We start from the raw sequence: 227,048 nt of genomic DNA, 5'->3' as shown, positions 1-227,048 counted from the left end.
GGTGCGGTGCATCGCAAGGCGCCGGAGCGTCCTCATCGCGGAGCGATTAGGGCGGTTCGGCAACGCCGCGAGGTGCCGTGCCAGACGTCGCGGACCCGGCCCTGATCGGCAAGACACCCCCTAGGGGAGAGTAACGACCGTCGCGGCGTAGACGAGACCCGCCCCGAAGCCGATGACGAGAGCGGTGTCGCCGCTCTTGGCCTGACCGGTCGCCAGGAGCCGCTCCATCGCGAGCGGGATCGAGGCGGCGGAGGTGTTGCCGGTGGTCTCCACGTCACGGGCGACCGTGACGCTCTCCGGCAGCTTCAGCGTCTTCACCATCGAGTCGATGATCCGCATGTTGGCCTGGTGCGGGATGAAGACGTCCAGGTCTTCCGGGGCGATCCCGGCCGCGTCCAGCGCCTGCTGGGCGACCTTCGCCATCTCGAAGACGGCCCAGCGGAACACCGCCTGGCCCTCCTGCGTGATGGCGGGGAACTTGATCTCGCCGCGGTCGTTGAGGGGCAGCTTCGTGACGTCGCCGACCTGGTAGTCGTTCCACGCCACGGTCTGCTTGATCGTCTCGGACTTGTCGCCCTCGGAGCCCCAGACGGTCGGGCCTATGGCGGGCACCTTGGAGGGGCCGACGATGACCGCTCCGGCGCCGTCGCCGAACAGGAACGCCGTCGCCCGGTCCGTCAGGTCGGTGAGGTCGCTCAGCCGCTCGACGCCGATGACGAGTACGTACTCCGCCGAGCCCTCGACGATCATGCCCTTGGCCAGCGTCAGCCCGTAGCCGAAGCCCGCGCAGCCGGCCGAGATGTCGAAGGCGGCGGGCTTGCCGGCGCCGACCCTGTGGGCGATCTCGGTGGCGATGGCCGGGGTCTGCTTGAAGTGCGAGACGGTGGAGACGATGACCGCGCCGATCTGCTCCGGGGCGATCCCGGCGTCGGCGATGGCCTTGCCGGACGCCTCGACGGACATCGCGGCCACGGTCTCCTCCTCGGAGGCCCAGTGGCGGGTCGCGATGCCGGAGCGGGAGCGGATCCACTCGTCGGACGAGTCGATCGTCTCCAGGATGACCTCGTTGGGCACCACCCGGGTCGGGCGGTAGCCGCCGACGCCCATGATCCGCGCGTACGGCGCGCCCTGGCTGGGCTTGATCTTCGACATGCTCTCGGGCTCCTTAGGCGCCTGCGTGCTCAGCGATGAGCGCGCGGGCCGCGTCGAGGTCGTCGGGGGTCTTGAGCGCGAGCGTCGGGATGCCGGGCAGCGCCCGCTTCGCCAGGCCGGTGAGCGTGCCGCCGGGGCAGGCCTCGATCAGCGCGGTGACGCCGAGCGCCTTGAAGGTCTCCATGCACAGGTCCCAGCGGACCGGGTTGGCGACCTGGCCGACGAGCCGGGTGATGACCTCGTGGCCGGTGGCGACGGTCTTGCCGTCCGCGTTCGAGACGTACGTCACGGACGGGTCGGAGACGTCCAGGTCCCCGGCCGCCGCGCGCAGCCGCTCGACGGCCGGAGCCATGTGGTGCGTGTGGAACGCGCCGGCCACCTTCAGGGGCACCACGCGGCGCACACCCTCCGGCTTGTCCTCGGTGAGCGCGGCGATCTGCGCGGCGGTGCCGGCGGCGACGATCTGGCCGCCCCCGTTGACGTTCGCCGGGGTCAGCCCGAGCTTCTCCAGGTGCTCCACGGTGACCTCGGGGTCGCCGCCGAGCAGCGCCGCCATGCCGGTCTCGGCGACCGCCGCGGCGTCGGCCATGGCGAGCCCGCGAGTACGTACGAAGCGGAGCGCGGCCTCGTCGCCGATGACTCCGGCGAGGGCGGCGGCGGTGATCTCACCGACACTGTGGCCCGCGACGACACCCGGCGAGGCGTCGAGCGCGGCGGCCGACAGCAGACCGGCGGCGACCAGCAGCGGCTGCGCCACCGCGGTGTCGCGGATCTCCTCCGCGTCGGCCTTGGTGCCGTAGTGGGCGAGGTCGAGCCCGATGGCGTCGGACCAGGCCGCGATGCGGTCGGTGGCACCGGGGAGGTCGAGCCAGGGAGTCAGGAAGCCGGGCGTCTGAGCGCCTTGGCCGGGAGCGACGAGTACGAGCACCCTCACACTCTCTCTTGTGAACGGTCCGGAACACCCGTGGGGACAGGGACGAAGAACCGTAGGGGGAATTGTTGATGTCCGACAAAAGTCTAGGACTGCGTATCCCGGTCGGCCAGACGCCCCAGGATGAGGGCGATTCGCAGAGTGAACGCCGAACGGACATCGGAAGGCGACCAGCCGGTGACGTCTGTCACACGTCGGAGCCGGTAGCGCACGGTGTTGGGATGCACGAACAGCATCCGGGCCGCGCCCTCCAGGCTGCTCGCCTGCTCCAGATACACACTCAGCGTCTCCAGCAGCGCGGAGCCCGCCTCTTCGAGCGGTCTGTAGATCTCCTCCACCAACTGCTCGCGCGCGGCCGGGTCACCCGCCATCGCGCGCTCCGGCAGCAGGTCGTCCGCGAGTACCGGCCGCGGCGCGTCCTGCCACGCCCCGCCCGCCTTCAGCCCGGCCGCCGCGGCCTGCGCGGACCGGGTCGCCGCCAGCAGGTCCGCCACCACCGGGCCGGCCACCACGGGGCCCGCCGCGTACGGCCCGATCAGGGCCTTCGCGACCTGGAGCGGGTTGTCGCTGCCGCCCGCGATGACGACCAGGCGGTTGCCGAGGACGCCCGTGAGGACCTGGAGCTTGGCGTGCCGGGCGGCCCGCCGGATCGCCTCCACGGTCAGCTCGCTGTCCCCGTCCGGGGCGGTGCCGAGCAGGACGCAGACGTGCTCGGGCGAGTTCCAGCCGAGCGCGGCGGCCCGGGAGACGGCGCCCTCGTCGGCCTCGCCGGAGAGCACCGCGTTGACCACGAGCGACTCCAGCCGGGCGTCCCAGGCGCCCCGGGCCTCGGCCGCCTGCGCGTACACCTGGGCGGTCGCGAACGCGATCTCGCGGGCGTAGACGAGCAGCGCCTCCCGCAGCACGGATTCGTCGCCGGGGGCGGCCACCTCGTCGATCGCGGCCTCCATGACCTCGATCGTGGTGCGCACCATCTCGACGGTCTGCCGCAGCGTGATGGCCCGGGTGAGCTCGCGCGGGGCGGTCCCGAAGACGTCGGTCGAGATCGCCTGAGGGGTCTCCGGATGCCGGAACCACTCGGTGAACGCGGCGATACCGGCCTGGGCGACCAGACCGATCCAGGACCGGTTCTCCGGGGGCATCGCCCGGTACCACGGCAGCGACTCGTCCATGCGGGCGATCGCGTTCGCGGCCAGCCGGCCGGAGGACTGCTCCAGCCGTTTCAGGGTCGCGGCATGGAGATGGGCGTCGTTCGCAGCGGGCTGCTCAGGATCGGGTCGGGGCACGGACACAAGACTGCCTTATCGGGACGGACGTACGGAGGGCCGGGGCCGGTGGCGGGCCGGTTCGGCGTCCGGCGGGGGCCCTCCGGGGGCCGACGGGCTACCGTGGACGGGTGATTTCCGTACACCGCGCGGGCGACCGGTTCGAGGGCGGGGACGGGGCGGCCGGCATCGAGTCCCGGCACTCGTTCTCCTTCGGCTCCTTCTACGACCCCGACAACCTCCGCTTCGGCCCGGTCCTCGCCTGCAACGAGGAACGTCTGGCTCCCGGCGCGGGCTTCGAGGAGCACCCGCACAGCCATACGGAAATCGTCACCTGGGTCGTCGAGGGCGAGCTGACCCACCGCGACTCGGCGGGCCATGCCACGGTGGTCCGCGCCGGCGACGTCCAGCACCTGAGCGCCGCGTCGGGCGTCCGCCACGTCGAACGCAACGACGGCGACACCCCGCTGACGTTCCTTCAGATGTGGCTCGCGCCCCTGGAGCCCGGCGGCGAGCCCTCGTACACGACCGTCCCCGGCATCGCCGACTCCACCCCGTACGCCCTCCCCGAGGCCGGCGCCATGCTGCATCTGCGACGCCTCACGGAGGGCGAGCGGGCGGCCGTCCCGGATGCCCCGCGGGCGTACGTGCATGTGGTGCGCGGCACGATACGCGTCGGCGGCGAGGAGCTGAGGGCGGGGGACGCGGCCCGGATCACCGGGGAGACGGGGCTTGAGATGGTCGGAGGCGGGGCTCCGGCCGAGGTGCTGATGTGGGAGCTGCCGGGCTGAGGGCGCGTGGTACTTCCCGCTGCCGCCCTCCTTCGCCATCGGCACCAGTCGTACCGCCGCCTGTCCGATTCGCACGTCCGACGTTGGCCCGGTTCAGCGGTGTCGCTGCCGCCGTCCTGTCTCGGACCAACAGACAGCCAGTTGCGAGCGGGTCCTCAGGGAGTCCGGGTGGTCGGCGCCCAGTACGCGCACGCGGCCGGAGAGGGTCTGTTCCAGCAACTCGGCGGCTTGAGCGTGTTCGCCCATCCGGTGCAGTGCGTCCGCGAGATTGTGTCCGCTGGTCAAGGTATGCGGATGGTCCGGGCCGAGGGCACGGCTGCGGTCTGCGAACACTGTTCGGTGCAGCTCCGCGGCGCGGGCCGGATCGCCTTGATGGTTGACCGTGGCGGCGAGGTTGTCGCGGCTGGTGAAGGTGACAGGGTGATCGGGACCCAGTACGCGCGTGCATTCGGCGATGTTCTGCGTGTGCAGCGTAGCCGCCGCGGTGTGATCACCGAGCTGGTCGAATGACTTGGCCAGGTTGTCGCGGCTGATCAGGGTCAGGAGGTGATCCGCTCCCAGGAGCCTGGTGCGGTCTGCGAGCACCATGGAATGCAGGGAGGCCGCCTCTGCGTATTGACCGCGAAGTTGCAGAACGTAGCCGACATTGTTGCGGCTCGTGAGCGTATCGGGATGCTCCGGTCCCAGCACCCGGATCCGGTCGGCCAGATTCTGCCGGTGGATTCCTTCGGACCGTTCGTACCTGCCGAGACTGTGAAGGCTGTTGGCGAAGTGGTTGCGGGCGGTGAATGTGTCCGGGTGCTGGGCGCCGAGCAACTCGAGGCGATGGGCGAGTACGGTCTGCCGCAGGCTGAGCTGGAGGGCATAGCTTCCCGCGTCGCCCAGCACGTCCGCCAGTGTGTTGAGAGCGCCGCAGGCGTCCTCGGACGGCACGAGTGCCGGGTGGTCGAGCAGAAGAGGCAGATGCGGGGCGAGTAACCGTGCTGTGGGCCAGCCGGCCACTCCGGCGGTGCGGAGATTCGTCACCTCACTCCGCAGGGCGTCGATCATTGCTTGCTCGTAGCTGTGGAGACGGTCCGTCTCATCGGTGGTCAGAGCCAGCGCGGTGATCTCGCGGACGAGCGGGTGGAGGGTGACATTGCTTCCTGCGCGAGGGCCTGCCCCGGGCACGCTTGGCTCTTCCGCCGGAACGCCCAGTAAGCCGTAGCGTTCGAGACCCGCCAAGGCCTGGTCCAGGGCGGCCTGGCCGACGGGCCGGCCGACTGCGGTCGTCAGTAGTTCCGGTGTGATGAAGGCCAGGGGCACCGGTGCCTCCGCGAACAGTGACAGTTGGCGTAGCAGTGGGCGGGCCAGTGGTACACCTTCGCGGTCGAGTTGGTCGAGTGAGATTTCCCAGGTGCGCCCGACGGTGGACCTGGCCACGTTCGGATCCGTAGGACGCGGGCTGTCAGCACCCACCAAGGCGGTCAATTCCTCTTCCAGCGCGGTCTGATATGCGGCGAAGTCACGGTGCCTGCTCGTGGACCCCGTCACATAGTGTCCGGCTGCCTGCAGGGCCAGGGGAAGCCCCCCGAGCCGGGAAGACAGCATTTCGGCCTCCACCAGTGTGCCGCCATCGGGTGCACTGTCCAACAGGACCTTGCCGCCCGCAGCCGCCGGAAGCGGTTCGAGCCTGATCAAATCCGCCGCGTGTCCCCACGTCGCGGAGGCCGTGTCCCGGCTGGTGACCAGGAGCAGGCCCCGTCCGTAGGGGCGGATCCAGCCGCGGTAGTCGGCGACCCCCTCGCCTTCCGGGCTGGTCTGCTCGGTTTCGTCGGCGTTGTCAACGACCAACAGCCACTTCTTCGTTCTGGAGAAATGCCGCCACACAGCATCGGGGAGATTGTCGTTGCCCGTCTGCGCGGCACCGATCGCGCTGCGTGGCATGCCACAGCCGACGGCTGCCTGGATGAGATCGTCCGAGAGGGATTCCGGACCGCGCCAGCGACTCCAGAAGACCGCGTATCCGTCGCGGCGGGCGTACTCGGCCAGTGCTGCCGCGAGCGTCGTCTTGCCCATGCCGCCCGCCGCGCACAGCACCGCGAACCGGCCGTCGGGTTTCTTGAGCAGCGCCCTGAGCCGGGCGATCTCCCGGTCGCGGCCGCGCACGCGCTCAAGGACCACGTGCGGCGGATGGAGTGAACCGGTCCGGGCGCTGGATGCCGGGCCTCCGCCGTTCTCGGCTGCACCATCCAGCGGGCGGCTCGCGGCGGCCAAACCCGCGCTCAGGACGCCGAGTACACCGAAGACCGTCCAGAGCACCCACGGATGGTCGGCCCACTCCGGTACGGCCGTACCCGCGCGTTCGGCAACGGTACCCAGCACCACCGTGACAAAGGCTCCCAGTCCAGCAGCGGTGGCTCCCGCTCCCGCACGTGTCCGAACTGCTCGAATCCGACGCATGCCGGAACCCTCCCCCCGAGAGCACTGCACTGATGACTCAGCGCATCGTAGATCGAAGGGTTCCACGGCACCGTCGGCCTGTATAGGTTCCGATGGGCGGGGAGGACTCCCCCGTGGAGCGTGGGCCCGTCGCGCCGGCGAGCCGGAGGCCGCTGAACGGTGACAGTTCAGTACCGGACGCTCTCCCGCCGCCACATCGACCACATCGGCGGCCCCGACCGGAACGTCATCTCCTCGCGCACCTCGAAGCCGTGCCGGCGGTAGAACGTGAGGTTGCGGCTGTTGCTGGACTCCAGGAACACCGGGCGGCCGTCCGCGTCCGCGCGTTCCAGGAGGCCGGCGAGGACCGTCGACCCGCGGCCGGTCCCGCGCGCGTCCGCGTGGGTGCCGATGTACTCCACGTACCAGTGCGCGGGGCGGACCGGGTGGCGGTGCTCCAGGGCCAGCAACCGGACCGCCGTGCGCGGCAGTTGGACCCGGGCCGCCCGCAGCAGCGTGCCCGCGTTGCGCAGCAGGTAGGTCACCGGGAGCTTCCACGCGCCGGGCTCCGCCCAGACCGCCGCCACCGTGCGGGCCGGGTCCGTCCACACCCGGCCCGCCGGGACCTGCTGGGTCAGGTGCGCGGTGAACAGCAGCCGCAGCCGCCGGTCCCGGTCGTGCGGCATCAGCCAGGACCACACCGGGTCCTCCGCGTACGCGGAGGCCAGTACGCCCGCGAGCGCGGGGACGTCGGACGCGGTGGCGCGGACTATGTCGTCGGTCATGGGCGCGGAGCGTAGCGGCGGTCCGTGACCGGCGGCCAGCGTCCCGGCAAGACCGGCCGACCGGCCATCGGAGCGCGATTTCCGGCTATCACCGTGCGGGATCTCGACTGCGTGCCGTGGCCATGGAAATCTGCCGGTGCCTCAGGAATACGTCCACGGTTCGCCCGCCGTTCGTACCGGCGGCCTAGGGCCTGTATTGAGTTGTGGCGCGGCGTCGCGACGCCCGGCACGCACGCTCACGGCACGGCCGAAATGCCCAAGTAGCTCCGCTACGAGGACATCCCGACCGCACCGTGATCGCACGCACCGAACGCCGCTCCTTCTCCCGCGCCACAACTCAATACAGGCCCTAGTTTTCGCAGGCGCGCGCAGACGTCCTTCTTCCTCCTTGTGAACGACTCTCTCCCTCCCAGAGGTGCCCCGATGACCCTTCAGATCAGCGAACCCCCGTGCCCGAGCGACGCCCTCGACGCCGGCGAGCTCACCAACGAGATGCGCATCAGCCGCCGCCGGATGCTGCAGACGGCCGCCGTCTCGCTCGGCGCCATCGCCGCCGGACCGGTGGCCGAGGCGGTCGGCGGGGCACGGGCCGAGGCGGCCGAGTACCGCCTGCCCAAGGGCTTCAGGGGCGACATCTCCGACCTGAAGCACGTGGTGATCCTCATGCAGGAGAACCGGTCCTTCGACCACTACCTCGGCCAGCTCAAAGGCGTCCGCGGGCACGACGACAAGCAGGTCCTGACGTTCCAGGACGGCACCACCGTCTTCCAGCAGCGCGCCGCCGACGGCACCATCGTGACGCCCGCCGTGTCGACCGCCACCTGGAGCGACAAGCACAGCTTCTACGGGGCCGACGAAGGGCGGTGGGACACCTGGGTGCAGGACAAGGGTGACCACTGCATGTGGTACTACACGCCCGACTACATGCCGTGGATGTACTCGCTGGCCTCCCAGTACACCGTCTGCGACATGAACTTCTGCTCGCTGCACGGGCCCACCATCCCCAACCGCTACTACCTGATGAGCGGCACGGCGGGCGGCGAGACCAGCAACGCCGGCCAGAACAACTACACCCGCCGCTGGACCACCGTCCCCGAACAGCTCCAGCAGGCCGGTATCAACTGGCGGGTCTACTCGGACAACAGCGGCAACGGCGTCGGCAAGAGCCTCCAGAGCGGATACGTCGGCGAGTACGGCTGCAACGTCACCAACAGCTTCGCCTCCTTCGACCCCCGCACCGCGGACGCGGCCGAACTCGAACCGGGCACCGGAAAGGTCTGGAAGGCCAACTCCTTCGTCTACGCGGGTGCCACGACGCCCAACGACGACTCCGAGGCCAACCTGGACGCCGTCCTGCGCGACCTGATCGCCGCCTGCGAGCCCGGCGCCGAGCACCCGCTGCCCGAGGTCTCCTGGGTGGTCATGCCCGCCGCGTGGAGCGAGCACCCGGGCTTCGACACGGTGCACGGTGAGCGGTACATGAACAAGGTGCTGAAGACGCTCCAGAGCAACGAGGACATCTGGAACCACACCCTGGTGATCATCACCTACGACGAGAACGACGGAAAGTTCGACCACGTCCTGCCGCCGCGCCCGGAGGCGGGCACGCCCGGCGAGTTCTCCGGCACCACCCCGTACGGCTTCGGGCCCCGGGTCCCGATGCTGCTGGTCTCGCCGTGGACCCGGGGCGGGTACGTGGCCTCGGAGGTCTTCGACCACACCTCGACCGTGAAGTTCCTGGAGACCTGGGCGGCGCACCTCGGCAAGCCGTTCACCTGCCCGAACATCACCCCGTGGCGCCGCTCCATCGCCGGCGACCTGACCAGCGCGATCGACTTCGCGCACCCGCGCCCCGGCCCGGTCGTCATCGCCGACCCGGTCACCGGCACCCCGCCGAGGCCGCCGCGCGACCGGATGGAGCCGCGCGGGCTCTCCTTCCACCCGCACGCCACGTTCACCGAGGACCGCGCAACGGGCACGGTGACCGCGTCGATGACCCTGACCGGCGGCCCCTCGGGCAAGGCGGTGAGCCTCCAGGTCTTCCCCGACCGGTACCTGCCGTTCTCCAACACCCCGTACACGGTGAGCGCGGCGGACCCCCGCGCGTACACCTGGGACACGACGCGGACGGACGGCAAGTACGCCTTCTCGGTGTACGGGCCCGACGGCTTCCTGCGCTCCTTCGCCGGAGAGGTGCTCCCCGAGGACGCGAGCACCCGGCACATCGGTCTCCCGCGCGTCGAGGCGCGGCTGGTCAGGGGCAGGCGCCCCGCGGTCCGGCTGGCGCTGCACAACGACGGCCGGCACCCGGTCCGCTACACCCTGCGGGCCAACGACTACGCCGGCGGCACCCGCAAGGTCACCGTCCCCGGCGGCCGCTCCACCGTCGTGGACTGGCCCACCGAGCACGGCTACTACGACGTGGTGCTCACCGCGGACACCGGCACGGGCTGGACCCAGCGGTACGCGGGCCGGGTGGCGACGGCCGACGAACGCTGACCGGGGCGGCGGGCGCCGGCGCCCCGGTCAGCCCGCCAGTTCCGCCAGCACCGCGTCGGTGAACGCGGGCCACACCTCGGCCGCCCACGGTCCGAAGGCCCGGTCGGTGAGCGCGACGCAGGCCGCGCCCGCGGCCGGGTCGATCCACAGGAAGGTGCCCGACTGACCGAAGTGGCCGAAGGTCGCGGGGGAGGACGAGGCGCCGGTCCAGTGCGGGGACTTGGCGTCGCGGATCTCGAAGCCGAGGCCCCAGTCGTTGGGGTTCTGGTGGCCGTAGCCGGGAAGGACGCCCTTCAGGCCGGGGTGGACGACGCTCTGCGCGGCGAGCACCGTGCGCGGGTCGAGGAGGCGGGGGGCCTGCACCTCGGCGGCGAAGCGCACCAGGTCGTCGACCGTGGAGACGCCGTCCTTGGCGGGGGAGCCGTCCAGGGTGGTCGCGGTCATCCCGAGGGGCTCCAGGACCGCCTGTCGAACATATTCCGGGAACGGGATGTCGGCGGCCTTCGCGATGTGGTCGCCCAGCACCTCGAAGCCCGCGTTGGAGTAGAGGCGCCGGTTGCCGGGAGGGGCCATCACCCGGTGCTCGTCGAAGGCGAGGCCACTGGTGTGGGAGAGGAGGTGGCGCACGGTCGAGCCCTCGGGACCCGCCGGTTCGTCGAGCTCGATCGCGCCCTCCTCGTACGCCACCAGCGCCGCGTAGGCGGCGATCGGTTTGGTGACGGAGGCGAGGGGGAAGCGGTGCGCGGTCGGGCCGTGCGTACCGGCGACCGTGCCGTCCGCTCGTACGACGGCCGCCGCCGCGGTGGGGACGGGCCAGTTCTCGATCATCGCCAGGCTCTGCATGCGTACGAGAGTAGATTCCATGTCCCACCTGTCGGAAACCGCACCCGGTCATGCTTGCTTCGAGTGCACTCCAACGTCATAGCGTGGAGGCATGACCGTGATGCAGACCACCGCGAGCCGGACCGACCTCTGCGCCTCCGCCCCGTCGGCGCACCCGCGCCCCGAGGGGCAGGACCGCTACACGATCAGCGAGGTCGCCGCGTTCACCGGGCTGACCGCCCACACCCTGCGCTGGTACGAGCGGATCGGCCTCATGCCGCACGTCGACCGGTCGCACACCGGCCAGCGCCGCTTCAGCAACCGGGACCTGGACTGGCTCGCCTTCGTCACCAAGCTGCGGCTGACCGGGATGCCGGTGGCCCACATGGTCCGGTACGCCGAGCTCATACGCGAGGGCGATCACACCTTCGAGGAACGGCAGGAACTGCTGGAGGCGACCCGCCGCGACGTGAGGACGCGGATAGCGGAGCTCCAGGACACCCTGGCCGTACTGGACTACAAGATCGACTTCTATGCGGGCGCCCGCGGGGCGCCGGAAGGGCCCAGTGCCTGATGACTGACAACAAGATCGCCACCGTGGAGCTCGGCAGGGGCGGCCCGCGGGTCGGGGTCCAGGGCCTCGGCTGCATGGGCATCAGCGAGTTCTACGGTGACACCGACGAGGTCTCGGCCCGCGAGACGCTGGAAACGGCGCTCGCGGCGGGCGTCACCCTCTTCGACACCGCCGACATCTACGGCAGCGGCGCCAACGAGACGTTCCTCGCGCCGTTCGTCGGGGCGCACCGCGACGGGATCACCCTCGCCACCAAGTTCGGCATCGAGCGGCGCGACGAGGACCCGGACTACCGGGGCGTGAACAACGACCCCGCCTACATCCGCAAGGCCGTCGAGGCGAGCCTGCGCCGGCTCGGCACCGACGTGATCGACCTGTACTACATGCACCGCCACGACCCCGCCGTCCCGTTCGCGGAGTCCGTCGGCGCCATGGCCGAGCTGGTCCGGGCGGGCAAGGTCAAGCAGCTCGGGCTCAGCGAGGTGACCGGCGCCGAACTGCGCGAGGCGCACGCCGTGCACCCGATCGCCGCCCTCCAGTCCGAGTGGTCCCTGTTCAGCCGGGACGTCGAGCGCAGCGCGCTCGCCGCCGCCGCCGAACTGGGCGTGACGGTCGTGCCCTACTCGCCGCTGGGCCGGGGCTTCCTCACCGGGTCGTTCGCGGACGCGGGCAAGGAGCTGGCCCCGGGCGACTTCCGCGCCTCGCAGCCCCGCATGACCGGTGAGAACGCGAAGGCCAACGCGGCGCTCCTGGAGCCCGTCCACAAGATCGCCGCCGCGCACGGGGCGACCGCCGGGCAGGTCGCGCTCGCCTGGGTGCAGCAGCGCGCCCAGGTGCACGGCATCACCGTCGTCCCCATCCCGGGCACCCGCAGGAGCCACCGCCTCCTGGAGAACGTGGGCGCGACCCGCCTCACGCTCACCGACGACGAACTGGCCCTCCTCGAACCGATCGCCGGGCAGGTCGCGGGCGACCGCTACCAGGACATGAGCCTGACCTCGCTCGCGCGCGAGTAGCGGGCGGGTAGCCTCCGCACGAGGAAGCGACAGAGGAGGCAGCAGCATGGCGATCAGGCGGATGGACAACGTCGGCATCGTCGTCGAGGACCTGGACGCCGCCGTCGCGTTCTTCGCGGAGCTCGGGATGGAGCTTGAGGGCAAGGGCGAGGTCCAGGGCGGCTTCGCCGACCAGTGCACCGGGCTCGACGGCACCCACTGCGAGATCGCGATGCTCCGGACCCCGGACGGCCACAGCCGGCTGGAGCTCGCCAAGTACCTCAGCCCCGCGCTGATCGACGCCCCGCGCGACCGGCCGCACAACGTGCTCGGCACGCACCGCGTCATGTACGCCGTCGACGACATCGAGGACACGGTCGCCCGGCTGCGTCCCCTCGGCGGTGAACTTGTCGGCTCCGTCGCCCGGTTCGAGGACAGCTACCTGCTCTGCTACCTGCGCGGCCCGGACGGCGTCATCGTCGGCCTGGCGGAGGAGCTGGGCCGGTAGTCGTACGCACCTGTCGCGATCGCCGTGAACGCGCGCAGCGACTCCGTGCCCGGGGCGAAGTAGCCGGTGTGTCCCTCCGCGTCGTCGGCGGGCACCCGGCGGGCGCCGAAGCCCGGCGACGCGGGGTCCGCGCCGTGGCCGAGCCCGGCGAACTCGACGTGCGGGACGTTGGCGATCCAGTCGCCGGGGTCCCTCGCCGCCCACACCCGCGCCCCGGTGCGCAGATCGGCCACGTTGTCCGCGCGCATCCCCGGGGAGCCGAGGACCACCAGGTCGGCGGCGTGCAGCCGGGGCGCGGCCAGGCCGCAGACCACCGAGCCGTAGCTGTGGCAGAACACCGTCGTGACGGGCGTCCCGGCCGCCGCCAGCCCGTCCGTGAACCGGGACAGCCGCACGGAGCCCGCCTCGGCCAGGGTTCCGCGAGCAGCGTCCGGGCCGAGGCCCACCGGGGTGGTGTACCCGGCCCAGGCGATCACGGCGGTGCCCGGACCCGTACGGGCGTACAGCGACCGGGCCATGCCCGCCGGGGTGCCGTACACATCGGTCGTACGGTCGAAGGTGCCGGCGTCGATGTCGGAGCCGGGCACGATTACGGACACCCGCTCGGCGGCCGCCAAGTCACCGAAGACCTCCGCCACTTGGCCCCGGCCACGCGGGTCGAACGCCAGGATGCGGCGGGCCGGGTCATCGGCGAGGTGGGTGTAGCGGGGATCGGGGGAGGCCTTCAGGGCAAGGGCGTTGGCCCGGTAGCGCAGTTCGACGGGCGCCCCGTCCAGGTTGCCGACGACGAGCGGGTGCCGGACCGCCAGTGCCTGCTGCTCAGCGTCCGTGAGTCCCGCGAAGAAACGGGCCGCCGCGGCGGGCGAATCCTCTTCCGGGTCGGGCAGTTCGCGTCCCAGGGTGTGGTCGGCCCGCCAGGACGCCGTACCGGGCGGCGGGCCCGTGACCGCCTGCTGGGCGTTGCCCGCCACCCAGCCGGCCGTCCCCGACACCACGGTGATCGTCAGCGCGACCGTGACCAGGGTCCTCGCGTAACGCCGCATCCGCCCCGCCCTCCCTCTCCGGCCGAACCGGCCGTTCCCCGCGCGCTGTTCGGCGCGACGGGAGGAAGGTAGGAACGCGGTGGGGGCCCGGACGTCACACCGGGGGGCCAACTGCCGTCTGATACCCGGGTAGGGGGTGTAGCGGATCCGTCAGGCGGAGCCGGGGACCACCAGCCGCGCCTCGTGGTGCGTCAGGCGGAGCCGGGGACCACCAGCCCCGCCTCGTACGCGAAGATCACCGCCTGCGCCCGGTCCCGCAGGGAGAGCTTGGCCAGGACGCGCCCGATGTGCGTCTTCACCGTCTGCTCGGCGAGCACCAGCCGGCCGGCGATCTCCTGGTTCGACAGGCCGCGCGCGATCAGCTCCAGGACCTCCGTCTCGCGCGGCGTCAGCCCGTTGAGCCGCAGCGCGGCCCCGCCCCGGGCCGCCGCCGACGGCCGCTGCTTGGCGAAGTCCGCTATCAGACGGCGCGTCACGGACGGGGCGAGCAGCGCGTCGCCCGCCGCCACCACCCGTACCGCCGCGATGAGATCCGCGGGGGGCGCGTCCTTGAGGAGGAAACCGGACGCCCCGGCGCGCAGCGCCTCGTACACGTAGTCGTCCACGTCGAACGTGGTCAGCATCAGCACCCTGGGCACATGGATCACGCCCGGCGGCGGGTCCAGGATTTCGCGGGCCGCCGCGAGGCCGTCCATCTCGGGCATCCGGACGTCCATCAGCACGACGTCCGGGTGGACCCGGCGGCTGACGTCGACGCCCTGGCGCCCGTCCGGCGCCTCGCCGACGACGTCGATGTCCGCCTGCGCCGCCAGCAGGGCCGCGAAGCCCGCCCGCACCATGGCCTGGTCGTCGACGATGATCACACGGATGGTCACGGTTCCTCCGGACTCAGGGGGCGTCGGCGGGCACGGTCGGGGGCAGCGGCAGCCGCGCGGCGACCCGGAACCCCCCGTCCGGCAGCGGCCCGGTGTCCAGCGAGCCGCCGGTCAACCGTACGCGCTCCCGCATCCCGACCAGGCCGTGGCCCGTTCCCGCCGTCTCAAGCGGCGAAACCGGCTGCTCGGGCGGGCCGTTGACGACCAGGACCGTCAGCCGCGCCCCGTCCGAGGAGACCGAGACCCGGGTGCGGGCGCCCGGCGCGTGCCGGACCACGTTGGCCAGCGCCTCCTGCACGATCCGGTACGCCGACAGATCCACGGCCGGCGGTACGTCACCCAGGTCGGCGGCCAGCGACAGTTCGGCAGGCAGCCCCGCCCGCACCGTCGCCTCCACCAGCTGCTGCAAGCGGTCGATCCCCGGCTGCGGGGCCCGCTCGCCCTCCGTGCCGTCGCCGCGCAGCACCACGAGCAGCCGCCGCATCTCGGCCAGCGACTCCCGCGCGCTCGCCGCGATCGTCCCGAACTCCTCGCGCGCCTCGTCCGACAGCTCCGGGAGCCGGTAGGGCGCGGAGTCCGCCTGGACGGTGATCACGGACATATGGTGGGCGACCACGTCGTGCAGCTCGCGGGCGATCCGGGCCCGCTCCTCCAGCAGCGTCCGCCGGGCGCGCTCCGCCTCGCTGACGGTCTCCTGCTCGGCGAGCCGGCGCTGCGCGACGCGCCGTTCCCGTACCGCAGCACCGATCACCAGCACCACGGCCCCGAACAGGGGCAGCAGCAGCGCGCTGCCGTTGCTGCGGTCCGCGCGGACCAGATGGAGGATCAGGCTCGCCGCGCCGGTCGCCAGCCACACGGCGACCAGGACGCGCCGCGATCTGCGCAGGGCCAGCGCGAGGAGCAGGAAGAGGTAGGCGATGAGCGGCGCCGGCGGCCACGGCCACACGTCGTACTCGTGGGCCGGCCGTCCCAGGAGCACCAGCGCGCCCGCGATGTCGGCGGGGAGGACGATCCACCAGGCCCACAGCGGTTGTCGGGCCAGCAGCAGCAGGGGGCCGGCCTGCGTGACGGCCAGCGTGGTGGCGGCGGTGCCGCCGAGCCCGTACTGATCGAGGAGGTTGGCCAGGGTGACGGGGAGGAAGAGCGCAGTCAGGGCGGCGGCGGCGGCCTGCGGCAGGAACCTCGTCCACTGCCCCGGCCCGGTGGTGTGCGCGGGTATCGGCTCGGTCATCGCGGGCGGCTACAGCTCGGCGAGGAGCTGCGCCTTCTTCGCGCTGAACTCCTCGTCGGTCACCAGACCCGCCCGGTGCAGCTCCCCGAGGTGGTGGATGCGCTCCGCGATGTCCGCCGGATCGCGCCGGGCCGCGGCCGTGAGAGGGGCGGCGGCCGGGGGCGCGGACTGCTTCCGGCGTACGGATTCCAGGACGGCCGCCGCGAAGGGCAGCGACTCGTGGACCGGGCCGTAGCCGAGCCCGAAGATCACCGCCGCGGGGTCCTGGTCGGCCCGCGCGGGCCGGGGTATGACCGGCTGGACGCCCGTGGCCGTCCCGGTCCCCAGCCCCGCGCCGGCGAGCACGCCCGATGCCGGGGCCCCAGTCTCCGTCCCCCTGGGCAGCAGCCGCAGATAGCCCTCCAGGCCCTCCGGCGAGCGCCACTCGACCCCGCACAGGTCCTTGACCGGGAACGTCTGGTCGCCGGCCTTCCACTTCTCCGAGGAGGCGCCCGTCCAGGACCAGCGGAAGGAGATCCGCTCGCCGTCGAAGCCGGCCCGGCCGTCGTACGCCTTGAACTGCATCGGCGCCTCGGGGGCGGCCACCAGGAAACGGTCGGCCGGTTCGCCCGCGTCCGCGCCGAGACAGGCGCGCAGTTCGTCCGCGTAGTACTCGGCGAGGGTCTCGCGGGCGGCGGGGAGCACCAGGCGGTACGGGTCGCAGCCGTCCTTCAGCTGTCCGGCCGCCGCCTCCAGGAGCGGGTCGGCGCCGGGACGTGGGACCGCGCGCAGCACCACCGTGCCCCGCTTGCCCGGGGTCAGCGTCACCGATGACAGCGCCGCGTGCGGGACGCGGCGCTCGCGGAGGCTCTGGAGGAGTCTCGGCGTGCGGATACCCCGTTCGTAGCGGATGAGCACGGAGTCGCCGTCGAACTCCCAGGTGGCATGAATTCCGGCCAGCACATCACCCATGCGGCTCATCGTATGCGGCACTTGCCCGCCCCGTCCCCTCTCGGAGTGCACCGCATCCGAAGACCGGACGCGCTGTCTCTACGCGCGTCAGGCTGTCGTGTTGGCGTACACCCCGTCGTTGCAGGTGCTGTCGGCCCGTGCGCAGGTCACCGAGGTGTACGCGCCCACGCCGATCGCGGCGAAGTTGTCGAGGCTCTCGGTGCCCGGCTCGAAATAGCCGCTGTGGCCGACCGCGCCGTCCGCCGAGACGACCCGGGCGCCGAAGTCGTGGTCCACCGGATCGGCGCCGTGGCCTAGGCCCCCGAACTCCAGGTTCGGCACGTCCTCGATCCAGTCCTCGCTGTCCCGCATCGCCCACACGTGCGCCCTGGTGTGCAGCTGACCTGCGTTGTCGGCGCGCATGCCGGGGCTGCCGGCCACCGCGATGTCCTCCACCCGCCCGGGCAGCCTGCTCGCGGCGACCCCGCACAGCACGGAGCCGTAGCTGTGGCAGAACAGCGAGACGGGCGCGGGGCCCGGGAGCGCCCGGACGAGCGCGTCGAGCCGGACCGCCCCGCGCCGGGCGAGGGTGCCCATGGCGGCGTCCATCCCGATGCCGACGGGCGTGGTGTAGTCGGCCCAGGCGATCACCGCGGGACGCGCCTCGGGGCGCGCGGCGCGCTCGGCGGCGTACAGCGACTTGGCCATGCCGACGGGCGCGGCGTTGGTCTTGGCGCCGGTGCGTTCCAGCGTCAGGAGGGTGGTGTCGACGCCGGGCACCACGAGCGAGATCCGGTCGGCCCGGTCGAGGTCGCCGAACACCTCGGCGGCCAGCCCGCGCCCCGACGGGTCGAACGCCAGGAAGTGCCGGTCCTTCGCGAGCATCGAGCGGAAGCGGTCCAGGCGGTGCTGCGCCTCGGCACGGCCGGTGGCGGAGAGCCTGGTGTCGTGGACGCGCTTGCGTTCGACGGCGCTCGCCTGTCCGATCGCCCCCCGGTTCGCCCGGTAACGGGTAGTGACCGGGGCGCCGTTGAGGTTGCCCACGACGAGCGGGTATCTGTCGGCGAGCTGTGCGCGTTGCGCGGCGGTCAGCGTGGCGAAGAAGTGCGCCAGCTTGTACGGCGGTGCGTCGGCCTCCGGCAGCGGCTGTCCCGCTATCGATCCCTTGGCCCAGGCGGCCAGCGCGAGCGTGCGGGAGTCGGCGGAGCGCTGGTGGTGCACGGCGGTCCAGCCGGTGGTCGCGAGCATCACGAAGACGACCGCCAGGGCGAGCAGCGCGCGCCAGGCGGTGAGCGTGGGGGATGAATCGAAGGAAGTCACTCCGGACCACCCTAGGAGACGCGCGTGGCCGGTTTGTGAGCAGAGTGACGTACATCACCCGACTGTGCGGAATGACACGGCGATCGCCTCACGCTGCGTACGGCCTCGCGGCACACTCCGCGCCCTCGGGGGCGCTGCGCTCACGGGCTGTTGACGGGGTGTGTCGCACTGCTGTTCAGGATGTGCGCCATCTCTCGGAGAGGGCCGGGGTGAGCGCGTCGAGGTACGTCTCGGTCAGCGCGCGGAGCGATTCCATGCCGCCGTCCCCTCCCTGCCCCCACAGTTGGCCCGCCGCGCGCATGACCCCGGAGAACGCGGCGACGGCGGCCCGGGGGCGCGGGTCGCGCGGGTCGCGCGGGTCGCGCGCCAGGCTGTCCCAGGCGCACAGCACCGCGCGGCGCTTCGCCTCGAACGGGGCCTCGTCCGCGGGCCGTTGGCGCGGTTCGGAGAGGAAGTGCGACTCCACCATGTCCTGCACGGCGAAGACCGCCGCCTCCTTGCCCGCGAAGCAGCGGAAGAAGGTGCGCCGGCAGACCTCGACCGCATCGGTGATCTCGTCGACGGCCGTCTCCTCGTACCCGTGGGTGGTGAAGAGTTCGAGGGCGGCGACGAGCAGCGCGTCGCGGGTGCGCCGCTTCTTGCGCTCGCGCAGCTCCCGCCGCTCTCGCCGGTCCAGCTCGACCAGGCGTCCTCCGCCATCAAGGTCGGCATGCCGCCCGTCACCGAGGAGACCCGCCGGAGGTCGCGGCCAAGATCGTGGGCGCGTCGCGCACGACACGTTCGTCTCCGGGATGAGCACCGCGTTCGTGGTCGCCGGCATCGTCGCGGTGATCGCCGCCCTGGTCGCCACGCTGACCAAGCGCGGCGAGAACGCGGAGGCGGGCATGGCGGCGGCCACATCTGACGGCCCCGTCACCCCGCGCGTCAACCCACCGTGACCAACGGCCCCGCCGGAGCGATCCGGCGGGGCTGTCACCTGTCCGGGTGAACCCGGCGCCGAACTCTTCCGGTTACGCAGCGTAATCATTCAGGGTGGTGATGGAAGATCCACACCGGTGGACGTTCCATTCGGTGTTTCCATCACACGGGGGTTCATCTCACATGCGTACGACCGCTGTCACGGCCGCCCTGGCCGCCGCCCTTCTCGCCCTCACGGCCCTCTTCTCGTCCCCGCCGGCCCGCGCCACCGCCGCGCCTGACCGGGCCGCCGCGTCCGCCGCGAGGGCGGCCGCCGCGCCCGTCCGGCTCGGGGACTGCGGGAGCGGGCAGCTCTGCCTCTGGGCGAAGCCCGACTTCACCGGGGCCCGGCAGACCCATGAGCTGTCCACCATCGACATCGAGAGCTGCGTGCCGCTGAAGACCGGCGCCACCGCCCAGGCCCTCGCCAACCGCACCGGCCGGCCCGTCACCACCTACCAGTCCGCCGAGTGCCAGGAGACCGGCGAGTTCGAGACGTATCCGGGCGGCGGGACCTGGCTGCCACGCTCCCCGTACCAGGTGCGCGCCTTCAAGGTCTGGGAGAACTGACCGGCCCCGGACATGCCGCGGGGCGGCGGCACCCACCCGGGCACCGCCGCCCCGCACCGGTCACGGTGTCACGCGTCGCCGCCCGCGGCCCCCGGATCGGCTGAGGCCACGTCCAGCAGCTCGTAGCGGTCGACCGCCGTCTTCAGCACCGAACGGTCGATCTTCCCGTCCTTCGCCAGCTCCGTGAGCACCGCGAGCACGATCGACTGCGCGTCGATGTGGAAGTACCGCCGCGCCGCACCCCGTGTGTCCGCGAAGCCGAAGCCGTCCGCACCCAGCGACTGGTACGCACCGGGCACCCAGCGGGCGATCTGGTCCGGCACGGACCGCATCCAGTCCGACACCGCCACGAACGGCCCCTGCGCCCCGGAGAGCTTCCGCGTCACGTACGGGACGCGCTGCTCCTCCTCCGGGTGCAGCAGGTTGTACCGCTCCACGTCCACGGCCTCGCGCCGCAGCTCGTTCCAGGAGGTCGCCGACCAGACGTCCGCCTTCACGTTCCACTCGTCCGCGAGGATGCGCTGCGCCTCGACCGCCCACGGCACCGCCACACCGGACGCCAGGATCTGGGCCGGGATCTCGCCCTTCTCCCCGCTGCTGTAGCGGTAGACACCCTTCAGGATGCCCTCGACGTCCACGTCGGCCGGCTCCGCGGGGTGCTGGATCGGCTCGTTGTAGACGGTGAGGTAGTAGAAGACGTCCTCGTTCTCCTCGGGGGTCCCGCCGTACATCCGGCGCAGACCGTCCTGGACGATGTGCGCGATCTCGTACCCGAACGCCGGGTCGTAGGCCACACACGCCGGGTTGGTCGAGGCCAGCAGCTGGGAGTGCCCGTCGGCGTGCTGGAGGCCCTCGCCGGTCAGCGTCGTCCGGCCGGCGGTCGCGCCCAGCACGAAGCCGCGCGCGAGCTGGTCGGCCATCTGCCAGAACTGGTCACCGGTGCGCTGGAAGCCGAACATCGAGTAGAAGACGTACACCGGGATCAGCGGCTCGCCGTGCGTGGCGTACGCCGAACCCGCGGCGACCAGCGAGGCCGTGCAGCCCGCCTCCGAGATGCCGTCGTGCAGCATCTGCCCGGTCGGCGACTCCTTGTACGCGAGCAGCAGATCGCGGTCCACCGACTCGTACTGCTGTCCGAGCGGGTTGTAGATCTTCGCGCTCGGGAAGAACGCGTCCATGCCGAACGTGCGGTACTCGTCGGGCGCGATCAGCACGAAGCGCTTGCCGATCTCCTTATCCCGCATGAGGTCCTTCAGGATGCGGACGAACGCCATGGTGGTGGCGATCGACTGCTGGCCCGAACCCTTCTTCGCCGTCGCGTACGTCTTGTCCTCGGGCAGCGCCAGCGGCTTCGCGCGCACCACGCGGGTCGGGACGTAACCGCCCAGACCCTTGCGGCGGTCGTGCATGTACTGGATCTCCTCCGAGCCGCGGCCCGGGTGGTAGTACGGCGGGTTGCCGTCCTCCAGCTCCTTGTCGGCGACCGGGATGTGCAGCCGGTCCCGGAACCGCTTCAGGTCCTCGGCGGTCAGCTTCTTCATCTGGTGGGTCGCGTTGCGGCCCTCGAAGTTCGGCCCGAGGGTCCATCCCTTGACCGTCTGCGCCAGGATCACGGTCGGCTGGCCCTTGTGGGCCTTGGCCGCCGCGTACGCCGCGTACACCTTGCGGTGGTCGTGACCGCCGCGCCCCAGGTGCAGGATCTGCTGGTCGGTCATGTCCTTGACCATCTCGCGCAGCCGCGGGTCGTCCCCGAAGAAGTGCTCCCGGATGTACGCGCCGGTCTCCGTCGCGTACGTCTGGAACTGCCCGTCCGGCGTCGTGTTCAGCTTGTTGACCAGGATGCCCGTGCGGTCCTGCGCCAGCAGCGGGTCCCAGGACCGGTCCCAGACCAGCTTGATCACGTTCCACCCGGCGCCCCGGAACTGGGACTCCAGCTCCTGGATGACCTTGCCGTTGCCGCGCACCGGGCCGTCGAGGCGCTGGAGGTTGCAGTTGACGACGAAGGTCAGGTTGTCCAGGCCCTCGCGGGCGGCGATGGACAGCTGGCCCAGCGACTCCGGCTCGTCCATCTCGCCGTCGCCGAGGTACGCCCACACATGCGAGTTCGACGTGTCGGCAAGACCGCGCGCCTCCATGTAGCGGTTCATCCGCGCCTGGTAGATCGCGCCGAGCGGACCGAGGCCCATCGACACGGTCGGGAACTCCCAGAAGTCCGGCATCAGCCGCGGGTGCGGGTAGCTGGACAGCCCGTTCGGCGCCTTCGACTTCTCCTGCCGGAACGCGTCCAGCTGCGCCTCGCTCAGCCGGTCCAGCAGGAACGCGCGGGCGTAGATCCCGGGCGACGCGTGTCCCTGGAAGAAGATCTGGTCACCGCCCAGACCGTCGTCCTTGCCGCGGAAGAAGTGGTTGAAACCGACGTCGTACAACGAGGCGGAGGAGGCGAACGTGGCGATGTGGCCGCCGACGCCGATCCCCGGACGCTGGGCGCGCGAGACCATCACGGCCGCGTTCCAGCGGGTCGCGTTGAGGATCTTGCGCTCGATCTCCTCGTCGCCCGGGAAGAACGGCTCGTCCTTCGTGGCGATCGTGTTCACGTAGTCCGTGCTGCGCATCTCCGGCACCGCGACGCGCTTCTCGCGCGCGCGCTCGATGAGCCGGAGCATGAGATAGCGGGCCCGCTCACGGCCTCGCTCGTCGACGGCGGCGTCGAGGGAGTCGAGCCATTCCTGGGTCTCTTCGGGATCGAAATCCGGGACCTGACTCGGAAGGCCGCCAATGATGATCGGGTTGCGATCGGATCCGGAAGCCACGCTGTTCCTTCGCTGTTCGGTGCTGCGCTTCGGGGCCTGTTACGGGAGTCATGCCCCCGGACATGAGGATGTGTACGCCATCCCCATCGTGTACCGCTGGAACGCGTACGTCATCTCTACCGAGAGGTAACCGCGAACTCGTCCCGGACCCGGTTCCGCCGGGCGGATGGACGGCCGCCGAGTGGGTATCGGTGCAGGCAGAAGGTGTCGGACAGGACGGGGCAGGCAGGATGACAAGGGACGGACCGCAACCATACGCCCAAGGCGTCCAAGTGTTCCCAAACGCTCCTCGACTCCGGATGCCGGGCCGAAACGGCATAAGCTGTCCAAGGACGTAGGACGTGAAGGAAGGGGACGGAGGACGCGGGCCCTCGCAGGGGGCCGCCGACAACACGGCGACGTGACAGGAAACGTCACCGTTTAGGCGGTCTCGTACGCTGGGTACTTGCGCGATCCGCCGCTCCCGTGTGGACTACGGCCAACGCCCCGCGCACGCGCGTGGCTGAAGCTTTTTCCGAAACATGATCAGGAGGCAACCCGTGAGCGCGACCGCGGACCACGCGGAGGAGCGGACCAACCCGGCTGCACGCCTGGGGTTCGAACCCGGACAGGTGGTCCAGGAGATCGGCTACGACGACGACGTCGAGCTGGAGCTCCGTGAGGGCATTGAGGCCACTATCGGCCAGGAACTCGTCGACGAGGAGTACGACGACGTCGCAGACGTCGTCCTGCTCTGGTTCCGCGACGAGGACGGCGACCTTACGGACGCGCTGGTGGATGCCATCGGTCTGCTCGAGGACGGCGGCGTGGTCTGGCTGATGACGCCGAAGACCGGCCGCGACGGATACGTCGAGCCGAGCGACATCAACGAGGCCGCCCAGACCGCCGGGCTCTCCCAGACCAAGAGCGTCAACGCGGGCAAGGACTGGTCGGGAAGCCGTCTCGTTACGCCCAAAGCGGCCAAGGCCAAGCGCTGACCCCACCAACCCCTGAAGGCCCCCGACAGGCGTCCCGCCGGCCGGGGGCCTTCGTACGTCCCGCCGCACATCCGTCCCCGTCGCCCAGTGGCTTGATCCGCTCGTACGCGGGAAGCCTCCCCGGGTGCCGCACGGGCGCCCGGAGGCTCTGCGTAGGGTGGGTGTCACCCGGACGGCCCAGCCCGGTGACGTAGCGAAAGGACGCGTTTTCATGGCGATCGAGGTCGGCACCCAGGCCCCGGATTTCGAGCTGAAGGACAACCACGGCCGGACCGTGAAGCTCTCTGATCTCCGGGGCGAGAAAAACGTGGTGCTCCTGTTCTACCCGTTCGCCTTCACCGGCGTCTGCACGGGCGAGCTGTGCGCGCTCCGCGACGAGCTGCCCACGTTCGAGAACGACGACACGCAGCTGCTGGCCGTCTCCAACGACTCCATCCACACCCTGCGCGTCTTCGCCGAGCAGGAGGGCCTGGAGTACCCGCTGCTCTCCGACTTCTGGCCGCACGGCGAGACCTCGCGGGCCTACGGCGTCTTCGACGAGGAGAAGGGCTGCGCGGTGCGCGGCACCTTCATCATCGACAAGGAGGGCGTGGTGCGCTGGACCGTCGTCAACGGCCTGCCCGACGCGCGCGACCTCAACGACTACATCAAGGCGCTCGGCGCCCTCTGATCCGGTTTCGGGCGGCTCGCGGGCCGATCTGGCCCCGAAAGCCTGTTTAGGCCGGGAACCGGTCACTAGGATCCAGTCGTTGATCCGATGTCAACACGACGTGGAGGCGCCGGCACCGGCCGGCCCCCAAGAAACCAATGGGAGGACTCGTGGGAGTCAGCCTCAGCAAGGGCGGCAACGTCTCGCTGACCAAGGCCGCGCCCAACCTGACCGCGGTCATCGTGGGTCTCGGCTGGGACGCTCGTACCACCACCGGCGGAGACTTCGACCTCGACGCCAGTGCTCTGCTGACGAACGCCGAGGGCAAGGTCGCCAACGACGGCAACTTCGTCTTCTTCAACAACCTCAAGAGCCCCGACGGCTCCGTCGAGCACACCGGTGACAACCTCACCGGTGAGGGCGAGGGCGACGACGAGGTCATCAACGTCAGCCTGGCCACGGTGCCGGCGGACGTCGACAAGATCGTCTTCCCGGTCTCGATCTACGAGGCCGAGACCCGCCAGCAGAGCTTCGGCCAGGTCCGCAACGCGTACATCCGCGTCGTCAACCAGGCCGACAACAGCGAGCTCGCGCGCTACGACCTGTCCGAGGACGCCTCGACCGAGACCGCCATGGTCTTCGGCGAGCTGTACCGCAACGGCGCGGAGTGGAAGTTCCGGGCCATCGGCCAGGGCTACGCCTCCGGTCTGCGCGGCATCGCGCAGGACTTCGGCGTCAACGTCTGACCTGCCCGGGGCCCGGCCCCGGCATCAGCGTCCGCGTCCGGCGCCGCACCACGTGCGGCGCCGGACGCGCTCGATGGACGGTTCCGCCGCCGGACGCACGGGTTCGGCGGCGGGTCCGTCCCGCACCAAAGACGGTTCACAGACTCGGGGAGGACACACCATGGGCGTCACGCTCGCCAAGGGAGGCAATGTCTCCCTCTCCAAGGCCGCACCCAATCTCACCCAGGTGCTGGTCGGGCTCGGCTGGGACGCACGATCCACGACGGGGGCCGACTTCGACCTGGACGCCAGCGCGCTGCTGTGCCAGTCGGGCCGGGTGCTCGGCGACGAGTGGTTCGTGTTCTACAACAACCTCACGAGCCCCGACGGTTCCGTGGAGCACACCGGTGACAACCTCACGGGTGAGGGCGACGGCGACGACGAGTCGATCATCGTGAGCCTCACGCAGGTCCCGGCCCATTGCGACAAGATCGTCTTCCCGGTCTCGATTCACGAGGCCGATAATCGAGGCCAGACTTTCGGCCAGGTCAGTAACGCGTTCATCCGCGTCGTCAATCAGGCCGACGGCCAGGAACTCGCGCGTTACGACCTCACCGAGGACGCCTCCACGGAGACCGCGATGATCTTCGGCGAGCTCTACCGCTACAACGGCGAGTGGAAGTTCCGTGCAGTTGGTCAGGGGTACGCATCGGGGCTGCGGGGCATCGCTCTAGACTTCGGGGTCAACGTTTCGTAAAGCCGCGCACGGCGCGGGGGAGCCCCGTGCACTTCGGGGGAGACCCGTTACATACACGATGGGGTAGCCAGTGCTTCTGAAAACCTTCGGTTGGTCGTTCGCGATCACCGTGATCGGCCTCGTGGCCGCGTGGTTCTACGGGGGGTGGGAGGCGTTCGGAGTCGTGGCGATCCTCTCCGTCCTGGAGATCTCGCTGTCCTTCGACAACGCCGTGGTCAACGCCGGAATCCTGAAGAAGATGTCCGCCTTCTGGCAGAAGATCTTCCTCACCATCGGCGTGATCATCGCGGTCTTCGGTATGCGGCTGGTCTTCCCCGTCGTCATCGTGGCCATTACCGCGAGCCTGAATCCGATCGACGCGATCGATCTCTCGTTCAACGACCCGGACCGCTACAAGGAACTGGTCACGGACGCCCACCCGGCGATCGCCGCCTTCGGTGGCATGTTCCTGCTCATGATCTTCCTCGACTTCATCTTCGAGGACCGTGACATCCAGTGGCTGCGCTGGATCGAGCGCCCGCTCGCCAAGCTCGGCAAGGTCGACATGCTGTCGGTCTGCATCGCTCTGATCGTCCTGCTGATCTCCGCGATGACCTTCGCCGCCAGCGCCCACCAGCACGGCGGCGGGCACGCGGACAAGGCGGAGACCGTCCTGCTCTCCGGTATCGCCGGTCTGATCACGTACCTCGTCGTCGGCGGGCTCTCCGGCTACTTCGAGGACAAGCTCGAAGAGGAGGAGGAGCGCGAGCACGAGGAGGAGGAAGAGGCCAAGCGGACCGGCAAGAAGATCTCCGCGGTCGCCCTCTCCGGCAAGGCCGCGTTCTTCATGTTCCTCTACCTGGAAGTGCTCGACGCGTCCTTCTCGTTCGACGGCGTGATCGGCGCCTTCGCCATCACCAACGAGATCGTGCTCATGGCACTCGGCCTCGGCATCGGCGCCATGTACGTCCGTTCGCTCACGGTCTACCTCGTCCGCCAGGGAACCCTGGACGACTACGTGTACCTGGAGCACGGCGCTCACTACGCGATCGGCGCGCTCGCGGCCATCCTGCTCGTCACGATCCAGTACCAGATCAACGAGATCATCACCGGTCTCGTCGGTGTCGTCCTGATCGCCTGGTCCTTCTGGTCCTCGGTCCGCCGTAACAAGGCGCTGGAGGCCGAGGAAGGAAAGAGCGAAGTGACCGCCGGGGTGTGACCCGGTAGGAATTGAGGGAACGCTCTCTGTGGGGCGGCTCGTACGGCAACACCTCCGGGGGACACACCCGGAGGCGGCCCGGAGCCGCCCCGCAGTGGTGCGTGGGTCGTATGCGCCGCATGCGACGGGTGAGGGACCGAGAGGGCGGGGTCGGGGATGGAGTTCTGGAACAGCCTGTGGCCGGGACGGGAGACGCAGTTCGAGTCGGGCAGCGCGGCCACCAACTCCATCGTGCTCACCCGGCGCCGTCCCACGGTCTCGCTGGCCAAACAGGGCGCGCTCAGCGGCAACCTCCGGGTCAACCTCTCCTGGCGCATGCGCACCTCGGACATCGAGGGCCGCTCCCGCCAGAGCGGCCGGCTGCTGCGCCCGCTCAAGCTCTTCCAGCCGGAGGCCGTCCAGGCGCACACCCAGGGCATGGTCAACGTCGACCTGGACCTGGGCTGCATGTACGAGCTGACGGACGGCACCAAGGGCGTCGTACAGCCCCTGGGCAACCTGCTCGGAGACCTGAACGGGCCGCCCTACATCAGGCTCAGCGGCGACGACCGCTTCGGAGCCCCGTCCGGCGAGACCGTCTACGTCAACCTCGACCAGCGCGAGCACATCAAGCGGCTGCTGTTCTTCGTCTACATCTACGACCAGACTCCGGCCTTCGACCGTACGCACGCCAAGGTGACGCTCTACCCGGGCAACGGGCCGCGCATCGAGATCGAGCTGGACGAGCGTGCCCCGCAGGCCCGCTCCTGCGCGGTGTTCACCGTGGAGAACATCAAGGACGAGCTGATCGTGCGCCGCGAGGTGAAGTTCGTCTACGGCTTCCAGTCCGAGCTCGACCGCATGTACGGCTTCGGCATGCAGTGGGGCCGCGGCTACAAGACCCGTACCTAGGGGTGCCTAGGGGCGCCGTGCCGGTCAGGGCCGTATGAACTGCGGCCCCTGCGGAGGCAGCACGAAGTTCGGGTCGGGCGCAGGTGCCGCCGCCGGCGCGGGCTGGGGATAGCCGTAGGCCGGCTGGGGGTAGCCGTACGCGGGCTGCGGCGCCGGGGCCGCGGTGGGCTGCGGATAGCCGTACGAGGGCTGCTGGTGCAGGACGGTCGCCTGCGAGTCGGGTGCGGGGGCCGGTGCCGGCGGGAACGCGGGCGCCGGCGGCACCTGGGGCCGGTACTGCGGCTCGCGCTGCGCCGGGTCGGGCGCCCGCGGCTCGGGCTCCGCCTCGTCGACCGAGATGCCGAACGCGGTCGCCAGGCCGATCAGCCCGGTCGGGTAGCCCTGCCCGACCGCCCGGAACTTCCATCCGTCGCCGCGCCGGTACAGCTCGCCGCAGATGATCGCGGTCTCCTCGCCCGTCTCCGCGCGCACGTCGAACACGGCGAGCGGTTCGCCGCCGCCGGCCGCCGCCGCGTCGTAGATCAGGATGCGCAGATCGCGTACGGCTCCGAACGCGGCCCCGTCCGAGGACGCGGCGACGACCACCTGGTCGACCGACGGGTCGAGCGCGTTCAGATCGGCCTCGATGGTGTCCGTCAGGCCCTCGGGCAGGCTGCGCTTGGGCAGCCGGCGCACCAGGCCGGACGGATGGCGCGGCTGGTTGTAGAAGACGAAGTCCTCGTCGGAGCGCACGCGCCCGCCGGCGCCGAGCAGCAGGGCCGAGGCGTCCACGTCGGGCACCCCGGCGCCCGGTGTCCAGCGCAGCACGGCCCGTACGGCCATGGCGTCGAGAGAGACGTTCGAGCCTTTCACCATCGCGTGCGTCATGTCCGTCATCCTGCCTGCTGGCCGCCCGTGCGGACAACGCGGGGGTACGGTCCGTATCCCGGCGGCGAGGCGGAATCACCCGGTCCGCCCCCCATCGAAATGAGTGCGAAACGGTCATGCCATCCGCAATTCACCTGCGGAGGGAACTGCCGACACCCGTCCGTACGTACTATTACCGGCCACACCTTGTCTGGCCGGTCAGAGAATACGGGGGAATCGCATGCGTCATTTCGGGCATATCGCGGCTGCTGCGAAGGACGGGCTGTTCTTCCAGGAACCCTGTGCGTTCGACGCCGACTCACCGGCCCCCCTCCTCTCCTCCGCCCTGGGCGCCACGCTCTACAGCCCCGCCACCCGCCCCCGGCTCGCCGACGACATCGTCAAACTGGCCGGGCGCGGCGTCGTCTCGATGGTGCTGTGCCTGGAGGACTCGATCGACGACTCCGAGGTCACCGGAGCCGAGGAGAACCTGGTCAGGCAGTTCGCCGACCTCGACGCGCGCGCCTTCGAGCCGCCGCTGCTGTTCATCCGGGTCCGCGAACCGGAACAGATCACCGACCTGGTGCGCCGCCTCGGCGCCTCGGTCCGGCTGTTGTCCGGATTCGTACTTCCCAAGTTCACCCGCGAACGCGGAGTGCCCTTCCTGGACGCCCTGACCAAGGCCGAGGCCGCCGCAGGCCGACGGCTCTTCGCCATGCCCGTCCTCGAATCGCCCGAGCTGCTCCACCTGGAGACCCGCCCGGACACCCTCCGGGGCATCGCCGACACCGTCACCGCCCACCGCGACCGGGTGCTGGCGCTGCGCCTCGGCGTCACCGACTTCTGCTCGGCGTACGGACTGCGGCGCGCCCCGGACATGACGGCGTACGACGTCGGAATCGTCGCCCACGTCATCGCGGACGTCGTCAACGTGCTCGGCCGGGCCGACGGGACCGGCTTCACGGTCACCGGCCCCGTATGGGAGTACTTCCCCCGCCAGGAGCGCATGTTCAAGCCCCAGCTGCGCCGCAGCCCCTTCCAGGCGAACCGGGCCGAGGAGCTGCGCACCGCGCTCATCGCCCACGACCTGGACGGGCTGCTGCGCGAGATCGAGCTGGACCGGGCCAACGGCCTCCTCGGCAAGACCTGCATCCACCCCTCGCACGTGGCACCCGTGCACGCGCTGTCCGTGGTCAGCCACGAGGAGTTCAGCGACGCCCAGGACATCCTGCGGCCCGAGAGCAACGGCGGCGGGGTGCTGCGCTCCGCGTACACGAACAAGATGAACGAGGTGAAACCCCACCGGGCCTGGGCCGAGCGCACCCTGCTGCGCGCCGAGGTCTTCGGTGTGGCCCGGGAGGACGTCGGCTTCGTGGACCTGCTGGCGGCCTGCGTCGCGGAGTGACCGGGACGCGCGGGACGATCGGTACGGACGGCCGGTGCCGACAGGGCACCGGGGCCGACAGGCGAGTGGAAAGAGACGCGAACGTGGTGTGGTCGGGTAGCTGGGTGGCGGAGCGACTGGGCGTCGGGCTGGTGGGCGACGGGGAGCTGCGCGAGCTGCTGGGCCTGGCCCTGCGGCGCAACCCCAAGCGGGCGCACCTGCTCGTGTCCAACGTGCTCGGCAAGCACGTCCCGCAGCGCCCCTCCGTCGTGTACGCCGCCGGGTACGAGCTCGGCCGCCGGGTCCGCGCGCTCCTCGGCGAGGACGGGGCGCGGCGGGCGGTCGTCCTCGGCTACGCGGAGACCGCCACGGGCCTGGGCCACTCGGTCGCCGACGGCCTCGGCGACGCGCCCTACCTCCACTCGACGCGCAGGCCCGTGCCCGGCGTGGCCCGGGCGGGCGGCTTCGAGGAGTCCCACTCGCACGCCACCTCGCACCTGCTGCTCCCGGAGGACCCGCACCTGCTGGCGGCGGCCGGGGACGGCTCGGCGCTGGTCCTCGTGGACGACGAGTTCTCCACCGGCAACACCGTCCTCAACACCATCCGCGACCTGCACGAGCGCTACCCCCGCGACCGGTACGTCATCGTCGCCCTGGTCGACATGCGCTCACCGGCCGACCGCGGCCGCCTCGCGGAGCTCGCGGCCGAGATCGGCGCCCGGGTGGACCTGGTGGCCCGCAACACCGGCACGGTCACGCTCCCGGACGGCGTCCTGGAGAAGGGGCAGGCCCTGGTCGCGGAGCAGGAGAGCGGCGACGAAGAGCCCGACGCGGGGACCCCGCGGACGCGCCCCCACACCCGCGTCGACCTCCCCTGGCCGGCCGGTGTCCCCGACGGCGGGCGCCACGGCTTCACCCCGGCCCACCGCACCCTCCTGGAGCCCGCGCTCCCCGCCATGGCGGACCGCGTCGCGCAGGCCCTCGGCGACGGCCCCCGCCGCGTCCTCGTCCTCGGCTTCGAGGAGCTGATGTACGCGCCGCTGCGCCTGGCCGCCGCCCTGGAGGAGCGCACCGACGCCGAGGTCCGCTACTCCACCACCACCCGCTCCCCGGTCCTGGCCGTGGACGACCCCGGCTACGCGATACGCACCCGGCTCGTCTTCCCGGCCCACGACGACCCGGCCGACGGCCCCGGCGACCGCTACGCCTACAACGTGGCCGGAGCCGGCTTCGACGCCGTGGTCGCCGTCGTCGACTCGGCCGCCGACACCCCGGCCCTGCACGCCCCAGGCGGCCTGCTCGACCGGCTCGCCCAGCACACCGCACACGTCCTGCTCGCGGTGATCCCCTCATACGTACCGGCGCCGCCGGCCCCCGCACCCCAGGAAGAAGCCCCCATGCAGCTGCCCGAGCCCCTTCGGGGCCCCGCCTTCTCCTCGTACGCGCCGGACGAGGTCGGCTGGCTGCTCCAGGACCTCTCGGACACCCGCCTCGAAGCGCCCACGGAGGAGCGCGAGGAGGCGATACAGAGCGGGGGCGCGCACTACGCGGAGTCGCTCCCCGTCGAGTACCAGCCGTCCGCCGCGTACCAGGAGCTGTTCAAGAGCGCCCTCGCGCTGTCGGCCGCCCGCATCGCCCGCGCCGTCGGCACGGTCACCGAGACGCTGCTCGCCGAGCGCGGCCCCCGCCCGGTGCTCGTGTCGCTCGCCCGGGCCGGCACGCCGGTCGGCGTGCTGATGCGCCGCTGGGCCCAGGCGCGGCACGGCGTCGAACTGCACCACTACGCCGTCTCCATCGTGCGCGGACGCGGCATCGACGCCAACGCGCTGCGCTGGCTGGCGGAACACCACGACCCGGCCGACGTCGTGTTCGTCGACGGCTGGACCGGCAAGGGTGCGATCACCCGCGAACTGGCCGCCGCCGTCGCCGAGTTCGAGAAGGCCGGGGGAGTGGAGGGCTTCAACCCGGAGATCGCGGTACTGGCGGACCCGGGCGGCTGCGTGCGGACGTACGGCACCCGCGAGGACTTCCTCATTCCCTCCGCCTGCCTCAACTCCACCGTCTCCGGGCTCATTTCCCGTACGGTCCTGCGCGCCGACCTGGTCGGCCCGTACGACTTCCACGGCGCGAAGTTCTACCGCGAGCTCGCCGGCTCCGACGTCTCCGGCCTCTTCCTCGACACGGTCGCCGAACGCTTCGGCGAGGTCGCGGACGCCGTGGACGCCGAGGTGAAGGAGCTGCTCGCCGCCGACCGGTCCCCCACCTGGGAGGGCTGGGCGGCCGTGGAACGCATCAGCGAGGAGTACGGCATCCACGACGTCAACCTCGTGAAGCCCGGCGTCGGCGAGACCACCCGGGTCCTGCTGCGCCGCGTCCCGTGGAAGATCATCGCCCGGCGCGGCGCCGGCGCGGACCTGGACCACATCAGGCTGCTGGCCGAGCAGCGCGGCGTACCCGTCGAGGAGGTCGACGCCCTCCCGTACACGTGCGTCGGGCTCATCCACCCCAAGTTCACCCGAGGGGCCACCGGCGCCGACGGCAAGGCGGTGGAGTCCGCGTGACGGCCTCCCCGGTCACCCTCGTCGCCAGCGACCTCGACCGCACGCTGATCTACTCGTCGGCCGCGCTCCAGCTCACCATGGAGGACGCACGGGCACCCCGGCTGCTGTGCGTTGAGGTCTACAACCGCAAACCCCTCTCGTACGTCACCGAGACCGCCGCCGGGCTGCTCACCGAGCTGACCGGCGCCGCGTCCACGGTGTTCGTCCCGACGACCACCCGCACCCGCGAGCAGTACCACCGCATCCGGCTCCCCGGCGCCCCGGCCGAGTTCGCGATCTGCGCCAACGGCGGCCACATCCTGGTCGACGGCGAGTCCGACCCGGACTGGCAGCGGACCGTCGCCCGCCGGCTCTCCGACGAGTGCGCCCCGCTCGCCGAGATCCGCGCCCACCTCGTCGCCACCGCCGACCCCGCGTGGCTGCTGAAGGAACGCGTCGCCGAGGACCTGTTCGCCTACCTCGTCGTCGACCGCGCCGAACTGCCCCCGGGATGGACCAGAGAGCTCGCCGCCTGGGCGGAGCCGCGCGGCTGGACCGTATCCCTCCAGGGCCGCAAGATCTACGCCGTACCGCGCCCGCTCACCAAGAGCGCCGCCATGCGCGAGGTCGCCCGCCGCACCGGCGCCACCCGCACCCTCGCCGCCGGCGACTCCCTCCTGGACGCCGACCTCCTGCTCGCCGCCGACCGGGGCTGGCGCCCCGGCCACGGCGAACTCGCCGACGCCGGCTGGAACGCCGCACACGTCGAGGCGACCGCCGAGCGGGGCGTCGCCGCGGGCGAGGAGATCCTGCGCCGCTTCCTGCGGGCGTCCGGGGTCCGGTAAATCGCGTGGGCGACCGTAGAGTTGTGCGATGACCAAGGGAAACTCCACCAAGATCACCGACGAGCTCTACGCGTACGTGCTGGCGCACAACCCGCCGCTGGACGCCGTGCAGCAGGAACTTGTCGAGACGACCTACGCGCGGCTGCCCGAGCACGCGGGCATGCAGTCCGCCGAGGAGCAGGGCCCGCTGCTCGCCTTCCTCGTCCGGCTGACCGGCGCCCGGCACATCGTCGAGGTCGGCACCTTCACCGGCTTCTCCGCCCTCGCGATGGCCCAGGCCCTCCCCGAGGACGGACGGCTCATCGCCTGCGACGTCTCGGAGGAGTGGACCGCGTACGGCCGCGAGGCCTGGCAGAAGGCGGGCGTCGCCGACCGCATCGACCTGCGCGTCGCCCCCGCCCTGGACACCCTGCGCGCGATGCCGGAGGAACCCCACATCGACTTCGCCTACCTGGACGCGGACAAGGGCAACTACATCGCGTACTGGGAGGAACTGGTGCCCCGCATGCGCCCGGGCGGCGTCATCACCACGGACAACGTGCTCTTCCACGGCCGCGTGACGGACCCGGACGCGACGGGCGCGGCGAGGGCCATCCAGGAGTTCAACGACCACGTGTCGGCGGACGCGCGGATGGACAGCGTGCTGCTGACGGTGTCGGACGGGCTGACGCTGTCGCGTCGACGGTAGCGGCCCGGTCAGCCGCAGCAGCCTCCGCCGCAGCAGCCGCCCCCGCCTCCGGCGGAAGGCGCGGGCGCGGAGCCGGCCGAACCGCCGACGGCGACGGTGGAGAGCAGTTTCACGGTGTCCTCGTGCCCGGCGGGGCAGGAGGCGGGCGCCGATGACTCGGCCATGGGCCGGCTGAGCTCGAAGGTGTCTCCGCAGGAGCGGCAGCGGTACTCGTAACGAGGCATGACGCCAGGTTATCGGCGACGGACCCCCGGCTGTCCATAATGGAGTGGGCCGGACCCATGCGGTCCACGGCGAGAGACCCCGTAAGCCGGCAGCCCCCGGCGAGGTGCACCGCACCCCCGGGGGCGCACCGGAATCACGCCCCTCGACGCCGCAAGGCGTCAGTGGCTCCCCGCACCGCGCTCCTCGCGGATGTCGGCGACGACATCCGCGGCGATCTGCCGCAGGCCCTCCGTCACGGTGAGGAAGTGCCAGTAGTCGGGGTGGCGGTTCTCCAGAGCCGTGATCGCCTGGTCGAGGCGGGCCACCGCGTCGTCCAGCGGGCGGGCATGGCGCGGCTCGGGGGTGTGGCGCCCGGCCATGGCGAGCCGCTGGGCGTCGCGGATGGCGAAGCGGGTGCGCTGGATCTCCTGCTGCGGGTCCTTCGCCACCTCGTCGAGCCGCCGCAACCGGTCACCGGCGGCGGACACCGCCTCGTCCGTCGCGTTGAGCAGGGCGCGGACGGTGCTCAGCCGGGAGGTCGCGTCGGCCCAGCGCTGCTCCTCGCGGGCCCGGGCCGCCTCCTTCAGCTTCTCCTCGGCCTGGCGCACATTGACCACCGCCTGCTCCGGCACCGGCTGGAGGTCCTGCCAGCAGGCCGCGGAGAACCGCCGCCGCAACTCGCTGAGCACGGGCTCCACGGAAGCGGACCGGGTCGTCAGCGCCTGGGCTCGGGTGCGCAGGGTCACCAGCCGGCGGTCGATCTCGGCTGCGCGCTCCGGCAGCTTCTCGGCCTCGGCCCGTACGGCCTCGGCGTCCCTCAGCACCCGGTCGGCACGCTGCAGGGTCTCGGTCACGCCGTGCCGCCCGGCGCCCTGGTTGAGCTTGGTCAGCTCGGGGGCGAGAGCGGCGAGCCGGGCCGCCAAGTCGTCGGCCCGCAGCCCGGACGCCCGCACCGCGTCAAGGGCGTTGCTCGCGACGAGGAGCGCCTGTCGCGCGCGCTCGACGGCGGGGGCGAGCCGGGCCAGCTGCGTCTCGGCGCTCCCGAGCAGCGGCCCGAGCCCGGCACCGAACCGGTCGAGCTCCCCCTTGACCCGTACCAGCTGCTCCTTCGCGGAGGTCAGCTCGGCCCGCGCCTTGGAGGCGACGGACGGTTCGAGATCGTCCCGGTCGAGGTCGTGGGCGTCGACGGCCGTGATGTACGCGTGGCTCGCCTCGTCGATGCGCCGGCCGAGCGCGGCGAAGTCGTCGACGGCCTTGCGGGCGGCCGGCGAACTGTCGACGGCGGTGATGGTCTCGATGGAGATCTTGAGGTCGCGCTGGGCGGTGTCCAGCTCGTAGAACGCCTCGGCGGCCGCGTCCTTGGCCGCCTGCGCCTCGGCCCGCTGGCCCTCGCCACGCCCCCCGAACCACCGCCGCGTACCGCCGCCGGTGACGGCGAGGGGGAGTGCGGCGGCGAGGAGGGGAAGGGGCGCGAGGACCAGGAAGCAGACGTCACGGAGCCCCTGTCCGGCCGTACGACGCCGACTTCGCTCCCGGGCCGCTCCGACGACTTCCGCCTGCGGCTGCGCGTCTGTCGCCGTCACAATCCCTCTCCCGTGCCGTTTCGCCCTGCCCGATACATTCTCCCACCAGGTAAGGACGAACACACGGGCCGGTTAGTTCACGACAGGGCGGTGACCGCGCACCTTTTTCAGCCCGCGTGCCGGACGGCGACCCCGCCGTTGTCGCTGTGAGCCTTCACCACGTGCCGGCTGGAGTCGCTGCGCGGCACCTTCACGTCCACGTGCCCGTTGTCGGCGGACGCGGTCACGGCGTACGAGGTCTTGCCGGCGGGCAGGCCGATGGCGATGCGCCCGTTGTCGCTGACGGTGTCCACGAGATCCGGGACCCGGCTGAGGTCGAGCTCCACCGACCCGTTGTCCGACCGCGCCACCACGGACCGCGCGGAGACCCGCTCGCCCCGGACGGACCCGTTGTCGCTCTTCAGCTCCAGGGGCCCGCTGACATCCCGGACGACGACCCCGCCATTGTCGGAGTACAGCTTGAGCGGCGTACTGAACTCGGACGCGGTGATCCTCCCGTTGTCCGCGTCCACGGTCAGCGCGAGCCCGCGGGGCACCTTCACCTCGTGCCGCGCCTCGCAGTCGCTGATCAACGCCTTGCACTTCACCCGGAGCGTGAGCGTGTCCCCCTCCAGCCTCCACACGGGGTCCGGCCCGCTCCCGAGCACGACCCACCCGTCGACCCGCCGGGTCACCTCGATCTCGTCCACATCGGCGGGGACGACGTCCACGACGGAGTTCTCCGCGTCGATGGTCAGCGCCTTCCCGTCGTACGCGAACGACTTGTGCTCGACCGGCGCGTCATCCACGTCCGTGCTCCCGCACCCGGTGAGCGCCGCCACGAGCAGAACGGTGCCCCCGACAGCCACGAGAGCGCTGCGATTACGGATGGTCATGGTGATCAGGTCCCCCTGGGCCGGCGCTGCGATGTGCCCCTACGGTAGGCAGCGCCACCCCGCCCGGACGATCCGGACGGCTACCGTCTCGGGGGTGGGGCTATCCCCCGTACGCCCTTGGCCCACCCCGTCCCGCCCAGCAACAATCGATTGTCGACACACCCCACGGGCCATGTAACCTGTTCCTTCATCCACGGGTGCGTAGCTCAGGGGTAGAGCGCTGCTCTTACAAAGCAGATGTCGGCGGTTCGAAACCGTCCGCGCCCACCAGTGCCAAGCACGACGAAGGCCCAGGTCACCGGTACGAAACCGGGAACCTGGGCCTTGTTCGTTCCTTAGCCGCGAGGGTGGGGAGAGGCGTCGTGCCACTTACGTGCCACATGCGTTGTCGGGCTCTGCGGGCCGACCCGGCATGGAAGCGGACGGCACCCCGCTTCTGGAACCCGGCGACCTTCCCGTACGAGATCCGGGCGACGGACAGACTCTTTGACGCGCGGGCGCCTGGCATTGCTGGCCCTCTGATGTGCCTCTATGTCGGTATTGAGCTCTTTCGGTGATGCTAAATGATTTCTGGTCTGATTTGTGTCCAGCTCCTGGTGGACGGTTGCAGACTTCTGAACTACTTTAGAAGTCATGACCACCATGCCAGCTGAAGCGAACTTCTCGGAGCTCGTCAAGAGCCCCGTAGCCACGGTCGCGCGGCTGCAGGACACCCCCCGCAAGGGTCTGCTGCTGCACCGTCGCGGTGACGAGGAAGACCTGTACCTGACGACAGCCGTACGCGCCGAGCAGGTCACGGAGGTCGTCGACTCAACCACGCGACTCTTTGTTGCGCTCATGAAGAGCAGCCCCGAGGCGGTGACGATGTTGACCGCAGTGTTCCCTGAGGCGTTCCCGTGGGTCCGCTTCCTGCCGCAGAAGGCGGTTCAGGAGTTCCTCGTCGAGTTCATGGAGACTGCACGCGCTGCCTCCGATCTCGGTACCGTTGGGCCGATCGTGCCGCTGATCGCGGCATGGAAGTCGACCGCCGAGGTGTACGCGGACCAGGAGCTCTACAGCAAGCTGACCAGTCCGGAGGCGGGCGACTTCGGGGAAGTCGAGCCTCCGGAGGTACCTGCAGATTGAGCAATAAGAGGGGGGACCTCGCCGTCCCGCCGCCCAAGCCGGGCGAATACAAGATCCGCTTTGGGGCCAGGGATGTGGGAGTGGGGTGGCAGGCCCTCAGTGCTGAAGCCCCTACCAATACGGCCGATGCCTGGTTCGCTCTGCGGACCGGTCCGGCACCTGCGACACCGACCGCCCGCCACCATCAGTTGAAGTACGACCTTGCGACAGCGTTCTTCAACGGTAAGGACCGCGATCAGTGGCAGATCGAGGTCACGAGCGGAGGTCGTGTCTGGTACGTGGTCGAGGAGGAGCGCAAGACTGTGTGGCTCCTGCATGCCACGGCCAAGCACCCCAAGCGGACTGAATAACCGGCGAGCGAGCCCGCAACCCTCTCGGGTGGCGGGCTTCGTCGTGTGCGAGTTCTGGGCGGCGAAGGGGGCCGGGAACATGAGGCGAAGCAAGGGCATCCACGGACTCAGCCACCCACGTCAGGGTCCCTGCTGCTTCAGCATGCGAACCATGGGAGACACGTCCTCGCGCCGCGTGGGTGGTGTCGGGTATGGAAGCGGGCCGAATGCGCCTGCGGCTTACGTGGGTTGTGCGTCTGGTGCCGTACGCAGGAGGGGCGCCAGGGCGTTGCGGAGATCTGCGATCTGCCGGTAGTGGAGGGCGGTCATTCCCGCTTTGCGGGCCGCTGTGACGTTGGCGGCGGTGTCGTCGATGAACAGGCAGCGGTGGAGTGGGGCGTCGGCCTTCGCTGCGGCCATGGCGTAGACGCGTGGATCGGGCTTCATGAACCCGATGCGGGAGGTGTTCACCACGGCGTCGGCGAGATCGTCGAGGCCCTGCCGGGCGAGGTCCCATTCCAGCCGGGTCGTCGCGTTGGAGACCAGGACGACGGTTGCGACCGTTCGGGCATGGGTGAGGAGGGACACGACCTCGTGATCGACACGGGGCACCAGATTGGACCAGTCAGTGACTGCGGCATGGGCGCGGTCGGCCGATCCGCAGATCGCAGTGAGGTCTGCGGCCACTGCGGAGCGCCATTGCTCATCGGTGATCCTTCCCGTAACTGCCGGGTGAAGCCGAGCCGGGGCGAAGGCCGTTGCCGCGAGTGAGCCTGTCGGGAGTCCATGGCTGGTTTCGATGTCACTGGCGGTGGGCCAGTGCCGGATCACGCCGTCGATGTCGCAGAGCACGGCGTCGTAGAGGCGTGCGGTCATCAGCGGGACTCCTTGGCGGTGGGCTTCCGCGCTCGACGTACGTCCGCGTTCCCTTGAGCTTGGCCGGTGTCCCTGGCAAGAGCATTTCCGACCGCGAGGTGGCGGCCGGTCTGGTGAGTCTGCGCGTGGGTGCGTATGGGGGCGACGGACATGGGTTCAGCATGCCGTACACCGCGGCGAGTGGAGCGGGGTTCCGCTGTGCGGCCTCGACCGGTGGTTGGCTGGGGTAGGAGCAGAGCAGCGCCTCCGCGGATGACAGGGTGGTCCGACAGTCGTTGTCGCTGGTGGAGGGTGTTCCCGTGTCGGGAGTTGTGGTGCGTCCGCGTGAGGGCGCCGATCTGGGCGCGGCGGCTGCAGTGCTCGCCGGTGTTCATGAGTCCGACGGGTATCCCGTCGAAGGGGTGGCGGATCCCGAGGCGTGGTTGTCGCCGGACGGGTTGATCGCGGCCTGGGTGGCCGAACTCGATGGGCGGGTCGTGGGGCATGTCGCGGTCAACCTGGCTCGGCCCGGGGAGGACGTGGCGCGGCTCTGGCGGGAGAGCCGGGGTGCCGGGGACGCGGAGGTCGCGGTGCTGGCCCGGTTCTTTGTGGGGCGGGACGCTCGGGGGGCTTCTGCCGGGGCGCGGCTCATGGGTGCGGCGGAGGGGTATGCGCGGGCGCACGGGCTGCCGTTGGTGCTTGAGGTCCTGAGCAAGGATGCCGCTGCCGTCCGGCTGTACGAGCGGCTCGGATGGCGGCGGATCGGCGAGGTCCGGCACTTCTTCGCGGGGCGGCACTTCGATGCTCTGTGCTTCGTGGCGCCGGGCGCGTGAGGAGCGCCGGGACCGGTCGGGCGGTCGGTGACGTGTGGGCGTACCACGTCCTCGTCTCGGCCTCCGGCGGTACGCGTACCAGTTCCGCCCTGCCCGCCATGTGCGGAAGGAAGCGGTCGGTGTTCCATGTGCGCCGGTACGACGGGTCGTCCAGGACCAGCAGGCGGCGGTCCTGCATCAGCGGGACGTCGTCGGGGAGGCCCTCGTTCCGGATGCGGAGGACGGGCGCTTCTTCCTGTTCGAGGGGAAGCCGCGCCGGAGGTGTACGCCGACACCATGAGCAGTCCGTACGCGGTCTCCGCCGAGGGCGTCGCGGTCGGTACAGTCCCCGGGTGACCAGCAAGCCCGAACCGGCGATTCCGGAGATCACCCGCACCGACTGCGCGCGGTGCGGCACCGAGGTGCACGGCCTGGCCGGGCGGTACGCCTGTGCGCTCTGCGGGTGGGTCAACCACTACTCGGAGGGGCACGAGGAGCTGCCCGGCCTGGACGAGGATCCCGACCACGGGCGGCGGTAGCCCACTCCGCAAACGCGGGTGCCGTCCCGTTCGCGCGCCCTCTACCCTGCCGCCATGGGTGAAGCGAGCACGGAGTTGACGGATGTCCGCGACCAGGAGAAGGAGCCGACTTCTCCGCTGCGGCTGCCGGCCTTCCGGCGGTTCCTGCTCGCCCACCTCGTCTCCGCTACCGGGTCCGCGATGGCCCCTGTGGCACTGGCGTTCGCGGTGATCGGGCAGGGCGGGGGAGCGGGGGCGCTCGGGATCGTGCTCACGGCCAACACCGTGCCGACCGTGGTCTTCCTCCTCGTCGGCGGGGTGCTGGCGGACCGGGTGTCCCGCAGCCGGATCCTCTTCCTCGGGAACCTCGGGGCCGGGGCGGCGCAGGGGGCGGTCGCCGTGCTCGTCGCGACCGGGACGGCGACCACCGCGGCGATCAGCGTGTGTGCCTGCGTGTCGGGGGTGTCGTCCGCGTTCACCGCGCCGGCGGCCCAGGGGGTGGCGTCCCGGCTCGTGCCGCCGGAGCAGCTCCAGCAGGCGAACGCGCTGGTCCGGGTGCCCAGGAACGCCGTCAAGGTCGTCGGGCCCGTCATCGGCGGGTTCGTCGTCGCGCTGACCGGGCCCGCCTGGGCGCTCGGGTGGGACGCGCTCACCTTCGTCGTCGCCGCGTTGCTGCTGTCCGGGCTGCGGCTGCCGGGCGCGGTGCCGGCCGGGGGGTCAGGCGGGCTGGTGGCCGACATGCGGGTGGGGTGGGCCGGGTTCAAGGCGCGTGTCTGGCTGTGGAGTTACACGCTGTCCGGTACGGCGGTCGTGGCCGCCTGGCTGGCGGGGTATCAGCTGCTCGGGCCGATCGTGGCGGCCCGCAGCTATTCGGGCGCCGGGTCCTGGGGGCTGGTGCAGGGGGCGTTCGCGGCCGGGCTGCTGGGCGGGACGTTCGTCTGTCTGCTGTGGAAGCCGCAGCGCCTGATGCTGGTCTGCGTCGTGACCAGCTCGGGGCTCATGCTGCCGCTGGCCGCCCTGGGGCTCGGGCTGCCGCTGCCCTGGGTGCTGGCGGCGACCGCCGTCGCCGGGGTGGGGATGGACGTGGCCATCGTCGCCTGGTCCACCGTCTTGCAACAGCAGGTGCCTGACGAGGAGTTGGGGCGCCTGAGCTCACTGAACTCCTTCGGGGAGCAGATCGCCATCCCCATCGGCTACCTCCTGGTCGCGGCCACTTCCGCGTACTGGAGCAGCGGGCGCATCCTGCTGGTGTGCTCCGCCGTCATTCTCGTCGCCGGGGTGGCCAACGCCTGCGTACGCGATGTGTACCGGATCAGGCGGGTGTGAGGGCGGGCGGAGGGCCGGGAGGGCAGCCGGGAGGAGGTGCGCGCGTAAGTCGTTGGTTTGTATATGTCGGTCACCGACCTATAGTTGCAGCGTCACGCCCCCGGGCCCGCCTCACGCTGCGGGTTTTCCGGGACGCCGCCCTGCAGTGGAGAAGGTGGAGCAGTCATGGCCTCCAAGAAGAACCTCGTCGCCAACCGTGAGTCACTCGCCCACAAGGTCCGTTACGCCGCGAGCCGTCCGGGCCGCATCGCGCCCTACCTGAAGCGGGCGGCCCGGGACCGGTGGCTGGCCTTCAAGCACCCGGACCACGTGAACTACTACCGGGCCGTGATGGCCTCGGACACCCGCCGCAACCCCGAGGCCGCCGTGGGCAGCCAGACGCACGAACGGTGGCTGGCCCTGGGGCAGATGCAGTTCGACTACCTCGTCGAGCACGGGCTCGCGCCCGGGGCCCGGATGCTCGACATCGGATGCGGCAACCTGCGCGCCGGCTGGCGGTTCATCGACTACCTGGAGGCCGGGCACTACTACGGGATCGACATCTCGCCCGACATCCTGATGGCCGCCAAGCAGACCCTGACCACGCAGGGGCTCCAGGCCAAGGTGCCGCACCTGACCATCACCAAGGACCTGACGCTGGACTTCCTGCCGGACGCGTACTTCGACGTCGTTCACGCGCACAGCGTGTTCTCGCACTCGCCGCTGGAGGTCATCGACGAGTGCCTGGCCCATGTGGGACGCGTCCTGGCTCCCGGCGGCCACTTCGACTTCACCTTCGACCGCACCACCGGTACCGAACACCAGGTGCTGCGCGAGGACTTCTACTACCGGACCGAGACCCTGACCGACCTCGCCGCGAAGCACGGGCTGCGGGCGCGGTTCATGGAGGACTGGGAGAAGCGGGGCCACGGGCAGTCGAAGATACGCGTCACCGCCTGACGGCCCCGGCCGTTCAGCCGGCGCTCGACCTGCCCCGCAGCCGCCACAGGCGCAGCGCCACCCCGGCCGCCGCCAGCACCGCCAGCGCCGGGACCACGGTGTCCTGGTCCACCACCCCGGCGCTGTACCCCATCGCGACGAACGGCGCTCCGGCCAGCGCGAACCGCCCCGGGGTACGCAGCCGGGACAGCGCCGGGCGGCCCGCCAGGAGCAGCGCGGCGGCCATCGGGACGCCCAACCGCCACAGGACGAGCGCGAGATGGCCTTCGGCGTCCGCCAGGGCCAGGGCGGCCACCGCGAGCCCGGTCCACAGCAGCAGCGCGACCCGGGCCGCAGCGCCCAGGGGCCGGCCGGGCGGGCGCAGGTCCGGCGGGCAGGCCAGGGGCAGGGCGGCCACCAGCACCGGGGACAGGAAGTACGGGGCGGCGGCCGCCGGGAGCAGGACCCCGGCCGACAGCGGGACCAGGACGAGCGAGAGCGCCTGCGCCAGCGCGCCCGCGAACGCGCACCGCGCCCCCGCCGCGAAGCGCCCGCCCAGCGCCAGGACCGCCCCGGCCAGCGTCACCAGGTCGCAGCCGATCATGACGAAGCTGAGCGGGACCAGGAAGTCCGGGTTCCCGCTCAGCCGCCAGTCGGCGAGCATCGAGACGAGACCGAAGGCGGCGTACGCGGCCGTCGCGGCCAGGGCGAAGGGCGCGGCGGCGGCGAACAGGCGGCCGGAGCGCTGCGCGGATCCCAGGCGCAGGCGCATCCGCAGCGCGTGCGCGGCGATGTCGCCCGCCTCCCGGAACCGGGCGATCGGGCCGGCGTCCTCGGTCGCCTCGCGGTACGCCTCGGCGATGTCGTCCCCGAAGGCGCGGCGGTATCCGGTCGGGTACAGCCGCAGCAACGGGGTGCTCATGCGGTGGCCGGCTTCCCGCCGACGCCCAGGCGCCGGGTGGCCTCGCGGGCGGTGGCCGCGATCCGGCGGGCCTCGGCGGCCAGGACCTCCCGGCCGGTCGCGGTGAGCGTGTAGGTGCGGCGCAGCCTGCTTTCCACGACCTCCTCCGCGTGCACCTCGATGAGGCCCTCGTTCAGCAGCCGCTCCAGCGCCCCGTACAGGGTCCCGGTGCGCATCCTGACCCGGCCGCCGGAGATCGTCTCGACCTCGCGCGCGATGGCGTAGCCGTGCCGGGGCTCGTCCGCCAGGGCGGTCAGGAGGAGGAGGGTCGGTTCCTGCATCGCGCGTTCGCTCATGCCCGTATCGTACGGCAGGAATGGGTCACTCACCGGCATATGACGGGCTGCCCTGACCTGCGAGGGGGAGGCGTCTTCCCAGGCGGGCCAACGGGGAGAGCGCCATGAACAGCGGGGAGAGGGCGAGCGCGACCGCCGTGGCCAGCAGGCTCGGGCGCAGACCCCACGTACCCGCCAGGAAGCCGCCGAGGAGGGAGCCGAACGGGGTGAGGCCCATCCCCGCGAAGTTGATCGTCGCCACCACCCGGGCCTGGATGGGGGCCGGGGTGACCGCCTGCCGTACGGACATCACCGTGACGTTCACCAGCTGGCCGAACGTACCGAAGACGAAGTTGACGGCCATCAGTGCGGGCAGCACCAGCGGTCCGGGGCCGTGCAGCGCCGGTACGCCGAGCATCACGCCGTCCGCCAGGACCGCCGAGCCCACCAGGACGACGCCGTACCCCAGCCGCTCCGGCAGCCTCGCCGCCAGCAGCGACCCCAGCACCGCCCCCGGGCCCGTCGCCGCCAGTGCGAGCCCCACCTCGGCGCCGGACAGGTGGAGTTCGCGGGGCAGGAAGAGCAGGTAGACGGTCATCAGCGCGGCGAGCGAGAACTGGAACAGGGCCGACGCCATTCCCACCGCACGCAGCGCCGGATGCCGGGCGACGAAGCGGAGGCCCTCGTGGATGCGCCGCAGCACCGGCGCCGGGGCCCCGGCGGGCTCCGGTACGCGTTCGTGCCGGCGGATACGGCCGATCGACAGGGCCGACAGCACGAAGAAGCACGCGCCGGTGCCGACCGCGAGCAGCGGCGAGAACACCGACATCAGCGCCCCGCCGAGCGCCGGACCGCCGATCCGCGCCGCCGACCTGCTGCCCTCCAGCGCGCTGTTGCCCCGCATCAGCAGCTCGCGGTCCACCAGCCGCACCAGCGACGCCTGGTACGCAACGTCGAAGAACACACTGCCGACACCGAGCAGGGCGGCGACCACGAGCAGCACCGGAAGCCCGAGCACGTCGAAGAGGTACGCCAGGGGCACGGCCGCCAGGGCGAGCGCACGGCCGAGGTCCGCCGCGACCATCACCGTACGGGTGCGGCGGCGGTCGGCCCATGCGCCCGCGAAGAGCGACAGCAGCAGGATCGGCGCCTGCTCCACCGCGCGCAGGAGTCCGAGGGAGCCCCCGTCGGCGTGCAGCGAGACGACGGCGACGAGCGGCAGGACGACCAGCAGGGCCTGCTCGCCGAACTGGGACGCGGTCTGCCCGGCCCACAGGCGCAGGAAGTCGGCGTCCCGCCGGAGAGCAGGGGAGGAGATACGGGATTCGGGATGCACGGGGACCCCTCGGTCTGCGGAGGACAACGCTCCGCCGCCACCGGACGCAGGGTGTGCGTCGGCGGTCGGGCGGGAAAGGCTCGCTGTGCCGCAGTCGGAGGCAGCACGCGATGACGGGTCGGTCGACCTGGTACGTCAGCGCGCGCTCGGGCTACCGGGCATCTTCCCCTCCTTCGGGCCGTCGGTCGGTGGGAGGTTAACCGACGGGGCGGGGCGGGGGACAGCGAAATTCCCCCGTCGCCGCCCGGGGCCTCCTCGCGGGCCAGTTGGCGGAAGCAGCCCCGCAGCCAGGCGTGCGCCGGGTCCGCGTCGTGACGCGGGAGGGCCGGCCGGAGGGCGTCACCCGTACGGGCGTTTCCGCCTAGCCGCGCCGGGAAGGGCGGCGCAAGGTCGGTCTGACCTGTACGTTGCACCGGACCAGGAGTCCTCATGGCACAGACAGCGCCCCCGCCGGGCACCCCTTCGTCGTCCCGGGGCCCCCGCCCGGAGGACGACAACCCCTGGGCCACCGGCGGGATCATGTTCGCCGGTGTGCTGCTGATGGTCGACGGCGTGCTCGGGGCGATCAAGGGCATCGCCGGAATCGCGTCGGACGACGTCTACGCGCGGATCAACGACTACGTCTTCAAGTTCAACGTCACGGCCTGGGGATGGATCCACCTGATCCTCGGCATCCTCGTCGCGATCGTCGGCTGGGGCATCCTGCGGGGCTTCGGCTGGGCCCGCGGAGCCGGTGTGGGGCTCGCCGCGCTCAACATGATCGCCAACTTCATGTGGCTGCCCTACCAGCCGGTCTGGGCAGTGGTCTCGCTCGCCATCGACACCTTCGTGATCTGGGCCCTGTGCACCGGGCGCCTGAAGCCGGTCGTCTGACGGCCTGAGCGCCGTTGTCAGTGGTACGCGTCACACTGGGAGCATGTGCCGCAGTATCAAGACGCTCCGACCGCCCGCCCTCCCCGAAGAGGCCACCGAGGAGGACATCCGCGCCGCCGCCCTGCAGTTCGTCCGCAAGGTGTCGGGCTTCCGTGCGCCGGCCGCGCACAACAGGGAAGTCTTCGACCGTGCCGTCGACGAGATCGCCGAGGCGACCGCCCGGCTGCTGGACGGCCTGGAGATACGGGGTGGTGTCAGGACACCGTAGGTGGTGTCAGGAGGCCGAGGCGGCGCGCGCCGCCTCGGCCGGGCGGCGCATGAGCAGCGCGGCGAAGGAGCCCGCGACGAACAGGGCGAGGACCGAGACGGCCGTGCCCAGCCAGCTCGCGCCCAGCCACTGCGCGCCGAAGTAGCCGAGGCCCACGCTGTAGCCGGCCCAGGCCAGGCCCGCGACGGCGGACCACGGCAGGAATTCCTTCACCTTGCGGTGCGAGGCGCCCGCGCCCAGCGAGACGACCGAGCGCCCGGCGGGGGCGAAGCGCGCGATGACGACGAGGACGCCGCCGCCCCGGCTGAGGGCGGCGCCCAGGCGTTCCTGAGCGGAGGTGAGGCGGCGGGAGCGGGCGATGGCGCGGTCCAGCCGCTCGCCGCCGACCCGGGCCAGCCGGTACGCGGCGAGGTCGCCGAGCACCGATGCGGTGGCGGCGCACAGCAGGAGGGCCAGCAGCGAGGGGACCTCGGTGACATGGCGGGCGGCGCCCGCCGCGTCGGCGGCCACACCGGTGGTGCCAGCGGCGGCGGCCGTGGCGGCGGTGATCACCAGCACACCACTGGGCAGCACGGGGAGGAAGACGTCCAGCAGCACGGAGAGGGCGACAACGACATAGATCCATGGGCTGCCGATCAGCGCACCCACACTCTCCAGCACCTTCTACTCCCCGATCCGTGACAACGCCGCGATGTCGCAGGGGAGCGGCAGGAGCGGCAGGTTCAGCTGTACAGCGTACGCCTGTCGTTCACCCGGTGATCCATATATATGCGTGATGTTGGGCACCCCGGTCGAGGCCGGGTGGAGCGCGTACCGCCGGGGAGCGGTTTTCCCGGCGGTACGCGAGAGGTCGTACGGGGCCCGGTCGGTCGGCGGGCCCGGGGGAGTGGGGAGAGCGGGTCAGACGGAGACCGGGGAGTTCCGTTCCGCCGTGCGGTCCCGGTCCTGACGGTCCGGGGTGCGGGCGGCGAGCAGGCCGTCCAGGGCCAGGGCGCCGGGGCCGGTGAAGACGATCAGCAGGAAGACCCAGCAGAAGACGGCGGAGGGTTCGCCGCCGTTCTGCAGGGGGAGGAGTGCGTGGGACTGGTGGACCGTGAAGTAGGCGTAGGCCATGGAGCCGGACGAGATCAGGGCGGCGACACGGGTGCCCAGGCCCAGGGCCACGAACACGCCGCCGATGAGCTGGATCACCGCGGCGTACCAGCCGGGCCAGGTGCCGGCGGGTATGGAGCCGCCGTCCCGGGCGCCGCCGAATATGCCGAAGACCGAGGCGGCGCCGTGGCACGCGAAGAGCAGGCCGACGACGATGCGGAAGAGCGCGAGGACGTAGGGCTGGGCCCGGTGCAGATGTGGGGTCATGGGGGAGGGGCTCCTTCGGTCTGGTGGGGACGTTAACCGACTGGGCGCCATAGATTAGGTAAACCTCACCAATACTTGCAAGTTCAACGTTCTGTCGAGTGGCTGGAATGTGATGGGTTGATGTGAGCCGGTCGACGCGCCAATACCGCCTCGAACTGGGCAGCCTTGTTCCCGTACTTGGCCTGAACCAATGGCGGCGCAGCTTTCCGGCCATGGGGGTGGGGTTCGGGCGCTTGATGCTCCGACCACGGCAGCCCCGGGTTTCACTGGAGTCCCGCTGGACTTCCGCACCCCTCGCGCCCCGTTGGCGGACTGCCGGCCCGCGCTTCGGGCCGTGCGGTGCCTGTTCGCTTGTCATGAACAGCCGTAGTAGGCCGAAAACACGTCGGTGGTCCCGCCGGCCGGCCCTCGTGCGGGGCGTCGGCCGGTGGGACCACCGGGGTTGAGGGCGCCGTGGGGCGGCCCCTCGGTTCAGCAGCCGCTGAGCGCGGACTGCAGGGCCGACTTCTCGGCCGAGTCGACGGTGAGCTTGTAGTAGTGCTTCACGTGGATCCAGGCCCGCACGTAGGTGCACTTGTACGCGGCGCGCGGCGGCATCCAGGACGCCGGGTCCTTGTCGCCCTTGGCCTGGTTGACGTTGTCCGTGACCGCGATCAGCTGCGGCCGGGTCAAGTCGTTCGCGTACGCCTGCCGTTGGGTGTTGGTCCAGCTGGAAGCGCCCGAGCGCCAGGCCTCGGAGAGCGGGACCATGTGGTCGATGTCCAGATCGGATGCGGCGGTCCAGGTGGCCCCGTCGTACTCCGAGTACCAACTGCCGCTGGTCGCGGCGCAGCTGGAGTCCTGCGAGACGTTGGTGCCGTCCCGCTTCAGGACGACCTCGCGGGTGTTGCAGGCGCCGGACTGGGTGATCCAGTGCGGGAACTTGTCCCTGCTGTAGCCGCTGGACGAGCCCTCCGCCTTCACGGTCAGCTCGCTCAGATACGTGCGGGCGGTGGACGCGGAGACCGGAGTGGGCATGGCCGCCTGGGCGCCGGGGGCGTTGAGCAGGCCGGTGGTGACGGCGAGGGCGGCGGATGCGGTGAGGACGGCTATGCGACGCGCGTAGACACCTGACATGCGAACTCCCTTGATGTGGGGGGATATGGGCGGGCCGTCATGAACGGCTCGGCCATCGTGGCGGCGCCGGGTTTCCGTGGGGTGGGCGCCAGGTAACAGAGTGGCGACATGGGCACGTCACATCAAGGGGTCTGGCAAAGGGCTTCGTGGTGCGGGGGGCGTACGGGCCCGTGCGCGCGGGCGTGTTGAGCCGGTCCAGCGGATCGCCGGAGCCCGTGACCTGCGCGGGAGCGCATGCGAAAGGCCCCCGCCCGGGGTGGGCGAGGGCCGTACTGAGGTTCGTGGTGCTGGTGTTTGACGGGGGGTCAGCGGCCCCGGTGCGCGCGGAAGGCCGGGCGCGGGATGTCCCGCCGCGAGGTTACCGCGCGTCGAAGCGCAGGGTGAACCCGCCGTCCGCCGCGGCCTCGACGCGCAGCTGCGTAAGGTCGGCCACGTGGGCGTCCGGTGAGTGGGCACCCGCGCGGGGGCCGACGCCCACGACGCGCATGCCGGCCGCCCGGCCCGCCGCGATGCCCGCCTCGGAGTCCTCGAAGACCACGCAGTCCGCCGGTTCGAAGCCCAGTGAGGCCGCGCCCTTGAGGAAGCCCTCCGGGTCCGGCTTGCTGGCGCCGACGCTCTCGGCGGTGACGCGGAGCTCCGGCATCCGCAGCCCGGCCGCGGTCATCCGGACCGTCGCCAGCCCGAGGTCGGCCGAGGTGACGAGGGCGTGCGGAAGGGCGGCGATGGCGTCCATGAAGGCCGGTGCTCCGCCGACCGGGACGACGCCCTCGGTGTCGGCGGTCTCCTCGGCGAGCATCACCCGGTTGTCCGCGTGGTTCTGCTCCATCGGGCGGTCCGGCAGCAGGACCGCCATCGTGGCGTAGCCCTGCCGGCCGTGGACCACCTTCAGGGCCTCTTCCGGGTCCAGTCCGTGCCGCAGTGCCCAGCGCCGCCAGCAGCGCTCCACGACGGCGTCGGAGTTCACCAGGGTGCCGTCCATGTCGAGCAGCAGGGCGCGGGCGGTGAGGGCGGTGGCCGGCATGGGCGGGCTCCAGAACGGGGGGAAGCGAACACCGCGGGGGTGAGCGGCGCGGGAAATCAAGCGGCCCCCGCCCGCCGGTCAGGGTGTGCGCGCGGAGGCCACTTTGTTTCTCCACGATACAAAAACGGGGTCGCGAATGCGAATCCCCTGCCGGGGTGGGGTGCGCGAAGGCCCCGGGCCAGGGGTGTGCCACCCCTGGCCCGGGGCCTTGCGGGCTGAGGCGGAGCTCCCTCCGGGCACCCACAGGGGGCGGCTTGCGGCACTGGTCAGTGCCAGTCGTGTTCCGGCGTGGCCTCTTCGAGGCGCCGCCGGGTGTTCGGGCCGTAGGCGCCGTCCGGGTCGCCGGTGACGTTCCACCATGACTGAAAGACGTGCACGGCTTGCTCCACGCGGTCGGTGTAGTCGGAATCGATCGGCCCGAAGAACGTTCCGACCCGCGGGTCTTTGAGCCGGCGCTGCAGCTCCGCCACCTCCGGCCCGTGGTCGCCGCGCCGCAGGGTCCCGGTCTCGTCCGGCGTCGCCTGTGGCGGGGCCAGGCCCTCCGCGGGGTCGCTGCTCTCCGCCGTGGCCGACGGGGACGTGGAGGCCGTGGCGGAGCGGGAGGCGGACGCGGAGGGCGACGCGGACGTGGACGCCGGGGGAGACGCGGACCTGGACGCCGAGGCCGAGGCGGTCGCGGAGGGGGAGGCCGAGCGGGAGGGTGACGCGGAGGCGGAGGGCGTCGTGGACGGCGAGGGCTCGCTCTCGTCCGGGAGGCTGGCCACCGTCGACGGCAGTGCCTGGTCCAGATCGGCCTCCCCGTTGCCGTCACCGTTGAACAGCCCGCCGACGAAGGCCGCCGTGCCCACCACGGTGACCACGGCCGCCCCCGCGATCACGGCGGCGAAGGGCCTGCGGCGGCGCGGCGTCACCGGGTCGGGCCCGTTGAGCAGGAGCGCGGCGTCCGTCGGAGGAGGGTCCGCCGGGTCCAGGAACAGCGGCATCGTGGTCGCCGCGTCGCCCTCGGGGCCGTAGACGTGCGGGGCGCCCGGCGGGGGAGTCGTGGGTGCCGCCGTCACGGTGTCGCCGCCCAGGGTCACGTACGGGCGGATGCGCAGGGGGTCGAAGTCCTCCGCGGCGGCCATCTCCGCGGACCGGCCGGCGTGGTGCTCATCGGCGATGCGCTGCTGCTCGGCGGCCCGTTCCGGGTCGGTGACGTGACCCGGCGCGCCGGGGGCTCCGTATGCCGCGCGGCTCGCGCACGCGCAGCCCGGACCCGCGCCCGGTCTGCTCCCCGTACCGCACTCCGGGCATATATGTCCGGCCATCGTGGGTCCCCTCCCCTTGAACTGCCTGCGATTATGCAGGCCGCCGCCGAGAAGCCCAATCGCCCGGCCCTCCGGCAGGCCATAACGGGGCAGAGCGGACAGGATGGGGGTGTAGCGGATCCGAGGAGATGTTTCATGGCCCAGCAGCTGAGCCCCACGGCCCAGGCCCCCGGCGGGGACCGCTCCACGCGGTCGGTCCTGGTGGCGATCGGCGCACTGCTTCTCGGCATGCTCCTCGCCGCACTCGATCAGACCATCGTCTCCACCGCGCTGCCCACCATCGTCAGCGACCTCGGCGGGCTCGAACACCTCTCGTGGGTGGTCACGGCCTATCTGCTGGCCTCGACCGCCGCGACCCCGCTCTGGGGAAAGCTCGGCGACCAGTACGGCCGCAAGAAGCTGTTCCAGACCGCGATCGTCATCTTCCTGATCGGCTCCGCGCTCTGCGGCATCGCCCAGAACATGCCCCAGCTGATCGGCTTCCGCGCCCTCCAGGGCCTCGGCGGCGGTGGGCTCATGGTCCTGTCGATGGCGATCGTCGGCGACATCGTCCCGCCGCGCGAACGCGGCAAGTACCAGGGGCTCTTCGGCGCCGTGTTCGGAGCGACGAGCGTCCTCGGGCCGCTGCTCGGCGGCTTCTTCACCCAGCACCTCTCCTGGCGCTGGGTCTTCTACATCAACCTTCCCATCGGGGTCGTCGCCCTGGTCGTGATCGCAGCCGTGCTGCACATCCCGGTCCGCCGGACGAAGCACACCATCGACTACCTGGGCACCTTCCTCATCGCCTCGGTCGCCACCTGCCTGGTCCTCGTCGCCTCCCTCGGCGGCACCACCTGGCCCTGGGGCTCGTCGAAGATCATCGGCCTCGCGGTGCTGGCCGTGGTGCTCCTGATCGCGTTCGTGATCGTGGAGCGGCGCGCCACCGAGCCCGTGCTGCCGCTGAAGCTCTTCCGGATCAGGACCTTCAGCCTCGTCGCCGTGATCAGCTTCGTCATCGGCTTCGCGATGTTCGGCGCGATGACCTATCTGCCGACCTTCCTCCAGGTGGTGCACGGCATCACGCCGACGATGTCCGGCGTCCACATGCTGCCCATGGTGTTCGGGCTGCTCATCACCTCGACGGTGTCCGGGCAGATCGTCAGCCGTACGGGCCGCTGGAAGGTGTTCCCGATCGCCGGTACCGGCATCACCGCGATCGGGCTGCTGCTCCTGCACCGGCTGACGGTGTCCAGCAGCACCTGGGAGATGAGCGTCTACTTCTTCGTCTTCGGCGCGGGCCTCGGCCTGGTGATGCAGGTCCTCGTCCTGGTCGTGCAGAACGCCGTCTCGTACCAGGACCTCGGGGTGGCGACCTCGGGCGCGACGTTCTTCCGGTCCATCGGAGCCTCGTTCGGTGTGGCGATCTTCGGCACCATCTTCACCAACCGGCTCACCGACAAACTCGGTGCGGCGCTCGCCGGCCGGTCGCTGCCGCCCGGTCTCGACGCGAAGAGCCTGGCCGCCGATCCGCGCGCCATCGGGCAGTTGCCGGCCGCCCTGCGCGGGCCGGTGCTCCAGGCGTACTCGACGTCGATCACCGACGTGTTCCTGTACGCGGCACCCGTCGTCCTGGTCGCCTTCCTCTTCGCCTGGCTCCTCAAGGAGGACAAGCTGCGCGGATCGGTGACGGCGCCCGATACGAGCGAGACCCTGGCACCCAACCCGGTCGAGCGGTCCTCGTACGACGAGTGCGCGCGGGCCCTGTCCGTGCTGGCCACCCGGGAGGGCCGCCGCGAGGTCTACGTCAAGATCACCGAGAAGGCGGGCTACGACCTGCTGCCCGCCGCCAGCTGGATGCTGCTGCGCATCAAGCGCCACGGCACCGTGGAGCCCGCCCGGCTCGCCGAGGTGGCCCCCGTACCGCTGCGGGTGATCAACGACGCGGCCCGGCAGCTGGAGGGGCGCGGACTCGTCCGGCGGGTCGGGGTGCAGATGGTGCTCACCGAACCGGGCGCGGAGGCGGTGGTGAAGCTCGCCCAGGCCCGCGAGGACTCCCTGGCCGAGCTGCTCGGCGACTGGTGGGGGCCCGACCGGCCGACCGACCTGGTCGCCCTGGTCTCCGAGCTGACGCGGGAGACCAGCGGGTCCAGCAAGGAGCGCCCGCACAGCCCTGAGCCGAAGCGCGACCACGCGGCGGGACACCCGTACCGGGACGCTCGAAACGCGCCCTAGCTAGGGCCTTTCACTCTTCCGGGGCACCCGCTCCGCGATTGGTCCGCAGGCGTACGGGGAAGCCCCCCGCCGACGCCCTACGCCCCCTGGGCCAGCTCCTTCGCGAACCAGTGCTCCGCGTAGGGGCCCCGGTTGAACGCCGGGACCTCCCGGAAACCGTGCTTCGCGTACAGGCCGCGCGCCTCGACCAGGTCGTTGCGGGTGTCGAGCCGCAGCCGGGACGTCCCGAGGGCCCGTGCCCGGTCCTCCAGCGCGGTGAGCAGCAGCCCGCCACCGCCCGTGCCCCGGAACTCCGGGCGCACGAAGACCCGGGTCAGCTCGGCCGTGTCCGCGTCCACGAGGACCAGGCCCGCGCAGGCCGCCGCCCGGCCGCCGTGCCGGCCGACGACGAAGGCACCGGTCGGGGCCGTGAGCCGCTCGGCGCCGTCGTCGGTGAGCCCGTCCCGGATCTCCTCGGCCGTCGCGGGACGGCCCCAGTAGCGGCTGGCCACCTCGTCGTAGTAGTCCCGCCGGAGCAGGGCCGCGTCCGGGGAGTCGAAGGGTTCGGGTGCCACGGTCCAGGTCATCGGGCCATTCTCCCCACCCGCCTAGCGCAGCGGCGGCGGCACGAAGACCGGCGGCGGGGGCAGGACCGGGCGCCGCCGCCGGGCGCGCACCACCAGCAGCAGGGCCACGACCACCGCTAGCGTGCCGCCGAGCGGCACCAGCAGCCAGACCGGCATGCCGCCCCAGGTCAGCAGCGTGTCCCGGTAGACCACGGTCCGGTACGGGGTGTCCTCCGCGGTCGCCCGCAGTTCGTGGTCGCCGTCGATCCGCTCCGGCGACGGGAAGTACTGGTCGATCGCCGTCACGAAGACCGGCTTGTCGCCCGTGACCGCCGACAGCGCCTCGTACCGCTCCTTCGCGGGGTCCACCCGGCCCGCGTACGCGACCTTCGGCGGCCGTCCGCCGATCGCGCCGCGCGGTTCCATCCGGTGGTCGGCCAGCACGTACAGGTCGAGGGTCTGCGGGGTCGCGGCCAGCTCGGACAGGCGCATCGGATAGACCAGCCGGTCGCTGGCGAACCGCAGCCGCAACGGTTCGAGCGTCCCGCTCAGCAGGCTTCCCCGCTCCTCCGGTGCGAGGCGCACCGCCACGTACTCCCACTTCTGCTCGACGTACGGGCGCAGGGCCGTGGCCAGGCGGTCCGGCAGTTCGAAGCCGTTCTCCTTCAGCCAGCCCTCCAGCGCCTCCGGGTCGGTCGCCGTCAGCCGCGCCACGTCGAACGGCCCGAGCCGCTCGCGGCCGACCACGTCGACCGGCGCGGCGGCCCCGGGGGCGGCGGCGCGGTCGCCGGCGCCGCCGTCGGAGCCGTGGAACGGCCAGTCCTCCCCGCGGGGCCAGAAGTAGTGCCGTTCCTCGTGCACCGGCGCGGTGATCGCCCCGAGCTCCGTGAACAGCGCCGCGTCACCCAGCTCGACCGTGGCGCGGTGCGGGACCGGCATGATCCAGGCCGCGTCGGGCGCGTTCCCCCGGACGCTCAGCTGCATCACGATCTGCTCGGTGCTGCCGTCCCAGCCCACCGCCGACGTCTCCCGGGCGACCTCGACCCGGCTGTCCCGGTGCACCACCATCGCCCCGCAACCGCAGGCGTACGCGGGTGCGATCAGCGACTCCAGCTGCAACGACACCAGCATCAGGGCCAGGGAGAGCGCACGGACCGCCCAGCTCCTCGCTCTTCGTTCTCTCCCCGCGCCGCGCATCTTCCGCCCTCCCCGTCGTTACTGATCACGGGCTCAGACGTGCGTGGGCCCCCGCCGGTTCCGGCCGGTGCGGTCCGCCCGGCCGGGCGGACTTTCCGACGAAGCGGAGTGACAGCCGGGCACAAAGCGGGTTGATTGGGTCTACCTCATGACGCAATGCGAAGGTTTCACACAAGCCGGGCAATTGACCGGCAACAGACCTTGGGAGGGTCGGCACAGCGTGGCGAACGCGGAGCACGGTGGGAGCGGAAGCGCGACGGCGGGAACGAGGACCGGGGCGGCACGGGCGGTGCTCTGGCTGGTCGTCGCCGCACTGGCAGTCCGGCAGATGGCGGTGGTGCTGCGGCAGCCGCCGGGCGAACGGCTCACCGATCTGGAGACCTGGATCGGCGAGAACGGTGTGCTCCACGTGAACGGCTCGCTCTACGACACCGACCGCTTCACCGGAACCCCCTTCGCCGGGCTCGTCCTCAAGCCGCTCACCCGCACCGCCGAACAGAGCCTCGGCGTCGCCTGGACCTTCGGCTCGCTGCTGCTCGTCGCCGCCCTCGGAGTGGTCGCGGCCCGCGCCCTGCCCGGCCCGGTCGGCCGGCGCACGGCCCTGCTCGCCGCGCCCGTCACGATCAGCCTGCTGATGCTGTCGCTGCCGGTGCGCAACGCGTTCCACCTCGGCCAGGTCAGCATCCTGCCCGTCCTCCTGGTCCTCGTCGGCCTCTTCGCCGTCCGGGGGGAACGCGAAGCCGGGATTCTCATCGGGGTGGCCGCGGCCCTCCAGCCGACCGTGCTGCTCTTCGCCCTCCTGCTGTGGCTCACCCGCAGGCGCCGCTGCGCGCTCACCGCCGCCGCCGCGTTCGCCGCGTGCACGGCCCTGGCGTGGGCCGCGATGCCGCACGACTCGTGGACCTACTGGGTGCACCACGTCGCCGGGGCCGGCCTCGGAGACCAGGCGGACAGCCTCGCCAACCAGTCGCTGCACGGCGCGCTGCTGCGCCTCGGCCTCGCCGGGCCGCTGGAGATCGCGCTGTTCCTCGCGCTGGCCGCCGCCGTCTGCGTCACCGGCCTGCGCCGTGCCGCGCGCTACGCCCGCGACGGACAGCTGCTGCTCGCCGTGGCCGTGACCGGCTGCGTCGCGGTCGCCGTGTCACCGACCGCCTGGCAGCACCAGCTGCTGTGGGTGCTGCTGGCCGTGGCCGGCCGGGTGGGGCGGCGCGCCTCGGACCGGCCGGTCTGGCCGGCCTTCGTGGTCCTGGTCACCACCCTGCCGGGCACGATGCTGCTGCCGAACATCGGGGCGGTGTTCCCGGTACGCGACAACGTGCTGCTGCTCGCCGCGCTCGGGGCCGCCTGCGCCGCCCCGTTCCTGCCGCGCACCTCCCCGTACTGGCAGCGGCCCGTGCCCACCGCGTACGCGCGGCCCGTCCCGGCCCGCTGGAGCCGGGTGCCGCTGCTGCCGTTCTGGCGGCGGGTGCTCAGCCGGCCCAACCTGCTCCTCGAACTCCTGCTGATCCGGGTCGTCTACTCCGCGTACGCGCACGTCAGGCTGGCCGCCACGGCCGGGCGGGCCACCGCCGAGCGGCACGGGCGGCAGATCCACTCGGTCGAACAGTGGCTGCACATCGACGTCGAGCACCGGATCAACCACGCGGTCGCGGGCGTCGGCCGGCTGCGGGACTTCTTCGACTACTACTACTCGACGTTCCACTTCGTCGTCCCGCTGGCGATCCTCGCCGTGCTGTACGTACGCCGCCCCGCCGACTACCGCTGGGCGCGCTCCACCCTCGGCTTCGCCACGCTCCTCGCGCTCGTAGGCTTCTGGCTCTACCCGCTGGCCCCGCCGCGGCTGATGTCCGGGCTCGGCTTCATCGACACCGTCCACGGGGTCCAGGACTTCGCCGAGCCGGACTACGGGGCGCTGACGGCGATGACCAACCAGTACGCGGCGATGCCCTCGCTGCACTTCGGCTGGTCCCTGTGGTGCGGGGTGATCATCGTGCTGCTCGCCCCGAAGGCGTGGATGAAGGCGCTCGGGGTGCTGCATCCGCTGTTCACGGTCTCCGCGATCGTCGCGACCGCCAACCACTGGGTGCTGGACGCGGTGGGCGGGGCAGCGGTCGTCGCGCTCGGCTTCCTCATCGCGTACGTGCTCGCCGGCCCGCGCCGGTTGCGGGTGACGCCTGAGACGCCGGAGGGGAGGGCGGCCCGGGTGCCCGCTCCCGCCGCCGCCCCGGAGGCGGACGGCGAGGCGGTGGCGGGCAAGCCCAAGGCGACGTGACACCCCCTACGGCCCCAGCGCCCAGGTGGCCACCGACAGCGTGACCATCGACACCAGAGTGGAGGTTACGACCGCGTCCCGGGCGAGGCCGGTGTCCAGGCCGTACTCGCGCGCGTAGATGAAGGAGTTCTGCGCCGTCGGCAGCGCCGCGCACAGCACCACCGCGAGCAGCTGGTGGTCCGGGAGGTGGAGCAGCGGACCCGCGACGAGCAGCGCGGCCAGCGGCTGCCCCAGCGTCTTCACGGCGACCACGACCGCGGTCTCCGCCCGGTCCCCGCGCGCCCGGCCCCCGCGCGCCCGGCTCCCGCCGCCCGGGCCCCGGTGCAGCGACAGGCCGAGCGTGATGAGGGCCGTCGGCACCGCCGCCGCGCCCAGCACGTCGCAGGGGTGCGTCAGGGCGGCCGGCAGCCGCAGCCCGGTCGCGGAGACGGCCACGCCGAGCAGCGAGGCCAGGATGATCGGGTTGCGCACGGGCATGGTCAGCATCCGCCGGAACCCGCCGCCGGGGCGCCGCCCGTCCTTCCCGCGGGTCCCCGAGTCCAGCAGGGTCAGGATCACCGGTGAGAGCACCAGCACCTGGAAGAGGATGACCTGCGCGACGAACGACGCGTCGCCGAGCACCTGCACCGCCACCGGGATGCCGAGGTTGGCGGAGTTCACGTGGCCCGAGGACATGGCGCCGATCGCCGCGTCCGCCCGCCCCCGGCCGAACACCCGCCGCACCAGCACGAACCCGGACCCGGCGGCCACGGCGGTGCTCGCCGCGAACGCCATCATCGACGGATGACCGAAGACGTCCGGGCTCGCCCCCGACACCATGGTGAACAGGGCGGCCGGCATGGCGACGTGGAAGACGAACCTGCCGAGCACGGCCTCCGCCTGCTCCCCGAGCAGCCCGCCGCGCCCGACCGCGTAACCGATGCCGGTCAGCACCCAGATGGGGGCGAAGGCGGAGAGCAGGGCATGCATGGCCGCCATGATCCCCGTACGCCTGTCCGGCATGCGGACGGGGGTGCGGATGCGCGTACCGCTGCCCGGACATGCCGATGCCCCGGCCGCGGGGCGGTCGGGGCATCGGGGGCACTGGTTCGAGCCGGGCCGGCTCAGTACCAGTTGTGGGCCTGCCAGAAGGACCAGGCGCCACAGGGGCTGCCGTAGCGGGAGTTCATGTAGTCCATGCCCCACTTGATCTGCGTGCCGGGGTTGGTTTTCCAGTCGGAGCCGGCGGACGCCATCTTCGAGCCGGGCAGCGCCTGGACCAGGCCGTAGGCACCGGAGGAGGCGTTGGTGGCGGACGGGTTCCAGCCGCTCTCGTGGCTGACGATGTTGCTGAAGCACTGGAACTGGGCGTCGTCACCGATCATCTGCTTCGCCGTGTCCTGGGCACTGCCCGCGGACGTCGGCGCGGCGGTCGGGGCCGCCATGGCCGGGGAGACGCCCAAGCCGATGCCGGTGGCTCCGAGAAGCACGGTGGCGCCGGCGACGGCGGCCTTGCGACGGGCGGTGCGGGGCGTGGAGATGAGGTTACGGGCGAACGACACAGGGAACCTAACGGTCGGGAACGGGGGAGTCGCGGGCTCGGTCCGAATCATGCGTGGACCGGCGCTCGTTGACCGCGATCCCGGTGAGGACCCTGCGGTGCTCGGCGACGAGATCCAGTCTTAGCGGCGCCGTTCGGCCGTGGCAACGACCCCTGATACGACCCCGCCTCGCACCCCGGGCCGAAGGGCCCGAACCGGCTCAAACCGCTCCGTAGCAGGTCGCGGGGGTGTTGAAGGGGCGCAGAAGCCGCGTGCCCGGCTCCTATTCCGCTTCGTACGGGACCAAGGTCCTGTGGGTGCCCTCACTCGCCACGGGCCTCGAATGTGACCTGGGCCTCGAAGGAAGCGCGCCGGGTGGCCCGCCGCAGCGCCTTCAGCAGCGGCGCCCCGACCGTCAGCGTGAGGACGACCGTGAGCACGGCCCGGCCCAGGTCCCAGCCGAGCGAGGTCGTCGCGCAGTACGCGAGGAAGCGGACCAGGTTCTCGCCCAGCGGGTCGCCCGGCCGGAACGAGATGCCCGAGGCGAGACCCGGCACGATCGTCCACCCGTACAGATTCATGATCGTCCCGTACGAGAACGACGCGACCGCCCCGTACGCCGCCAGCATCAGGAGCTCGCCGCGCCCGCGCAGCCGGTCCGGGCCCGGCAGCAGGCCCGCGCCCATCGCGAACCAGCTCATCGACAGCATCTGGAACGGCATCCACGGCCCCACCCCGCCGGTCAGCAGCGCGGAGGCGAACATCGTCACGGACCCCAGCACGAAGCCGAAGCCCGGCCCCAGCACCCGCCCGCTCAGCACCATCAGGAAGAACATCGGCTCCAGCCCCGCCGTGCCCGCCCCCAGCGGGCGCAGCGCCGCCCCGACCGCGGCCAGCACCCCCAGCATCGCCACCGCCTTCGCGTCGAGCCCGGCGTCCGCGATCATCGCGACCACCACCCCGACCAGCAGCGGCAGCAGCGCGGCGAACAGCCACGGCGCGTCCTGCGCGTGCGCGAGCCCCGAATCCCGGTCCGCGAGCAGCGGCCACCCGAAGGCGGCGATCCCGATGGCGCTGATCAGCACCAGCGCGACGATCGCCCGGGGGCCCAGCCTGACCGGGCGGCCGCGCCTCCGCACGCCGCTCACGCGCCACCCCCCAGGGCCGCGCGCACCTGGGAGACGGTGAGCCATTCCTGCGGGGCGAGGACCTTGGCGGTCTGCGGTGAGAACGCGGGCGAGGACACCACGACCTCGGCGGTCGGCCCGTCCGCGACGACCTCCCCGTCGGCGAGGATCACCACCCGGTGCGCCAGCTCGGCGGCCAGCTCCACGTCATGGGTGGCGAGCACGATGGCGTGGCCCTCGGCGGCCAGTGCGCGCAGCACCCCGACCAGCCGGGCCTTCGCCGCGTAGTCCAGGCCCCGGGTCGGCTCGTCGAGCAGGAGCAGCGGCGGCCGGGCGGTGAGCACGAGGGCCAGGGCCAGCGCGAGGCGCTGCCCCTCGGACAGGTCGCGGGGGTGCGTGTCGTCGGCGACCCCCGGCAGCAGCTCGGAGACCAGTGCCCTGCAACTGCCCGGCTCCGCCCCGGCGTCGGCGTCGGCCGCCGCGCACTCGGCGGCGACCGTGTCCGCGTACAGCAGGTCGCGCGGTTCCTGCGGTACGAGGCCGACGCGGCGCACCATCTCGCGCGGCGGGGTGCGGTACGGGGCCAGGCCGCCGGTCAGGACGGTGCCGGAGGTGGGCTCGACCATGCCGACGAGGGCGCCGAGCAGCGTGGACTTGCCCGCGCCGTTGCGCCCCATCAGGGCCACGGTCTCGCCGGCCCGGACGGTGAGCGTCACCCGGCGCAGCGCCTCGACCCGGCCGCGCCGCACGCCGAGCCGTTCCGCCCGGGCGGCGGGGGCGGCGGGGGCGCCGGTGGCGGGTTCGGGGGCCTCCTGCGGGTCACGCCGGAACAGCCGGGCGAGGGCGCCCCGGCCTGGGGCGGGGCGGGGCGGAAGGGGGGCCGCGGGGGCGCCGGGCGCGTCCGGGGCCTGGCGTCCCGGCGCCACGTCCGCCAGCCGGTCGCGCAGACCGCCGGCCCGCCGCCGCGCGTCCCGGACCGTGAGCGGCAGCGGGTCCCAGTCCGCGAGGCGGCCGAGCGCGACGACCGGCGGGTACACCGGGGAGACGGCCATGACGTCGGCGGGCGCCCCCAGCACGGGGGTGGCGCCCGGCGAGGGGAGCAGGACGACCTGGTCCGCGTACTGCACCACGCGTTCCAGCCGGTGCTCCGCCATCAGGACCGTAGTGCCCAGGTCGTGGACGAGCCGCTGGAGGACCGCGAGGACCTCCTCGGCCGCCGCCGGGTCCAGCGCGGACGTCGGCTCGTCGAGGACCAGGACCCGGGGGTGCGGGGTGAGGACCGAGCCGATCGCGACGCGCTGCTGCTGGCCCCCGGACAGGGTGGCGATCGGGCGGTCGCGCAGCCCGGCCAGGCCCAGCAGGTCGAGGGTCTCCTCTACCCGCCGCCGCATCACGTCCGGGGCCAGGCCCAGCGACTCCATGCCGTAGGCCAGCTCGTCCTCGACCGTGTCGGTCACGAAGTGCGCCAGGGGGTCCTGGCCCACCGTGCCGACCAGGTCCGCGAGCTCCCTCGGCTTGTGCGTCCGGGTGTCACGGCCGTCCACGGTGACCCGCCCGGTCAGCGTGCCGCCCGTGAAGTGCGGCACCAGACCCGAGACGGCACCGAGCAGCGTCGACTTGCCGACCCCGGAAGGACCGACGAGCAGCACCAGCTCACCCTCCGGGACCATCAGGTCGACCCCGGACAGGGTGGGGCGCACGGCCCCCTCGTACCGCACCGAAACATCGTCGAACCGGATCACACCTGCTCCTCGAAGCCTGTGGGGGAGGGCGGGACGGGCGCGACCACCGCCGGCAGCAGCCCGAGCAGCACGGCGGCGGCCGGCCACAGCGGCAGCACGGGGGCGGTGAGCGGTACGACCCCGGGGTGCAGCGCGGCCGGATCGGCGTTCCCGGCCCAGATCATCGCCGCCGCGACCGCCGCGCCGGACCCGGCGACCAGCCAGGCCCGTACGCCCCACCGGTCGGGCCGGTAGCGGGTCCGTGCCGAACGCGCCCCGCCCAGCCGGAGTCCCGCCATCGCGGCGGCGAGACCGGCGACGAGCAGCGGCACCCCGTAGCCGGCGCCCTCGGCGGCCAGCAGTCCGTACGTACCGGCGCACACGCCGAGCAGCCCGCCGAGCGTGAGCACGTTCGTGGTGTGCCGGACGGCGGCCGGGACCCGGGCGGTGCGCCCGTAGCCGCGCGCGTCCATGGAGGCGGCCACGGCGACCGACCGTTCGAGGGCGCCCTCAAGCACCGGCAGCCCGATCTGGAGCACGGCCCGCACCCCGCCGGTCGGCCGGCCGCGCAGCCGGCGGGCGGTGCGCAGCCGCAGCACGTCGGCGACCATGTTCGGCGCGAACGTCATCGCCACGACGACGGCCACCCCGGCCTCGTACAGCGCGCCGGGCAGCGACTTCAGCAGCCGGGCCGGGTTGGCGAGGGAGTTCGCCGCGCCGACGCAGATCAGCAGGGCCGCCAGCTTCGCCCCGTCGTACAGCGCGAACACCAGCTGCTCCGCGGTGACCCGGCCGCCGATCCGGACGCCCTTCGCCCAGTCGGGCAGCGGCACCTCGGGCAGCGTGAAGAGGGTGTGCGTGCCGGGGATCGGAGAGCCGAGGAAGACGGAGAACAGCAGCCGGACCGCGATCACGAACAGCCCGATCCGGATGAACATCCCGTACGACCTGGCCCACGGCGCGTCCGTGCGGCGCGCGGCCACCACGTACCCGGCGACGCCGACCAGCAGGCCGAGCAGCAGCGGGTTGGTGGTCCGGGAGGCGGCGGTGGCCAGGCCCAGAGCCCACAGCCACCACGCCCCGGCCGGCAGCGCGTTGGAGCGGGTGGCGGCGGGGGCGCGCCAGGCGGGGAGCCGGGGTGTCGTCGGGTCCGTGCGGCCGGCTGTCGGGCCGGTCATCCGCGGCGGCGGCGGGCCTGTGCGACTGCGGCGATGCCGAGGAGCAGCACGGCGCCGGTCCCGACGAGGACCCCGGCGGACGGGCCGCCGCCGTCATCACCGTTGCCGTCGCCGGAGGAGGCGGCGGATGCCGAGGTGGGGGCGGCCTTGCTGCCGCCGTCCGAGCCGCCGTTCCCCTGCCCGGAGACCTGCTCGCCGCAGCCCGTGGCCGGGTAGCCGGAGATCGCGCAGAGCATGGCGCTCGTGTCGTAGCGCAGTGGCTTGGCCACCGCGGCCAGGGCCTCGGCGCTGCTCGCGTCCGCCGCGACCCGCGCGCAGGCGGTCCGCAGCGCGGGCGGGGTCTCCCCGTCCGGCGCGTCGGCCGCGCTGCCCGGGTCGATGACGAGGGCGACGCGCTTGCTGCCGTCCTTCGCCGGGGTGTCCGCGCAGATCTTCGCGAAGTCGGGGGCGCGGCGCGGCTTGGAGGCGTCCCGCGAGTCCGCGCTCACGGAGAAGCGGAAGCCCTGCACCGAGCCGTCCTCGGGCCGTACGAGCGACGGCCCCTGGGTGGCGTACGACCAGCCGCTCGCCGAGCCCTCCCAGAACGACCAGTAGCGGTAGCCCGCCGCCTGCGCCGTGCCCGCGCCGAGCACGGCCAGCACGGCACCGACGACCAGGAGCGCGGCCGCCCGTGCCACTCGGCGGGCCCTCACGGCTGCTGGTTCTTGCGGCGGCCGCTGATCAGGAAGCCGGCGCCCGCGCCGACCGCGAGGCCGATGCCGACGAACCACCAGACGCCGCCGATGCCGTCGCCGTCGCCGCTGTCCTTCTGCTCCTCCTCGGTGGCCGTCGGCTTCGGCGTCTCCACGGCGGCCGGCGCGGGGCCGGTCGCGTTCAGCTGGGAGACGAGGTCGGCGCCGCCGAAGTCGTGGACGTCGGTGCCGGTCGCCTGCGCGGCCAGGATGAGCTGGGCGTACGCGGCGGGGCCGGCCTGCTTCGCCCAGGCCGCGGAGTTCTTCTCCAGCCAGCTGACGGAGGCGGCGGCCTTGTCCTTGTGGCCGGCGGCGGCCAGCGCGACGACCGCGTCGGCGGTGTTGCCGAAGTCGGGCTGCGGCTCGCTGTCCTCCGCGCCCGGCATCGGCGGCTGGTCGAGGTGGCCGCTCTTCGCGAGGGCGGTGGTGAGGTAGGCGGCGCCGTTCTGCGCGGCCTGTTCGGGCTTCAGCGGGGAGCCGTTGTGGCAGGCGGGGTCCTTCACGGCCGCGCTGTCCGGGACGACCAGGCCCTTGCCGAGGGCGCCGAGGACACCGGCGGCCGTCGCGTCACCGTTGGCGGCGAGCTTGCCGGCCTTGTCGGGCTGGTAGGCGAACGCGCCGCCGTCCTTGCCGCCGCAGGGGATGGAGAAGCCGAGCAGTGCGGCGTACGGGGTCTTGCCGCCGTGCGTCGTCACGTCGCCCAGCTTCTCGCCGGCCCGTGCGAGGGTGCCGATCACGATGGAGGTGGAGTTCGCGTCACTGGGGCTGCCGGCGGTGTAGCCCCAGCCGCCGTCCTCGTTCTGGACGGACCTGAGCCAGCTGACCGCGTTCGCCAGGGCGTCCTGGTGCCCGCCGATCGCGCGCAGGGCCTGGGCCGCGGCGGCCGTCGCGTTGGTGTCGGCGACCGTCTTGTCGTTGCAGGGTACGGAGGCGTCCGCACGGTACGCGGCGAACGCGCCGCTGTCGCACTGCTGACCGGTCAGCCAGTCCACCGCCTTCGCGGCGGGCGTCACGCCCACGGCCTGCTGAGCGAGGAACGCGAGCGACTGCCGCCACACCCCGTCGTACGTCGGGTCACTCGTGCCGTAGAGCCCGGAGGGCAGCGCGGCCGGGGGGGACGGAGACGGCGCGGCGACGGCGGCCGGGGCGGCGGCCGCGCAGAGCGCGGCGGCGGTGGCGGCGAGCGCGGCGGCGCTGCGGCGTACGGTCATGGCGGGCGGTGCCTCTCCTGGGGGGACCGGGCACAGGCACACACGGCACCAGGCTCCGGCTCCGTATACCTCGACGGTGCCGGCCGCCGGGGGGTCCCGACGGCGCGAGCCGGTCACGACTCGGACAGGGCATTCCGACTTCCGCCTCGGCGGCGGTCACGGCTGCGGGTCAGTGCCGGATTTGCACCGGCTTCCCCCTGAACGGGCATGATGACGACTCGCACAGTCTAGCGGGCGGGGCCGGGGCCGTGAGGGGTGCACCTGCGGCGGGCCCGTTCCCCCACGCGCCCCTCCCCGGAACCGGGGCGCCGCCCCGGACCCCGCGCCTCAATCGCCGGCGGGGCTGGGTTTCGGGGCGCTGTTCCGGGCCTCGGGCTTCAAGCGTCGGTGGGGCTGGGTTTCGGGGCGTTGTTCCGGGCCTCGCGCCTCAATCGCCGGCGGGGCTGACATTGGCCGCGCCACAATCAAGCCCCTCCGGCGATTGAGGAGCGGGGGTTCGGGGGCAGCGCCCCCGAGGGGCGTGCGGCCTAGACTCGCCGTCGTGAGCAGTGACGACGACGCCCTGGACGCCCTGGCCGCCCTCGGGGACCCCGTGCGCCGCGGCCTGTACCGCCACGTCGCCGCCGCCCCCGGCGACGTCACGCGGGACGCGGCGGCGGACGCGGTCGGGGTGACCCGGGCGGTGGCCGCTTTCCACCTGGACAAACTGGTGGACGCCGGGCTCCTGGAGGCCGGCTTCCGGCGGCTCTCCGGCCGCACCGGGCCCGGCTCCGGGCGGCCCTCCAAGCTGTACCGGCGGGCGGACGGCGAGCACGCCGTCTCCGTACCGCCGCGTTCCTACGACACCGTGAGCCAGTTGCTCGCCGAGGTGGTCGAACGGGCCGGGCTCGACGCGGAGTTGCAGGCGGCGGCGCGGGCGGCCGGAGAGGCGGCGGGCGCGGCCGACCCCGTCGAGGCGCTGCGGGAACGCGGCTACGAGCCTTACTGGGACTGCGGCAGACTCCGGCTGAACAACTGCCCGTTCCACGCCCTGGCGGAGCAATTCCCGGCCCTGGTCTGCGGGATGAACCTCGCCGGCGTCCAAGGGCTGCTCGCCGAGGGCTGGAGCGCCGCCATGGACCCGCTGCCGGAAGGGTGTTGCGTCGCGGTCGAGGGGCCCGATGGGGCCGCCCAAGTCTAAAAAAGAATCCGTTGACTTTAGAAGGTTCACCCGGCCATGCTTGGCCCGTGAACGACTTCCACCTCGCCCAGGTCAACGTCGGGCGCATCCTCGCCCCGCTCGACAGCCCCCAGCTCGCCGACTTCGTCGCCCAGCTCCCGGAGATCAACGCCCTCGCCGACGGAGCCCCCGGCTTCGTCTGGCGCATGGTCGACGACGAGGGGGCCGATGCCACGAGCCTGCGCCCCGAGGCGGAGGACGACCTCTTCCTCATCAACTGCTCGGTCTGGGAATCGGTCGACGCGCTGAAGGCGTACGTCTATCGCAGCGACCACCTCAGGGTCCTGGCCCGCCGCCGCGAATGGTTCGAGCGCCTCGCCGACCACCACATGGCCCTGTGGTGGGTTCCGGCCGGCCACCGCCCGAGCGTGCGGGAGGCGATGGACCGGGTCGCCCTGCTCCGCGCGAAGGGCGACACCCCCGACGCCTTCACCTTCCGAGCCCCGCACCCACCCCCGGTGAGCCGCTCCTAGAGCATCCGCACGTCCGCGTCCGGCAGCTTGGCCCACCAGTGGTGGTAGCGGCTGTAGACCGTACGCTCACGGGCGCCGAGGAACGCGGTCAACGCCTCGGCCTCCGCGCCCAGTTCGTCCCAGACGGCCGCCGGCAGCGGGTGGAACGCCGTGGCCTCGACGCCCTCGGCCGTCGGGCGCCACACGCCCGCGACATGGCCGTCCACCAGCAGGGCCGGCAGGACGTCGCCGTTGCGCCGGATCACCAGCGGGCGGTACTCCGGAGGTATCACCCGGCCCCGGTCCGCGTACGCCAGCAGCGTGCTGTCCCACATCGCCATGAGCCGGGCCGGGGCCGGGGTTCCGGCATCCGGCCGGGAGGCGCCCGGGAGGTCGAACAGCGCCTCCCCGCCCGGCCCCTCCAGCCGCTCCACCTCGTCCGTCAGGGCGTGCAGCGCCGCCCGGGCCGGCGCCCGCCCCACCATCGAGAACTGCGCCACGTCCAGGACCGACGCCGGACCGAACCCGGCCAGATACCGCAGGACCAGGGCACGCAGCGCCTCCCGGTCCACCGTCCGGCCCCGGGACGCGGGACCGGGGCCCGCCGCCACGAAGGAGGGGCGTGCGCCGAAGGACCACGGCGGGCCGGTCGGGACGTGGTGCAGCGGCGCGTACGCCTTCATGCCCCACCACACCGCGTCCTTGCGCTCCGCGCCGTACAGCTCCGCCAGCCACGCCTGCATCTCGGCCGACGACCTCGGCGAACGGGCGAACTCCATGACCCGCGCCACCAGTTCCTCCCCGTCCGCCGGAGTGAGCCCCGACACGGTGAACCGGGGGCCCATCCGCGAGCCGTACAGCACAGGCTGCATCGCCGCCCGGAACGCCGCGTAGTCATCGGCGTGCACCGCGTGCAGCGTGATCCGCATGAGCGTCCCCTTCACCACCGACCGCTCGGCGAAGGCCGCGTCGAGTGCTTCCGGGGTGAAGCCCGTGAGGCGGTTCCACAGGGCGATGTACGGCGAGGCCGGGTGCTGGGCCTGGAGCGCGACCACCCGCCGCACCCCCTCGGCCGCGGTCAGCGGCTCGCGGGCCAGAAGAAGTTGACGGCTGAGGGTCGCCCGGTTGAGGGCGCGAGCGGAGATCGTCACGGTCCAGGATTCTGCCCGTCAGCCCGGCCGCGTGCCCCGCGAGGCCCCCGACAGCAGGTGCAGCCGCAGGGCCAGTTGCAGCTCCAGCGCCCGGCCCGGTTCGTTCCAGTCGCGGCCCAGCAGCACCTGGATGCGGTCCAGACGCTGCACCACCGTGTTCACATGGACGTGCAGCTCGTCCTTGGCCCGGATCAGGCTGCCGCCCGCCCCGAAGTACGCGCTCAGCGTCCGCACCAGATGCGTGCCGCGCTGGGCGTCGTACTCCAGCAGCGGCCCCAGCGTCGCCGCCACGAAGCCGCCCACGTCCTGCGCGTTGCCCAGCACCACGCCCAGGAAGCCCAGCTCCTCCACGCACGCGCCCTCGCCCGTCCGCCCCAGCACCCGCATCGCCCGCAGACAGCGCGCCGCCTCCGCGTAGGCGGCGGCCAGCTCGCCGGGGCCCCGGGCCGGACCGGCGGCGGACACCGTGACGGGGGACTGGGCGAGCTGCCCCAGCTGGGCCGCCGCCGACCGGGCCGCCGCGCCCGCACCCGTACCGGAGTCCTCGATCAACAGCACCACCGCACCCGCGTGTTCGGCGCTCACGCCCTGGTTCTCGCCGCCGAACAGGAAGCGCATCGCGGCCGGGGCCAGCCGCTCGCGCGCACCGGTCTCCGCCACCAGCAGCAGGTGCGGGCGGTCCAGGTCGATGCCGAGCCGGCGGCCCCGCTCGGCCAGCCCCGCCGGATCGCGCCCCGGGTCCGTCAGCAGGTCCGCGATCAGCTCGCCGCGTATCCGGTTCTCCGTCTCGGCCACCGTGCGCCGCAGCAGCAACAGCAGCCCCGTCACCACCGCCGACCGCTCGAACAGCCGCCGGTCCGAGTCGTCCAGCGGGCGGGCCCGGTGCAGGACGAGCCCGGCCAGCAGCTCCTGCCCGGCGAGCACCGCGCACACCACCCGCCCGTCGCGGTGCACGGCCCGCGCGCCCGTACGCGACTCCTCGGCCGCCTCCGCCAGCCAGCCGGCGTCCATGCTGTCGGCGGCGAAGCCCGTACCGTCCGGGCGGACGGCGGCCAGCGGGCGGCCGCCCGGGTCGTGGATGGTCAGCGGCGAGCCGAGCAGCCCGGCGACGGCCGCCGCCACGTCCTTGACGTCCCGGCCGCGCAGCACCAGGTCGGTGAGCCGGTCGTGCGACTCCTCGGCCCGTGCCATGGCCGCCGAGTGCGCCCGCACCGAGGCGTTGGCCTCGGCCAGTTCCGCGTTCGCCTCGGCCAGCTCGGCCAGCGCGGCCGTGGTGTCGGCGAGCGCGCGGGCCGTGTCGATGGCGATCGCCGCGTGCGCGGCCAGCGAGCAGAGCAGGGCCACCTCGTCCGGGCTGAAGACCCGGGGCGAGCGGTCCGCCGCGAACAGGACTCCGATCACCTTGCCCGTACCGCCCCGGCTCGACCCCAGCAGCAGCGGCACGCCCAGGATCGCGACCAGGCCCTCGTCCAGGACACCGGCGTTGATGTTGCGGGTGTGGCGGAAGCGCTCGTCGGTGCGGTAGTCCGGCGTGGCGTACGGGCTCGCCGTCTGGGCCACCAGACCGCCCAGGCCGTCGCCCAGTTCCAGCCGCAGCCGCTGGAAGAGCACCGAGACCGAGCCGTCGGTCACCCGCATGTAGGTGTCCCCGGCCTCCTCGTCCGGCAGGGTCAGATACGCGGTGTCCGTCCCCAGCAGCATCCTGGCCCGCCGCACGATCGCCTTCAGCACGTCGTCCAGGTCGCGCGATGCCGCCAGGTCGCCCGCCGTGTCGAACAGCGCGGTCAGCTGGGCCTCGCGCCGACGGTGCTGGCGCAGCGCGCTCCTGATCCGCAGCGCGGTCGCCGTCGCCCGCTCCACCTCCGCCAGCTCCCCGGCGTCCACCCCGTCCGCCCGCGCCTGCGAGGAGACCGCCCCCAGCGCCTCGGCCGGGGCGTCGTCGGCCAGCAGGTCGAACAGGCGCCGGAGGTGGGGCGCGGCGGAGGGGAGCGGTTCAGGCATGGCGTTCCAGGGTTCCTCGGGGGTTCGGGGCGGCGGGTCAGTTCGCGGTCCAGCCGCCGTCCATGGAGAGCGACGAGCCGGTGATGTGCCCGGTGCGCGGGCCGCACAGCCACAGGACCGCCTCGGCCACGTCCGCCGGTTCGATCAGCCGCTTGATCGCGCTGCGCTCCAGCATCACCCGCCCCACCACCTCCTCCTCGGAGATGCCGTGCGTACGGGCCTGGTCGGCGATCTGGTTCTCCACCAGCGGCGTGCGCACGTACCCGGGGCAGACGCAGTTGCTCGTCACCCCGTGCTCCGCCGCTTCGAGCGCGACCACCTTGCTCAGCCCCTCCAGTGCGTGCTTGGCCGTCACATAGGCCGATTTGTACGGGCTCGCGCGCAGCCCGTGCACCGACGAGATGTTGACCACGCGCCCCCAGCCGCGTTCGTACATGCCCGGCAGGGTCCGGCGCAAGACACGGAACGGGGTCTCCACCATCACGCGCTGGATCAGGGCGAACCGGTCCGGCGGGAACTCGTGCACCGGTGCCACGTGCTGGATGCCCGCGTTGTTGACCACCACGTCCACATCGGCGGGCAGGGTGTCCACGACCGCCGGCTCGGACAGGTCCACCACCCAGGGCGTCCCGCCGATCTCCTTCGCCAGCCGCTCGGCGGCCTCACCGGCCCGGTCCACGACGTGCACATGGGCGCCCGCGGCGGCGAGCGCCTGCGCACAGGCCCGCCCGATCCCGCTCGCCGCCCCCGTCACCAGCGCGGTGCGCCCGGCCAGGACGGGTTCTGCGGGCGCCTGCGCGGGGCCGCCGGACGCGGCGGCGGCGGGCTGGTGATCCGGTCTGCGGGAAGTCTCCATGGGCGTCACCGTAGGTACGGGCGGGCCCGCGTCACACGGCGCCGGTGCACACACCCGCGTACCGGGGCATGGTGGCGGCGTACATGGTGCGGGTGTCCGCCGGGCGGCCTCCGCTCCGGGCCCGTGCCCGGCGCAAGGGACTTGCCGCACACACCCGGGAGCCGCCGGTGTCCGCCTGCCACATGGGCGAGGGCGTCCGCCGCTCGTAGGTTCCGGCAGCAACCCGTACCCCCACGGCAGGGAGAAAGCACCCGTGCGCCCACCGATCCTGAAACGCCTCTTCCGCCGCCTCGCGGCGACCGCCGTCCTCGGCCTGCTCGCGGCGACGCTGAGCGTCACCACCGCGCAGCCCGCCGCAGCCGCCGCCGGCCTCCAGCAGGTGACCGGCTTCGGTTCGAACCCCGGCAACCTCCAGATGTACGCGTACACCCCGGCAGGACTCCCCGCGAAAGCCCCCCTGGTCGTCGCCCTGCACGGCTGCACGCAGACCGCGAACGCGTACTACACCAGCTCCGGCTGGCCGGAGTACGCCGACGAGTGGGGCTTCGCCGTCGTCTTCCCGCAGACCACGTCCGCCAACAACGCGCTGTCCTGCTTCGGCTGGTTCGACCCGAACGAGGACACCCGGGGCAAGGGTGAGGCCGCGTCGATCGTGCAGATGGTCGACTACGCGAAGAAGACCTACGGCTCCGACGGGCGCCGGGTGTACGTCACCGGGCTCTCGGCGGGCGGCGGGATGACCGCCGACCTGCTCGCCGCCTACCCGGACGTCTTCGCGGGCGGCTCCGTGGCCTCCGGGCTGCCCGCCCAGTGCGCGACGAGCCAGGCGGCCGCGTCGGGCTGCCAGTACGGGCCGCAGAGTTTGACGCCCGCGCAGTGGGGCGACAAGGTCCGCGCCGCCTCCCCGGGTTACAGCGGTCCGTGGCCCAGGGTCGCGATCTGGCAGGGCACCTCGGACTACACGGTCTACCCGGCCAACGCGACGGCCCTGCGCGACCAGTGGACCAATGTGTGGGGCATCAGCCAGACCCCGTCGTCCACCGACAGCCTCCCCGGCAGCACCACCCGCACCGTCTACAACGACGCCTCGGGCAAGCCGGCCGTGGAGATGTACTCGGTCTCCGGCATGGGCCACGGCCTGCCGGTCAGCCCCGGCTCGGGCGACCGGCAGTGCGGCTCGACGGCCGCGTACTTCCTCAACACCATCTGCTCCACGTACTACACGGGCGTCTTCTGGGGCCTGGACGGCGGCACCGAACCCGGCGACCCGGGCGACCCGGGCGACCCGGGTGATCCGGGAGACCCGGGAGACCCCGACCCCGCGCAGTGCTACACAGCCACCAACTACGCCCACGTCACCGCCGGCCGGGCGCACATGTCCGGCGGGTACGTCTACGCCAACGGCTCGAACCAGAACATGGGCCTGTACAACGTCTTCCTCAGCCACACCCTGAAGGAGACGCCCGCGGGATACTTCGTCATCGCGGACAGCGGCTGCACCGCCTGACCCACGAGGAGCGGGGCCCGGCGCGCTGCCGGGCCCCGCTCATACGGGCTCTCAGCCCCGCGCCAGCGCCACCAGGCGCTCCGCGATCTCCCGGCCGCCCCGGTCGCCCGTCAGGACCGTGTAGTGGTTCACGTCCTTCACCGCGACCGGCTCCACCCGGGTCCCGGACAGCTCGGCGGCGGCCAGCCGGCCCTCGTCGTACAGGCCCTGCTCCTCGTCCATCAGACCGCGCGCCGCCCACAGCAGCGTCGCGTCGACGGGCAGCTTCCGTACCGCCGACAGGACCTCCTCGTCGAACAGGCCGACCCCGTCCGTGCGGATCGCCTCGATCCGGCAGGACGAGCGCAGGGCCGGTTCCTCACCGGTCAGGTCGCGCTGGATGTACGCGTCCACCTCGTCGGACCAGGCGCCGGCGAACGCCGGGTGCGCCTGCCAGAACGCGCGGTAGGCGGCCCGGTCCGGGAAGGTCATCGACAGCCGGTCCATCGCCGGGCCGATCACCGCCGTCATCAGCTCGTCCGGCGTCAGGTGCGTCGGCGCCGGGAAGCCGATACCGCCGTCGACGAGGAGCAGCGGCCCGAAGCGGTCCGGGTGGCGCACCGCCGCCAGGGCAGCCACGAACGCGCCCATCGAGTGGCCCGCCAGCACCACCGGGCCCGGGCCCAGGGTGCCGGCCAGCGCGGCGATGTCGTCGGTGTGCGCGGCGATGCCGTACGGGCGGGGCAGGTGCGAACTCCCCGCCCGGCCGCGCAGATCCGGGGCGACCAGCGTGACCCGGCCCGCCAGCAGCCGGGCCACCGCCGCCCAGGACAGGGCGTTGGAGGTGATCCCGTGCAGCGCCACCACCACCGGCGCGTCCGGGTCGGCGGCCGGCCAGCGCAGGGCCGCCAGGGAGCCCCCGCGCACGGGGACTTCGGTCTCTTCGTACTCCGCGAGCGGGCTCAACTGACTCCGGTCTCCTTACGGTTCGAGGCTGCCCCCACGGCCCGTCCCAGCCGGGACGGCAGCCGGGCCAGGCCGCCGGGCAGCAGATGTACCACGGCCACGAACAGCACGCCCAGCAGGAACAGCGGCTGCGACAGCGGTACGCGCAGGACCGCCGGCAGGTCCGCGACCGCGCCCGATCCGGCCAGGTCGCCGAGCCGGTGGTCGGCCCAGGTGTAGAGGATGCCGCCGACCATCGGGCCCCAGCGGGTGCCCGAGCCGCCGAGCACCACCATCACCAGCAGCGACAGCGTGAAGTCGGACGTGGTCGTCTGCGGGGTCGAGCCGCCCGTCAGGAGCAGGTGCACGATGCCGCCGAGCGCCGCTAGTCCGCCCGCGACCACGAAGGCCGTCAGCTTGAATCCGTACGGCTTCAGCCCCAGCACCTCCACCCGGCGCTCGTTCTCCTTGATGCCCTCCCAGACGCGGCCGGTGGGGGAGCGGACCGCCCAGTGGACGACGCCCAGGGTGAGGACGAGGTAGGCCAGCGCGATCCAGTACAGGTTGGCGGTGTTGTCGATGCCGACGAGCGAGGACGGCAGCAGGTCGGACGGGGCCGCCCGGCCCTCCTCGCCGCCGGTGACCCCGCCGGGGTTGCGGGACACCAGGATCGAGCCCGCCTGGGCGAAGGCGAGGGTCACCATGGAGAAGCCGATCCCGGTCACGCGCAGGCACACCGACCCCAGGACCAGCGCGAGCGCGGTCCCGAAGAGCAGCCCGAGGACCGTGGCGAGCGCGAACGGCAGCCCCGCCTCCAGCAGGAACAGGTTGGTGGCGTAGCTGCCCGCCGCGAAGTACAGGGCGTGGCCGAAGGAGAGCAGCCCGGTCCGTCCCAGGAGCAGGTCATAGCCGGTGGCCAGGGCGCCGAACAGCAGGCAGGTGGCGAGGAGTTGCAGACTGCCCGCCGAGCCGAGCGGCCCGTCGAGCAGGCCCGGTACCGGCACCGCGCTGAACGGCGCGGCCACCAGCACCAGCAGGACGGCGGCGGGCCACCAGCGCAGCAGCCGGGTTCTTCCGGCCGGGACGGGGACGGTGGCCGGGCGGCCGGTGGTGCGGTCGGGTGTGTCGGTGGCGGTGCTCACGCGAGCCTCCCCGTCAGTCCGCGCGGCCGGATGAGCAGCAGCACGGCGAGCAGGACGACGACCGCCAGGTCGCCGAGCCCCGCTGCGGTGTAGTAGTTGGCGAACTGCTGGACCAGGCCGATGACCACGGACGCCACGGCGGCGCCGGTCACCGAGCCCATGCCGCCGGTGACCACGACGACGAACGCGAAGATCAGCAGCGAGGTGCCCTGGCGCGGGTCGACCGAGCCGAAGTACAGCCCGCCGAGCGCCCCGCCCAGTGCCGCCGCGCAGCCGCCGATCGCGAAGACCAGCGTGAACGCCTTGCGGACGTCGATGCCGAGTGCGGTGACCATCGCCCGGTCCTCGACGCCCGCCCGGACGACCAGGCCGTGCCGGGTCCGGCCGAGGAACAGCCGCAGCGCCACCAGCACCACGACCGCCGCCCCCACCAGGACCAGCCGGTTGACCGGGACCTGGGCGCCAAGCAGCCCGAAGGTGCCGGACAGCGCCTCCGGCCCCGGGAACGGGTGGGCGTCGGAACCCCAGATGCCGGAGAGCAGCGCGGGCACCGCGAGCCCCACCCCGACCGTGGCGAGCACCTGCTCGCGCGGCCGGGTGTAGAGCGGGCGGACGACCGCGAGCTCCAGGAGCACGGCGGCGGCGGTGCCCACCGCCGTGCCGAACAGGACCGCCAGGACGAAGCCGGCGCCGCCGGGGCCCGCGCCGGGCAGGTTCCCGGACGCGGCCCACCAGGTGCCGTACGCGCCGATGGACAGCAGCGCCCCGTGGGCGAAGTTGAGCACGTCCATCAGGCCGAAGATCAGCGAGAGTCCGGACGCGACGAGGAAGTAGAGGGCCCCCAGACCGAGTCCGGTCATGGTGAGCAGGACGAGGGTGGACATCAGGAATCCGCCTTCACGGAGGGGTGTGCGGTGACCGGGCCGTGGCCCACACCGAGCAGCGTGCGGGCCGCCTCCGCGTCGCCCAGCAGCTCGGCGGCCGGGCCCCGGTGGGCGGTGCGGCCGTCGGCGAGGACCACGCAGTGCCCGGCCAGCCGGCGCACCACGGCGAGGTTCTGCTCCACGAGCAGCACCGGCACCGCCTCGGCGGCCCGCTCCAGCACCTGCGCCACCTCGGTGACGACCTTCGGCGCCAGGCCCTTGGTGGGTTCGTCCGCGATGATCAGCCGGTTGGCGTTCAGCAGGGTGCGCCCGATGGCGACCATCTGCTGCTGGCCGCCCGACAACGTCCCCGCCAACTGCCGGGCCCGCTGCTTGAGTTCGGGGAACAGCTCGTGGACCAGGCCGTACGCCGGCTCGCCCGCGCCGCGCCGCTCCGCCAGCCGCAGGTTCTCCGCGACGGTCAGCCCGGCGAAGATCCCCCGGTCCTCGGGGGCGTAGCCGATGCCGCGCCGGACCAGGGCGTGCGTTTGCAGGCCCACCGTCTCCTCGCCGTCGAGCCGGACGCTGCCGGCGCGCGGGACGAGCCCGAGGACGCCCCGGACCGTGGTGGTCTTCCCGGCGCCGTTGCGGCCGAGCAGCGCGGTCACGCCGTGCGCGGAGACGTCCAGGTCGACGCCGTGCAGGATGTGCCGGCCGCCGATCAGGACCCGCAGGTCCCTCACGTCCAGGAGGGGTTGCTCCGTCACAGCCCCTCCCCGAGGTACGCCTGCTGCACGACCGGGTCGGCGGTGACCGCCTCCGGTGTGTCCAGGGCGAGCAGCCGGCCGTGGTGCATCACGGCGAGCCGGTCCGCGAGGCCGAGCAGGACGTCCATGTGGTGTTCGACCATGAGAACCGTGCGCCCCTCCTCCCGGTGCAGGGTGCGGATGAGTTCGGTCAGCGCGGGGACCTCCTCGGCGCTCACCCCGGCCATCGGCTCGTCGAGCAGCATCAGCCGGGGTTCGCCCACCAGCAGCACGGCGAGCTCCAGCTTCCGCTTCTCGCCGTGCGACAGTTCGCCCGCCGTCGCCCCGGCCCGGTGGCCGAGGCCGGTGCGCTCCAGGACGCCGGCCACCTCGGCGGTGTACGGGTCGGCGCGCCGCCACAGCCGGTACGAGCCGCCCCGGGCGGCCTGCGCGGCGAGCCTTACGTGATCGGCCACGGTCATCGCGGGCCACAGGCTGGAGGTCTGGAAGGTCCGGCCGATGCCGCGCCGGGCCCGCACGTGCGCGGGCCGGTCCGTCATCTCGGCGCCGTCCAGCTCGATGCACCCGGCGGTGGGCAGGCTGAGCCCGCTGATCAGGTTGAACAGGGAGGTCTTGCCCGCCCCGTTGGGGCCGATGAAGGCGAGGAACTCGCCCTCGGGGACGCTCAGCGAGACGTCCTGGACGATGGTGGCGCCGCCGACGCTCCAGCCGAGCCCGTCCAGCCGGAGCACGGGTGTCTCCCGGTCCGCCGGGCTCTGCCGCCCGAGGGTGTGGGGTGCGGTCACGGTTCAGCCCGCCGCGGGCTTCACGGGCGGCGCCACGGCGTCCATCTGCTCGGTGTCCAGCAGCTTCGGCTCGGCCGTCTTGCCCTTGCCGTCCAGCTTGGCCACGAACATCGGCTGGAGCAGCGCGTGGTCCTCGCCGCGCACCCGGGTCCGTCCCTTGACCCCGTCGAAGCTCCAGCCCTCCAGGGCCTTGACCATCGCGGCGGTGTCGGTGGCGCCGCCCTTCTCGACGGCGTGCACGATCATCTGGGCGGCCGTGAAGCCGTCGGGCGTGAACAGGTCGGGCTTGCCGCCGTCCTTCTTCACCGCGTCGAGCATCGCCTTCTCCACGGCGTTGGAGCCGCCCGCGCCCGGGAAGTAGTGCGCCAGGAACGACACCTTGGACCCGGCCGCCCCGAAGACCGGGTACGAGGCGGTGCCGGCCAGGCCGGTGACGACCTTGCTCGCGCCGAGCACGCCCTGCTGGTCGAGCGCGGTCCACAGCGCCGGTGCGGTGGAGCCGGCCCAGGCGACGAAGACGAGGTCGGGGCCGCCCGCCTTGACCTGCCGGGCGAACGGCGTCAGGTCGGTCGCGCTGGGCGGCGCCAGCACCGAGCCGACCTCGGCGCCCTTCTCGCCGAGCACCGCCTTGACGGCGGCGACGTTGGCCTGGCCGAAGGTGGAGTCCTGGGCGAGGACCGTGACCTTCTTGCCCTTGGCGTCGCCGAGCATCGTGCCCGCCGTGAGGATGTCCTGGTAGGACTGGCGGCCGGAGCGGAAGGTGTACTCGTTGATGCCGGTCACCGCGTCGGTGGCGGCCGGCCCGCTGACGTAGAGCACCTTGTTCTGCGCGGCGAGCGGGGCCATCTGGAGGGCGACGCCGGAGTCGGTGGTGCCGGCCAGCACCTTGTAGCCCTTGCCGATGAGGTTCTTCGCGGCGGAGACGGCCTTGCCCGGGTCGCCCGCGTCGTCCTGCTCGGTGACCTCGATGCGGTGGCCCGCGACCTTGCGCGTCCCCCGGGTGGCGTAGTCGAGGCCGGCCATGAATCCGTCGCGGTACTGCTTGCCGTAGTCCGCGAGGAGTCCGGTCCTGGAGTACACCAGGCCGACCTTGACGGCCGCCTCGTCGGCGGACTTCGCGGAGTCGGAGTCGCCCGCCTTCCCGGCGGCGGTGCAGCCCGTCAGGAGCAGGCCGGCTGCGGCCAGGACGGCGACGGTACGGATGTCACTGAGGGATCTGAGGGTTCTGAGGGATCTGCGGGCTCTGGCTGTGCGGGTGCGGGGCATGGTGACCGGCTCCTCGGCGTGTTCCTGTGATGTCGCCGAACCGTATGAACACCGTGCCGCCGTAGATATGGTGCAGGGCACCCCACCTCGCCCCCGGGGCGTGTGGGCGCCGCACATGGCAGGGCTTCAGGGGGTCGCCGGGCCGACCAGCCGGCACACCGTCTCGATGTCGGTGCGCACCTGAGTGATCGTCGCCCGGCCGGAGAGCCAGCAGATCAGCGCGGAGTGCCAGGTGTGTTCGATCACCCGCACGGCGGAGAGCTGGTCCGGCGTCGGGTGGCCGGTGCCCATCGCGTCCAGGATGATCGCCGTCGTGAGCCGCGAGACGGCGTCGGCCTCGGGGCCGGCGCCGCGGTCCGCGAACGTCAGCGCGCGCACCATCGCGTCCGCCAGCTGCGGTTCGCGCCGCATCGAGCGGAACGCCCGCATCAGCGCTTCGGCGACCCGGGCCGCCGGATCGTCCCCGGCCGGGGGACGTTCGCGCAGGGCGGTACGGAGCTGTCGGAGCCGGTCCTGCAGGGTGGCGACGAGGAGGTGGACCTTGGAAGGGAAGTACCGGTACAGGGTGCCGAGGGCGACCCCGGCCTCCTCCGCGACCTCGCGCATCTGGACGGCCTCGAAGCCGCCCCCGCGGGCGAGCCGGGCGGTGGCCTCCAGGATGCGGCGGCGGCGGGCCTCCTGGCGCTCCGTCAGGGGCGGCGATGCCGGTCGGGCTTCCGCTGTCATGTGTCCCATCCCGGGGCCGGGGTGCGTGCCGTGGCGTGAATCACCTGATCCGGCCGTTGCACCGACGCTACCGCCCGGTAGATTCGTAGCTCATTGAACTAGCCAGTCTGAAACTTGTTCTAGATTAGCGTCGGCGGATACGCTCCGGCGAACAGGCAGTGAGAAGGGGGCCGAGTGTGACCGCTGAGGCCGTTGAGTCGGGCCCCCGCACGGGCGTCGCCGCGTCGGGCACGGGCCCCGGTGACGGCCCTCTGCGCATCGCGCTCCTCACGTACAAGGGCAACCCCTTCTGCGGCGGCCAGGGCGTCTACGTACGCCACCTCGCCCGGGAGCTGGCCCGCCTCGGCCACAGTGTCGAGGTCATCGGCGCCCAGCCCTACCCGGTGCTCGACGAGGGCGTCCCGCTCACCGAGCTGCCCAGCCTGGACCTCTACCGGCAGCCCGACCCGTTCCGCACCCCGAAGCGCGGCGAGTACCGGGACTGGATCGACGCCGCCGAGGTCGCCACCATGTGGACCGGCGGCTTCCCCGAACCGCTCACCTTCAGCCTGCGGGCCCGGCGCCACCTCGCCGCCCGGCGCGGCGAGTTCGACGTCATCCACGACAACCAGACCCTCGGCTACGGGCTCCTCGCCGACCTCGGCGCCCCCCTCGTCACGACGATCCACCACCCCATCACCGTCGACCGGCAGCTCGACCTGGACGCCGCCCCCAGCCGGCGGCGCCGTGCCTCCGTGCGCCGCTGGTACGCGTTCACCCGCATGCAGAAGCGGGTCGCGCGCCGGCTGCCGTCCGTGCTCACCGTCTCCGGCTCCTCCAAGCAGGAGATCGTCGACCACCTCGGCGTCGACCCGCGCCGCGTCCGGGTCGTCCACATCGGCGCCGACACCGACCTGTGGTCGCCCGACCCCTCGGTGGCCGAGGTCCCCGGCCGCATCGTCACCACGTCCAGCGCCGACGTCCCGCTCAAGGGCCTCGTCCACCTCGTGGAGGCCCTCGCCAAGCTCCGTACCGGCAACCCCGCCGCCCACCTCGTCGTCGTCGGCAGGCGCGCCGAGGACGGGCCCGTCGCCCGGGCCATCGAGCGGCACGGGCTCGCGGACGCCGTCGAGTTCGTCAAGGGCATCAGCGACACCGAGCTGGTCGACCTGGTGCGCGGCGCGCAGATCGCCTGCGTCCCCTCGCTGTACGAGGGCTTCTCGCTGCCCGCCGCCGAGGCCATGGCCACCGGCACCCCGCTCGTCGCGACCACCGGCGGCGCGATCCCGGAGGTCGCGGGCCCCGACGGCGAGACCTGCCTCGCGGTCCCGCCCGGCGACCCGGGCGCCCTCGCCGACGCGCTCGGCCGGCTGCTGGGCGACGCGGAGCTGCGTACCCGGCTCGGAGCCGCGGGGCGCGAGCGCGTGCTCGCCCGGTTCACCTGGAAGCAGGCCGCGATCGGCACCGCCGACCTCTACCGGCAGGCCATCGCCGCCCGTGCCGCCACCGGCCCCGGCGGCCGTCGGTGACCCCGCCCCGCCCGCCGGGCCCCCGCACCTGACCCCCGACCCACCCCCGACCGCGAAAGCAGGCATTCGTGCTGACCGTGGACTTCACCCGCTTCCCGCTCGCCGCAGGCGACCGCGTGCTCGACCTCGGGTGCGGCGCCGGACGCCACGCCTTCGAGTGCTACCGGCGCGGCGCCCAGGTGGTGGCCCTCGACCAGAACGGCGAGGAGATCCGGGAGGTCGCGAAGTGGTTCGCGGCGATGAAGGAGGCCGGGGAGGCCCCCGAGGGCGCCACCGCCACCGCGATGGAGGGCGACGCGCTCAACCTGCCCTTCCCCGACGAGTCCTTCGACGTCGTGATCATCTCCGAGGTCATGGAGCACATCCCCGACGACAAGGGCGTGCTCGCCGAGATGGTCCGCGTGCTCAGGCCCGGCGGCCGGATCGCCGTCACCGTCCCGCGCTACGGCCCCGAGAAGGTCTGCTGGACCCTCTCCGACGCGTACCACGAGGTCGAGGGCGGCCACATCCGCATCTACAAGGCGGACGAACTGCTCGGCAGGATGCGCGGCGCCGGCCTCAAGCCGTACGGCACCCACCACGCCCACGCGCTGCACTCCCCGTACTGGTGGCTGAAGTGCGCGTTCGGGGTCGACAACGACAAGGCGCTGCCGGTGAAGGCGTACCACAAGCTCCTGGTCTGGGACATCATGAAGAAGCCCGCCCTGACCCGGGTCGCCGAGCAGCTCCTGAACCCGGTCGTCGGCAAGAGCTTCGTGGCGTACGCGACCAAGCCGCACCTGCCCGTCGCCGCAGCGGCCGCCGAGGCCGAGGCGTGAGCCTTCCCGAGCGGACCGAACACCTCGTCCTGCCCGGAGTCCTCACCGCCGCGCAGGCCGCCGAGACCGTCACCGCGCTGCTCGCCACGCAGTGCGAGGACGGCGCGATCCCGTGGTTCCGCGGCCACCACCTCGACCCGTGGGACCACACCGAGGCCGCGATGGCCCTGGACGCGGCCGGCGAGCACGCCGCCGCGGAACGCGCGTACGAGTGGCTGGCCCGCCACCAGAACGAGGACGGCTCCTGGTACGCCGCCTACCACGACGGCGACCCGCAGCGGCCCACCGACCGGGGCCGGGAGACCAACTTCTGCGCCTACGTGGCCGTCGGCGTCTGGCACCACTACCTCGCCACCGGCGACGACGCCTTCGTCGACCGGATGTGGCCCACGGTCTACGCGGCCGTCGAGTTCGTCCTGCGCCTCCAGCAGCCCGGCGGCCAGATCGGCTGGAAGCGGGAGGACGACGGCACGGAGGTGACGGACGCGCTGCTGACCGGGTCCTCGTCCATCCACCAGGCCCTGCGCTGCGCGCTCGCCATCGCCGAACGCCGCGAGGAGGCCCAGCCGGACTGGGAGCTGGCGACCGGGGCGCTCGGCCACGCGATCCGCAGCCACCCGGAGCGCTTCCTCGACAAGAGCCAGTACTCGATGGACTGGTACTACCCGGTCCTCGGCGGCGCCGTCACGGGACCCGAGGCCAAGGAGCGCATCGAGGAGGGCTGGGACCGCTTCGTCGTCCCGGGTCTCGGAGTGCGCTGCGTGCTGCCCAACCCGTGGGTGACCGGCGGCGAGAGCTGCGAACTGGCCCTGGCCCTCTGGGTGATGGGCGAGTCCGACAGGGCGCTGGAGATCCTCCAGTCCATCCAGCACCTGCGGGCCGAGGGCGGCATGTACTGGACGGGGTACGTCTTCGGGGGCAACCGGGCGTTCTGGCCCGAGGAACGCACCTCGTGGACGGCCGGTTCGCTGCTGCTGGCGGTGGCCGCGCTCGGTGGGGACGAGGCGACCACCGCCGTCTTCAGCGGGGAACGGCTGCCGAGGGGGCTGGAGCCGGACTGCTGCGGCTGAGGGCTTCCGTCAGCGCCGGACGCGGCCGGCGACGGCGTGCCCGATGAACAGGTACACCAGGGCGGCGAGGCCGTAGCCGGCGACGACGTTGGCCCATGCCTTGTCGAACGTGAACAGGTCGTACGACCAGCCCGCGAGCCACCTGGCGGTGTCCCGCACGAACTCGACCAGTTCGTTGCCGCGGTTCGCGTCGAGCAGGTACATCAGGATCCACAGGCCGATGATGAAGGCCATGACGTCCGCCACGAGGGCGATGACACGCGCTGCGGTGATGCTGTTGCCTCTGCTGTAGGACATGGTCTCCGTTTTGCCATTCCGCCGCGGCCGAAACCCGGTGGCCGAACCCGTACGGCCGCGCAGCGGTGGCGGGTTGGCCGGGGCGCGGCCAGCCTGGCGGGGAGTGCCGGGCCCCGGCACCCGCTCCGCCCGGCCAGGGAGGCCCGCCGTCCCCGACCCGTACCGCTCCGCCGCCTGCTCGTCGCGCTGCTGCTGGTCTGCGCCGTGCCGGCGGGATCCGCCGCGTGCGGGAGCGACGACAAGGACAGCGGCACGAGCAGTTCGGCCTCGCCCACCGGCACCTCGTCGGCCGAGGCGCAGAAGTGGGCCAAGACCAGGTTCGTCGCCAACGCGGGGCTGGCCGCGGGCGCCACGTACCAGTAAATCGTGAAGCCCTACCGGGCCGGGAAGTTCAAGAAGGGCGCCGACGGGCGCACCTTCGCCCTCGGCAAGGCAGGGCTCGCGGGCGGCTTCGCCTGCAACCGGCTCAAGGCCGCGACGGAGAACGCCAAGGGCGACCCGCTGCTGTCGAAGGCCGTCGCCCCGCTCACCGCGGGCAAGCCACCCCCAAGCACCAAGCTCCGCAAGGGCGAGGCGGGAGCGGGCGACATCGGCGCCTTCGAGGATGTCATCAGCGGCATCAAGGACGCCGGGAAGAGCGCGGGCGCCGAGGTGAAGGACAAGGTCCCGTCCACCTCGCAGCTCGGCGGATAACCGCATGTGGAAGCGGTGCCCGTCGCACTAGGGTGCGATCATGGCTCTTCTTGCGCATGAACGCTACTGCGATGAAATCGTCCGGCTGACCGAGGAGTTGAGGGCGGCGATCCGGGGAGCCGACCTCGGCGCGACCGTACCGACCTGCCCCGACTGGACCCTGCGCGAACTGGCCGAGCACGTCGGCCGAGCCCACCGCTGGGCCGGCGAGATCGTCCGCACCCGGGCGGCCGAGGCGGTGGCGGACGACAAGGTGCCGGACAACAGCCCCGCGGGCGACGACCCCGCCGCGCTCGACGCCTGGCTCGCGGAAGGGGCCGCCGGCACCGCCGACGCGCTCCGGGAGGCCGGCCCCGACGCCCAGGTCTGGTCCTGGGCCTGGGAACACAGCACCGGCTTCTGGGCCCGCCGCATGGCCATCGAGACCGTCGTCCACCTCGCCGACGCGGCCCTCGCCGCGAAGGCCCCGTACACGATGACGCCCGAGCTGGCGGCGGACACGATCGACGAGTGGCTGGAGATCGTGACCTTCGTCCAGGCCGAGGGCGACCGCGAGATCGCCGAACTGCCCCGGGACGGGCGCTCCCTGCACCTGCACGCCACCGACGTGCCCGACGCCGAGTGGCTGATCGAGCTCGGCGCGGACGGCGTCACCTGGAGCCGGGCGCACGGCAAGGCGACCGTGGCGCTGCGAGGGCCGCTCACCGACCTGATGCTGGTCTTCAACCGCCGCCTCGCCCCGGACAGCGGCCGGGTGGAGGTCCTGGGCGACGCCGGACTGCTGGACTTCTGGCTGGAGCGCACCTCCTTCGGCTGAGGAGGGACCGGCCGGTGTGCGCGGCGGGCCGTGCTGCGCCAAGCTGGACGGGCGGCCGCAGGCCGTCCCGTCCCACCGAGGAGGTGCCGATGGACCCCGCCCGGGCCCTGGAGCGGATCGCCTTCCTGCTGGAACGCGGCAGGGCGGTCACCTACCGCGTCCAGGCCTTCCGCACCGCCGCCCGCACCGTCGCCGCGATGGACGACGGCGAGGTGGAGCGGCGCGCGGCCGACGGCTCGCTGGAACGGGTCAAGGGCATCGGCCCCCGCACCGCCCAGGTGATCCGTGAGGCCGTGGCCGGTGAGACCCCCGGCTACCTGGAGCAGCTGGAGTCCGAGGCTTCGAGCGCGGGACCGCTCGCGAAGGGCGGCGAGCACCTGCTCTCGCTGCTGCGCGGCGACTGCCATACGCACTCCGACTGGTCGGACGGCGGCAGCCCCATCGAGGAGATGGGCCGGGCGGCGGCGGAGCTGGGCCACGACTGGACGGTGCTCACCGACCACTCGCCCCGGCTCACCGTCGCGAACGGCCTCTCCCCGGAGCGGCTGCGCCGACAGCTCGCCGAGGTCGCCGAACTCAACGAGCGCTGGGCGCCGTTCAGGCTGCTCACCGGCATCGAGTGCGACATCAACCTCGATGGCTCCCTGGACCAGGAGGAGGACCTCCTCGAACAGGTCGACCTGGTCGTGGTCTCCGTCCACTCCAAGCTCCGCATGGACTCCGCGCCGATGACCCGGCGCATGGTCGCCGCCGTACGCCACCCGCAGGCGAACGTCCTCGGCCACTGCACCGGCCGCCTGGTCACCGGCCGGGGCCGCCCCGAGTCGGCGTTCGACGCCGACGAGGTCTTCGCCGCCTGCGCCGATGCGGGCACCGCCGTCGAGATCAACAGCAGGCCCGAACGCCTCGATCCGCCCCGCGGGCTGCTGCGCAGGGCCGTGGCCGCGGGCACCCTGTTCGCCGTCGACACCGACGCGCACGCACCGGGCCAGCTGGACTGGCAGGCGTACGGCTGCGCCCGCGCCGAGGAGTGCGGGGTCCCGCCGGAGCGGGTGGTCACCACCTGGACAGCGGACGAACTGCTCCGCTGGACCCGGAAGGGCAAGATCCCCGAGCGGGCGGCGGGTTGAGCCCGTGGACACGGCAGCGGCCCCCCGCCCGGAGAGGGAGGGGGGCCGCCGGCCGGGCAGGGCGCGTCAGCCGCGCTGGATGCCCGTGGTGTCCTGGAGGACGCCGCGACGGCCGTCCTGCGTCTGGGCGATCAGCGCCGAACCGCGCTGCTCGACCGCGAGGTACCAGGTGCCCGGCGCCAGTTCGGCGATCGGGGCCTGCGAACCGTCCTCGTTGTACAGCTGGCGGGCCACCGGCACCGCGAACCAGAACGGCGTGAAGTCACCGGAGCCGCCACCGGCCGCCGGGGCCGCCGGAGCCTTCTGCGCCTCGGGCTGACCCGGCTGGCCCGGCTGCTGCGCGCCGTACGGCTGCGGCTGGCCCGGCTGCTGACCGCCGAACGCCGGCTGCGGACCGCCCGGGTAGCCGTAGCCCTGGCCGGGCTGGCCACCGTACGGCGGCTGCACGGCCTGCGGGTTCGGGGTGCCGGCGAGCGGGGCCTTGAGGGCCGGGACCAGCGGCGAGGCGACCGCGCCGGCGGCCAGCGCCAGCGAGGCGATGAAGCCGAGGATCAGGCCGGCGCCCGCGTCGATCTGACCCAGGTCGATGATCGTCCAGAACATGTTCCACGCGGTGAACACCGTTGCGGCTACGCCGAACTGGGCGAGGTCGAGGCCCACGACCTTCCGCGGCTGCGGCTGGGAACGGGCGAGCACGATCAGCGCTGCGCCGATCACTCCGACCATGTAGACGCCGATGCCGTTGCCCAGGCCGTCCCAGGAGTTGGGGGCGTCGACACTGTTGCTTCCGTAGTCGTAGTAGTCGAGGAACGAGGCGATGAACAGCACGACCGCTGCTCCGATCACCACGCCATCGCCTCGAGTGAGGGAGCGGATATTCACGTGAAGGTCCTTAGTCGGTCGTCTCGTCGGGGCGGTCGTCGTCGCCGCCGAATACTCGGCGGGCACGGCTCGAAGCTCGGGAACGGCTCCCCATCGTACGGATGAATCTATCGTCTGCCCGGGCGGGTTGTGTTCCTGCCCGGTCGGTGCGCGGACATCCTCCCGAATTCATCGCAGAATCACCCCTTGCTTACCCCTTGAGGTAGCTGCCGATGCCGTCCGCGATGCCCTGGGCGGCTTTCTGGCGCCAGCCCGGGTCGGTGAGCAGAGAGGCGTCCTTGGGATCACGCATATTGCCGCATTCGATGAAGACTTTGGGCACGGTCGACAAATTAAGTCCGCCGAGATCCTCGCGGACGTCCAAACCTGTTTTGCCGCCGATGTAATTGGAAGGGGAACTTCCGGTACTGCGTACGAACAGCCCCGCGATACGGGTGCCGAGGTCGCGCGAGGGGGCGACGATCTTCGAGGTGTCCGCGCCCCCGCCGCGCACGGACGCGGGAAGGATCACGTGGAAGCCCCGGTTGCCGACGGCCGATCCGTCCGCGTGGATGGAGACCACCGCGTCCGCGTGGGCCTTGTTGCCGATACGTGCCCGCTCGTCCACGCACGGCCCGAACGCCCGGTCCCGGTCGTAGGTCAGGATCACCGTCGCGCCCTGGTCCCGCAGCAGCGTCCGCAGCCGGTGCGCCACGTCGAGGGTGAACTCCGCCTCCGCGTAACCCCCGTTGGTGGCCGTGCCGGTGGTGTCGCACTCCTTGTGCCCGGTGCCGATGCCGACCTGGCGGTTGATCTCGGCGGTGTGCAGGTGGTTGGCCGGGTTGTGCCCGGGGTCGATGACCACCGTCCTGCCGGACAGCGGCCCGGTGGGGGCGGGCGGGGTCTTCGAGGGGGGCCTCGACGGGGACTTCGGGGACTTCGACGGCGACGGGGCGGCCTTCGTGGGCGCGGGGGACGGCGAGGCCGATGCGGACGGCGGGACGGTGGCCGCGCCTCCGCTCGGCCCGGCCTGGGCCTGCGCGGTTCCGCCGGCCTCGCCGCCGCCGCAGCCGGCCAGGCCCAGGCCCAGCAGGGCAGCGGCGGCGGCGAGCCGGAGCGGGCGGCGGCGCGGGGTGGGGGGAAGGCTCTCGTCGTGACGCACCCGGCGATGCTACCGGCCGGGCGCGGCGGTGTCCGGGCTGTCCGCGGACCGGCCCGAGCACCCCCGTACGGCTTCTGTCCTCAGATGCCCGGGCCGGTCCGGCGCAGCACGCGCAGCGAGTCCGTGACGGAGATCTCCGTGAACGCCCCCGACTCCAGCGCCCGCAGATACACCCGGTACGGGGCCTGGCCGCCGTGCGCCGGGTCCGGGAACACGTCGTGGATCACCAGCAGGCCGCCCTGCGCGAGGTGCGGGGCCCAGCCCTCGTAGTCGCCGCCCGCGTGCTCGTCGGTGTGGCCGCCGTCGATGAAGACGAAGCCGAGCGGGCTGCCCCACACCGCCGCCACCTGCGGCGAACGCCCCACGAGCGCCACCACGTGGTCCTCCAGGCCCGCCGCGTGCAGCGTCCTGCGGAAGGTGGGCAGGGTGTCCATCCGGCCGACCTCCGGGTCCACCACGGTCGGGTCGTGGTACTCCCAGCCGGGCTGCTGCTCCTCGCTGCCCCGGTGGTGGTCCACGGTGAGCGCGGTGACCCCGGCGGCCCGCGCCGCGTCGGCGATCAGGATCGTGGAGCGCCCGCAGTAGGTGCCGACCTCCAGCAGCGGCAGGCCGAGCGCGGCGGCCTCGGCGGCGGCGGCGTACAGCGCGAGCCCCTCGACCACCGGCATGAAGCCCTTGGCGGCCTGGAACGCGGCGAGAATCTCCGGCTTGGGCTCGGCGGCCACGGTGTTCCTCCTGGTGGGACGGGTAGGGCGCCATCGTGCCGTACGCCCCCGCCGAAGGTACCGGCGGGGGCGGTGCGCGGAGAGTCAGCGGCTCCGCCGGCGGCGGGTCATGACGCGGACGCCGTACCCGTCCTGCCTGCTTACGACGGAACCGGGGTCCGACGCTCCGGCGCGCTGACGGCCCCCAGCACGAGGTCGGTGACCACGTGGCCGCTCCGCGCCGGGCAGGCGCGCGGTGCGTGCCCCGTGGCGGACGCCGCCAGGACGAAGGTGCCGGCCTCCGGCGCGGCGAGCGCCCAGCGGCCCCACGCGTCCGTGGTGGTGAGCCCCGCCTGCCGGCCCTGCCGGTCGATCAGGGTCACATTGGCCCCGGCGACCGGCGCCCCTTCCGCGTCCAGCACCCGGCCGCGGAAGCCCTCGGGGCCCGGCAGCGGGAGCGGTTCGACGTCCTCGGCGGCGGCGCGCCCGGCCGCCGCGTCGCCCTCGCTGCTGGCCAGGAGCACCGGCGCGGTGGCCGTGCGCCGGGACGGCAGGAACGAGGCCAGGACGAGACCGGCGACCACCGCGCCCGTCGCGATGAGGAACGAGATCCGGAAGCCCTGCATGGTCGGCACCATGACCGGGCCCATCCGGGTCGAGGTGTGGGCCAGGACCATGCCGATCACCGCGCTGGAGACCGAGGTGCCGATGGAGCGCATCAGGGTGTTCAGCCCGTTCGCCGCGCCCGTCTCGGAGGCGTCGACGGCCCCGATGATCAGGGCGGGCAGCGAGGAGTAGGCGAGCCCGATGCCTGCGCCGAGGAGCACGGCGATCACCACGGTCTGCCAGGCGGCGCTCATCAGGCCGAGCCCGGCCCCGTAACCGATCGCGATGACCAGCATGCCGAGGATCAGGGAGACCTTCGGGCCCCTGCGGGCGGAGATCCGGGCGTACAGCGGGGCGACGAACATCATCGTCAGGCCGAGCGGGGCCACGCAGAGCCCGGCGACCACCATCGACTGGCCGAGGCCGTAACCGGTGGAGGCGGGCAGCTGGAGCAGCTGGGGCAGGACGAGCGAGACGGCGTAGAACGCGACGCCGACCATGATCGAGGTCAGGTTGGTCAGCAGCACCTCGCGGCGGGCCGTGGTCCGCAGGTCGACCAGCGGCGCCTCGCTGCGCAGCTCGAACAGCCCCCACAGCACCAGCACGACCAGCGAAGCGGCGATCAGGCCGAGCGTGGTGGGCGAGGTCCAGCCCCAGTCGGAGCCCTTGGTGATGGGCAGCAGCAGGAGCACCAGGCCGAGCGAGAGGCCGAGCGCGCCGACGGTGTCGAAGCGGCCGGGGGCGCGCAGCGAGCTCTCGGGGACGGCGAACACGGTCAGCGCCATGGCCAGCACGCCGAGCCCGGCGGAGCCGAAGAAGAGGGTGTGCCAGTCGGTGTGCTGGGCGACGAGCGCGGCGGCCGGCAGCGCGAGTCCGCCGCCCACCCCGATCGACGAACTCATCAGCGCCATCGCCGAACCGAGCTTCTCGCGCGGCAGTTCGTCCCGCATGATGCCGATGCCCAGCGGGATCGCGCCCATCGCGAAGCCCTGGAGGGCGCGGCCCACGATCATGACCACGAGGTCGTCGGTGAAGGCGCATATCAGGGAGCCGACGACCATGACGGCGAGGCTGGCCAGCAGCATCCCGCGCTTGCCGTACAGGTCTCCGAGCCGCCCCATGATCGGGGTGGAGACGGCCCCGGCGAGCAGGGTGGCGGTCATCACCCAGGTGGCGTTCGACGGATCGGTGTGCAGAAGGGCGGGCAGGTCCTTGATGACGGGGACGAGCAGGGTCTGCATCACGGCGACGGTGATACCCGCGAAGGCGAGCACGGGGACGATCCCCCGGCCCGCCTTCGCGCGCGGATCAGGAAGCTCCGCGGCGGGCTTTTCGTGCGTCGTCTGTGGCATGCGTGCGGCCTCCGGGCGGCAGTGGCGAGTCGGTGCGTACGGTCGTGCGGCCGGCGCCGAGGGCAGCGCCGACCGCCAAGTCTGTGCAGAGTGAACCTTCTTCGGCTACGGCGTATTCCGGTGCATGGGGTGCGAATCGGCCGCGGCCGCGCGCGGGGCGCGCACGGAGTGGGCCTGACCCCGTGCCACATCGAGCGCCGGTCCTACGCCGCTGGACCGGGACCGACCGGACCCGGAAACCGATGTACGGGGCACTCGGCGGCTGCGAGTATGACACCCATGGCTGACGTCTCCACATCCGCACCGCCCGCCGAACGGACCAGAACCCGCACCTGGGCGGTGGTCCTCACCGCCTGCGTCGGACAGTTCCTCGTGGTGCTCGACGTGTCCGTCGTCAACGTCGCCCTCCCGTCCATGCGCGCCGACCTGGGGCTGAGCACCGCCGGACTGCAGTGGGTGCTCAACGCGTACTCGATCGCGTTCGCCGGGTTCATGCTGCTCGGCGGGCGGGCCGCCGACCTCTACGGCCGCAAGCGGATGTTCCTCGTCGGCCTCGGCCTGTTCACCGCCGCCTCGCTGGCCGGCGGGCTCGCCCAGGAGGGCTGGCAGCTCCTCGCCGCCCGCGCCGCGCAGGGGCTCGGCGCCGCCGTCCTCGCCCCGGCCACCCTCACCCTGCTCACCGCCGCCGTCCCCGAGGGCCCCGCCCGCGCGAAGGCCATCGGCACCTGGATGGCGGTCGGCGCGGGCGGCGGCGCGGCCGGCGGACTGGTCGGCGGGGTGCTCACCGACGCGCTGTCCTGGCGCTGGGTGCTGCTGATCAACGTGCCCGTCGGGGTGCTCGTGCTGACCGGCGCCGCCCTGTGGCTCGCCGAGGGCCGCACGGACGGCCGCAGCCGCATCGACCTCCTGGGCGCCGTCCTCGTCACGGCGGGCCTCGCCTCCGTGGCGTACGGCATCGTGCAGACCGAGGAGGCGGGGTGGACCGCCGCCGCGACCCTGGTGCCGCTCCTGGGCGGGCCCGCGCTGCTCGCCCTGTTCGTCCTCGTCGAGACCCGTACCGCGAAGCCCCTGATGCCGCTGCGGGTGCTCGGGACGCGGGCGGTGGCCTCCGCGAACGTGGCGATGCTCGTCATCGGCTCGGCCACGTTCTCGATGTGGTACTTCATGACGGTGTACGCGCAGAACGTCCTGGACTACAGCGCGCTGCAGGCCGGGCTCGCCCTGATGCCGTCCTCGCTGGCCGTCGTCGTCGGCTCCAAGAGCGCGCCCCGGCTGATGGCCCGCGTCGGGGCGAAGAACCTCGTGCTCATCGGCACCGTCGTCGCCGCGGCCGGTTTCGGCTGGCAGTCCACGATGACCGTGCACGGCTCCTACCTCACCGCGGTCTGCCTGCCCGGCGTGCTCATGATGGCCGGTGCCGGGCTCGCCTCCACCCCGCTCGCCTCGCTGGCCACGTCGGGGGCGGCCCCGGGGGAGGCCGGTCTCGTCTCGGGCCTGGTCAACACCTCCCGCACCATGGGCGGCGCGCTCGGCCTGGCCGTGCTCTCCACGGTCGCCGCGGCCCGCACCGGTGACGTGGCGGACCCTGCCGCGCTGACCGCCGGCTACGCGCTGGCCTTCCGCACGGCGGGCGGCGTCCTGCTCGGCGGCCTGCTCCTGATGCTGCTGTGGCTCCCGCGCCACCGCGCGCCGCAGATCACCTCCGTTCGTACAGGGTCACCCGACGCCCCCGCGCCCGCTCGTCCGCGATCACGCTGAAGTGGTCCCTCAGCACCGCGGCCTTCACCTTCTCGCGCCGGGTCGCTTCCGGCCGGGCCGCCTCCGGGGTGTCCGTGACCAGCAGTATCCGCGGCTCCGCCAGCATCGCGTCCCTTATCCGGGCCGGGTCCGCCTCCACCCCGTTCAGCGTTCCGGACGCGCGCGGGCCCCGGGCCAGCGCTATGTCCCGCAGACCGGTGAACGCCCCGGGCGAGACCAGCCTCGCGTCGCGCCGGGCGCCGGGCAGGAACACCACCGCGGTGCCCGGTTCCTTCAGCCGGCGCACGTCCGCCGTCATGGCCAGCACATCGTCCACCCGGCTCGACGGCGACCGCTTGGCCAGCGACTGCGGCAGCAGCGCCGCCACCGCGCAGGCGAGCAGCACGGGCACGAGCCACCGCGACGCCGCCGGGAACCGGGGCGCCACCGCCCGTACCGCCGCCCCCAGCGGTGAGCCGATGAGCAGCGCCAGGCCCAGCATGCTGAACAGCACGTACCGGTCCAGGAACAGCGGCTTGAACAGCGACACCGCGACCAGCCCCAGCTGAGGAACGGCCAGCAGCGGCAGCCCGACCGACGCCAGGGACAGCCGCCCCGCACCCGGCCGGTCCACCAGGGCCCCGAGGCCGCCGATCGCCAGCAGCACCGCCGGGCCGATCATCATGTGCCAGGTCAGCGGCGGTATCCAGGACACCTGCTCGGACTGGCCCGAGGTGAACAGGACCAGCGGCAGCGCCCCCACGACGGCCGCCCCCGCCGCCGCCGTCCAGCGGCCCCACACCCCGCGCCGCGCCCCGCTCCACGCCAGGGTCGCCGCGTGTGCGGGCAGGATCAGCAGCGAGAACCAGTTCAGCAGCGCGCCGAGCAGCACGACCCCCGCGTACGCCGCCCAGCGCCCCCACCGGGCGGGCCCCCGGACCAGCGTCACCAGCAGCAGCGTCGAGATCCCGGCCCCGGCCGCGACCAGCGCGTACGGGCGGCCCTCCTGGAAATAGAACTGCACGGCCGGCAGCAGACCGAGGACCATCCCGCCGCCCAGGCCCGCCCAACGCCCGCCCAGCCGCTCACCGATGACGGTCACACAGGCCGCCGCCACCGCCATGGCCAGCACGGACGGCAGCCGCAGGGTCGTGGTCGTCGGCCCGAACCAGTCGAACAGCCCGTGCATCAGCAGGTAGTAGAGCCCGTGGACCGCGTCGACGTTGGCCAGCATGGCCCGTATGTCGGCGGCGGACCGCAGCGCCACCTGCCAGGTCGCGGCCTCGTCCCGCCACAGGCTGCCCTGCCGCGAGAGCCCCCAGAGCCCGAGGCCCAGGGTCCAGAGTGCCGGTACGAGCCAGAGCGGGGGAGTGCGCCGGGGCGCGGGTATGTGGGACGACATGAAGCGGCAGGGCCCCCGGAGTGGTGACGGAACGGACGAAACGTGCAGACGTGAAGACGCGGCAACGCGGACGCGTGGTCAGAGCCAGCCCTGCTGACGGGCCGCGCGGACCGCCTCCATGCGGTTGCGGGTGCCCGTCTTGCCGATCGCCGACGACAGGTAGTTGCGGACCGTCGATTCCGACAGGTGCAGCTTCGCGGCGATGTCGGCGACCGTCGCCCCGTCCGCCGACGCGACCAGCGCGTCCCGCTCACGCGCCGTCAGCGGACTCGGCCCCGAGCTCAACGCGGCGGCCGCCAGCGCCGGATCGACGACCGTCTCCCCGGCCAGCACCCGGCGGATCGCCTCGGCCAGCTCCTCGACCGGGCCGTCCTTCACCAGGAAGCCCGCCGCCCCGGCCTCCATCGCCCGGCGCAGATAGCCCGGCCGGCCGAAGGTGGTCAGGATCAGCACCCGGCAGTCCGGGACCTCCTCGCGCAGGTCCGCCGCCGCGTCCAGGCCGCTGCGCCCCGGCAGTTCGATGTCCAGCAGCGCCACGTCCGGCCGGGACGCCAGCGCCGCCGCCACGATCTCGTCGCCCGCGCCGACCTGGGCCACCACCTCGATGTCCGGCTCCAGACCGAGCAGCAGGGCGAGCGCGCCGCGCATCATCCCCTGGTCCTCGGCGAGCAGAACGCGTACGGACGTGGCCGGGGGGTGCTCCTGTGGCATCTCGTTCACCGGCCCAGGGTAGGCGAGCAGTCCGGTCCGCCCCCGGCTCCCGGCGGGACCGTCGCGTCGCCGTCCTCCTCACCGCCACCCGCGTCCACCGGCAGTTCGGCGGTGACCACGAAGCCGCTGGCCGCGCCCGGGCCCGCCACCAGGGAGCCGCCCGCCGCGGCGAGCCGTTCGGTGAGCCCCTTCAGACCGGTGCCGCCGATACCCGGGGTGGGCGCCGGGCCCTCGCGCCGGCCCCGGCCGTCGTCGGTCACCGTCAGCCGGACCTTCTCACCGGTGCCGCTGACCTCGAACACGCAGCGCGTCGCCGTGGAGTGGCGCACGACGTTGGTGACGGCCTCCCGCACCACCCAGCCCAGCAGCGCCTCGGTCTGCGGGGCGAGGGGCGGCCCGGAGCGCCGGACGACCGGTTCCATCCCGGCGGCGGTCAGCGCGGACCTGGCCCGGTCCAGCTCGGTGGCGAGGCTCCCCTCGCGGTAGCCGGTGACGGCCTCGCGGATCTCGGTGAGCGCCTGGCGCCCGACGGACTCGATGTCGGCGACCTGGGTGAGCGCCGCGTCCATGTCGCGCGGGGCGAGCCGGCGCGCGGCCTCCGACTTCACCACGATGACCGACAGCGTGTGGCCCAGCAGGTCGTGCAGGTCCCGCGAGAAGCGCAGCCGCTCCCGCTCGACGGCGGCCCGGGCCAACTCCTGCCGGGTGGCGCGCAGTTCCGTCACGGTCTCCGCCAGCCTGAGGATCGCCGACGTCACGGCCCCGGAGATGAACGTCCCGTAACCCAGCGTCCACGGCGGCGAGGCGCTGTCGTCGCGCCAGACCGCGACCGCGCACGCGGCGACCGCGAGCCCGAGCAGTCCGGCCGCCAGCCAGCGGTGGCGCAGGACCGTGCCGGCGGCCAGCGAGAGCAGCGGGAAGAACAGCAGCCAGCTGCCGCCGTAACCGATGGCCAGGGCGAAGGTGACCGCGGCCAGGGAGCCCAGCAGGACGTACGTCACCGGGCTCTCGCGCTTCACCTTGGTGAAACCCCGGAACACCACGGAGATGTAGAGCGAGTTGAAGGCCAGCAGGCCGGCGCCCGCGATCCAGGGCGTGGGGGTCTCGCCCTGGAAGAGGTTGGAGAAGGCGCCCAGCCCCATCAGCAGCCAGGGCAGCAGGGCATAGGGCGACGGCGGGCCGGGCCTGCGGCCCTCCTTCCGCATCCGGCGGCGCTCCCTGAACGACGGACGTCCGTTCCGTGGCATGTTCGCTCCCGTCACACGGTCCTGGCGGACCGACGGTACGAGATCACCGCGTACGCGCCGAACAGCAGGAGCCACGAGGCGAGCACGACCAGCGTCGTCGCGCCCGGAGCGTGTCCGTCGGTCGTCGCCCAGCCCAGGTCGGCGAACCGGTTGGCGGGCGTGAACCGGCCGACCGAGCGCAGCCACTCGGGCAGCATCTCCAGCGGGAACCACAGTCCGCCGACGACACCGAAGCCCATCAGGCAGGCGACGTTGACGACGCCGGTGCCCTGCGGGGTGAGCCGGTAGCCGTTGCCCAGGCCGAGCAGGGTGAAGGGCAGCGCGCCCAGCCACAGCACCAGGACCAGCACCGCCCACTGCCAGGCCGCCATCCGTACCCCGTTGACCAGGGCGCCGGACGCCAGCACGGTCAGGATCACCGGCAGTACCGTCACCGAACCGCTGACGGCCCGGCCCACCACGGCGTGCGAGGGGGAGAGCGGCGTGATCCTCAACTGCTGGAGCCAGCCGAGGGACTTGTCGGACGCGACGCCCGTACCTATCGACATGGCCGAGCCGAGCGCCCCGTACGCGGCCATGCCGACCATGGAGGCGGTCTTCCAGCCGTCGGCGCTGTCGTCGGAGCCGATGTTGGTGAAGATCAGATACATCATCACCGGCATCCCCGTACCGAAGATCAGGAAGCTGCCGTCGCGCAGGGTCCGGCGCATTTCGAGCAGGATGTACTGGAACATCAGACGGTCTCCTTCTCGGTGCTGGGCGCGGTCTTCGCGAGTGCGGTGCCGCGCGGCGCGGTCGCCCCGGGGGCGGTGAGCGCGAGGAACGCGGTCTCCAGGGTGGCCCGGGAGACCTGGAGGCCCCGGACCATGTCGAGCCGGGCGAGCTCCACGACGGTCGCGTCCGAGTCGTCGGTGCGCAGCAGCGCGCGGTCCCCGGTCACCTCGACGGTGACGACACCGGGCAGCCGGTCCAGGCCCTCGGTGGACCGGCCCGCGAGGTCGAAGGAGACCTGGCTGTGTCCGGCCGCGTCCTTGATCGCCTCGCCGCTGCCGTCCGCGACGATCCGGCCCCGGTCGATGACGACGATCCGGTCGGCGTTCTCGTCGGCCTCCTCCAGGTAGTGCGTGGAGAAGAGCACGGTGTTGCCGCGCCGGGCGTAGGCCCGCATCGAGTCCCAGAACGCGCGCCGCCCCTCCACGTCCAGCGCGGCGGTCGGCTCGTCCAGCACGATCAGCTCGGGATTCCCCGCCAGCGCCACGGCGAACCGCACGCGCTGGGTCTGGCCCCCCGAGAGTTTGTCGATGCGCCGGTCCGCGTACTCCGACACCCCCGCCAGAACCAGCGCCTCGGCGACCGGCAGCGGACGCGGATAGGTGGAGGCGACGAAGGAGACCAGCTCGCGCACGGTCACCTTCGGTATCGGTTTCCCCTCCTGGAGCATGGCGCCGACCAGCCCGGCCCGCACCGCCTGCTCGGGGGAGCGGCCCAGGACCCGCACGCTCCCCTCGTCCGGCTCGTTCAGCCCGAGCAGCAGCGAGATGGTGGAGGACTTGCCCGCCCCGTTGCGGCCGAGCAGGGCCACGGTCTCGCCGCGGCCGATCCGCACGTCGATCCCGTCGACGGCGCGTACGCTCCGCCCGGCCCGCCCGAAGGTCTTCACCGCCCCGGTGAACACCACCGCTGCCTCGTCGTCCCTCGTCTGCGTCATGTCTACGACGTTACGGAGCGTGAGTGCGGTGTGGCAGAGGCATGTGTACGCGGTCTGCCATGACATTTGTCATCGCGCCTGCGCGACAACGGTGTCGGCGAAGAGCGGTGCCCCCGCCGCCGTGGTCGTGCCACGGCGGCGGGGGCACCGCGTTCTTCTCCTCGTTCTTCCTTCCGGCGTACGGCGGTCAGGCCGCCGCCGCGCCGCCCTCCTCGGCGGGACGGCGGTGGCGGCCCGCCGGTGTCGCCGCCGTGTCGTCCGTCGCCACGCCCCCTCGGTGCTTTCCGGAGCCGCCGGCGTCGCCCCGTTGCGCGTCCGCCGCCGGCGGGTACGTCCGGGTCGTGTCGGTCTGGGCTTCAGACATGTGGGAAGTCACCCCGTTGTGATCGCTTACGTGTGTGTCGACCGGGGCGTCACGCCGCCGTCCCCGGGAAAAGGTCACGTTCGGTGACCGAGAAGCACGGTTGCGTGAGCCCCGCCCCAGCTTAGTCAGGGGCCGTACGCCCCACGAGAGGCGCCTGCCCCAAGGGAACCGGGGTACACACAGGAGGAGTCATCGGCGCGGCGGAAGGTTGCGTACCACTTCCGTCGCACGCCGGTTCCGCCTCCGCCGGCATCTCCAGCAGCGCCACCGCGCACGCCGTGTCCCCGTCGGCGTACGGGAGTTTCAGCACCCCGTCCCGGGACCAGATCCCGCTGCCCGCGAGCCAGCCGCCGGGCGCCGCGAGCTGGTGCAGCCGCCGGCCCGACGGGCGCCAGAGCCCGAGCCGGCTGCCCGCCGCCCCGTCGATCCTGAGGGCCACCGCGCAGCTCTCCGGCATCAGCATCTGGCCAGGCTGCACGGCGACCGGCGCCACCGTACGGTCCGGCAGGCGCAGGCACTCGGGGAAGCGCACCGGCAGGCAGCTGCCGAGGACGCCCCAGCCGAGCCGGTCGTGGCCGGGCGCGTCCGAGCGGATCAGCAGCAGCCCGCTGTCCGGGTCGGCGAGCAGCAGCCGGTCGTCACTGTCCGGCGCGATCTGGAGCAGCGGCGTCATCTCGGCGCCCCGCCCCAGGTCCACCGCGACCGTCTTCACCGGGCCGCCCCCGGCCGGCTCCCGGTCCAGGGCGAGCAGCCGGCCCGCCCGGTCCAGCCAGACCCCGCCGGAACAGCGGCCCGGCAGGTCCGCGATGTGCTCGGGCCCGGACGCCCCGCCCGCCACCCGCCACAGCTCCGTGGAGTACTCGCCGACCGCCAGGGCATACGCGCTCACCCCGTCGGGCGAGGGCGGCAGCAGGGTCAGTGCGTCGCGCTCGACGGCCCCGAGCAGCAGCTCGCCGGTGCCGGGGCCGGTCGGGTAGAGCAGCGAGAAGGTGTGCCGCTCCGCGACCCGGCGCCGGATCAGCACCCGCCCGTCGGCGAGCGGCAGCACCTGCGCCTCCGCCTCCTCCGGCTGGTCGGTGGGCAGCGGCACGGCGTACGGCTCGGGCCCGTCGAGCGTCCAGCGCTCGGCGTACCAGGCGGTGTCGGGCCCGGGCGCCGGAGCGGCGGTGAGCCGGGCGCCGTACGCCCCGTCGGCGGTGAGCACGAAGGGCGGCAAAACCGTTTCGGCAGGAGCGGCCGCTACGACGGCTCCCGGCGCTCGGGCACCCTCCGCCGGGCCGGTCCCCGCGGCCCCCGCGGGATCGCCCGGATCGGGCTCCGGCTCCGCCGTCTCGTCGTCACCCGTGGTGGTCCCGCCCTCGATGGCACAGGCAGTCATCGACTCATCACCTCCGGCAACCGAAGCTAGTTTTCGCACTTCCAGCCGAACAACACGAGCCTCCCCACTTCACACATAAGGGTGGTGATGGCCGGATTTCATTGTCGGGCCGAGGGTGGGTGTGCTTCGTGAGGGACCACCGCCGGGCGGCCCGTTCCCGGGGCTTCCGGGGGCGCGGCGGGCAGGTAGCCTTTCCTCCGTGCCCCGTCTGTCTGATGTCATCACCGAGCTCGACGCCCTCTGGCCGCCCGAGCGGGCCGAAGGATGGGACGCGGTCGGCACCGTCTGCGGTGATCCGGACGCCGAGATCCACCGGGTGCTCTTCGCCGTCGACCCCGTCCAGGAGATCGCGGACGAGGCGAAGGAGCTGGGCGCGCACCTGATCGTGACCCACCACCCGCTCTACCTGCGCGGTACGACGACGGTCGCGGCGGACACCTTCAAGGGCCGCGTCGTGCACACGCTGATCCGCCACGGCATCGCGCTGCACGTCGCCCACACCAACGCCGACACCGCCGACCCCGGTGTCTCCGACGCCCTGGCCGCCGCCCTCGACCTGCGCGTCGACCGCCCTCTCGTGCCGGACCCGACGGACCCCTCGGGGCGCCGCGGACTCGGCCGGATCTGCGTGCTCGACCACCCCGAGACCCTCGCTGCGTTCGCCGCCCGCGCCGCCGCCCGGCTGCCCGCCACCGCGCAGGGCATCCGCCTCGCGGGGGACCCGGACGCGCTCGTGCGCACCGTCGCGGTGAGCGGCGGATCGGGCGACAGCCTCTTCGACGCGGTGCGCGCCGCAGGCGTGGACGCCTTCCTCACCGCCGACCTGCGCCACCACCCGGCCTCCGAGGCCACCCAGCACTCGCCGCTCGGCCTGGTCGATGCCGCACACTGGGCCACCGAGTGGCCGTGGTGCGAGCAGGCCGCGGCACAGCTCGACGCGATTTCCGACCGCCTCGGATGGGACCTGCGGGTCCACGTCTCGAAGCAGGTCACCGACCCCTGGACCGCCCACCACTCTTCTGGAGCCCCCAACTGAACGCCGCGCCCGCCGACCAGATCCGACTTCTCGACGTCCAGGCGCTCGACCAGCGCCTCTCCCAGCTCGCGCACCGCCGCAAGTCCCTGCCCGAGCACGCCGAGATCGAGTCGCTGACGGCCGACCTCGCCCAGCTCCGCGACCTGCTCGTCGCCTCCACCACGGAGGAGAGCGACACCGCCCGCGAGCAGACCAAGGCGGAGCAGGACGTCGACCAGGTCCGCCAGCGCGCCGCCCGCGACCAGCAGCGCCTGGACTCCGGCGCGGTCACCTCGCCGAAGGACCTGGAGAGCCTCCAGCGCGAGATCACCTCGCTCGCCAAGCGCCAGGGCGACCTGGAGGACATCGTCCTGGAGGTCATGGAGCGCCGCGAGTCCGCCCAGGAGCGGGTCGCCGAGCTGACCGACCGGGTCGCCGCCGTGCAGGCCAAGGCCGACGACGCCACCGCCCGCCGCGACGCCGCCACCCGGGAGCTCGACGCGGAGGCCGCCACGGTCGCCAAGGAGCGCGAGGTCGTCGCCGGTTCGGTCCCGGCCGACCTGCTGAAGCTGTACGACAAGCTCCGCACCCAGCAGGGCGGGGTGGGCGCCGCCCGCCTCTTCCAGCGCCGCTGCGAGGGCTGCCGCCTGGAGCTCAACATCACGGAGATCAACGACGTGAAGGCCGCGTCCCCCGACACGGTGCTGCGCTGCGAGAACTGCCGCCGCATCCTGGTCCGCACGGCTGACTCGGGCCTGTAGTGGACCGGCCGCGCCGCTTTGTCGTCGAGGCCGACGGCGGCTCCCGGGGCAACCCGGGCCCCGCCGGCTACGGCGCGGTCGTCATCGACCCGGACACCGGCGAGACGCTGGCCGAGGCCGCCGAGTACATCGGGACCGCGACCAACAACGTCGCCGAGTACAAGGGCCTCGTCGCCGGCCTCCGCGCGGTGGGCGCGCTGCTCGCGGACGGCCCGGTGGGCACCGGGGTCCGGGTGCACGTGCGGATGGACTCCAAGCTGGTCGTCGAGCAGATGTCCGGCCGCTGGAAGATCAAGCACCCGGACATGAGGCCCCTCGCCGCCGAGGCGGCGGGCGTGCTGCCCGGGGCCGACGTCACGTACGAGTGGATCCCGCGCGAGCGCAACAAGCACGCGGACCGGCTGGCCAACGAGGCGATGGACGCCGGCCGGCGCGGCGCCCAGTGGGACCCCTCGGCCTCCACGGCCGCCCTGGACACCCCGCGTTCCCCGGTGGCGGCCGCGCTGCCCCCGACGGAGGGCCCGCCCGGCGACGCGGTGGCGGGTGCGGCCCGTGCGAGGGCGGCGCTGAAGCGGACGGGCGCCGAGCCCGAGCCGCTGCCGGGCACCGAGATCTCCGGCGCCTCCCGGACCGCGCCGCCCCCGGCCGCCGCCGTCTCCGCCCCCGCCCCGCCGGCGTCCGATCCGGTGACCCCGCAGGTGGGCTGGGGTTCGGCGCCCGACCTGGGCGCCCCCGCCACGCTCGTACTGCTGCGGCACGGCGAGACGGCCCTCACCCCGCAGAAGCGGTTCTCCGGCAGCGGCGGAACCGATCCCGAGCTCTCCGCCGCCGGCCGCGACCAGGCCGAGCGGGCGGCGGCCGCCTTCGCCGCCCGGGGCACCGTGCAGGAGATCGTCAGCTCGCCGCTGCGCCGCTGCCGCGAGACGGCCGGCGCGGTCGCGGACCGGCTCGGCCTGGAGGTCCGGATCGAGGACGGGCTGCGCGAGACGGACTTCGGGGCCTGGGAAGGACTCACGTTCGGCGAGGTCAAGGAGCGGTACGCGGCGGACCTGGACGCCTGGCTCGCCTCCCCGGACGCGGCGCCCACCGGTGGCGGCGAGAGCTTCGCGGAGGTCGCCCGCCGGGTGGCCGTCGCCCGCGACGGCCTGATCACGCGGTACGCCGGCCGCACGGTCCTCGTCGTCACGCACGTGACTCCGGTCAAAACCCTGGTACGGCTGGCCCTGGGCGCCCCGCCGGAGGCACTGTTCCGGATGGAGCTCTCGGCGGCGTCCGTCTCGGCCGTCGCGTACTACGCGGACGGCAACGCCTCCGTACGCCTGCTGAACGACACGTCCCACCTGCGCTGACGGCACCGGGACAGCACTCGGCCCCATCGGCCGGGGGGAGGCCGATGGGGCCGAGGCGGTTCCGGCGGGTCGGGGGATTACCGGCCGGAACCCGGGTGACCCGGCATGCGGGCTACGTCCCCTACAAGGGTCGTGCCCCGGATACCGGGGAGCATGCACGGCGATGTGCGACGGGTTCTCCGCGCCGCGCCGTTCAGGCCAGATGTGCGACGGGTTCTCCGCGCCGCATGGTTCAGGCCAGTGCCGCCGCCTCGGCGGCGAGACGCGCCACGCGGTCCCAGTCCCGGCCGGCCACCGCGTCCGCGGGGACCATCCAGCTCCCGCCCACGCAGCCGACGTTGGGCAGCGCCAGGTACGAGGGCGCGGAGGCGGCCGAGATGCCGCCCGTCGGGCAGAACCGGGCCTGGGGGAGCGGCGCGGAGAGGGCCTTCAGATAGGCCGTGCCGCCCGCGGCCTCGGCGGGGAAGAACTTCATCTCGGTGACCCCGCGCTCCAGCAGCGCGACGACCTCGGACGTGGTCGAGACACCCGGCAGGAACGGCAGCCCGGACCCCTTCATCGCGTCCAGCAGCGCGTCCGTCCACCCCGGACTGACCAGGAACCGGGCCCCCGCCGCCACGGTGTCCGCGACGTTCCGCGCCGAGATCACGGTGCCGGCCCCGACGACCGCGCCCGGCACCTCCGCCGCGATGGCCCGGATCGCGTCCAGGGCGGCGTCGGTGCGCAGAGTCACCTCGATCGCCGGAAGCCCGCCCGCGACCAGGGCCCGGGCGAGCGGCACCGCGTCGGCCGCGTCCTCCAGGACGACGACGGGCACGACGGGGGCGAGATCCAGCACGGAGGAGGTCATGGGCCCATCCTGCCCCCGCGTGCCACAGTACGCAACGAGCGTTGCGGAGAGTGCAACGTATGCCTAGTGGATCTCCGTCACCACCACATCGAGCTGCCACGGCCGCCCCGCCCGCGCGGGCGCCTCGGCCTCGACGACGTACCCCAGGTCCCGCAGGACCGTCACCAGCTCGGCCGGACCGGCCGGCCGCGCCTCCGAGAGCAGCAGGTCCCGCACCATCCGGCCCTTGGTGGCCTTGTTGAAGTGGCTGACCACCGACCGCTTCTCGACCCCGGCCACGATCTGCGACTGCAGCACCCGCACGCTCGCCGTCCGCTCCGCGACCGCACCCTTCGGCTTCCAGGCCGCCGTGTACGCGGACGAGCGCAGGTCCAGCACGAGCCCGTCGCCCGCCGCCTCCGGCATCACCTCGGCCATCGGCGTACGCCAGAACGCCCCGAGCGCGCCGAGCCCGGGCAGCTTGACCCCCATCGAGCAGCGGTACGGAGGAATCCGGTCGCCCACCCGCACCGCGCCCCACAGCCCGGAGAACACCAGCAGCGACTTCCCCGCGAGGCGGCGGGCGGCCGTGTCCAGGGAGCCGAGACCGAGCGCGTCGTACAGGACACCGGTGTACAGCTCCCCGGCCGGCCGGGTGCCCGCGGTCCGCAGTTCGGCGTTCTTCGCGATCTCGCCCCGCAGCCCCTCGCTGAGCCCCAGCACCTCGCGGGCCTTCTCCTCGTCGGCCACGCACAGCTCCACGAGCGCCTCCAGCACCTCGCCCCGCGCCCCGGCCAGACCGGGCAGCGACAACGACTCGGGCTTCAGCGGGGCCCCGCGCCCCGAGGCGGCCTTTCCTTCGGAGGGCGGCAACAGCACGAGCACGGCGGATCTCCTTCATACGTACGGGGGAGGGGCGCCGAAGCGGCGTGCGGACCGCGCGGCTGCCCCCGGCCAGCGTACGGGGGCGGAGGGGCACACCGTACGGGCACAGAGCCCTCCCGGAATGCCGCGAACCGCGCCCCGCCCTACGCTCGGTCCATGCCCCGCCGCCTCCTGCACATGACCGGCGCAGCCGAGACCCCGCTGCGGGCGGCCCTGCGCGGGCTGCGCGCCGAGCTGTCGCTGCCCGACGACTTCCCGGCCGACGTGCTCGCCGAAGCGGCGGACGCCGCGCGCAGTCCGGAACTCGCCGGGCACGCCGACGCGACGGACATCCCGTTCCTCACCATCGACCCGCCCACGTCCACGGACCTCGACCAGGCGATGCACCTGGAGCGGCGCGCCCACGGCTACCGCGTGCACTACGCCATCGCGGACGTCGCCGCGTTCGTGCGCCCCGGCGGCGCGCTGGACGCCGAGGCGCACCGACGGGTGACGACGCTCTACTTCCCCGACGGCAAGGTGCCGCTGCACCCGGAGGTCCTCTCGGAGGACGCCGCCAGCCTGCTGCCCGGCCGGGTCCGCCCCGCGGTGCTGTGGGAGACCGACCTGGACCCGGAGGGCCGGGCGGGGACGGCCCGGGTGCGCAGGGCCCTCGTACGCAGCCGCGCCAAGCTGGACTACGCGGGCGTGCAGCGGCAGATCGACGCCGGCACCGCCGAGGAACCGCTCGCGCTGCTCAGGGACATCGGCACGCTCCGCGAGGAGCAGGAGGTGGCCCGGGGCGGCATCTCGCTGGGCGTGCCCGAGCAGGAGATCACCGAGCACGACGGCACGTACGGCCTGGAATACCGCGCCCCGCTCCCCGCCGACGGCTGGAACGCCCAGATCTCCCTGCTCACGGGCATGGCGGCGGCCCGTCTGATGGCGGAGAGCAGAACCGGCATCCTGCGTACGCTGCCGATCGCGCCCGACGGCGCGGTGGCCCGGCTGCGCCGCAGCGCCGAGGCCCTGCACATCGACTGGCCGCACCACGTCCCGTACGCCCAGGTCGTCCGCTCGCTCGACCCGAGGCGCACCGACCACGCGGCGTTCCTCCAGGAGTGCACGACGCTGCTGCGCGGCGCGGGCTACACGGTCTTCGACCACGGCGACCTGCCGGACCCGGCCGTGCACGCGGCGGTGGCCGACCTGTACACGCACTGCACCGCGCCACTGCGCCGCCTCGTCGACCGGTACGCCTCCGAGCTGTGCGTCGCCGCCTGCGAGGACCGCGACCCGCCCGAGTGGGTGCTCGCGGCCCTGCCCCCGCTGCCCAAGGAGATGGCGGAGGGCACGCGGCGCGCCAACACCGTGGAGCGGGAGTCCGTCGACCTGGTCGAGGCGGCGCTGCTGAAGGACCGGGTGGGCGAGGTGTTCGACGGGTACGTGGTGGACGTGAAGGACCACGAACCGGCGGCCGGCACCGTCCACATCGACGACCCGGCGATCGTCGCCCGCATCGAGGGGACCACGCCCCTCCCGCTGGGCGAGCGCCTGCGGGTCCGCCTCGCGCAGGCGGCGCCGGGCACCGCGAAGGCCCTGTTCACCCCGGCCTGACGGCATCTCGTACGATCGCGAGTTCGGCCCCCGCGCCCCGTACGACGGAAGGACCGGCGTGACCGACCGCGCCCGCCAGCACCAGATCCTGGCCGCCGCCCGCACGCTCCTGGAGCAGGAGGGCCCGGACGCGCTGACCATGCGCCGCCTCGCCGGCGGGCTGGGCATCACGGCCCCGTCCCTCTACAAGCACTTCCCGGACAAGTCGTCCGTGGTGAACGCGCTGGCCGACGCGATGCTGACGGAGACCGCCGAGGCCCTCGAAGCGGCGGAGACCGCCGCCCCGGGCTCCTTCCCGGCCCTGGCCGCCGCCTACCGCGCCCACGCCCTGGCCCACCCCCACCTCTACCGCCTCACCACGGCCCGCCCTCACCCCCAGCACCTCGAAGAACGCGCCGCCGCCCCGCTCTTCCGCGCCCTGGCCCCGGACGAGCCCCTGGCCCGCGCGGCCTGGGCCTTCGCCCACGGCATGGTCATGATGGAACTCAACGACCGCTTCCCCACCCCGGAGTCCGTCACGGCGGCCTGGACGGCGGGCATCACCGCGCTGGCGTCGGGCCGCCTCTGACCGCCGGGGCGCCTCCTGCGCCACGATCGGGGGAACGACTCCCGATCTCACGGACTGGTGGTCCGCGATGGCCCATGCTGGCGACCGACCGAGGAGAGGGCGCCACATGTCTGCCGTTCCGCATGAACCGGATTCGCAGGCGGGCGTCCTGCTGGAAGGCTTCTTGGCTCTGGACCCACCGGAGGGCTTCCGGGCGGAGTTGGTCGAGGGAGAGATCGCGCTGAAGCCGCCACCGGACGGCGATCACGAGGATTGCATCGGCCTCATCCTTGAGCAGGTGATCAGGCACGCGAAGACCGACGTGGACTTTGCGGGGAACAAGGGCCTGAGGCTGAGGGGCGGCAGGGGCTGTCCGGCGAATCACGTCATCCCTGACGGCACGTTCGCTCCGGGGGCACTGCGGTTGTACAGGGGCGCGGCCCCGTGGATGCCGTGCGAGGGGGTGGCCATGGTCATGGAGGTCGCGTCGTCCAAACCGGCCGCCGACCGCGAGGCCAAGCGGCACTGTTACGCGAGGGGCCCGATCCCGCTGTACCTGCTGGTGGACCGGGAGGAGTCCTCGGTGACGCTGTTCAGCGACCCGGAGGGCGACGACTACCGCCAGCACTGCACCGTGCCCTTCGGGAAGCCGATCCGTCTGCCGTCCCCGTTCGACCTCGACCTGAAGACGGAGGACTTGCTCTGAGCCACCCCTGCGGGGCGGGTAGCATGGGCGGCACGGCAGACGAGCCGGGCGGACGGCCGCGTGGGGATCTCCGGATCCCCCCGAGGAACGTCCGGGCTCCACAGGGCAGGGTGATGGCTAACGGCCACCCGGGGTGACCCGCGGGACAGTGCCACAGAAAACAGACCGCCCGGGACCTCGGTCCCGGGTAAGGGTGAAACGGTGGTGTAAGAGACCACCAGCGCCTGGGGCGACCCAGGCGGCTAGGTAAACCCCACCCGGAGCAAGGTCAAGAGGGGCCGTCGCGAGACGGCCCTGCGCGAACGTTCGAGGGCTGCCCGCCCGAGTTCGCGGGTAGACCGCACGAGACCGGCAGCAATGCCGGTCCTAGATGGATGGCCGTCTCCCCGGCCGCCGCGAGGCGACCGGGCGACAGAACCCGGCGTACAGCCCGACTCGTCTGCCGCCACCTGCGGCTTTGCCTGCGAAAGGGCCTCCGACCTGCGTCGGAGGCCCTTTCTGGTCTTTCAGTAGGTTGCTGCTTTGGGCGACGAAAAGTCCCTCGAAAGTCCCTCGGACAGCGCTGAAAGTCCCTGAGAAGTCCCTGGGTCAATGGCCGCGCCGAGCGTGACGGTCCGCAGGCGGCCATGCCTCGTTTCCCGTGTGGAGGATGGCCTCCCGGGCTGCCCAGGCCAGGATGCTCTGTCCTCGCATGGACAGTCCGAGTCGGTTCCAGTGGAAGATCACGTGGTAGCTGAGCACTTGTCGCAGCCCGCGGTCGAGCGTTCCTTCCTGGGCGCCGTGGCCGAGTTCCTGCCCCGCGTCGCGGAAGGCGACAGCCCACTCGGCGACGGGCTCCAGCGGTCCGCCGGCAGAGAAGGACGGACAGCTCGCGAGGACCCACGGCCAGGTTGCCGCGCTGCCGCAACTGCTGTGCCTCCCGGCTGTCGGTGATGAACAGGGCGTGCGCGGCCGTCATACCGGCCGCCCCTCCGAATGCCGCGGTCTCCGGCTCGTAGATGCCGGGCCACCAGCGTTGTAGATGCCCGTCGGCGACGAGGCGGTCCAGGTCGGCACCGACAGTCAACCTGGCCCCGGTCGTGGGCCGTACGCGTAGCCGCAGGCGCCAGCAGGGGTGCTTGCGGGTGTACCACCACCCGTCGATGGCGCCGGCGGCCTCAGCGTCTCGTAGGGCAGGCAGCACGTGCGTGGTGAAGGTGGTGTCGGCGCTCAGGGGGATCGCACGCTGGCGGGGATGCCGCCGCAGAAGAGCGTTGCCAGGAGCCCCCAGCCGAGACCCGCCCAGTCACCCGTGCTGTGCCGACCGACGATCAGCAGGATGCCCATCACGAGATAGGCCGGGGCCAGAGCGTCGGTTATCGCCCGGGCCAGGCGAGCGGACGGCTGCGGAGTACTCATCGGGAGTCCTGAAGGTTGGATAGGGCGAAGTCGTGTACGAGGTCTGAAGAGGCCGCGCGGACAGGCGGCGTGGAAGGCCTCGGCATCAAGGTGGGCACAGACCCGAGTGAATATTGAGTTGCGACGCTCTGTGACTGTTGGTGAGACCTGTGCGCATCCTTCGTTTCAGGTCGCCTGCGTGGCCAGCCTGCGCAGAGCCCGCACGGCAGGTGATCCGGGATCAGCCGTCATCAGGACAACCTCCTGGTCATCCTCGGGCACGAGCAGGACGTCGCAGTTCAACCGCAGCGCACCAGCCTCCGCATGGTCCAGGGTCTTGGTGCGATGCCCGGGAGCGTGGACCGGACGTGCCTCCCAGATCTGCCGGAACTCCTCACTGACGGCGTGCAGTTCGGCCAGCAGCGCGGCCAGCTGCGGGTCATGCGGGTAGCGGTCCGCGGCCCGGCGCAGCCGCGCCACCACGATGTGCCCGAATTCCTCGGCGCTGGAGCTCCCGTACATCCGCCCCTGGCCCAGGAAGCGTCGTCGGGCCAGGTTCGTCGTCCCGCCTCCAAGGTCAGCGCCGAGCAGTGCCCGGGCCAGGGGGTTCCAGGCGACAATGTCGTACGCCGCGTCAGTGACGATGGCGCCGGTCTCCGGCAACCGCTCCAGCATCCGGGCCACGTGCGGGCGCACCCGCCGCACGGCGCTGATGCCAGGCGGCGCGCTCGAACCCGCCAGGCGGAACAGATGGCTGCGCTCGGCCGGCGTGAGCCGCAGCGCGCGGGCCAGCGCGTCCAGGATCCGGGCCGATGGCCGCGGCCCCCGGGCCTGCTCCAGCCGCGTGTAGTAGTCGACCGACATGTGGGCGAGCTCCGCCACCTCTTCGCGGCGCAGACCCGGTGTGCGGCGGTCGGTGCCCGTCGCCGCCAGGCCGATCTCGTGCGGCCCCAGGGCCGCCCGGCGGTCCCGCAGGTAGTGGGCCAGCTCCTGCCGCGCCATGTCGCCTCCTCCCACTGCCTGGTACAGACTGTCCCTGGCAGGGCACCCACGACCAGGGAAGTGTGGTTGCCATGAACGAACACACAGCTCTGGTCACCGGTGCCAACAAGGGCATCGGCAAGCATATCGCCCGGCTGCTCGCCGCCGAGGGCCTCACCGTGTACGTGGGCTCCCGTGACCCCGGGCGCGGGCAGCGGGCCGTCGAGGAAATCGGAGCCGGGGCCCGACTGCTGGTCCTCGACGTGACAGATCCCGCCGGCGTCGCACAGGCCGCGGCCCAGATGGACCGCTTGGACGTGCTGGTCAACAACGCCGGCATCTCGCCGTCACTCGCCCCGCCGACCGACACCGGCGTCGAGGAGTACCGCCGCACATACGAGACCAACGTGTTCGGGGTCGTGGCGGTGACCAATGCCTTCCTGCCCGCCCTGCGCCGGTCCCCGAGCCCGCGCATAGTCAACATCTCCAGTGGCACCGCGTCGCTGGCCTGGAGCACCACCCCCAACCCCCAGTTCACCCCGGGAAGCGGTGCCGGCGCCGCCTACCGGTCGTCCAAGGCCGCCCTCAACGCCCTCACCGTCCTCTACGCCCAGACGCTGGCCGAGGACGGCTTCAAGGTCAACGCTCTCGCCCCCGGCCTGCGGGCCACCGATCTCAACCCCCAGGCCGCCGCTGCCGGCGGCGACCCGGCCGAGGCCGCGCAGGGCGCCCTCCGCCTGGCCCTGCTGCCGGACGACGGCCCCACCGGTGGCTTCTTCTCCTGGGACGGAACGCCCGTGCCCTGGTGATCAGTCATGGGCGGCGTCGAGGACGGGTGTCCAGCGGTGTGTGGTCCATGCCTGCCGGATCAGACTGCGCACGGTGATGATCCTGTCGGCGAGGTCGAAGAAGGCGTCGATGACGCAGGTGCGCCGCTCATAGCAGCAGGCGAGCCGGTCGAAGGCGTTCTGCCAGGCGTGGGTGCGTTCGACATGCCAACGCTGACTGGCCTGGATGGGCGCCTTCTCCCCCTTGTGCGCGATGCGTCCGTGCAGGCCGCGTTCGCTGAGCAGCGCTCGGGTCTTGTCCGAGTCGTAGCCGGCGTCCAGGTGCACGGTGATGTCGTCGGGTAACGGCCCCAGGTCGTTCAGACGGTCCAGGGTCGGGGCGAGCAGCGGGGAGTCGTGGCGGTTGGCACCGGCCAGGACACGACCCAGTGGAATGCCGTACCCGCCCGTCATGCCCGTGCGTTTCAGGCCCTGTTTGCCGAGGTCGACCGGTGAGCGACCGGCCGCCTCTCCGCCTCCGGGCGCCTTGGTGACGGAGCCGTCCACGGCGATCTGATCGAGGACGAGGCCGTGCGGGCGGGCGAGCTGGAACCGCGGCGCGAAAAAGCTGCTCGACGCACGCGAGGCCGGGATGGTCAGGGAACCGGGCAAAGCTTGCCGGGAGGGGCACTAGGTGCACCAGACGCACGGCACGGGCGCCGTCGTGCGCAGTGCCGGCCAGGTTCCCGAGGCGGCGAGGGTTCCCTCACAGAACTGGCATCGCGACGCCTTCCTCGCCCTTCCCGCGCTCCGGGCTCGCCCCGAGCGCCGTCAGCGTCACCCCGGCTGCCACCGCCAGCGCCGCCACCAGCCCCGCCGCGAGCACCGCCCAGTGACCCAGGAACGTACAGACGACCACCAGCAGCGCCGTGGCCGGCAGCACCGACTGCTGGGCGATCCCCACCTTGTAGAAGCGCGAGTGCAGCGCCCACACCGTGAGCAGGAACAGCGCTGTCGGCAGCGTCACCGCCGCCGACGCCGACAGCGCCGAGAGGTGCGCCTTGCCCACCGCCTGCTCCACCGCCACCTCCAGGCCGGCCCCGATCGCGGCACCCGAGACGAAGATCAGGTAATGGCCGTAGCCCCAGAGGAAGGACTGCCGGTTGGAGCGGAGGTGCCCGTGGATGGGGACCGCGAAGTACACCCACCAGGCGGCGAAGATGATCAGCAGTCCGCCGGCGGCGATGGGCAGCAACTCACCCAGGGCCTCGTGCTCGTCGATCCCCGACTTCACGGCGACGGTGGCCGCCGCGATGGTCTCGCCGAGCACGATGAGCGTGAGCAGCCCGTACCGTTCGGCGATGTATTGCTCGGCCCCGAAACTCCGCGCGATCGGCACCAGTCGCTGCGGGGCACGATCGTGCAGAAGTAACTGGTGCACGACTTCCGCAAGCTCCTCAGCCAGAGCGAGACCAAGACCGTTCGTCGCTCCGGTGATCAGAATCGACGCCTGGTGCAACCTTCCCGTGCAGGGGGCAAGGCCGACGGCCCGGCGCCCAGGTGGACGCCGGGCCAGGTCGTGATCTGATCAGTGAGCGGACTGCGTGTGGTCCTGCTCCACGTACACCTTGAGGGCCTGGAACTCCTCGATTGCGCGCGGGCCGCACAGGTAGCCGTAACCGCTTCCCTTGACGCCGCCCTCCTCGAAGTCCTCGCTGATGGCTCCCCAGGTGTTGATCCATACCGTGCCGGTGCGGATGCGCCGGGCGATCCGGCGGGCCTTCATCGAGTCCGAGCTGAACACCGAGGCGGCCAGGCCGTAGATGGTGGCGTTCGCCTTGGCCACGGCGTCGCAGTGCTGCGCGATGGTGTTCATGGTCCGCTCCTCGTGGTCCCGCCCGGGTGCCGGGGGGTTTCGATGTCTCCACGAGAATGGCTCGGCCGCCGTGCCGACAGCCTCCGTCAGCTGACTGACATCCTGCCGACGGGTCGCTCAAGCCGCGGCCCTGCACCTGGAGCACCAAGGCGTGGAAGCCCGCACTCGCCGGCGCCGGAGTCGTCGCGTCGCTGCCCCCGAGCAGCAGCCCGGAGAGAAGCCGTCGCGAGTCCGGGAACCCGGCCCAGAGCACGGCCCACCTGCGTGGCTACCGCCCGCGCCGCGCCGCGTCCCGGTGCCGTCGGGCCCGTTCGAACTCCGCGGCGTCCGGGAGCCACGGCCCGTGCTCCCCGAGTCCGGCGCAGCCGGCGCGGACGAAGGCGCTGACCAGGGCGCGGTAGCCGCTCATGCCGTCGATCAGGGCGTACTCGACCCGGTACTCCGGATCCGAGCCGCCGCCGCCCTCGCGTACCGTCGTGATCCGGGCCGCGGAGTCCGCGTAGAAGTGGAGCTGGATTCCCTCGCCGCGCTCCTCGTCCTCGATGGTGAACACCTCGTTGTCCGAGGCGGCGCGGTCGGCGACGAACTCCCAGAACTCCGCGGTGGCGGTACGGGGGTTGCCCGGGCGCCACGTCTTCTCGGCGTCCTTGTCGTCGGTGAACGACAGGGGCGTCTTCCGCGCGGGCTGCCCGTCGTCGTCCATGGGGTCCAGGGGGCTGTTCCTGGAGCGGGCCGCGGCCTCCGAGCACATCAGGAAGCTCACGGTGCGCACCGCCTCGTCGACGAGTTCGGGGTGGGCGCGGCGCACGGCCGTGTCGACCGCCGTCGTCATCCGCTCCCAGTCCCGCTTGTCCGTGGCGCGCTTCCCCCGGCGGGGGTCGCGGCCGATGCGCAGGCCGGCGCAGGCGTGTTCCGCGGTGGCGATCACCCGCATGACCCCGGGCAGCAGGGCGGGGTCGACGGCGTCGGGCGTCCGCTTCGGGATCGTCGCGCCGTGCAGGTACTGGTTCGTGTACCGCAGAAGCGCGGCGTCGAGGGGACCGAGTACGGTGCCGCGCCCGGCCCGACGGTGTTGTGCGTGATCCTCCTGGGCCCGCTTCCCGTTGGACGTCTCCGTCGCCGTACGCATCGCCGCGACGACCTCGCCGCGGTCGAGCAGGCGGGTGTCGGCTCCGTGGGCGACGAGCCGGCCCCGCTGCCACGGGATGCGCCGGAAGAGCGCGTCGACGTCCGCCGGCGGTGCGAGGAGGACCGGGTCCAGGAGCGCGACGGCGGCGTCCTCGTCGAGCCGGCCGCGGGTGCCGGCGGCGTCGCACAGCGGAAGGAGCGCGCTCCACAGCAGCAGGTGCCGGGCCAGGTCCTCCCGGATCACGGCGAGGTGGGCCTCCCCGATCGGGAACGTGAACGTGCGGGGGTCGTGGTTGGCGTCGGCCCCGGCGCCCAGCATCAGCTTCAGCGCACCGTCCTCGCGGACCACGCCGGGGATCCAGCCGCTCCGGCGTGTGAATACGGTTTCCCTCATGGACCCGGTCCTTTCGTGTGCGGGGCTCAGCCGGCCGCGAGGAGCGTCGCCGCGGCCGCCCGGGCATGCCCGGCCGACTCCGGCTCGCCGGTGATGCCCGCCGTCACGATCGCTCCCTCGACCAGCAGGAAGACCGGCTCGGCCACGGGCGCGCCGGTCGCGTCGACCCATGCGGCGATCTGGGCGCGGAAGGCCCTCTTGTGCTCCCGGACCTCGGCGAGCACCGCCTCGGAGGTCGCGCCGAGTTCGCCGTGCGCGTTGATCCAGGCGCAGCCGCGGAAGTCCGGGCGGGCGAACCACCGGGCCAGCCAGTCGAAGACCGCGAGCACCCGTTCCCCGGCGTCCGGGACCCGCTCCACGTACGCGGCGAGGTCCCCCCGCCACCGCTGGTCACGCCGTCGGAGCACGGCCACGACGAGGTCCTCCTTCGTGGCGAAGCGCTGGTAGATCCGCTTCAGGGACAGGCCCGATGCCGCCCGTACCGCGTCCATGCCGACCACCTGGATGCCCCGTGCGTAGAACAGGCCCTCGGCCGCGTCGAGCAGCGCGTCGCGGTCCCGTTCCCGCTGCTCCACCGGGATCGGTGCCGGCATCGCGCCTCCTTGACGTCGAAAACGATCGTTCTCTACCGTAGACATCCTAGCGCTGGAGAACGCTCGTTCTCCAGTTGTCGTCAGTGGAGGCGCCATGCCGGCCGAAGACCGTCCGCCCGTACCACCGTTCACCCGTGAGACGGCCCTGCGAAAGGTCCAGGCCGCCGAGGACGCCTGGAACACCCGTGACCCCCACCGGGTGGCACTGGCCTATACGGCGGACTCGGTCTGGCGGAACCGGGACACATTCGTCCGCGGGCGCGAGGAGATCGTCGCCTTCCTGACGGGCAAGTGGCAGCGCGAGCGGGAGTACGCCCTGCGCAAGAGCCTCTGGTCGTTCGGCGACGACCGGATCGCCGTCCGCTTCCAGTACGAGTGGCACGACGCGGGCGGCCAGTGGTGGCGCAGCTACGGCAACGAGCTGTGGGAGTTCGACGGGCACGGCCTCATGCGGCGCCGCGAGGCAAGCATCAACGACCTCGCCATCTCCGAGGCCGAACGCCGCATCCGCGGCCCCCGGTCCGACGAGCAGCGCGGGGCCGGCTTCCCGCTCCGGTGACAGCCGGTGCGCGCGAGCCCCCGCCGGTGCGCACACCGGCGGGGGCCCTCAGCGGGTCAGGGCGTCAGCAGGCGCCCTGGTCCTTCCAGACGCCCCAGTCGCCGGTGCTGCCCGGGGCCTCGTTCTGGGTCCACCACTGGGCCTTGTACTTGCGGCCGTTGCGGGAGACCTCGTTGCCCGCGTTGTAGACCGTGCCGGCCACGTACGCCGGGACCGAGCCGCAGTCCCCGGCGGGCGGGTCCGTGGGGTCGGTGGTGGGCGGGGTGGTCGGGTCGGTCGGGTCGGTGGTCGGCGGGGTCGTGGGGCCGGTGGTGGTGCCGCCGATCGCGGTGTTGATCTGCTTCAGCAGGGTCGCGTTCTCGTCCAGGCCGAGCAGCGAGTACATCATCGCCCCGGCGAGGCCGCGCTGCTTGGCGTAGTCCGCCCTGGCCTGGATGGACTTCTGGTCCAGGCCCGTGAAGAACTCGCCGTCCTTGTAGAAGTAGGACGCCTTCGCCTGGTCGTCCCAGTAGGTGGTCGCCGGGTTGTCGACGATGCCGCCGAGCTCCTTGTAGTGCGCGATGCCCGCCTGCTGGCTCAGCGGGCGGGGGGAGGAGCCGCCGGTCGCGGACTGGGCCAGGCCGTGGGTGGAGCCCTCCGGGACGCCCTTCCAGCCGCGGTAGTAGAACTCGTAGCCCAGGGTCAGCTTGTTCGCGGGGAAGCCGCCGGCGATGCCGTAGGCCGGCTTGCCGTCGATCCAGGAGTCGACCGCGTTGTCGATCGAGTACTTCTCGGTGCCGGGCGCGACCGGGTCGGACGGGTCGTTGCTGCCGGAGTAGAGCGGGGACTGGTGGTACGTCGGCCCGTCGCCGTCCCAGGCGCCGTGCATGTCGTACGTCATCAGGTTCGCGTAGTCGAGGTACTGGCCGATCTTGTCGGTCTCGATGTTCGCGATCTTGTCCTGGCCGGCCCCGAAGGCGGCGGTCAGCAGGTACTTCTTGCCGCCGTTGGCAGCGCCGTACGCGTCGAGCTGCTTGCGGAACTCCGCCAGCAGGAGGGTGAAGTTCTGCTTGTCCTCGGGGGCGTAGTGGTTGCCCAGGTGGCCGCCCGCGGAGGCGGGGTACTCCCAGTCGATGTCGATGCCGTCGAAGATCCCGGCCGCCGAGCCGGGGCCGCCGTAGCCGCCCTCGACGGGGAGGTTGCCCTTGATGTACTGGTCGATGCAGGACGAGACGAGCTTCTTGCGGCTCGCGTCCGTCTTCGCCGCGTCGCTGAAGTACTTGGAGTACGACCAGCCGCCCAGCGAGATGTTGATCTTCAGATGGGGGTACTTCGCCTTCAGCTCCTTGAACTGGTTGAAGACGCCCACGATCGGCTGGTCCCACTTGTCGGCCACGCCGTCGACGCTGTCCGCCGCGCTGAAGGACTTCTGGTAGTCGGCGTACGAATCGCCCGCGCCGTCACCCGCGTTGGGGTTGTTGTCGTCGCCCGCCGCCTTGTTGGCCTCGAAGCAGGTGAGGTCGGTGGGGTGGATGTTGCCGAACGAGTAGTTGATGACGTCCAGCTGGCCGGCGATGCCCCGGGTGTCGAGCTGCTTCGGGTAGAAGGCGTTGCCGTAGACGCTCCACTGGTCGTAGTACGCGATGCGCACGTCGCCCGAGGAAGCGGAGGCCGGTGCGTCGGCCGCCTGTGCGGAGCCGATGCCGACGGTCGCGGCGAGGCCGCCGGTGGCGAGGGCCGTGCTCAACAGCGCGGCGATCAGAGTCTTACGGGGGTGCACGTGCGGCCTCCAGCGGGGGAGCGGGTGGTGCTGTGGATGGGCTGGAGCAGTGATAACCGGCCCGTGACCTGCGCGTCAACGATTCCAACGAGATTAGGACTAGACCAATTTGGCGGTTCGTGGGGCACGCGGAGGGTGCGTCGGTGCCGGGCGGCCGACGGGCGCCATCGGTGACCAGGGGCTTAAGGATCACTTAAAAGTGGGGGCGCGAGTGGTTCGGTGGCGAACCACTCGATCCTGAAAAGTGGAGGCGTGAACCGACGCGGTCCATCCCCTTGACCGGGCCTTCTCCGTCGCTAAGGTCTAGACCTGCACCGGCCAGGTCTGGACCAGGGGTGCCCATGTGCCGCAGGCGAGCGCCCGGCCTCCGTACGAGCAAAGGAAGTGATGTGGCATGAACACCAAGCGACGGATGGCCGTTTCCATCGGAGCGCTGGTCGCCCCCGTGCTCGCCCTCGGCGTGCAGGCCGGCACCGCGAGCGCCCACGGCTGGGTGACCGCCCCCACGAGCCGGCAGGCCCAGTGCGCCGCGGGTGTCGTCGACTGCGGCCAGATCAAGTACGAGCCGCAGAGCGTCGAGGGGCCGAAGGGCCTGAAGAGCTGCAGCGGCGGCAACGCGGCGTACGCCGAGCTGGACGACGACAACAAGGGCTGGCAGGTCACCCCGGTCGGCAAGACGTACACCTTCACCTGGCACCACACCGCCCGTCACGCCACGGACAACTGGCAGTACTTCATCGGCGACCAGGAGATCGCCGAGTTCGCCGGCAACCACGCCCAGCCGCCCGCCGACGTGAGCCAGGAGGTCGACTTCGGCAGCTTCACCGGGCGGCAGAAGGTGCTCGCCGTCTGGAACGTCGCCGACACCGCCAACGCCTTCTACGCCTGCATCGACGTCAACATCGGCTCCACCGGTGAGAGCGGCGGCGGCGACGACGGCGGCAACCCCGGCGGCGGGGACGGCGACGGCGGCGACCCGGGCGACTGCGCCGTGCCGCTGTGGAGCACCGAAGCCGTCTACACCGGCGGCGACACCGTCTCGTACGACGGGCACACCTGGCGCGCCAAGTGGTGGGTGAAGGGCGACAAGCCCGGCACCACCGGCGAGTGGGGCGTCTGGGAGGACCTCGGAGTGTGCGCGGCCTGACCACGCGCGCAGGCCTGCGGCCCGGTGGGGGAGCGACCCCGCCGGGCCGCCGTGGCCTGCCGTGCGGCTCCTCGGAACACCGGGCCCGGCTCGGCCCTCCCCCGACGTCAGGCTCGATGAGGCGCCCCGCCGCTCAGCCGTCCCCCCACCCCCACGCGTCGAAGTAGGCTGCCGTCCCCGTCAGGCGCGCAGTCAGCACCGCCTCCAGGCGGGCGAAGTCCTGCGAGGGCATCAGGGGACGCCACTCCTCCAGGGGCAGGGTCCGGACCGCGTCGTGCTCGTCCGGGTCCAGGACGATGGACCGGATCCGCTCGTCCGTGAGCCGGCCGCCGTCGAACACGCACCCCGAAGTGGTGTACGGCCAGTCGGCGCCGGGAGGACCGAAGACCGAGGCCAGCAGGCGCGGAGGCCCCGGCACCTCGATGCCCGTCTCCTCCCGGCACTCCCGCCGCGCCGTCTCCCAGGGCCGCTCGCCGTGGTCCATCGTCCCGCCGGGGAACTGCCACGGATGGGTCCGCGAGTACGTGGCCCGCAACTGCACCGGGCGGTCGTCCTCGTCGGTGAAGAACACACAGGCGAAGCCGGTCGACTTGGGCACCGAACGGACGTACTCCTCCGTCGGCAGCAGTATCCGCCCGGACGGCTGCGGTGGCTGGGGCATGGGGACGCCTTTCGTCGCGGTGCGGTCAGAGGGTCCTGGCCGTCGTCGCCCGGGCCTGCCCGCCGGGGTCGCGGCCGGGGCACCCGGTCCAACGATCCGAAACGCCGGGAGTCGCGCGTGAGGTACGCCTCCGCGTCGGCCGAGCGGCGCAAGAGCGCGGCACCTTTCCGCCGAACCCGGCCCGTACGCCGTGAGAGCCGGGAATCCGGGGGTACCCCTTTCGTCGAGCGCGCAACAAGCGGAACAACCGGCCGACGGAGAGGCGACTCGTGCTGCCGAAGAGCGAGAGGCACATCAAGGACCGGGCCCGGCGCGCGAGCGGCAGGGCGGCGGACGCCGTGGACGCCCGGCTCCCGCTCGCCGGGGCCGCTCGCGCGATGCTGCGGAAGGCCTTCCCGGACCACTGGTCCTTCCTCCTCGGCGAACTGGCGCTCTACAGCTTCATCGTGCTCCTGCTCACCGGGGTCTACCTGACGCTGTTCTTCCAGCCGTCGATGACCGAGTCGGTCTACCTCGGCTCGTACACCCCACTGCGGGGCCTCCGCACATCGGAGGCGTACGCCAGCACCCTCCGCATCAGCTTCGACGTACGCGGCGGCCTGCTGATCCGGCAGATCCACCACTGGGCGGCGCTCCTCTTCGTCGCCTCGATCGGTGTGCACATGCTGCGCGTCTTCTTCACCGGCGCGTTCCGCAGGCCGCGCGAGGTCAACTGGACGGTGGGGGTGACGATGTTCCTCCTCGCCCTCCTGGAGGGCTTCGCCGGCTACTCGCTCCCCGACGACCTGCTGTCCGGTACGGGGCTGCGCACCGCGCAGGGCATCATGCTGTCGATCCCGGTCGTCGGCACCTATGTGAGCTTTTTCGTCTTCGGCGGTGAGTATCCGGGCGAGGACATCGTCTCGCGGCTCTACCCCGTCCACATCCTGCTGGTCCCCGGACTGCTCCTCGCCCTGATCAGCCTGCACCTGCTGCTCGTCGTGCATCTGAAGCACACCCAGTGGGCGGGCCCGGGGCGCACCGGCCGCAACGTGGTCGGCAAGCCGCTCTTCCCGCAGTACGCGGCCAAGTCGGCCGGCCTCTTCTTCATCGTGTTCGGCGTGCTCGCCCTCCTGGGGGCCGTGGCGCAGATCAACCCCATCTGGGACTACGGCCCCTACCGCACCGACCAGGTCTCCACCGGCTCCCAGCCCGACTGGTACGTCGGCTTCCTGGAGGGCGCCCTGCGGCTGATGCCCGGGGTCGAGACCCGGCTGTGGGGCCACACCCTGATGTGGAACCCGCTGGTCCCCGGGGTGCTGCTGCCCGGCGCGCTGTTCCTCGTGCTGTACGCGTACCCCTTCTTCGAGCGCTGGATCACCGGGGGCTCCGGCGAACGCCACCTCTGCGACCGCCCCCGCGACCGGCCGGTCCGCACGGGGCTCGGCGTCGCCGCCCTGACGGCCTACGCGGTGCTCCTGCTCGCCGGGGCACAGGACGTCATCGCCTACGTCTTCGACGTACCCGTGCACGGGTTGACCTGGGCGTTCCGCATCGCCCTGTTCGTCCTGCCCCCGGCGGCGTTCGTGGTGACCGACCGGCTCTGCCTGGCCCTCCAGGCGCGGGACCGGGAGCTGCTGGAGGACGGCGAGGAGACCGGCGGCGTACGGCAGTCCCTGGAGGGCGGCTACCACCCGGAGCACGCGCCGCTGCCCGAGGAGAAGCGGTACGTCCTGCTGGCCCGGGAGCTGCCCCGCCCGCTCGCCCTGCCCGCACCCAGGCGCGCCCCCGCCCGCGTCCGGCTCGCCCGGCGGCTGCGGTCACGGCTCAGCCACTGGTACTACCGCGATCAGGTGCGCCCCGGGCTGACGGCGGAACAGGAGCGGGAGGCCGAGGAGCTGCTGGCCGGGCCGCGGCGGCCGGGGGATCAGCGCGCCGGGTCGGGGTTCTGGAAGACGAAGCCGTAGACACCCGGGATCAGCACACCGACCCCGATGAGGAACAGCCACAGCCCCTGGACCGTGCCCAGGCCCAGCAGCGCCGTACCGGCCGCGCTGATGGCCGGGTAGTAGCTGCGCGCCGGGAAGTAGCCCCGCCGGCCGCTCACCTCGTGGACGCGCGCGTCCTTGCGGTCCTCGGGGCGCGGAGCCGTCCGGTGGGCCTGCCGCCACAGGAAGGCGGAGATCAGCGCCGCCATCAGCCCGGACACGGCGAGCGCCGCGATGCCCGCCGGGTCGGGCGCGAAGGCCGCGTACACCCCACAGGTCACCGCGAAGAACAGGGCCACCCCGCTGAACAGCCACGCCTCGCCCTTCATCGGTCCGCCTTTCCGTCGCCGCCGAGAGCGGGGTGGGGATGGGGGCGTGGGGTGACCGCCTCCGGATGGTGCAGGTCGAAGGCGGGCGACTCGGAGCGGATGCGGGGCAGCGCGTGGAAGTTGTGCCGGGGCGGCGGGCAGCCGGTCGCCCACTCCAGTGAACGGCCCCAGCCCCACGGGTCGTCACAGGTGACACGCTCGCCGTACCGCCAGGTCTTCCAGACGTTGTACAGGAACGGCAGTGTCGACAGGCCCAGCAGGAACGCCCCGATGGTGGACAGGGTGTTGAGCGTGGTGAACCCGTCGGTGGCCAGGTAGTCCGCGTACCGGCGGGGCATACCCTGCTCGCCCAGCCAGTGGTGGACGAGGAAGGTGAGCTGGAAGCCCACGAAGAGCGCCCAGAAGTGGATCTTCCCCAGCCGTTCGTCGAGCATCCGGCCGGTGAACTTGGGCCACCAGAAGTAGAACCCGGCGAAGGTCGCGAAGACGATCGTCCCGAACAGCACGTAGTGCAGGTGCGCCACGATGAAGTACGAGTCCGTCAGATGGAAGTCCATCGGCGGCGACGCGATGAGCACCCCGGTCAGCCCGCCGAGCAGGAACGTGACCAGGAAGCCCAGGGACCACAGCATCGGCGTCTCGAACGACAGCGAGCCGTGCCACATCGTGCCGATCCAGTTGAAGAACTTCACGCCCGTCGGCACCGCGATCAGGAACGACATCAGCGAGAAGAACGGCAGCAGCACCCCGCCCGTCGCGAACATGTGGTGCGCCCAGACGGTCGCCGAGAGCCCGGTGATGGCGATGGTGGCCCCGACCAGACCCACGTATCCGAAGGCCGGTTTGCGGCTGAAGACCGGCAGGATCTCCGTGACCACCCCGAAGAACGGCAGCGCCACGATGTACACCTCGGGATGGCCGAAGAACCAGAACAGGTGCTGCCACAGCAGCGCACCGCCGTTGGCCGCGTCGAAGACGTGCGCGCCGAACTTCCGGTCCGCCTCCAGGGCGAGCAGCGCGGCCGTCAGCACCGGGAACGCGAGCAGTGCCAGGATCGACGTGAACAGCACGTTCCACGTGAAGATCGGCATCCGGAAGAGCGTCATCCCCGGGGCCCGCAGGCAGATGATCGTGGTGATGAAGTTGACCGAGCCGAGGATCGTGCTCAGCCCGGCGACCACGAGCCCCATCACCCACAGGTCTCCGCCCGCCCCCGGCGAGAACACCGGACCGTTCAGCGGCGCGTAGGCGAACCAGCCGAAGGCGGCGGCCCCATTGGCGGTCAGGAAGCCCGAGACGACCATCAGCCCGCCGAAGAGGTACACCCAGTACGTGTACGCGTTCAGCCGGGGGAAGGCCACGTCCGGCGCCCCGATCTGGAGGGGCATGATCGCGTTGGCGAATCCGGTGAACGTCGGGGTGGCGAACAGCAGCATCATGATCGTGCCGTGCACGGTGAACAGCTGGTTGTACTGCTCGTTGGAGACGATCTGCATGCCGGGACGGGCCAGTTCGGCGCGCATGAGCATGGCCAGCAGACCGGCGAACAGGAAGAACGCGAACGAGGTCACCAGATACATGTTGCCGATGACCTTGTGGTCGGTCGTCGACAGCAGTCTCAGCACTCTCGCGCCCCCGCCGGTCCGCCGCTCGGTCCCGGCCCGCTGCTCCCGGTCCCCGATCGCTGCCGTATCCGGTTGTTCGTCCAGCGACGCCATACACCCTCCCGATCGGACCCGGCCCGCAGACGGCACGGCGGCCACCGGCCATCATGGGCCCGACCCCCGGCCGGACCCGTCACCAGCGGCGTGTACCCGGGTGAGGGTTACCCGAACGGGGGAGGGCGGGCGGAGTCGTACGGCGTCGGCTCAGCGGTGCGTCAGTACGTTGACCACCTTGCCGTTCGGGTCGCGGACGAAGAAGCGGCGCACGCCCCACTCCTCGTCGTGCGGGCCGTACACGATCTCCGCGCCCTCGCGCACCAGCGCGGCGTGCACCGCGTCCACGTCCGCCACCTCGACGCTCAGGTCCGGGTCGACCGGGCCGGTCTCGTCCCGCGTCATGAAGCTGACCTGAGCGCCCGGCTGGGTGGGCGAGGCGAGGGTCATGATCCAGCCATGGTTCATGACCTCTTCGAAGCCGAGCATGCCGTAGAACGCGGCGTTGTCACGCAGCGCGGACGCGCCCGATCCGGCGTCGCCCCCGCCGACCGGGATGTTCGGGACCACACGGTGAACGGACATAGGTCACTCCTGTCGCGACGATGACGGTCGGTTGCCCGAGTCAGCCTAGGGGCGGACCCGAGGGGGTGGCTGGAAACTGCGGGCGGGGCCGGGGCAGACTGACCTGATCACTACCGGGGCGGGGGCCACCCGGCCCCTTCGCATCGGAGTCCCCATGATCCAGCTTTCCTCGCATGTCACCGGGGAACACTTCCGGCGGCTGGTCCACCGCGCGGACCCGCAGGACGTGTTCCCCACCGGGGTGACCCGGCTGAGCGACACCCGGTTCCACGTGCCCGCCCACTGGCCGCGCGCCCACCGCTTCTTCGCCCCCGTCGGCGGCCGCCACCAGGACCCGCTGCTGATCGCCGAAACGATGCGGCAGGCGGCCATGCTGGTCTGTCACGCCGAGCTCGGGGTGCCGCTCGGGGACGCGTTCGTGATGTGGGAGCTGAACTACACCACCGCCGCCGAGCACCTCCTGCTCGGGGACGAGCCCTGGGACGTCGAGGTGGAGGTGTCCTGCTCCGACATCCGCCGCCGCGGCAGCAGCCTCGGCTCGATGCGCGTCGACTTCGTCCTGCGCCGCAACGGCGGGACCCTCGCCACCTGCGGCTCACGGATCAGCTGCACCTCGGCCGCCGCCTACCAGCGGCTGCGCGGCCACCGGGCCGGCGCCGCCCCCGGAGCCCTCCCGCCGGCCCTCGCACCGCGCACGGCCGGCCGGGCCTCCGAGCGGGACGTCGTCCTCGCGCCCGCCGCGCGCCCCGGACGGTGGCCGCTGCGGCTCGACACCGGGCACCCGACGCTGTTCGGCCGCCCCAACGACCACGTGCCGGGCATCCTGCTGCTGGAGGCGGCACGGCAGGCCGCCACCGCGACCGTGCCCGGCTTCCTGCCGGTGTCGCTGCGGTCCGACTTCCTCCGGTACGTGGAGCTGGACAGCCCCTGCTGGATCGAGGCGACTACCGTCCCGGCCGGCGGGGTGCTGGTGCGGGCGGTGCAGGACGGCGGCACCGTCTTCACCTGTGCGTTCGGCCCGTCCTGACCCGCGCCGGCCCCGGGCTCAGGCCGGTTCCGGCAGCCGGGTGCCCGTCCCGCTCACCCGCACCCGCGCGTCGCCCGCCCGCAGTGTCACGGTGAGCGTGCCGGGGCGGCCCATGTCCTCGCCCTGGTGCAGTGTCAGCACGGCGGCCTCCGGCACGAGGGCCAGGGCGCGCAGGTACGCCCCGAAGGCGGCCGCCGCCGCGCCCGTCGCCGGGTCCTCGACCACGCCGCCGACCGGGAACGGGTCGCGGACGTGGAACACCGTGCCGGAGGCCCGCCACACGAGCTGCACGGTGGTCAGGTCCAGCCGGTGCATCAGCGCTTCGAGGCGCGCGAAGTCGTAGTCCAGCGCGGCCAGTCGCTCCCGGGTGCCCGCCGCCAGCACGAGGTGGCGGGCACCGGCGTACGCGATCCTGGGCGCCAGGGCCGGATCGAGGTCGGCGGCCGGCCAGTCCAGGGCCGCCAGCGCCTCCGCCAGGTCCGCCGGTGCGACGTCCTCGACGCTCGGCTCCACGCTGGTCAGCGTCGCCCGCAGCTCGCCGTCCTCGCGGACCACGGTGACCGGCACCGGACCGGCCGGGGTGGCGAACTCCAGCTCGCCCGGACCGTCCCGCTCGGCGAGCGCCAGGGCCGTGGCGACGGTGGCGTGGCCGCAGAACGACACCTCCGCCTTCGGGCTGAAGTAGCGGATCGTGTAGCCGCGCGCCCCGGGCTCCGCCGCCTCGGTCCGCCCGGTCAGGAACGCCGACTCGCTGTACCCCAGCTCCGCCGCCACGGCGAGCATGGCCGCGTCGTCGAACCCGGAGGCGTCGAGCACGATCCCGGCGGGGTTGCCGCCCTCGGGACCGGCGGAGAAGGCGGTGTAACGCAGGACGTCCGTTGCGGGCATCTCACTCATGTGGTGCTCAACCACCGTGCCCCCGAGGGAATTCCCGGCCCCGCCGGGCACGTCAGCCCCGTCCCACGTACGGCATCGCCGTGGCCATCACCGTCGCGAACTGGACGTTCGCCTCCAGCGGCAGCTCCGCCATGTGCAGCACCGTCCGGGCCACGTCGTCGGCCGCCATCACCGGCTCCACGGCCAGTTCGCCGTTGGCCTGGAGGGTCCCCTTCTGCATCCGCTCCGTCATGTCCGTCGCCGCGTTGCCGATGTCGATCTGGCCGCAGGCGATGCGGTACGGACGCCCGTCCAGCGACAGGGACTTCGTCAGGCCGGTGATCGCGTGCTTCGTCGCGGTGTACGCGACCGAGTGCGGGCGCGGCGTGTGCGCGGAGATGGAGCCGTTGTTGATGATCCGTCCGCCCTGCGGGCCCTGCTCCTTCATCTGCCGGTACGCCGCCTGCGCGCACAGGAACGCCCCCGTGAGGTTCACGTCGACGACCCCGCGCCAGTCCTCGTACGCCAGCTCCTCGACGGGCCCGCCCGGACCGAAGGTCCCCGCGTTGTTGAAGAGCAGGTCCAGGCGCCCGAAGCACTCCCGTACGGAGGAGAACAGCGCGTCCACGTCCTGCGGGCGCGTCACGTCGGCCGGGACGGTGATCAGCCGGGCCTCGGGGCCGGCCAGCGCGGCGGTCTCGGCGAGCGGACCGGGGCGCCGGCCCGCGAGCGCCACCGACCAGCCCGCCCCGGCCAGCGCGAGCGCCACCGCACGGCCGATCCCGGAGCCGGCACCCGTGACGACGGCCGTCCTCGCCGGGGAGCCCGACTCGTTCAACAGATTGCTGTTCATGCGGCCGCAGCGTACGCGCACCGGCGGCGCAGCCCGCGCCCCCGCCCCGTGGGGGTGATTCCCCGCGCCCGACCGGCGATTCCAGCGCCCCCGCGGCCCCCGTCGATGATCATGGTTTTGCCGCGAACGCGGAGTTTGCCCCCGGGGGCACCATCCTGGCGCACTTCTCATCCGGGCGACGCCCGCGCGACGCGAACACGACAGCCTCCGGATGCGCCGGGCCGCTGGACTTCCCCCACACCACCAGTCAGGGGAGGGACAGATGACGCACTCATCGCCACAGCAGGAGCTGCGCGAAGCCGCCCGGCACACCGACCGACGCCGCTTCCTCACGGTCACCGGCGCCGCCGCCGCGCTCGCCTTCTCGGTCGGGCTGCCCGCGGCCGGGACCGCCAGTGCGCGCGAGGTGCAGGGCCGGCAGATCGGCGAGGACCCGTTCACGCTCGGGGTCGCGTCCGGCGACCCGCTGCCCGGGTCCGTGCTGCTGTGGACGCGGCTCGCGCCCCGCCCGTTCGAACCCGACAGCGGCCTGCCCGACGCCCGCGTCGAGGTCCGCTGGGAGCTGGCCCACGACGAGCGCTTCCACCGGGTCGTCCGGCGCGGCACCACGTACGCCCACCCGGAGTTCCACCACAGCGTGCACGTCGAGGTGCAGGGCCTCGCCCCGGACCGCGTCCTCTACTACCGCTTCCGCACCGGCCAGTGGACCAGCCCCGTCGGCCGTACCCGTACCGCACCCGCGCCCGGCGCCCGCAAGCGGGAACTGTCCCTGGCCGCCGTCTCCTGCCAGGCGTACCACGACGGCTACTTCACCGCGTACAAGCACCTCGCCCAGGAGGAAGTGGACGTCGTCTTCCACCTCGGCGACTACCTCTACGAGTACGCCGTCACCGCGACCGGCGGCGCCCGCAACTACACCGACCGCACCCTGCCCGCCCTGTTCAACCGGGAGACGACGACGCTGGAGGACTACCGGCTGCGGTACGCCCTCTACAAGTCCGACCCGGACCTGCGCGCCGCCCACGCCGCGCACCCCTTCGTCGTCACCTGGGACGACCACGAGACCGAGAACAACTACGCGGGCGACACCCCCGAGAACAGCGTGCCGCCCGAGGAGTTCCTGATCCGCCGGGCCGCCGCGTACCGCGCGTACTGGGAGAACCAGCCGCTGCGCGCGCCCCAGCGGCCGACCGGCCCCGACATGAGGCTCTACCGCCGCCTCAACTTCGGCCGGCTCGCCCAGTTCGACGTGCTCGACACCCGCCAGTACCGCAGTGACCAGGCGTACGGCGACGGCTGGCAGACCCCCGGGCCCGAGTCCGAGGACCCGAGGCGCACGCTGACCGGCGCCACCCAGGAGCGCTGGCTCATCGACGGCTGGCGCCACTCGCACGCCACCTGGAACGTCGTGCCCCAGCAGGTCACCTTCGCCCAGCGGCGCGACGTGCCCACCGACGCGTTCAAGCTGTCCATGGACTCCTGGGACGGCTACCCGGCCTCCCGCGACCGCATCCTGAAGGGCGCCGAGCGCGCCGGTGTGGACAACCTCATGGTCCTCACCGGCGATGTGCACGTCAGCTACGGCTTCGACATCAAGCGGGACTTCGACGACCCGGCGTCGCGCACCGTCGGCACCGAGATCGTCGCCACGTCCATCACCAGCGGCAAGAACGGCTCCGAGAAGCCGTCCAACTACAACAACCTCACGCAGGCCAACCCGCACCTGAAGTTCTACAACGGCCGCCGCGGCTACGCTGTCGTCACCCTCCAGGAGCGCCGGGCGCGCGCCGACTTCCGTACGGTCTCCGCCGTCACGACGCCGGGCGCGCCCGTCACCACCGCCGGCTCCTACGTCACCGAGGCCGGCGACCCGGGCCTGAAGCCGGCCTAGGGCCTTTCGTTTGGATCATGCCGGGCTCGCGGACCCTAAACCGCGTCCACCGGGTAGCGGACGCCGATGCGGTCACGTACCGCGTCGAGCGTCCGCATCACCGCGAGCGAACCCTCCAGCGGCACCAGCGGGGACTCCGTCTCGCCCGCCAGGACCGCGCGCATCACCTCGGCCGCCTCGTACTGCATCCCGGACAGGCCCTGCGGACCCGGGCCCGAGGTGATCTCCTCCGGCTCGGCGCCCGCCCGGTGCAGCACGAAGCCCTGCGGGTGGAAGAAGCTGTGCGGGATGTCGATCCGCCCGCCGGTCCCGATCACCGTCGCGGCCGTCGGGTGGTGCCCGACGATCGAGCAGGACAGCAGCGCCGTGGCGCCCGAGTCCCAGCCCAGCAGCATCCCGGTGTTCAGGTCCACGCCCTCCGGCGACAGCAGCGCGTCCGCCCGCACCCGGTCCGGCTCGCCCAGCAGCAACTGCGCGAACGACACCGGGTACACGCCCAGGTCCAGCAGCGCACCCCCGCCCAGCCGCGGATCGCGCAGCCGGTGGCCGGGCCCCAGGTCCCCGGCGAAGCCGAAGTCGGCCTGCACGGTGCGGATCTCACCGATCGCCCCGTCCCGCACCAGCTCCGTGAGGCGGCGGATCACCGGGTTGCAGTACGTCCACATCGCTTCCATCAGGAAGACCCCGCGGTCCCGGGCGAGCGTCACCAGCTCCCGCGCCTCACGCTCGTTCAGCGTGAACGCCTTCTCGCACAGCACGTGCTTCCCGGCCGCCAGCGCGAGCGCGGCGGCCTCCCGGTGCGCGGAGTGCGGCGTGGCCACGTACACCACGTCGACCTCGTCGTCCGCGACCAGGCCGGCCCAGTCGCCGTACGCCCTCGGTATCCCGAACCGCTCCGCGAACGCCCGCGCCGAGGCGTCCGAGCGGGACGCCACGGCCACCACCTCCGCACCGGGCATCGCCTGCAGATCGGCGGTGAACGTCGCCGCGATCCCGCCGGTCGCCAGCACGCCCCAACGGACAGTCCTGCTCATGCACGCTCCAAAAAGGTGTCGACCATCCCCGCCGAGCTGAGAGCATAGAGCCGGATTCAACAACTATGGAGATGAGAATGCCGGAGAGCGGCGTCAGCCGAACCCAGCACATACCCACCACCGAAACCCCGCAAGGGATTTCCCTCCCCGGCAGAGCCACCGCCGCCACCCGGCGCACCGGCCTCCTCGTCACCCTCGTCCTCGGCGGCCTCACGGCGCTCCCGCCGCTGTCGATGGACATGTACCTCCCGGCCCTTCCGGCCGTCACCGACTCGCTGCACGCCCCCGCCGCCACGGTCCAGCTCACCCTGACCGCCTGCCTCACCGGCATGGCGCTCGGCCAGGTCGTCGTCGGACCGATGAGCGACCGCTGGGGCAGGCGCCGCCCGCTGCTCCTCGGCATGGCCGTCTACGTCCTGGCCACCGCGCTCTGCATCTTCGCCCCGTCCGCCGGGCTCCTCATCGCCTTCCGCCTGCTCCAGGGCCTCGCGGGCGCGGCCGGCATCGTCATCTCCCGCGCCGTGGTGCGCGACATGTACGACGGCGTCGCGATGGCCCGGTTCTTCTCGACGCTGATGCTGATCTCCGGCGTCGCCCCCGTCATCGCACCGGTCATCGGCGGACAGGTCCTGCGCCTCACCGACTGGCGCGGCATCTTCGGCGTCCTGACCGTCGTCGGCCTGCTGCTCACCCTCGTCGTCTGGAAGTGGCTCGGCGAGACCCTGCCGCCCGCCGAGCGCCACAGCGGCGGCATCGGCGACGCGCTGCGCACGATGCGCGGCCTGCTCGCCGACCGGGTCTTCACCGGCTACATGATCGCGGGCAGCCTCGCCTTCGCCGCGCTCTTCGCGTACGTCAGCGCCTCGCCGTTCGTCATCCAGGAGATCTACGGGGCATCCCCGCAGACCTTCAGCCTGCTGTTCGGCATCAACTCCGTCGGGCTGATCGCCGTCGGCCAGATCAACGGCAAGCTGCTCGTCGGCCGGGTCAGCCTGGACAAGGCCCTCACCTTCGGACTCGTCGTCATCGTGGGCGCCGCGACCGCGCTGCTCCTGATGACCTCCGGGGTCTTCGGCGACGTCGGTCTCGTGCCGGTGGCCGCCGGGCTCTTCGTGCTGATGTCGGCGATGGGCCTGGCGATGCCCAACACCAACGCCCAGGCGCTGATGCGCACCAAGCACGCCGCCGGATCGGCCTCCGCGCTGCTCGGCACCTCGCAGTTCCTCATCGGCGCCATCGCCTCCCCGCTGGTCGGGATCGCCGGCGAGGAGACGGCGGTCCCGATGGCCGTCGTCCAGCTGACCTGCGCGGTGGGCGCCCTCGCCTGCTTCCTCGGCCTCTGCCGCCCCTGGCAGCGCCCCTCCGCGATCTGACGGCGGCCCGGGCCCGCCTACAATTCCTCGGTGAACGCCACCCTCCCCACCGCGGACGCCCTGCGCGCGGCCCTGGCCGGACTCCTGGACGGGCTGCCGCCCAAGCAGGCGGGCCAGGCCGTCGACCGGCTCATCGCCCACTACCGGGGCACGATCCCCACCGACGCCCCGGTGCTCCGCGACCGCTCGGACGTGGTCGCGTACGCCGCGTACCGGATGCCCGCCACCTTCGAGGCCGTACGGTCCGCCCTCGACGCGCTGCGCGAGGCCGCCCCCGACTGGGCGCCCGTCACGCACACCGACATCGGCGGCGGCACCGGGGCGGCGAGCTGGGCCGTCGCGGGGGAGTGGGAGGGCCACCACACCACCGTCCTGGACTGGGCCGAACCCGCGCTCGCCCTCGGCCGCGAACTGGCCGCCGCCTCCGGACTGCCCGCCCTGCGCACGGCGGACTGGCAGCGGGCCCGCATCGGCACCGACCTCGGCCTCGCACCCGCGGACCTGGTCACGATCTCCTACGTGCTCAACGAGCTGACCGTCCCGGCCCGCACCGCGCTCATCGACGCCGCCGCCGCGGCCGGACAGGCCGTCGTGGTCGTCGAGGCCGGCACCCCCGGCGGCTACGCCCGGATCATCGAGGCCCGCGACCGGCTCGTCACCGCCGGGCTCACCGTCGCCGCGCCCTGCCCGCACAGCGGCGCCTGCCCCATCGAGCCGGGCACCGACTGGTGCCACTTCTCGGCCCGGGTCAGCCGCTCGTCGCTGCACCGGCAGGTGAAGGGCGGCTCACTGGCGTACGAGGACGAGAAGTTCAGCTACGTCGTCGCCACCCGGTTCACGCCCGAGCCGGTGGCCGCCCGGGTCGTCCGCAGGCCCCAGATCCGCAAGGGGCAGGTGCTCCTCGACCTCTGCACCCGCGATGAGGGCCTGCGGCGGGACACGGTCACCAAGCGGCACGGCGCCCTGTACCGCGCCGCCCGGGACACCGACTGGGGCGACGCCTGGCCGCCCCCGGAGGACGCCGCCTAGGCCCGCAGCTCCTGCGTGCAGCACTTCACGCTGCCGCCGCCCTTCAGCAGCTCGCTCAGGTCCATCGGCACCGGCTCGAAGCCGCGCGCCCGCAACGGGTCGAACAGGCCCGTCGCCGCCTGGGGCAGCAGCACGTGCAGCCCGTCGCTCACCGCGTTCAGCCCGAGCGCGGCGGCGTCCGGCTCCTGGGCGATCAGCGCGTCCGGGAAGAGCCGCGCCAGCACCGCCCGGCTGCCCGGCGAGAAGGCCGGCGGGTAGTACATGACCTCGTCGGCCGCGTCGTCGAGCACGCTCAGAGCCGTGTCCAGGTGGTAGTAGCGCGGGTCGACCAGGTCCAGCCCGATCACCGGGCGCCCGAAGAACTCCTGCGCCTCCGCGTGCGAGAGCGGCGAGGACCGGAAGCCCCGGCCCGCCAGCACGTAGGAGGCGGTCACCGCGAAGTCGCCCTCGCCCTCGTTGACGTGATCGGGCTCGTGCACCTCGGTGAAGCCGCGGCCGAGGAACCAGTCGCGGTGGACGGCCGCCTCCTCGAACCGTTCCTGGTACGCGAAGCGGGCACCCAGCACCCGGCCGTCGATCACCGTGGCCCCGTTCGCCGCGAAGACCATGTCCGGCAGATCGGGGTACGGCTCCAGCAGGTCGACGGTGTGGCCGAGGGCGCGGTAGCGGTCGCGCAGGTCCTCCCACTGGGTCTGCGCCAGCGGCAGGTCGACCGGTTTGCTGGGATCCATCCACGGATTGATGGAATACGTCACTCTGAAGTGGGCAGGCGCACACATCAGGTAGTGCCGGGGTGTGGCTTCACGAGGCAACTGGGGCTCCTCACGAATCGTCGCGGCGGCTGGTGGCCGCTGCGGCCGGTGCGTCGCACGGGTGTGTGCGTGAGCCCATGGTGCGCCGTCCGGGCGCCCGGCGCTGTGGTCCGAACGGGTGGTTCACGCGGACACGGATCCGTGGCACGCCGCGCGGCCCGGCCGGAACCCGTCACCGGACGTGCTCTTTCATGACAAAGCGTGTGATACCGCCCCCCGTGCGGCATCGGCCGTCCCACCCCGCTTCCGGACTCTGGCCACCCGGGGCGCAGGATGGTGGGACCATGGGCAGGGGCAACGCAAAGGCAAGGGGATAGATGGGCGCCGATTTCGGCCGTAATCGCGGCTCAGAGAGCAAGATTTCCCAGTGGCTGCGGCGACGACCCAAACCGCAGCAGCGTGAGGTCGACGACACCGCACGGGAGGCGCTGCTCCTGGCTGTCGCCGAGGCCGGAATGCCGATCGCGCCCGCCGCCCACCCGGTCGGCTACCGATGTTCGTGCGAACGCATCGGCTGTCCCACCCCGGCCCGGCACCCGCTTTCCTTCGCCTGGCAGACGCAGTCCACCACCGACCGCGCCCAGATCGAGCGCTGGGCCCGGAGCCAGCCGCAGGCCAACTTCATCACCGCCACCGGCATGATCCACGACGTCCTCGACGTCCCGCTGGCCGCCGGCGAGCAGGCCCTGGAGCGGCTCCTCGCCGCCGGGGTCGAGGTGGGGCCCGTGGCCCGCTCCGGCGACGACCGGATGCTGTTCTTCACCGCGACGCGCGGCACCCCGGAGGACGAGGACGAGTGGTGGCCGTGCGAGCTGGACTGCCACCCCGAGACGATGGACGAGCACCCCGGTCTGCGCTGGCACTGCCGGGGCAGCTACGTCCTGCTGCCGCCGGCCCAGCTCCCCGGTGAGCTGGACGTCGCCTGGCTGCGCGGCCCCGAGCACCCGCTGCCGGACCCGCTGACGCTCCTGGAGACGCTGACGGACGCCTGCGCCCGCTTCGTGGGATCCGCCGAGCAGAGCGACGTCGACCACGACTCGGTGGCCTGGCCGCTGCGCCGGTAGCCCGAAGCCGGTCTACGAGCCCTTCGCCGACGTCAGGCCCGGCAGCCGGTTGAGCACGGCCACCCGCTCCGTGCCGACGCCCTTCTTCGGCACGTACACCAGCTGGCTGGAGACCCGCTCCTTGGTCAGCGTGCTCTTCACCTCGCCGGTCAGCAGCGCCTCCACATCCGGGTCGACCGTCGGGTGCAGCCCCTGTGCGGCGGTCTGCCGCTCGTAGTGCCGGCTGCTGAAGAAGACCAGCGCCCCGCCGTCCTCGGTGGCCAGCGCGAGCGGGGCGTACGCCCCGTCGTCCAGCGGCTGGTCGATGTACTGGTACGAGAACCCGGCCCGCCGGGTGTTCAGCCGCGCCTCGCGCCACTGGGAGGTCGCCGCCCCGGGCGCGAAGACGTCCGGCGCGCCCTTCTGCAGGTACCGCGTGTACCGCGAGCCGAGGTCCTGCGGGGCCACCACCAGGCCGGGGCCGTCCGCCGCGACCGGCTCCGCCCCTCCGTCGCCGTCCTTCGCGAGGGCGGGCACCTGGTCGGGGGCGACGACCGACAGATAGGCGGCCTTCCAGCCCGCGTCCGGGCCCGACTTGACGAACGCGAGCAGCCAGCGGGTGTCCTGCTTGCCCTGGTCCTGGTCGCGGTTGGAGTCCGTGTCGGCGACGAACCAGCGCGGCCAGCCGGCCTTCTTCGGGATGACGAAGCGGGCGTCGGCCAGCTCCAGCGGCTGGTGCCGGGCGTTGCCGGTGGGCTCGATCCGGTGCCGGGCCCTGAGCCCCGCCTGGTTGATGGCGCCGAGCGAGCCCGTCACCACGTCCGCGTCCAACGCCGGATCGTACGCCTTGTCGGCGGCGTTGTACGCGGCGGTGAAGGCCTTCAGCGCCGCGGCGGCCTCAGACTTCGTCGCCGCCGGTACGACTTCCCGCTCCCCGTGCACCGTCACGCACCCGCTCGCCGCCAGGCCCAGCACCGTCGCCACCGCGAGTCCCGTCACCGGCCGCACCGGCTTCAGACTTCTCATCCGTTGCTTTCCGCGCCTTCTGATCCGCCGCCACTGACCGTCCGAACCCTACCGGGGACAGGAACAGCGCGAGGGCCGGGACCAGATACAGGGCCCAGACGGTGAGTTGGAGGACGGTGGGGTCCGGCTGGAAGTTGAAGGTGCCCTTCAGCAGGGTGCCGTACCAGCTGTCCGGCGGGATCGTGGAGCTGATGTCGAACGCCCGGTTCTGCAGGCCGCCGAGGAACTCCGCCTCCTGGAGGTCGTGCACCCCGTACGCCAGCACACCGGCGGCGACGACCACCAGCATTCCGCCGGTCCAGGTGAAGAACTTCGCCAGGTTGATCTTCAGCGCGCCCCGGTAGAACAGCCAGCCCAGCACCACCGCCGTGGCGATGCCGAGGACAGCGCCGATCATCGGGTGCCAGCCGTCGTCCGCCGCGTGCACCGCACGCCACACGAACAGCGAGGTCTCCAGGCCCTCCCGGCCGACCGCGAGGAGCGCGGTGGCGACGAGCGCGCCGGTGCCCATGGCGAGCGCCGCGTCGAGCTTGCCGTGCAGCTCCGCCTTGAGGTGGCGGGCGGTCCGCCGCATCCAGAAGACCATCCACGTCACCAGGCCCACCGAGACGATCGACAGCGAACCGCCGAGCGCCTCCTGCGCCTTGAACGTCATCTCCTGCGAGCCGAATTCGAGCCCGGCGCCGAAGCCGAGGCTGACGACGACCGCGATGGACACACCGATCCAGATCGGCAGCAGCCTGCCGCGGTTGCCGGTCTTCACCAGGTACGCGATGAGGATGCAGACGACCAGGCTGGCCTCCAGGCCCTCACGCAGCCCGATCAGGAAGTTGCTGAACACGTGTCGGTTCCCTTTCCGCTTCGAGTCCCGTTACGAGAACAGCGCCCGGCCCCACCAGTCGTCCTTGTCGCGGACGCCCGGCGGGACGGCGAAGTGCGCCGAACCCACGTGCTGGATGTACTCGTTGAGTGCGTCGTGTGCCGCCAGGCGCCGCTGCAGGGGGATGAACGCCTTGCGGGTGTCGCGCTGGTAGGCGAGGAAGAACAGCCCCGCGTCGAGCCGGCCGAGCCCGTCGGTGCCGTCCGTGAAGGAGTAGCCCCGGCGCAGGATCGTCGCCCCGTCGTTGCTGTCCGGGTGGGCGAGGCGCACATGCGCGGTCGGCAGCATCGCCTTCAGGAACGGCTCGTCGCGCTCCTTGGACTTGCCGACCGGAGCGCCCTCGCCCTTGTCGCGGCCGAAGACGTCCTCCTGCTCCTGGAGCGAGGTGCGGTCCCAGGTCTCGATGTGCATCCGGATGCGCCGGGCCACCAGGTACGAGCCGCCGGTCATCCACTCCGGCCCGTCCCCGTCCCCGGCCCACACGTGCTTGCCGAGGGCGGCGGTGTCGGTGCCGGAGATGTTCCGGGTGCCGTCCTTGAAGCCGAGCATGTTGCGCGGCGTCTGGGCGTCCGGCGTGGTCGACGACGTCTTGCCGAAGCCGAGCTGGGACCAGCGGATCGCGGTGCGGCCCATGCCGATCCTGGCGAGGTTGCGGATGGCGTGCACGGCCACCTGCGGGTCGTCCGCGCACGCCTGGACGCACAGGTCGCCGCCGCTGCGGGCCTTGTCGAGGTTGTCCCCGGGGAACTTCGGCAGGTCGACGAGCGCACCGGGCCGCCGGTCCTCCAGGCCGAAGCGGCCCTTGGCGAACAGCGAGGGCCCGAAGCCGATCGTCAGCGTCAGCCGGGACGGCTTGAGGCCCAGCGCCTCGCCCGTGTCGTCCGGCGGCGCCTCGGCGAGGCCCCCGTAGGCGCCGTCGCCGACCGCGTGGCCGGCGGTCATCCGCTCGGCGGCCCGGGTCCACTCCTTGAGCAGCGCGACCAGTTCGGCCCGGTCCTTCGTCGTCACGTCGAACGCGGCGAAGTGCAGCCGGTCCTGGACGGCGGTGGCGATACCGGCCTGGTGCGCGCCGTGGAACGGCACCGCCGCGCCGCTGTCCGCGGCCGCGGCCGGGCCGTCGTCGCCGGAGCGGGCCGCGGCGACGCCGACACCGGCCGCCGCGGCGCCGAGCGCGAGCCCGGCACCGCCCCAGCCCAGCAGCGCACGCCGCGACGGGGCGTTGCCGTCGCCGGGTGCCTCGCGGGTGTCCTCGTTCATGCCCGGATCCTCTTCCCGGCCGGTTACTTCGTCACCGCGGCGGCGAGCTTGGACAGCGGCTCGGCCAGCGCGTTGACCGCGTCCGACAGCTCCTTGCGGTCCGCCTTGCCGACCTTGTCGTAGGAGGTGAACTCGTACGAGGAGGTGTCCTTGCGGTACTTCTCGAGCAGCTTGTTCAGCTCGGCGAACCGCTTGTCCAGGGTGGCGGTGAGCGCGGAGTCGTTCTTCTGCGCGATCGGCTTCAGCAGCTTGTACGACTGCTCGGCGCCCTCGACGTTGGCCTTGAAGTCGACCAGGTCGGTGTGGCTGTACCGCTCCTCCTCACCGGTGACCTTGCCGGTGGCGACCTCGTCGAGGAGCTCCTTGGCGCCGTTGGCCATCGAGGTCGGGGTGATGTCGGCGGTACCGACCCGCTTCTGCCAGTCGGCCAGGTCCTTGTACAGGGTCGGCGCGAGCGCCTTCTCCTCGGCGCCCAGCTTCTTGTCCTGCCACAGCGCCTTCTCCAGGCGGTGCCAGCCGGTCCACTTCTGGCCGTCCTCCAGGCCGTCCGCCCGCACGTCGACCTTCGGGTCGATGTCGCCGAAGGACTCGGCGACCGGCTCGGTGCGCTCCCAGCCGATGCGCGAGTCGGCGTACGCCTTCTTCGCGGCCTCGATGTCACCGGCGGCGACGGCGTCCGTGAAGACCTTGACCTTCGGCAGCGTCTCGTCGGCCTGCGCCTGCACGTAGGTGCGGTACGCGGCGACGGCCTTGTCCATCTCGGGGCTGCGCTTGGCCGCCTTGCCGCCGCTGACCTCGATCTTCTGCCGGATGCCGTGGCCCTTCATGCCGGGCTTGCAGGCGATCTCGTACGAACCGGCCTTGATCTCGGCCGTGATGGTCGCCTTGGTGCCGGGGCCGATGTTCTCGCGCTCGGCGACGATGCGGTCGTCCGGGAAGAGGACGTAGACCTCGGTGACCTTGGAGCCCTTGTTCTGCACGGCCAGCTCGATGTGCCCGGCCGGCAGCTTCGTCTTGGAGACCTCGCAGGAGTCGTCCTTGGCGACGACCTCGACGGCCCCCTCGCCCTTGCCGTCGCTCTTCTCGGCGCAGCCCGTGACGGCGGTCAGAGCGGCCGCGGTGGCGACAGCGGTGACGACGGAGAGACGAACGGCTCGCATGGAGGCTCCACATGGGATGAAAGAGAAAGGAAAGGGGACGGACAAAGGCGGGTGAGGCGGACCTAACTTAGCTGAGGCTTACCAGTGCGATACCCGCCCGTGCAGTGATTCAGCTCTCACTGCGCGCGGCCGGATACGGGGCGATCACGGCCGACCCATGAACGAACCCCGCACAGGTAATGCACAGGTCAAGTCGTGCGGTCCGGGACCACGAGCGGTACCCCGGACCGGGGGTGCGGGAACACCTCGGCCGGCTGCCGGTCGCCGAGCAGGTCGCTGCGCCCACCGGACGACACCGCCACCCGGATACCGGCCCTCTCACGGGGCGGTTGCCCGGGCGGTGCTTGAATGCGGACGTGAGCGACTACGACGTACCCGCCGGCATCGACGTCTTGCGCGTGTTCTGCGGCCCGGACGGCCGGCACGGCAACGCCCTCGGGGTCGTACGCGACGGGCGCCGCCTCCCCGACCGCGCGGACCGGCAGGAACTCGCCGGCGAACTCGGCTTCAGCGAGACCGTGTTCGTCGACGACCCCGAGCGCGGGCAGCTCGACATCTACACCCCGGGGCTCCGGCTGCCGTTCGCCGGACACCCCGTCGTCGGCGCCGCCTGGCTGCTCGACCTGGAGATCCTGGAGCTGGGCGTGGGCGACGTGTTCGCCCGCCAGGACGGCGAGTTCAGCTGGATCACCGCCCGCCCCGAGTGGGCGCCGCCGCGCACCCTCCAGCAGTACGCCTCGGCCGCCGAGGTCGACGCGCTCCCGGCGCCGCCGCCCGGCGAGGGCTGGCTCTACGCCTGGGCGTGGGAGGAGGAGGCGGCGGGGCGCGTACGTGCGCGGGCGTTCCCGCGCCGGTTCGATGAGCGCGGCGTCAGCCGCTCCGGTGGAGCCGGGGCTTGCACCGGGGGCATCGCGGAGGACGAAGCGACGGGGGCCGCGGCGCTGCTGCTGAGCGCGCACCTCGGGCGCGCGCTCAACATCACACAGGGCCGCGGCTCCCAGATCCTCACGGCTCCCGCACCGGACGGGACGGTGGAGATCGGCGGCAGGGTGGTTCTGGCCCACCACGGATAACGCGGGCTCAGGCGGCTGGGGCAACTCCTTGCCGACGTCCTGTCGGTAACTGCGGGCATGCGCTCCGGTGGTTTGCGGTCCGGTGGCCGTGCACCCGGTCAGGCGGCTTCGTCGGGGTCGGCCGAGATGCGGTCGAGCAGTTCGGTGAGCAGGGCGCGCTCGCCCGCCGTCAGCGCGCCGGTCCGGGGGAGGAGGGCATGCAGGGCCACGGCCGCCGCGGCCGGGCCGGGGGGTGGGGAGGCGGGTGCCTCGGTGGTGATCGCGGTGATGACGGCTTCCCTGGCCAGGTGGGACACGCTCATGTCCCGGCGGTCCTCGGGGGTGGCGATGAGCGAGAGGGTGGTGCCGCCGCCCACTGCGTGAACCAGGTGGGTGGCGCGCGCCTCGTCGATCCGCAGGCGTCCGGCCTCGGCGATCCGGTGGACGTGTGCGGCGAGGATCTCCAGTGCGGCGGTGGCGGCGGGGGAGGGGGTGCCGGGGCTGGGCTGGGCGTACATCAGCGTGTACAGAGCCGGGTTGGCCAGGCCGAACTCCGTGTTGAAGTTCCAGCCCCTGCGCAGGTCCTCCACCGGGTCGCCGGTGAGTTCCAGCGTGGCCTTCTCGTCGATGTGGCTCGCGAAGCCGTGGGCGGCGACGGCGTCGAGCAGGCCCTGCTTGTCGCCGAAGAGCCGGTAGATGGCGGGCGCCTGGACGCCGGCCGCGGCACTGACGGCTCTGGTCGAGACCGCCTCGCGCCCTTCCTCCGCGAGCAGCCGGGTGGCGGCGGCGATGATCCGTTGACGGTTGCTCTCGGCGGGGGCGGGGCGCTCGGTCTCCATGGTTTCCGATGATAACGGAATTATGTTAGCGGTTTGCGCTATCGATGTTAGCGTGGCATCGTTAACGGTGGAAACGGTGAGTGGCCGACGCCCGGTCGACGCGCCGTGTCCGCATCCACAGCCATGCCTGCTTCGGAGGTTCCCGTGATCGTCGTTACCGCCCCCACCGGCCGGATCGGCCACCAGGTGCTCGACGCGCTGCTCGACGGCGGCGAGAAGGTGCGGGTGATCGCCCGCGACCCCGCGAGGATCGCCCCGGAGGCGCGCGAGCGCGTCGAGGTGGTCCAGGGCTCCCACAGCGACCCGCGGGTGCTGAGCGAAGCGTTCGAGGGGACCGACAGCGTCCTGTGGCTGGTCCCGCCGAACCCCCGCGCCGACGACATCCGGGAGCACTACCTCGGCTTCACCCGCCCGGCCTGCGAAGCCGTGCGGAAGCGGGGCGTGCGCCGAGTCGTCGGCGTCAGCAGCCTGGGCCGCGGGTACGGGGCACACGCGGGGCAGCTGTCGGCCGCGTTCGCGATGGACGAGCTGATCGAGAGCACCGGGGCCGGCTACCGCGCCCTGGCGATGCCGTTCTTCATGGAGAACCTGCTCCACCAGGCCGACGCGCTCAGGACGGACGGCGTGCTGTCCGTGCCGGTCGCCCCGGACCGCGCACTGCCGCTCGTGGCCACCCGCGACATCGCCGCGGTGGCCGCCCGCCTCCTCGCCGACGGTTCCTGGTCGGGCCAGGAGACGGTCCCGCTGATCGGCCCGGACTCCCTGACGCCCGTCGGGATGGCCCAGGTCCTGTCCGAGGTCCTGGAGCGCCCGGTCCGCTTCGAGCGGCCCGACGGCGAGGAGTACAAGGCGACGCTGACGCGGTACGGGATGCACGACGCCTGGGCCCAGGGCCTGCTCGACATGGCCGCCGCCCAGGACGACGGCATCTACGAGCCCGAGTGGGAAGCCCTGACCGCCCCGGCCCCCACCGGCTTCCGCCAGTGGTGCCAGGAGGTGCTCATACCCGCTACGGCAGCGTGAGGATGTCCGCGCCGGTCTCCGTCACGACGAGCGTGTGCTCGAACTGCGCGGTGCGCTTACGGTCCTTCGTCACCACGGTCCAGCCGTCGTCCCACATGTCGTAGTCGTGGCTGCCGAGCGTCAGCATCGGCTCGATGGTGAACGTCATGCCGGGCTTCATCACGGTGGTGGCGTGCGGGCTGTCGTAGTGCGGCACGATGAGCCCGGAGTGGAACGAGGAGTTGATCCCGTGGCCGGTGAAGTCCCGGACCACGCCGTACCCGAAGCGCTTCGCGTACGACTCGATGACCCGCCCGATCACGTTGATCTGCCGGCCCGGCTTCACGGCCTTGACCGCGCGCCGCAGCGACTCCTCGGTGCGCTCGACGAGCAGCCGCGACTCCTCGTCGACGTCACCGCAGAGGTACGTCGCGTTGTTGTCGCCGTGCACCCCGTTGATGTACGCGGTCACGTCGAGGTTCACGATGTCGCCGTCGCGCAGCACGGTGGAGTCCGGGATGCCGTGGCAGATCACCTCGTTGAGCGAGGTGCACAGCGACTTGGGGAAGCCGCGGTAGCCCAGCGTCGAGGGGTAGGCCCCGTGGTCGCACATGAACTCGTGGGCGACGCGGTCGAGTTCGTCCGTCGTGACACCCGGGGCGATGAGCTTGGCGGCCTCGGCCATCGCCTGCGCGGCGATCCGTCCCGCGACGCGCATGCGCTCGACGGTGTCGGCGTCCTGCACCTCCGGCCCGGTGTACGGCGTCGGAGCCGGCTTGCCCACATACTCGGGGCGCCGGATGTTTCCGGGCACGGAACGGACGGGAGTGATCTCCCCTGGTACGAGCAGCGACTGGCCAGACATGCCTGCGAGTCTAACCAGCGCGTCCGGGGCACCATGGCACAGAGGAAAGGAACCGATGATGGCCCTGTTCAAGAAGCGCACGGTCGGCAAGCCGGGCGAGTGGTTCTACTGCCTGGAGCACAAGAAGGTCGAGGAAGGCCCCGAGTGCCCGGCGAAGGACCGCTTCGGCCCGTACGCCTCCCGGCAGGAGGCGCAGCACGCGATGGAGACCGCCCAGGAGCGGAACCTGGACTGGGACACCGACCCCAAGTGGCACGACCGCAAGGGCCAGGACGAGGACGGCACGGCGGGCTGACGGGGTCGCGGGGCCTTCGGACGCGGGGCGGGGCCGCCGGGGCGGCCGGGCGTGCGGCCGGTCACGGCCGCACGCCCATGCCTCAGGCCGCCGCCTCCACGTCCACCCCGTCCGCGTGCCGGGCGCGCCTGCGCAGCGCGTCCTCGTCCGTTGCCGAGTCGTACGTGAGGAGCTTCGGGAGCGCCGCCGCCAGCAGCGCCACCGAGGCGACGCAGGCCACGCCGCCGGTCCAGATCGCGGGCCTGGTCCCGGTCCACCCGGCCATGCCACCGGCCCTGACCTGGCCGAGCTGCGGTCCGACGCTGTACGAGAGCACCTCGATGCCCGCGAGGCGGCCGCGCAGCTCCTCCGGGATCGTCTGGTTCCAGATGGTCGACCGGCCGAGCCCGCTGAGCATGTCGCCCGCCCCGGCGAACCCGAGGCAGACCAGCACCAGCCACACGTTGCCGAACCAGCCGGCCGCCGCGATCGAGAGCCCCCAGACGGCTGCACCGAACACGACGAACAGCCCGTGCCGGCGCACCCGCGAGGTCCAGCCGCTGGTCAGACCGAGCACCAGCGAGCCGACCGAGCCCGCCGCGTACATCAGGCCCAGCGACCAGTCGGCGTCCAGCTCGTCCGCGAGGAACGGGAAGATGGTGTTGGGGAACGCGAAGAACATCGCGGCCATGTCGATCGCGTACGTGCCGAGCAGCACGGGCCTGCTCCAGGCGTAGCGGGCGCCCTCCACGATGCCGCGCAGCGACGGCTTCTGCCCCTTCTCGACGGGCGGCGCGGGGGCGAGCCTGCGGCACATCAGCACCGAGACGGCGAAGGTGACGACGGTGATCGCGTAGGCGGTGGCGTGCCCGGCGTAGGCGACCACCAGGCCGGCCAGCGACGGGCCCATGATCGCCCCGGCCTGCCAGCGCAGCGAGTTCAGCGCGGCGGCGGCCGGCAGCTGGTCGTGCGGCACGATCCGGGCCATCAGCGAGTCCAGCGCGGGCCGCTGGAGCCCGGCGAGCGCGGAGACCCCGCCCGCCACGACGTACAGCGGCCACAGCATCGGGTCGGGCAGGGCCGCGTTCACCAGCAGGATCACCGCGAGCAGCCCCAGCCCGGCCTCGGTGAGCAGGATGATCTTCCGTCGGTCGGCGGCGTCGGCGAGGGCGCCCCCGTACAGGCCGCATATGACGAGCGGCACCAGCTCCACCGCACCCATCGCGCCGACGGCGAGGGGCGAGCCCGTGAGGTCCTTGATCTGGAGCGGCAGCGCGATCAGCGCCATGAAGCTGCCGAAGTAGGTGACGATCCCCTGCACCCACAGCAGCCGGAAGTCGGCCGACGAACGCCAGGGCGAGAGATCGGGAAGCAGTGCGGCCAGCCTGGCGGCGAGGGAGGTGCGAGAGGTCACGAGGAGACATGGTCTGTCGTGATACGTGGAGTATGCAAGCGGGTTTCCCGGAGCCCGGGCCCCCTCACCAGCGGGGTGGCGGGGGAGCCGTCAGCTGGTCCGCGAGCCGGGACAGCCGGTCGCGGAACGTGCGGCGCCCGGTGCGGGGGACGGGCGCGCCGTTCTCCCCGGCGGCGGCGCTGACCAGGTGCTGGACGGTGTCCAGGTCCACGTCGTCCCCGTCCGTCACGGACAGCGCCTCATGGGCGAGCCCGCGCACCTGCGGGTCGCCGTTGTCCAGCGAGAGGACCGTCGCCCCGGCCCGCCGCGCGTCGTGGACCCGCTCCAGGAGCCCCTCGCCGGGGCGCTCCGGCGTCACCACGAGCAGCGTCTCGCCCCGCCCGGCCGCCTCGATCCGGCCGAGGCCGACCGCGAGGTGCGCCGGGTCGCCGGGCTCCACCCGGTGGCGCACCAGGGTGGGGCGGAGCTCGGGCAGCCCGGACCAGGTGGACTCGTCGACCAGATGGGCCGCCAGGTGCCAGGGCTCGTACACCTCGGTCCCCACCAGCAGCAGCCCCCCGCCGTGCGGGACCACGGAGGAGCGGAGCGCACCGGCGAACCGCCGGGCGGCGGCGGGCCACTGGGTCCTGGCGAGCACTTCACGCAGCAGCGCCACACGTACGGCATCCATGGCCCGGCATCCTGCACCATGCGGGGGCCCCGGCACCGGCGAAAGGCCGGACAGCCATCCGTACGGGTGGCGGCGCGGGCCCCCGGGATCCGTCCCGGCCCTGGCAGTAGTGTCGGGGCCATGACTACGAATGACAGCGGCAGCGCGCCCAAGCCCCCCGCCAAGGACCCCTGGGACCTGCCGGACGTGTCCGGCCTGACCGTCGGCGTGCTCGGCGGCACGGGACCGCAGGGCCGCGGTCTCGCGTACCGCTTCGCCCGCGCGGGCCAGCAGGTGATCATCGGCTCCCGCGCCGCGGACCGCGCGGAGGCGGCGGCCGGGGAGCTGGGCAACGGCGTCCGCGGCGCGGACAACGCGACCTGCGCGCGGGAGAGCGACGTCGTGATCGTCGCGGTGCCGTGGGACGGCCACGCCAAGACCCTGGAGTCGCTCCGCGAGGAGCTGGCCGGGAAGATCGTCGTCGACTGCGTCAACCCGCTCGGCTTCGACAAGAAGGGCGCCTACGCCCTGAAGCCCGAGGAGGGCAGCGCCGCCGAGCAGGCCTCCGCCCTGCTGCCGGACTCCCGCGTCACGGCCGCCTTCCACCACCTCTCCGCCGTACTGCTCCAGGACGAGACGATCGACGAGATCGACACCGACGTCCTGGTGCTCGGCGAGGCCCGTGCCGACACGGACATCGTCCAGGCCCTGGCCGGCCGCATCGCCGGCATGCGCGGCATCTTCGCGGGCCGCCTGCGCAACGCCCACCAGGTCGAGTCCCTGGTCGCCAACCTGATCTCCGTCAACCGCCGCTACAAGGCCCACGCCGGACTCCGCACCACGGACGTGTGAGCCGGACCCACCCTCCTTCGGGCGGCCGGGGGCATGGGGGAGACTGGAAGGGACCGTCCATCCCCCCGACAGGAGCCACCCCCATGCCCCGCCTCGCCCTCTACGCCCTCGTCGTCTGCGTCCTCGCGCTCGCCGCGGCCGTGACGTCCTTCGTCCAGGGCAGCGTGCTCATCGGCATCGTCTGGGTCCTCCTGGTCGGCCTCTCCTCGAACATGGCCTGGTACTACGTCCGCCGCCGCCGCGCCGCGACGGCCGACCGCAGCGCCTAGGGCCTTTCCTTTGGATCATGCCGGGCTCGCGGGCTCCGGTGCCGTGCCTCGCGGCGTTGTCGTCAATCACCAACGCTCCGCGTTGATTCAATCCTCCGCCTTGCGATGCTCGGCACCGGAGCCCGCTCCCTGATCCGGCCTGATCCAAAGGAAGGGCCCTAACCGGCCACCTCGCACACCGGGTTCGCCCCCTGCCAGAACCGGTACGCGTCCAGGCCGCAGTCCGTCCAGAACCCGTGCACGCCCAGGCCCCTCAGGATCGCGTAGACCGCGTCGAAGAAGGCCCGGTTCAGCTCCGGCACCCACAGCAGGGCGAAGACCGCGATCAGGCCGAACGGGGCGAACGGCTCGACCGCCCGCCGGGCCGAGTGCGACAGCCAGGGCTCGATGACCCCGTAGCCGTCGAGGCCCGGCACGGGCAGGAAGTTCAGGATGGCCGCCGTCACCTGGAGCAGCGCCAGGAAGGCCAGCGCGTTACGGAAGGCGGGGGGCACCCCGTCCAGCGCGTCCAGCCAGAACGGCGCGGTGCACACCACCGCGAACAGCACGTTGGTCAGCGGCCCGGCCGCCGAGATCAGGCTGTGCCGCCACCGCCCGCGGATCCGGCCCCGCTCGATGAACACCGCACCACCGGGCAGCCCGATCCCGCCCATGATCACGAACAGCACCGGCAGCACGATGCTGAGCAGGGCATGGGTGTAAGCGAATGGATTGAGTGTCAAGTACCCCTTCGCTCCGACAGTGATGTCGCCGCTGTGCAGGGCTGTGCGCGCGTGCGCGTACTCGTGGAGACAGAGCGAGGCGATCCACGCCGCGGTGACGAAGAGGAAGACCGCGAAGCCGGGTTGCTCGGCGAACCCTGCCCACACCGCCCAGCCTGAGACGGAAGTGACGGCGACGATACCCAGGAAGATTGGGCTGACGCGATGCCCCGCCGGGGTGGTACCAGTGATCATGGGCCGAGGATAGCTGTGGAAGTTGTCTTCTCAGCAGGGGCGGTGAGGGAGGAGACCGCAGTGGTCTCGGGGCGAAGTTGGCCAACCGTTGCGGCGAACCGTTGCCTGAGGTCTTCGGGCAGGCGGAGGATGTGCCCGCCCGCATTCTGAGGGTGGCATTCGACCGTGATACCTGCCTGTAGTAGGTCGTTCGAGATGCTGGCTGTGTCCATGTTCCGCCACCGGTCGGCGAAGGTCATGCCAAGTTCGGCGTACTCCCATCGATCCGGTCCACCCGCTCCGAGGCACTGCAAGTGCGCGAGCTCTTGGCGCAGTTCGGCGAGCGCCTGGTTGCCTCTTGCCCGGAGGACGTCTGAGCTGTAGGTGCCGCCCGGCAGTAGCTGGGCGACGTGATGGTCGATTGAAGCCTCGATTTCCATGGTCCGCTCAAATGATCGGTCGCCGCTAATGTATATCCGCCTAGCCTCGATCTTTCTTGACGGGCTGCCGACGGAGTCGGTGGCCCGTTTTTGTGCTGTGAGCTGAGGGTGGGCAGGCTGAGGGCCCGAGTGTCGTCTCGGGGTGGCGCCGGGTTCCACTGCTCCGGTTGGTGAAGGGCTGTCGTGGGGACGGGTGAGTTCGCTGGTCAGCCGGGGTTCGGCAGGAGTGCGAGCCGTTCGAGGGCGGCGGTGATGTGGCCGGTCCAGGGCCAGTGCCGGGCCAGGCGGAGGATCCGCCGGCGGCCGGTGGTGACGAGTTGTCCGGCCGCGGAGAACAGGCGGAACCGCAGACGGCGGGGCTCCCAGAGCCGGGCTGTTCCGGTGAGGGCGAGCATGGGCATCCAGGCCAGCAGGTCGAGAGCAATCTGGACGATCTCGATCCAGACCTTGTTCTGGGCTGTGGTGTGCAGGGGCAGGTTGCGCAGGCCGGTGGCCCGGGCGGCCCGGATCCTGTCCTCTGCCCGGGCCCGCAGCCGGTGACGGAGCTCGAGTTCGGCGATCGGCCGGCCGGCGGTGTTGGTCGCGAAGCACGTGATCCGCATGCCGTCCGCGTCCGTGATCCTCAACTGGGCACCGGGGTGCGGCCGTTCTCTTCGGACGATCAGCCGCATCCCCTTCGGCCAGCCGTCCAGCAGCTTGCCGGTGAGCTCGGCGACCCAGGCCCCGTCACGGACCTCACCATTGGTCTCGACGGCCGCCGTCCAGGCCGAGGCGGGGACCTTCAGCACGTGCTCGTGGACCTGCTCGGTGACCGTCATGCCGACCGAGTAGGACAGCCATCGCCCTCGCCGGGCGAGCCAGGACACGAAGTCGTGAGTGCCGCCCGCGGAGTCCGTGCGGATCAGCGTCTGCCGCCCTCGCCGGTAGCGCTTGGGCAGCTGGGCCAGGGCGAGCTGGGCGGTGGTGATGTGGTCGGCTGCTGTGTTGGAGCCCGCGTTCCCCGGCCTGAGGAGGGCGGCCACGGGCTCACCGGTTCCTCCCGGTCCGTGGTCCACGAAGGCCGTCAAAGGGTGATGGCCGTAGGTCTTCTTCCAGGTCGCGGCCGCGTCCTGTTTGTCGGAATGCGCGACCACGAGGACACCGTCAAGGTCGACGACGACCTGGCCGTCGGTGTCCGGGGCGTTCTCACCGGCCAACGACCAGACACGGTGACGGACTTCGGAGCGTGCGGACCGGATCGCCTGCAACGCCTTCTCGTCGGAGGCGGCGAGGGTGCCGATCAGGCGGGAGACGGTCGGGTCGGAGGCGACCGGACCGAAAACGGCCGGCTCGCACCGCAGCAATGCGACGTCCGCGAGGCAGTCCCCGCCCAGTGCGACCGCCAAGGCCACGTCCAGGAGGACCTTGCCGGGATCGTGGACGGCCCGCGGCTTGCGCCACGGCGCCAGAGCTGCCGATATGGCCTGGTCAAGACCGGTCTTGCGGACCGTTTCCACGAGCAGGACCGACCCGGCCTGGGAGACGACCTGGCGACCGCCGTCCTGGACGCGGACACGGGGATAGGACCCGATAGAGTGCTTCACCTGGGAAGTGCCTCCGGCGGTGGCAGGAACAAGGACCTCGACAATCCTCATTCTTGCTGGTCAGAGGCACTTTCTGCTTTCCTGCCCGCCTGCCGGACACCCCGCTTCATGAAAGCGCGAGGCTAGCGTCCCCACGTGAACGACAACGTGTACGTGGGCAACGCCGGCAAGGACGCCGCGCTCGACCGCGGGTGGATCCTCGGGCACTTCAAGGACGCGGGGGATCCGCGGTACAGCGAGGACGTCGAGATCAAGTGGGGCGTCCACCCCGTGGGCGACGAGCGGGTGCGGTGGGTGCGGGGGGAGAGCCGGACCGCGTTGCTCGTGCTCATCAGCGGGCGGTTCCGGGTGGAGCTGCCCGGGCGCAGCGTGCTGCTGGAGGAGCAGGGCGACTACGTGGTGTGGGGCGTCGGCGTCGATCACTCCTGGGTCGCGGAGGAGGAGTCCGTGGTGCTCACCGTCCGCTGGCCGTCCGTGCCCGGGTACGCGGTCGAGGCGGCGGAGCCCGCGGCGCCGGGGGACTGACGGCGACACGGCGGAAACGGTTCGCTTCCCGCCCCGGCACCGGAAAGGGTGGGCCCATGACGAGCAGGGGCGGGGCGGCTGTGCGGACGGCGGCGGGGGTCACGGAGAATGGGCGCGTGCGCTACGGCATCCTCGGCACCACCCAGGCACTCCGCGACGACGGCACGGCCCACTCCGTCGGCGGGGCGCGGCTGCGCGCGCTGCTCACCGTGCTCGCGCTGCGGCCCGGCCGGACGGTCCCGGTCGGCGTGCTCGTCGACGAGGTGTGGGACGGCGAACCGCCCGCCGACGCGGCCGGCGCGCTCCAGGCGCTGGTCGGACGGCTGCGGCGGGCCATCGGGCACGAGGCCGTCGCCTCGGCGGAGAGCGGCTACCGGCTGACCGCCGAACCGGAGGCCGTCGACCTCTTCCGCTTCGAGCGGCTCGCCGGCGAAGGCGCGCGGGCCCTCGCGGACGGCGACCCGGCCCGCGCCATGGACCTCCTGGACGACGCACTCGCCCTCTGGCGGGGCCCCGCCCTCGCCGACCTCCCCGACCGGCACACCGCCGCCGCCCGCTGGACGGCCCGCCGGCTCGACGCCCGCCGGGACAGGCTCGCCGCCGCGCTCCGGCTCGGCCGGGCCGCCGAGGTGCTGCCGGAACTGACCGCGCTCTGCGGCGAGCACCCCCTCGACGAACCCCTCCAGGCGCTGCGCCTGCGCGCCCTGCGCGACGCCGGGCGCACCGCCCAGGCCCTGGCCGCGTACGAGGAGGTCCGCACCCTCATCGCCGACCGCCTCGGCACCGACCCGGGCCCCGAGCTGACCACCCTGTACGCGGAGCTGCTTCGGCAGAAGCCCTCGGCCCCCGTGAAGGAATCCGCCCCCCTGGGCAACCTCCGCGCCCGGCTCACCAGCTTCGTCGGCCGGGAGTGCGAGATGGCGGCCCTGCGCGGCGACCTCGCGCAGGGAAGGCTCGTCACCCTGCTCGGGCCCGGCGGAGCCGGCAAGACCCGGCTCTCGCAGGAGGTCGCGGACACCGTCGACCCCGGCACCTGGCCCGACGGCATCTGGCTCGCCGAGCTGGCCCCCGTCGACGACCCCGAGACCGTGCCGGAGGCGGTGCTCGCCGCGCTGGGGGCACGCGAGACGGTGCTCAGCGGGGCCGGTTCCGGGGAGTTCCGGGCCGCCGAGCGGGCCTCCGGCGACGAGCGCGCCGCCGGTGAGTCGATGGCCCGGCTGACCGAGTACTGCTCGCGGCGCCGCATGCTGCTCCTGCTGGACAACTGCGAGCACGTCATCGAGGCCGCCGCCGCCCTCGCCGACCACCTGCTGGCCCGCTGCCCCCGGCTCACCGTCCTCGCGACCAGCCGGGAACCCCTCGGCGTGCCGGGCGAGGCGGTCCGGCCGGTCGACCCGCTGCCGGACCCGACCGCGCTGCGCCTGCTCGCCGAGCGCGGCGCCGCCGCCCGGCCCGGTTTCCGGGTCGACGCGGACGAGGCGACGGCGGCGGCCGCCGCCGAGATCTGCCGCCGCCTGGACGGCCTGCCGCTCGCCATCGAACTCGCCGCCGCCCGGCTGCGCATGCTCACCCCGCAGCAGATCGCGGACCGGCTCGACGACCGCTTCCGCCTGCTGACCAGCGGCAGCCGGACCGTGCTGCCGCGCCAGCAGACCCTGCGGGCCGTCGTCGACTGGTCCTGGGAGCTGCTGGACGACGACGAGCGCGTCACCCTGCGCCGGCTCTCCGTCTTCGCCGGCGGCTGCACCCTGGAGGCCGCCGAGGCCGTCTGCGCCGACGGGACCGGCGGGGCGGGCGACGCCGCCCGCCTGCTGGGCTCCCTCGTCGACAAGTCCCTCGTCGTGGCCGCCCCCGCGGAGGACGGCCAGATGCGCTACCGGCTCCTGGAGACCGTCGGCGAGTACGCGGCGGAACGGCTGGAGGAGTCGGGGGAGCGGGACGCCGTCGAACGCCGGCACCAGGTGTTCTTCCGCGAGCTGGCCCGTACGACCGATCCCCTGCTGCGCCGCTCGGGACAGCTCGCCGCCATCCGGATCCTCCAGCGCGAGTACGAGAACCTGCGCACCGCCCTGCGCCACGCCGTCGCCGCCCGCGACGAGCAGGAGGCGCTGTGCATGGTGCTGTCGCTCTCCTGGTACTGGCAGATCCGCAACCTGCGCGGCGACGCCCTGCACTGGGCGGACATGGCCGCGGCCCTCGGCCCCGACCCGTTCGCCATGCCCGTACGCCCCGCGCCCTCTCTCCACGAGCGCTGCACCGACGCACCCCCGCCCATGCGGCCGGAGCTGCTGGAGGAGGCGCGGCGGCAGGTGGGCCTCGTCCAGCTGGTCAACATGGACCACGCGATGGACGAGTGGACGAACGAGGAGAGCATGGCCCGGCTGCGGGCGATCGTCGCCACCTACCGGGCCGGCCAGCCGCAGACCTGCCGCAGCCCCGCCTCCCTCTGGTTCTTCGCCGTGATGCTGACCGGCGGCGTCTCCGACCTGCGGCACCTGCTCGACGAGACCGTGCGCGGCTCCCGCGAGTTCGGTTACGAGTGGGAGCTCGCCGCAGCCCTCCAGATGCGGGCCAACGTGCTGGCCAACCGCCCCGACTGGGCCGGCGAGGCCCACACGGACGCCGACGAGAGCCTGGCGATCTTCACCCGGCTCGGCGACGAGTGGGGCATGGCCGAGGCGCTCTCCTCGCGCGGCGAGGCCAACGAGAAGCAGGGCTCCTACGCGCGGGCGGCCGAGGACTACCAGGCCGCGATCCGCTCGGCCGAGAAGCTGGGCGCCCTCGCCCAGGTCTCCGTACTGCGCATCCGCTACGCCTCCGTGCTCACCGAGCTGGGCCGGGGCGCCGAGGGCGAGGCGATGATGCGCGAGGTGCTGGGCGACGAGCGCCAGACCGGGCACGAGGCGCGGCCGGCGGCGCGGCTGTTCATGGCGATGTGGCTGGGCCGGGACGGCCGCACCGAAGAGGCGCGCGAGCAGTTCACGCTGCTGCACGAGGAGTTCCGGTCGGAGACCATGGCGGTCTTCGAGGGGTTCGTCCTCGGCGGCCTGGCCTGGCTGGACAATCTGGACGGCGATTACGCCCGGGGGCTGGAGCGGGGCCGGGGGGCGCTGAAGGGGATGCAGGACCCGCTGACGCAGATGGTCGCGCCGCAGATGGCGGTGATCAACCTGGTCATCCTGGCCTGGGCGCTCGCCGGGCTCGGCGGGCAGGAGCGGTCCGCCGACGCGGCGCGGCTGCTGGGGGCCGGCCGGGCCCACCTGCCGGAGGGCCACTTCATGAACGCGATGGAGCGCGAGAACTTCGCCCGCGCCGAGGCGCTGGTGCGCGGCCGGCTGGGCGACGCCGGCTACGAGGCCGCATACGCCGAGGGCGGCGGCCTCTCCCTGGAGGAGGCCGCCGCCCTCGCGGACGCGCAATCGGATCGCAACCCGTAGGTGGTCAGGACTTCTTGCGGAACTTGGATACCGCGAGCGGGGCCACGGCCGCCGTGATGACCACGGCCCAGCCGAGCGTCAGCCACACGGAGTGGCCGAGCGAGGTGCCCATCATGAGACCGCGCGCGGCGTCCGCCAGGTTCGACAGCGGGTTGTAGTCGGTGAACGCCTGCAGCCAGCCCGGCATCGTCGTGGGCGGGGCGAAGATCGAGGAGCCGAACTGGAGCGGCATCATGACCAGCATCCCCATTCCCTGAACCGCCTGGGACGTCTTCATGGCCAGGCCGAGCAGGATGAAGATCCACATGATGGCGGCGCCGAACGCGGCCGACAGGCCGATCGCCCCGATCAGTCCGAGCACGGACCCGTGGAGCTCCATGCCGAGGGCGAAGCCCATGCCCAGCAGGATGAGCGTGGCGACCATCATCCGGCCGAGCTCGACCACGATCTTGGCGACGAGCACCGAGGAGCGCGCGATCGGCATCGTACGGAAGCGGTCCATGACCCCCTTGCGGAAGTCGTCGTTGACACCGCTGCCGACGGCCATGGCGATGTTCATGCCCATCATCGCCATCAGGCCGGGGATCAGGTAGTTCAGGTACTCCTGCCGGCCGCCGCCCATGCTGCCGCCGACCGAGCCGCCGAAGACGTAGACGAACAGCAGCACGAAGATGACGGGCATCAGCAGCGCGTCGAACATCGACTCCGGATCCTTCTTGATCTGGAGCAGATTGCGCCGGACCAGGGCCCCGATGTGGCGCAGGTTGTTCCGCAGTCCGATGCCGCCCTCGTCGTGGAGCTTCGTGGCCGGCGCGGAGACGGGCGTGTCGGTGGGGGTGGGCGTCAGAGTCGTCGTGCTCATGCCGCGACCTCCTCGGGAGTCGTGTCGGTGACGGTGGCCTTGTCGCCGGTGATGGCGAGGAACACCTCGTCCAGGCTGGGCAGCGCGGTGGCGACGTGAGCCAGCGAGAAGCCCCGGGTGCCGAGCAGGCCGATGACGGCGGTGAGCTGCTCGTCGCTGAGGATCGGTACGTAGAGCAGGCCCTCGTCGGGGACCGCCTGCGCGCCCGCGACACCGTCGAGACCGGTCTCCCGCAGCGCCTGCGCCATGGGGGCCAGCTCTGCCGGGTCCGAGGGGCGGATCTGCAGGGTGCGGCCGCCGACCTTGGCCTTCAGCTCGTTCACACCGCCGCGGGCGATGATCCGGCCCTTGTCGATGACGGTCAGCTCGTTGGCCAGCTGTTCGGCCTCTTCCATGTACTGGGTGGTGAGGAGCACGGTCGCCCCCTCCGCGACCATGCGCTGCACCTCGTCCCAGACCTCGTTGCGGGTACGGGGGTCGAGCCCCGTCGTCGGCTCGTCGAGGTAGAGGACGGCCGGGCTGCCGATCATGGAGGCGGCCAGGTCGAGCCGGCGGCGCATCCCGCCGGAGTACTCCATCGCGGCCTTCTTCGCCGCGTCCGTGAGCGAGAAGCGCTCCAGCAGCTCGTCGGCCCGCGACCGCGCCTTCTTGCGGGGCAGGTCGAGCAGCCGCCCGATCATGTAGAGGTTCTCCCAGCCGGAGAGCTTCTCGTCGACGGAGGCGTACTGGCCGGTCAGGCCGATGGTGCGGCGCAGCGCGCGGGGCTGCTTCACCACGTCGAAGCCGGCGACGACCGCGGTCCCGGCGTCGGGCGTGATGAGCGTGGAGAGGCAGCGTACGAGTGTGGTCTTGCCGGCGCCGTTGGGGCCGAGCACGCCGAGGACGGTGCCCTCGCGCACATCGAGGTCCACGCCGTCCAGCGCCTTGGTCTCGCCGTAGTGCTTGACCAGTCCCCGCACCTCTACGGCGTTCCCGCCGGTCCCGCCGTTTCGGGGGTTCTTGTCGATTCGCGTCATGCCGACCAGTGGACCAGCCCCCACCGACAGTCCGCCTACAGCGGGCCGACAGCCTGCCTACAGCCGCCGACAACGGCCGACAGCCCACCGATGGGGGAGTCGGCGGGCTGTCGTTCGTGCCGGTGGTGGTCGTCGGGGAACGCGCCCCCGGGTCTTCGCGGGGCCTCAGTGGAAGGTGTGCTCCGGGGCCGGGAAGGTGCCGCCGACGACCTCTTCCGCGTACGCCTTCGCGGCGTCGCCGAGGATCTGCCGCAGGTCGGCGTACTGCTTGGTGAAGCGCGGCACCTTGCCGCCGGTCAGCCCGACCATGTCGGTGTAGACCAGCACCTGCGCGTCGGTGTCCGGGCCGGCGCCGATCCCGATGGTCGGGATGTGCAGGGTGCGGGTGACCTCGGCGGCCAGCTCGGCCGGTACGAGTTCCAGGACGACGGCGAACGCGCCCGCGTCCTGCACGGCCTTGGCGTCGCGCAGCATCTGCTGGGCGGCCTCCTCGCCGCGGCCCTGGACCCGGTAGCCCATCGCGTTGACGGACTGCGGGGTCAGGCCGATGTGGGCCATGACCGGGATGCCGGCGTCGACCAGCAGCTTGATCTGCTCGTGGCTGCGCTCGCCGCCCTCCAGCTTGACGGCGCCGACACCGGACTCCTTGATGAGCCGGGTGGCGTTGCGCAGGGCCTGGACCGGGCTCTCCTGGTACGCCCCGAAGGGCAGGTCCGCGACGATCAGGGCCCGCTTGGTGCCCCGGACGACGGCGGCGGACAGGATGGCGATCTCGTCCATCGTGACGGGCACGGTGGTCTCGTAGCCGAGGTGGCAGTTGCCCATGGAGTCGCCGACGAGCATGACCGGGATGCCGGCCTCGTCGAAGACGGACGCGGTCATCGCGTCGTAGGCGGTGAGCATGGGCCACTTCTCGCCGCGCGCGGTGGCGGCGGCGATGTCGTGGACGGTGACCCGGCGGTTGCTCTTGCCCCCGTACAGCGCCTTGCTGCTGTCGGAGGGGTTGCCCGCGGGGGTGGCGGACTGGTTCTGCGCAGCCTGAAGCGACATGGCAGGTGGCTCCTTCGTCATCTCGAGGCGCCCTGACGGCGTCCCCGGACCGCTTCCATGGTGGCATCCCGGGGCCGGTCGCGGGAAGTGGGACGCGCGGCCCGGCCGTCGGTAAAGACTTTACAATACGAGACGGTCTCGTATCGGAATGCCTTAGGCTGCTCCTCATGTCCACACCGTCCGGCGCTCCCGCCGTGTCCCAGATACCGGAGGCGGTCCACCGCCGCCGCTGGGCGATTCTCGTGGTCCTGATGTTCAGCCTCCTCATCGTGGTGCTGGACAACTCGATCCTGAACGTCGCCGTCAAGACGATCGCCTCACCCTCGCCCACCGGCATCGGCGCCACCCAGAGCGAGCTGGAGTGGGCGATCAACTCCTACACGCTCGTCTTCGCCGGCCTCCTCTTCACCGCCGGCCTGCTGGGCGACCGCCTGGGCCGCAAGAAGGTCCTGCTCTTCGGCATCACCCTCTTCGGCATCGGCTCCGCCCTCGCCGCCATGTCCGGCTCGCCCGGCGAACTCATCACCTGGCGCGCCCTGATGGGCTTCGGCGCCGCCTTCGTCATGCCGGCCACGCTGGCCGTCCTGATGAACGTCTTCGAGCGCGACGAGCAGCCCAAGGCCATCGGCATCTGGGCCGGCAGCGTCGGCCTCGGCATCGCGATCGGCCCCATCACCGGCGGCCTGCTCCTCGAACACTTCTGGTGGGGCTCGATCTTCCTGGTCAACGTTCCCGTCGTGATCGTCGCCCTGGCCGCCATGGTGTGGCTGGTGCCGGACTCGAAGGACCCGAAGCCGGGCCGGCTCGACCCGCTCGGCGTGGTGCTCTCCATCATCGGCCTGGTGCTGCTGGTGTACGGCATCATCCGCGGCGGCGAGCTCGCCGACTTCACCGACGTCACGGTCCTCCTCCCGGTCATCGGCGGCCTCGCCGTCCTGGTGCTCTTCGTCCTCCACGAGAAGCGCAGCGCCAGCCCGGCGATCGACGTCTCGTACTTCAAGAAGCCCGCGTTCTCCGCCGCCGTCGCCGCCATCGCGCTCGTCTTCTTCGCGCTGATGGGCGTCACCTTCTTCTCCGCCTTCTACATGCAGAGCGTGCGCGGCTACAGCGCCCTGCAGTCCGGGCTGCTGATCCTGCCGCTGGCCGTGGCCCAGATGCTCTTCGCGCCCCGCGCCCGGATCGTCGTCGCCCGCTTCGGCGCCCGGGCCGTCTGCACCGCCGGCATGCTGGCCGTCGCGCTCGGCCTGGCCGCGTTCGCGCTGTTCGACGCCGACACGCCGGTCTGGGTCATGTGCGTGGTCTTCTTCGTCCAGGGCACCGGCATGGCCCACGTCATGCCGCCGGTCACCGTCGCCGTGATGCAGGCCCTGCCGCGCGAGAAGGCGGGCTCCGGCTCGGCCGTCAACAACACGTTCCGCCAGGTCGGCGGCGCGCTCGGGATCGCCGTGCTCGGCTCGGTGCTGTCCACCGTCTACCGGGGTGACATCGAGGACCACCTCGGCGCGCTGCCCGCCGGGGCCCGGGACGCGGCGGGGGAGTCCATCGAGGCGACTCTCGCCGTCGCCGAGAAGCTGGGCCCCAAGGGCGCCCCGCTGGTCGGCGCCGCGAACGACGCGTTCATGAACGCCATGCACGTGACGGCCTACGGCTCGGCCGCCGTCGCCCTGATCGGCACGATCGTGGTCGCCCTGTGGCTGCCGGGCCGCGAACCGGCCGGTCAGCAGCCCGTACGCGGCGAGGAGAGCCCCGCGAAGGCGGGCGCCGGCCGATGACACCGGCCGCGTACGGCTGACCCCTCCGGGTGAACCGGACCGCCCCGCGCGGCCCGGTTCACCCGTGAGGGCCGGCCGCCTCGCGCGTCGGCGAGAATCGGGGGCGGCGAAAGGTGGTTTCACGTGCAGGCTCAGGCACCGGACGAGCGGTCCGGCGAGGTTCCCGTCCCCCCGGAGGGTGCCCCGGAACCCGGCGAGGACCACGAGCCGCGCCGGGGACGCCCGCGCAGCGCCGCCGCCGAGCGGGCCATCCTGGACGCCGTCGTGGAGCTGCTGGAGGCCGGCGAACCCCTCGCCGCCCTCTCCATCGAGCGCATCGCCCGCACCGCCGGCGTCGGCAAGGCCACCATCTACCGGCGCTGGGCCGGCAAGGAGGAGCTCTTCGTCGACGTGCTGCGCGCCATCGAACCCCCGGAACCGGAGGTCTCCGGCACCGGCGGCCTGCGCGACCTGCGCGTCCTGCTGGAGTCGATGCGCACCCGCGGCCTCGCCCAGCGCTCCTCCGTACTGCTGCACAACGTGTTCGCGCAGATGAAGAGCCACCCCAAGCTCTGGCACGAGTACCAGTGCACCGTGATCGCCCCCCGCCGCCTCGCGATGGTCGCCGCCGTACGCCGCGCCGTCGAGGCGGGCGAGCTGCGCGACGACACGGACGTGGAGCTGATGGACGACCTCTTCCTCGGCCCCATGCTCGTACGCACCATCCACCGCCCCGACGCGCCGCTGCCCGAGGACCTCGCCGACCGCATCATCGCGCTCGCGATCGAGGGCCTCGCGCCCCGGCGGCCCGTCGCGCGTCCAGGAGGCGGAGACGCGGGCCGGAGCTGACGCGCCGGGCACGGACGAGTGTGATCGTTTCGTCACAGACCACCGCGTTTCCCCGTCCCGCCGGAACTGCCGGAGCCGCCCGCCACGTCCTCGTGGCAGTGCGACCGCCCCCGGGCGGCGTGAAAGGCGTCCCGCATCCCCTAGGGTCGTGGGCGCGGCGATGTACACGGCAAGGCAGTGAGGACAGCGCGATGGTGCAGGCGTACAGGGCGGACACCGGAAACGGCGTGGGACCGCAGCGCTCCGGCTCACGCTTCCGGGACCTGCGCGACAGACTCGCCCGGCGCCTGAGGGACCGGGGCACCTGGCGGCGCGGGATCGTCCTGGCCTGCTGCTCCCTGCTGCTGACCTTCGTGATGGCCTTCCACGCCCAGATCCCGAACACCATCGGCAACCTGGGCAGCCTCACCGAGACGTTCCTGCCCTGGATCGGCGTGTTCTTCCCGGTGCTGCTCGTCCTCGGCCTGGTGCGCCGCTCGGGGACCGCGCTGGTGGCGCTGCTGCTGCCGGTCGTGGTCTGGCTCAACATGTTCGGCGGCCTGTTCACCGACAAGTCCGGCAGCGGCGGCGATCTCACGGTCGCGACGCACAACGTCAACGCGGACAACCCGGACCCCGCCGCCACCGCCGACCAGGTCGCGGGCTCCGGCGCGGACGTCGTCGCCCTCCAGGAACTGCCCGCCGGCAAGGTCGCGGCGTACGAGAAGGCCCTCGCCGGCCGCTTCCGCTACCACTCCGTCCAGGGCACCGTCGGCCTGTGGAGCAAGTACCCGCTCAGCGACACCCGGCCGGTGGACCTCAAGATGGGCTGGGTCCGCGCCATGCGGACCACCGTCGCCACGCCCGAGGGCCCGCTCGCGGTGTACGTGGCGCACCTGCCGTCCGTACGGGTGAAGCTGCACGCAGGCTTCACCGCCAACCAGCGCGACCAGAGCGCCGACGCCCTCGGCAAGGCCATCTCCCACGAACGGCTCGCCCGGATCGCCCTGCTCGGCGACCTCAACGGGACGATGAACGACCGCGCGCTCAACGCGGTCACCTCCCAGATGCGCTCCACCCAGGGCGCCGCGGGCGACGGCTTCGGGTTCAGCTGGCCCGCGAAGTTCCCGATGGCCCGGATCGACCAGATCATGGTCAAGGGCGTCGAGCCGATGTCGTCCTGGACGCTCCCCGCCACCGGCAGCGACCACCTTCCGATCGCCGCCCGCGTCCAACTCTGACGCAACAGGGCGTTCACCTGGACGCCCCACATGTCTGAGAGACTTTGTTTCGTACGGGAACAAGGTCGCCGGCGACGAGGCCGGTCCGCCGCCGTGCGCACCGCCGACCGGCGGACCGTGCGGGCGCGCGTACGACCACGTGCCCCTCCCGCCCCTCCGCGTCCCGCAGGCCCCGACCGGGCCCCGCCGGGCTGCGGCCGGGGGCCCTGAAGCGGAAAGGTCCCTCCTCATGCCCCTGGCCCTGCTCGCGCTGGCCGTGAGCGCCTTCGGCATCGGCACCACCGAGTTCGTGATGATGGGCCTGCTGCCCAACGTCGCGGACGACCTCGGCACCTCCGTCCCCACCGCCGGCTACCTCGTGTCGGCGTACGCGATCGGCGTGGTGCTCGGCGCCCCGCTGCTCACCGCCGTCGGCTCCCGCATACCGCGCAAGCGGATGCTCCTGCTGCTGATGGCCCTGTTCACCGTCGGCAACCTCGCCTCCGCGCTCGCCCCCGGCTTCGGCTGGCTGATCGCGGGCCGCCTGCTGGCCGGCCTGCCGCACGGCGCGTTCTTCGGCGTCGGGGCCGTCGTCGCCTCCCGCCTCGTACCCGAGGGGCGCCGGGCCCGGGCCGTCGCCACGATGTTCCTCGGCCTGACCGTCGCCAACATCGTCGGCGTACCCGCCGCCACCCTGCTCGGCCAGCACCTCGGCTGGCGGGCGACCTTCCTGGTCGTCGCGGCCATCGGCGTCTGCGCGATGGCCGCCCTCGCCCGCCTCGTCCCGCAGATCCCCGTCGAGGCCCGGCAGGACGTACGCCACGAGATCCGCGCGATGGGCAACCGGCAGGTCCTGCTCGGCCTCCTCACCGCCGTCTTCGGCTTCGCCGGCGTGTTCGCCGTCTACTCCTACCTCTCGGCGATGACCACGAAGGCCATGGGCTTCGGCGAGTCCGCGGTGACCCCGGTCCTGGCACTGTTCGGCATCGGCATGACCCTGGGCGCGCTCGCCGCGGGCCCGCTCACGGACCGCGCGCTGCGCCCCACGCTGTACGGGTCGCTGGGCGCCCTCGCCGTCGTCCTGGCCGTCTTCCCGCTGGCCGCGCACGTGAAGTGGGCGGCGCTGGTGATGGTGGTACTGCTGGGCGCGGTGGGCTTCATGACGACCACGCCGCTCCAGATGCTGGTCATGAACAAGGCTAAGGACGCCCCGACCCTCGCCTCCGCCTCCAACCACTCCGCCTTCAACCTCGCCAACGCGGGCGGCGCGTGGCTCGGCGGCGCGGCGATCGCGGCGGGCTGGGGCTGGACGTCCCCGGCCCTGGTCGGCGCGGCACTGGCGGCGGCGGGCCTGGCCATCGCGGTAACGGCGGGCGCGCTGGACCGGGACGGCGGCGGGTCGAAGGTGGTGGTGCGACGCGTTCGAGCCCGCGCCGCGCAGAATCCAGCCCGTCCGGCGTTTGAGGACAAGACCTCGGCCGGAACGGGCCGCAACTGATCAGCGGCGACCAGCCAAGAACAAGCCCGTCCGGCGCTTGAGGACAAACCCCCAGCCCCGGACGGGCTCGCGTAACAGGAAACAGCCGGCGTCAGCCGATCTCCCGCCACCGATTCGTGATCGGCAGCCGCCGGTCCTTCCCGAACCCCTTCGGCGAGATCTTCGTCCCCGGCGGATACTGCCGCCGCTTGTACTCCGCCGCATCCACCATCCGCAGCGTCTTCGCCACCAGCGCCCGGTCGAACCCGGCCGCGACGATCGCTTCGAGACCCTGGTCCCGGTCCACGTACAGCTCCAGGACGCGGTCCAGCACGTCGTAGTCCGGCAGCGAGTCCGTGTCCACCTGGCCCGGCCGCAGCTCGGCGCTCGGCGGCTTCGTGATGGACGCCTCCGGGATCGGCGGCGTCTGCCCGCGCTCCTCGGCGGCCCGGTTGCGCCACTTGGCCAGCCGGAAGACGGACGTCTTGTACACGTCCTTGATCGGCCCGTACGCGCCGACGGAGTCCCCGTACAACGTGGAGTAGCCGACGGCCAGCTCCGACTTGTTGCCGGGGGCCAGGACGATCTGGCCCTCCTGGTTGGAGATGGCCATCAGCATCGTGCCGCGCAGCCGGGACTGGAGGTTCTCCTCGGCGAGCCCGGTGAGCCCCAGCGACCCCATGTACGCGTCGAACATCGGCTCGATGGGGACGGTCCGGAAGTTCAGCCCGGTGCGCCGGGCCAGCTCGGCCGCGTCGCCCTTCGAGTGGTCCGAGGAGTACTTGGACGGCATGGAGACTCCGTACACCTGCTGCGCCCCCAGCGCGTCGCAGGCGATGGCGGCGACCAGCGCCGAGTCGATGCCGCCGGAGAGCCCGATGAGCACGCTGTTGAAGCCGTTCTTGGCGGCGTAGGCCCGCAGCCCCACCACGAGGGCCGTGTACAGCTCCTCGTCGTCGTCGAGGCGGTCCGCGTACCCTCCGGCGAGCTCCGCCTCGTACGGCGGCAGCGGCTCCCCGGAGAGGACCACGTGGTCGATCCGCAGCCCGTCGTCGACCACGCCGGAGGGCGCCTCGGCGGAGGCGGCCGGCAGGTCGAGGTCGAGGATCACGCTGCCCTCGGCGAACTGCGGGGCGCGGGCGACGACCTCGCCCTCCCGGTCGACGACGATCGAGTCACCGTCGAAGACCAGCTCGTCCTGGCCGCCGATCATCGCGAGGTACGCGGTCGTGCAGCCGGCCTCACGGGCGCGCTTGCGGACCAGTTCCAGCCGGGTGTCGTCCTTGTCCCGCTCGTACGGGGAGGCGTTGACCGAGAGCAGCAGCCCGGCCCCGGCGGCGCGCGCGGCCGGGACGCGGCCGCCGTCCTGCCAGAGGTCCTCGCAGATCGCGAGCGCCACATCGATGCCGTGCACGCGTACGACGGGCATCGAGTCGCCGGGCACGAAGTACCGGAACTCGTCGAAGACGCCGTAGTTCGGCAGGTGGTGCTTGGCGAAGTTCAGCGCGATCCCGCCGCGGTGCAGCACCGCGGCCGCGTTGCGCGGGGAGCCGGCCGGCTGGCCGTAGCGCTCCGCGGCGAACTCCGAGCGGTCGAGGTAGCCGACGAGGACGGGGATCTCCCCGAAGCCCTCCGCGTCGAGCCGGGCGGCGAGCGCGCGCAGCGCTTCGCGCGAGGCCTCGACGAAGGACGACCGCAGGGCCAGGTCCTCGACGGGGTAGCCGGTCAGCACCATCTCGGGGAACGCCACGAAGTGGGCGCCCTGTTCGGCGGAGTGCCGGGTCCAGTGGACGATCGCCTCGGTGTTGCCGGCGAGGTCGCCGACCGTCGAGTCGATCTGATTCAGTGCGAGGCGTAGTTGAGGCACGCGACCCACTCTAATCGTCTGACTGACGCGATGCCCGGGCGGGCCGCGCGGAACAACGCCGCCGCGGTGGATTCAGTGGGGCGAGCGCGAGTAGACCTTCTCCGCCCAGTCGGCGATCTGGTCGTCCGAGAGGTGCCGGGCCAGGTCGGCCTCGCTGATCATCCCGATCAGCTTCTTGTTCTCGACGACCGGCAGCCGGCGGATCTGGTGGTTCTGCATCTCCTCCAGCACCGCTTCCACGTCCGCGTCCGCGTCGATCCAGCGGGGCGTGCCCTGGGCGAGGTCGCCCGCGGTGACCTTGGACGGGTCGCGGCCCTCCGCCACGCAGCCGACCACGATGTCGCGGTCCGTGAGGATGCCGGCCATCCGGTCCTCCTCCCCGCTGGCCGAGATGGGCAGCGCGCCGACGTGGTGCTCGCGCATCATCTGGGCGGCGCGGTCGAGCGTCTCGTGCGCCGGAATCCAGGTGGCGCCGGTGTGCATGATGTCCTTGGCGGTGGTCATGGGGGATTCCTCCTGCGTACCGAGGGGCAGCCGTACGTACATCCCCGAGCGAACCCATCGTCATGGGCCCGTTCGGGGGACGCGACCGCTGTAGCCCATTCGGGTGTATTTACGGTACGAGGGAACTTTCCGGCCGCTCGGTTTCGGCGGCCCGGGTCAGGAGCCGTCGAGGCCGCCCGTGCAGGCGGCGCCCGGCTCGGGGGTCTGCGGCCCCTGCACGTAATGGGCGAAGAACTGCGCCACCCGCGGGTCGTCCGCGCCGTCCACCGTGACCTGCTTGCCCCAGGCGGACAGCATGATCGCCCCGGCCTGGTCCTTGTACGGGCTCATCAGCGAGTACGGCGTGCTCGACACCCGGTCGCCGAGCTTCTGGATGTCAGCGGCGGGAGCCTCGTCCGTATACGTCACCCAGACCGAACCGTGCTCCAGGGCGTGCACGGCGTTCACATCCGGGATGGCCTTCTTGTAGACCTCGCCGTCGCAGTTCATCCAGACCGGGCTGTGGTCCCCGCCGACCGGGGGCTTCATGGGGTAGTCGACGGTCTCCTCGACGTGGTTGCGGGTCAGCTTCTTCGCGTCCCAGGACTTCTCGCCCTCGATCGGCCCGGTGGCCAGGTCCTTGTCCTTCTCCCCGGCGGCCGACTCCCCGCCCTTCCCGTCGCCGCCCATCGAACTGTTCGACGACTTGTCGTCGGCCCTGTCGAGGACCGTGTACGCGCCGAAGGTGACGAGCCCGGCGACGACGACGGCGCTCAGACTCACGGCCAGCACCCGGTTGCGGCGGTCCCGCGCGCGGTCGGAGTTGCGCATCTGCTCTATGCGGGTCCTGCGGTCGAAGCTCATGTCGTGGGTCCTTCGGGGAAGGGGCGATGAGGGGACGGGCGGAGCGCGGAAACCCGGGTGCGCGGGGCGGTGACGAGGCGGTCGGCGCCCGTGCACACCACGGGCGCCGATCGTAGTGGGTGGCCGAGTGCTCCACGTCACGTCGGGTGCGTAATCTGGGGGAAATCCGGGGTCGTGATACTGGAGTCTCTCCCCAGCCCCGGGAGGTGGAGCACGGACCGTCTGAACTGCAAGGATGTGGCTATGGACAAGCAGCAGGAATTCGTCCTCAGGACCCTTGAGGAGCGCGACATCCGGTTCGTACGGCTGTGGTTCACCGATGTGCTCGGTTACCTCAAGTCCGTGGCCGTGGCACCTGCCGAGCTTGAGCAGGCGTTCGACGAGGGCATCGGCTTCGACGGCTCCGCGATCGAGGGCTTCGCCCGGGTGTACGAGTCGGACATGATCGCCAAGCCGGACCCGGGGACGTTCCAGATCCTGCCCTGGCGCGCGGAGGCACCGGGCACGGCCCGCATGTTCTGCGACATCCTGATGCCGGACGGCTCGCCGTCCTTCGCCGACCCCCGCTTCGTGCTCAAGCGCATCCTGGCGAAGACCTCGGACCTGGGCTTCACCTTCTACACCCACCCGGAGATCGAGTTCTACCTGCTGAAGGACAAGCCGGTCGACGGCACCCGGCCCACCCCGGCCGACAGCTCCGGCTACTTCGACCACACCCCGCAGAACGTCGGCATGGACTTCCGCCGCCAGGCCATCACGATGCTCGAATCCATGGGCATCTCGGTCGAGTTCAGCCACCACGAGGGCGCGCCGGGCCAGCAGGAGATCGACCTGCGGTACGCGGACGCGCTCTCGACCGCCGACAACATCATGACGTTCCGCCTGGTCATGAAGCAGGTCGCGCTGGAGCAGGGCGTGCAGGCGACGTTCATGCCGAAGCCGTTCTCGGAGTACCCCGGCTCGGGCATGCACACGCACCTCTCCCTCTTCGAGGGCGACCGCAACGCGTTCTACGAGTCCGGCGCGGAGTACCAGCTCTCCAAGGTCGGCCGCTCCTTCATCGCGGGCCTCCTCCGGCACGCCGCGGAGATCTCCGCCGTCACCAACCAGTGGGTCAACTCCTACAAGCGCATCTGGGGCGGCTCCACCCGCGCCGCGGGCGCCGGCGGCGAGGCCCCCTCGTACATCTGCTGGGGCCACAACAACCGCTCCGCCCTGATCCGCGTCCCCATGTACAAGCCCGGCAAGACCGGCTCCGCCCGCGTCGAGGTCCGCTCCATCGACTCCGGCGCGAACCCGTACCTGACGTACGCCGTCCTCCTCGCCGCCGGCCTCAAGGGCATCGAGGAAGGCTACGAACTCCCCGCCGGCGCCGACGACGACGTCTGGGCCCTCTCCGACGCGGAACGGCGCGCGATGGGTATCGAGCCGTTGCCCCAGAACCTGGGCGAGGCGATCTCCCTGATGGAGAAGAGCGAACTGGTCGCGGAAACCCTGGGCGAGCACGTCTTCGACTTCTTCCTCCGCAACAAGAAGCGGGAGTGGGAGGAGTACCGCAGCGAGGTGACCGCGTTCGAACTGAAGGCGCTGCTGCCGGTGTTGTAGGCGCGGCTCGGCGGTTCAGGAAGCACGGCGCGGGCGGGTCACCCGGCTTCACCGATGTAACCCGCCCGCAGCCATGCCTGCGCCGTGCGCGTCGGCATGGCCGCCATGGGGCGGGGAACCGTCTTACGACCAGACGAGTCGGCCTTCGGCGATCTGGCAGACGGGGTAGTCGCCCTCGGCGATCTCCGTCAGTTTCTCCGCTACGGAGTCGAAGTACTGGGCCAGCGATTCGTACTCGCCCGTGACCGTGATGTCACCGACGAACCACCTGCCGACACGTCCGTCCCGCACATCGATGAACTTTCCCATCCAGCCGTCCTGGTCCGACAGGAAGGGGACCCACTCGTTACGCCAGAACGGATTGTCCGGCTGATCAGGAGGGTTGAACCCGCCATGCATGGAATAGTTCGCGTAGAGCCCCTCCATCGCCCGGATGCCCAGAAAGAAGCTCCCCTCGTCCGGGAACCCGGCGAAGCCGCAACATGCCACGTCGTCATCGAAGTCTTCCTCGGGCAGATCCAGATTGTTCTGCAACAGCCACGTCCGCAGGTCCTCGGGGAGAGAGACGCCCATCCGCTCCTCGGCGGCCACGAGCACCTGCTCGGTGGCAGGCCCCGGCAGCTCCGCGTAATCGGCCGGGGCGTGCTGCCGAAGGAGTGCCATCACGTGGGACCAACTCTCAGCCGCACTCATCGCACGCTGCCCTTCCTCTGCCTGGACGCAGGAACCTTGCGGCGATGCTACTTCGAGCCTCCCTTCGCCCCGGTCCCGTCGACGGTTCGGTGTTCGGCGACGAAGCGGCCGATCTCCTTCACGGCCCCGCTCGGAAGATGGGTATACGCCGACTCCGGCAGGCCCGCCACGACGGCACACAACTGCTCCGTGAGCTCCGGCAACAGGGCCCAGACGGTCGCGGGCACATTCACGGTGGCCAGCAGCAGGTCGCCCTCGTAGAAGTAGGCGTCGAGCAGCGGATCCTCCAGCAACAGGCGCACGGCGAGCGGGACGACGTAGGGCAGCGCCACCTGCTGGGAGACGAGCGTCCGCAGATCCGCCGGCCGCAGCTCGCGCAGCGGAACGCGTCGTAGCGCGTGCACCTTCCGTACCAGGTGGGTCGTGGTGGAGGGCGGATCCGGCCAACGCGGCGGGTCCAGCTCATCGAGCGTGCGGTCGAGGTGCAGTAGAAGGGCCATGGCTTTCATTGTCGGCCTCCTCCCACGTGTGCCGGCCGTCGTGGTCAGTGAAGAGGCAGCAGGCGTCGCCGTCGTGCCCAGGGGCGGTGGAGGGGCAGTCGGGGAGGACGCTGAGCCCGACTTCGGCGTTGTGCCACCGGAGCCACAGGGCGGTGGCTGGGCCGGCCTCGTAAAGGAGCGCGTAGTGCGGGCCGGCGGTGTGGCGGGGGAGTTGGCACTGTACGGCGGCGTCGACGCAACCTGACACTGCCGTACGACGTGCCTCCTCGGCGAGGGGCAGTGGCAGCCGACGCCAGAGCGTGCACCGCATCACAGCGCCGTTCGGGTGGGGCAGGCGGTGCAGCGCTGGCACATGCACGGCGGGAACGCGCCGGTGCCGATGGGCACCACCCGGTCGCCGTCCACTCGTACGGCCGTCGTCGGCCCCCACGACCGGCCTGAGTCGCGGGAGACCCGGAGGGTCATGACCACCTGCGCATCGCTGTCCTTCGCCAAAGATTCTGTTCCCGTAGCCATGATCGAACTCCTTGGTGGCTTCGTGCATCCGTCCTGGTCGACAACCAGGAAATCGCGCGAAGTCGCAGGTCTCCACGGCATCGATGCGGCACCCTTGATGCAGATTCGGGCATGGTGCGGTGCCGGTTGCAATCGGTGTGAGGGAGGCGTCGTGGGGCTGGCGGAGCGGCGCAGGACGCTGGGCTACAGTCAGGAGAAGTTGGCTGAGCTGGTGAGCGTGGACCGTACGACGGTCGGGCGCTGGGAGAGGGGTGCGATCCAGCCTCAACCACCTCAGAGGCGTCGCTTGGCGTTAGCGCTGGAAGTCAGCCTTCCCGAACTGGATGCCCTCCTGTCACCACAAGTCGCAGGCCGGGAGGCGACCGGGCACCAGGCCGCACAGTCCTACGACGCGGGAGACTCCGACGAAATGATTCGCCGTGAATTCCTTCGGATACTGACCATCAGCGGGGCCCTGACCATCCTGCCTGTGGAAAAGGCCGAAGCTCTTGTCGACGGTGTACGCCGGGGAGAGCCGGCTGATTTCGCCCGCATGAACGTCCACCTCTGGCAGGTCTACCAACTGGCTCGTTCCAAGGGATCCGTCTACCCGGTCGTCCGCGATCAGCTCACGACTCTGACCGAGGCACTTGCAGGCCACCGCGGAAGCCCTCGCCCTTTGCTGCACGCAGCGGCCGACCTGTTTCAGCTCGCGGGTGAAGTGGCGTTCGACGGGAGTAGGTACGCCGAGGCGGCAGCTTCGTACTCGTTGGCGGCATCCGTCAGCAAGGATGCCGATGCGTACGACTTGTGGGCGTGCGCACTCGTGCGGCATGCCTACGTCGACATGTCGGAGCGGCGCTTTCAGCAGGCCGCGCAGATGCTCGGTGCCGCCGCGAGGCTGGCGGCGCGGGGCGACAGCCACCTCTCGACGCGTCACTGGGTCGCTTCCGTTCAGGCCGAGGCGTTCGCGGGTCTCGGTGATCTGGACGCGTGCGAGCGTGCGATGGATCAGGCGGAGAGCGTACGCGACCTGACGGGGGCCGGCGCCAGCGGTGGTTGGCTCAGGTTCGACGGCGCGCGGCTCACGGAGGAGCGGGGCTCGCGGTACGTCCAGCTCGGTCGCTTGGACTTGGCGGAGCAGGCGTTGCAGGAAGCGCTGAAACAGACAGCCTTGGCGTCCGGACCGTCCTACCGGCGACGCGCGGCGGTGCTTGTGGACCTGGCCGTCGTCGGTGCGAAGCGGCGCGACCCCGACCAAGTGGTCACGTACGGAGCCGAAGCCCTTGGCCTGGCGCGCACCTCGGGGTCCGGCTATGTCGCCCGTAGACTCCGTGCCCTGTGCGACGAGTTCGGGCCCATGACCCGCGACCGACGTGTGGCGGAGCTGGGGGCGGAGATCGGCGTGCTCAACACCCTGTGAAGAGAGGCGTTTTCATGTCGCAATCCGAAGGTGCGCGGTTGTTCCGGGAGAGCTGGATCGCAGGTGTGCGGCGGCACTTCCCCGGGGAGCCCAAGGCCGGGTACGTCACTCCGTGGGAGGAGACTCCGCAGTGGGAGCGAGAAGCGGCCGGGGCGGTGTACGCACAGGTGCGGCAGTTCGTCGAGGTGAGTGGCGGGCATGCGGCGCGGCTGTCGCGGGAGCAAAAGGGGCGGTTCGTCGCGCTGTGTTGGACGGCGCAGATGTACAAGCACTTCGAGGAGCCGAAGCCCGGGTACGTCGCCGACTGGAGTGCGTTGCCGGAGTGGCAGCGGGAGACCGATGGCGACATCTTCGAGGCCATCGAAGCCGAGCGGTGAGTGCCGGTTCTCTGTAGCGTTTGGCGGCGTGACCGGGAGGCCGGCGGGGGAGGGCGTAGATGTCACGAAGGTGGAAGGTCGCCGCGGTTCTGCTGGCCGCCGGGTGCGTGGCTCAGGCGGTGCGCAGGCGGTCGCGGGCGGACTGGACGGTGCGGGCGAACCGGGAACTCGATGTCCGCGACCGGGTGTTGCGCGCAGAGGCCCCTGGAACCGCCGGCCTCCGGCATGAGGCCCATCGGCTGCGCGAGCTGGGGGACGCGGCCGGTGCGCTGGAGGTCCACGCGGGGTTGCTGGCCGCGCGGGCTGAAGCGCTGGGGGAGGACCACCCGCACGTGCTCGTCACGCGCTTCAACCATGCCGGTCATGTATGGGATGCCGGGGACACCACCGGAGCGCTGACCGCGTACGAGCAGGTCCTGGCCGACATGGTGCGCGTGCTGGGTGAGGACCACCCCGATACGCGGTGGACGCGGAACGTGCTGACGATACGGAGGAACAAGGCGGAGGGGGATCCCGGGCCGCGCTAGGCATCGCCGGCGGAGCCGGTCAGCCGGCCGACGTGTGCCGTGTGCCGTGTCGTCTCGGCCGCCTCGGTGAGGGCGCGCTGCCTGAGAGCGCCGAACAGCTGCTGCCTGACGGCGACCACGACGTCGTCCGCGCCGACGGTCCGCCCGTCCCCGCGGCGGGCGGACACGACGAGGGACGGATCCTCGGGCTGCCGGGCCGGGGCGGGCACCGTCAGGGCGACCGACCCGAACCGCTCGGCACCGCCTCGGCGGACGACCTCGGCCGCGTCCCGGGCCAGGTCCGTGAGGAACACGCTCGCGATGCCGTCCAGGTCGCGGACCAGTGCCGGGACCGCCCTCACACCCCGCCTCCCCAGCAGCCTCCTCACCCCGGGCTCGAACCGGTGGGCACCGGCCACACCACTCGGAGTACGCGTCCCGCGCCGCTCGCGAATAGACACGAGCACACCCTCGGCGTCGCGCATCTCGCCCAGCAGTCCGTGGAAGGTCGGGCTGTACAGGTACCAGCCGGATCCCACCTCCACCTCGACGTTCCGGTCGATCGCCGCGATGAGGTCCTCGGGTATCAGCCTCTTCCCGGACTTCTCGGCCGCCGCTGCTCCGGCGGCGTCGATGATCTCCGTCAGCACGGTCCGCGTCGCCGAAGCGGCGGTCCACGCGGCGGCCCGGGAGACGTGCAACGAGGTCACGTCCCGGAACACCGCCCTGACGAGATCAGGCTTGAACGGCAGGCAGGCCACGGCGGACGAGGTCTGCGGACCGGCGCGCCCGGCGCGCGGAGGACGTGGGGTCTTCGAAGAACATCTCGGGTTGTTCACCCGGGTGATGCTGCCACCAGGGTCCGACAGTGGGTCTCGTGGCACGCCTCGTAGGATCGGCACATGGTGGCCCTGGTACCGTCGTTCATCTGTTTCCTCCTCTTCTGTGTGGGTCTGGTACGAGACCGCCGTCGAGTGAGCAACGCGGTCCTGCTGGGCCTGTCCGTCGTCTTCGCGGTCGTCGCGCTCCTGCTGCATGTCGCCTCGGAGCGAGCCCAGTTGGGACGCGACCTGGTCGTCGTGCTGCTGACCCTCGCGGGCGTGGGTGTCGTCACGCTGGCGTGGTTCCTCATCGCCAACGGGATCACCATGGTCCGCAAGGAGGGCCGGAGCCCGGCGAACCTGCTGTCCCTGGGAGCGGGCACGGCCCTGGTCGCCCTGCTCGGGCTGTTGATCACCGCGCTGGTACTGCACACCCACACGCTTCTGGGCGTGGCGGCGACAGCGGTGGCGCTCGCCGGGTACATCGCCTTCCTGTTCCTCTGCTTCCTCGTCTACGGGAGCCTGTACGGGCGTCTGCGCATCCGGCGCCGTGCGGACTTCGTGGTGGTCCTGGGCTCGGGCCTGATCGGCGGCACCACCGTGCCTCCGTTGCTGGCCGGCCGCCTCGACCGGGCCCGGGAGGAACACGCCAGGCTGTCGCGGAAGGGCCGGCGCCCGGTCCTGCTCACCTCGGGTGGTCAGGGGCCCGACGAGAAGGTGCCGGAGTCCCACGCGATGGCCGACTACCTGGTCGCCCAGGGGTTCTCCGCCGACCTGATCCAACGCGAGGACCGCTCGACCACCACGGACGAGAACCTGACGTTCAGCGGAGAGCTGATGGAGCGGCAGACTCCGGAATACCGGTGCGTGATCGTCACGAACAACTACCACGCCTTCCGCACCGCGGTCACCGCCCGCCGCACCGGCATCCGAGGCCATGTGATCGGCGCCCCGACGGCCGCGTACTTCTGGCCGAGCGCCATGATCCGCGAGTTCGTCGCCCTCCTGGTCTCCTACCGTCGCACCAACGCCGTGCTCTTCCTGCTCGTCCTGCTGAGCGGCCTCTTCATCTGGTGGCTGGGGTGGCCGTCACCGGGGGCCCTCACGTAGACCTCGCCGGGCGGCCGGCGAAGCGCGTGTGCCGAGGCCGCCGTCGCGGCGGCGCTCGCGCCCCGGGCATTGGCACCTCGCCCGATGCCCGTCCTGCTCTGCGTAGCAGCGTGGCCAACGCTCAGGGCTGCGACGGTCGTTCAGTCGGCCGACTCCCCGAGGGCGGCTGATAGCTTGATCGCTTCGGCATCGGGGCGGGGGCATTCCGCGACCCCGGCGGAGTCGGGACGCCGCGCAGGCCTGATCGGCTCTGTGCGGCACGGGAGGGTATCGACACGTGAACGCGCGGATGCGTTATGCGGCCGGCAGCGCGGTGGTCGCTCTGATGCTGGTGACGACGGGGTGCGGCGGCTCGTCCGACGAGGGCTCGGAGCGTGGTGCGAACGCCGCCGAGGGAGGCGCCGGGGCGGGTGGCCTGCCCAGCGCCGGCACCATGGCGGATATCGAGGCATTCGTCTCCGAACGTGCGACGTGCCTCGACATGTCCCTGTGGCCCGACGACCACGATCAGGAGTGGGTCGGCAAGGAGTGGGGCATCAAGGAACGTGCCATCTGCAACGACGGGGACCGGGCGAGCACCAGTCTTCTGGTCGTGAACGACATGAAGACGTTCCAGGCCCAGGCCAAGAAGCAGCGCAGGGCCTACTTCATCGGGAAGGACTTCGCCGTCTACGCCCAGGGGTCGTCGACGAAGGCCGCCCTCCAGGAATCGGGGATGCTGTTCCTCATCTGCAAGGACAAGGACAAGATCCCCAGCGGTTACAAGAAGGAACCGGCGCTCGTGGACGGGTGCGTCCTGACCAACTACGCCCATGGCTTCTGAGGCCGGCCGCCCCATGGACATCCAGCAGGAAACAACCACCCTGTGGCGGCCCACCGGGCCCGAGGAGCTGGCGCTCGTACGCGAGTTGGACTGGCGCGCCTGGCCGCCCCGACTTCCCGAGCAGCCGATCTTCTACCCGGTGCTCAACGAGGACTACGCGATCCGTATCGCGAGGGACTGGAACGTGAAGCACAGCGGCGTCGGCTACGTCACCCGATTCGAGGTCGAGTCGGAGTTCCTGAGCCGGTATCCCGTTCAGCAGGCGGGTGGGCGGACGATCCTGGAACTGTGGGTGCCGGCGGAGGAGCTGGACGAGTTCAACGCGCACATCGTGGGCGAGATCACGGTGACCCACGAGTTCCGGTGACAGAACTCTGCGTTGAAAACCATGGGCCGCGGCGGGCTTTCCTGCCGCGGCCCATGGCCTGATCGGTGGCGGTGGCTTCGAAGCGGGTGGTGGTCTTCGAGCCGCCGGCACCGTGCCGGGCCGGAACCACGGAAATCATCTGTGGATGTCTCTCGGGTTCCGTTGGAATCGTAGGGAGCGGACCGCCGCCGATTCCATACGGGGCGCCGATTTACGGATACGTAAAAAACGCGGGGTCGGTCAGAAGCGCGTTGCCGGGTTCGTCCTTCCGTAGGTGCCGGGCGTCCACGGTCGCGGCGGGCCGGTCGAAGACCCGGCCGGGGCGCAGGCCGTGCGCTCCCCAGCTGTCCGGGCGCCGGCGGGGTATCCCGGGCTGGCGGCCGCACCCCCGGGTGTGCGGGGTTTTCTGCGTATACGTGAATCCGGCCCCCTGATGTAACGGCGAGCCCGATGGCTCTAGGGTCCGGGGGCGGGCGGCACCGCTGGGCGTGAACCCTTTCCCGAAAGTGCGTCAGGTGACGGCCTTTTGCTTGGTTCTCATTCAACAGGAATGTCGCCGAATCTGTTAAGAAAGATTTCCGATGTCTGCGTCTTGAAATCCCTTCGATCGCTGGGCAATAGTTCCGTTCGCGGCGAGTCGATGACTTTCCGTCAGCCAGAAACCGCCTTCGCCGGTGCGTTGTTCACGTATTTCGGCGTACACCCCCCTTGAGTTTCTGGCTGCCCATCAGAAGGGATCAACGTGCGTAACTCACGTAAGTACCGCATGGCAGCGCTGGGCATCGCGCTCTCGGCCTCGGCAGTCTTGGGAACCCAGACCCTGGCCCAGGCACAGGAGACGGAGTCCGCGCCCCGCTACCAGCCCGAGATGGTCCGGGCGTTGGCCGCTTCGCTCGGTGTGAGCGAGAAGGCCGCGACCGAACGGCTGGACCGGCAGGACGCCCAGCAGGCCAGGCTCGCCGCGCTCACGAAGAGCGGCATAGCCGGCGACGGGGCCTTCTTCGACGGCTCCGGCAACCTGACCGTCAACGTCGGCGACAAGGCCGAGGCGGCCAAGGTCGAGAAGGCCGGTCTCGCGGCCCGGGTGCCCGCGAGAGGACAGGCGGCACTCGACAAGGTCAAGTCCCGGCTGGACGCCCTCGCCGCGAAGAAGGTCCCCTCCGGAGTGGCCTCCTGGTCCGTGGACCTGGCCTCCGACAAGGTGACCGTCAAGGTCAGCGACGAACGGGGCGCCGCCGCCAAGGCGTTCCTCGCCAAGGCTGCCGGGTACGGTGCCGCCGTCAAGATCGTGCGCGGCGAGGAACAGCTCGAAGCCAAGGCCGCGATCTACCCCGGCAGCAAGATGACGCTGAACAACACCACCGGCTGGTGTTCCGTCGGCTACGGCGCCCACGACAGCTCCGGCAGGCAGTACCTGGTGAGCGCGGGGCACTGCGTCGTGAACACCCTGCGCTACGACGGAACGGCCTTCGCCCAGGGTTACCACACCCGCTACAAGCTCGGCAGCAACAGCGTTGACATGGGCATTGCCACCGTCAACTCCGGCCACTCGATCGTGACAGCCGTCGGCACCTGGGGTCAGGGCAGCACCAAGACGGTCGCCGTCAAGGGCAGCAGCCGGGCCGCCGCCGGTGCCGCGATCTGCAAGTCCGGCGCCACCACAGGCTGGACCTGCGGTTCGATCACCTCCTACAACAACACCGTCACGTACACGGACCGCAACGGCGGCCCCGACACGGTAATCACCGGCCTGGGCGCCTCCAGCGTCTGCGTCGAGGGCGGTGACAGCGGTGGTGCGTACATCTCCGGCAACCAGGGCCAGGGCATGACCTCCGGCGGCCCGACCAACCAGCAGTGCACCGGCGGGGTCTACTCCCGCGGCTCCTCGTACTTCCAGCCGCTCAGCGACGCGCTCCAGTACTACGGGCTGACGCTCAACACCAACTGAGTACGTCCGCAAGGGAAAAGGCCGGGGCCGCTCGCGAAACAAGGCGAGCGGCCCCGGCTGCTTCCGGTCGGGGCGTGACCGCCCCGACCACGACCGGCCCCGCCCGAAGACCCTCCACCCGCTGGAAGACGCCATGGTGCACGTCCCCCACACCACTGACCCGGACACGATGTTCGCCACCACGTTCAAGGAGGCCCTGCAACGCCGTGGTCTGCTGTTGGAAGACGTACGCGATCACCTTGAGGCCCACGGAATCACCCTCAGCGTCGCCACCCTCAGCTACTGGCAGAGCGGCCGCAGCCGGCCGGAGAGAGCGCGGTCCCTGTGCGCCGTCGACATCCTGGAGCCGTTCCTCGGCCTCCCCGGCGGCACCCTGCGGTCCCTGCTGCGGCGCCGGCCGCGCGGCTGGGTGCCGCCCCACGACCCGGCCGCCGTCCGGGGCGTCTACGGCGAGAACTCCGACGTGGAACAGGCCCTCGGCGACGACTTCCCGCACTTCAACGCCGGTCTGCGGCGGCTGGTCGTCCACGAGGCGGTACGCGTCAACGAGCACCGCCTCGTCGACGAGATCCGCGTCACCGTCGCGGTCAGAGCCGCCCACCACGACGCGCGGCACCTCACGGTCATCCACACCCTGGACGGCGCGAAGGGCGATGCGTTCGACGTCACCGTTCCCTCGGGGCCGCCCCCGCGTACCCGGTTCCGGCCGGAGCTGAACTGTGTGGTCGCCGAGATCCCGCTCGGCCGCCGACTGGTCAGGAACGAGACCGCGGTCGTCGAGTACACCTTGCGTACCGACGCGACCGCGGGCGTCTCCCACCAGCACGAGTCCCGCGTCACCACCCCCCTGCAGACCTATCTGCTCCAGGTCCGCTTCCACCGCTCGGCCCTGCCCTCGAAGTGCTGGCACTACTACCGCAGACAACTCGGTGCCGAACCCAGCCGGCAACTCGCGACTCTCGACGACCTCCATACGACGCACCTGCTGCCCATGAAGCCGGCACCGGGCGTCCACGGCGTCGAGTGGCGCTGGGCCGACTGAACACGGGCGGGCTCGCCCCGCCACGGCCTTGGTACGGTGCGGGCACCGGCGGCGAGGTGCCGGGCGCGCCGTCTCCGCACCTTCCGGAAGCACGAGAGCGAGGATGACGACGTGATCCAGACGCGTGGTTCCGCTCTGCGGCCCCTGGCCCGCGCCCTCACCGACGAACCCGCCGAACCGGTCCTGCTGTTCGTCGAGGGCGCCGCCGGCGAGGGGAAGAGCCACCTGCTCCAGGCGCTGGCCGACCTGCCCGGGACCGCGCACACGGTCCGCGTGCGGTGGCGGTGCGGAGCCGGCGCCGGACCGCCGGCCGAGGACGGGAATCGGCGGGCGCCCACCCTGTGGCTGGTCGACGACGTCCACCGGGCGGACGAGGCCGAACTGCGGTGGCTGCGCCGCGTCCTCGGGGGACTGGAGCCGGGATCCGCCGCCGCCGTGGCCTACCGGCCCGAGGAACTGCCCGTCCCCGGCCTGCCGCTGGGCGGTCCGCCGATGACGTACCCCTCCCGGCTCACCGTGCTCCGGCACCGGCTGGCGCCCTGGGACGAGGAACGCGTCCACCGGGCCGCCGCGGAAGCGCTGGGCGGGAGCTGCACGACCGAGGCGGCGCGCAGACTGTACGAGCTCACCGGCGGAGTGCCCCAGGTCGTCGTCGACCTCCTCGCCGTACTGCGGGAAGGGCATCCGGCGTTCACCGGCACGGCTGCCGAGGTGGAGGCGGCCGGTGCGCCGACCCGCCTCGCGGAACTGGTGCTGAGCCGTACGCACGCGCTCGCCCCGGAGCACCGGCCGGTGGTCTGGGCGGCCGCCGTCCTCGGCGCACCCGCTCCCAGGGACGAGCTGATCGCGGTGTCGGGGCTCGGAACCGCGGCGGGAACCGGCGCGCTGCTGCGCGCCCTGGAAGAGGCGGCCCTGGCGGAGCCGGCCGAAGGCCGCTACGGCTTCGCCGTCCCGCTGGCCGCCCCGGCCGTACGAGCTTGTGTGCCCGGCCCCGTCCGCCAGGACCTGCACGGCCGGGCGGCGGCTGCACTGCGCCGCAGGCAGCCCGTGCCCTGGGCCGACGTGGCCGAACACCACAGGGCGGCCGGCGAGACCCGCAGATGGCTCGGAGCGGTGGAGAAAGCGGCCGCGGCAGCCGCCGCGGCCGATCGGCACCAACAGGCCATCACCCTGCTGGAAGAGACACTGGCCACGCCCGGCCTGCCCCCGCAGAGGCGGGCCCGCCTCGCGCCGCTCCTCGCCCGCAGCGCGGTGACCGGGCTGCGCTCGGACCAGACCGTCGAGGTGCTCGCGCAGATCGTGCAGGACACGTCCCTGCCCCCGGCCGTTCGCGGAGAGCTGCGCCTCGACCTGGGTCTGATGCTGGCCAACCAGATGGGCCGGGGGCCCGAGGGACGCCAGGTGCTGGAGATCGCCGCCGCCGAACTGTACGAGGTCCGGCCCGGACTGGCCGCCCGCGCCATGGCGGCCCTGTCCAGCACGTTCGTGCCGGGCAACCATATCGACGCCGACCGGGGGTGGATCGCCAGGGCCGTCACCATCACGGACGCCGGCGAGGACGAGGTCATGCGCACGGCGGTCCTCGCCAACCAGGCCGACCTCGCCCTGAGTTGCGCCGACCCGGGGGCGTGGGACCTGGTCAGGGAGCTGTCCGGCAGGGACACGGACCCCGCGTGCGCGAGACAGGCCGCGCGCGGCCTGTGCAACGCCGCGAACTCCGCGGTCTGGCTCGGCTTCCACGACCGGGCGGAGGACCTGCTCGCCGAAGGACTGGAGCTGGCCGCCCGCAGCGGGGCGCCCTACCTGGAGCACACGGCGCTGGGGGCGCGGCTGCTCCAGGAGTGGTGGACCGGCCGGTGGCCGGGCCTGGCCGAGCGGTGCGAGGACTTCGTCGCGGCGACCGCCGACATGCCGTTCCTCGCCTCCGACGCCTACGTCGTACGAGGCCTGCTCGCCCTCGCCCAGGGCGACTGGGGCGAGGCGGGGCCCTGGCTGTCCCAGCGCGGGACCACCCGGGCCGAGAACCTGCCCGTGCCCCTGGCCGCGACGGCGGCCGGCGCGGCGATCCGCCTCGCCCTGGCCCGCCAGGAGGTGGAAGCGGCGGCGGAACAGGCACGCGCCGCCTGGACCGCCCTCGCCGAGAAGGGGGTGTGGACGTGGGGTTCGGAACTCCTGCCGTGGGCCGTGGAGGCAGTGGCGCGCGCAGGCGACACGGCCACGGCGGACGCCATGGTCCGGGCCTTCTCCCAGGGCCTAGGCCGACGCGACGCGCCCGCCGCCCAGGCCGCACTGATCTGGAGCAGGGCCGTTCTGACCGAAACGGAAGCCCTGGCCCGGGAGCAGCGGGACCGGCTCCTGCGGGCCGCGGAGCTGTACCAGGAGGCCGCGGCAGCGTACGCGGCCATGCCTCACCCCTACAGCCGGGCACTGACCGCGGAGGGCGCCGCGCGCTGCGTGCTCATGGCTACCGAAGGGGAACCCGGGCCGGCCGAGGAGGGCAGGGACACCGCCGCGCCGCTGGGGCCGGTCTCCGACTGCACCTCCACCCTGTCGGCGGTCGCCGAGCTGGAGACGTGTGCCCAGAGCTTCACCGAACTGGGCGCCGTCTGGGACGCGGCGCGGGTCAGGGCCCTGCTGCGCACGCAGCGGCCGGTGAAGAAGGGCCGCCCTCCCGGACGCCCCTCGCACGCCGACGAGCTGTCCCCCCGGGAGGCGGAGGTGGCCCAGCTCGCGGTCTCCGGCCTGACCAACCGGGAGATCGCCGCAACCCTCCACCTGTCTCCCCGGACGGTGGAGCAGCACATCGCCCGCGCCATGCGCAAGACCGGCGCGCTCTCCCGCCGCGACCTCGCCCACCGACTGGCAACGACACCTCCGCCACGCGCACTTGACGGGCCGGTGCCGGTCGCGGAGCACACCCGCCGGCCCGACGCCTGAATCGCGTAGCCGCCGCGATGCAGGGGCGGGCGCCCGCGTGAGCGCTCTGGACTACCCCCCGCCGGTACCGGACAATGGGTGGGAGATCACGCGTCCGACGGGCCGTGACCCGGGGGGAACGGGGGAGGAACACCATGCACGCGGTTCTCATACTGCTCGGGCTGCTCCTGAGCGCCATCGTCCTTCTCGTCGTGAAGGTGAACATGCGGCACCGGCGGCGTACGCACAACCTCGACGGCCAGGAGATCGAGCGCCACCACAGCGCGGAGATACGGAACATCCGCGCCGCCAACACCTCGGTCGCCGTGCACAACAGCTTCGCCAACGGCGGCAACGACTACCGGCCCAGGAGGGGCTGAGACCTGAGGTAGTCTTTCGCATCCCCGCACACGGACATGACCAAGGAGGTGGGACCCATTACCGCTGTTTCGACCCGGGTGCTCCCCTCCCGCGAACGCGTGGCCGACCGGACCTGACCGGCCGCGGAGCACCCCTCGGCGTTCATCCGAAAGGCTCCGCACCATGCCGGTCCCGTTGTCACCGTCCGACCTCTCCTCCCTCGTCACCACCCTCCGCTCCGCCGGCTGCGTCTTCGCCGAGGACGAGGCCGCGCTCATCGCCGCCACCGCCGGCCGGCCCGCCGATGTCGCCGTCATGGCGGAGCGGCGCGCCGCCGGGCATCCGCTGGAACACGTCCTCGGCTGGGCCGAGTTCAACGGGCTGCGGATCGCCGTGGACCCCGGCGTCTTCGTACCCCGCCGCCGCACCGAGTTCCTGATCGACCGGGCCGTCGCCCTCGCCCCGGACCCGGCCGTCGTCGTCGACCTGTGCTGCGGCTCGGGCGCGCTCGGCGCCGCGCTCGCCACAGCCCTGGGCCGGGTCGAACTCCACGCCGCCGACGTCGAACCCGCCGCCGTCCGCTGCGCCCGGCGCAACATCGGGGAGCGGGGGCACGTCTACGAGGGCGACCTCTTCGCACCGCTGCCCGGGGCCCTGCGCGGGCGCGTCGACGTGCTGCTCGCCAACGTGCCGTACGTACCGAGCGAGGACGTCGCCCTGCTGCCGGCGGAGGCGCGCGTCCACGAACCGCTCGTCGCGCTCGACGGCGGCGGCGACGGGCTCGACGTACTGCGCCGGGTCGCCGCCGAGGCGCCCCGCTGGCTGGCCCCGGGCGGCAGCCTCCTGGTCGAGACGAGCGAGCGGCAGGCGGACACCGCCGCGGGGGTCCTGGCGGGCAGTGGGCTCGTGGCGCGCGTGGAGTCCTGCGAGGAGCGGTACGCGACCGTAGTCACGGGGACGCGGCCGGCGGGCTGACGCGTCAGGGCTCAGGCCTCGTCCCGCAGGGCCCGGAGGCGGCGCGCGATGTCGATGTCCTTGCGCAGGGCGCTGAAGCGTGGCTCGTCGCGGCTCGCGTCGAGCACGACCACGCGCAGGCGGTCCCCGGGCCGGGGCGGTGCCGCGTCCTCGTCCCACCAGGAGGGGTGCTTCACCTGGTCGATGAAGCCGGTCCCGCCGCCGTCGACGTCGACCCGCGAGCCCACCGACGCGACGCCGGTCACCGTCACGTCGAGTTCCTGGTGGTCACGGAACGGGGGCGGGGCCTTGGGGCGCGGGTCGTCGGAGAAGGGCTGGAACGCGGTCCCCCAGGCGAAGACGTACCGGTCCTCGGCGGTGTCGTACGTGACCGAGGCACCCGAGCCCGCCAGGGCGAAGCGCTCACGGATCCATCCGTCCATGGCCAGGGCCGCCGCTTCGGACCGGTAGTCGCTCAGGGGGTGGTCGAGCGAGGTCACGCGGATGAAGACGCCGTCGGGCCGGAGTGCGCTGAGCGCGGGTGCGTTGAGGGACACCCCGAACGCCAGCCAGGCGGCGTCCTTCCAATGCACGCCGGACGCGGGCAGACCGAGCCGGACGTTCTCGTGGATCCGCATGCTGTGCGCGGGCGTGCCGCCTTCGGCCGGAACGGCCTCGGCCCCCAGGTCCAGCGCGAGCCCGCCCGCCGGGCCCCGGAAACGGAACTTGAACGTATGGGCCACGGTTGCCCTCCCCTCGTGATCGGCTCATGGCACCGTAGATCAAAAGGGCGACGGACCACGATGGTTCCGGGTCTCCCGGTCCGGGGCGGTGGCCCGGGAGCAGGCTAGGCTCCGAAGGCTGGAAGCTGATCGGCGGCGGGCGGGAGAGCGCGGGATGACCATGGTGCCGGGGCGCAGAAGCAGTACGTTCACCCGACTGCTGCGGCACGGATTCACCGACCCGTCCGCCGCGGAGCGCCTCCTCGACCTGCCGGACTTCTCCTCCGTACGGTCCGACTCCGTGCTCCTCGACGCGCTCGGAGCCACCGCCGACCCCGATCTCGCGCTGCGCGGCCTCGTCCGGCTCGTCGAGGCGGAGGAGGCGGGGGAGCGGCAGATCCTGCTGGACACCCTCGTCACCGCCAAGCCCCTGCGGGACCGGCTGCTCGGGGTGCTCGGGGCGTCCGAGGCGCTCGGCGACCACCTGGCCCGCCACCCCCGCGACTGGCAGGCCCTCGTCACGTACGAGGCCGCCGACCTGCACCCGGGGGTCGCCGAGTTCGAGGGGGAGCTGGCCGGGGCGCACGATCCGGACGCCCTGCGCGTCGGCTACCGGCGGTGCCTGCTGTCCATCGCCGCGCGGGACGTCTGCGGCACCACCGATGTCGCGGAGACCGCCGCCGAGCTGGCCGACCTCGCCACCGCGACCCTGCGGGCGGCCCTGCGTATCGCCTCGGCCGCCGCCCCCGAGGACGCCGCGCAGTGCCGGCTCGCCGTCATCGCGATGGGCAAGTGCGGCGGCCACGAGCTGAACTACGTCTCCGACGTCGACGTCATCTTCGTCGCGGAACCGGCCGATGGCGCCGAGGAGAACGGGGCCGTGCAGGCCGCGACCCGGCTCGCCTCGCACCTCATGCGGATCTGCTCCGACACCACCGTCGAGGGCACCATCTGGCCCGTCGACGCCAACCTCCGCCCCGAGGGCCGCAACGGACCCCTCGTACGCACGCTCTCCTCGCACCTCGCGTACTACCAGCGCTGGGCCAAGACCTGGGAGTTCCAGGCGCTCCTGAAGGCCCGGCCGGTGGCCGGGGACCGGGCGCTCGGCGCCGAGTACGTCGAGGCCGTCTCGCCGCTCGTCTGGCAGGCCGCGGACCGGGAGAACTTCGTCCCCGACGTGCAGAAGATGCGCCGCCGCGTCGTCGACACCATCCCCGCCGACCGCGTCGACCGGGAGCTGAAGCTCGGGCCCGGCGGGCTCCGGGACGTCGAGTTCGCCGTGCAGCTCCTCCAGCTCGTGCACGGCCGCAGCGACCCCGCCCTGCGCAGCGGATCGACCCTGGAAGCGCTGGGGGCGCTCGCCGAGGGCGGTTACGTGGGACGCGTCGACGCCGTACAGCTCGACGACGCCTACCGCTTCCTGCGCGCCATGGAACACCGCATCCAGCTCTACCGGCTGCGCCGCACCCACCTCGTCCCCGACGAGGAGCCCGACCTGCGGCGCCTCGGCCGCTCGCTGGGCCTGCGCACCGACCCCATCGCGGAGCTCAACCAGGCGTGGCGGCGGCACGCCTCGGTGGTGCGGCGGCTGCACGAGAAGCTGTTCTACCGGCCGCTGCTCGACGCCGTCGCCCAGCTCGCGCCCGGCGAGTCCCGGCTCAGCACCAAGGCCGCCACCGCCCGGCTCGTCGCCCTCGGCTACGAGGACCCGGCGGCGGCGCTCCGCCACCTGGAGGCCCTGTCCTCAGGGGTCTCCCGCAAGGCCGCCATCCAGCGCACCCTGCTGCCCGTGCTGCTCGGCTGGTTCGCGGACTCCGCCGACCCGGACGCCGGGCTCCTCGGCTTCCGCAAGGTGTCCGACGCGCTCGGCAAGACCCCCTGGTACCTGCGGCTCCTGCGCGACGAGGGCGCCGCCGCGGAGAACCTCGCCCGGGTCCTGTCGGCCGGCCGCCTCGCCCCGGACCTGCTGCTGCGCGCCCCCGAGGCCGTCGCCCTCCTCGGCGACCCGCACGGCCTCGCCCCCCGCAGCCGGGAGCACCTGGAGCAGGAGGTGCTGGCCGCCGTCGGGCGCGCGGCCGACGCGGAGACGGCCGTCGCGGTGGTGCGCGGGGTGCGCAGGCGCGAGCTGTTCCGCACGACGGCCGCCGACCTCATCGGCTCGTACGGTACGGAGGACAGCCCCGCCGAGTCCGATCCGGGCGCCCTCGTCGACCGGGTCGGCAGCGCCGTCACCGACCTGAACGCCGTCACCATCGCCGGCGCGCTGCGGGCCGCCGTCCGCGCGGAGTGGGGCGACACGCTGCCCACCCGGTTCGCGGTCATCGGCATGGGCCGGTTCGGCGGGCACGAGCTGGGATACGGCTCCGACGCGGACGTCCTCTTCGTCCACGAACCCCGTGAGGGCGTCGACGAGCAGGAGGCGGGCCGGGCCGCGAACCGGGTGGTCTCCGAGATGCGGCGCCTCCTCCAGCTGCCCACCGCGGACCCGCCGCTCCTCATCGACCCCGACCTGCGCCCCGAGGGCAAGACCGGTCCCCTCGTACGCACCCTGAAGTCGTACGACGCGTACTACCGGCGCTGGTCGCTGGGGTGGGAGAGCCAGGCCCTGCTGCGGGCCGAGCCGATGGCGGGGGACATGGACCTGGGGGCGGAGTTCGTGGAGCTGATCGACCCCCTGCGGTATCCGGCGGACGGGCTGGGGGAGGACGCGGCGCGCGAGATCCGGCGGCTCAAGGCCCGGATGGAGACGGAGCGCATGCCGCGCGGCGCGGACCCGACGCTCCACACGAAGCTGGGGCGCGGCGGGCTGAGCGACGTCGAGTGGACGGTCCAGCTGATGCAGATGCAGCACGGCCGCTCGGTGCCGGGCCTGCGCACCACCCGCACCCGTGCCGCGCTGGCCGCGGCGTGCGCGGCGGGCCTCATCCCCGAGGACGACGCACAGACCCTGGACGAGGCATGGGTCCTGGCGACCCGCGTCCGCAACGCGGTGATGCTCGTACGGGGCCGGCCCGGCGACACGTTCCCCTCGGTCCCGCGCGAGCTGACCGCGGTGGGGCGGTACCTGGGGTACGAGGAGGGGCATGTGGGGGACATGCTGGACGACTACCGTCGGGTCACGCGGCGGGCGCGGGGGGTTGTGGAGGAGCGGTTCTACGGGGGGTGAGCCCAGGCCCTCCGGCGGCTCCGTGGGGCGCTGCCCCACACCCCGCTCCTCAATCGCCGGAGGGGCTCGATTTCGGCCGCTGCCCGGGCTTTGCCCACTGGCGGGGGAAAATTCAGCCCCTCCGGCGATTGAGGAGCGGGGCCGGGGCGGAGCCCCGGGGGCTAGTGCCGGGTGGCCGCCGGCTCGCGGCGGGGCCGCGCCCCCAGCGCCCTGAGGCGAGGGCGGCCCGACTTGCGCGGGATCCACCTGGGGAGCCGATGCGGCAGCGACCCGTACCACGCGTACGACACCGCGTAGCCGAAGGCCAGGCAGGCCATGCCGCCCACCGCGTCCAGCCAGAAGTGGTTCGCCGTCGACACGATGACCATCAGGGTGACCGTGGGGTACAGGAGGCCCAGGATGCGGGCCCAGGGGGCGGAGGCCAGGGCGAAGACGGTGAGGCCGCACCACAGGGACCAGCCGATGTGCATGGACGGCATCGCCGCGTACTGGTTGGACATGTTCTTGAAGTTGCCCGAGGCCATCGAGCCCCAGGTCTGGTGGACCAGGACGGTGTCGATGAAGTTGCCGCCGTTCATCAGGCGGGGCGGGGCCAACGGGTACAGGTAGTAGCCGAGGAGCGCGACCGCCGTGGTCGCGAAGAGGGCCAGTCTGGCTGCCGCGTACCGGCCGGGGTGCCGACGGAACAACCATACGAGCACACTGATCGTGACGATGAAGTGCAGGGTGGCGTAGTAGTAGTTCATCGAGACGATGAGCCATGTCGCCGAGTTCACCGCGTGGTTGACCGACTGCTCGACCGCGATGCCGAGGAAGCGTTCGACTGACCACAGCCAGTCCGCGTTCGCCAGGGCGGCGGCTTTCTGTTCGGGGACCGCGTTGCGCACCAGTGAGTACACCCAGTAACTCATGGCCACGAGCAGGATTTCGAACCAGAGACGGGGCCGCCGGGGCGACCGCGGGGAACGCAGCCGCGACACGACGTGGCCGAGTGGTCTGTCGAGCGCTCTGCCGAGCCCGTGCGCGTGACCGGACTGCTTGGTGTTCGCCTCGGGAGCCGCCTCGTTCACGATGGGTGACGGGGTGGCCTCCGTGCGGCCTTCCTGTCGTTTCACGCTCAATTCACCCATAGGCACAGAGTCTGCCAGATTTGCCCTCTCCGCCCGATGATCCTCCGGTGGGGTGCGAGTTGCACGTCCGGCGGGGGTGCCCAGGGGTGTGCGACAGGCCGGTTACGCGCCCGCGTGCGATCCTGGAAGAGGCGCCGGGGTGGTGGCGGGCGTATCCGGGCCGGGGCCCGCGGCGGTGGAGCCGCGTACGACCAGTTCCGGCATGAAGACGAACTCGCTGTGCGGGGCGGGCGTGCCGCCGATCTCCTCCAGGAGCGTGCGCACCGCGGCCTGGCCCATCGCCGTGACCGGCTGGCGGATCGTGGTCAGCGGCGGATCGGTGAAGGCTATGAGCGGCGAGTCGTCGTACCCCACCACCGACAGCTCGCGCGGGACCTCGCGGGAGAGCCGACGGGCGGCCCTGATCGCGCCGAGCGCCATCATGTCGCTCGCGCACACCACCGCCGTGCAGCCCCGCTCCATCAGCGCGGACGCGGCGGCCTGGCCGCCCTCCAGCGTGTAGAGGGAGTGCTGGATCAGCTCCTCGACCTCGTCCGCCGTGAGGTTCAACTGCTCGCCCATCGTGGCGTGGAAGCCCTCGATCTTGCGGAGCACGGGCACGAAGCGCTTCGGGCCGACCGCGAGCCCGATCCGGGTGTGGCCCAGCGACACCAGGTGCGTCACCGCCAGCCGCATCGCGGCCCGGTCGTCCGGGGAGATGAAAGGTGCCTGCACCTTGGGCGAGAAGCCGTTGACCAGGACGAAGGGCACGCCCTGGGCGCGCAGTTGCTCGTAGCGCCCCATGTCGGCCGAGGTGTCGGCGTGCAGCCCGGAGACGAAGATAATCCCGGAGACGCCCCGGTCGACCAGCATCTCGGTCAGCTCGTCCTCGGTGGAGCCGCCCGGGGTCTGGGTCGCGAGGACCGGGGTGTAGCCCTGCCGGGTCAGCGCCTGCCCGATGACCTGGGCGAGCGCCGGGAAGATCGGGTTCTCCAGCTCGGGCGTGATCAGGCCGACGAGCCCCGCGCTGCGCCTGCGCAGACGTACGGGCCGTTCGTAGCCGAGGACGTCGAGCGCGGCGAGGACGGATTCGCGGGTGGCAGCGGCTACCCCGGGCTTGCCGTTCAGTACGCGGCTGACCGTGGCTTCGCTGACCCCCGCCTAAGTTGCGATATCGGCAAGCCGTGCGGTCATGGCATTGGACTGTACCGGGAGCGGGTCGGATTGCCCACCACGCACAGGAACCGGTAGAGACCGGGCCCCGGGACTCCGCCGGGCGCCCGAAGCGGCACCCGGCCGCACGCGGCGGCAACATCTTGCAAGGTCTTGCGGGCCCGGTTTGCCGGCTGCGGTCAGATCGTCGCACTGCGGGATCGGGGCTGGTGGGCCCTCTGTGGCAGGGATCCGGGAGTTTCGTCAAGTGGCTTGACGGCAACCTTGAGGACACGCCAATGTAACGATCGCCGGAGCTTGCAGAAATCTTCCGCAAACTCTTTCGGTCGTCTTTCATCCTTGTTACGTTCACGTCGACCCGGCGCCGCGACGGAGCGGTACGGCAGTTGAAGGAGTTCAGATGCGACGTGGCATAACGGCCACCGCCCTGGTCGCGGCCCTGGCGCTCGCGGCGACCGCCTGCGGCAGCGATGACGACAAGTCCGACGGCGGTTCCAAGAGCTCGGGCGAGCTCTCCGGCACCGTGACGTGGTGGGACACCTCCACCGCGGGCAGCGAGGACAAGGTCTTCAAGAAGATCGCCGAGGGCTTCGAGAAGCAGCACCCGAAGGTCGACGTCAAGTACGTCAACGTGCCCTTCGGTGACGCGCAGAACAAGTTCAAGAACGCGGCGCAGGCGGGCTCCGGCGCCCCCGACGTGATCCGCTCCGAGGTCGCCTGGACCCCCGAGTTCGCGGACCTCGGCTACCTCGCCCCGCTCGACGGCACCCCCGCCCTGCAGAAGCAGGACGACTTCCTGAAGCAGGCCGCCGCGTCCACCAAGTACAACGGCAAGACGTACGCGGTGCCGCAGGTGATCGACTCCATGGGCATCTTCTACAACAAGAAGATCTTCAAGGAGGCCGGCGTCGAGGTCCCCACCACCATCGACGAGCTGAAGACCGTCTCCAAGAAGATCAAGTCGAAGACCGGCAAGACCGGCTTCTACCTGCGCGGCGACGACGCCTACTGGTTCCTGTCCTTCCTGTACGGCGAGGGCGGCGACATGGTCAGCGCCTCCGACAAGACCGTCACCATCGACAACGCGGCCGGCGTCAAGGCCATGAAGGTCGTCAAGGACCTGGTCGACTCGGGTGTCGCCAAGACGGACGCCACCGACGGCTGGGACAACATGCAGGCGTCGTTCAAGAACGGCGACGTCGCGATGATGATCAACGGCCCGTGGGCCGTCGCGGACACGTACACCGGCAAGGAGTTCAAGGACAAGGCCAACCTGGGCGTCGCCCCGGTCCCGGCCGGCTCCGCCGCCCAGGGAGCCCCGCAGGGCGGTCACAACCTGGCCGTCTACGCCGGTTCCAAGAACCTGGACGCCTCCTACGCCTTCGTCGACTACATGACCTCCGTCAAGACGCAGGCCCAGGTCACCAAGGAGCTGAACCTCCTGCCGACCCGTACCTCCGCCTACGCCAAGGAGGACGTCGTCAACAACGAGATCGTCGGTTTCTTCAAGCCGGTCGTCGAGAGCGCCGTCGAGCGCCCCTGGATCCCGGAGACCGGCAGCCTCTTCGCGCCGCTCGTCACCGAGTACACCAAGGTCCTCACCGGTCAGACGACCCCGGAGAAGGCGGTCAAGACGACTGGTGACTCCTACCGCAAGCTCCTCAAGGGCTGGAAGTAACTCAGGAAGGCAGGCCGGCTGATGGCTGTCCACACCAGCCAGTCGGTGGCGAAGGCCGCGGGCGACGACGTCGCCCGCGGCCGGAGCCGCGGTACTGGTAACCCCCCGCCGCCGGGACGGATACGGCGGGCCCTGTCGACGCACTGGTACGCCTGGACGATGGTGGCCCCGGTCGTCGTCGTGATCGGCGTGATCATCGGGTATCCGCTGGTCCGCGGCATCTACCTGTCGCTGACCGACGCCACCGAGCGCAACGTCGCGCGGTCCATCGGTGTCAACCACCTGCCCGCCACGTACAAGTTCGTCGGCCTGGACAACTACACCGACGCCCTCACCGGCGAGCAGTTCCTCGGCACACTCGGGTGGACCCTGGTGTGGACGGTCTCCTGCGTGAGCATCACCTTCGCCCTCGGCATGGCGCTGGCGAACATCCTCAACCGGAAGATCGCCGGCCGCTCCGCCTACCGGATGGCCCTCGTCCTGCCCTGGGCCGTCCCCGGCTTCGTCTCCGTCTTCGCCTGGCGCTTCCTCTACAACAACGACCGCGGGCTGCTCAACAAGGTCCTCGCCGGCGGCGGAATCGACGGGATCGACTGGCTGGGCGACCCCACCGTCGCCAAGATCTCCGTCATCGTCGTCAACGTGTGGCTCGGCGTGCCGTTCATGATGGTCGCCCTCCTCGGCGGCCTCCAGTCCATCCCCAGCGAGCACTACGAGGCCGCGGAGATGGACGGCGCCACCGCCTGGCAGCGCTTCCGCCACGTCACCGTGCCCGGACTGCGGCCGGTCTCCACGACCGTCATCCTGCTCTCCACCATCTGGACCTTCAACATGTTCCCGGTGATCTTCCTGCTCACCCGCGGCGGACCCGGTGAAGCCACCCAGATCCTGGTGACCCAGGCGTACAAGTTCTCCTTCGAGATCAGCCCGCGCGACTTCGCGCAGTCCTCCACCTGGGGCGTGCTGATCCTCGTACTCCTGCTGGTCTTCGCCACCATCTACCGGCGGGTCCTGCGCACTCAGGGAGATGACTGGTGACCACCACAACCACCCCCACCGCGCGGCACTCCGCGCCGCGTCCGGCCAAGGTCCGCCGGCGCGGCGAGCGTTCGCCGCTGGCCTCCACGGCCCTGCACCTGACGCTGATCGTCGCGTCCGTGATCGCGGTCTTCCCCGTGCTCTGGGTCCTGCTCACCTCGCTGAAGCCGGCCGCGCTCGCGACCACCACGGACTTCTTCAAGGAAACGACGTTCGAGAACTACACGAACCTCATCCAGGACACGAAGTTCCTGACCTGGTTCGGCAACTCGCTGATCGTGGCGGGCCTCACCACGCTCATCGGCGTCATCATCTCCGCCTCCACCGGCTACGCCGTCAGCCGCTTCCGCTTCCCCGGCAAGCGCGGGCTGATGTGGACGCTGCTGATCACCCAGATGTTCCCGGTCGCCGTCCTCATCGTGCCGATCTACAACATCATGGCGGGCATGGGGCTGCTCAATAAGCCCGCCGGCCTCGTCATCACGTACCTGACCATCTCGGTGCCGTTCTGCGCCTGGATGATGAAGGGCTTCTTCGACACCATCCCGCGCGAGATCGACGAGTCCGGGCAGGTCGACGGCCTCACCCCGTTCGGCACGTTCTGGCGGCTCATCCTGCCGCTGGCCAAGCCGGGCCTCGCCGTCACCGCGTTCTACTCCTTCATCACCGCCTGGGGCGAGGTGGCGTACGCCTCCGCCTTCATGGTCGGCGAGGACAACCTCACCCTCGCGGGCGGCCTCCAGCTGTTCGTCAACCAGTACGGAGCCCAGTGGGGCCCGATGACCGCCGCGTCCGTACTGATCGCGGTACCCGCGGCCCTGGTGTTCCTCTTCGCGCAGAAGCACCTGGTCACCGGCATGTCCGCCGGAGCCGTCAAGGGCTGAGCGACGCCGCCCGTACGACCCGCACGCACGCACCAGTCACGGTGGCGCCGGCATCCCGACCCGGTCCCGGCGCCACCCCCACCCAGACACCCCAGGGACGACATGACCCAGCACCTCGCTGCCCCCTCCACCGGCACGTCCGACGAGGCCGCGGGCCACCGCACCGGCTGGTGGCAGGACGCGGTGATCTACCAGGTCTATCCGCGCAGCTTCGCCGACGGCAACGGCGACGGCATGGGCGATCTCGCAGGCGTACGCGGCCGGCTTCCGTACCTCAAGGAGCTCGGCGTCGACGCGGTCTGGCTCAGCCCGTTCTACGCGTCCCCGCAGGCCGACGCCGGCTACGACGTCGCCGACTACCGGGCCATCGACCCGATGTTCGGCAGCCTGCTGGACGCCGACGCGCTGATCCGCGACGCCCACGACCTCGGCCTGCGGATCATCGTCGACCTGGTGCCCAACCACTCCTCCGACCAGCACGAGTGGTTCAAGCGCGCGCTCACCGAGGGCCCCGGCTCCGCCCTGCGCGACCGCTACCACTTCCGCCCCGGCAAGGGCGCGAACGGCGAACTCCCGCCCAACGACTGGGAGTCCATCTTCGGCGGCCCCGCCTGGACCCGCACGGTGAACCCGGACGGCACCCCCGGCGAGTGGTACCTCCACCTCTTCGCGCCCGAGCAGCCCGACTTCAACTGGGAGCACCCGGCCGTCGCCGACGAGTTCCGCTCGATCCTGCGCTTCTGGCTCGACATGGGCGTCGACGGCTTCCGCGTCGACGTCGCGCACGGCCTGGTCAAGGCCGAGGGGCTGCCGGACCTCGGCACCCACGACCAGCTGAAGCTGCTCGGAAACGATGTCATGCCGTTCTTCGACCAGGACGGGGTGCACGAGATCTACCGCAGCTGGCGCACCATCCTCGAGGAGTACCCCGACGACCGCATCGCCGTCGCCGAGGCATGGACGCCCACCGTCGAGCGCACCGCCAACTACGTGCGCCCCGACGAGATGCACCAGGCGTTCAACTTCCAGTACCTGGCCACCGCCTGGGACGCCGCCGCCCTCCGCGAGGTCATCGACACCTCGCTCGACGCCATGCGCCCGGTCGGCGCCCCCACCACCTGGGTGCTCTCCAACCACGACGTCACCCGGCACGCCACCCGGTTCGCCAACCCCGCGGGCCTCGGCACCCAGATCCGCACCCCCGGCGACCGCGAGCTCGGCCTGCGCCGGGCCCGCGCGGCGAGCCTCCTGATGCTGGCGCTGCCCGGCTCCGCCTACGTCTACCAGGGCGAGGAGCTCGGCCTGCCCGACGTCACCGACCTGCCCGACGAGGCCCGCCAGGACCCGTCGTTCTTCCGGGCCGAGGGCCAGGACGGCTTCCGCGACGGCTGCCGCGTCCCGATCCCGTGGACCCGCGAGGGCTCCTCGTACGGCTTCGGCGCGGGCGGCAGCTGGCTCCCGCAGCCCACCGGCTGGGGCGAGCTGAGCGTCGAGGCGCAGACCGGCGCGGCCGGCTCCACCCTGGAGCTGTACCGGGCCGCCATCACCGCCCGTCGGGCGCACCCCGGCCTCGGCGCGGGCGCCGACGTCCGCTGGCTCGACGCCCCCGCGGGGCTGCTCGCCTTCGCCCGCCCCGGGTTCGTCTGCACCGTCAACACCACGGGCGCCCCGGTCCGCATCCCCGTACCGGGCACCGTCCTGCTGTCCAGCACCCCGGTCCGGGCCGACGGCGACACGGTCGAGCTGCCCGCGGACACCACGGTGTGGTGGACGGTGTGACGACCGTCCCCCTGCCGCGGGGCCCCGGCGCGGGCGGTGCGCTCAGGCTGTCGGACATCGCCGGCCAGGCGTCCGTCAGCGAGGCGACCGTCAGCCGGGTCCTCAACGGCAAGCCGGGCGTCGCGGACACCACGCGTCAGCGGGTGCTCGCGGCGCTCGACATCCTGGGCTACGAACGGCCCGTGCGGCTGCGGCAGCGCAGCGCCGGGCTGATCGGTCTTGTGACCCCCGAGCTCACCAACCCGATCTTCCCGGCGTTCGCCCAGTCCGTGGAGCAGGTGCTCGCGGGCCACGGCTACACCCCGGTGCTCTGCACCCAGCTGCCCGGCGGCGCCACCGAGGACGAACTCGTCGAGCAGCTCGTCGAGCGCGGCGTCGGCGGCATCGTCTTCCTGTCCGGGCTGCACGCCGACACCTCGGCCGACCCGGCGCGCTACGCCGCGCTGAGCGAGCGCGGGGTGCCGTTCGTCCTGATCAACGGCTACAACGAGCGGATCAGCGCCCCGTTCGTCTCGCCCGACGACACCGCCGCCGTGCGGATGGCCGTGAGCCATCTCGCCGAACTCGGCCACCGCCGGGTCGGTCTCGCCATCGGACCGCAGCGCTATGTGCCCTCCCGCCGGAAGCGGGACGGCTTCGTGGACGCCGCGGTCTCCGTGCTGGGCCTGGACCGCGCGGACGCCGAACTCCTGGTGTGCTCCACGCTGTTCAGCGTCGAGGGCGGCCAGGTCGCGGCGGGCGCGCTGCTCGACCGCGGGTGCACCGGCATCGTCTGCGGCAGCGACCTGATGGCGCTGGGCGTGGTCCGCGCGGCCCGGGACCGCGGGCTCGACGTGCCGCGCGACGTCTCGGTGGTGGGCTTCGACGACTCGCAGCTCATCGCGTTCACCGACCCGCCGCTGACCACGGTCCGCCAGCCGGTGCAGGCGATGGCGGCGGCCGCGGTGGGCGCGCTGCTGGAGGAGATCGGCGGCAGCCCCGTGCAGCGCACGGAGTACGTGTTCCAGCCGGAGCTGGTGGTACGGGGCTCGACGGCGGCGCTGCGGAGCGCGTGACGCCGTGACGGGTGCGGGGCCGGCCGGAGGGGGGCCGGCCGCGCCCCCGCGGGCGGCCCGCTCATTCCTGGCCGTCGCCGTCCTCGAAGAGGCGTACGGTGCCGAGGATCTGGCGGATCGTGGCGTCGGACACCTCGTCCGGGACGCCGTGCGCCCCGACGTAGGTCCATGAGACGAACTTTCCCTCCGCGTTCTTGAAGGCGAACGTCACCGCCTTGCCGTCGGTGTCGCACTTGCCCTTCTTCGGCGCCCCTGACGAGGTGACGGTCACGAGGCTGCCCTCGACGCCGGTCTTCGTCCGGAACGACTCGGGCTCACCGACCGTGAGACGCGAGCGGTCGGGCTGGGTGTAGAGGCCGTAGACCCACGTCTTGGCCGTGTCCTCGGCGGCCTCGGCGGCGCTCTTGGCGCCCTGCTCCCCGGTGGTGCCCGTCGAGGCGAGCGCGTAGTCGTCCGCGGAGCCGTCCTTGTCGTCGTCGGACGTGCACCACTTCTCCTTGAGGACCGCCGGCGCCATCATCGCGACCAGCGGTTTCTCCTCGGGGTCGTCGTTCTCGGCGACGTAGCTCACCCAGTCCGCGGACTTCCGCGCCCAGGAGGCGGGTGCGTCGAAGGTGATGCCGCGCTTGGCGTTGACCACCGTCTTCCAGCCGGCGACGAGCGGGCCCGAACCGCCGCCTCCCGCGCCCCGGTCCGTGCCGCCGTCGCTCGCCGAGGCGCTCGCGGACGCGGTGGGCGAGGGCTGCGGACCGGCCTCGTCGTCGCCGTCGTCGCGCAGTGCCAGGTAACCCACCGCCGCGCAGGCCACGACGACCGCCGCGCAGGCGGCGACCACGGCGACCGTGGTCCGGTTCCTGCGGGGGCGGGGCGGTTCGGGGGCGCTCATACCGACCGTGGGCGCCGCGTGCCAGTCGGGGCTGCCCCGGCCGGGCTGCGCGGGGCCCGGACTGCAGGGCGTGCCCGGCGTGTTCGGCTGTTCGGGGGACGACTGCTCTCCTGGCCACATGGGGGCGAGCCTAGCCGCGGCCCGGCAGTGGGCCGGGGGCGGGATGACACAGGAGAGGCACCGGAGGTCGACCCGGATTGGGCCGGCGGGGAGGTGTGACCGCCGGTGCCTCTCATGTCCTGACCGGCCCGGCCGGCCGGGCGCGTGGGGCCCGGGGTAACGGGACCCCCGGCCGACCGGACCGGAGTCGGGAGAAACGTAACAGGGCTGCAATGTCTTGCGTAAGACCTTGCAGGAAGAAATCCGCAGTATTTCGTGGATGTGAGCGGGTGGTGTCCAAAGGGTTGACCGGGACCTGCCGGACTCGTACGGTCTCGCTGCGGCAAGGTTTGCATTCTTGCAGCAAGAACCTTCAGGAGCCTTGAGGGCAGGGCGCGTTGCCGTTTGGGGCTGCACCGTCACCCGTATTTCCCCCACAGCAGGAGGAAAACATGGCCAGCAGACCCCTGTCTGCCGCGCTCGCCCTCGTCGCGGGAGCCGCCGCCCTCGTGGTCCCCGCCACGACGGCCGAGGCATCCGCCCCGGGCACCAAGGACGTCACCGCCGTCCTCTTCGAGTGGAAGTTCGACTCCGTCGCCAAGGCGTGTACGGACACCCTCGGCCCGGCCGGCTACGGCTTCGTCCAGGTCTCGCCGCCCCAGGAGCACATCCAGGGCGGCCAGTGGTGGACCTCGTACCAGCCGGTCAGCTACAAGATCGCCGGGCGGCTCGGCGACCGTACGTCCTTCGCCAACATGGTGAACACCTGCCACAGCGCGGGCGTCAAGGTCGTCGCCGACTCCGTCATCAACCACATGACCAGCGGTTCGGGCACCGGCACGGGCGGCACCTCGTACACGAAGTACAACTACCCCGGGCTGTACTCCTCGTACGACATGAACGACTGCACCTCCGAGATCAACAACTACGGCAACCGCGCCAACGTCCAGAACTGCGAGCTCGTCGGGCTCGCCGACCTGGACACCGGCGAGGACTACGTACGCGGCAAGATCGCCGGCTACCTCAACGACCTGCTCTCCCTCGGCGTCGACGGATTCCGCATCGATGCGGCCAAGCACATGCCCGCCGGCGACCTCGCCAACATCAAGTCCCGGCTGAGCAACTCCGGCGTCTACTGGAAGCAGGAGGCGATCTACGGCGCCGGCGAGGCCGTGTCGCCCGACGAGTACGCCGGAACCGGCGACGTCCAGGAGTTCCGCTACGCCCGCAGCCTCAAGCAGGTCTTCAACAGCGAGAACCTCGCCTACCTGAAGAACTTCGGCGAGGGCTGGGGCTTCATGTCCTCCTCGAAGGCCGCGGTGTTCGTCGACAACCACGACACCGAACGCAACGGGGAGACGCTGAGCTACAAGGACGGCGCCAACTACACGCTCGCCAGCGTGTTCATGCTGGCCTGGCCCTACGGCTCGCCCGACGTCCACTCCGGCTACGAGTGGTCCGACAAGGACGCCGGCCCGCCCAACGGCGGCACGGTGAACGCCTGCTACAGCGACGGGTGGAAGTGCCAGCACGCCTGGCGCGAGATCTCCTCCATGGTCGGCTTCCGCAACACCGCGCGCGGTGAGGCCGTCACCAACTGGTGGGACAACGGCGGCGACCAGATCGCCTTCGGGCGCGGCTCCAAGGCGTACGTGGCGATCAACCACGAGGGCTCCTCGCTGACGCGTACGTTCCAGACGTCGCTGCCCGCCGGCGACTACTGCGACGTCCAGTCCGGCAAGGGCGTCACGGTCAACGGCTCCGGCCAGTTCACCGCGACCCTCGGCGCCAACACCGCCCTGGCCCTGCACACCGGCGCCCGCACCTGCGGCGGCGGCTCCACCGACCCGACCGACCCCGGCACGGGGACCGGCACCTCCGGCGCCTCCTTCGGCGTCAACGCCACCACCCAGCTCGGCCAGAACATCTACGTCACCGGCAACCAGTCCGCCCTCGGCAACTGGAACACCGGCAGCGCGCTGAAGCTGGACCCGGCTACGTACCCGGTCTGGAAGCTCGACGTGGCCATGCCCGCGGGCACCACGTTCGAGTACAAGTACATCCGCAAGGACGCGAGCGGCAACGTCACCTGGGAGAGCGGTGCCAACCGCACGGCCACGGTGCCGTCCTCCGGCAAGGTCACGCTGACCGCGGACGTCTGGCGCGGCTGATCCTCCCGCCCCACCCGCCGGACGGGCCGTCCCCCAGCGGCCCGTCCGGCACCGCACACCCCCGTACCCCGTCGAGGAGAGCCAGAGTGAAACGTCCGTACCCGCGCGTGCCCGCACGCAGAACGGCGACCGCCGTCGTCGCGGCCGCCCTGTGCGCGGCCCTGGTGCCCGCGCTGCCCGCCGCCGCGGCCCGGCCGCCCGCCGCGCCCTCGGACGCCAAGCTGGCCGCGCAGGCCACCCGGCACGACCTGACCCGCGAGCAGTTCTACTTCGTGATGCCCGACCGGTTCGCCAACGGGGACACCCGCAACGACCGGGGCGGGCTGACCGGTTCGCGCCTGGAGACCGGCTACGACCCCACCGACAAGGGGTTCTACCAGGGCGGCGACCTCAAGGGGCTGACCGACCGGCTCGACTACATCAAGGGGCTCGGCACCACCGCCATCTGGCTCGCCCCGATCTTCAAGAACCGGCCCGTCCAGGGCACCGGCAAGGACGCCTCGGCCGGCTACCACGGCTACTGGATCACCGACTTCACCCAGGTCGACCCGCACTTCGGCACCAACGCCGACCTGACGAAGCTGATCGACAAGGCCCACCGCAAGGGCATGAAGGTCTTCTTCGACGTCATCACCAACCACACCGCCGACACCGTCGACTACGCCGAGAAGACCTACGGCTACAAGTCCAAGGGCGCCTACCCCTACCTCGACCGCGACGGCCGTCCCTTCGACGACGCCGCCGGCATGGCGAAGACGGATGCCGACTCCTTCCCGTACAAGCCGGTGAGCGGCGGCGGCAAGACGCCGTCCTGGCTCAACGACCCGACGATGTACCACAACCGCGGCGACTCGACGTATGCCGGCGAGTCCACCACGTACGGCGACTTCTCCGGCCTGGACGACCTGTGGACCGAGCGGCCCGAGGTCGTCTCCGGCATGGAGAAGATCTACGAGAAGTGGGTCCGGGACTTCCGGATAGACGGCTTCCGGATCGACACCGTCAAACACGTCGACATGGACTTCTGGACCCAGTGGGCGACCGCGCTCGACGCGTACGCGGCCAAGCACGGGCGCAAGGACTTCTTCATGTTCGGCGAGGTCTACTCCTCGGACACCGCCGTCACCTCGCCGTACGTCACCCAGGGCCGGCTGGACGCCACGCTCGACTTCCCGTTCCAGGAGGCGGCCCGCCAGTACGCCTCGCAGGGCGCCCCGGCCTCGAAGCTCGCCGCCGTCTTCGGCGACGACTACCGCTACACCACCGACAAGGCCAACGCCTACGAGCAGGTGACCTTCCTCGGCAACCACGACATGGGCCGCATCGGGACCTTCCTCAAGCAGGACAACCCGAAGGCCGGTGACGCGGAGCTGGTGAAGCGCGCCGAGCTCGCCAACGAGGTGATGTTCCTCAGCCGGGGCAACCCCGTCGTCTACTACGGCGACGAGCAGGGCTTCACGGGCGCGGGCGGCGACAAGGACGCCCGCCAGACGATGTTCGCCTCGAAGACCGCCGACTACCTCGACGACGACGAGCTGGGCACCGACCGCACCCACGCCTCCGACGCGTACGACGAGAAGCACCCGCTCTACCGGAGCATCGCCGCCCTCTCGAAGCTGACCAGGGACAACCCGGCGCTCCGCGACGGCGTCCAGACCGAGCGGTACGCCGAGGGCTCCGTGTACGCCTTCTCCCGTACGGACGCCAAGCGCGGCGACGAGTACGTGGTCGCCGTCAACAACGGCACCTCCGCGAAGACCGTCGAGCTGTCCACCGGGTCCGCCCGGACGGACTTCCGTACCCTGTACGGCGGTTCCGGCACGGTCCGCAGCGGCGCCGACAGGAAGATCACGGTCACCGTTCCGGCCCTGTCGAGCATCGTGCTCCGCGCCGCCAAGCCCCTCGCGGCCCCGGCCACCAAGCCCTCCGTCACCCTGAAGGCCCCCGCCGCCGGCGCCACCGGAACCGTCGAGCTGACCGCCGACGTGGACGGCGGCTCCCTCAACCGGGTCGTCTTCGCCGCCCAGACCGGCAACGGCAGGTGGACCACCCTCGGCACCGCCGACCACGCCCCGTACAAGGTCACCCAGACGCTGAGCGACAGGACGGCCGCCGGAACGCCCCTGCGCTACAAGGCCGTCGTCGTCGACCGCACCGGCCGCACCGCGAGCGTCACCGCCTCGTCCACCGCCGGACAGGCACCCGCCCCCGCCAAGCCCGTCGCCGTCGAGCGGGACTACGCCGTCATCCACTACAAGCGCGCCGACGGCGACTACGACGGCTGGCAGGCCAAGTCCGGCGGGACCACCGCCGCGTTCACCGGGCGCGACGCGTACGGCGCTTTCGCCTGGATCAAGGTGCCCGAGGGCGCCGCCACCGTCCCGTACACCGTCGAGAATTCCGGCACCGCCGACGGGCCCGAGCGCAGCGTCGACCTGGCGAAGACCGGTGAGGTGTGGATCGCGCAGGGCGAGGACGGCCAGGCCGGCACCGCGCCCGACGGGGCCTACCCGGCGCAGGACACCAGCAAGGCCGTCCTGCACTACTACCGGGCCGACGGCGACTACGACGGCTGGGGGCTGCACACCTGGACCGGCGCCAAGGAGCCCACGGACTGGGCCAAGCCGCTCCAGCCCGTGAAGAAGGACGCCTCCGGCCTCACCTTCGAGGTCCCGCTCACCGACGGGGCCACCTCGCTCAGCTACATCCTGCACCGGGGCGACGAGAAGGACCTGCCCAGCGACCAGGCCCTCGACCTCGCCACGTACGGCCACGAGGTCTGGATGCTCGGCGGCCAGGCGGGCTACCTGCTCCCGCAGGCCGGCGGCGTCCCGACGCCCGACCTCACCAAGGCCGAGGCGCAGTGGATCGACGCCGGCACCGTCGTCTGGAAGGTGAAGGCCACCGAGGCCACCAGCCAGCAGCTCGTCTACGCGAAGAAGGGCGGCATCTCCGTCGTCGACGGCGCCCTGAGCGACGAGGGCCAGTGGCTGCGGCTCACCCCCGCCGCGCTCACCGACGCCCAGAAGACGAAGTACCCGCACCTCAAGGACTACCCCGCCTTCACCGTCGACGCCCGGGACCGCGACCGCGTCCGCGAGGCCCTGCGCGGCCAGCTCATCGCCACACAGCGCGCCGCGAACGGCGCCCTGCTCGCCGCCACCGGGGTGCAGAGCGCCGGGGTGCTCGACGACCTCTACGGCGCGAAGGCGAGCGGCGCGGCCCTCGGCCCGGTCTTCCGCCACGGCACCCCCACCCTGTCGGTGTGGGCGCCCACCGCCCGTACCGTCTCGCTCGAACTCGACGGCCGTACCGTCCCCATGCGGCGCGACGACCGCACCGGCGTCTGGTCCGTCACCGGAAAGAAGAGCTGGAACGGCAAGCCCTACCGGTACGTCGTGAACGTCTGGGCGCCCACCGTCCAGAAGCTCGTCACCAACAAGGTCACCGACCCCTACTCCACCGCCCTGACCACCGACTCGGCCCGCAGCCTCGTCGTCGACCTGGAGGACCGGAAGCTCGCCCCCAAGGGCTGGGACACGCTCCGCAAGCCCGCCGCCGTGCCGCTGCGCGACGCGCAGATCCAGGAGCTCCAGATCCGCGACTTCTCCATCGCGGACCGCACCTCGAAGCACCCCGGTGAGTACCTGGCGTTCACCGACACCCGCTCCGACGGGATGAAGCACCTCAAGCAGCTCGCCGACGCCGGCACCAGCTACGTCCACCTGCTGCCCGCCTTCGACATCGGCACCATCCCCGAGAAGAAGAAGGACCAGCAGAAGCCGGCCTGCGACCTGTCCGTCTACGCCCCCGACTCCGAGGAGCAGCAGGCGTGCGTGGCGAAGGCCGCCGCGAAGGACGCCTTCAACTGGGGCTACGACCCGCTGCACTACACCGTCCCCGAGGGCAGCTACGCCTCCGACCCCGACGGCACCAAGCGCACCGTCGAGTTCCGGCAGATGGTGCAGGGCCTCAACGGCGCCGGGCTGCGGACCGTCATGGACGTCGTCTACAACCACACCGTCGCCTCCGGCCAGGACGACAAGTCCGTCCTCGACCGGATCGTGCCCGGCTACTACCAGCGGCTCCTGGAGGACGGCACCGTCGCCACCTCCACCTGCTGCGCCAACACCGCCCCCGAGAACACCATGATGGGCAAGCTCGTCGTGGACTCGGTGGTCACCTGGGCCAAGGAGTACAAGGTCGACGGCTTCCGCTTCGACCTGATGGGCCACCACCCCAAGGCCAACATCCTGGCCGTCCGCACGGCCCTCGACGCGCTGACCGTCGCCAAGGACGGCGTGGACGGCAAGAAGATCATCCTGTACGGGGAGGGCTGGAACTTCGGCGAGATCGCCGACGACGCCCGCTTCGTCCAGGCCACCCAGAAGAACATGGCCGGCACCGGCATCGCCACCTTCTCCGACCGGGCCCGCGACGCCGTACGCGGCGGCTCCCCGTTCGACGAGGACCCCGGCGTCCAGGGCTTCGCCACCGGCCTCTACACCGACCCCAACACCTCCGCCGCCAACGGCACCGAGGCCGAGCAGAAGGCCCGGCTGCTCCATTACCAGGACCTGATCAAGGTCGGCCTCACCGGCAACCTCGCCGACTACACCTTCACCGACACCTCGGGCGCCGCCGTCAAGGGCTCCGGCGTCGACTACAACGGGGCCCCGGCCGGATACGCCGCCGCCCCCGGTGACGCCCTCGCCTACGCGGACGCCCACGACAACGAGACCCTGTACGACGCGCTCGCGTTCAAGCTCCCGGCGGGCACCCCGGCCGCCGACCGGGCCCGCATGCAGGTCCTGGCCATGGCGACGGCGACCCTCTCGCAGGGCCCCGCGCTCTCCCAGGCCGGCACGGACCTGCTGCGCTCCAAGTCGCTGGACCGCAACTCCTTCGACAGCGGCGACTGGTTCAACGCGCTGCACTGGGACTGCCGGGCCGGCAACGGCTTCGGGCGCGGACTGCCGCCGGCCGCGGACAACGAGGCCAAGTGGCCGTACGCGAAGGCGCTGCTTACCAACGCGAAGGTCACCCCGGGCTGCGCACAGATCAACGGCGCCTCGGCCACGTACCAGGACCTGCTCACCATCCGCACCACGGAGAAGGACTTCGATCTGACGTCCGCGGCGCAGGTGCAGTCCCGGCTCTCCTTCCCGCTCTCCGGCAAGGACGAGACCCCCGGTGTGATCACCATGAGGCTCGGCAAGCTCGTCGTCGTGTTCAACGCCGCCCCCGGCACCACCACCCAGAAGGTCGCCGCGCTCGCCGGCAAGGACTACGCCCTGCACCCCGTCCAGGCGAAGGGCGCGGATTCTACCGTCAAGAAGTCCTCGTACGAGCGGAGTTCGGGCAGTTTCACCGTCCCGGGACGCACAGTGGCGGTGTTCACCCTGCGCTGACCCTTACAGGACTACCGTATGGGCAGCCGCCCGGGGGTGCCGCTCCACCGCCTCTCCCGGGCACGCTCCCACTCCACCCGGCCGGCCCCGGTCCCCGCATCCGCGCGGGGGCCGGGGCCGGCCGCTCCACCTGCGCAGCGACGGTGACGATGGTCAGCAACATCCCCGAGGAGACCACCAGCTTTGTCGGACGGACGGCCGAGCTCGCCGGACTCGAACACGCCCTCGCCACCGGCCGGCTGACCAGCCTCACCGGCACCGGGGGAGTCGGCAAGACCCGGCTCGCCCTGCGCGCCGCCCGCCGCGCCGAGCCCGGCTACCGCGACGGCGTGTGGTGGGCCGACCTCGCCCCGCTGCACGACGACGAACTCCTCCTCGCCACCGTCTCCGACGCGGTCGGCCTCAGCGACCACACCCTGCGCACCCCCATCGACGTCCTGTGCGAATGGCTCGCCGACAAACAGCTCCTCCTGGTCCTCGACTCCTGCGAGCACCTGCGCCCCGCCTGCGCCCACCTCCTCGGCGAGATCCTCACCACCTCGCCCGGCCTCACCGTCCTCGCCACCAGCCGCCAGCCCCTGGACCTGCGGGGCGAACAGATCGTCGAGGTCGACCCGCTGCCCGTCGACGGCGCCGCCGACGCCCTCACCCTCTTCCGGGAACGGGCCACGGCCGCCGCCCCCGCCGCCCCGTTCCGGGAACCCGGCACCGCCGAGGCCGCCGCCGAGATCTGCCGCCGCCTGGAGGGCATCCCGCTCGCCATCGAACTCGCCGCCGCCGCGGTCGGACGCCAGAGCGTCCAGGAGATCGCCCAGCGCCTCGGCTCCCGGCTCGACGTCTTCGCCGACGCCACCCTCCGCCCGGTCCGCCACCGCACCCTGCGCACCGCCATCGGCTGGTCCCACGAACTGTGCACCCCCCTCGAACGCCTCCTGTGGGCCCGGCTGACCGTCCTGCGCGGCGACTTCGACGAGGCCACCGCCGTCACCGTCTGCACCGGCGGCCCCCTCACCGACGACGGCGTCCGCACCGCGCTGCGCGGCCTGGCCGACAAGTCCGTCGTCACCCGCGACGGCACCCGCCACCGCATGCTCGACACCCTGCGCGAGTACGGCCGGATGTGGCTCGCCGAGCTCGGTGAGGAACGGGCCGCCGCCGACCGGCACGCCGCCTGCTTCCTGAGCCTCGCCCGCAACGCCCACGCCGGCTGGACCGGCGACGACCAGATCCTCTGGTACCACCGCATCGCCGACGCGCACGCCGACCTGTGCGCCGCGCTCGACCACCTCCTCGCCCACGACCCGGCCGCCGCCCAGGAGATGGCCGGCCGCATCGGCTTCTTCTGGTGCTGCTGCGGCCACCTCCCGCAGACCCGGGGGTACGCCCAGCGCGCCCTGGACACCGGACCCGACCACGGGCCCCACCGCACCCGGGCCCTGTGGGTGCTCGGCATCTGCGTGCTCCTCCAGGGCGACTACCCGGCCGCCGAACGGATCGGCGCGGAATGCGTCCGGGCGGCCGCCGCCGACGGCACCGACGAGGGCATCCTCGCCGCCGCCTACCTGCGCGGCCTCACCCACCTGATGACCGGCGACCCCGAGAAGGGGCTGCGCGAATCGCGGCGGGTGCTGCGGACCACCGCCACCGGCACCCGGCTCGAAGCGGCCTACCGGCTGCGCTGCCACCTCATCACCGTCTTCGCCCTCACCGGCCTCGGCCGGCTGGAGGAGGCCGCGTCGGCCGCCGTCGTGCTGCGCGCGGCCTGCGAGGCCCAGGACGAGTGCTGGACCCGCTCCTACGTCGACTACCAACTCGCCCTGATCGCCCTGCTCCAGGGCCGCGCCGAACCCGCCGCCGCGCACGCCCGCGCCATGCTCGCCGGCAAGCACCGGCTCCGCGACCGCTTCGGGATCGCGCTCGGCCTGGACATCCTGGCCGCCGCCATCGCCGCCCAGGGGGAAGGCGCCAGGGCCGCCCGCGTCTACGGCACCGGACAGGTCTACTGGCGCATGGTCGGCCACCCCCAGCGCGGCACCCCGGAACTGGGCCCGGTCCGCGAGGCGTGCGAACGCCGCGCCCGGGAGGCCGTCGGCGACGCGGCGTACCGGCGCGCCTTCGAACAGGGCCGGGCGGACAGCGCGGAGGCGGGGCTGGCCCTCGCGCTCCACGGCGGAAGCGGCGGCGAACTGCTCACATATTGACGTCCTCCCCGCCCCGAAGGAGGGGGGGATTTCTGGCTCACGTTGGCTGGGGACCTGTGGTCCGCCGGCTCTTACACGATCGGCACCAGCCGGGTTGAGACCAGCCCGGACCAGCATCACGCGCGCGGAGTTCTTGTCCCTGGGGGACACGGCTCCGCATGCGGTGCAGGTGTAGGTACGTTCTGAAAGAGGAAGTGCGTGCTTGGTTCTCGCTCCGCACGACGCGCAGTCCATGGTGGTGTGCGCGGGGTGCACGAGACGGATGTCCCGTGCGTGCTTGCGCCCCATCTAGATCAGGGCGGTCTTGGTGGCGCCGATCGCGGCGTCCGCGGCCTTGCGGGCCATGCTGGTCTTCGCCAGGAACTTCGGGCGGAAGTCCTCGACGGCAATGGCGTCGTGCCTTGGAGGCGGCCTTGCCCCTGGCGGGGCGACGGCGCGCCATCATCCGCTGATACCGCCCCAGCTTCCGCGCCGCGTACTTCCCGTGGCCGGGGTGGGGCAGGTCGTGGGCGTCGGACGTGGTGGTAGCGGTCTCCTTCACGCCCCAGTCCACACCCAGCACACGTCCTGTGGCGGGGAGCGGCTCGGGTTCGGTGGCGACGACGAACGACGCGTACCAGTGCCCCAGACCGTCCCGGTAGACGCGCACGCTGGAGGGGACGGACGGCAGCTCGCGGGACCAGACGACCGTCAGAACGATGCCGCCGCGAGGCGCAGACGGCCGTCCTTCAGGCGGAACCCGCGCTGGGTGTAGTTCAGCGTGGGCCGTGCGTCCCGCTTGCGCTTGGTTCGAGGCATCCCGGACCGCCGGCTGACCGGCAGCTTCCCCTTGATGTCCTTGACCGCCTTGGACCGGGACGTGGCGAAATCACGGATGGTCTGCTGCTGCGGAACGCTCGCACCCTCCCGCAACCAGGACATCGACTGCCGGGCCTCGGTCAGCAACTTGTCGAGCTGCGCCGGACCACACGTCGTCTTCTCAGCTGCGTCCCGGTTCGCGGCGTGGACCATGCGGGACATGGCCACGCACTCGTTCCACAACCACCGACACCGCGCCCACTCGGCTTCCAGCCTGGCGAGCGCGGTCGACGACACACGGAGCCGGAAGGTGAACCGGACGTGCCCGGAACCCTGCTCAGTTGCTGCCGCCGTCGCCACGTTCCGCAACCTAGCAGCCCCCACTGAGAATGGAACGAAACACAGGTCAGGACTGATGCCAGCGAACTCCGCCGCTTCGCGGCTTCGCCTCAAGGACCCACCTCCTCCCGCTCTGAAGGGCGGGGCATCCTGGGGGAATCAAGGTGAATCCGTGTTGTGCGCGTGCGCTGGTACGGGAAGGGTGGGCGGCGTCCGTTCACGCCCCGACCGCCCCGGAGCCCGCCATGCCGCAGATCACCGTCGACTACTCCGCCGAGCTGGCCGACACCTTCGACCGTTCCGCCTTCGCCCTCGCCCTGCACCCGCTGATCGCCGAGACCGTCGACACCAGGACCGCCGCCTGCAAGACCCGCTTCCGGCGGACCGGGGAGACGGTCGTGGCGGAAGCACCGGACGGCGACGCGCTCGTGCACGTGGACATCTCGCTGCTGGCCGGCCGCACCGCGGAGACCAAGGCCCGGCTCACCGAGGCCGTCCTGAAGCTGCTGACCGCCCACCTCGGCACGGCCGGCGGCGGGACCACCCTGCACCTCTCGGCGGAGGTCCGCGACCTGGACGCCTCGTACCGCAAGGTCTGACCCGCGCTACGGCACCCGCTGCGCCGGTACCGCCGGCACAGCGGGCGCCAGCGTCGAGAGCCGCGTCAGCAGGTCCCTGAACGGCCCCTCCGCCGGCTCCTGCGCCAGGACCCGCAGCACGATGCCCGCCATCTCCTCGTCGTACGCCGCGCTCACGGCGGCCAGCGCGGCGAAGTCGTGGACGAGCTGCAACTCCAGCTCGGCGCGGGGCACCCGCCGGCCGTCCAGCCAGAGCAGGGCCGTCGACTCGGCTAGGGAGACCCAGGAGCGTACGACCAACTCCAGCCGGGCCGGGGGCTTGCCGACGTCCAGATGGGCCAGGATCTGCGCGCAGGCCGCCTGGCGGACGCCGTCGATCATGGCGTTCGCCGTGGAGGAGCCCACGGCCGGGCCGCCCCGCATCAGCGCGGCGAAACCGGGGCCGTGCTCGTCGACGAAGTCGAAGAACCGGCCCATCACCCGCAGCAGCCGCGCACCGAGCGGCCCTTCGCGCGGTTCCGTGAACCTGGCCGCCAGTTCGTCGGCCGCCCGCCGCAACGCCGCCTCGTACAGGCTCTGCTTGCCCGGGAAGTAGTGGTAGACCAGCGGTCTGGAGATACCGGCCGCGGCGGCGATCTCGTCGATCGACACCTCGTCCGGCGCCCGGTGGCTGAACAACTCCAGCGCGACGCCGATCAGCTGCTCCCTGCGCTCCTCGACGCCCATCCTGCGCCGCACCCCGGTCGTCATGCCCCCAGCGTACCGACCAGTGGGTCCGGCCGGATCACAGGTCCAGCACCAGCCGGCCCCCGCCCCGGCACCGGGAGACGCAGATCAGACGGCGTTTCAGTGCAGCGCGACCACCCGGCTGCCGTCCTTCAGCCGCCCGTCGAGCCTCGGCCGGTCGCCCGCCTCGGCCGGCACCGCGAGCAGCCGCCCCCGGGCGCTCCCCGTCACCCCGCCCGACGTGGCCAGCGACGCGAACTGCTCGCTGCCCGCCGCCAGGACGTACCACCGGCCGCCCGGCGACTTCCACAGCACGCCCGCCAGCACACGGGGGGTCCGCGCCCCGCACTCCGGCGCGTCCTCGGCGCGCGCCGCGACCGCACCGGGCGCCGACGGCCGGGTGGCCGGGGCCTGGAACTGGGCGATGACCCGGCTCCCGGTGCCCCGCCAGGTCTCCGCCCGGGTGCACAGCCACCGCGCCGTGCCGCCGGCCTCGGGCAGCGGCTGCCGCGCGTACGCCCAGGAGTTGACCGACCGCACCCCGTGCGACCGGACCTCCGGCAGCAGGCACGCGGTCCGCGCCCAGCTCTCCCGCTCGGCCCGCCCGGCGACGTCGTGCGGCTTCCCCGGGGCGCCCGAGGTCAGCCGGGCCGGGGCCAGCTCGCCCAGGTCCGTGACCAGCCGCACCGCCGTGTCCCCGGACAGCTCGACGGCCTCCCAGGACCGGCAGCCGGGGCCCGCCGCCGGTTCCGTCAGTGTGCCGGTCACCCCGTCGGGGGAGCGGGGCAGCGGGCGCGGCGCCCGGTCCGGCGCGAGCAGGTCCCGCACCCGGACGTCCCGGACCCAGGGCGCCGTCAGATACCGCACCCCGTCCCGGGTGCGGGCCACCACCAGGGCGCCCGACGACGCCTCGTCCGCCCCGTCCACCCGGGCGAAGTCGAGGGCGGCGCCCAGGGAGGGGTCGGCGTTGCGCGGCTCGGCGTACCGCACGACGCGCAGCCCGTCGTGGAACAGCACCACCGCCCAGTCGCCCACCTCGCCCGCGTACAGCAGCTGTGGCGCCCCCATCGGCGGGCCCACCGGTGTGCCCGGCGTCGCCGAGGTCCGCACCCCGGCGCCGGGCCGGGCCCACACCTCCAGGGCCCGGCGCAGCAGCCGGGTGTCCCCGGTGCGGTCGCCGCGCGTGGGCCAGGCGGTGAAGTCCGTACGCGGTGAGCGCTGCCAGTACGACGCCGGCACCCGGCGCAACGATCCGGGTTCCAGGGCCGCTTCGGACGCCGGATTGCGCGCGTACAGCGGGGCGGACAGCGTCCCGCGCCCCCAGCCCTCACCGGGCAGCCCGAGCAGCGCCCCGCACACCAGCAGCGCGGCGAGGGCCGCGAGCGCGGTCCGGGCCCGCCGGCGGCGGCGCGGCAGGTCGGGCGGCCGGGCCTGGAGCGAGCAGGGGTCGAACTCCGGTGAGGCGAGGAGCGCGTGGCCGGCGGTGATCGTGTCGGCCTCCATCAGGGCCGCGTGCGGATCGGCCACCCCGGCGGCGGCCAGCTCCCGCCGGACCTCCCCGTCCGCCAGCCCCTCCAGGCCGCGCAGCACGAACGCGGCGCGGGCGGGGGCGCCGGCCGCCGCCAGCTCGCGTTCCAGGGCGAGTTCGCCGGCTCCGCCCGGGTGCGGGAGCAGCCGCAGGCCCCAGGCGGACGGCAGGACGGGCGGGAGCCGGCGCGGCCGGAGGCGCAGCCGCCCGAGGCGCCCCGGTGCCAGGGCCCGGCGCAGCACCTGGCGGCGCACGTACGCGTATCCGGGGTCGGTGGCCTCGGAACGGCCCGGGCGGCGGGGGAGCGGGACCGTGGCGGCCCCGGCGCGGTGGGCGGCCTGCAGGGAGCGCTGGGCGAGGGCGTGGGCGGCGAACACGCGTCGGCCACGGTTCACCCAGGGCGGCAACAGGAGGTAGCCGATCCGCACCAGGCGCGGGTAGTGCTCGACGAGCGCGGCCTCGGCCTGTTCCGCGTCGACCGGGGCGACGGCGGGCGGTAGCTCTGACGGTGGGCGCACATTCATCTGAACGAGCGAATGGTGCGATGGTCACTCCGGGGGCCCGTCCGCCGGGGCCCCGGAGGGGTCAGGCGAACCGGGCCAGCGGGCCGTCGACCGGCGCGCCGGTCATCCGGTTGGCGAAGGTGGACAGGGTGTAGGTGGCGATGCCGAGGGTCACCTCCAGCGCGTTGCGGGTGGTGTAGCCGTGGGCCGTGAACGCTTCGATCGCCGCGTCGTCCACGGCCCCGTTCGTCGCGAGGACGGCCAGGATGAACTGCCGCACGGCTTCCAGGCGTTCGTCCGGGAGCGGGGTGCCTTCGCGGAGGGCGGCGATGAGGGCGGGCCCGGTGCCCAGGGCGGTGAGTGTCCCGGTGTGCATCGCCACGCAGACGTGGCAGTCGTTCCGGGTGGCCATGGTCATGCTCAGGACCTCGCGGGAGAGCTTGTCCAGGGTGGTGGACTCGAAGAGGGCGTTCATCTTCAGGAAGCCGCTCAGCACCTCGGGGGAGGTGGCCATCCGCCCGGCGGCGGCCGGCAGGAAGCCCTGCTTCTGTGCGATGGCCGACAGTCCGGGGCGGGTGGCGGCGGGGGCGGTTTCGACGGTGTGGTCGGGGAAGGCGGTCGCGGGCATGGTGGACCTCTCGCGTAAACTCGACAACGTGATTGACGAAAACGTAAACCAGGTTGTCGAGTTTCGCAATGGCTGAGCGTGCGGACGGGCGCGGAGAAGTGGGCCCCGAGGAGGCCGGCAGGGGCTTCGAGCTGCCCCTCTTGCTGTTCGCCGGCTTCCGGTCGGTCATCGACGCGCTCCACCGCGACCTGGCCGAGCAGGGCCACACCGACATGCGGCCCGCGTACGGCTACGCCCTCCAGGCCGTGGGTATCGAGGGGGCGACGGCCAGCGAGATCGGCCGCCGCCTCGGCGTCTCCAAGCAGGCCGCGGGCAAGACCGTCGACAGGCTGGAGAGCCTCGGTTACGTGGAACGCGCCGACGATCCGAGCGACGGGCGCCGCAAGCTGGTCCGGCTGACCGCGCGGGGCGTCGACGTCCTCAGGCGGTCAGCCGATGGCTTCGACCGGCTGCGCGCCGAGTGGGTCCGGGTCCTCGGCGCCGAGCGGGTCCGCGCCTTGGAGGACGACCTGCGCAGGATGGCCCCGGACGGCGCCTTCCGGCTCGACGTGGCGGCCTGGTTCAACGGCTGAGCCCGGTCCCCCTGCCAGCGGCCGACGCGCCCTAGCCGCGGTCCAGATACGCCAGTACGGCCAGAACGCGGCGGTTGTCGTCGTCGGACGGCGGCAGGTCCAGCTTCCCGAAGATGTTCGAGGTGTGCTTGGCCACCGCCCGCTCCGTGATCACCATCTGCGAGGCGATCGCCGCGTTCGACCGTCCCTGGGCCATCAGCTCCATGACCTCCCGCTCGCGCGGCGTCAGACCGCCCATCGGCTTGTCCTGCGCACGCCGCGTCAGCAGCTGCGAGATGACCTGCGGATCCATCGCCGTACCGCCCGCCGCGACCCGGCGCACCGCGTCGATGAACTGGTCCGCGTCGAACACCCGGTCCTTGAGCAGATAGCCGATCCCGCCGTTGCCGTCCGCCAGCAGCTCGCGCGCGTACAACTGCTCGACGTGCTGGGAGAGTACGAGGACCGGCAGCCCGGGCCGCGCCCGCCGGGCCGCCAGCGCGCACTGCAAGCCCTCGTCCGTGTGGGACGGCGGGAGCCGGACGTCGACGACCGCGACGTCCGGCTCCAACTCGGCAAAGGCCCTGGTCAGTTCGGGCCCGGTCTCGACGGCCGCCGCGATCTCGAAGTCGTACGCCTCCAGCATCCGGACCAGGCCGTCACGCAGCAGGAAGAGATCTTCGGCTAGGACAACTCGCAAGGGATCTCCATGGTCACCATGGTGGGACCGCCCGCGGGGCTGCTGACGGCCATGATGCCGTCGAATGTACCGAGCCGGCGTTCGATTCCGCTCAGGCCCGAGCCCGCACCCACCGAGGCGCCGCCCCTGCCGTTGTCCGTGACCGTGAACTTCAGCGCCCCGTCGCTGTGGCGCAGGTCCACCCAGATCCGGTCGGCCCCCGAGTGCTTCGCCGCGTTCGTCAGCGCCTCGCTGACCGCGAAGTACGCCGCCGACTCGACCGGCGCGTCCGCCCGGCCCGTCAGCTCCACGTCCACGTCGCACGGGATCGGCAGCCGCAGCGCCAGCGCCTTCACCGCGTCCCCGAGCCCCCGCTCGGCCAGCACCGGCGGGTGGATGCCCCGGACCAGGTCGCGCAGCTCCGTCAGCGCCTCGGCCGAGGACTCCCGGGCCGTCGCCAGGAGCTGCTTCGCCTGCGCCGGGTCCTTCTCGATCAGCGCCTCGATGGTGCCGAGGTTCATCCCCATGGCCACCAGCCGGGCCTGCGCACCGTCGTGCAGATCCCGCTCGATGCGCCGCAGCTCCGACGCGGCCGTGTCGACCGCCTCGTGCCGGGTCTCCGTCAACCGGTCGATGCGCAGGGCGAGTTCCTGTTCCTGGGTGGGGGCGAGCACGGACCGGGCGAGCACGAAGTGCGCCCGCAGCAGCCGCTCGCTCACCAGCACCCCGAGCGCGAAGACCGCCACTCCGAGCGCGGCGGCCATCAGCCCCGTCGCCTGGCTGTCGACCGGGACGAACCCGTACCAGTACCGGTCGTCCGTGAAGACCCGCCACAGGCCCGCCGCCAGGACGAACCCCTCCACCGGGTAGACCATCAGCGCCGCCGCCAGCACGGACACCACGTACCCGGCCGTCATGTCGACCATCATCCAGCGCATGTCGCGCCAGGTCGCCGGGTCCTTCAGCATCAGCGTGGTCCGCTCCACCTGCCCGGTGAAGCCGCTGCGCAGATCCTTCGGAAGCGGCCGGTACGGGACCGGGATGCGGACGTCCGACCAGGTGACGGCCAGCAGCCGGCGCTGGTTGGCGTGCTTGCGTACCAGCTCCAGGATGTACGGCGTGGTGTACAGCCCGATGCCCAGCGGAATCATGGCGATGGAGACCAGCGCCAGCACGAAGAGCGTGCACGAGCCCACAAGGGCGGCGAACGACAGCACCAGCCCGCGCCACGCGGCCAGCAGCGCCGACCTGATCCGTCCCCGTTTCGCGTCCATCCCGGTCCCTCTTCCCCTCGCCGGGCCCCTGTGCCGGCCCCGTGTCGCACACAGTCTGACCCGCCGCACCCGGCGCACGTCAGCCGGTTCCCCACCCGGTGGGGGTGTACCCAGCACCACCCCCACCAGCTCGCCCTACGTGCCGCGTGACCGGGGGTTCCACCGGCTGGGGCCGCCGCCCGGCCGTTCCTAGATTCGAGGGGCATCGTCGGACTTCCACCAACAGGGGGCGAACCCGCCATGAGGCGTAACCTCGCGGCACGCATCGGTGTGTGGAGCGCACACCACCGCAAGACGGCCATTCTCGGCTGGCTGCTCTTCGTCGTACTCGCCGCGGGCATCGGGGGCGCCTCGGGCATGGTCGAGATGACCGACGCGGAGAACGGCGCCGGCGACTCGGCCCGCGCCGAGCAGATCCTCTCCGACGCGGGCCTGAGCCACCGGGCCGGCGAACTCGTCATGGTCTCGGCCGCCGAGCCCGACGGCTGGCGCACCGCCGCCCGCGAACTCACCGCCGCCATCCAGGACACCGGCGAGGTCACCGGCCTCGCGGACCCGGTCGCGTCGAAGGACCGCAAGGACGCGCTGATCACCTTCGAGATGAAGGGCGACCCGGACACCGCGGCCGACCGGGTGCAACCCGTGCTGGACGCCGTCGCCGGGGTGGAGGCGAAACAACCCGGGGTCACCGTCAGCCAGTTCGGCGACGCCAGCGCCGGCAAGTGGCTCGGCGACCTGCTCTCCGACGACTTCAAGAAGGCCGAGTTCACCGCCGTACCGCTGGCCCTCGGCATCCTGCTGGTCGCCTTCGGCGCCGTCGTCGCCGCCCTGCTCCCCGTGGGGCTCGCGCTCACCGCGTGCATGGCCGCCTTCGGACTGCTCTCGCTCGCCAGCCACCAGCTCCACCTGTTCCAGACCACGTACTCCGTGATGTTCCTGATGGGCTTCGCCGTCGGCGTCGACTACTGCCTCTTCTACCTGCGCCGCGAGCGCGACGAGCGGGCCGCCGGACGCGACGCCGAGACCGCCCTGCGCATCGCCGCCGCCACCAGCGGCCGGGCCGTCCTCGTCTCCGGGCTCACCGTCATGGTCGCCATGGCCGGCATGTTCCTGTCCGGCCTGATGCTCTTCAAGGGCTTCGCCCTCGCCACCATCACCGTCGTGTTCATCGCCATGCTCGGCTCCGTCACCGTGCTCCCCGCCCTGCTCTCCTGGCTCGGCGACCGCATCGACGCGGGCCGGGTGCCGCTGCTGAACCGGCGCGGCAAGCGGGGCGACAAGCAGAGCGGCCGCGTCGCCGGACGGGTGCTGCGCCCCGTCCTGAACCGGCCGAGGTTCTTCGCCGCCGCGTCCGTCGTCGTGCTGCTGGTGCTCGCCGTGCCCGCGATCGGCATGAAGACCGAATCCCTGGGCCTGGAGAAGCAGTTCGGCTCCGACTCCGCGCTGTCCGTCGCCTACCGCGACATCAGCGAGACCTTCCCCGGCGGCCCCGCCCCGGCCCAGGTCGTCGTCGAGGCCGACGACATCAACGCCCCGGCCGTCCGCAAGGCCCTCGCCGGCTTCGACGACGTCCACGTCCACCGGGCGCAGAACGTCGCCGAGTTCGAGGTCCCGCTGCCCGGCGGCGAGAAGGGCCTCACCGAACTGCGAGAGGACCGCCTGCCCGCCGCCTTCGACGGCAGCGGCGCCCGCGCCTTCGTCACCGGCGAGGTGGCCGGGTCCGTCGACTTCAACGACCAGCTGAAGCGAGGCATCGCACCCGTCTTCCTCTTCATCACCGCGGTGACGTTCCTGCTGATGCTGTTCTGCTTCCGGTCGTACGTCATCGCCCTGACGTCCATCCTGCTCAACCTGCTCTCCGTGGCCGCCGCCTACGGGGTCATGACCGCGGTCTTCCAGCACGGCTGGGGCGCCGGGCTCATCGGCTCGGAGGGCGTCGGAGCGGTCGAGTCCTGGATGCCGCTGTTCGTCCTCGTCGTCCTGTTCGGGCTCTCGATGGACTACCACGTCTTCGTGGTCTCCCGAATCCGCGAGGCCCGCGGCCGTGGCCTCTCCACCCGGGCCGCGATCGACGAGGGCATCCGCCGCACGGCCGGCGCGGTGACCGGCGCGGCCGTGATCATGGTGGCGGTGTTCTCGGTCTTCGCGACCCTGTCCATGCAGGACATGCAGCAGATGGGCGTCGGCCTCGCGGTCGCGGTCCTGCTGGACGCCACGATCGTACGGATGGTGCTGCTGCCCTCCGTGATGGCACTGCTCGGCGAGCGCAACTGGCGCACCCCGCGCGGCCTCGGCAAGCTGCCGAGCCTGGACCACGGCGAGCCCTCGGCGGACCCGGCGCCGGCCCCGGTCGGGTCGGGACTGCGCTGAGCAGGGCATACGAAGGCGGGCCCCGGTTCCGGTAGCGCGTACCGGAACCGGGGCCCGCCCCTGTTCGGCCCGCCGGTCAGGGCGTGTACTTGTACCCGACGCGGCGCACGGTCTGGATCGAGCGACGGTGCTCGGCGCCCAGCTTGCGGCGCAGCCGGGCGATGTGGACGTCGACGGTCCGGCCGTCGCCCACGTGCCCGTACCCCCAGACCGTGGTCACCAGCTGGTCGCGGGTGTGGACGCGGTGCGGGTGGGCCACCAGATGGGCGAGGAGCTCGAACTCCAGGTAGGTCAGGTCCAGCACCCGCCCGTTCACCGAGGCGGAGCGCTGGACGGAGTCGATGGTCACCGGACCCGCCGCCATCTCCGGGGGCGGCTCCGGCACCGCGAACTGCGCGGCGGCGGCAGCGAAGGCGGGCTGCTGGTCGGCGGGCACGAGCACCAGGTAGCCGACCATCGGCGGCCGGCCCGGCAGACTGGGCAGGGTGTGCTGGGGAGCCGGGAGCCAGGTGGCACCCGGCGTCAGGAGGGCGGAGACGTCGGCCTGCTGGACGACCTCGTCAGGGGCGACGGCGCGCAGCCGGTGACGGCTGGGGGAGTGGGGAGGGACGGAGGAGGTCGCAGCGGAGGAGGTACGGGTGTTCGGCATGAGGGGTCAGCTCTTTCGCGCGAGGGAGTCGTCGATGGACGGACTTGCTGCGTGCGCGCGGACCGGAGGCCGGGTGAGGGCGTCAGAGGGCCGGCGCGTTCAGCGCGCGGCAACACACCCGGTCGAAGTCGTGATGCTGACGGGAGGGCCAGAACGGCTCGAGGTCGCTGCGACCTGTCGAGGTGTGCGGGAAACCGGCCATGCCCCCATTGAAGCAGAGACCCACGTGACGAAGCGCCCCTTCGCACAACGAGGTGAGCAAGGCGACAGGCCTCAACCCACCAGCCGCTTCCGCCAGTCCAGGCCCGTCAGCTCGATCGCCTTGTCCGGCGAACCGTCCCACTCCACAGTCAGCCCGGCCCCGCCCAGCACGGCCGTCACCTCGCGGCCCACCGCCGCGGTCGTCTCCGCGGAGTCGTCGAACCCGCCGTAGTACAGCGTCAGACCGTGCCCGGCCGCCGCGCTCTCCGTGCCCTGGAGGTGGAAGAAGACGAAGCCCCGGGCATCCTCGCGCCCATCCGCGTATATCTCGCTCATCCCGCAGGAACGGCAGCACGTGAAGTGCTCCCGGGCGGTGATCCCGCGCCCGTCCAGCTCGGCGAACGCCCGCTCAAGACGGTCCGGGTCCGTCACATCGTCCGCCCAGAGCCGCTGCTCCTCGACCCGCTCCAGCCAGAGCCGCTCCACCAACTCCCGCGCCTGCGCCCGGGAAACCGGCCGCACCCCGTCCTTCACGAGGTACTCCTCGGCCGTCTCGGTGAGCGTCCGCACGCTCCCGTAACCCCCGCGCAGCAGCTCCCGCACCCGCGCCTCCAACTGCCCCCGGATCTCGGCGGGCAGCTCCGGCACCGGCTCCGGCTCGGGTATCCCGGCGCTCTCCCAGACCGTGCCCGCGTCCCAGCCAGGCTCCTGGCGCGCCCAGCCCGCCATCAGCCCGAGGACCCGCTCGGGGCCGTCGACGTCGGCCCGGACATGGCCGGCCGCCGAACCCGCGCGGTGCTCCACCGTGTAACCCGCGCCGGTCTCGTGCCACACCTGGATGAACGTGCCGGGGATGTCCGGGACCCGCTGGACCACCAGGAAGTTGTCCCCGCGCCCGCCGATGCGGTGCACGAGGTCGTCCAGCGCCCGCTCCGAGACGCGGGTGTGGGTCTGCTGGTTCTCGGTCTCGACCTTGACGCTGAGCATGGGACCAGCCTGGCACACCCCGCTGACAACGGGAGGCGCCCACCGCGACGTGCGGTGGGCGCCTCCCGTGACGTACGGGCGGATCAGACCTGGCCGGCCTTCTCCAGGGCCGAGCAGCAGGTGTCCACGATCAGCCGCGTGACGACGTACGGGTCGACGTTGGCGTTCGGGCGGCGGTCCTCGATGTAGCCCTTGGCGTCCTGCTCGACCTGCCACGGGATGCGCACCGAAGCGCCGCGGTCGGAGACGCCGTAGCTGTACTCGTTCCACGGGGCGGTCTCGTGCAGACCGGTCAGCCGGTCGTCGATGCCCGCGCCGTAGTTCTTGACGTGGTCCATCGGCTTCGAGCCCTCGCCCAGCGACTCGCAGGCCGTGATGATCGCGTCGTAGCCCTCGCGCATCGCCTTCGTGGAGAAGTTGGTGTGCGCGCCCGCGCCGTTCCAGTCGCCCTTGACCGGCTTCGGGTCGAGGGTCGCGGAGACGTTGAAGTCCTCGGCGGTGCGGTAGAGCAGCCAGCGGGCGATCCACAGCTGGTCGGAGACCTCCAGCGGGGACAGCGGGCCCACCTGGAACTCCCACTGGCCGGGCATGACCTCGGCGTTGATGCCCGAGATGCCCAGGCCCGCCTTCAGACAGTTGTCGAGGTGCTTCTCGACGATCTCCCGGCCGAAGATCTCGTCCGAGCCGACACCGCAGTAGTAGCCGCCCTGCGCGGCCGGGAAGCCGCCTTCGGGGAAGCCGAGCGGCCGGTGGCCGTCGAAGAAGGTGTACTCCTGCTCGATGCCGAAGATCGCCTCCTGCCCGGCGAACTGCTCGGCGACCGGACGCAGCAGCGCCCGGGTGTTGGACGCGTGCGGGGTCATGTCGATGTCGAAGACCTCGCACAGGACCAGGATGTCGTCGCCGCCGCGGATCGGGTCCGGGCAGCTGAAGACCGGCTTCAGCACCCGGTCGGAGGCGTGCCCCTCGGCCTGGTTGGTGCTCGAACCGTCGAAGCCCCAGACCGGCAGCTCCGCCACGCCGGACGACGGGCTGCCGGACATGATCTTGGTCTTGGAGCGGAGCTTGGCGGTCGGCTCGGTGCCGTCGATCCAGATGTACTCAGCCTTGAACGTCACGGAAGCCATCCTTTGCGGGTGCTGCGGTCTATGCGCCGAAGCTTCGCAAGCCGCGATTTCCCGACCGTTGCCCTCGTGTGAACCCCGTGTTACCGAGGTTTCCGGCGGTGTTCCCCGGCCGCCCGGCCCCTCAGCGGTGCCGCAGCAGCGCCTCGAAGCCCGCGCTCCTGATCCGCCGCCGCAGCTCCGCCTCGCTGGTCCCCAGCGCCCGCGCGGCGTCCGGGAGCCGCCAGTCCGCGTCGGCCAGGCGGTGCAGGAGGTGGCCGCGCCGGATCTGCGCGTCGGACAGGCAGAACGTCTTCAGGTAGGCCACCCGGCCCTTGTGGTCGGTGATCGTCTCGCCGATGTGCTGCCCGCTGCCGTCGCGTACGAAGGGCGGCAGGAACCGCCACAGCGTGAACGCCCCCATCCGGTACACCTGGTCGAAGCCGTACGAGCCGTCCAGCAGGTCGCGCGCGAACAGCGTCCCGTGCGCCTCGGACCACGCCCGTTCCTGCTCCCGCGCGGCCGCCCGCAGCGCGTCGAGCGTCCGCAGGTGCGGCCCGTCCGCGATGCGCGCCCCGAACTCCGGCACCGGCGCCCCGAACCACGCGTACTGGTGCACCAGTTCCCCGTACAGGTCCTCCACCAGCGTCGGATGCAGAAGCCGGTAGTCGTCGGGGTGCGGGACGACGAAGGCGGCGGCCAGGGCGTCGGCCGCGTACACCATCACCCCGCACTGGCCCGGGTGGATCTCGAACGCCCGCAGCGCGTCGCCCAGCCCGCGTACCGACCACCCCAGGTAGGCGTCCTCGGTGCGCGGCGACAGCCCGTCCCGCAGCGCCTGCCGGGACCACTCCTCCCAGGCGGTCGACGGGCCCCCGAAGTGCAGTGCGAGATAGCCCTCCAGCGCCAGATGCAGCGGCAGGAACCGCAGCCGGTCACCGGGCCGCCGCTTGGCGAGCCGGTGATGACGGTGGCGCGGCAGCCGTACGGTCCGGGCCGGAGCGCCGTCCTCCGCGCCGAACTGCGTCCCGTACGCGGCGCTCTGCGCCCCCTCGCCGGACCAGTCGGCGACGAAACCGTGCGGGACGTACGAGGTGTAGTGGCTGCGCGGACCCAGTTCCACCGCCCCGAGGCCGCCGTACACCTCGCGGTGCAGCCGCAGCCCGTCGACGGGGCTCTCGCGTACGAGCGGCACCAGCCGGATGCCGCCCCACACCTGCGAGGGACGGGCGGTCAGCCCGGTCAGCTCCAGCTTGTTCACCGCACCCCTCCCGTCTCGTCGTCCGTCGTGAACCGGGCGACCTGCCGGTCCAGATACGCGTACAGCTCGGCGGGCCCCGTGCGCCCCTCGGAGAACTGCGCGATCTCCACCAGCGCCGGCAGGTCCTCCGCGTCCCGGATGCCCGCCGTCGGCACGCTCGCCGACAGCCGCCGCACGTCAAAACCGTCCGCGTCGTATACGGGGTTCACATGCACCACCGCCGTCCGCCGGTCCCGGTCGAGCCTCGTCCGCCACACCCGCAACACCTCGCCCGCCAGCCCCGGCGGCGCGTTGTCCCAGCCGTCCGAGACGATGACCAGCCGCTCCGGTCCGTGCTCCAGCGCGTCGATGATCCGGGTGCCCAGCGGCGTCGGCCCCCACGGGCGCACGAGCAGGGGATCGCCGGTGCCGGTCGTCCACAGCGGGGTGTACGCGCCGGGCGCGGCGAGCGCCTCCAGCAGGAAGTGGCAGGCCAGCGCCACGGCGAGCGGACGCCGGCGCTTCTCGCCCGAACCCGAGGAGGAGTAGCTGTCGTCCAGCACGGCGGCCACCCGGCCCCAGCTCCCGGCATGCGGCCCGGCCGCCCGGCGGGCCGCCGCACGCAGGGCACCGGTCAGCTCCGCCCGGCGCCGCACCCGCGCCTCCCGGTCCAGCGACAGGACGTACAGGGCGAGCCGGGTCAGCGGCATCACCGTCAGATCGGCATCCGCCGGCGGCCCGTCCGCACCGGATGCCCGCTGCCCCTGGGTACGCAGCCGCTCCAGCCGGGTCATCCGGGGCGCCATCCGCTCCACGAACGCCTCGCGCTCCATCCCGTGCCGGGCCGCGAAGCCCTCGGCGACGGTGAACGGCAGCTCGCCGACCGCGCCCTGCTCGTAGTGCGCCCGGCGCCAGGCGTCCAGCAGCCGGTGCTCGTAGCGCGGCAGCGTCCCCGGCCGGAACAGGAACGGGCCCAGCTCCCCGTCGAGCGGCAGGTGCGCGTGGCGGACGGCGGTCTTCAGTCTGGCGCGGTACTTCACCGCGTCGTGCGCCGCGTCCGGCCGGGCCGCCAGCCAGTCCCGCGTGATCGCCCGGGTCCGCCGGTTGTTCACCTTCGCCGCGCGCAGCTCCCGGAACAGCCGGTAGACCCGCTGGGGCGGCAGCTTCGCCAGCCGGGCCGCGATCAGCTGCCCCTCGGTGCGCTTCTGCTCGGGCGACGCCTCGCCCGCGTGCTCCAGCAGTCCGCGCACGACGCGTACGGCGTTGTGGTCGTTGATGTCGAGGGCGAGCGAAGCCGCGCACACCCGGCGGTAGTTGACGCGCACGTACTCGTGCAGGAAGTCGAGCGAGAGCCGCTGCCGGTACGCCTCCGAGCGGAATTCGCGCTGTCCGGTCGCGGTGATCGCGGCGTTGACGAAGAGGAGCACGTCCTCGGCGGCGACGAGGTCGGAAAAGGTCTCGGTGGCGGCAGTCGTCATGGTGGGTCCCCCGTGGTGTTCCGTACGGCGGTACGCGCATGCGGAAGCCGGCCGGGGAATGGGGGCGCGAGCAGCGAAATTATTGCTTCAGAGGCAAGTCCCGGAAGTCGCACCGGAGTCCCGCGGCCGGCCCCGCCAACGTATCCGCCCGGGCACGGGAGACGCCACCGCATTGCGGGGCGCGGTGGTGGGCCGGGGACTCGGTCCCGGGCCCACCACCCGGCACACTGGACCCATGACAACACCCGAGACCCCCCTGCGCGTCGGCCTCGCCGGCACCGGACCCTGGGCCCGCAACACCCATGCCCCCGCGCTCGCCGCCCACCCCGGCGTCGTGCTCAGCGGGGTGTGGGGCCGGCGGGCGGAGGCGGCCCAGGAGCTGGCCGGGGAGTACGGCGCCGCCGCGTTCTCCGGTGACGCGGGGCTCGACGAGCTGTTCGCCGTGAGCGACGCCGTCGCCTTCGCGCTGCCGCCGGACGTGCAGGCCCCGCTCGCCGCCCGCGCCGCCGCGGCCGGCTGCCACCTGATCATGGACAAGCCGGTCGCCACCACGGTCGCCGGCGCCCGCGAGGTCGCCGAGGCCGCCGAGCAGGCACGGGTGGCGTCCGTCGTGTTCTGCACGCTCAGGTTCGCCCCGCAGACCGCTGCCTGGATCGCCGAACAGAGCGCGGTGGGCGACTGGTTCACCGCCCGCGCCGACTGGATCGGCGCACTGTGGGCCCCGGGCAGCGACAGCGAGTACGCCGCGTCGCCCTGGCGCCGCGAGCGGGGCGGCCTCTGGGACGTCGGCCCGCACGCCCTCTCGGTCCTGATCCCGGTCCTGGGCGACGTCACCGAACTCACCGCCGCCCGCGGCCCCTCCGACGTCCACCACCTCGTCCTGCGCCACACCTCGGGAGCCTCCAGCACGGTGACGCTCTCCCTGGGCGCCCCGATGGCCGCCGCCGGGGTCGAGGTCGTCCTCCGGGGCGAGCACGGCGTCGCCTCGCTGCCGGGCTGGGACGGCGCGGTCGACGCGTTCGCGGCGGCGGTCGACGCGCTGATCGCCTCGGTGCGCACGGGCGAGGCCCACCCCTGCGACGTACGGTTCGGCCTCCGGCTGACGGAGCTCCTCGCGGAGGCGGAGGCCCGGGCCCGGGCCGGGGAGTAGGGGCCGGAGGCGCGGCGGGGTCAGCCGTCGGACCCCGCCGCGTCCCCCTCGACGCCCCCTAGGACGCCCCGCGCCCCAGCGCGTCCCGTACCGCCTCCTCCGACCGGCCCACGACCGCCGTGCCGTCCTCCGCCGTGATGATCGGCCGCTGGATCAGCTTCGGGTGCCCGGCGAGCGCGGTGATCCACCGCTCGCGCGCATCCGCGTCACGCGGCCAGTCCTTCAGGCCCAGCTCCTTCGCGTCCGCCTCCTGCGTCCGCGTGATGTCCCACGGTTCGAGGCCCAGCCGGTCGAGCACCGCCCGGATCTCGTCCGGCGACGGCACGTCCTCCAGGTAACGGCGGACCGTGTAGTCGGCCCCCTCCGCGTCGAGCAGCTGCACCGCGCTGCGGCACTTGGAACACGCGGGATTGATCCAGATCTCCATGGGGCCAAAGGTACGGGACGGACCTCCCAGGAAGGGCCGAAGGCCCCTCTGGCCAGGGTCGATTGTCAGTGCCGGGCAGTAGAATGGGAGGCAGATCGTGAGGGTTCCGACGAGTTCCGCCACCGTGCCAGGAGGTTGCCCATGGCCGTTGCCGCAGTCACGACCAAGCCGCTCGACAAGCCCCTGCACCAGCCGCTGACCAAGAAGCCGCTCCCCGCCGGCCGCCCGCGTGAGTGGTACGTCTCGCACAACCGCCGGCTGAAGGCGATGCGCCTCGCCATCGCCCTGCTCGACACCGGCGTCTACATCCCGTCCACCGCGAACAACGCCCGGATACGCACCACCGCCGAGCGCCTCGGCATCCACCCGCCGTCCGACACCACCTGCCGCATGGTCCGCGCCCTGATCCGCTACGGCCGCTGACCGACGAAGGGCGGGCCCCGGAATCCTTCCGGGGCCCGCCCTCTCAGTACCCGTCGCAGGTCGCCGTCGCGTACGCACCCGAGGCCGAATCCGTACGCCGTGACCCGCCGTCCACGGTCACCGCGCACGACACATCGCCGCCGCCCCGGCCCACGCTCACCACGAACGAGCCGCCGCTCATGAAGCCCTTGGTGTCCAGCTCCCCGGCCCACGGCAGCGACCGCAGCGCCAGCCGCCCGGTCGACAGCTCCTCACCCCGCCACGTGCTGTACGTGAGCACCACGTCCCGCGCGGTCCCCGTCACCTCGTACCGGATGTGCACCTTCCGCGACCCCTCCGAGCGGAGCACGTCCGACAGCACCGCCATGACCGCCCCCGCGGCGAGCGCCAGCACCACCGCGACCAGCAGCACCACCCACGGCCACATCCGCCGCCGGGGAGGCGGCGGGACCGGATCGCCGGGCGGGACCTGCTCGCTCATCCCCCCAGCTTCGGCGCTCCGGCCCCGCAGCGCGACCCCGCGGCGTCCGTCCGGCTACACGGCCTGGAGGTACGGCCGGGTGATCAGCTCGATGGCATGCCCAGCCGGGTCCTTGAAATAGACGCCCCGCCCGCCGTGCTCGGTGTTGGTCTCACCGGGCCGCTTCATCTGCGGATCGGCCCAGTGCTCGATCCCGCCCCCGACCAGCCGGCCGTGGGCCCGGTCGAACAGCTCGTCGTCGACGAGGAACGCGTAATGCTGCATCTGGATCTCCACCGGCGGCTCCGCGAACTGGAGCAGCACGCCGTCCTCCAGCTGGATGTTGACGAACGGCCCCCAGGACGGAGCCTCGTCCAGCTCCAGCAGCTCCCGGAAGAACCGCGCGGACGCGTGACGGTCCACGGCGGCGATGATGGTGTGGTTGAACGAAACGGGCACGGTTGACGACCTCATGATCTCTTCGGCTCGGCACAGTGGGAAAACGCACGCTGTACGAGCCGGAGGGAGGTCCTCGCGCGGGGTGAGCGGGTCGCCCGACGGGGCGCTCCCGGCGGGGGCTCAGCCCACCACCGGGTAGCCGTTCCGTGCATGGCGTATCGCCGGTCCGGTGTTCACGGTCACGACCCTATGGGCGCCGGGCGGGTGTGTACAGTTGTTTGGCGCCCGAGGACGCGCGCGTACGCGTGTGCAGGTTCCACGCCCGGCCACCGCGGACCCCGGTGGACGCCCCCCGACTGACAGGTGCGCCTTCTTGTCCTCCTCCACCACGCCCGCCTCCCCGCTCCGGCTGCGCGCCCTCAAGCCCGACTGGATCGCCGACCCCAAGGTGTGGCGCACCGAGGTCCTCGCCGGACTCGTCGTCGCGCTGGCCCTGATCCCCGAGGCGATCTCGTTCTCGATCATCGCCGGGGTGGACCCCGCGATCGGGCTCTTCGCCTCCTTCACGATGGCCGTCACGATCTCCATCGTCGGCGGCCGCCGCGCGATGATCTCCGCCGCCACGGGCGCCGTCGCCCTGGTGATCGCCCCGCTCAACCGCGAACACGGCTTCGGCTACCTGATCGCCGCCGTGATCCTGGCCGGCCTCTTCCAGATCGTGCTGGGAGCCCTCGGCGTCGCCAAGCTGATGCGGTTCGTGCCGCGCTCCGTGATGACCGGCTTCGTCAACGCCCTGGCGATCCTGATCTTCATGGCCCAGGTGCCCGAGATGCACGACGTGCCGTGGGAGGTCTACCCGCTGATCGCGGGCGGCCTGCTCCTGATGGTGTTCTTCCCGAAGGTCACCCGGGTGATCCCGGCGCCCCTGGTCTCCATCGTCGTCCTCACCACGATCACCCTGGCGGCCGGCCTCGCGGTCCCGAGCGTGGGCGACAAGGGCGAGCTGCCCTCCTCGCTCCCGGTGCCCGGCCTGCCCGACGTGCCGTTCACCCTGGACACCCTGACCACCGTCGCCCCCTACGCCCTGGCGATGGCCCTGGTCGGCCTCATGGAGTCCCTCATGACCGCCCAGCTGGTCGACGACATCACGGACACCCGCTCCAACAAGACCCGCGAGTCCGTCGGCCAGGGCGTCGCCAACATCGTCACCGGCTTCTTCGGCGGCATGGGCGGCTGCGCCATGATCGGCCAGACGATGATCAACGTCCGCGTCTCCGGGGCCCGCACCCGCCTGTCCACGTTCCTCGCCGGCTCCTTCCTCATGGTGCTCTGCATCGTCTTCGGCCCGGTCGTCTCCGACATCCCGATGGCGGCGCTGGTCGCCGTGATGGTGATGGTCTCCTTCGCCACGTTCGACTGGCACTCCATCGCCCCGAAGACCCTGCGCCGCATGCCGGTCGGCGAGACGGCGGTCATGGTCATCACCGTGGCCATCGTCGTCGCCACGTCCAACCTGGCGATCGGCGTCGTCGTCGGCTCGGTCACCGCCATGGTGATCTTCGCCCGCCGCGTCGCCCACCTCGCCGACGTCACCGCGGTCGTCGACCCGGACGGCGGCCAGGTCGTCTACGCCGTCACCGGCGAGCTCTTCTTCGCCTCCTCCAACGACCTGGTCACCCGCTTCGCGTACGCCACCGACCCGGACAAGGTCGTCATCGACCTCTCGGCCACCCACATCTGGGACGCCTCGTCGGTCGCGGCCCTGGACGCCATCGAGACGAAGTACGCCCAACGCGGCAAGACCGTCGAGATCGTGGGCCTCAACCAGCCGAGCGCGGCCCTGCACACCACGCTGAGCGGCGAGCTCACGGGCGGGCACTGAGCCAGGGCCTTTCGTTTGGATCATGCCGGGCTCGCGGGCTCCGGCACCGCACCTCGCGGCGTTGTCGTCAATCACCAACGCTCCTTCCCCAAGTTCTCGGCTCCGCTCGAACAGGGGAGACCCCATCTGATTCAATCCTCCGCCTTGCGATGCACGGCACCGGAGCCCGCTCCCTGATCCGGCCTGATCCAAACGAAAGGCCCTAGTCGGCGCTCTCCCCGGCCATGTGCCTGAAGGCGAGCACCAGGCTCGGGAGGGCGACGGCGGCCGATATGAGGAAGATCGCCTGCGGGTTCCACCACAGCACGATCACCGAGGCCGCCACGAACCCGCAGACGCTGATGAAGTTGTCGATCATCGTGTCGATGCCCTCGACCCGGCCGAGATACGCGGCCGGAATCCTGCTCATGTACAGGGACGTCACCGACACGTTGTACGGGGCGTTGGCGAGGGCGCTGACGGCGACCCCCACCCCCAGCACGTAGATGTTCGGCGCCACACCCATGACCACCTGCGCCACGCACAGCCCAAGCATCGACACCGCCATGAGCCGCCCCAGGAACGGCTGCTTCGCCAGCGCGGTGGCCAGCACCGCCGCGATCACCGCGACCGCGCCGTTCAGCGAGTAGATGTACCCGAGAGCCGAGGCGTCCAGCGCGAAGGTGCGCGCGACGACGAAGATCAGCCCGTAACTCGTGCAGGCGGTCAGGAACGCGATCCCGTACGACGCGAGCAGCAGCGCACGGATGTCCCTGCTCCGCCGGATGAACCTGACGCCGTCGGTGAAGTCCGCCCAGTGACCGCCGCTCTTCTCCTCCCCGCCCTCGCCCGGTCCGGCGTCCACCGGCAGGGGCCCGGACGACCCGGGCGCCTTCAGTACCCGGCGCAGGCTCCGGAGGATCACGGCGGACACGACGAACGACGCGCTGTCGACGACGAAGGCGAGGCTCGCGGAGCCGGTCGCCAGGGTGATCGCCGCGAGGGACGGCCCGACGATCTGCACGACCCACTGCCCGGTCTCCATGAACCCGTTGGCACGCGGCAGCCGCTCCGCGCTCACCAGCCGCGGCAGCAGCGAGAACGACGAACTGTTGAAGAAGACGCCGACGCCGTTGCCCACCGCGATCAGGACGAGCGCGGGGACCGTACGCGAATCGAGCGCACACCACGCGAGCCCGAGGCCCACCCCCGTACGGACCAGATCGGAAACGATGAGCACGTTGTACTTGTCGTACCGGTCCGCGATGACCCCCGAGAGGCCACCGAGCAGCATCCCGGGCAGATTCGCCAGCAGCACCACGAGCAGCCGGGCGCCGGTCGAGCCCGAAGTGGCGTTGAAGATCCACACATTGACGGCGAGAAGCCGGAAGGCGTCGCCCATGGCGGACACGAGGAACGACGTGTAGAAGAGCCCGAAGGCCGCCCGGCTCTCCCCCTTCCCGGCACGATCCACGCCGAGTCCGGCTTGTACGGTCATCGAGTCCCCGCCCCCAGGCGACAGCCGGCATCCTGACGCCGCACAGCATGTCCATGCCGGGAACCCGCCGCAATCGAATTAGGCGGCGCCCCTCCGCGAGCCAGGCGGCGTCCCTCCGTGAGCCGACCCGGGCCCCTTGGTCAGCCACGATCCAGAAGCGCCCGCACCGCCGAGGGCCCGGTGAAGTCCCGCGCCAGAGCATCCATCAGCACCTCGTCGCAGACCTCGCCGAGCCAGTATCCGGCCTCGCGCAGCCTTCCCGCATGCTGGAACCCGGCACGCTCGTACGCCTTGATCCCGTACGCGTTCGGTGCCAGAACCTTGAGCCACACCATGCGCAGGTTGGCCACGTGGAACGCGTAGTCGAGTGTCAGGCGAGCCGCTTCGGCGCCGAGACCGCGTCCACGTGCCTCGCGGGCCAGCATGACGACGAACTCGGCGGTACGCACGGACTCGTCGGGCAGCAGAGTGGTGACGCCGACCGGGACGGGCTCGGTCCCGGCCAGGTCGTAGACGGTGAAGCGGGTGTTCGCCCCCCGGAGCTGGTGCTGCATCCCTTCGGCGCGGGCTTCCAGGGACTCGGGGGCCTGGCGGCCGTAGCCGATCATCAGGGTGGGGTCCTGCTCCCACTCCCAGTACGTCTCGACCAGATCCGCGCGGTAGGGACCCAGGCCGCACGCCTTGGTGGTCAGCCACAGAGTCGGCTCAGTCACGGGTGTCTCCGATCGTCAGGACGGGCGTGTAGAGAAGTGTGGAGGGCGGTTCGGCCGCGAGGGCTCCGTCGCCAGTCTGGACCCACGCGTGCAGGCGCACGGGGTCCGGCGCGACGCCGTGGCACCAGATCGCCGAGCGGGAGGAGTTGGTGGCGGAGCCTGCCGCGGGAGGCCGCAACGGTGAGCCGGGCGTAGCGGAGGTCGGCGCCGTCGAGGACGCCTCGGGGGTGGATGGTGACGGCGTTGACCGGGTCCGCCCCGATGCGGGAGGCGAGAACGGCGACCGTGGTGGAATCGAGGCCGCCGGAAAGGTCGCTGGACAGCGCGGGGTCGGTGTCGGCGCGCAGACGTACGGCGGCAGTGAGGGCGTTACGCAAGCGCAGGTGCGGCGGCGGTCCGTCAAGGGGATCGGGGCACCACGTGGTGCTGCACGTGTAGCGGTCTCCGGTGGCCGGGAGCTCGATGCGGCTGCCGGGTGGGAGTTGCTCCACTCCGGAGAAATACGTACGGCCGGAAGCCAATGCGGGCACGGATGGGGCGAGGAACGCGCACGCCAGACGCTTGGTGTCGATGCGAGTGCCCACCAGGGCGGCAAGGTGGCGCGCCGATGTCGCCTGCCGGTGCAGCCAGGGATGGTCGTCCTCATGGAAGAACGAGCCGAGGCCGACAGCGGTCATTGCGTGGCCTCCTCATCGAACGGGTCGTTGTCCTCGAACCGGGCGAGGAACGCCGCGAATCCTTCGCGGGCACGAGCTGTCAGGTCGGAGCTCGGGACGCCGTACTCCGGCTGCTCGTAGGCGGGGAGGGGCGTGGTCATCGCGCACTCCTGCGGGTGAGTGTTGGCGCAGCGGGCCGTACCACGGACAGGGCGTGGCCGCTGCTTCGGGGGAACCGCCCGGAGCGTTCTTCAACCTCCGGGGCGTGGGACCAGTCAACGACCGTCGGACGGCTGTGAACAGGAAAGGTCGCCGTCGAGACGCCCACAGCCAACCGGAAAACTTTGCGTCCGCATTACCCGGCGGCTGGTTCGGACGTACCGACCCGGCTACGTTCTGCAGCATGGGAGCGAACGTCATCCTGCAAGGCCGGATGGACGAACTCGGTCTGACGCAGGACGAATTAGCACGTCGGATGAACATCGCGCTCGACGAGCTCGGAGGGAGGCCGGGTGATGTGTCCGCGCGGACGGTGCGCAACCTTCTCAACGGCAGTACCCGCAGACCGATCGGCCGCACGTGCGCCGCGCTCGAAGCGGTATTCGGCTGCCCTGTCGCGGATCTGGGATTCGCCCCACCACGTACCGTTGTACAAGCGGAGGACCCAGTGCACCGCCGTACCTTCCTTGTCGCAGCGACCGGAACCGTCGCGGCCGTTGCCACCTCGCCACGCCTCACTCGGCTGGGACAGCGCGACGCCGACCGGTTTCGCTCGGAGTACACCGAGCTGCTGCGCGATGACTCGCGACTCGGCGGGGCGCGGAGGGTCGAGAACAGAGCCATCGAGCTCACGGCGCGCATCCAGTCGTCGCTCGCCGGCGGGGGCGCCTCGGACCGCGTGCAGCGCCAGATGTACCGGCTCGCCTCCGACACCATGTGTCTGGCGGCCTTCGCAGCCATCGACGCAAGCGCTCCACGGCGTGCCCGCTCTCACCTCGACAAGGCCCTCCCTCTCGCAGGTTTGGCACGTGAGGGGGAGGCCATGTACCGCGTTTGGGATCACTTGATGCTCACCTCCAGCCAGCGCGAGAACCATGCCGAGGCGGCGGCCGGCGCCGAGGTCATGAAGCGGTCCTCGGCCGCCCGGCGCGACCCGTTGTACGCGTCGCTGGGACACATGCGGCACGCGAACGCTTTGGCGAGGTTGCATCAGCCCACCGAATCGCTGCGGGCCATGAGCTTCGTGGAGAAGGCGTTCGGACGCGCCGAGGACGTACGGCCCTCCACGTGGATCTCGTTCTACGACCGGGCCGAATACAACGCCCTGGCGTCGTACGTCTGGACCGCACTGGGGGAGCACGAGCGGGCCGAGTCCTGCCTCCACCGCACTCTTGCGGCGATCCCCGACGACATGGTCCGGAACAAGGCCCTCTATACGGCGCACCTGTCGCTTTCCCAGGCGAGGCAGGGAGAGGTGGAGCTTGCCGCCGGAACAGGACGCCGCGCGTACGAGATGTTGCTGCCGGCGTCCGGGTCGCTGCGCACGACGAGGACGCTCGCCGTCACTCGCCAAGTCATCGAGGCCACGGGCACGAAGGCGTCCGAGGCCGTGAGCTGGATCGAGGAGTCGGGCCGATGGATCTGAAAACGCACACGCACGCCGACGCCCCGCACGTGCGCTCCTTGCTCCTGGACATACACGACGAGGTCTACGCGGACGAGCCCGACCCGTTCCACTCGCGCGAGCGGTTCTCGTACTACGTCGACCTGTGGTCCGGGCGCGAGAACTGGCTGTGCGTCTCGGGCTGGGAGGGCGGCGGACCCATCGGGTACGCGTACGGTTCGCGGTTCAAGCCGGGCGGTTGGTGGAAGGGAGCGGACCGGCCCAGGGACGTGCGCGGCCGGATCTTCGCCCTGTCCGAGCTGATGGTGGTACCCCAGTGGCAGGGGACCGGCCGGGCGCGGCAGATCCACGACGCCCTGATCCAATCGGTCGAGGTCGACTTCGTGACACTCCTGGTCGACTCCACCCACCCGAGGGTGCAAGCCCTGTACGAGAAGTGGGGCTACGAGAAACGGGACGAGGCCAAGCCTTCGAACGACTCCCCGCTGTACGCGGTCATGGTCAGGACACTGCGAAAGAGCTAGCACGAGCGCTGTCGTTGTCGGTGCCGGATGACACCATCCGGCCATGAGCAGAGGATCTTTTGACTGGCGCGAATTCCTGGGGCGTTGGCAGGACGAGTGGATTCCGGCCGAGGACGACGAGGAGGCGGGCGAAGAGGGGCCGCGCCCGCTCGGCGTACCGGGGGCGGCCGAGGCCGTGATCGTCGCCGCCGAGGCCCGCCTCGGACAGCGGCTGCCGTCCTCGTACCGGGCGTTCCTGGCCGCGAGCAACGGATGGCAGGTGGACCAGACCGCAGGGATCTACCGGCTCGGCGGCGCCGAGGACATCGAGTGGTTCGGGGACCCCTTCGGCATGACCCCGATGTACGAGGAGAGCCTCGGCGGGAATCCGCGCCCCGAAGAGGTCCTGATGGCCGGGATGTGGACCCGCGCGCTGCGCCTGGAGACCGACTCCGACATGTCGTACGCCCTCCTCGACCCGGGCGACACCGACGAGGACGGCGAGTGGGCCCTGTACGTCTACAAGGGCTGGGGCGGTGAGTACCCGGAGCGCTACGCCTCGTTCCGCGCGTTCATGGAGGACATGTACCGGCACTTCCACGGCGACCGCGCCGCACAGCCCGGCTTCGTGAACGCGACCACGCGCGCCCAGGACGCCGGTGTCGAGGAGGCCAGGCGGCTGGCCCTGCGCGGACGGTACGAGGAGGCCGTGCCGCTGCTGGAGGACGCGCAGTCCTTCGGCCGGCCGCACAGCCGTGTGCTGCTCCAGCAGATCCGGCAGTTCCTCGCCCCGAGCGGCCACCAGGACTACGGCATGCTGGTCGGCGACCCCCGCTACCTGTCCGAGTTCCTGCCCGTGCAGGCCCTGGAGCCCGGCCGCGGTACGGGGTGGCGGCCGGGCGGGGACGACCACTGGCTCGGGATGATCGCCGCGCGGGGCGTTCCCCGCGAGACGGCCGAGGCCCTCCTCGGTGCCGTCCGGGACGGCACCCACCGCTACGCACCCGACGGCGCCTGGGGCCGGGCCGTCGCCCGCGCCCGGGACGAGGCCCGCTGGGGTGCGACGGACGCCGCCTGGCGCACGCTGCGCGCCGGCCTTCCGGAGTGGGAGACCACCGGCCCCTCGCTG

206 protein-coding genes, 1 tRNA gene, 1 other RNA gene, 6 pseudogenes and 1 riboswitch (1 of these 215 only partly in view) are annotated in these 227,048 nt (G+C 72.1%); of the genes and pseudogenes, 96 read left to right on the top strand and 118 right to left on the bottom strand.

Translation table 11 applies throughout. The annotated features are described in order from the left end of the window. Positions 1-120: 120 nt before the first annotated feature. The 3 genes from OG242_RS08695 to OG242_RS08685 form a co-directional block, all read right to left on the bottom strand. Complete coding sequence (locus OG242_RS08695; protein WP_405897592.1) at positions 121-1,152, bottom strand: ketoacyl-ACP synthase III; 1,032 nt, start codon at positions 1,150-1,152, stop codon at positions 121-123. Between the two features lie 13 nt (positions 1,153-1,165). Further along, positions 1,166-2,080: an ACP S-malonyltransferase gene (locus tag OG242_RS08690; RefSeq protein WP_405901556.1), complete on the bottom strand. Its 915-nt coding sequence runs from the start codon at positions 2,078-2,080 to the stop codon at positions 1,166-1,168. Between the two features lie 89 nt (positions 2,081-2,169). Beyond that, positions 2,170-3,369: a helix-turn-helix domain-containing protein gene (locus OG242_RS08685; protein WP_328900051.1), complete on the bottom strand. Its 1,200-nt coding sequence runs from the start codon at positions 3,367-3,369 to the stop codon at positions 2,170-2,172. A gap of 110 nt (positions 3,370-3,479) precedes the next feature. On the opposite strand from OG242_RS08685, the gene OG242_RS08680 reads away from it, so the two are divergent. Beyond that, entirely contained in the window at positions 3,480-4,139 is a 660-nt protein-coding gene (locus tag OG242_RS08680) for a pirin family protein (RefSeq protein WP_405897591.1), read from the top strand. Between the two features lie 93 nt (positions 4,140-4,232). On the opposite strand, the gene OG242_RS08675 is transcribed toward OG242_RS08680, so the two are convergent. Continuing rightward, positions 4,233-6,506 carry a tetratricopeptide repeat protein gene (locus tag OG242_RS08675; protein WP_405897590.1) on the bottom strand — a complete coding sequence of 758 codons (2,274 nt, stop codon included), beginning with the start codon at positions 6,504-6,506 and terminating at the stop codon, positions 4,233-4,235. Positions 6,507-6,748: 242 nt separating this feature from the next. Further along, complete coding sequence (locus tag OG242_RS08670; protein WP_405897589.1) at positions 6,749-7,345, bottom strand: GNAT family N-acetyltransferase; 597 nt, start codon at positions 7,343-7,345, stop codon at positions 6,749-6,751. Between the two features lie 423 nt (positions 7,346-7,768). On the opposite strand from OG242_RS08670, the gene OG242_RS08665 reads away from it, so the two are divergent. Further along, on the top strand, positions 7,769-9,844 hold the full coding sequence (locus OG242_RS08665; RefSeq protein WP_405897588.1) for an alkaline phosphatase family protein: 2,076 nt from the start codon (positions 7,769-7,771) through the stop codon (positions 9,842-9,844). A gap of 27 nt (positions 9,845-9,871) precedes the next feature. Here the strand turns inward: OG242_RS08665 and OG242_RS08660 are convergent, their stop codons facing one another. After that, positions 9,872-10,687 (bottom strand): serine hydrolase domain-containing protein, encoded by an 816-nt coding sequence (locus OG242_RS08660; protein WP_405901555.1) that lies wholly within the window; start codon positions 10,685-10,687, stop codon positions 9,872-9,874. Positions 10,688-10,778: 91 nt separating this feature from the next. On the opposite strand from OG242_RS08660, the gene OG242_RS08655 reads away from it, so the two are divergent. The 3 genes from OG242_RS08655 to OG242_RS08645 are packed head-to-tail and all read left to right on the top strand — an operon-like array spanning position 10,779 to position 12,743. Then, positions 10,779-11,240 carry a MerR family transcriptional regulator gene (locus tag OG242_RS08655; protein ID WP_405897587.1) on the top strand — a complete coding sequence of 154 codons (462 nt, stop codon included), beginning with the start codon at positions 10,779-10,781 and terminating at the stop codon, positions 11,238-11,240. After that, on the top strand, positions 11,240-12,256 hold the full coding sequence (locus OG242_RS08650; protein WP_405897586.1) for an aldo/keto reductase: 1,017 nt from the start codon (positions 11,240-11,242) through the stop codon (positions 12,254-12,256). Before OG242_RS08655 ends, OG242_RS08650 begins: the two co-directional genes overlap by 1 nt. A 46-nt stretch (positions 12,257-12,302) precedes the next feature. Beyond that, complete coding sequence (locus tag OG242_RS08645) at positions 12,303-12,743, top strand: VOC family protein (RefSeq protein ID WP_405897585.1); 441 nt, start codon at positions 12,303-12,305, stop codon at positions 12,741-12,743. On the opposite strand, the gene OG242_RS08640 is transcribed toward OG242_RS08645, so the two are convergent. From OG242_RS08640 to OG242_RS08615, 6 genes are all read right to left on the bottom strand, one after another. Continuing rightward, a complete protein-coding gene (locus OG242_RS08640; protein WP_405897584.1) occupies positions 12,686-13,786 on the bottom strand; it encodes an alpha/beta hydrolase in 1,101 nt (366 codons plus the stop codon). The genes OG242_RS08645 and OG242_RS08640 overlap by 58 nt on opposite strands. A 191-nt stretch (positions 13,787-13,977) precedes the next feature. Continuing rightward, positions 13,978-14,661 carry a response regulator gene (locus OG242_RS08635; RefSeq protein ID WP_405897583.1) on the bottom strand — a complete coding sequence of 228 codons (684 nt, stop codon included), beginning with the start codon at positions 14,659-14,661 and terminating at the stop codon, positions 13,978-13,980. A 13-nt stretch (positions 14,662-14,674) separates the two neighbouring features. Next, positions 14,675-15,892 (bottom strand): sensor histidine kinase, encoded by a 1,218-nt coding sequence (locus OG242_RS08630; protein ID WP_405897582.1) that lies wholly within the window; start codon positions 15,890-15,892, stop codon positions 14,675-14,677. Between the two features lie 9 nt (positions 15,893-15,901). Then, positions 15,902-16,843 carry a DUF4429 domain-containing protein gene (locus tag OG242_RS08625; protein WP_405897581.1) on the bottom strand — a complete coding sequence of 314 codons (942 nt, stop codon included), beginning with the start codon at positions 16,841-16,843 and terminating at the stop codon, positions 15,902-15,904. Positions 16,844-16,930: 87 nt separating this feature from the next. Next, the gene (locus OG242_RS08620; RefSeq protein WP_405897580.1) at positions 16,931-18,142 is read right to left on the bottom strand and encodes an alpha/beta hydrolase; all 1,212 of its coding nucleotides are present in this window, start codon (positions 18,140-18,142) and stop codon (positions 16,931-16,933) included. Between the two features lie 175 nt (positions 18,143-18,317). Then, complete coding sequence (locus OG242_RS08615; RefSeq protein WP_405901554.1) at positions 18,318-18,827, bottom strand: TetR family transcriptional regulator; 510 nt, start codon at positions 18,825-18,827, stop codon at positions 18,318-18,320. A gap of 106 nt (positions 18,828-18,933) precedes the next feature. Here OG242_RS08615 and OG242_RS08610 point away from each other — a divergent pair, with 106 nt between their 5' ends. Beyond that, positions 18,934-19,080 carry a hypothetical protein gene (locus OG242_RS08610; RefSeq protein ID WP_405901783.1) on the top strand — a complete coding sequence of 49 codons (147 nt, stop codon included), beginning with the start codon at positions 18,934-18,936 and terminating at the stop codon, positions 19,078-19,080. A gap of 163 nt (positions 19,081-19,243) precedes the next feature. Next, the gene (locus tag OG242_RS08605) at positions 19,244-19,669 is read left to right on the top strand and encodes a peptidase inhibitor family I36 protein (protein ID WP_405897579.1); all 426 of its coding nucleotides are present in this window, start codon (positions 19,244-19,246) and stop codon (positions 19,667-19,669) included. A gap of 68 nt (positions 19,670-19,737) precedes the next feature. On the opposite strand, the gene aceE is transcribed toward OG242_RS08605, so the two are convergent. Beyond that, positions 19,738-22,479, bottom strand: a complete 2,742-nt coding sequence (aceE, locus tag OG242_RS08600; RefSeq protein WP_405897578.1) for a pyruvate dehydrogenase (acetyl-transferring), homodimeric type — start codon at positions 22,477-22,479, stop codon at positions 19,738-19,740. A gap of 539 nt (positions 22,480-23,018) precedes the next feature. Between aceE and OG242_RS08595 the strand changes: the two genes are divergently transcribed. The 6 genes from OG242_RS08595 to OG242_RS08570 all read left to right on the top strand — a co-directional run bounded on the left by OG242_RS08595 (position 23,019) and on the right by OG242_RS08570 (position 27,676). After that, positions 23,019-23,456, top strand: a complete 438-nt coding sequence (locus tag OG242_RS08595; RefSeq protein ID WP_405897577.1) for a DUF3052 domain-containing protein — start codon at positions 23,019-23,021, stop codon at positions 23,454-23,456. A 211-nt stretch (positions 23,457-23,667) separates the two neighbouring features. Continuing rightward, positions 23,668-24,126: a peroxiredoxin gene (locus OG242_RS08590; RefSeq protein ID WP_405897576.1), complete on the top strand. Its 459-nt coding sequence runs from the start codon at positions 23,668-23,670 to the stop codon at positions 24,124-24,126. 149 nt (positions 24,127-24,275) lie between these two features. Continuing rightward, complete coding sequence (locus OG242_RS08585) at positions 24,276-24,851, top strand: TerD family protein (protein WP_405897575.1); 576 nt, start codon at positions 24,276-24,278, stop codon at positions 24,849-24,851. Between the two features lie 160 nt (positions 24,852-25,011). Further along, the gene (locus OG242_RS08580) at positions 25,012-25,587 is read left to right on the top strand and encodes a TerD family protein (RefSeq protein WP_405897574.1); all 576 of its coding nucleotides are present in this window, start codon (positions 25,012-25,014) and stop codon (positions 25,585-25,587) included. Positions 25,588-25,657: 70 nt separating this feature from the next. Further along, a complete protein-coding gene (locus OG242_RS08575) occupies positions 25,658-26,785 on the top strand; it encodes a DUF475 domain-containing protein (RefSeq protein ID WP_405897573.1) in 1,128 nt (375 codons plus the stop codon). A 156-nt stretch (positions 26,786-26,941) separates the two neighbouring features. Beyond that, positions 26,942-27,676, top strand: coding sequence for a Tellurium resistance (locus OG242_RS08570; RefSeq protein WP_405897572.1), 735 nt, complete (start codon positions 26,942-26,944; stop codon positions 27,674-27,676). 24 nt (positions 27,677-27,700) lie between these two features. Here the strand turns inward: OG242_RS08570 and OG242_RS08565 are convergent, their stop codons facing one another. Beyond that, positions 27,701-28,543, bottom strand: coding sequence for a TerD family protein (locus tag OG242_RS08565; protein ID WP_405897571.1), 843 nt, complete (start codon positions 28,541-28,543; stop codon positions 27,701-27,703). A gap of 220 nt (positions 28,544-28,763) precedes the next feature. Between OG242_RS08565 and OG242_RS08560 the strand changes: the two genes are divergently transcribed. The 4 genes from OG242_RS08560 (at position 28,764) to OG242_RS08545 (ending at position 33,979) form a co-directional block, all read left to right on the top strand. After that, on the top strand, positions 28,764-29,927 hold the full coding sequence (locus tag OG242_RS08560) for an HpcH/HpaI aldolase/citrate lyase family protein (RefSeq protein ID WP_405897570.1): 1,164 nt from the start codon (positions 28,764-28,766) through the stop codon (positions 29,925-29,927). 83 nt (positions 29,928-30,010) lie between these two features. Then, positions 30,011-32,467 (top strand): phosphoribosyltransferase, encoded by a 2,457-nt coding sequence (locus OG242_RS08555; protein ID WP_405897569.1) that lies wholly within the window; start codon positions 30,011-30,013, stop codon positions 32,465-32,467. After that, complete coding sequence (locus OG242_RS08550; protein WP_405897568.1) at positions 32,464-33,291, top strand: HAD family hydrolase; 828 nt, start codon at positions 32,464-32,466, stop codon at positions 33,289-33,291. The genes OG242_RS08555 and OG242_RS08550 overlap by 4 nt, the downstream gene beginning before the upstream one ends. A 28-nt stretch (positions 33,292-33,319) precedes the next feature. Further along, the gene (locus OG242_RS08545; protein ID WP_405897567.1) at positions 33,320-33,979 is read left to right on the top strand and encodes an O-methyltransferase; all 660 of its coding nucleotides are present in this window, start codon (positions 33,320-33,322) and stop codon (positions 33,977-33,979) included. Positions 33,980-33,987: 8 nt separating this feature from the next. On the opposite strand, the gene OG242_RS08540 is transcribed toward OG242_RS08545, so the two are convergent. From OG242_RS08540 to OG242_RS08530, 3 genes are all read right to left on the bottom strand, one after another. Next, complete coding sequence (locus tag OG242_RS08540) at positions 33,988-34,203, bottom strand: zinc ribbon domain-containing protein (RefSeq protein WP_405897566.1); 216 nt, start codon at positions 34,201-34,203, stop codon at positions 33,988-33,990. A gap of 159 nt (positions 34,204-34,362) precedes the next feature. Continuing rightward, on the bottom strand, positions 34,363-35,766 hold the full coding sequence (locus tag OG242_RS08535; RefSeq protein WP_405897565.1) for a hypothetical protein: 1,404 nt from the start codon (positions 35,764-35,766) through the stop codon (positions 34,363-34,365). A 107-nt stretch (positions 35,767-35,873) separates the two neighbouring features. Next, positions 35,874-36,641 (bottom strand): DUF4097 family beta strand repeat-containing protein, encoded by a 768-nt coding sequence (locus tag OG242_RS08530; RefSeq protein ID WP_405897564.1) that lies wholly within the window; start codon positions 36,639-36,641, stop codon positions 35,874-35,876. Between the two features lie 195 nt (positions 36,642-36,836). On the opposite strand from OG242_RS08530, the gene OG242_RS08525 reads away from it, so the two are divergent. The 3 genes from OG242_RS08525 (at position 36,837) to OG242_RS08515 (ending at position 38,116) form a co-directional block, all read left to right on the top strand. Next, positions 36,837-36,911 (top strand) — tRNA-Val (locus tag OG242_RS08525). 363 nt (positions 36,912-37,274) lie between these two features. After that, complete coding sequence (locus OG242_RS08520; protein ID WP_405897563.1) at positions 37,275-37,766, top strand: hypothetical protein; 492 nt, start codon at positions 37,275-37,277, stop codon at positions 37,764-37,766. Further along, on the top strand, positions 37,763-38,116 hold the full coding sequence (locus OG242_RS08515) for a hypothetical protein (protein WP_405897562.1): 354 nt from the start codon (positions 37,763-37,765) through the stop codon (positions 38,114-38,116). Before OG242_RS08520 ends, OG242_RS08515 begins: the two co-directional genes overlap by 4 nt. Positions 38,117-38,335: 219 nt before the next feature. Here the strand turns inward: OG242_RS08515 and OG242_RS08510 are convergent, their stop codons facing one another. Next, complete coding sequence (locus OG242_RS08510) at positions 38,336-38,971, bottom strand: HAD-IA family hydrolase (RefSeq protein WP_405897561.1); 636 nt, start codon at positions 38,969-38,971, stop codon at positions 38,336-38,338. A gap of 299 nt (positions 38,972-39,270) precedes the next feature. Here OG242_RS08510 and OG242_RS08505 point away from each other — a divergent pair, with 299 nt between their 5' ends. The 4 genes from OG242_RS08505 to OG242_RS08490 all read left to right on the top strand — a co-directional run bounded on the left by OG242_RS08505 (position 39,271) and on the right by OG242_RS08490 (position 42,545). Further along, positions 39,271-39,783 (top strand): GNAT family N-acetyltransferase, encoded by a 513-nt coding sequence (locus tag OG242_RS08505; RefSeq protein ID WP_405897560.1) that lies wholly within the window; start codon positions 39,271-39,273, stop codon positions 39,781-39,783. 332 nt (positions 39,784-40,115) lie between these two features. Further along, positions 40,116-40,301, top strand: coding sequence for a hypothetical protein (locus tag OG242_RS08500; RefSeq protein ID WP_018518408.1), 186 nt, complete (start codon positions 40,116-40,118; stop codon positions 40,299-40,301). A 117-nt stretch (positions 40,302-40,418) separates the two neighbouring features. Continuing rightward, on the top strand, positions 40,419-41,606 hold the full coding sequence (locus OG242_RS08495) for an MFS transporter (RefSeq protein ID WP_405901553.1): 1,188 nt from the start codon (positions 40,419-40,421) through the stop codon (positions 41,604-41,606). 165 nt (positions 41,607-41,771) lie between these two features. Next, positions 41,772-42,545, top strand: a complete 774-nt coding sequence (locus OG242_RS08490; protein ID WP_405897559.1) for a class I SAM-dependent methyltransferase — start codon at positions 41,772-41,774, stop codon at positions 42,543-42,545. Between the two features lie 13 nt (positions 42,546-42,558). Here the strand turns inward: OG242_RS08490 and OG242_RS08485 are convergent, their stop codons facing one another. Genes OG242_RS08485 through OG242_RS08475 form a run of 3 tightly spaced genes read right to left on the bottom strand, consistent with a single transcriptional unit; the run spans position 42,559 to position 45,096 of the window. Further along, entirely contained in the window at positions 42,559-43,446 is an 888-nt protein-coding gene (locus tag OG242_RS08485) for a hypothetical protein (protein ID WP_405897558.1), read from the bottom strand. Beyond that, positions 43,443-43,781 (bottom strand): PadR family transcriptional regulator, encoded by a 339-nt coding sequence (locus tag OG242_RS08480; protein ID WP_405897557.1) that lies wholly within the window; start codon positions 43,779-43,781, stop codon positions 43,443-43,445. The genes OG242_RS08485 and OG242_RS08480 overlap by 4 nt, the downstream gene beginning before the upstream one ends. Positions 43,782-43,806: 25 nt before the next feature. Beyond that, positions 43,807-45,096 (bottom strand): MFS transporter, encoded by a 1,290-nt coding sequence (locus OG242_RS08475; RefSeq protein WP_405897556.1) that lies wholly within the window; start codon positions 45,094-45,096, stop codon positions 43,807-43,809. Positions 45,097-45,525: 429 nt separating this feature from the next. On the opposite strand from OG242_RS08475, the gene OG242_RS08470 reads away from it, so the two are divergent. Both OG242_RS08470 and OG242_RS08465 read left to right on the top strand, forming a co-directional pair. Beyond that, a complete protein-coding gene (locus OG242_RS08470) occupies positions 45,526-45,969 on the top strand; it encodes a hypothetical protein (protein WP_405897555.1) in 444 nt (147 codons plus the stop codon). Positions 45,970-46,012: 43 nt separating this feature from the next. After that, positions 46,013-46,237, top strand: coding sequence for a DUF2277 domain-containing protein (locus OG242_RS08465; protein WP_147972665.1), 225 nt, complete (start codon positions 46,013-46,015; stop codon positions 46,235-46,237). A 6-nt stretch (positions 46,238-46,243) separates the two neighbouring features. Here the strand turns inward: OG242_RS08465 and OG242_RS08460 are convergent, their stop codons facing one another. From OG242_RS08460 to OG242_RS08440, 5 genes are all read right to left on the bottom strand, one after another. Then, positions 46,244-46,897 (bottom strand): DedA family protein, encoded by a 654-nt coding sequence (locus tag OG242_RS08460; protein WP_405897554.1) that lies wholly within the window; start codon positions 46,895-46,897, stop codon positions 46,244-46,246. A gap of 240 nt (positions 46,898-47,137) precedes the next feature. Continuing rightward, entirely contained in the window at positions 47,138-47,596 is a 459-nt protein-coding gene (locus OG242_RS08455) for a DoxX family protein (protein WP_405897553.1), read from the bottom strand. 471 nt (positions 47,597-48,067) lie between these two features. Next, positions 48,068-48,712, bottom strand: a complete 645-nt coding sequence (locus OG242_RS08450; protein WP_405897552.1) for an HNH endonuclease family protein — start codon at positions 48,710-48,712, stop codon at positions 48,068-48,070. A gap of 358 nt (positions 48,713-49,070) precedes the next feature. Next, positions 49,071-49,733 carry an HAD-IA family hydrolase gene (locus OG242_RS08445; protein WP_405897551.1) on the bottom strand — a complete coding sequence of 221 codons (663 nt, stop codon included), beginning with the start codon at positions 49,731-49,733 and terminating at the stop codon, positions 49,071-49,073. 266 nt (positions 49,734-49,999) lie between these two features. Continuing rightward, positions 50,000-51,040, bottom strand: a complete 1,041-nt coding sequence (locus OG242_RS08440; protein WP_405897550.1) for a peptidoglycan-binding protein — start codon at positions 51,038-51,040, stop codon at positions 50,000-50,002. Between the two features lie 135 nt (positions 51,041-51,175). Here OG242_RS08440 and OG242_RS08435 point away from each other — a divergent pair, with 135 nt between their 5' ends. Beyond that, positions 51,176-53,251: a DHA2 family efflux MFS transporter permease subunit gene (locus tag OG242_RS08435; RefSeq protein WP_405897549.1), complete on the top strand. Its 2,076-nt coding sequence runs from the start codon at positions 51,176-51,178 to the stop codon at positions 53,249-53,251. A gap of 77 nt (positions 53,252-53,328) precedes the next feature. Here OG242_RS08435 and OG242_RS08430 read toward each other — a convergent pair whose 3' ends face one another. Then, the gene (locus OG242_RS08430; RefSeq protein ID WP_405897548.1) at positions 53,329-53,817 is read right to left on the bottom strand and encodes a GNAT family N-acetyltransferase; all 489 of its coding nucleotides are present in this window, start codon (positions 53,815-53,817) and stop codon (positions 53,329-53,331) included. Between the two features lie 21 nt (positions 53,818-53,838). Continuing rightward, positions 53,839-54,927 (bottom strand): DUF2330 domain-containing protein, encoded by a 1,089-nt coding sequence (locus OG242_RS08425; protein WP_405901552.1) that lies wholly within the window; start codon positions 54,925-54,927, stop codon positions 53,839-53,841. A gap of 355 nt (positions 54,928-55,282) precedes the next feature. Here OG242_RS08425 and OG242_RS08420 point away from each other — a divergent pair, with 355 nt between their 5' ends. After that, complete coding sequence (locus OG242_RS08420; RefSeq protein ID WP_405901551.1) at positions 55,283-57,265, top strand: bifunctional glycosyltransferase 87/phosphatase PAP2 family protein; 1,983 nt, start codon at positions 55,283-55,285, stop codon at positions 57,263-57,265. A 6-nt stretch (positions 57,266-57,271) separates the two neighbouring features. Here OG242_RS08420 and OG242_RS08415 read toward each other — a convergent pair whose 3' ends face one another. The 7 genes from OG242_RS08415 to OG242_RS08385 form a co-directional block, all read right to left on the bottom strand. Further along, positions 57,272-58,267: an AEC family transporter gene (locus OG242_RS08415; protein WP_405897547.1), complete on the bottom strand. Its 996-nt coding sequence runs from the start codon at positions 58,265-58,267 to the stop codon at positions 57,272-57,274. A 101-nt stretch (positions 58,268-58,368) separates the two neighbouring features. After that, a complete protein-coding gene (locus OG242_RS08410; RefSeq protein ID WP_405897546.1) occupies positions 58,369-58,806 on the bottom strand; it encodes a transglycosylase SLT domain-containing protein in 438 nt (145 codons plus the stop codon). Between the two features lie 302 nt (positions 58,807-59,108). Further along, positions 59,109-59,978 (bottom strand): ECF transporter S component, encoded by an 870-nt coding sequence (locus OG242_RS08405; RefSeq protein ID WP_405897545.1) that lies wholly within the window; start codon positions 59,976-59,978, stop codon positions 59,109-59,111. After that, positions 59,930-61,654, bottom strand: coding sequence for an ABC transporter ATP-binding protein (locus tag OG242_RS08400; RefSeq protein ID WP_405897544.1), 1,725 nt, complete (start codon positions 61,652-61,654; stop codon positions 59,930-59,932). Before OG242_RS08400 ends, OG242_RS08405 begins: the two co-directional genes overlap by 49 nt. After that, positions 61,651-62,811: an energy-coupling factor transporter transmembrane protein EcfT gene (locus OG242_RS08395; RefSeq protein WP_405897543.1), complete on the bottom strand. Its 1,161-nt coding sequence runs from the start codon at positions 62,809-62,811 to the stop codon at positions 61,651-61,653. Before OG242_RS08395 ends, OG242_RS08400 begins: the two co-directional genes overlap by 4 nt. Further along, positions 62,808-63,503: an SCO2322 family protein gene (locus OG242_RS08390; RefSeq protein ID WP_405897542.1), complete on the bottom strand. Its 696-nt coding sequence runs from the start codon at positions 63,501-63,503 to the stop codon at positions 62,808-62,810. Before OG242_RS08390 ends, OG242_RS08395 begins: the two co-directional genes overlap by 4 nt. Continuing rightward, complete coding sequence (locus tag OG242_RS08385; RefSeq protein ID WP_405897541.1) at positions 63,500-64,753, bottom strand: prenyltransferase/squalene oxidase repeat-containing protein; 1,254 nt, start codon at positions 64,751-64,753, stop codon at positions 63,500-63,502. Before OG242_RS08385 ends, OG242_RS08390 begins: the two co-directional genes overlap by 4 nt. Positions 64,754-64,880: 127 nt before the next feature. Beyond that, a riboswitch (cobalamin riboswitch) is annotated at positions 64,881-64,952 on the bottom strand. A gap of 342 nt (positions 64,953-65,294) precedes the next feature. Between OG242_RS08385 and OG242_RS08380 the strand changes: the two genes are divergently transcribed. Further along, on the top strand, positions 65,295-65,933 hold the full coding sequence (locus OG242_RS08380) for a helix-turn-helix transcriptional regulator (protein WP_405897540.1): 639 nt from the start codon (positions 65,295-65,297) through the stop codon (positions 65,931-65,933). A gap of 47 nt (positions 65,934-65,980) precedes the next feature. Then, a complete protein-coding gene (locus tag OG242_RS08375) occupies positions 65,981-66,445 on the top strand; it encodes a DUF3291 domain-containing protein (protein WP_405897539.1) in 465 nt (154 codons plus the stop codon). On the opposite strand, the gene OG242_RS08370 is transcribed toward OG242_RS08375, so the two are convergent. Genes OG242_RS08370 through OG242_RS08360 form a run of 3 tightly spaced genes read right to left on the bottom strand, consistent with a single transcriptional unit; the run spans position 66,442 to position 70,432 of the window. Continuing rightward, positions 66,442-67,575, bottom strand: a complete 1,134-nt coding sequence (locus OG242_RS08370; protein ID WP_405897538.1) for a winged helix DNA-binding domain-containing protein — start codon at positions 67,573-67,575, stop codon at positions 66,442-66,444. The genes OG242_RS08375 and OG242_RS08370 overlap by 4 nt on opposite strands. Positions 67,576-67,593: 18 nt before the next feature. Continuing rightward, complete coding sequence (locus tag OG242_RS08365; protein WP_405897537.1) at positions 67,594-69,576, bottom strand: helix-turn-helix domain-containing protein; 1,983 nt, start codon at positions 69,574-69,576, stop codon at positions 67,594-67,596. Between the two features lie 37 nt (positions 69,577-69,613). Further along, positions 69,614-70,432, bottom strand: coding sequence for a 3-hydroxybutyrate dehydrogenase (locus tag OG242_RS08360; RefSeq protein ID WP_405897536.1), 819 nt, complete (start codon positions 70,430-70,432; stop codon positions 69,614-69,616). 44 nt (positions 70,433-70,476) lie between these two features. Between OG242_RS08360 and OG242_RS08355 the strand changes: the two genes are divergently transcribed. Next, positions 70,477-70,641 (top strand): hypothetical protein, encoded by a 165-nt coding sequence (locus tag OG242_RS08355; protein ID WP_405897535.1) that lies wholly within the window; start codon positions 70,477-70,479, stop codon positions 70,639-70,641. A gap of 44 nt (positions 70,642-70,685) precedes the next feature. Then, positions 70,686-71,939, top strand: a complete 1,254-nt coding sequence (locus tag OG242_RS08350) for an alpha/beta hydrolase family esterase (protein WP_405897534.1) — start codon at positions 70,686-70,688, stop codon at positions 71,937-71,939. Between the two features lie 51 nt (positions 71,940-71,990). Here OG242_RS08350 and OG242_RS08345 read toward each other — a convergent pair whose 3' ends face one another. The 7 genes from OG242_RS08345 to OG242_RS08315 form a co-directional block, all read right to left on the bottom strand. Continuing rightward, positions 71,991-72,884, bottom strand: coding sequence for an alpha/beta fold hydrolase (locus OG242_RS08345; RefSeq protein WP_405897533.1), 894 nt, complete (start codon positions 72,882-72,884; stop codon positions 71,991-71,993). After that, the gene (locus OG242_RS08340) at positions 72,881-74,005 is read right to left on the bottom strand and encodes a branched-chain amino acid ABC transporter permease (RefSeq protein ID WP_405897532.1); all 1,125 of its coding nucleotides are present in this window, start codon (positions 74,003-74,005) and stop codon (positions 72,881-72,883) included. Before OG242_RS08340 ends, OG242_RS08345 begins: the two co-directional genes overlap by 4 nt. Next, positions 74,002-74,889, bottom strand: coding sequence for a branched-chain amino acid ABC transporter permease (locus OG242_RS08335; RefSeq protein WP_405897531.1), 888 nt, complete (start codon positions 74,887-74,889; stop codon positions 74,002-74,004). The genes OG242_RS08340 and OG242_RS08335 overlap by 4 nt, the downstream gene beginning before the upstream one ends. Then, positions 74,889-75,635, bottom strand: a complete 747-nt coding sequence (locus OG242_RS08330; protein ID WP_405897530.1) for an ABC transporter ATP-binding protein — start codon at positions 75,633-75,635, stop codon at positions 74,889-74,891. The genes OG242_RS08335 and OG242_RS08330 overlap by 1 nt, the downstream gene beginning before the upstream one ends. Then, positions 75,632-76,420, bottom strand: a complete 789-nt coding sequence (locus tag OG242_RS08325; RefSeq protein ID WP_405897529.1) for an ABC transporter ATP-binding protein — start codon at positions 76,418-76,420, stop codon at positions 75,632-75,634. Before OG242_RS08325 ends, OG242_RS08330 begins: the two co-directional genes overlap by 4 nt. 3 nt (positions 76,421-76,423) lie before the next feature. Beyond that, positions 76,424-77,686, bottom strand: a complete 1,263-nt coding sequence (locus OG242_RS08320) for a substrate-binding domain-containing protein (RefSeq protein WP_405897528.1) — start codon at positions 77,684-77,686, stop codon at positions 76,424-76,426. A 126-nt stretch (positions 77,687-77,812) separates the two neighbouring features. Continuing rightward, positions 77,813-78,412, bottom strand: a complete 600-nt coding sequence (locus OG242_RS08315; RefSeq protein WP_405897527.1) for a TetR family transcriptional regulator — start codon at positions 78,410-78,412, stop codon at positions 77,813-77,815. 176 nt (positions 78,413-78,588) lie between these two features. Between OG242_RS08315 and OG242_RS08310 the strand changes: the two genes are divergently transcribed. From OG242_RS08310 to OG242_RS08300, 3 genes are all read left to right on the top strand, one after another. After that, on the top strand, positions 78,589-79,920 hold the full coding sequence (locus OG242_RS08310) for a glycosyltransferase family 4 protein (RefSeq protein ID WP_405897526.1): 1,332 nt from the start codon (positions 78,589-78,591) through the stop codon (positions 79,918-79,920). A 68-nt stretch (positions 79,921-79,988) separates the two neighbouring features. Beyond that, complete coding sequence (locus OG242_RS08305; RefSeq protein ID WP_405897525.1) at positions 79,989-80,738, top strand: class I SAM-dependent methyltransferase; 750 nt, start codon at positions 79,989-79,991, stop codon at positions 80,736-80,738. Continuing rightward, the gene (locus OG242_RS08300; RefSeq protein WP_405897524.1) at positions 80,735-81,808 is read left to right on the top strand and encodes a prenyltransferase/squalene oxidase repeat-containing protein; all 1,074 of its coding nucleotides are present in this window, start codon (positions 80,735-80,737) and stop codon (positions 81,806-81,808) included. The genes OG242_RS08305 and OG242_RS08300 overlap by 4 nt, the downstream gene beginning before the upstream one ends. A gap of 9 nt (positions 81,809-81,817) precedes the next feature. Here the strand turns inward: OG242_RS08300 and OG242_RS08295 are convergent, their stop codons facing one another. Then, positions 81,818-82,105 (bottom strand): hypothetical protein, encoded by a 288-nt coding sequence (locus tag OG242_RS08295; RefSeq protein ID WP_405897523.1) that lies wholly within the window; start codon positions 82,103-82,105, stop codon positions 81,818-81,820. Positions 82,106-82,279: 174 nt separating this feature from the next. On the opposite strand from OG242_RS08295, the pseudogene OG242_RS08290 reads away from it, so the two are divergent. The 3 genes and pseudogenes from OG242_RS08290 (at position 82,280) to OG242_RS08280 (ending at position 84,745) form a co-directional block, all read left to right on the top strand. Then, positions 82,280-82,798: pseudogene (locus OG242_RS08290) on the top strand (hypothetical protein). 40 nt (positions 82,799-82,838) lie between these two features. Then, a complete protein-coding gene (locus OG242_RS08285) occupies positions 82,839-83,615 on the top strand; it encodes a maleylpyruvate isomerase family mycothiol-dependent enzyme (protein WP_405897522.1) in 777 nt (258 codons plus the stop codon). A gap of 89 nt (positions 83,616-83,704) precedes the next feature. Then, the gene (locus tag OG242_RS08280) at positions 83,705-84,745 is read left to right on the top strand and encodes a PHP domain-containing protein (RefSeq protein ID WP_405897521.1); all 1,041 of its coding nucleotides are present in this window, start codon (positions 83,705-83,707) and stop codon (positions 84,743-84,745) included. A gap of 66 nt (positions 84,746-84,811) precedes the next feature. Here the strand turns inward: OG242_RS08280 and OG242_RS08275 are convergent, their stop codons facing one another. From OG242_RS08275 to OG242_RS08260, 4 genes are all read right to left on the bottom strand, one after another. After that, the gene (locus OG242_RS08275) at positions 84,812-85,594 is read right to left on the bottom strand and encodes a hypothetical protein (protein WP_405897520.1); all 783 of its coding nucleotides are present in this window, start codon (positions 85,592-85,594) and stop codon (positions 84,812-84,814) included. A 223-nt stretch (positions 85,595-85,817) separates the two neighbouring features. After that, entirely contained in the window at positions 85,818-86,768 is a 951-nt protein-coding gene (locus tag OG242_RS08270; protein ID WP_405897519.1) for an N-acetylmuramoyl-L-alanine amidase, read from the bottom strand. An 80-nt stretch (positions 86,769-86,848) separates the two neighbouring features. Beyond that, positions 86,849-87,493, bottom strand: a complete 645-nt coding sequence (locus OG242_RS08265) for a class I SAM-dependent methyltransferase (protein ID WP_405897518.1) — start codon at positions 87,491-87,493, stop codon at positions 86,849-86,851. Between the two features lie 140 nt (positions 87,494-87,633). Further along, complete coding sequence (locus tag OG242_RS08260; protein WP_405897517.1) at positions 87,634-89,430, bottom strand: MFS transporter; 1,797 nt, start codon at positions 89,428-89,430, stop codon at positions 87,634-87,636. 270 nt (positions 89,431-89,700) lie between these two features. On the opposite strand from OG242_RS08260, the gene OG242_RS08255 reads away from it, so the two are divergent. After that, a complete protein-coding gene (locus OG242_RS08255; RefSeq protein WP_405897516.1) occupies positions 89,701-91,188 on the top strand; it encodes an MFS transporter in 1,488 nt (495 codons plus the stop codon). On the opposite strand, the gene OG242_RS08250 is transcribed toward OG242_RS08255, so the two are convergent. The 7 genes from OG242_RS08250 to OG242_RS08220 form a co-directional block, all read right to left on the bottom strand. After that, positions 91,127-92,569 (bottom strand): hypothetical protein, encoded by a 1,443-nt coding sequence (locus OG242_RS08250; RefSeq protein ID WP_405897515.1) that lies wholly within the window; start codon positions 92,567-92,569, stop codon positions 91,127-91,129. The two genes, OG242_RS08255 and OG242_RS08250, sit on opposite strands and share 62 nt — an antisense overlap. Positions 92,570-92,647: 78 nt before the next feature. Then, entirely contained in the window at positions 92,648-93,280 is a 633-nt protein-coding gene (locus tag OG242_RS08245) for a response regulator transcription factor (protein ID WP_093710821.1), read from the bottom strand. Positions 93,281-93,285: 5 nt separating this feature from the next. Continuing rightward, positions 93,286-94,485 (bottom strand): sensor histidine kinase, encoded by a 1,200-nt coding sequence (locus OG242_RS08240; RefSeq protein WP_405897514.1) that lies wholly within the window; start codon positions 94,483-94,485, stop codon positions 93,286-93,288. Positions 94,486-94,538: 53 nt separating this feature from the next. Continuing rightward, positions 94,539-95,261, bottom strand: coding sequence for an ABC transporter permease (locus tag OG242_RS08235; protein WP_405897513.1), 723 nt, complete (start codon positions 95,259-95,261; stop codon positions 94,539-94,541). Beyond that, the gene (locus tag OG242_RS08230; RefSeq protein ID WP_405897512.1) at positions 95,261-96,235 is read right to left on the bottom strand and encodes an ABC transporter ATP-binding protein; all 975 of its coding nucleotides are present in this window, start codon (positions 96,233-96,235) and stop codon (positions 95,261-95,263) included. Before OG242_RS08230 ends, OG242_RS08235 begins: the two co-directional genes overlap by 1 nt. A gap of 187 nt (positions 96,236-96,422) precedes the next feature. Beyond that, positions 96,423-96,599: a hypothetical protein gene (locus OG242_RS08225; RefSeq protein ID WP_405897511.1), complete on the bottom strand. Its 177-nt coding sequence runs from the start codon at positions 96,597-96,599 to the stop codon at positions 96,423-96,425. Positions 96,600-96,720: 121 nt separating this feature from the next. Next, complete coding sequence (locus tag OG242_RS08220; protein ID WP_405897510.1) at positions 96,721-97,977, bottom strand: hypothetical protein; 1,257 nt, start codon at positions 97,975-97,977, stop codon at positions 96,721-96,723. A 199-nt stretch (positions 97,978-98,176) separates the two neighbouring features. On the opposite strand from OG242_RS08220, the gene OG242_RS08215 reads away from it, so the two are divergent. From OG242_RS08215 to OG242_RS08205, 3 genes are read left to right on the top strand one after another with little or no spacing between them, the layout of a single operon-like run. Then, a complete protein-coding gene (locus OG242_RS08215) occupies positions 98,177-99,013 on the top strand; it encodes a Nif3-like dinuclear metal center hexameric protein (RefSeq protein ID WP_405897509.1) in 837 nt (278 codons plus the stop codon). Next, the gene (locus OG242_RS08210) at positions 99,010-99,753 is read left to right on the top strand and encodes a zinc ribbon domain-containing protein (RefSeq protein ID WP_405901550.1); all 744 of its coding nucleotides are present in this window, start codon (positions 99,010-99,012) and stop codon (positions 99,751-99,753) included. The genes OG242_RS08215 and OG242_RS08210 overlap by 4 nt, the downstream gene beginning before the upstream one ends. Then, positions 99,753-101,102 carry a bifunctional RNase H/acid phosphatase gene (locus OG242_RS08205; protein WP_405897508.1) on the top strand — a complete coding sequence of 450 codons (1,350 nt, stop codon included), beginning with the start codon at positions 99,753-99,755 and terminating at the stop codon, positions 101,100-101,102. The genes OG242_RS08210 and OG242_RS08205 overlap by 1 nt, the downstream gene beginning before the upstream one ends. A 232-nt stretch (positions 101,103-101,334) precedes the next feature. Here OG242_RS08205 and eda read toward each other — a convergent pair whose 3' ends face one another. Both eda and yaaA read right to left on the bottom strand, forming a co-directional pair. Beyond that, positions 101,335-101,952 carry a bifunctional 4-hydroxy-2-oxoglutarate aldolase/2-dehydro-3-deoxy-phosphogluconate aldolase gene (eda, locus tag OG242_RS08200; RefSeq protein WP_405897507.1) on the bottom strand — a complete coding sequence of 206 codons (618 nt, stop codon included), beginning with the start codon at positions 101,950-101,952 and terminating at the stop codon, positions 101,335-101,337. Between the two features lie 63 nt (positions 101,953-102,015). After that, positions 102,016-102,816: a peroxide stress protein YaaA gene (gene yaaA / locus OG242_RS08195; protein WP_405897506.1), complete on the bottom strand. Its 801-nt coding sequence runs from the start codon at positions 102,814-102,816 to the stop codon at positions 102,016-102,018. A 177-nt stretch (positions 102,817-102,993) separates the two neighbouring features. On the opposite strand from yaaA, the gene OG242_RS08190 reads away from it, so the two are divergent. The 4 genes from OG242_RS08190 (at position 102,994) to rnpB (ending at position 106,107) form a co-directional block, all read left to right on the top strand. Beyond that, positions 102,994-104,412, top strand: coding sequence for an RNB domain-containing ribonuclease (locus tag OG242_RS08190; RefSeq protein ID WP_405901549.1), 1,419 nt, complete (start codon positions 102,994-102,996; stop codon positions 104,410-104,412). Between the two features lie 58 nt (positions 104,413-104,470). After that, the gene (locus OG242_RS08185) at positions 104,471-104,980 is read left to right on the top strand and encodes a TetR/AcrR family transcriptional regulator (RefSeq protein WP_405897505.1); all 510 of its coding nucleotides are present in this window, start codon (positions 104,471-104,473) and stop codon (positions 104,978-104,980) included. Positions 104,981-105,086: 106 nt separating this feature from the next. Continuing rightward, on the top strand, positions 105,087-105,665 hold the full coding sequence (locus OG242_RS08180) for a Uma2 family endonuclease (protein ID WP_405897504.1): 579 nt from the start codon (positions 105,087-105,089) through the stop codon (positions 105,663-105,665). 40 nt (positions 105,666-105,705) lie between these two features. After that, positions 105,706-106,107, top strand: an RNA gene (gene rnpB / locus OG242_RS08175) — RNase P RNA component class A. Positions 106,108-106,569: 462 nt separating this feature from the next. Here rnpB and OG242_RS08170 read toward each other — a convergent pair. The 3 genes and pseudogenes from OG242_RS08170 to OG242_RS08160 all read right to left on the bottom strand — a co-directional run. After that, positions 106,570-106,848 (bottom strand): annotated as a pseudogene (locus OG242_RS08170) (thiopeptide-type bacteriocin biosynthesis protein); the annotation flags it as partial. A gap of 26 nt (positions 106,849-106,874) precedes the next feature. Beyond that, complete coding sequence (locus OG242_RS08165; protein ID WP_405897503.1) at positions 106,875-107,063, bottom strand: hypothetical protein; 189 nt, start codon at positions 107,061-107,063, stop codon at positions 106,875-106,877. Between the two features lie 165 nt (positions 107,064-107,228). Next, positions 107,229-108,044, bottom strand: coding sequence for a helix-turn-helix transcriptional regulator (locus OG242_RS08160; RefSeq protein ID WP_405897502.1), 816 nt, complete (start codon positions 108,042-108,044; stop codon positions 107,229-107,231). 71 nt (positions 108,045-108,115) lie between these two features. Here OG242_RS08160 and OG242_RS08155 point away from each other — a divergent pair, with 71 nt between their 5' ends. Continuing rightward, positions 108,116-108,832, top strand: coding sequence for an SDR family oxidoreductase (locus OG242_RS08155; RefSeq protein WP_405897501.1), 717 nt, complete (start codon positions 108,116-108,118; stop codon positions 108,830-108,832). Positions 108,833-108,836: 4 nt separating this feature from the next. Here OG242_RS08155 and OG242_RS08150 read toward each other — a convergent pair. The 5 genes and pseudogenes from OG242_RS08150 to OG242_RS08130 form a co-directional block, all read right to left on the bottom strand. After that, positions 108,837-109,381 (bottom strand): annotated as a pseudogene (locus OG242_RS08150) (transposase); the annotation flags it as partial. A gap of 175 nt (positions 109,382-109,556) precedes the next feature. Beyond that, positions 109,557-110,159: pseudogene (locus tag OG242_RS08145) on the bottom strand (low temperature requirement protein A); the annotation flags it as partial. A gap of 219 nt (positions 110,160-110,378) precedes the next feature. Beyond that, positions 110,379-110,666, bottom strand: a complete 288-nt coding sequence (locus OG242_RS08140) for an aldehyde dehydrogenase family protein (RefSeq protein WP_405897500.1) — start codon at positions 110,664-110,666, stop codon at positions 110,379-110,381. A gap of 268 nt (positions 110,667-110,934) precedes the next feature. Continuing rightward, the gene (locus tag OG242_RS08135) at positions 110,935-112,188 is read right to left on the bottom strand and encodes a DUF6357 family protein (protein ID WP_405897499.1); all 1,254 of its coding nucleotides are present in this window, start codon (positions 112,186-112,188) and stop codon (positions 110,935-110,937) included. A 26-nt stretch (positions 112,189-112,214) separates the two neighbouring features. Next, positions 112,215-112,781, bottom strand: a complete 567-nt coding sequence (locus OG242_RS08130; RefSeq protein ID WP_405897498.1) for a TetR/AcrR family transcriptional regulator — start codon at positions 112,779-112,781, stop codon at positions 112,215-112,217. Between the two features lie 94 nt (positions 112,782-112,875). Between OG242_RS08130 and OG242_RS08125 the strand changes: the two genes are divergently transcribed. Then, entirely contained in the window at positions 112,876-113,340 is a 465-nt protein-coding gene (locus OG242_RS08125) for a nuclear transport factor 2 family protein (protein WP_405897497.1), read from the top strand. Positions 113,341-113,404: 64 nt separating this feature from the next. Here OG242_RS08125 and OG242_RS08120 read toward each other — a convergent pair whose 3' ends face one another. Next, complete coding sequence (locus OG242_RS08120) at positions 113,405-115,099, bottom strand: glycosyl hydrolase family 18 protein (RefSeq protein WP_405897496.1); 1,695 nt, start codon at positions 115,097-115,099, stop codon at positions 113,405-113,407. Positions 115,100-115,493: 394 nt separating this feature from the next. On the opposite strand from OG242_RS08120, the gene OG242_RS08115 reads away from it, so the two are divergent. After that, entirely contained in the window at positions 115,494-116,246 is a 753-nt protein-coding gene (locus OG242_RS08115; RefSeq protein WP_405897495.1) for a lytic polysaccharide monooxygenase, read from the top strand. A 133-nt stretch (positions 116,247-116,379) separates the two neighbouring features. Here the strand turns inward: OG242_RS08115 and OG242_RS08110 are convergent, their stop codons facing one another. Next, positions 116,380-116,907: an NUDIX domain-containing protein gene (locus tag OG242_RS08110; RefSeq protein ID WP_405897494.1), complete on the bottom strand. Its 528-nt coding sequence runs from the start codon at positions 116,905-116,907 to the stop codon at positions 116,380-116,382. A 272-nt stretch (positions 116,908-117,179) separates the two neighbouring features. Between OG242_RS08110 and OG242_RS08105 the strand changes: the two genes are divergently transcribed. After that, entirely contained in the window at positions 117,180-118,853 is a 1,674-nt protein-coding gene (locus tag OG242_RS08105) for a cytochrome bc complex cytochrome b subunit (RefSeq protein ID WP_405901548.1), read from the top strand. On the opposite strand, the gene OG242_RS08100 is transcribed toward OG242_RS08105, so the two are convergent. From OG242_RS08100 to OG242_RS08090, 3 genes are all read right to left on the bottom strand, one after another. Further along, a complete protein-coding gene (locus tag OG242_RS08100) occupies positions 118,814-119,203 on the bottom strand; it encodes a cytochrome c oxidase subunit 4 (RefSeq protein ID WP_405897493.1) in 390 nt (129 codons plus the stop codon). The two genes, OG242_RS08105 and OG242_RS08100, sit on opposite strands and share 40 nt — an antisense overlap. After that, complete coding sequence (ctaD, locus tag OG242_RS08095) at positions 119,200-120,921, bottom strand: cytochrome c oxidase subunit I (protein WP_405897492.1); 1,722 nt, start codon at positions 120,919-120,921, stop codon at positions 119,200-119,202. The genes OG242_RS08100 and ctaD overlap by 4 nt, the downstream gene beginning before the upstream one ends. A gap of 150 nt (positions 120,922-121,071) precedes the next feature. Then, positions 121,072-121,446: a VOC family protein gene (locus OG242_RS08090; protein WP_405897491.1), complete on the bottom strand. Its 375-nt coding sequence runs from the start codon at positions 121,444-121,446 to the stop codon at positions 121,072-121,074. A gap of 154 nt (positions 121,447-121,600) precedes the next feature. Between OG242_RS08090 and OG242_RS08085 the strand changes: the two genes are divergently transcribed. Then, positions 121,601-122,473: a ScbA/BarX family gamma-butyrolactone biosynthesis protein gene (locus OG242_RS08085; protein WP_405897490.1), complete on the top strand. Its 873-nt coding sequence runs from the start codon at positions 121,601-121,603 to the stop codon at positions 122,471-122,473. Between the two features lie 18 nt (positions 122,474-122,491). Here the strand turns inward: OG242_RS08085 and OG242_RS08080 are convergent, their stop codons facing one another. Both OG242_RS08080 and OG242_RS08075 read right to left on the bottom strand, forming a co-directional pair. Continuing rightward, entirely contained in the window at positions 122,492-123,370 is an 879-nt protein-coding gene (locus tag OG242_RS08080) for a PhzF family phenazine biosynthesis protein (protein ID WP_405897489.1), read from the bottom strand. 52 nt (positions 123,371-123,422) lie between these two features. After that, positions 123,423-124,202 (bottom strand): SDR family oxidoreductase, encoded by a 780-nt coding sequence (locus OG242_RS08075; RefSeq protein WP_405897488.1) that lies wholly within the window; start codon positions 124,200-124,202, stop codon positions 123,423-123,425. Positions 124,203-124,464: 262 nt separating this feature from the next. On the opposite strand from OG242_RS08075, the gene OG242_RS08070 reads away from it, so the two are divergent. Continuing rightward, positions 124,465-126,093 carry an alkaline phosphatase D family protein gene (locus OG242_RS08070; protein WP_405897487.1) on the top strand — a complete coding sequence of 543 codons (1,629 nt, stop codon included), beginning with the start codon at positions 124,465-124,467 and terminating at the stop codon, positions 126,091-126,093. 35 nt (positions 126,094-126,128) lie between these two features. Here the strand turns inward: OG242_RS08070 and OG242_RS08065 are convergent, their stop codons facing one another. Further along, positions 126,129-127,127, bottom strand: a complete 999-nt coding sequence (locus tag OG242_RS08065) for a Gfo/Idh/MocA family protein (RefSeq protein ID WP_405897486.1) — start codon at positions 127,125-127,127, stop codon at positions 126,129-126,131. A 77-nt stretch (positions 127,128-127,204) separates the two neighbouring features. On the opposite strand from OG242_RS08065, the gene OG242_RS08060 reads away from it, so the two are divergent. Continuing rightward, a complete protein-coding gene (locus OG242_RS08060) occupies positions 127,205-128,500 on the top strand; it encodes a multidrug effflux MFS transporter (RefSeq protein ID WP_405897485.1) in 1,296 nt (431 codons plus the stop codon). A 30-nt stretch (positions 128,501-128,530) separates the two neighbouring features. Next, positions 128,531-129,529: a small ribosomal subunit Rsm22 family protein gene (locus OG242_RS08055; RefSeq protein ID WP_405897484.1), complete on the top strand. Its 999-nt coding sequence runs from the start codon at positions 128,531-128,533 to the stop codon at positions 129,527-129,529. On the opposite strand, the gene ddaH is transcribed toward OG242_RS08055, so the two are convergent. Next, a complete protein-coding gene (gene ddaH / locus OG242_RS08050; protein WP_405901547.1) occupies positions 129,526-130,359 on the bottom strand; it encodes a dimethylargininase in 834 nt (277 codons plus the stop codon). The two genes, OG242_RS08055 and ddaH, sit on opposite strands and share 4 nt — an antisense overlap. 299 nt (positions 130,360-130,658) lie before the next feature. Here ddaH and OG242_RS08045 point away from each other — a divergent pair, with 299 nt between their 5' ends. Then, a complete protein-coding gene (locus OG242_RS08045; protein WP_405897483.1) occupies positions 130,659-131,405 on the top strand; it encodes a bifunctional DNA primase/polymerase in 747 nt (248 codons plus the stop codon). Between the two features lie 12 nt (positions 131,406-131,417). On the opposite strand, the gene OG242_RS08040 is transcribed toward OG242_RS08045, so the two are convergent. From OG242_RS08040 to efeO, 4 genes are read right to left on the bottom strand one after another with little or no spacing between them, the layout of a single operon-like run. Further along, positions 131,418-132,332, bottom strand: a complete 915-nt coding sequence (locus OG242_RS08040) for a hypothetical protein (protein WP_405901546.1) — start codon at positions 132,330-132,332, stop codon at positions 131,418-131,420. Then, positions 132,283-133,251 carry an iron uptake transporter permease EfeU gene (gene efeU, locus OG242_RS08035; RefSeq protein ID WP_405897482.1) on the bottom strand — a complete coding sequence of 323 codons (969 nt, stop codon included), beginning with the start codon at positions 133,249-133,251 and terminating at the stop codon, positions 132,283-132,285. The genes OG242_RS08040 and efeU overlap by 50 nt, the downstream gene beginning before the upstream one ends. Positions 133,252-133,281: 30 nt before the next feature. Beyond that, complete coding sequence (gene efeB / locus OG242_RS08030) at positions 133,282-134,547, bottom strand: iron uptake transporter deferrochelatase/peroxidase subunit (protein WP_405897481.1); 1,266 nt, start codon at positions 134,545-134,547, stop codon at positions 133,282-133,284. A gap of 23 nt (positions 134,548-134,570) precedes the next feature. Further along, positions 134,571-135,707 carry an iron uptake system protein EfeO gene (gene efeO / locus OG242_RS08025; protein WP_405897480.1) on the bottom strand — a complete coding sequence of 379 codons (1,137 nt, stop codon included), beginning with the start codon at positions 135,705-135,707 and terminating at the stop codon, positions 134,571-134,573. A 356-nt stretch (positions 135,708-136,063) separates the two neighbouring features. Here efeO and OG242_RS08020 point away from each other — a divergent pair, with 356 nt between their 5' ends. Beyond that, entirely contained in the window at positions 136,064-136,780 is a 717-nt protein-coding gene (locus OG242_RS08020) for a PhzF family phenazine biosynthesis protein (protein WP_405897479.1), read from the top strand. A 98-nt stretch (positions 136,781-136,878) separates the two neighbouring features. On the opposite strand, the gene OG242_RS08015 is transcribed toward OG242_RS08020, so the two are convergent. Then, positions 136,879-137,598, bottom strand: a complete 720-nt coding sequence (locus tag OG242_RS08015) for a TetR/AcrR family transcriptional regulator (RefSeq protein WP_405897478.1) — start codon at positions 137,596-137,598, stop codon at positions 136,879-136,881. 144 nt (positions 137,599-137,742) lie between these two features. Between OG242_RS08015 and OG242_RS08010 the strand changes: the two genes are divergently transcribed. Beyond that, the gene (locus OG242_RS08010; RefSeq protein WP_405897477.1) at positions 137,743-138,621 is read left to right on the top strand and encodes an NAD(P)H-binding protein; all 879 of its coding nucleotides are present in this window, start codon (positions 137,743-137,745) and stop codon (positions 138,619-138,621) included. Here OG242_RS08010 and map read toward each other — a convergent pair. After that, positions 138,608-139,465 (bottom strand): type I methionyl aminopeptidase, encoded by an 858-nt coding sequence (gene map / locus OG242_RS08005; RefSeq protein WP_405897476.1) that lies wholly within the window; start codon positions 139,463-139,465, stop codon positions 138,608-138,610. The genes OG242_RS08010 and map overlap by 14 nt on opposite strands. A 58-nt stretch (positions 139,466-139,523) precedes the next feature. Between map and OG242_RS08000 the strand changes: the two genes are divergently transcribed. Continuing rightward, entirely contained in the window at positions 139,524-139,760 is a 237-nt protein-coding gene (locus tag OG242_RS08000; protein WP_405901545.1) for a hypothetical protein, read from the top strand. Between the two features lie 82 nt (positions 139,761-139,842). On the opposite strand, the gene OG242_RS07995 is transcribed toward OG242_RS08000, so the two are convergent. Further along, positions 139,843-141,153 carry an MFS transporter gene (locus tag OG242_RS07995; RefSeq protein WP_330452126.1) on the bottom strand — a complete coding sequence of 437 codons (1,311 nt, stop codon included), beginning with the start codon at positions 141,151-141,153 and terminating at the stop codon, positions 139,843-139,845. 64 nt (positions 141,154-141,217) lie between these two features. Continuing rightward, positions 141,218-141,823 (bottom strand): hypothetical protein, encoded by a 606-nt coding sequence (locus OG242_RS07990; protein ID WP_093709072.1) that lies wholly within the window; start codon positions 141,821-141,823, stop codon positions 141,218-141,220. Positions 141,824-141,943: 120 nt separating this feature from the next. Between OG242_RS07990 and npdG the strand changes: the two genes are divergently transcribed. Both npdG and OG242_RS07980 read left to right on the top strand, forming a co-directional pair. Beyond that, the gene (npdG, locus tag OG242_RS07985) at positions 141,944-142,654 is read left to right on the top strand and encodes an NADPH-dependent F420 reductase (RefSeq protein WP_405897475.1); all 711 of its coding nucleotides are present in this window, start codon (positions 141,944-141,946) and stop codon (positions 142,652-142,654) included. Between the two features lie 83 nt (positions 142,655-142,737). Continuing rightward, a complete protein-coding gene (locus OG242_RS07980) occupies positions 142,738-142,923 on the top strand; it encodes a hypothetical protein (RefSeq protein ID WP_405897474.1) in 186 nt (61 codons plus the stop codon). A 158-nt stretch (positions 142,924-143,081) separates the two neighbouring features. Here OG242_RS07980 and OG242_RS07975 read toward each other — a convergent pair whose 3' ends face one another. From OG242_RS07975 to OG242_RS07965, 3 genes are all read right to left on the bottom strand, one after another. Further along, positions 143,082-143,879 (bottom strand): site-2 protease family protein, encoded by a 798-nt coding sequence (locus OG242_RS07975; RefSeq protein ID WP_405897473.1) that lies wholly within the window; start codon positions 143,877-143,879, stop codon positions 143,082-143,084. Further along, positions 143,876-144,298 carry a hypothetical protein gene (locus OG242_RS07970; RefSeq protein ID WP_405897472.1) on the bottom strand — a complete coding sequence of 141 codons (423 nt, stop codon included), beginning with the start codon at positions 144,296-144,298 and terminating at the stop codon, positions 143,876-143,878. Before OG242_RS07970 ends, OG242_RS07975 begins: the two co-directional genes overlap by 4 nt. A 206-nt stretch (positions 144,299-144,504) precedes the next feature. After that, complete coding sequence (locus OG242_RS07965; protein WP_405897471.1) at positions 144,505-145,881, bottom strand: IS1380 family transposase; 1,377 nt, start codon at positions 145,879-145,881, stop codon at positions 144,505-144,507. 135 nt (positions 145,882-146,016) lie between these two features. Here OG242_RS07965 and OG242_RS07960 point away from each other — a divergent pair, with 135 nt between their 5' ends. Together OG242_RS07960 and OG242_RS07955 are read left to right on the top strand one after the other, a co-directional pair. After that, the gene (locus tag OG242_RS07960; protein WP_405897470.1) at positions 146,017-146,406 is read left to right on the top strand and encodes a signal peptidase I; all 390 of its coding nucleotides are present in this window, start codon (positions 146,017-146,019) and stop codon (positions 146,404-146,406) included. 116 nt (positions 146,407-146,522) lie between these two features. Next, positions 146,523-149,843 (top strand): BTAD domain-containing putative transcriptional regulator, encoded by a 3,321-nt coding sequence (locus tag OG242_RS07955; protein WP_405897469.1) that lies wholly within the window; start codon positions 146,523-146,525, stop codon positions 149,841-149,843. Between the two features lie 4 nt (positions 149,844-149,847). On the opposite strand, the gene OG242_RS07950 is transcribed toward OG242_RS07955, so the two are convergent. The 3 genes from OG242_RS07950 to panB all read right to left on the bottom strand — a co-directional run bounded on the left by OG242_RS07950 (position 149,848) and on the right by panB (position 152,771). Then, entirely contained in the window at positions 149,848-150,705 is an 858-nt protein-coding gene (locus OG242_RS07950; RefSeq protein WP_405897468.1) for an ABC transporter permease, read from the bottom strand. Further along, positions 150,702-151,721 carry an ATP-binding cassette domain-containing protein gene (locus tag OG242_RS07945; RefSeq protein WP_405897467.1) on the bottom strand — a complete coding sequence of 340 codons (1,020 nt, stop codon included), beginning with the start codon at positions 151,719-151,721 and terminating at the stop codon, positions 150,702-150,704. Before OG242_RS07945 ends, OG242_RS07950 begins: the two co-directional genes overlap by 4 nt. A 165-nt stretch (positions 151,722-151,886) precedes the next feature. Further along, positions 151,887-152,771, bottom strand: a complete 885-nt coding sequence (gene panB, locus OG242_RS07940) for a 3-methyl-2-oxobutanoate hydroxymethyltransferase (RefSeq protein WP_405897466.1) — start codon at positions 152,769-152,771, stop codon at positions 151,887-151,889. A gap of 167 nt (positions 152,772-152,938) precedes the next feature. On the opposite strand from panB, the gene OG242_RS07935 reads away from it, so the two are divergent. The 4 genes from OG242_RS07935 to OG242_RS07920 all read left to right on the top strand — a co-directional run bounded on the left by OG242_RS07935 (position 152,939) and on the right by OG242_RS07920 (position 158,068). Then, positions 152,939-154,543 (top strand): DHA2 family efflux MFS transporter permease subunit, encoded by a 1,605-nt coding sequence (locus OG242_RS07935; protein WP_405897465.1) that lies wholly within the window; start codon positions 152,939-152,941, stop codon positions 154,541-154,543. Positions 154,544-154,666: 123 nt separating this feature from the next. After that, positions 154,667-155,371, top strand: coding sequence for a TetR/AcrR family transcriptional regulator (locus OG242_RS07930; RefSeq protein ID WP_405897464.1), 705 nt, complete (start codon positions 154,667-154,669; stop codon positions 155,369-155,371). A 191-nt stretch (positions 155,372-155,562) separates the two neighbouring features. After that, complete coding sequence (locus OG242_RS07925; RefSeq protein WP_405897463.1) at positions 155,563-156,591, top strand: endonuclease/exonuclease/phosphatase family protein; 1,029 nt, start codon at positions 155,563-155,565, stop codon at positions 156,589-156,591. A gap of 229 nt (positions 156,592-156,820) precedes the next feature. Beyond that, the gene (locus OG242_RS07920) at positions 156,821-158,068 is read left to right on the top strand and encodes an MFS transporter (protein ID WP_405897462.1); all 1,248 of its coding nucleotides are present in this window, start codon (positions 156,821-156,823) and stop codon (positions 158,066-158,068) included. Between the two features lie 91 nt (positions 158,069-158,159). Here OG242_RS07920 and OG242_RS07915 read toward each other — a convergent pair whose 3' ends face one another. The 3 genes from OG242_RS07915 to OG242_RS07905 form a co-directional block, all read right to left on the bottom strand. Next, positions 158,160-159,914, bottom strand: a complete 1,755-nt coding sequence (locus OG242_RS07915) for an NAD+ synthase (RefSeq protein WP_405897461.1) — start codon at positions 159,912-159,914, stop codon at positions 158,160-158,162. Between the two features lie 72 nt (positions 159,915-159,986). Next, complete coding sequence (locus OG242_RS07910) at positions 159,987-160,418, bottom strand: CBS domain-containing protein (protein WP_405897460.1); 432 nt, start codon at positions 160,416-160,418, stop codon at positions 159,987-159,989. Positions 160,419-160,574: 156 nt separating this feature from the next. Then, a complete protein-coding gene (locus OG242_RS07905; protein ID WP_405897459.1) occupies positions 160,575-161,261 on the bottom strand; it encodes a DUF3105 domain-containing protein in 687 nt (228 codons plus the stop codon). 243 nt (positions 161,262-161,504) lie between these two features. Here OG242_RS07905 and glnA point away from each other — a divergent pair, with 243 nt between their 5' ends. Continuing rightward, positions 161,505-162,866: a type I glutamate--ammonia ligase gene (gene glnA, locus OG242_RS07900; protein ID WP_405897458.1), complete on the top strand. Its 1,362-nt coding sequence runs from the start codon at positions 161,505-161,507 to the stop codon at positions 162,864-162,866. A gap of 123 nt (positions 162,867-162,989) precedes the next feature. Here the strand turns inward: glnA and OG242_RS07895 are convergent, their stop codons facing one another. Then, positions 162,990-163,559, bottom strand: a complete 570-nt coding sequence (locus tag OG242_RS07895; RefSeq protein WP_405897457.1) for an SMI1/KNR4 family protein — start codon at positions 163,557-163,559, stop codon at positions 162,990-162,992. A gap of 47 nt (positions 163,560-163,606) precedes the next feature. Beyond that, on the bottom strand, positions 163,607-164,059 hold the full coding sequence (locus OG242_RS07890) for a contact-dependent growth inhibition system immunity protein (RefSeq protein WP_405897456.1): 453 nt from the start codon (positions 164,057-164,059) through the stop codon (positions 163,607-163,609). A gap of 667 nt (positions 164,060-164,726) precedes the next feature. Here OG242_RS07890 and OG242_RS07885 point away from each other — a divergent pair. Genes OG242_RS07885 through OG242_RS07875 form a run of 3 tightly spaced genes read left to right on the top strand, consistent with a single transcriptional unit; the run spans position 164,727 to position 166,881 of the window. Continuing rightward, positions 164,727-165,977: a helix-turn-helix transcriptional regulator gene (locus OG242_RS07885; RefSeq protein WP_405901544.1), complete on the top strand. Its 1,251-nt coding sequence runs from the start codon at positions 164,727-164,729 to the stop codon at positions 165,975-165,977. 14 nt (positions 165,978-165,991) lie between these two features. Then, positions 165,992-166,354 (top strand): hypothetical protein, encoded by a 363-nt coding sequence (locus OG242_RS07880; protein WP_405897455.1) that lies wholly within the window; start codon positions 165,992-165,994, stop codon positions 166,352-166,354. A gap of 59 nt (positions 166,355-166,413) precedes the next feature. Next, positions 166,414-166,881, top strand: coding sequence for a tetratricopeptide repeat protein (locus OG242_RS07875; protein ID WP_405897454.1), 468 nt, complete (start codon positions 166,414-166,416; stop codon positions 166,879-166,881). Here the strand turns inward: OG242_RS07875 and OG242_RS07870 are convergent. Continuing rightward, positions 166,878-167,621: a hypothetical protein gene (locus OG242_RS07870; RefSeq protein WP_405901543.1), complete on the bottom strand. Its 744-nt coding sequence runs from the start codon at positions 167,619-167,621 to the stop codon at positions 166,878-166,880. The genes OG242_RS07875 and OG242_RS07870 overlap by 4 nt on opposite strands. A 141-nt stretch (positions 167,622-167,762) precedes the next feature. Between OG242_RS07870 and OG242_RS07865 the strand changes: the two genes are divergently transcribed. The 8 genes from OG242_RS07865 (at position 167,763) to OG242_RS07830 (ending at position 177,222) form a co-directional block, all read left to right on the top strand. Continuing rightward, positions 167,763-168,791, top strand: coding sequence for a YdcF family protein (locus OG242_RS07865; protein ID WP_405897453.1), 1,029 nt, complete (start codon positions 167,763-167,765; stop codon positions 168,789-168,791). 277 nt (positions 168,792-169,068) lie between these two features. Then, positions 169,069-169,614, top strand: coding sequence for a hypothetical protein (locus tag OG242_RS07860; protein ID WP_405897452.1), 546 nt, complete (start codon positions 169,069-169,071; stop codon positions 169,612-169,614). Positions 169,615-169,627: 13 nt separating this feature from the next. After that, positions 169,628-169,981 (top strand): hypothetical protein, encoded by a 354-nt coding sequence (locus OG242_RS07855; RefSeq protein WP_405901542.1) that lies wholly within the window; start codon positions 169,628-169,630, stop codon positions 169,979-169,981. Positions 169,982-170,747: 766 nt separating this feature from the next. Further along, positions 170,748-171,929, top strand: a complete 1,182-nt coding sequence (locus OG242_RS07850) for a S1 family peptidase (protein ID WP_405901541.1) — start codon at positions 170,748-170,750, stop codon at positions 171,927-171,929. Between the two features lie 133 nt (positions 171,930-172,062). Continuing rightward, entirely contained in the window at positions 172,063-172,971 is a 909-nt protein-coding gene (locus OG242_RS07845; protein WP_405897451.1) for a hypothetical protein, read from the top strand. A 111-nt stretch (positions 172,972-173,082) separates the two neighbouring features. After that, positions 173,083-175,908 (top strand): LuxR C-terminal-related transcriptional regulator, encoded by a 2,826-nt coding sequence (locus tag OG242_RS07840; protein ID WP_405897450.1) that lies wholly within the window; start codon positions 173,083-173,085, stop codon positions 175,906-175,908. A 134-nt stretch (positions 175,909-176,042) separates the two neighbouring features. Beyond that, complete coding sequence (locus OG242_RS07835) at positions 176,043-176,267, top strand: hypothetical protein (RefSeq protein WP_405897449.1); 225 nt, start codon at positions 176,043-176,045, stop codon at positions 176,265-176,267. Positions 176,268-176,430: 163 nt separating this feature from the next. Further along, positions 176,431-177,222 (top strand): putative protein N(5)-glutamine methyltransferase, encoded by a 792-nt coding sequence (locus OG242_RS07830; protein ID WP_405897448.1) that lies wholly within the window; start codon positions 176,431-176,433, stop codon positions 177,220-177,222. A gap of 11 nt (positions 177,223-177,233) precedes the next feature. On the opposite strand, the gene OG242_RS07825 is transcribed toward OG242_RS07830, so the two are convergent. Further along, positions 177,234-177,944 (bottom strand): hypothetical protein, encoded by a 711-nt coding sequence (locus OG242_RS07825; RefSeq protein WP_405897447.1) that lies wholly within the window; start codon positions 177,942-177,944, stop codon positions 177,234-177,236. Positions 177,945-178,098: 154 nt separating this feature from the next. Here OG242_RS07825 and OG242_RS07820 point away from each other — a divergent pair, with 154 nt between their 5' ends. Beyond that, positions 178,099-181,089 (top strand): bifunctional [glutamine synthetase] adenylyltransferase/[glutamine synthetase]-adenylyl-L-tyrosine phosphorylase, encoded by a 2,991-nt coding sequence (locus OG242_RS07820; RefSeq protein WP_405897446.1) that lies wholly within the window; start codon positions 178,099-178,101, stop codon positions 181,087-181,089. A 161-nt stretch (positions 181,090-181,250) separates the two neighbouring features. Here OG242_RS07820 and OG242_RS07815 read toward each other — a convergent pair whose 3' ends face one another. Both OG242_RS07815 and OG242_RS07810 read right to left on the bottom strand, forming a co-directional pair. Continuing rightward, positions 181,251-182,159 carry a phosphatase PAP2 family protein gene (locus OG242_RS07815; protein ID WP_405901540.1) on the bottom strand — a complete coding sequence of 303 codons (909 nt, stop codon included), beginning with the start codon at positions 182,157-182,159 and terminating at the stop codon, positions 181,251-181,253. 162 nt (positions 182,160-182,321) lie between these two features. Then, positions 182,322-183,392, bottom strand: a pseudogene (locus tag OG242_RS07810) (LacI family DNA-binding transcriptional regulator). A 379-nt stretch (positions 183,393-183,771) separates the two neighbouring features. On the opposite strand from OG242_RS07810, the gene OG242_RS07805 reads away from it, so the two are divergent. The 5 genes from OG242_RS07805 (at position 183,772) to OG242_RS07785 (ending at position 189,805) form a co-directional block, all read left to right on the top strand. Then, positions 183,772-185,049 (top strand): extracellular solute-binding protein, encoded by a 1,278-nt coding sequence (locus OG242_RS07805; RefSeq protein ID WP_405897445.1) that lies wholly within the window; start codon positions 183,772-183,774, stop codon positions 185,047-185,049. 21 nt (positions 185,050-185,070) lie between these two features. Then, a complete protein-coding gene (locus tag OG242_RS07800) occupies positions 185,071-186,087 on the top strand; it encodes a carbohydrate ABC transporter permease (protein WP_405897444.1) in 1,017 nt (338 codons plus the stop codon). Beyond that, positions 186,084-186,971, top strand: a complete 888-nt coding sequence (locus tag OG242_RS07795; protein ID WP_405897443.1) for a sugar ABC transporter permease — start codon at positions 186,084-186,086, stop codon at positions 186,969-186,971. The genes OG242_RS07800 and OG242_RS07795 overlap by 4 nt, the downstream gene beginning before the upstream one ends. Before the next feature lie 102 nt (positions 186,972-187,073). Next, entirely contained in the window at positions 187,074-188,750 is a 1,677-nt protein-coding gene (locus OG242_RS07790) for a glycoside hydrolase family 13 protein (protein WP_405897442.1), read from the top strand. Further along, positions 188,735-189,805, top strand: coding sequence for a LacI family DNA-binding transcriptional regulator (locus OG242_RS07785; RefSeq protein WP_405897441.1), 1,071 nt, complete (start codon positions 188,735-188,737; stop codon positions 189,803-189,805). The genes OG242_RS07790 and OG242_RS07785 overlap by 16 nt, the downstream gene beginning before the upstream one ends. A 61-nt stretch (positions 189,806-189,866) precedes the next feature. Here the strand turns inward: OG242_RS07785 and OG242_RS07780 are convergent, their stop codons facing one another. Continuing rightward, complete coding sequence (locus tag OG242_RS07780) at positions 189,867-190,691, bottom strand: hypothetical protein (RefSeq protein ID WP_405901539.1); 825 nt, start codon at positions 190,689-190,691, stop codon at positions 189,867-189,869. Between the two features lie 551 nt (positions 190,692-191,242). Here OG242_RS07780 and OG242_RS07775 point away from each other — a divergent pair. From OG242_RS07775 to OG242_RS07765, 3 genes are all read left to right on the top strand, one after another. Beyond that, entirely contained in the window at positions 191,243-192,961 is a 1,719-nt protein-coding gene (locus OG242_RS07775) for a carbohydrate-binding module family 20 domain-containing protein (RefSeq protein ID WP_405897440.1), read from the top strand. An 86-nt stretch (positions 192,962-193,047) separates the two neighbouring features. Next, entirely contained in the window at positions 193,048-198,372 is a 5,325-nt protein-coding gene (gene pulA / locus OG242_RS07770; RefSeq protein WP_405897439.1) for a pullulanase-type alpha-1,6-glucosidase, read from the top strand. Positions 198,373-198,521: 149 nt separating this feature from the next. Beyond that, positions 198,522-200,573 (top strand): ATP-binding protein, encoded by a 2,052-nt coding sequence (locus OG242_RS07765; RefSeq protein ID WP_405897438.1) that lies wholly within the window; start codon positions 198,522-198,524, stop codon positions 200,571-200,573. A 48-nt stretch (positions 200,574-200,621) separates the two neighbouring features. On the opposite strand, the pseudogene OG242_RS07760 reads toward OG242_RS07765, so the two are convergent. Continuing rightward, positions 200,622-201,593, bottom strand: a pseudogene (locus OG242_RS07760) (RNA-guided endonuclease InsQ/TnpB family protein); the annotation flags it as partial. 362 nt (positions 201,594-201,955) lie between these two features. On the opposite strand from OG242_RS07760, the gene OG242_RS07755 reads away from it, so the two are divergent. After that, complete coding sequence (locus tag OG242_RS07755) at positions 201,956-202,309, top strand: 5-carboxymethyl-2-hydroxymuconate Delta-isomerase (RefSeq protein ID WP_405897437.1); 354 nt, start codon at positions 201,956-201,958, stop codon at positions 202,307-202,309. A 6-nt stretch (positions 202,310-202,315) separates the two neighbouring features. Here OG242_RS07755 and OG242_RS07750 read toward each other — a convergent pair whose 3' ends face one another. The 3 genes from OG242_RS07750 to OG242_RS07740 form a co-directional block, all read right to left on the bottom strand. Continuing rightward, positions 202,316-203,038, bottom strand: a complete 723-nt coding sequence (locus tag OG242_RS07750; RefSeq protein ID WP_405897436.1) for a TetR/AcrR family transcriptional regulator — start codon at positions 203,036-203,038, stop codon at positions 202,316-202,318. Between the two features lie 96 nt (positions 203,039-203,134). After that, entirely contained in the window at positions 203,135-205,066 is a 1,932-nt protein-coding gene (locus OG242_RS07745; RefSeq protein ID WP_405897435.1) for a hypothetical protein, read from the bottom strand. A 61-nt stretch (positions 205,067-205,127) separates the two neighbouring features. Further along, positions 205,128-205,673, bottom strand: coding sequence for a carboxymuconolactone decarboxylase family protein (locus OG242_RS07740; protein WP_405897434.1), 546 nt, complete (start codon positions 205,671-205,673; stop codon positions 205,128-205,130). A 68-nt stretch (positions 205,674-205,741) separates the two neighbouring features. Between OG242_RS07740 and OG242_RS07735 the strand changes: the two genes are divergently transcribed. Next, complete coding sequence (locus OG242_RS07735; RefSeq protein ID WP_405897433.1) at positions 205,742-206,245, top strand: MarR family winged helix-turn-helix transcriptional regulator; 504 nt, start codon at positions 205,742-205,744, stop codon at positions 206,243-206,245. A 31-nt stretch (positions 206,246-206,276) separates the two neighbouring features. Here the strand turns inward: OG242_RS07735 and OG242_RS07730 are convergent, their stop codons facing one another. Together OG242_RS07730 and OG242_RS07725 are read right to left on the bottom strand one after the other, a co-directional pair. Further along, the gene (locus OG242_RS07730; protein WP_405897432.1) at positions 206,277-206,924 is read right to left on the bottom strand and encodes a LuxR C-terminal-related transcriptional regulator; all 648 of its coding nucleotides are present in this window, start codon (positions 206,922-206,924) and stop codon (positions 206,277-206,279) included. Then, positions 206,909-208,177: a sensor histidine kinase gene (locus tag OG242_RS07725; RefSeq protein ID WP_405897431.1), complete on the bottom strand. Its 1,269-nt coding sequence runs from the start codon at positions 208,175-208,177 to the stop codon at positions 206,909-206,911. Before OG242_RS07725 ends, OG242_RS07730 begins: the two co-directional genes overlap by 16 nt. A gap of 240 nt (positions 208,178-208,417) precedes the next feature. On the opposite strand from OG242_RS07725, the gene OG242_RS07720 reads away from it, so the two are divergent. Beyond that, the gene (locus OG242_RS07720; protein WP_405897430.1) at positions 208,418-210,547 is read left to right on the top strand and encodes an MMPL family transporter; all 2,130 of its coding nucleotides are present in this window, start codon (positions 208,418-208,420) and stop codon (positions 210,545-210,547) included. A gap of 76 nt (positions 210,548-210,623) precedes the next feature. On the opposite strand, the gene OG242_RS07715 is transcribed toward OG242_RS07720, so the two are convergent. From OG242_RS07715 to OG242_RS07695, 5 genes are all read right to left on the bottom strand, one after another. Next, a complete protein-coding gene (locus tag OG242_RS07715; protein ID WP_405897429.1) occupies positions 210,624-211,196 on the bottom strand; it encodes a winged helix-turn-helix domain-containing protein in 573 nt (190 codons plus the stop codon). 273 nt (positions 211,197-211,469) lie between these two features. After that, positions 211,470-212,384, bottom strand: coding sequence for a DUF6891 domain-containing protein (locus tag OG242_RS07710; protein WP_405897428.1), 915 nt, complete (start codon positions 212,382-212,384; stop codon positions 211,470-211,472). A gap of 83 nt (positions 212,385-212,467) precedes the next feature. Further along, entirely contained in the window at positions 212,468-213,502 is a 1,035-nt protein-coding gene (gene glnII, locus OG242_RS07705) for a glutamine synthetase (protein ID WP_405897427.1), read from the bottom strand. A gap of 130 nt (positions 213,503-213,632) precedes the next feature. Continuing rightward, positions 213,633-214,748: an ARPP-2 domain-containing protein gene (locus OG242_RS07700; protein WP_405897426.1), complete on the bottom strand. Its 1,116-nt coding sequence runs from the start codon at positions 214,746-214,748 to the stop codon at positions 213,633-213,635. Continuing rightward, a complete protein-coding gene (locus tag OG242_RS07695; protein ID WP_405897425.1) occupies positions 214,745-216,205 on the bottom strand; it encodes a hypothetical protein in 1,461 nt (486 codons plus the stop codon). Before OG242_RS07695 ends, OG242_RS07700 begins: the two co-directional genes overlap by 4 nt. A gap of 235 nt (positions 216,206-216,440) precedes the next feature. Here OG242_RS07695 and OG242_RS07690 point away from each other — a divergent pair, with 235 nt between their 5' ends. Next, on the top strand, positions 216,441-217,355 hold the full coding sequence (locus OG242_RS07690) for a Gfo/Idh/MocA family protein (RefSeq protein ID WP_405897424.1): 915 nt from the start codon (positions 216,441-216,443) through the stop codon (positions 217,353-217,355). A gap of 58 nt (positions 217,356-217,413) precedes the next feature. On the opposite strand, the gene OG242_RS07685 is transcribed toward OG242_RS07690, so the two are convergent. After that, positions 217,414-217,782: an arsenate reductase family protein gene (locus OG242_RS07685; RefSeq protein WP_383748858.1), complete on the bottom strand. Its 369-nt coding sequence runs from the start codon at positions 217,780-217,782 to the stop codon at positions 217,414-217,416. Positions 217,783-217,923: 141 nt separating this feature from the next. On the opposite strand from OG242_RS07685, the gene OG242_RS07680 reads away from it, so the two are divergent. Continuing rightward, positions 217,924-218,205: a hypothetical protein gene (locus tag OG242_RS07680; protein ID WP_093709129.1), complete on the top strand. Its 282-nt coding sequence runs from the start codon at positions 217,924-217,926 to the stop codon at positions 218,203-218,205. A gap of 43 nt (positions 218,206-218,248) precedes the next feature. Here the strand turns inward: OG242_RS07680 and OG242_RS07675 are convergent, their stop codons facing one another. Beyond that, on the bottom strand, positions 218,249-218,686 hold the full coding sequence (locus OG242_RS07675) for a hypothetical protein (RefSeq protein ID WP_405897423.1): 438 nt from the start codon (positions 218,684-218,686) through the stop codon (positions 218,249-218,251). A gap of 54 nt (positions 218,687-218,740) precedes the next feature. Further along, positions 218,741-219,124 carry a VOC family protein gene (locus tag OG242_RS07670; RefSeq protein ID WP_405897422.1) on the bottom strand — a complete coding sequence of 128 codons (384 nt, stop codon included), beginning with the start codon at positions 219,122-219,124 and terminating at the stop codon, positions 218,741-218,743. Positions 219,125-219,437: 313 nt separating this feature from the next. On the opposite strand from OG242_RS07670, the gene OG242_RS07665 reads away from it, so the two are divergent. Beyond that, positions 219,438-220,946: a SulP family inorganic anion transporter gene (locus OG242_RS07665; RefSeq protein ID WP_405897421.1), complete on the top strand. Its 1,509-nt coding sequence runs from the start codon at positions 219,438-219,440 to the stop codon at positions 220,944-220,946. Positions 220,947-221,148: 202 nt separating this feature from the next. Here OG242_RS07665 and OG242_RS07660 read toward each other — a convergent pair whose 3' ends face one another. From OG242_RS07660 to OG242_RS07645, 4 genes are all read right to left on the bottom strand, one after another. Continuing rightward, positions 221,149-222,423, bottom strand: coding sequence for an MFS transporter (locus OG242_RS07660; protein ID WP_405897420.1), 1,275 nt, complete (start codon positions 222,421-222,423; stop codon positions 221,149-221,151). Positions 222,424-222,563: 140 nt separating this feature from the next. Further along, positions 222,564-223,136, bottom strand: a complete 573-nt coding sequence (locus OG242_RS07655) for a GNAT family N-acetyltransferase (RefSeq protein WP_405897419.1) — start codon at positions 223,134-223,136, stop codon at positions 222,564-222,566. Continuing rightward, complete coding sequence (locus OG242_RS07650) at positions 223,133-223,813, bottom strand: asparagine synthase-related protein (protein WP_405897418.1); 681 nt, start codon at positions 223,811-223,813, stop codon at positions 223,133-223,135. Before OG242_RS07650 ends, OG242_RS07655 begins: the two co-directional genes overlap by 4 nt. Beyond that, positions 223,810-223,953: a hypothetical protein gene (locus OG242_RS07645; RefSeq protein WP_405897417.1), complete on the bottom strand. Its 144-nt coding sequence runs from the start codon at positions 223,951-223,953 to the stop codon at positions 223,810-223,812. The genes OG242_RS07650 and OG242_RS07645 overlap by 4 nt, the downstream gene beginning before the upstream one ends. A gap of 242 nt (positions 223,954-224,195) precedes the next feature. Between OG242_RS07645 and OG242_RS07640 the strand changes: the two genes are divergently transcribed. The 3 genes in view from OG242_RS07640 to OG242_RS07630 are tightly spaced (at most 43 nt apart) and all read left to right on the top strand, a layout consistent with a single transcriptional unit that may run on beyond the window. After that, complete coding sequence (locus OG242_RS07640) at positions 224,196-225,437, top strand: helix-turn-helix domain-containing protein (protein ID WP_405897416.1); 1,242 nt, start codon at positions 224,196-224,198, stop codon at positions 225,435-225,437. Next, positions 225,428-225,940: a GNAT family N-acetyltransferase gene (locus tag OG242_RS07635; protein ID WP_405897415.1), complete on the top strand. Its 513-nt coding sequence runs from the start codon at positions 225,428-225,430 to the stop codon at positions 225,938-225,940. The genes OG242_RS07640 and OG242_RS07635 overlap by 10 nt, the downstream gene beginning before the upstream one ends. A 43-nt stretch (positions 225,941-225,983) precedes the next feature. After that, positions 225,984-227,048 carry the 5' portion of an SMI1/KNR4 family protein gene (locus OG242_RS07630; protein ID WP_405897414.1) on the top strand. It continues 828 nt past the right edge of the window, so the window shows 1,065 of its 1,893 coding nt (coding positions 1-1,065); the start codon lies at positions 225,984-225,986; its stop codon lies beyond the right edge, outside the window.

The organism is Streptomyces sp. NBC_00727 (assembly GCF_045161745.1).
Taxonomy (GTDB): domain Bacteria; phylum Actinomycetota; class Actinomycetes; order Streptomycetales; family Streptomycetaceae; genus Streptomyces.
This window is presented reverse-complemented; position numbering and strand designations above follow the sequence as displayed.

What these genes read in the sequence shown, in the direction of transcription:
- OG242_RS08160 (WP_405897502.1), bottom strand. Translation starts at nt 108,044, where the DNA reads ATGGCGCGGCAGGAGCTGGCCCACTACCTGCGGGACCGCCGGGCGGCC.
- OG242_RS07935 (WP_405897465.1), top strand. Translation starts at nt 152,939, where the DNA reads ATGTCCACACCGTCCGGCGCTCCCGCCGTGTCCCAGATACCGGAGGCG.
- OG242_RS08075 (WP_405897488.1), bottom strand. Translation starts at nt 124,202, where the DNA reads ATGAACAGCAATCTGTTGAACGAGTCGGGCTCCCCGGCGAGGACGGCC.
- OG242_RS08295 (WP_405897523.1), bottom strand. Translation starts at nt 82,105, where the DNA reads ATGTCCTACAGCAGAGGCAACAGCATCACCGCAGCGCGTGTCATCGCC.
- OG242_RS07765 (WP_405897438.1), top strand. Translation starts at nt 198,522, where the DNA reads ATGGTCAGCAACATCCCCGAGGAGACCACCAGCTTTGTCGGACGGACG.
- OG242_RS07645 (WP_405897417.1), bottom strand. Translation starts at nt 223,953, where the DNA reads ATGACCACGCCCCTCCCCGCCTACGAGCAGCCGGAGTACGGCGTCCCG.
- OG242_RS07920 (WP_405897462.1), top strand. Translation starts at nt 156,821, where the DNA reads ATGCCCCTGGCCCTGCTCGCGCTGGCCGTGAGCGCCTTCGGCATCGGC.
- ctaD (WP_405897492.1), bottom strand. Translation starts at nt 120,921, where the DNA reads ATGGCGTCGCTGGACGAACAACCGGATACGGCAGCGATCGGGGACCGG.
- OG242_RS08165 (WP_405897503.1), bottom strand. Translation starts at nt 107,063, where the DNA reads ATGAGTACTCCGCAGCCGTCCGCTCGCCTGGCCCGGGCGATAACCGAC.
- OG242_RS08130 (WP_405897498.1), bottom strand. Translation starts at nt 112,781, where the DNA reads ATGCCGGCACCGATCCCGGTGGAGCAGCGGGAACGGGACCGCGACGCG.
- OG242_RS08440 (WP_405897550.1), bottom strand. Translation starts at nt 51,040, where the DNA reads ATGGCCGGACATATATGCCCGGAGTGCGGTACGGGGAGCAGACCGGGC.
- OG242_RS07695 (WP_405897425.1), bottom strand. Translation starts at nt 216,205, where the DNA reads ATGACGACTGCCGCCACCGAGACCTTTTCCGACCTCGTCGCCGCCGAG.
- OG242_RS08510 (WP_405897561.1), bottom strand. Translation starts at nt 38,971, where the DNA reads ATGACCGCACGCCTCTACGACGCCGTGCTCTGCGACATCGACGGCGTG.
- OG242_RS08235 (WP_405897513.1), bottom strand. Translation starts at nt 95,261, where the DNA reads ATGTTCCAGTACATCCTGCTCGAAATGCGCCGGACCCTGCGCGACGGC.
- efeO (WP_405897480.1), bottom strand. Translation starts at nt 135,707, where the DNA reads ATGCGAGCCGTTCGTCTCTCCGTCGTCACCGCTGTCGCCACCGCGGCC.
- OG242_RS08190 (WP_405901549.1), top strand. Translation starts at nt 102,994, where the DNA reads ATGACCGGCGCAGCCGAGACCCCGCTGCGGGCGGCCCTGCGCGGGCTG.
- OG242_RS08590 (WP_405897576.1), top strand. Translation starts at nt 23,668, where the DNA reads ATGGCGATCGAGGTCGGCACCCAGGCCCCGGATTTCGAGCTGAAGGAC.
- OG242_RS07775 (WP_405897440.1), top strand. Translation starts at nt 191,243, where the DNA reads ATGGCCAGCAGACCCCTGTCTGCCGCGCTCGCCCTCGTCGCGGGAGCC.
- OG242_RS08395 (WP_405897543.1), bottom strand. Translation starts at nt 62,811, where the DNA reads ATGACCGGCCCGACAGCCGGCCGCACGGACCCGACGACACCCCGGCTC.
- OG242_RS08015 (WP_405897478.1), bottom strand. Translation starts at nt 137,598, where the DNA reads ATGGAGACCGAGCGCCCCGCCCCCGCCGAGAGCAACCGTCAACGGATC.
- OG242_RS08070 (WP_405897487.1), top strand. Translation starts at nt 124,465, where the DNA reads ATGACGCACTCATCGCCACAGCAGGAGCTGCGCGAAGCCGCCCGGCAC.
- OG242_RS08695 (WP_405897592.1), bottom strand. Translation starts at nt 1,152, where the DNA reads ATGTCGAAGATCAAGCCCAGCCAGGGCGCGCCGTACGCGCGGATCATG.
- OG242_RS08445 (WP_405897551.1), bottom strand. Translation starts at nt 49,733, where the DNA reads ATGCCGGCCACCGCCCTCACCGCCCGCGCCCTGCTGCTCGACATGGAC.
- OG242_RS08085 (WP_405897490.1), top strand. Translation starts at nt 121,601, where the DNA reads ATGATCCAGCTTTCCTCGCATGTCACCGGGGAACACTTCCGGCGGCTG.
- OG242_RS08135 (WP_405897499.1), bottom strand. Translation starts at nt 112,188, where the DNA reads ATGAGGGAAACCGTATTCACACGCCGGAGCGGCTGGATCCCCGGCGTG.
- OG242_RS08480 (WP_405897557.1), bottom strand. Translation starts at nt 43,781, where the DNA reads ATGAGCGAACGCGCGATGCAGGAACCGACCCTCCTCCTCCTGACCGCC.
- glnA (WP_405897458.1), top strand. Translation starts at nt 161,505, where the DNA reads ATGGACAAGCAGCAGGAATTCGTCCTCAGGACCCTTGAGGAGCGCGAC.
- OG242_RS07720 (WP_405897430.1), top strand. Translation starts at nt 208,418, where the DNA reads ATGAGGCGTAACCTCGCGGCACGCATCGGTGTGTGGAGCGCACACCAC.
- OG242_RS07855 (WP_405901542.1), top strand. Translation starts at nt 169,628, where the DNA reads ATGGACATCCAGCAGGAAACAACCACCCTGTGGCGGCCCACCGGGCCC.
- OG242_RS07635 (WP_405897415.1), top strand. Translation starts at nt 225,428, where the DNA reads ATGGATCTGAAAACGCACACGCACGCCGACGCCCCGCACGTGCGCTCC.
- OG242_RS08240 (WP_405897514.1), bottom strand. Translation starts at nt 94,485, where the DNA reads ATGCGGAAGGAGGGCCGCAGGCCCGGCCCGCCGTCGCCCTATGCCCTG.
- OG242_RS08180 (WP_405897504.1), top strand. Translation starts at nt 105,087, where the DNA reads ATGTCTGCCGTTCCGCATGAACCGGATTCGCAGGCGGGCGTCCTGCTG.
- OG242_RS08650 (WP_405897586.1), top strand. Translation starts at nt 11,240, where the DNA reads ATGACTGACAACAAGATCGCCACCGTGGAGCTCGGCAGGGGCGGCCCG.
- OG242_RS07735 (WP_405897433.1), top strand. Translation starts at nt 205,742, where the DNA reads ATGGCTGAGCGTGCGGACGGGCGCGGAGAAGTGGGCCCCGAGGAGGCC.
- OG242_RS07780 (WP_405901539.1), bottom strand. Translation starts at nt 190,691, where the DNA reads ATGAGCGCCCCCGAACCGCCCCGCCCCCGCAGGAACCGGACCACGGTC.
- OG242_RS08605 (WP_405897579.1), top strand. Translation starts at nt 19,244, where the DNA reads ATGCGTACGACCGCTGTCACGGCCGCCCTGGCCGCCGCCCTTCTCGCC.
- OG242_RS07990 (WP_093709072.1), bottom strand. Translation starts at nt 141,823, where the DNA reads ATGGATGCCGTACGTGTGGCGCTGCTGCGTGAAGTGCTCGCCAGGACC.
- panB (WP_405897466.1), bottom strand. Translation starts at nt 152,771, where the DNA reads ATGTCGCTTCAGGCTGCGCAGAACCAGTCCGCCACCCCCGCGGGCAAC.
- OG242_RS08465 (WP_147972665.1), top strand. Translation starts at nt 46,013, where the DNA reads ATGTGCCGCAGTATCAAGACGCTCCGACCGCCCGCCCTCCCCGAAGAG.
- OG242_RS08545 (WP_405897567.1), top strand. Translation starts at nt 33,320, where the DNA reads ATGACCAAGGGAAACTCCACCAAGATCACCGACGAGCTCTACGCGTAC.
- OG242_RS07980 (WP_405897474.1), top strand. Translation starts at nt 142,738, where the DNA reads ATGCCCCGCCTCGCCCTCTACGCCCTCGTCGTCTGCGTCCTCGCGCTC.
- OG242_RS08450 (WP_405897552.1), bottom strand. Translation starts at nt 48,712, where the DNA reads ATGTCAGGTGTCTACGCGCGTCGCATAGCCGTCCTCACCGCATCCGCC.
- OG242_RS07800 (WP_405897444.1), top strand. Translation starts at nt 185,071, where the DNA reads ATGGCTGTCCACACCAGCCAGTCGGTGGCGAAGGCCGCGGGCGACGAC.
- OG242_RS08485 (WP_405897558.1), bottom strand. Translation starts at nt 43,446, where the DNA reads ATGAGCACCCCGTTGCTGCGGCTGTACCCGACCGGATACCGCCGCGCC.
- OG242_RS08115 (WP_405897495.1), top strand. Translation starts at nt 115,494, where the DNA reads ATGAACACCAAGCGACGGATGGCCGTTTCCATCGGAGCGCTGGTCGCC.
- OG242_RS08220 (WP_405897510.1), bottom strand. Translation starts at nt 97,977, where the DNA reads ATGACTGCCTGTGCCATCGAGGGCGGGACCACCACGGGTGACGACGAG.
- OG242_RS07875 (WP_405897454.1), top strand. Translation starts at nt 166,414, where the DNA reads ATGTCACGAAGGTGGAAGGTCGCCGCGGTTCTGCTGGCCGCCGGGTGC.
- OG242_RS08425 (WP_405901552.1), bottom strand. Translation starts at nt 54,927, where the DNA reads ATGCTGGTGTCGTTGCAGCTGGAGTCGCTGATCGCACCCGCGTACGCC.
- OG242_RS08625 (WP_405897581.1), bottom strand. Translation starts at nt 16,843, where the DNA reads ATGGGTGATGTGCTGGCCGGAATTCATGCCACCTGGGAGTTCGACGGC.
- OG242_RS07865 (WP_405897453.1), top strand. Translation starts at nt 167,763, where the DNA reads ATGGTGGCCCTGGTACCGTCGTTCATCTGTTTCCTCCTCTTCTGTGTG.
- OG242_RS07660 (WP_405897420.1), bottom strand. Translation starts at nt 222,423, where the DNA reads ATGACCGTACAAGCCGGACTCGGCGTGGATCGTGCCGGGAAGGGGGAG.
- OG242_RS07745 (WP_405897435.1), bottom strand. Translation starts at nt 205,066, where the DNA reads ATGAATGTGCGCCCACCGTCAGAGCTACCGCCCGCCGTCGCCCCGGTC.
- OG242_RS07805 (WP_405897445.1), top strand. Translation starts at nt 183,772, where the DNA reads ATGCGACGTGGCATAACGGCCACCGCCCTGGTCGCGGCCCTGGCGCTC.
- OG242_RS07905 (WP_405897459.1), bottom strand. Translation starts at nt 161,261, where the DNA reads ATGAGCTTCGACCGCAGGACCCGCATAGAGCAGATGCGCAACTCCGAC.
- OG242_RS07845 (WP_405897451.1), top strand. Translation starts at nt 172,063, where the DNA reads ATGGTGCACGTCCCCCACACCACTGACCCGGACACGATGTTCGCCACC.
- OG242_RS08665 (WP_405897588.1), top strand. Translation starts at nt 7,769, where the DNA reads ATGACCCTTCAGATCAGCGAACCCCCGTGCCCGAGCGACGCCCTCGAC.
- OG242_RS07850 (WP_405901541.1), top strand. Translation starts at nt 170,748, where the DNA reads ATGGCAGCGCTGGGCATCGCGCTCTCGGCCTCGGCAGTCTTGGGAACC.
- OG242_RS07640 (WP_405897416.1), top strand. Translation starts at nt 224,196, where the DNA reads ATGGGAGCGAACGTCATCCTGCAAGGCCGGATGGACGAACTCGGTCTG.
- OG242_RS08255 (WP_405897516.1), top strand. Translation starts at nt 89,701, where the DNA reads ATGACACCCATGGCTGACGTCTCCACATCCGCACCGCCCGCCGAACGG.
- OG242_RS08155 (WP_405897501.1), top strand. Translation starts at nt 108,116, where the DNA reads ATGAACGAACACACAGCTCTGGTCACCGGTGCCAACAAGGGCATCGGC.
- OG242_RS07910 (WP_405897460.1), bottom strand. Translation starts at nt 160,418, where the DNA reads ATGACCACCGCCAAGGACATCATGCACACCGGCGCCACCTGGATTCCG.
- OG242_RS08100 (WP_405897493.1), bottom strand. Translation starts at nt 119,203, where the DNA reads ATGAAGGGCGAGGCGTGGCTGTTCAGCGGGGTGGCCCTGTTCTTCGCG.
- OG242_RS07970 (WP_405897472.1), bottom strand. Translation starts at nt 144,298, where the DNA reads ATGGAAATCGAGGCTTCAATCGACCATCACGTCGCCCAGCTACTGCCG.
- OG242_RS08640 (WP_405897584.1), bottom strand. Translation starts at nt 13,786, where the DNA reads ATGCGGCGTTACGCGAGGACCCTGGTCACGGTCGCGCTGACGATCACC.
- OG242_RS07750 (WP_405897436.1), bottom strand. Translation starts at nt 203,038, where the DNA reads ATGACGACCGGGGTGCGGCGCAGGATGGGCGTCGAGGAGCGCAGGGAG.
- OG242_RS07835 (WP_405897449.1), top strand. Translation starts at nt 176,043, where the DNA reads ATGCACGCGGTTCTCATACTGCTCGGGCTGCTCCTGAGCGCCATCGTC.
- OG242_RS07975 (WP_405897473.1), bottom strand. Translation starts at nt 143,879, where the DNA reads ATGATCACTGGTACCACCCCGGCGGGGCATCGCGTCAGCCCAATCTTC.
- OG242_RS08560 (WP_405897570.1), top strand. Translation starts at nt 28,764, where the DNA reads ATGCGTCATTTCGGGCATATCGCGGCTGCTGCGAAGGACGGGCTGTTC.
- OG242_RS08470 (WP_405897555.1), top strand. Translation starts at nt 45,526, where the DNA reads ATGGCACAGACAGCGCCCCCGCCGGGCACCCCTTCGTCGTCCCGGGGC.
- OG242_RS07755 (WP_405897437.1), top strand. Translation starts at nt 201,956, where the DNA reads ATGCCGCAGATCACCGTCGACTACTCCGCCGAGCTGGCCGACACCTTC.
- OG242_RS08435 (WP_405897549.1), top strand. Translation starts at nt 51,176, where the DNA reads ATGGCCCAGCAGCTGAGCCCCACGGCCCAGGCCCCCGGCGGGGACCGC.
- OG242_RS08405 (WP_405897545.1), bottom strand. Translation starts at nt 59,978, where the DNA reads ATGGCTCACCGTCTCCCAGGTGCGCGCGGCCCTGGGGGGTGGCGCGTG.
- OG242_RS08360 (WP_405897536.1), bottom strand. Translation starts at nt 70,432, where the DNA reads ATGGAGACTTCCCGCAGACCGGATCACCAGCCCGCCGCCGCCGCGTCC.
- OG242_RS08140 (WP_405897500.1), bottom strand. Translation starts at nt 110,666, where the DNA reads ATGAACACCATCGCGCAGCACTGCGACGCCGTGGCCAAGGCGAACGCC.
- OG242_RS08655 (WP_405897587.1), top strand. Translation starts at nt 10,779, where the DNA reads ATGACCGTGATGCAGACCACCGCGAGCCGGACCGACCTCTGCGCCTCC.
- OG242_RS08065 (WP_405897486.1), bottom strand. Translation starts at nt 127,127, where the DNA reads ATGAGCAGGACTGTCCGTTGGGGCGTGCTGGCGACCGGCGGGATCGCG.
- OG242_RS08610 (WP_405901783.1), top strand. Translation starts at nt 18,934, where the DNA reads ATGAGCACCGCGTTCGTGGTCGCCGGCATCGTCGCGGTGATCGCCGCC.
- OG242_RS08335 (WP_405897531.1), bottom strand. Translation starts at nt 74,889, where the DNA reads ATGTCCACCCTCGTCCTGCTCACCATGACCGGACTCGGTCTGGGGGCC.
- OG242_RS08110 (WP_405897494.1), bottom strand. Translation starts at nt 116,907, where the DNA reads ATGCCCCAGCCACCGCAGCCGTCCGGGCGGATACTGCTGCCGACGGAG.
- OG242_RS08415 (WP_405897547.1), bottom strand. Translation starts at nt 58,267, where the DNA reads ATGCCGGACAGGCGTACGGGGATCATGGCGGCCATGCATGCCCTGCTC.
- OG242_RS08245 (WP_093710821.1), bottom strand. Translation starts at nt 93,280, where the DNA reads ATGCCACAGGAGCACCCCCCGGCCACGTCCGTACGCGTTCTGCTCGCC.
- OG242_RS08540 (WP_405897566.1), bottom strand. Translation starts at nt 34,203, where the DNA reads ATGCCTCGTTACGAGTACCGCTGCCGCTCCTGCGGAGACACCTTCGAG.
- OG242_RS07895 (WP_405897457.1), bottom strand. Translation starts at nt 163,559, where the DNA reads ATGAGTGCGGCTGAGAGTTGGTCCCACGTGATGGCACTCCTTCGGCAG.
- OG242_RS08660 (WP_405901555.1), bottom strand. Translation starts at nt 10,687, where the DNA reads ATGCAGAGCCTGGCGATGATCGAGAACTGGCCCGTCCCCACCGCGGCG.
- npdG (WP_405897475.1), top strand. Translation starts at nt 141,944, where the DNA reads ATGACTACGAATGACAGCGGCAGCGCGCCCAAGCCCCCCGCCAAGGAC.
- OG242_RS08430 (WP_405897548.1), bottom strand. Translation starts at nt 53,817, where the DNA reads ATGACCTGGACCGTGGCACCCGAACCCTTCGACTCCCCGGACGCGGCC.
- OG242_RS07950 (WP_405897468.1), bottom strand. Translation starts at nt 150,705, where the DNA reads ATGAGCACGACGACTCTGACGCCCACCCCCACCGACACGCCCGTCTCC.
- OG242_RS08670 (WP_405897589.1), bottom strand. Translation starts at nt 7,345, where the DNA reads ATGACCGACGACATAGTCCGCGCCACCGCGTCCGACGTCCCCGCGCTC.
- OG242_RS08315 (WP_405897527.1), bottom strand. Translation starts at nt 78,412, where the DNA reads ATGACAGCGGAAGCCCGACCGGCATCGCCGCCCCTGACGGAGCGCCAG.
- OG242_RS07710 (WP_405897428.1), bottom strand. Translation starts at nt 212,384, where the DNA reads ATGCTCAGCGTCAAGGTCGAGACCGAGAACCAGCAGACCCACACCCGC.
- OG242_RS08080 (WP_405897489.1), bottom strand. Translation starts at nt 123,370, where the DNA reads ATGAGTGAGATGCCCGCAACGGACGTCCTGCGTTACACCGCCTTCTCC.
- OG242_RS08285 (WP_405897522.1), top strand. Translation starts at nt 82,839, where the DNA reads ATGGCTCTTCTTGCGCATGAACGCTACTGCGATGAAATCGTCCGGCTG.
- OG242_RS08230 (WP_405897512.1), bottom strand. Translation starts at nt 96,235, where the DNA reads ATGACGCAGACGAGGGACGACGAGGCAGCGGTGGTGTTCACCGGGGCG.
- OG242_RS08385 (WP_405897541.1), bottom strand. Translation starts at nt 64,753, where the DNA reads ATGACCGTACGCCGCAGCGCCGCCGCGCTCGCCGCCACCGCCGCCGCG.
- OG242_RS08280 (WP_405897521.1), top strand. Translation starts at nt 83,705, where the DNA reads ATGGACCCCGCCCGGGCCCTGGAGCGGATCGCCTTCCTGCTGGAACGC.
- OG242_RS08090 (WP_405897491.1), bottom strand. Translation starts at nt 121,446, where the DNA reads ATGTCCGTTCACCGTGTGGTCCCGAACATCCCGGTCGGCGGGGGCGAC.
- OG242_RS07890 (WP_405897456.1), bottom strand. Translation starts at nt 164,059, where the DNA reads ATGGCCCTTCTACTGCACCTCGACCGCACGCTCGATGAGCTGGACCCG.
- OG242_RS08580 (WP_405897574.1), top strand. Translation starts at nt 25,012, where the DNA reads ATGGGCGTCACGCTCGCCAAGGGAGGCAATGTCTCCCTCTCCAAGGCC.
- OG242_RS07685 (WP_383748858.1), bottom strand. Translation starts at nt 217,782, where the DNA reads ATGGAGATCTGGATCAATCCCGCGTGTTCCAAGTGCCGCAGCGCGGTG.
- OG242_RS07830 (WP_405897448.1), top strand. Translation starts at nt 176,431, where the DNA reads ATGCCGGTCCCGTTGTCACCGTCCGACCTCTCCTCCCTCGTCACCACC.
- OG242_RS07680 (WP_093709129.1), top strand. Translation starts at nt 217,924, where the DNA reads ATGGCCGTTGCCGCAGTCACGACCAAGCCGCTCGACAAGCCCCTGCAC.
- OG242_RS08045 (WP_405897483.1), top strand. Translation starts at nt 130,659, where the DNA reads ATGGGCGCCGATTTCGGCCGTAATCGCGGCTCAGAGAGCAAGATTTCC.
- OG242_RS08225 (WP_405897511.1), bottom strand. Translation starts at nt 96,599, where the DNA reads ATGTCTGAAGCCCAGACCGACACGACCCGGACGTACCCGCCGGCGGCG.
- OG242_RS07790 (WP_405897442.1), top strand. Translation starts at nt 187,074, where the DNA reads ATGACCCAGCACCTCGCTGCCCCCTCCACCGGCACGTCCGACGAGGCC.
- OG242_RS07675 (WP_405897423.1), bottom strand. Translation starts at nt 218,686, where the DNA reads ATGAGCGAGCAGGTCCCGCCCGGCGATCCGGTCCCGCCGCCTCCCCGG.
- OG242_RS08565 (WP_405897571.1), bottom strand. Translation starts at nt 28,543, where the DNA reads ATGACGCACGCGATGGTGAAAGGCTCGAACGTCTCTCTCGACGCCATG.
- map (WP_405897476.1), bottom strand. Translation starts at nt 139,465, where the DNA reads ATGTCTGGCCAGTCGCTGCTCGTACCAGGGGAGATCACTCCCGTCCGT.
- OG242_RS08060 (WP_405897485.1), top strand. Translation starts at nt 127,205, where the DNA reads ATGCCGGAGAGCGGCGTCAGCCGAACCCAGCACATACCCACCACCGAA.
- OG242_RS08570 (WP_405897572.1), top strand. Translation starts at nt 26,942, where the DNA reads ATGGAGTTCTGGAACAGCCTGTGGCCGGGACGGGAGACGCAGTTCGAG.
- OG242_RS07740 (WP_405897434.1), bottom strand. Translation starts at nt 205,673, where the DNA reads ATGCCCGCGACCGCCTTCCCCGACCACACCGTCGAAACCGCCCCCGCC.
- OG242_RS08260 (WP_405897517.1), bottom strand. Translation starts at nt 89,430, where the DNA reads ATGCCACAGACGACGCACGAAAAGCCCGCCGCGGAGCTTCCTGATCCG.
- OG242_RS08000 (WP_405901545.1), top strand. Translation starts at nt 139,524, where the DNA reads ATGGCCCTGTTCAAGAAGCGCACGGTCGGCAAGCCGGGCGAGTGGTTC.
- OG242_RS08250 (WP_405897515.1), bottom strand. Translation starts at nt 92,569, where the DNA reads ATGTCGTCCCACATACCCGCGCCCCGGCGCACTCCCCCGCTCTGGCTC.
- OG242_RS08530 (WP_405897564.1), bottom strand. Translation starts at nt 36,641, where the DNA reads ATGACCATCCGTAATCGCAGCGCTCTCGTGGCTGTCGGGGGCACCGTT.
- OG242_RS08125 (WP_405897497.1), top strand. Translation starts at nt 112,876, where the DNA reads ATGCCGGCCGAAGACCGTCCGCCCGTACCACCGTTCACCCGTGAGACG.
- OG242_RS07715 (WP_405897429.1), bottom strand. Translation starts at nt 211,196, where the DNA reads ATGCCGAACACCCGTACCTCCTCCGCTGCGACCTCCTCCGTCCCTCCC.
- OG242_RS07820 (WP_405897446.1), top strand. Translation starts at nt 178,099, where the DNA reads ATGACCATGGTGCCGGGGCGCAGAAGCAGTACGTTCACCCGACTGCTG.
- eda (WP_405897507.1), bottom strand. Translation starts at nt 101,952, where the DNA reads ATGACCTCCTCCGTGCTGGATCTCGCCCCCGTCGTGCCCGTCGTCGTC.
- OG242_RS07690 (WP_405897424.1), top strand. Translation starts at nt 216,441, where the DNA reads ATGACAACACCCGAGACCCCCCTGCGCGTCGGCCTCGCCGGCACCGGA.
- OG242_RS08455 (WP_405897553.1), bottom strand. Translation starts at nt 47,596, where the DNA reads ATGACCCCACATCTGCACCGGGCCCAGCCCTACGTCCTCGCGCTCTTC.
- OG242_RS08520 (WP_405897563.1), top strand. Translation starts at nt 37,275, where the DNA reads ATGACCACCATGCCAGCTGAAGCGAACTTCTCGGAGCTCGTCAAGAGC.
- OG242_RS07925 (WP_405897463.1), top strand. Translation starts at nt 155,563, where the DNA reads ATGGTGCAGGCGTACAGGGCGGACACCGGAAACGGCGTGGGACCGCAG.
- OG242_RS08645 (WP_405897585.1), top strand. Translation starts at nt 12,303, where the DNA reads ATGGCGATCAGGCGGATGGACAACGTCGGCATCGTCGTCGAGGACCTG.
- OG242_RS08365 (WP_405897537.1), bottom strand. Translation starts at nt 69,576, where the DNA reads ATGCCTGAACCGCTCCCCTCCGCCGCGCCCCACCTCCGGCGCCTGTTC.
- OG242_RS08630 (WP_405897582.1), bottom strand. Translation starts at nt 15,892, where the DNA reads ATGACCGAGCCGATACCCGCGCACACCACCGGGCCGGGGCAGTGGACG.
- OG242_RS07725 (WP_405897431.1), bottom strand. Translation starts at nt 208,177, where the DNA reads ATGGACGCGAAACGGGGACGGATCAGGTCGGCGCTGCTGGCCGCGTGG.
- OG242_RS07880 (WP_405897455.1), top strand. Translation starts at nt 165,992, where the DNA reads ATGTCGCAATCCGAAGGTGCGCGGTTGTTCCGGGAGAGCTGGATCGCA.
- OG242_RS07650 (WP_405897418.1), bottom strand. Translation starts at nt 223,813, where the DNA reads ATGACCGCTGTCGGCCTCGGCTCGTTCTTCCATGAGGACGACCATCCC.
- OG242_RS08320 (WP_405897528.1), bottom strand. Translation starts at nt 77,686, where the DNA reads ATGCCCCGCACCCGCACAGCCAGAGCCCGCAGATCCCTCAGAACCCTC.
- OG242_RS07945 (WP_405897467.1), bottom strand. Translation starts at nt 151,721, where the DNA reads ATGACGCGAATCGACAAGAACCCCCGAAACGGCGGGACCGGCGGGAAC.
- OG242_RS08490 (WP_405897559.1), top strand. Translation starts at nt 41,772, where the DNA reads ATGGCCTCCAAGAAGAACCTCGTCGCCAACCGTGAGTCACTCGCCCAC.
- efeB (WP_405897481.1), bottom strand. Translation starts at nt 134,547, where the DNA reads ATGAACGAGGACACCCGCGAGGCACCCGGCGACGGCAACGCCCCGTCG.